Here is a 220,933-nt window from a genome sequence, read left to right as displayed (position 1 = left end):
GGCCTGGGCGTGGGGCTGGTGCCGCGCTTCTACGTGCAGGAGGACGTGGCGCGCGGCACGCTGGCCATGCCCTTCGACATCAGCCTCAAGCACGAGAAGCGCTACTGCCTCGTGTACCCCGAGCACAAGCGCGATTCGCAGGCGGTACAGCTGTTCAGCGAGTGGGTGGTGGAGGCGGCGGCCGAATTCAGCACGGGCGCGCAGGCGGTGCGGCGGCCTAAGAAGCGCGCCTGATCGCGGCGCGCCAAAAGAAAACGGCCCCGAGGGGCCGTCTTCATCGCGTGCATGCGGCCTGCGAGAGGCCGCGGTGCATCACTTCTTCTTCGCGGCCACGGCCTTCTTGGCGGGGGCGGCAGCAGCCTTCTTCGCGACCGGCTTGGCAGCGGGCTTCGCAGCCGACTTGGCGGCGGGCTTGGCATCGGCCTTGCGCTTGGCGGCCTTCGGGTCCACGGCGGCCTTGAAGGCGGCGCCCGGCACGAACTTCGGCACCTTCTGGGCGGCGATCTTGATCTTGGTGCCGACGCTCGGGTTGAAACCGGTGCGGGCTGCGCGAGCGACTTGCTTGAAGGTGCCGAAACCGACGATCTGGACGGGGTCGCCCTTCTTCACGGCGGCGACGATGGAGCTGGTGACCGTTTCCACGATGCGCGCGGCTTCTGCCTTGCTGACGTTGTGGGTGGTGGCGATTTTCTCAACGAGTTCGATGCGGTTCAACTGAGTTCCTGATAGGTTTGATTCGTCATGTTGCCTATGACGGCGCAGCCTCGGATGCAGGCTGCAAGCGGCGTGGAGTGTATTCGAACGCGAGAGAGGGCCCGCGGTGCGAAGGGAGAGTGGGGCTTTCTCATGCACGCGCGACGCTGCGCAGCCGCAGTGCGATCAGCAGGCCCGCGAGCGCCGCGCCCGCGCCGATGAGGAACACGCCGCCATAGCCCGCGCGGTCCGCGAGCAGCCCGGCCACGGGGCCGGTGAGCCCGTAGGCCAGGTCCTGGAAGGCCGAGAAGCCGCCGAGCGCGGTGCCGCGCAGTTGCGGTGCCACCAGCCGCACCACCTCGCGGCCCATGGCTGGAAAGATCATCGAGCAGCCCAGGCCGGTGAGGAAGGCACCCGCGAGCGCGGCGACGGGGCTCGGTGCCTGCCAGATCAGCGCCTGACCGAAGGCCTCGACCGCCAGCGACACGATTGCCACCGGCAGCCCGCCGATGCGGTCGGGCAGGTGGCCGAACAGGATGCGCACCAGCACGAAGCCGCTGCCGAAGGCCGTGAGACCGAGGCCCGCATGCGACCAGTGCTGGCCGCGGAAGTGCAGCACGAAGAAGGCACCGATGGCCGCGAAGCCGATGCCCTGCAGGCACACGATCAGCCCATGCGGCCAGATGATGCTGAGCACGCTGCGCAGCGAGGGCCGGCCTGCGCCCGGCTGCACGGCCACGCCCTCGAGCCGCCACACCGCCAGCAGTCCGATGCAGGGCAGCAGCGCGCTCGCGGCCATCGCACCCGCGAAGCCGAAGCGTTCGAGCAGCGCGAGGCCGACCGGACCGCCGACCGCCAGTGCGCCGTAGATCGCGGCACCGACCAGCGCGAGCACCTGGCCCGAGCGCGCGGGACCGACGAGGCCGATGCCCCAGCCGATCACGCCGACGGCCACCAGGCTCTCGCCGAGGCCCAGCAGCAGGCGGCCCGCGACCAGCAGGCCGAAGCCGATCCACGGCGTGGGAATCCACAGACCCGCGAGCCATGCGACCAGCGCGCCCGCGACATAGAAGGCCAGCCCACGCACCACGGCGCGCTTGGGACCCTGGCGGTCCGACAGGCTGCCCGCGGTCGCGCGCGTGAGCACGGTGGCGAGGAAGGCGATGCCGACCGCGAGGCCGGCCCAGAAGTTGCCGAGGCCCAGCCGCGTCGTCACGTGGACCGGCACCACGGGCAGCGAGAGGCCGACGCAGAGGTAGGAGATGAAGAGCACCGCGGCGAGCAGCAGCAGGCGGCTTTGCGCGGAGCGGGACGGCGCGGGAATCGCCGGGGCGGAAGTGGAGGTCATGGGGAGGTCCAGGTTGTTCCTCGGACGGCCGGTGCGAAAAGGAAAACGCACCCCGGCCGCGAAGATCGCGGGGGTGCGTTGCTTGACGTCAGACGCTTACGGCCAGTGGGACTGGCGGGGAAAAAAGAATGGCTCAGCCCAGCCGCATCGAGAGTTCGACGTCGGACGCGAAAGGCACCGACAGATAGCCGGCCGCGCTCGAGCGCACGCGCGCGAGGTACTCGGGGCTGTGGTCGGCGTTGTCGGCGATCACGAGCGCGCCGGGACGCAGGCGCGCCTCGACCAGTGCCAGCACCTCGGGATAGAGCGCCTTGGCGCCGTCGAGCAGCAGCAGGTCGATGCGGTCGGGCAGGTCGCTGGCCAGCGTGCGCAGCGCATCGCCTTCGCGGACCTCGACCAGGTCGGCGAGGCCGCCGGCCGCGAGGTTCTCGCGGGCGCGTGCCACCTTCGAGGCTTCGAACTCGGTGCTCAGCAGCCGGCCGCCGCCGTTGTCGCGCAGGGCCGCGGCCAGGTGCAGGGTGGAGATGCCGAACGAGGTGCCGAACTCGACGATGCTGCGCGCGCCGTTGCCGCGCGCGAGCATGTAGAGCAGCGTGCCGGTCTCGCGCGAGACGGCGAGCGGGAAGTCCTTCAGGCGGGCGTAGAAATCGAGGTACTCGGTGCGGCTTTGCATCAGGCGCGCGAGCTCGTCGCTCGACAGGCCGGCAACGGCGGCGCTGGTGCGCGGCGAGGAGGCATCGGCCTCGGCGAACAGGCGCTCCAGCAGGGGCGCGAGCGGTGCGGTGGTCAGGGTGTTCATGGTGTTCTTCAAGAGTCGGACGGTGTGCGTCGATAATATGAAGGAAGCTTCAGATTTTCCATTCGCGTTCCGAAAGCCACGCCATGCCTACCCGCCGCAACGCCCCGCTCTCCTCTAGAAGACAGCCCCAGCAGGCCCGTTCGAGCGACCTCGTCGCGGCGATCCTCGAAGCCGCCCTTCAGGTTCTGGCCAGGGAAGGCGTGCACCGCTTCACCACCACGCGCGTGGCCGAGCGCGCCGGCGTGAGCGTGGGCTCGGTCTACCAGTACTTTCCGAACAAGGCCTCGATCCTGTTCCGGCTGCAGAGCGACGAATGGCGCCAGACCACCGAACTGCTGTGCGGCATCCTCGAGGACGTGGCGACGCCGCCGCTCGATCGCCTGCGCCGTCTGGTCCATGCCTTCGTGCGCTCGGAGTGCGAGGAGGCCGGCATGCGCACCGCCCTGCACGACGCGGCGCCGTTCTACCGCGACGCGCCCGAGGCGCAGACCGCGCGCGCCGCGGGCGAGCGCGCGATGCAGGCTTTCCTGCGCGAGGCGCTGCCCGGCTTGTCGAAGGCGCGGCGCGCGCTGGCCGGCGACCTGGTCGCCACCACCTTCGGCGCGGTCGGCAAGCAGTTCTCGGAAACGCCGCGCACCGAGGCGCAGATCAAGGCCTACTCCGAGGCGCTGGCCGACATGCTGTGCGCCTACCTGCGCAGCCTCGGCGCGGAGTAGTCGGGCCTCAAAAAAAAAGAGTCCCGACGCGGACCCCGCGGCGGGACTCTTCTTCATGCGCGAGCGCCTTACTTGTCGTGATGCAGGTAGGTGGCCTGGCGCGGCAGCAGCAGGCTGACCAGGAAGGCCACGCCCATCATCGCCGTCACGTACCAGTAGAAGTAGGACTCGTGGCCGATCGACTTCAGGCCCAGCGCCACGTACTCGGCGCTGCCGCCGAAGATGGCGTTGCCCACCGCGTACGACAGGCCCACGCCGAGCGCGCGCACCTCGGGCGGGAACATCTCGGCCTTCACGATGCCGCTGATCGAGGTGTAGAAGCTCACCACCGCCAATGCGACGGTGATCAGCACGCCGGCCATCAGCGGGCTCGCGACGTTCTGCAGGCTGCTGAGCACCGGCACCGTCATCAGCATGCCGAGCGCGCCGAACAGCAGCATGTTGCTGCGCCGGCCGATGCGGTCCGACAGCGCGCCGAACAGCGGCTGCATGCACATGTAGATGAACAGGCAGGCGGTCATCACGTTGCTGGCGGTCTTGATCGACATGCCGGCCGAGTTCACCAGGTACTTCTGCATGTAGGTGGTGAAGGTGTAGAAGATCAGCGAGCCGCCGGCCGTGTAGCCCAGCACCACGAAGAAGGCGCGCTTGTGGTGGCGGAACAGCTCGCCCATGGTGCCGGCGCCCTTGGCGGCGCGGGTCTTGGTGCTGGCGGTCTCGGTCAGCGTGCGGCGCAGCAGCAGCGCCACGATGGCCGCCACCGCACCCAGCACGAAGGGGATGCGCCAGCCCCAGGCCTTGAGCTCGGCCTCGTCGAGCACCTGCTGCAGCACCACCACGACCACCACCGCGAGCAGCTGGCCGCCGATCAGCGTGACGTACTGGAACGAGGAGAAGAAGCCGCGCTGGCCGCGCATCGCCACTTCGCTCATGTAGGTGGCGGTGGTGCCGTACTCGCCGCCGACCGACAGGCCCTGCAGCAGCCGCGCGAGCAGCAGCAGCGCGGGCGCTGCGGCGCCGATCTGCGCATAGGTCGGCAGGCAGGCGATCACCAGCGAACCCACGCACATCATCACGACCGAGGTCACCATCGAGGTCTTGCGGCCCTTGCGGTCGGCGATGCGGCCGAACAGCCAGCCGCCGATCGGGCGCATCAGGAAGCCGGCCGCGAACACGCCGGCGGTGTTCAGCAGCTGCACCGTGGGGTCGGACTTGGGGAAGAAGGCCGGCGCGAAGTAGATCGCGCAGAAGGCGTAGACGTAGAAGTCGAACCACTCCACCAGGTTGCCCGAGGAGGCGGCGAAGATGGCGAAGATGCGCTTGCGCTTCTCCTCGAAGGTGTAGGGCGTGGTGTCGGCCGGCGAGGCGCCGGCGGGGGCGCCGCCGGTGCGGGCGAGGGTGTTCATGGCGTGTCCTTGTCTCGGGTCGCGGCCGCTGGAGGCGGCCTGAATCGGTGCCCGGGGAGTCTGTCGCGGCACGCGCGCGCCGTCGTCCGTAGCCCACCGCCGCGCGGCTACGTATCGGTACGCAAGGGTTAACCCTAGGTGTAAGTCCGCGGGCTGGCGCGGCCCCGGCTACAGCCCGTGCTCGCGCAGGAAGCGGTCGAGCTGGTGGCTGTTCGCGAGGCCCAGCTTGGCGAACACGTGGGCGCGGTGGGTCTCCACCGTGCGCTGCTCGAGCGGCGCGAGCTCGAGCGCGATCTGCTTGTTCGGCTTGCCCTCGGCCACCAGCCGCGCCACCTGCATCTCGCGCGGCGTGAGCTTGTCCCACAGCGCCTGCGCGGCCTGCCGCGCCTGGCGCCTGGTGGCAATCTCGCCGGCGCGCTGCAGGGCGCGCGCGATGCTGTCGAGCAGCTGCTCGTCGTTGCAGGGCTTCTCGAGCCAGTCGAAGGCGCCGTTCTGCACCGCCTCCACCGCCATCGGGATGTCGCCGTGGCCCGAGAGGAACAGCACCACCAGCGGGCTGTCCTGCGCGCGCAGCGCGTCGAACACCTGCAGCCCGCTCATGCCGTCCATGCGCAGGTCGAGGATGGCGCAGCCCGCGCGCTGCAGGTCGGCGCCGGCCAGGAAGTCCTCGCCCGAGGCGAAGGTCTGCACCGCATAGCCGCGCGAGAGCAGCAGCAGGCCGAGCGAGCGGCGCACGGCCTCGTCGTCGTCGACCACGCAGAGGTTGTTGGCGGATGCATTCATGGGGAGGGGATCTCCAGCACGAGGGTGAATACCGTGCCACCGCCCGGACGGTGGTCGAACACCAGCCGGCCGCGGTGCGCCTCGACGATGGTGCGGCAGATGTTGAGGCCGAGCCCGAGGCCGCCGGGCTTGGTGGTGAAGAAGGGCGCGAACACCTGCTCGGCGAGCGCGTCGTCGATGCCCGTGCCGCGGTCGAGCACGCGGATCTCCATGCGGCCCTCGACCACCTCGGCCTCGAGCTCGACCACGCGCCGTTCGACCGGCGTGGCCTGCATCGCCTGCAGGCTGTTGGACAGCAGGTTCAGCAGCACCTGCTCGAGCAGCACGCGGTCGCCGCGCACCGGCGGCAGCGTGGCCGGGATGCGCACCTCGGCGCGCGACTGGCGCTGGCGCATCTCGCCCTGCAGCAGCGCGAGCGCGTTGGCGGCCAGCGCCGCCACCGCGCAGTCTTCCGTGCCCGCGGTGCGCTGGCGCACGAAGCCGCGGATGCGCCGCACGATCTCGGCACTGCGCCGCGCCTGCGCCATGGTCTCGTCGAGGCTGCTGGCCAGCAACGCCTGGTTGCCCTGCTCGGCAAAGGCCTTGGCCGCGCCCGCGAAGCTGCTCAGCGCCATCAGCGGCTGGTTGAGCTCGTGCGCCAGCGTGGAGGCCATCTCGCCCAGGCTCGCGAGCCGCTGCGCATGCTGCAGCTGCTCGTCGTTCTGGCGCTGGCGCAGCTCGGCGCGCTTCTGCTCGGTGATGTCGACCACCGAGCTCATCCAGCCCGCGTGGCCGCCGTCGGCATCGATCAGCGGCGCGGTGTAGACCATGGTGATGACCTCGCGGCCGTCGCGATGGCGCAACCGCGACTCGAAGCCCGACAGCGCGGGCTGGCCGCTCATCATGGCGTCGTAGTGGTGCCAGTGGCGCGGCACCTCGTCGGGATGCCAGTAGGGGTAGGGCGGCAGCTTGCCGAGCAGCTCGTCGGCGCCGTAGCCGGTCATCTCGCAGAAGGCCGGGTTGACGTAGGTGATGCGGCCCTCGAGGTCGCGCGCGCGCATGCCGACCAGCAGCGAATCCTCCATCGCCTTGCGGAAGGCATGGGCCTCGTCGAGCTCGTGGGTGCGCTCGCGCACGCGCAGCTCGAGCTCGCGCCGCGCATCGCGCTGCTCGGCGAAGCGGCGCTCGCGCAGCCGCCAGTAGAGGCCGCCGAGCAGCAGCACGCCGGCACCCAGCAGGCCCAGCATCCAGGTGCGCTCGCGCGCGCGCGTGACCTCGGCGTGGTCGACCATCACCGTGAGGGTCCAGCCCAGGTCGGGCAGCGGCTCGTCGATCGCGAGGAAGCTGCGCGGCTTGCCGCCGAGCGCGGTGCGCACCAGGTAGCCGGGCTCGCCGTCGCCGCGCTGCGTCTTCCAGGGCAGCGCGGGGAAGCTGGCGCGCGCACCGTACTGCTGGTCGCGCCGCAGCCGTTCGAGCTGCACCGCGTCGAGCGGCCGCGTGGCCTGGTACATCCACGCGGGCACCGAGCTCAGGAACACGATGCCGCGCGCGTCGGTCAACAGGATCGGGTCGCGCACGAAGGTCCAGGCCTCCTGCAGCGCGCGCAGGCTGACCTTGACCGTCACCACGCCGATCACCGCGCCCGCCTCCGAGCGCACCGGCGCCGAGATGAACAGGCCCGGTTCGCCGGTGGTCTGGCCCACGCCGTAGAACAGGCCGCTGCGGCCCGCGCGCGCATCGATGAAGTAGGGCCGGTTGGCGTAGGACTCGCCGACGAAGCTCTGCGGCGTGGCCCAGTTGCTGGCCGCGAGCGTGAGGCCCTGCGGGTCGATCAGGTAGAGCGCGTCGGAGCCGGCCTGCCGGTTCACCTCCTCGATGTAGAGGTTGGCGCGCTGCTTCACGGCCGCGTCGCCGGGGTGCGCGAGCGCGGCCAGTACCTCGGGATGCAGTGCCGCGGTGAACGGCAGGTAGCTGTACTTGCCGGCCGAGTCGCGCAGGCCCAGCACGTGCACTTCCATCGCGCGGCGGATCGAGTCGGCCTGGAAGCTGGCCTCGCGCGCGGCGGCCCATTGGCCGGCGGCGCCGATCAGCAGCGCCGCGAGCGCGAGCAGGCCGGCGCCGAGCAGTAGCGCGCGCCGACGGCGGCGCGGCGGCGGCGGGGAGGAAGAGGACGGGGAGGGCGGCATGGGAGCGGGAACGGCCGGCGCGGCGCAGGCGATTCTGCACCGATCGCCGCGCGGCCTTCGCGCCGGCGCCGCCCGCCGTTCAGCGCGTGCCTGTCGCGCGCGCCGCGCCCTTGGCCGCCCACTGCGCGAGCATCGCCTCGACCAGCTGCGACACCATCGCGCGCGTGTCGGACCAGGCCATGGTGCGCGTCATGCACGGAAAGGCGATGGTGCCGAACACCGAGGCCAGCAGCGTGTCGGCCGCGAGCCGCGAGGACAGCGGCGGGCGCGGCAGCGTGGCGAAGAAGGCATCGACCGTGTCGTAGTAGAGCTGCAGGCTGTCGACCACCGCGCGCGAGCGGCCGAAGGGCCGGCCCTCGCTGTCGAGCGGCGGCGGCTCGCGCAGGCTGGGCGCGGGGAAGATCTCGAGGAACTCCTCCATGTGCGCGAGCCAGTGGTCGGCGGTGGCCATGAACAGCTTGTGCACGCGCCGCGCGGGATCGCGCGTGCGCGCGATGGCCTGGCGCAGGTGCTCGGTGGCGCTGTCCATGTCGCGGCCGCGGATGTGGAAGAACAGGTCCTGCTGGTCGTGGAAGTACTGGTAGATGCTGCCCGGCGCATAGCCGGCCTCGGCCGCCACGCGCCGCAGCGACACGCCGGCCGCGCCCTCGGCCGCGAGCAGCCGCCGGCCCGCGGCGATGAAGTCCTCGCGCACCAGCGCCTTGTCTTCCTGGCTGCGCGCACGGCGGCGCAGGTCGTGCTTCGGGTCGCGCAAGGGCATGGAGCGTGGGGCCGGCGTGGGGGAGTGGAGGCGATGGACGGCCGAAGTATAGGTGGCGCTGCGGGAAAACCCGGGCTATAAATGAACGCGTTCAAATAAGAATGCGCCCATGTCCTTCCTCTCCTCCTTCGCCGATGCCGCGCCCGCGCCCTGCTGTTGCGGCGGCGCCGCTGCCGCCGCGCCGGCGCCGATGCCCGCGCCGATCGATGGCGCCTTCTCGCTGGTCGACCACTTCGGCACGCCGGTCGACCAACGCAGCTATGGCGATCGCCACCTGCTGGTGTTCTTCGGCTTCTCGCACTGCGCGGTGGTCTGCCCGCGCGAGCTCGCCAAGCTCGGCGCGGCGCTGTGGGCACTGGGCCCGCTGGCCGCACGCGTGCAGCCGCTCTACGTGAGCGTCGATCCCGCGCGCGACACGCCCGAGGTGCTGCGCGCCTGCGTGGCGCGCCATCCGGGCGGCTTCGTCGGCCTCACGGGCAGCGAGGCGCAGGTCGAGGCCGCGAAGAAGAGCTTTCGCGTGTTCGCGCGCCGCGTGCCCGACGCGGCGGCGCCCGGCGGCTACGTGGTGCCGCACACCGCGCTGGCCTACTTCATGGCGCCGGGCGGCCGCTACCTCGCGCATTTCGCCGAATCGCTCGATGCGCCCGCGGTGGCGGCGCGCATGACCGAGCTGATGCAGGGAGACACGCGATGAACAGCCCCGAAGCCTCGACGCCGCTGAGCGACCGGCAGGCCGGCCACCTGCGCCATTTCGCCAACCTCTCGCGCCAGCCGGTCAACGACTGGTCGGGCATGCAGGGCCGCGGCACCGGCCAGGACGACTTCGGCGGCTACCGCTTCCAGCTCGCCTACATGGCCTATGCGATCGCGCTCGCGCACCGCCATCGGCTGCCGGCGGCGCCCGGCGCCTTCCGGCCCGTATTCGAGCGGCTGATCGCCAAGATGCTGCTGCCCGAGGTCTGGATGTACTGGGCGCGCGTGAGCCGCGGCGGCAGCGTGTTCAACATGCACCGCTCGCACGACTACGAGGAGGACTGGAACCCGGTCGGGCGCGACAACATCATGTACAGCGCCTACGTGCAGTCGATGGCGCTGCTGCACCACTACCTGTTCGACGACGACCGCTATGCGCAGCCCGGCGCGCTGACCTTCAGCTACTGGTCCTTCTTTTGGGGCGGCAAGGAGCGCCGCTTCGAATACGACCAGCGCAGCCTCAACCAGCACGTCTACTGGCAGATGGTCGAGAGCGGCTACCTCGGCGTGGCTTGCGAGCCCAACTGCGTGTTCCAGATCTGCAACCAGCCCGCGATCCTGGGCTTTCGCCTGCACGACTTGGTGCATGGCGGCGCGATGGCGGCCGAGGTCACGACGGCCTACCAGCAGGCCTGGGAGCGCTTCGGCCGGCTCGGCGCCAACGGCCACTACCTCACGATGATGGCGCAGGACACGCAGGCGCTGCGCGACAACGCTGGACCCTCGCCCTGGGTCGATGCCTGGTGCGGCATGTTGATGAACATGTGGAACCGCGACTTCGTGCATGCGCACTATCCGGCGCAGCTCGCGGGCTGGCTGCTGCGCGGCGAGGACGGCGCCTGCTCGGTGCGCTCGGCCGAGCGGCCGCCGGTGATGGGCCAGCAGGTGGTCAACGACGATTCCGATTTCGGCTGGGCCGCGGCCTGGGCCTCGGAGATGGGCGACGCGGCCACCCTCGAGGGCTTCATGCGCCATGCCGATCGCCACATGGCGCCGAGCTGGCGCGAGGGCGGCTTCCATTTCCCGCGCAACGACCGGCTCGAGGACGCGCAGGGCCATCGCACGCTGGTCGAGCCGATGACCGGCAACGTGCTGCTGGGCTACGCGAGCCTCAACGTGCCCGACGGGCTCTGGCGCCTCTACAACCAGCCCTGGCCCGAGCACCACCATCGCCAGCCCGCGCTGGTGCGCGTGGACGATGCGGTCGATGTGCTGCAGGCGGTGTTCGACACCGAAGCGCGCGTGCTGCGCTTCGCGCTGCGCCGCTGCGAGGGCGCGCGCGGCGGCGTCGAGGTCGAGATCGGGCGGCTGGCATCGCGCGGTGCCTGGACCCTGTGGTGCGATGGCGCCGAGGTCGCGCGCGGCGAGGCGGACCGCATCGAAGGCGGCGCGGCCCTGGCGTTGCATGCGACGCCCGAGGGCTTCGCGCTGCGCTGTCCCGAGGGCGCGACCGCGGTCTTCGTGCTGGCGTTCGGCGCCGGCTGACTCAGTCGCGCGTGGGCAGCCGCGACTTGCCGTAGCCGCGGTAGCGCTGGCGCACCGTCTCCATCTCCTGCGCGTCGAGGATCACGGGCGCGCCGAGCTGCGCGCTCATCCAGTACTGGCGCGCCAGGGTCTCGAGCTTGGCGGCGTTCGCCACCGCCTTCTCGACCGTGGCCGCGTAACAGATCATCCCGTGGTTCGCGAGCAGGCAGGCGTTGCGGTTCTCGAGCGCGTCGACCGCCGATTGCGCGAGCGCATCGGTGCCGAAGGTGGCGTACTGCGCGCAGGGAATGTCGTCGCCGCCGAAGCCCGCGAGCATGTAGTGGAAGGCCGGGATCGGTCGCCGATGCGCCGACAGCGCCACGCAGGCATCCGAATGCGTGTGGACCACGGCCTCGGCCTGCGGGTAGCGGCGGTAGATGGCGGTGTGCATCGCCCATTCGCTCGAGGGGATGCCCGCGCCGCGGGTCTCGCCGTCGAGCGTGATCGACACCAGCGCCTGCGGGTCGATGGTGTCGGCGTCGGCACCCGTGGGGCTGATCAGCGCGCCGCCGTCGAAGCGGCAGCTGATGTTGCCCGCGCTGCCGCTGTTGAGGCCGAGCTGCGCGAGCCGGCGATAGCCGGCGGCCAGGGCCTGGCGCAGGGCGTCTTCGGACAGGGGGAGGGGAGACGGGGACGTGGTCATGGGCGGTTCCTTTCGCGCGTCGGCGCGGTGAAGCGAAGAAGGTGCGTTCGGTTCTTCATCGGGCCGCGTCGCTCATGCTCTGCAGCATGGGCAGCAGCATGTCGACCGGCCCCAGCTTGCCCGACTTGAGGCACAGCGCGAGCGGCGCGGCGCCGAGGGTCACCGCGCGCGCGATGCCGGGGCCGGCATAGGGGCCGACCTGCAGCCGGTCGATGGCCAGGTGCGCGAGCACCGAGCCCGAGGTCTCGCCGCCAGAGATCACGAAGCGCTTGACGCCCGCATCGCGCAGCCGCACCGCGAGCCGGCCGAGGATGTCCTCAGCCAGCGCCGCCGCCTCGTGCCGGCCGATGCGCGCCTGCACGCGCTCGATCACCGGCGCATGCGCCGAGGTCGCGATCGCGACCGGGCCCTGCGGCAGCGCCGCGAGCGCCCAGGCCAATGCCTCGCCGATCACGTCGGCACCGTCGATCGCGCGTTCGACGTCGATCCAGTGCACCGGCCGTTCGCGCTCGAAGGCGCGCAGCTGTTCGATCGAGCGGTCGGCGCAACTGCCGGCCAGCACCACGCCCGGGCCCTCGACCGCCGGCAGGCGCGGCGCGCGGTCGCCCGCTGCCAGCCAGCCATGCTCGCGCCACAGCGCGGGGTAGTAGGCACCGATCGAGGAGTTGCCGGTCATCAGCGGCCAGTCCCAGGTCAGGCCGGCGAGGGCGCGCAGGTCCTCGGGCTCGGCCGCGTCGGCGATCGCGAAGCCGGTGCCCTCGGCCTCGAGCGCGGCCACATGCGCGCGCATCGCCTCTAGGCCCGCATGCACCACCTGCTGCGGGATCAGGCCGACCTTGGTCGCGGTCTGCCGCTGCAGCGTGCGCACGAGGTTGGGATCGAGCATCGGCGTCAGCGGGTCGAAGCGCTTGGGCGATTCCGAGATCAGCATCTGGTCGGCGAACAGATGGCCCTGGAACACGCGGCGGCCGGCCTCGGGGAACGAGGGGCAGAAGGCGGTGAGCTTCGCGCCCGTGAGTTCGCGCAGCAGGTCGGCGCAGGGGCCGATGTTGCCGTCGTCGGTGGAGTCGAAGGTGGCGCAGTACTTGAAGAAGAGCTGGCGCGCACCGCGCTCCAGCAGCGCGCGCGCGCCGGCCTCGAAGGCCGCGACCGCGTCGGCCGCCGGCACCACGCGCGTCTTGCGCGCGATCACCACCGCGTCGAGTTCGTCGCCGAGTTCGGCCAGGGCTTCGGGCCGCGTCACGAAGCCGCAGCGCACGCCGTGCGCCACCAGCATCGCGGCCAGTTCCATGCCGCCGGTCAGGTCATCGGCGAGGGCGCCGAACAGTAATGCCATGGGTGTCTCCGATCGTTCTCGTGCGAGGGCGGATGCCGGGTTTGTGAGCTATTGCGCTACAGTAAATATGATATATCATGCCTCAAAACTAACGCAATGAAGGGTTCCCGAATGTCGTCCGCCGCCTCGCAGAACAGGCCGAACCAGCACGATCTCCAGCTTCGGCAGCGCGCCGCCAAGGTCGTGCCCGGCGGCATGACGGGGCACCTGAATGCGGCCTCGCTGCCCGCGGGCTATCCGCAGTTCTTCGAGCGCGGCCAGGGTTGCCGCGTCTGGGACGTCGACGGCAACGAATACATCGACTTCATGTGCAGCTGGGGCCCGAACCTGCTGGGCCACCACCATCCGGTGGTCGATGAGGCGGCCCGCAGGCAGCAGGCCCTGGGCGACTGCCTCGACGGCCCCACGGCGCGCTTCGTCGAGCTGGCCGAACGTTTCGTCGCGCGCAGCGCCCACGCCGACTGGGTGCTGTTCCAGAAGAACGGCACTGATGCCACCACCGTCTGCCTCATGGTGGCGCGCGCGGCCACCGGCAAGCGCAAGGTGCTGGTCGCGACCAAGGCCTATCACGGCGCCGATCCCTGGTGCACGCCGATCCCGCAGGGCATCACGCCCGAGGACCGCGCGCACTTGATCCACTACACGTACAACGACATCACGAGCCTCGAGGCTGCCGTTGCTCAGGCAGGCACGGACCTCGCCGCCATCGTCTGCGCGGCCTTCAAGCACGACCTGGGCATCGACCAGGAGCTGCCCACGCCCGAGTTCGCGCGCCGTGCCCGCGAACTCTGCGACCAAGCCGGCGCCGCGCTGATCCTCGACGAGGTGCGCGCGGGCTTCCGCGTGCACGCGGGCGGCAGCTGGGAGACGGTGGGCGTGCGCCCCGACCTCAGCGCCTGGAGCAAGTCGATCGCCAATGGCTACGCGCTCGCGGCCGTGACCGGCGTCGATGCGCTGCGCGAAGCGGCCACGCGCATCTACACCACGGGCTCGTTCTGGTCGGGCGGCGTGGCGATGGCCGCGGGCCTCGCGACGATCGAGGTCGCCGATGCGCAGGACGTGGTCGGTCATGTGCAGGCCATGGGCCAGCGCTTCCGCGATGGCATCGCCGCGCAGTCCGCGAGCCATGGCGTGCCGGTGCGCCAGACGGGTCCGGCCGCATTGCCGCTGATCCTGTTCGACGAGGATCCGGGCTTCGACAAGGGGGCAGTGTTCACGGTCGAGGCGCTGCGCCGCGGCGTCTACCTGCACCCGAAGCACAACATGTTCCTGTCGCTGGCACACACCGTGCAAGACATCGACATGGCCCTGCAGGCCACCGACGCGGCCTTCGCCGCCGTCGCAGCGCGCTTCGGCCGGCGCTGACGTCCCTATCTCACGCACTCCCGCACGCACCCAGAGGAATCCGCAGCATGGCATCCACGGCAACCCAACCGCCCGTTGCGGGCTCCGAACGCGTCGGCGGTGCCGGCATCGAGATCCGCGGCCTCGCCAAGCGCTTCGGCGCGGTGCGCGCGGTCGACGATGTCTCGCTGAGCGTGCAGCCCGGCGAATTCCTCGCGCTGCTCGGGCCCAGCGGCTCGGGCAAGACCTCGATCCTCATGAGCATCGCGGGCTTCGAGCTGCCCGATGCGGGCAGCATCGCCATCGACGGCCGCGACGTCACCTACCTGCCCGCGAGCCAGCGCAACCTCGGCATGGTGTTCCAGAAGTACACGCTGTTCCCGCACCTCTCGGTGCTCGACAACGTGGCCTTCGGCCTCAAGATGCGCGGCGTGGCGCGCGCCGAGCGGCACCGCCTGGCCGAGCAGGCGCTGGCCACGGTGCGGCTCGATGGCTACGGCAAGCGCATGCCGGCGCAGCTCTCGGGCGGCCAGCAGCAGCGCGTGGCGCTGGCGCGTGCCATCGTCTACAAGCCGAAGGTGCTGCTGATGGACGAGCCGCTGAGTGCGCTCGACAAGAACCTGCGCGAGGAGATGCAGCTCGAGATCAAGCGGCTGCAGTCGCAGCTCGGCATCACGGTGGTCTTCGTCACGCACGACCAGGGCGAGGCGCTGACCATGGCCGACCGCGTGGCGATCCTCAACCAGGGCCGCATCCAGCAGCTCGATGCGCCCAAGGCGCTGTACGAGCGGCCGCGCACGCGCTTCGTCGCGGGCTTCATCGGCGAGACCAACTTCATGCCGGCCGAGATCGGCCCGCTGCGCACCCAGGGCGCGCTGGTGCAACTGCCCGGCGGCGCGAGCCCGCGCGAGGTACGCACCGATGCGCTGGTGGGCCGCGTCGCCGCCGGCGGCCGTGCCGTGGCCGCGCTGCGCCCCGAGCAGATCGTGATCGGCAGCCCCGAGGACCCGGCCGCGCTGCGCGCCACCGTGAGCGGCGTGATCTACAGCGGCTCCACCGTGCTGTGCATCGCGCAGCTGTCCGACGGCACCGAGCTGCGCGCGCGGCTGCCCGACCCGAGCCGCGTCGCGCTCGCGGCCGGCGACCGCGTCGGCCTGCTGTGGCCGGCCGATGCGCTGCGCATCTATGGCGAAGAGGTGGCCGCGGCATGAGCACCGCGACCGCGCCCGCCATTGCGGCCTCGCCCTCGGCGTTCTCGCGCCTGTGGCTCGGCGGCCGGCAGCTCAGCGTGGCGGCCTCGGCCGTGCTGCTCGCGCCCTTCTTCGCGCTGCTGCTGCTGGTGTTCGTCTATCCGCTGCTGAGCCTGCTGTCGCTCAGCGTGCTCGAACCGCATCCCACGCTCGCGAACTACGCGCGCGTGTTCGACAACCCGGTCTACGTGCGCGTGATGCTGCGCACCGGCTGGATCAGCCTGCTGACCACCGTGCTGGCGCTGGTGCTGGGCTTTCCGATCGCCTACATGATGACGCGCGTGAAGGGCGCGGTGGCCGCGCTGCTCACGGCCTGCGTGCTGCTGCCGCTGTGGTCCAGCGTGCTGGTGCGCACGGCGGCCTGGATCGTGCTGCTGCGCCGCGACGGCATCGTCAACAACGCGCTGCAGTGGCTGGGCCTCACGGGCGAGCCCGTGAAGCTGCTCTACACCGAGGGCGCGGTGGTGCTCGCGATGGCGCATGTGCTGCTGCCCTTTTTGATCCTGCCGATCTACTCGGCGCTCAAGAACATTCCCGACGACTACATGCGCGCGGCCGCCATGCTCGGCGCCAACCGCCGGCGCGCCTTCTTCGAGGTGCTGCTGCCGATGAGCCGCGCGGGCGTGTGGAGCGGCTGCCTGATGGTGTTCCTCTCGGCGCTGGGCTTCTTCGTCACGCCGGCGCTGGTCGGCAGCCCGCAGGAGCTGATGATCGCCACGCTGGTCTCGCAGCAGGTGCGCGAGATGCTCGACTGGCCCTTCGCGGCCGCGCTGATCGGCGTGCTGATGGTGGTGGTGGCCACGCTCACCATGGTCTTCAACAAGGCCGTGAGCTTCAACCGGCTGATCGGAGGCGGCGCATGAGCAAGAACGAGAACACCGTGCGCCACCGGGCGCCCTTCGACCTGGGCGCCTTCTCGTTGCGCGCCTACGTCTGGCTGGTGGTGCTGTTCATCATGGTGCCCACGCTGATCATCGTGCCGATGTCCTTCAGCCCGGCCGACTTCCTCGAGTTCCCGCCCAGCGGCTTCACGCTGCACTGGTACCAGGAGTTCTTCGGCGATCCGCAGTGGCAGAAGGCGGCGCTGCTGAGCCTGCAGGTGGCCGCGCTGACCATGGTCTGCTCGGTGGTCATCGGCACCATGGTGTCGTACGCCATCGTGCGCGGCACCGAGCGCTTCCGCTCGGCCACGCAGCTGATGGTGATCGGCCCGGTGATCGCGCCGCACATCGCGGTGGCCGTGGCCTGCTACCTGTTCTACCAGCGCCTGGGCGTGGTCGGTTCGCTGGCCGGCTTCGTGGCGGCGCACACGGTGCTGGCGCTGCCCTTCGTGGTGTTCACCGTCTCGGCCGCGCTGTCGCGCGTCGACCCCGACCTCGAGTCGGCCGCCATGAGCTGCGGCGCGAGCCGCGCGCGCGCCTTCTTCCACGTGACGCTGCCGCTGATCGTGCCGGGCCTGCTGAGCGGCGCGCTGTTCGCCTTCATCATTTCCTTCGACGAGCCCGTGGTCTCGTTCTTCGTCTCGAGCGTGCGCCAGCGCACCTTGCCGCGGCGCATGTTCGAGGACATCGAGCAGAACCTCACGCCCGTGATCCCGGCCATCGCCACCCTGCTCACGCTGCTGTCGATCGCGGTGCTGATCGCCGTGGCGCTGCTGCGCGTGCTCGAGCGCCGGCGCCGCGCCGAATGAGCGCGCCCCCCCGTTTTTTCCTGGTCCTCACTCACAAGGAGTTCGCGATGATGAAATGTCTGGCTCGAAGCAAGGGTGCAGCCCTCGCGCTGCTCGCCTGCGCGGCGTTCACCGGCGCCTCGGCGCAGGGGCTCGAGAAGGAACTGGTGATCGCCACCACCGGCGGCCTGATGGAGAAGACGCTGGTGCAGTACTTCTACACCCCGTTCTCCAAGGCCAAGGGCGTGGAGGTGGTGCCCGCCGCCATCGAGGTGCCCGACCAGTGGGCCAAGGTGCAGGCCATGTCGCGCAGCGGCGGCATGGAGTTCGACATCGTGACCGCCACCCCGCCCGACCTGGTGCAGAAGAAGGAACTGCTGCAGGCCATCGACTGCAGCAAGCTGCCCAACGTCACCGCCAACGGCGTCAAGGGCGCCTGCACCACCTACGGCGTGATGCGCACCGTGGGCGGCATGCAGATCGGCTACAGCACCGAGGCCTTCAAGGGCGCCAACGTGCCCAAGACCTGGGCCGACTTCTGGGACACGGCCAAGTTCCCCGGCCCGCGCGGCCTGCCCGACACCGGCGACCGCGAATGGTGGGTGCCGGTGGCGGCGCTGCTGGCCGACGGCGTCGCGCCCGACAAGCTGTTCCCGCTCGACCTCGACCGCGCCTACAAGAAGCTCGACAAGCTGCGCCCCAACGTCGCGGTCTGGTGGAAGAGCGGCGACCAGCTGCAGCAGATCATGCGCAACAAGGAAGTGGTCATGAGCATGGGCTACTCGGGCCGCCTGATCTCGCTGATGAACGCCAAGGTGCCGATCGCCGTGTCGTGGGACGGCGCCGTGCGCGACGTCGGCTACATGTCGATCCCCAAGGGCGCGCCGCACCCGAAGGCGGCCATGGCCTACCTCGACTTCTTCTATGCCTCGGCGCCCGAGCAGCACGTGAACTTCGTCAATGCCGTGAACTACGACACCGGCAACGGCAAGACCGCGAGCCTGTTCCCGCCCGAGCGCCGCGCCATGCTCGCGACCTCGGCCGAGAACTTCGACAAGCTGATCGTGGCCGACTACGAGTGGATCGGCAACAACCGCCAGATGCTGCGCGACCGCTGGATCGCCTGGCTGGGACGCTGATCCCGATCGCATGAGTGCCGCTCGCGGGGCCACGGCAGGGCCACAATACGCCGCCGCGCGATTCCCGGCACACACGCAATCAAGGAGAGAGAAGCCCATGGCAACCCCGGTCATCAACGTGGTCGAACGCACCAATCTGGCGAGCCAGATCTACGAACACCTGCGCGAGCAGCTGATGTCGGCCACCTTCCAGCCGGGCCAGCGCCTGAAGATCCGCGAGCTGGCCAAGACCATGGGCACCAGCGAGACGCCGGTGCGGGAGGCCCTGATCCAGCTCGTGCGCGACCGCGCGCTCGAGATGAAGGAGGGCTACTTCATCCGCGTGCGCCAGCTCTCGCTGGCCGAGTACCTCGAGCTGCGCGACATCCGCCTCGCGCTCGAGCCGCTGGCGGCCGAGCGCGCGGTGCCGCTGCTCGACAACGCCACCATCAAGCAGCTCACCGAGAGCCACCGGCTGCTGGTGCGCGCGGAGAAGACCAAGGACTACCGCGCCGCGCTGCAGCACAACTTCGACTTCCACTTCGGCATCTACCGCCACTCGGGCATGCCGCAGCTCACGGAGCTGCTGGACCGCATCTGGGTGCAGGTGGGGCCGATGATGAACTTCCTCTATCCCCACGGCCATCCGACCTACGACGCCGAGCACCAGCACGTGAACGTGCTGCGCGGGCTGCAGCAGCGCGACACCGCGCTGGTGCGCCACGCCATCGAGCAGGACCTGATCGAGGGCGGACGCGACTTCGTGCGCGTGCTCGGGGAGATCGATGCCAATCCCGCGCGCGCCGAAGAACTGCTCGCGCTGCGCAACCAGCCGCCACCGACCGGCAGAAAGCCTCCCACCCCATGATGGACCATACCAGCGACCCGAACGCGGCGCGCTACGTACTCGACCCCAAGCGCACCGACCTCGCGCGCGAATTCCGCGGCTGCATCCGCGGCCCGCACAGCGAGGAACTGAAGAAGCTCCTGCATCGCATGCGCTGGGGCGCCTTCCCCGGCCGCTATCTGCTGGTGATGGTCGAGCCGGGCCGCCGCTGGGCGCTGGCGCAGATGCCCGACGAGCGCGGCCAGAAGGTCAAGGTGTTCCACGACGTGGTGTTCGAGTCGCTCGACGACGCCGAGTGGCATGTGTTCGGCCTGCGCTGGAAGGCGCTGACCGGCACCGAGCTGAAGCTGGATTGAAGAAGAACACCGCGAGACGACCATGAGCGCCCCCATCGACACCAATGCCTTCGTCGGCTACCCCGACACCCTCAGCGTGCGCGCCGGCGAACGCATCCGATTCCACCTCAGCAGCGAAGCCAGGCAGCAGGCCGACGTGAAGTTCGTGCGCGTGCGCTGCGCCGATGCCGACGCCACCGGGCCCGGCATCAAGTACCGCGAGCTCACGTCGCCGATCGACGGCGTGCATGCGGTCGCGTTCCACGAGGCGCCCTGCGGCTCCTTCATGTCGGTGCCCGCCGATGCGCGCTTCGCGCCCGAGGGTGCGTTCTCGTTCGGCTGCTACGTCTGGCCGACGCGGCTGCTGGCCACCCCGCAGACCGTGCTCGCGCGCTGGTGCGAGGACAGCGGCCGCGGCTGGGCGCTGCAGCTGTCGCGCGAGGGCCTGCGCCTGCGCGTGGGCGGCGCCGATGGCGCGATCGAGCTGAAGACCGATGCGCCGCTCGAGCAGCGCCGCTGGTACTGGGTGCAGGGCGCGCTCGATGCGACGACCGGCGAGATGGTGCTGTCGCAATGCCGGCTGGCCGATGGCGCGCTGCCCGAGCAGCGCCGCGAGGCGCGCGCGACCAAGCCGGGCGGCTGGCGCCTCGATTCGCAGGGCCCGCTGACCGTGGCCGCGCATGCGCTGTCGGCCACCGGCGGCCGCTGCGGCGCGCACTACGACGGCAAGATCGAGGCACCGCGCATCGCCGAGGGCCTGCTGGGCGTGGATGCGCTGCGCCGCTGCGACGACCTCGCGCGCCCGGGCCTGGCCGATGCCGCGCTGATCGCCTGCTGGGACTTCTCGCACGGCATCGACACGCTCGAGGTGCTCGACCGCTCGCCCAACCGCCTCGACGGCCGGCTGCACCAGCTGCCCTGCCGCGGCATGACCGGCGTGCACTGGACCGGCGACGTGCACGACTGGCGGCTGGCGCCGCGCGAGTACGGCGCCATCCATTTCCACAGCGACGACATCTACGACTGCGGCTGGCCCGCGACGCTCGAGCTCGACGTGCCGGCCGACTGGAAGTCGGGCTTCCACGCGCTGCGCCTGCGGCCCGTGGACGGCAGCGCGGCCGAGACCTTCATCACCTTCTTCGTGACGCCCGCGGCCGATGCCAAGCGCGCGCCGCTCGCGGTGCTGGCCGCGAGCATGACCTACATGGCCTACGCCAACAGCGCGCTGCGGCTGCACGCGGTGCACTTCGAGGTACTGACCGAGCGCCTGCTGATGCTGACCGGCGACGACATCTACCTGCAGGAACATCCCGAGGTCGGCCAGTCGACCTACGACCACCACATCGACGGCAGCGGCCGCGCCTACAGCTCGTGGCTGCGCCCCGTGCTCAACATGCGGCCGCGCTCGCAGCCCGGCAACCTCGCGATCGACAGCCACTTCCTCGACTGGCTCGAGGAGAAGGGCATCGACTACGACGTGGTGACCGATGTCGAGCTCGACCGCCAGGGCGCGGGCGCGCTCGCGGGCTACCGCGTGCTGGCGACGCTGTCGCATCCCGAGTACTACAGCGAGGCGATGATGAACGGCATCATGGCCTTCCAGAACGCGGGCGGACGCCACCTCGCGCTCGGCGCCAACGGCTTCTACTGGCGCTGCGCCTTCCATCCGAAGGCACCGGCCGCGGTCGAGGTGCGGCGCGGCATGGCCGGCACGCGGACCTGGGAATCGCAGCCCGGCGAGGTACACCTGGCCGGCACCGGCGAGCCCGGCGCGCTGTGGCGCCACAGCGGCTTCGCGCCGCAGAAACTGATCGGCGTGGGCTTCTCGGCCATGGTCTACGACCACGCGGGCTACTACCTGCTGACGCCCGATGCGGCCGACGCGCGCGTGGCCTTCGCGGTCGAGGGCATCGCGCAGGGCGAGCGCATCGGCGACTACGGCGTGCGCATCGGCGGCGCGGTCGGCATCGAGATCGACCGCTTCGACGTCGGCCTCGGCTCGCCGCCGCATGCCGTGATGCTCGCGACCTCGCACGGCCTGGGCCCGGGCGCGCTGCCCACGCCCGAGGAGTACCGCACCACGGTGCACGGCCTCGATGGCGAGCAGAACGCGCTGGTGCGCGCCGACATGGTGTTCTTCGAGACCGCGAAGGGCGGCGCGGTGTTCTCCACCGGCTCGATCTCCTACGTGCTCTCGCTGAGCCACAACGGCTACGACAACAACGTGAGCCGCATCACCGGCAACGTGCTGCGGCGCTTCCTCGACCCGGCCCCGTTCGAGCTGCCCGCCTGAGCGTCGCCATGACCGAGATGCGCATCACCGGCCGCACCGGCATCATGCTGATGCTGGCCGATCCCGTGGCCCACGTGGTGGGCTCGCACCGGCTCAACGACCGCTTCGCGGCCGAGGGCCTCGACATCGCGGTGTCGCCGCTCCACGTGGGCCCCGCCGACCTCGCGACCGTGATCGACGCGCTGCGCCGCATGCGCAACGTGCTCGGCTTCGGCGTGACCATCCCGCACAAGATCGCGGTGCTGCCGCTGCTCGACGCGACCACGCCGCGCGCGGCGCGCATCGGCGCGGTCAACTTCGTGCGGCGCGACGCCGAGGGCCGGCTCACGGGCGACAACCTCGATGGCCGCGGCTTCGTCGACGGGCTCGCGGGGCAGGGGATCACGCTACAGGGGCGCCGCGTGCTGCAGTTCGGCGCGGGCGGCGCGGGGCGCGCGGTGGCCTTCGGCATCGCCGAGGCGGGCGCGCGCGAACTGGTGATCCACAACCGCACGAGCGAGCGGGCCGAGGCGCTCGCGGCCGACGTGGCCGCCGCGTACCCGGACTGCAGCGCGCGCGCGGGCACGAACGATCCGGGCGGCTTCGACCTCGTGGTCAACACCACCTCGATGGGCATGCACGAGGGCGATGCACTGCCGCTCGACGTGGCGCACCTGGCGCACCTGGCGGCAGGCACCGACGTGGCCGAGATCATCATGACGCCCGCGATCACGCCGCTGCTGGCAGCCGCCCAGGCGCGCGGCTGCCGCATCTCGCTGGGCACCTCGATGCTCGATGCGCAGTACGTGCTGGTGAAGGAATTGCTCGCGATCGGTGCGCCGGCGGCCTGAAAGGCCTCCCGCGGCGGGCGCGGGCCTTGCAAGGGACAAGGGAAAACGAGCAGCGATAGGCCACCCGGCGTCAGGATGGCTGAACGATCGTATGTTATTTTTCCCTTCGTCCTGTCCACCGGAATCCCGCGCCGAGGAACCGCCATGCGCTACGCCCCCAACCACAAGGAAGAGACCCGCGAGAAGCTGCTCGAGAGCAGCCGAGCGATCGCCAAGAAGGGGGGCTTCAGCAGCACCGGCGTCGATGCGCTGATGTCGGCCATCGGCCTCACGGGCGGCGCCTTCTACAGCCACTTCGGCTCCAAGGGCGAACTGTTCGCGGCGCTGATCGAGCGCGAGATGGAGAACAGCGCCGAGATGCTCGCGGGCACGCCCGACTCTCCTCCCGACCATGTGGCGCGCTGCCTCAAGAGCTACCTCAGCAGCGCCCATGCCCTGCACCCCGAGACCGGCTGCGCGCTGCCCGCGCTGGGCGCCGAGATCGCGCGCTCCGACCCGGCCGTGCGCGCGGCGGTCGAGCGCGGCCTGAAGAAATTGCACAAGGCCTGGAGCCAGCGCCTGGCGGGCGACGACGACGCGGCCTGGGCCGTGATGGCGCAGTGCGTGGGCGCGCTGCTGATGGCGCGCGTGGTCGAGAACGACCGCACGCGCCAGGACATCCTGAACTCGACCCGCCGCGACATCGAGCGCAACCACCTGGACTGAACCGCGCCGGCCGCATGCGCCGCATGCACCGCCGGAATGCTGTCACCTGCTCGATTGACAGCCCGATGCCTCTCCTTTACCGTGCTTTGGTCCACGAGCGTTCAATCAAGGAGACGACATGAGCCAGGGCAATGCGGGCGCCGGTGTGGCGCTGATCATCGGCGCCGGCGATTCCACCGGCGGGGCGATCGCGAGGCGCTTCGCGGCCGGCGGCTACACCGCCTGCGTGACGCGGCGCGACGCGCAGAAGCTGCAGCCGCTGGTCGAGAGCATCGAGGCGGCCGGCGGCAAGGCCGTGGCCTTCGGCTCCGATGCGCGCAAGGAGGAGGAGGTGATCGCGCTGTTCGAGCAGGTCGAGCACGAGGTCGGGCCGGTCGAGGTGCTGGTGTTCAACATCGGCGCCAACGTGCCCTCGAGCATCCTCGACGAGACCGCGCGCAAGTACTTCAAGATCTGGGAGATGGCCTGCTTCGGCGGCTTCCTCAACGGCCGTGAAGCGGCCAAACGCATGGTCGAGCGCGGCCGCGGCACGATCATCTTCACGGGTGCCACCGCGGCCCTGCGCGGCGCCGCCAACTTCGCTGCCTTCGCGGGTGCCAAGCATGCGCTGCGCGCGCTGGCCCAGAGCATGGCGCGCGAACTGGGGCCGCGCAACATCCACGTGGCGCACGTGGTGGTCGACGGCGCGATCGACACCGAGTTCATCCGCATCAGCTTCCCCGAGCGCTACGCGCTGAAGTCGGAGGACGGCATCCTGAACCCCCAGCACATCGCCGAGAACTACTGGCACCTGCACACGCAGCCGCGCGATGCCTGGACCTTCGAGCTCGACCTGCGTCCGTACATGGAACGCTGGTGAGCGGCAGCGCCGCGTTTCCCGTCCTCTTCCTCCACCCTCATCGACCATGAAAACTCGCATCACCGAACTCTTCGGCATCCGCCATCCGATCATCCAGGGCGGCATGCACTACGTGGGCTTCGCGGAACTCGCGGCCGCGGTGTCGAATGCCGGCGGCCTCGGCATCATCACCGGGCTCACGCAGAAGACGCCCGAGCTGCTGGCGCGCGAGATCGCGCGCTGCCGCGAGATGACCGACCAGCCGATCGGCGTGAACCTGACCTTCCTGCCGACCTTCTCCAAGCCGCCCTATCCCGAGTACATCGCCGCGCTCATCGAGGGCGGCGTGCGCATCGTCGAGACCGCGGGCCGCAGCCCCGAGGAGCACATGCCGGCGCTCAAGGCGGCCGGCGTGAAGGTGATCCACAAGTGCACCTCGGTGCGCCATGCACTGAAGGCCGAGCGCATCGGCTGCGACGCGGTGAGCGTCGACGGCTTCGAGTGCGGCGGCCATCCGGGCGAGGACGACGTGCCCAACATGATCCTGCTGCCGCGCGCGGCCGACGAGCTGCGCATTCCCTTCGTCGCCTCGGGCGGCATGGCCGACGGCCGCAGCCTCGTGGCCGCGCTCGCGCTCGGCGCCGAGGGCATGAACATGGGCACGCGCTTCATCGCCACGCAGGAGGCGCCGGTGCACGAGAACGTCAAGCGCGCGATCGTCGCGGCCAGCGAGCTCGACACGCGGCTGGTGATGCGCGGCCTGCGCAACACCGAGCGCGTGCTCAACAACAAGGGCGTGGAGGAACTGCTGGCGATCGAGCGCGCGAAGGGCGCGGACCTTCAGATCTCGGACATCCACGACCAGGTAGCGGGCATCTATCCGCGCGTGATGATCGAGGGCGACGTGGACGCGGGCGCCTTCAGCTGCGGCATGGTGGCGGGCCTGATCCACGACGTGCCGACCGTGCAGGAACTGGTCGACCGCATCATGGCGGAGGCCCATGGGCTGATCGCGGCGCGGCTCGCGGGCATGCTCGAGACCGCCTGAGACCACACCGGCGGTACCGGATGTCCGGAACCGGCCGGACCCGGTGCGCCGGCTTGCGGTATTTTCGAGGGCCGCATCCGCCATGACCCTCGAGCTCTTCCCCGCCACCGACGAACCGTTTCGCGCACCCGAGCCGCTGGGCCCGGGTGCCTGCGTGCTGCGCGGCTTCGCGCTGCCGTTCGCGAGCGAGCTGCTGGCCGCGCTGCCGCGCATCGAGGGCGTGTCGCCGTTCCGGCACCTGGTGACGCCCGGCGGCTACACCATGTCGGTGGCGATGACGAACTGCGGTCCACTGGGCTGGGTCAGCGACCGCAGCGGCTACCGCTACGACGCGATCGATCCGTTGTCGCAAAAGCCCTGGCCCGCGATGCCCGCCGCGTTCGCGCGGCTCGCGCGCGAGGCGGCCGAGACGGCGGGCTTCGCGGGCTTCAGGCCCGATGCCTGCCTGGTCAACCGCTACGAGCCCGGCACGCGGCTCTCGCTGCACCAGGACCGCGACGAACGCGACCATGGCGCGCCGATCGTTTCGGTGTCGCTGGGCATGCCGGCGGTGTTCCAGTTCGGCGGGCTCGCGCGCGGCGACGCGGTCGAGCGCGTGCCGCTCGCGCATGGCGACGTGGTGGTGTGGGGCGGCCCCGACCGGCTGCGCTTCCATGGCGTGCTGCCGCTCAAGGACAAGCCGCATCCGCTGCTGGGCAGCGTGCGCATCAACCTGACCTTCCGCAAGGCCGGCTGAGCCGCGCGCTCAGCGCAGCGTGACTTCGAGGCCGTCGAAGGGCGCGTCGAATTCGCTGCGCCAGACCTGGCCGGGCGCGATCGGCCAGGCGTCGGTCCAGGTGCCGGTGGTGACCACCTCGCCCGGTTGCAGCGCGGGCGCGCCGGGGCAGGCCTGCAGTTCGTGCAGGAAGTGCAGCAGTGCATGCAGCGGGCCGTCGAGCACGTTGGCGCCGGTGCCTTCCTCGACCTGCGTGCCGTCGCGCGACAGGCGCAGGCGGGTGCGCGCGAGCAGCGCATCGAGCGCCGCGCCGTCGCTCGCGAAGTCGCGCAGCGGCCGCTGCCGCCCGACCAGCAGGCGCGCATGCAGTCCGCCATCGGCCACGGTGTCGGCGGCGCCGAACTTCCAGCCCTCGCAGTGCGACTGCACGATCTCGAAGCCCGGCGCGATCCACTCGACGCAGGCGAACAATTGCTCGAGCGTGGCGCCCCGCGGCGGCGTGGCGGCGATGCCGAACACGACCTCGGGCTCGATGCGCGGCTGCACCGTGCCCGCGAGGTCGACGCTGCCCCGGCCGTCGCACAGCGTCAGCGTGGTGTTCCACACCGGGCCCCAGATCGGCGCAAAAACGCCATAGCGTTGCCAGATGGTGCGGTTGGTGAAGCCGACCTTGTAGCCCACGGGCCGTTCGCCGCGCGCGAGCCGCAGGGCGCGCAGTGCGAGCGCGTCGGCATAGGCGGCGGGCAGGCCGGCGGCAGTGCGGTCGGGGCGATCGGCGGGCCACAGCGCGGCCCGGTCGTAGTGGTCGAGCACGTCTTGAGGTGTCATCGGGCCAGTCTACAAAGGGCGAATGGGTCGGGTATCGGCAGTTACACGGTGCCGTCGCGAACTCGGGGCGATACTGCGGGTCACAGGCCGCTGTCGTCCGTTTCACCGTCCCCTGATGTCCATTCCTTCATTCTCTTCACCCGTAGCGCGCCTGCTCGGCACCGGTGCCCTCTGTCTCGCGAGCCTCGCCGCCCAGGCGCAAGCGCTGCCGCCCGGCGTGCGGCTCGGCATGTCGGCCGACGAGCTGCGTGCCGCGCTGCCTTCGGCCGAACGCGTGGCGCGGCCGCAGCGGCTCGCGGGCGGCCTGCTGGGAAGCTGGCATGGCACGCCCCAGGCCCTGGCGGGGCTGATGTTCGAGCCGACCTTCTTCTTTGCCGATGCGCAGTTGCGGCGCGTGGAGTACGCGGCCTCGGCGCAAGGCCTGCCCGATGGCGGCGGCGCGGCCTTCGCCGAATTGCTGCAGTGGGGCCGTGGCGCCTTCGGTGCCGAGCTCGCGGCCAATGATCCGGGCAGCGCCTATGCGGCCTGGAGCAGCGGCGAGATGGACGTCTACGTGCAGCGCGTGGGCGATCCGCGCCGCGCCAGCGTGCGGCTGGTCTACAAGCAGCGCCAGCTGCGCGACGGCAGCGAGCTGTGAGGCGACGGCCTCAGGCCGTCTTGAGCATCCCGCGCTCCTCGATGAAGCGCACCACCTCGGCCACGCCGGTCAGGGTCTTGAGGTTGGTCATCACGTAGGGCTTCTGGCGGCGCATGCGCTGCGTGTCCTGTTCCATCACGTCGAGGTTGGCGCCCACGTAGGGCGCGAGGTCGGTCTTGTTGATGACGAACAGGTCGCTCTTGGTGATGCCGGGGCCGCCCTTGCGCGGGATCTTCTCGCCCGCGGCCACGTCGATGACGTAGATCGTGAGGTCCGAGAGCTCGGGGCTGAAGGTGGCCGCGAGGTTGTCGCCGCCCGATTCGACGAACACCACGTCGGCATCGGGAAAGTCCTCGAGCATGCGGTCGATGGCCTCGAGGTTGATCGAGGCATCCTCGCGGATCGCGGTGTGCGGGCAGCCGCCGGTCTCCACGCCCATGATGCGTTCGGCCGGCAGCGCGCCGGCCACGGTCAGCAGGCGCTGGTCTTCCTTGGTGTAGATGTCGTTGGTGATCGCGACCAGGTCGTAGCTGTCGCGCATCGACTTGCAGAGCATCTCCAGCAGCGTGGTCTTGCCCGAGCCGACGGGGCCGCCGATGCCCACGCGCAGCGGCGGCAGCTTCTTGGTGCGGTTGGGGATGTGGTGCAGGGCGGAGGTCATGGTGGGTGCGTGAAGGAAAAAATCTAGCTGCGGAAGAGCCGCGAATACTGGGTTTCGTGCCGCGCCGACAGCACGGCCAGCAGCGGCGCGAAGGCCTGCCGATCGTCGTCGGACAGCTGCATCGCATGGTTCACGGCCGCGGGAATCTCCTGCGCGAGCCGACCGAGAATGCGCTGTCCCGCGCTCTGCCCGAGCGGCACGGCCTTGACCGCGGCCGCGACCATGTTCTCGGCCCAGCCGAAGGCGAAGGCCAGGCAGCCGTCGTGCACCGAGGCACCCGAGCGGTGGGCCGCGAACGCGAAGGCCACGGGATAGCTTGCGGGCAGGCCGGCGAAGACCTCGGCCGTGTCGGCATGGTGCAGCTTGAGCCATTCGACGAAGGAGCGGCCCATCTGTTCGGTCTGCAGGAAGAACTCGGCCGATTCGCGGGTCTGCAGTACCCAGTCGTTGAGCGTGCGGATGCGCTGCGCATCATCGGCGCGCCAAGCCGCGATGGCCTGCGCGACCAGCGCGAGGTCGCCGCGCGCGAAGCTCAGGTGCAACTGGTCGGACAGCCATTCGGCGGCACTGGCCTCGGCGTCGACGCCGGCCCATTCGACCGCGGCCTCGACACCTTCGGAGTACGAGAAGCCGCCGACCGGGAGGGCGGGGGAGGCTAGCCAGATGAGCTGGAGGAGGCTTTGGGGGGCTGGCATGTCAGTGCGGCGTCGACTTGCCTTCCGGGACGCGTGTGTTCGGGGCGCGTGCACAGGACAGCGGGTACTTCCCTCCGCGAATGTCCCCCGGCCTTCGGCCTCCTCCTTTATTTCGCTGCGGGAAGCACCCACTGCCCTGTGCACGTGGACGCAGCGGTGGTGCCGGCCGATCAAGCGCAGCGCGTCTGGCGCACGTCGATGGGGTACTCCCCGCAGCGAAATAAAGGAGGAGCCGAAGGCGGGGGACATTCGCGGAGGGGAGTACCCCATCGGCGTGCGCCCGCCCCGACCGAAACAAGCCGGCCCGATCCGAAAACCCAGCCCCCATCTCAGTGAGAGTGCCCATGGTCATCGAGCAACTCCGGCGCCAACACCAGCGGCTTCGGCCCCGAGGAGTGCGCATGACCATGCGAGTGATCATGGCCATGGTCATGGCTATGACCACCCCCATGCGAATGCTCATGCGACCCATAGGCCCCGCCCTCGGGTTCGAAGGCCTCCTCGACCGCCACCACGATCAGGTGCATCGACCGCAGCATGTCGGCCAGCACATGGTCGGGTTCGATCTTCAGGTGGTCGGGCTTGAGCTCGATCGGCACATGCCGGTTGCCCAGGTGGTAGGCCGCGCGCGTCAGGTCGAAGGGCGTGCCGTGGGCCGTGCAGTGCGTGATGCGCAGCACCGGCTGTGGGGCAGCGATCACGCGCACCAGCGAACCGTCTTCCGCCACCAGCACGTCGCCGCCGCGCACGGCCGTGCCGCGTGGCAGGAACACGCCGATCTGCCGGCCTTGCGAATCGGTGGCGTCGAAACGGCTTTTCTGACGCACGTCCCAGTCGAGTTCGATGGTGGCGGCGCGCTTGAGCAGCACGGGCGCGAGGCCGCGGCCCTGGGGCATGAGTTTGTTGGCGGTGAGCATGGTGCGGTGGGACGCGTGGCGCGTCTGAAGACAGGAACGATGCTTTCAAGGATACGCAGCCTGTCAAGCCGGCGTGCCACGCCGGATTTTCGGGCCTTGTCTCAGAACAGGAAGTAGCGCTGCGCCATCGGCAGCAGCTTCGCCGGTTCGCAGGTCAGCAACTGCCCGTCCGCGCGCACCGCGTAGGTCTGCGCATCGATCTCCATCTTCGGCGTGTAGCCGTTGTGGATCAGGTCCTTCTTGCGCACGTTGCGGATGTTCTTCACCGCCGCCAGGTTCTTCGCCAGCCCGTAGCGCTCCTTGATGCCCGCGGCCAGGCCGGCCTGCGAGACGAAGGTCAGCGAGCCCTTCGCGAGCGAGCCGCCATAGGCGCCGAACATCGGGCGGTAGTGCACCGGCTGCGGCGTCGGGATCGAGGCGTTGGGGTCGCCCATCGCGGCCATCGCGATGCTGCCGCCCTTGATGATGGTGAAGGGCTTCACGCCGAAGAAGGCAGGTTTCCACACCACGATGTCGGCCCACTTGCCGACCTCGATCGAACCCACCTCGTGCGCGATGCCGTGCGCGATCGCGGGGTTGATCGTGTACTTGGCCACGTAGCGCTTGGCGCGGAAGTTGTCGTTGCGCGCGCTGTCCTCGGGCAGCGTGCCGCGCTGCAGCTTCATCTTGTGCGCGGTCTGCCAGCAGCGCAGCACCACCTCGCCCACGCGGCCCATGGCCTGGCTGTCGGAGCTGAACATGCTGATCGCGCCGAGGTCGTGCAGCACGTCCTCGGCGGCGATGGTTTCCTTGCGGATGCGCGACTCGGCGAAGGCCAGGTCTTCCGCGATACCGGCGTCGAGGTGGTGGCACACCATGAGCATGTCGACGTGTTCGTCGAGCGTGTTCACGGTGTAGGGCATGGTGGGGTTGGTCGACGAGGGCAGGAAGTTCGCCTCGCCCACCACGCGCAGGATGTCGGGCGCATGGCCGCCGCCCGCGCCCTCGGTGTGGAAGGCGCAGATCGCGCGCCCGCCCACGGCCGCGATCGTGTTCTCGACGAAGCCCGACTCGTTGAGCGTGTCGCTGTGAATCGCCACCTGCGTGTCGGTGGCATCGGCCACGTCGAGGCAGTTGCTGATCGCCGAGGGCGTCGTGCCCCAGTCCTCGTGCAGCTTGAGGCCGATCACGCCGGCCTCGATCTGCTCGTGCAGCGCGCCGGGCAGGCTGGCGTTGCCCTTGCCGAGGAAGCCGAGGTTCATCGGGAACGCGTCGGCCGCCTGCAGCATGCGCTCGATGTGCCAGGGCCCGGGCGTGGAGGTGGTCGCGAAGGTGCCGGTGGCGGGGCCGGTGCCGCCGCCCAGCATGGTGGTCACGCCCGAGGCCAGCGCCTCCTCGATCTGCTGCGGGCAGATGAAGTGGATGTGGCTGTCGATGCCGCCGGCGGTGACGATGTTGCCCTCGCAGCTGATGATCTCGGTGCCCGGGCCGATCACGATATCGACACCCGGTTGCACGTCGGGATTGCCGGCCTTGCCGATGGCGGCGATGCGGCCGTCCTTCAGGCCGATGTCGGCCTTGACGATGCCCCAGTGGTCGAGGATCAGCGCGTTGGTGAGCACCGTGTCGACGGCACCCTGCGCGCGCGTGCGCTGCGACTGCGCCATGCCGTCGCGGATCGTCTTGCCGCCGCCGAACTTGACCTCCTCGCCGTAGCCGGCGGCGCGCAGCGTGTAGTCGGCCTCGACCTCGATCAGCAGCTCGGTGTCGGCCAGCCGCACGCGGTCGCCCACCGTGGGGCCGAAGATTTCTGCGTAGGCGCGCCTGCCTATGGTTGCCATGTCGTTCCTTGTCTTGCGGGGGAGGCCGCGGGCCGGTTCTCGGCGGGGCCGGTGAAATTCAGCAGGTCGCGCATCGAGGCGACCGCCAGCGCCATGAACGCGAGGGCGCACAGGCGGTGCGTCACGCCGGCCCAGCGCGATGCCGAGCGGCCGAAGAGCCTGGCGACGAGGCCCGCGCAGACGAAGCACCAGAGCACGGAGGCCGCCATGAAGCCGGTGAAGAAGACGGCGTAGTGGGCGGTGGTCGGCCGGTCCATGCCGAGGCCGGCCATGGCGCTGCCGAGCGCGGCCCAGTAGGCCAGGTTCTGGGGATTGGTGGCGGAGAGGATCACGCCCGAGCGCAGCGCCCGCTTCGGGGGCATGGCCTGCGCGCGCTCGATGCCGGCATCGCGCTTCGCTGCGCGCCAGCTGTCGGCCGCGAGCCAGGCGAGATAGAGCACGCCGGCGATCCCCAGCGGCCAGCGCAGGGCATCGATCTGCATCAGCGCGCCCGCGCCGGCCAGGCCCAGCACGGCCCACAGCGCGTCGCCGACCAGCGAGCCCACCTGGACGGCGAAGGCCGGACGGAAACCGCCCTGCAGTCCCTGGCGCACGGTTTCCGCGAACACGGCCCCCGGCGCGGCGTTGAACACCAGGCCCAGCAGAAAGGCGGAGAGCGCGAGTGACAGCATGCCGGCGCCCGCTCAGAGCTTGCCCTGAACCAGTCCGCGGAAGCCGTAGACGATGCGGTCGCCCGAGAAATCGACCAGCTCGACCGTGCGCTGCTGCCCCGGCTCGAAGCGCACCGCGGCGCCCGAGGCGATGTTCAGGCGCATGCCGCGCGCGGCCTCGCGGTCGAAGCCGAGGGCGCCGTTGGTTTCGGCGAAGTGGTAGTGCGAGCCGACCTGGATCGGCCGGTCGGCCGTGTTCTGCACCACCAGCGTGAGGGTGCGGCGGCCCGGGTTGAGCGGGTGGTCGCCGTCGTCGGTGAGGATTTCGCCGGGGATCATGGGCCGGTGCCTCGCCTCAGATCGCCTGCGCCAGCAGCGTGGCGCCGAGGCCGACCACCGCGGCACCCGCGATGCGCGGCAGCCAGGCGTTGGCATGGCGCAGCGCCCAGCCCAGCGCGATGCCGGCGGCATGCAGCAGCACGGTCGCGCCGACCATGCCGGCGAGCGTGAGGGCGGCGTCGTGCTCGCCCGCGAGCTCGTGGCCGTGCGCCACGCCGTGGAAGACCGCGAACAGGCCGACCACCGCCATCGCGACGCCGGCCGGCAGGTGCACGCGCGTGACCACCAGCAGGCCCAGCACCAGCAGCGAGGCCGCGATCATCGGTTCGACCGCCGGCAGCTGCAGCCCGGCCAGGCCGACCAGCGCGCCCGCCAGCAGCATGCCGGCGAAGGCCAGCGGTGCCCACAGCAGGTCGGGCCAGGCGCGGCGCGCCGACAGCGCGCTCCAGACGCCCACCGCGACCATCGCCGCGAGGTGGTCGGCGCCGGTCAGCGGATGCATGAAGCCGGCCACGAGGCCGTGGTGCAGGCCGCCGTCGACGCCGGTGTGGGCGCTGGCCGCCAGGGGCAGCAGGGCGGCGGCGAGCAGGGCGAGGGTCCTGGAGGAGATCGATGGGCGCATGAGGGCTTGTCCTTGGTTGTTCTGGGTGTGCGGTCGTTCAGACGATGGGCTGGTGCACCGTCACGAGCTTGGTGCCGTCGGGGAAGGTGGCCTCGACCTGGATGTCGGGAATCATCTCGGCGATGCCGTCCATCACGTCGGCGCGCGTCAGCACGTTGCGGCCCTCGCTCATGAGCTCGGCCACGCTCTTGCCGTCGCGCGCGCCTTCCATGACGGCGGCCGAGATCAGGGCGATGGCTTCGGGGTAGTTGAGCTTGAGGCCGCGGGCCTTGCGGCGTTCGGCGAGCAGCGCCGCGGTGAAGATCAGCAGCTTGTCTTTTTCGCGCGGAGTCAGTTCCATGGAGACGGCATCGGGTGGCGGGAGGAGGCGGCCATTATGGGCAGAGCAGGGCTGTTGCAACAGTCGTGCCCTGTTCGCCGAATGCCGTATGGCACCGGGTCCGCGGGGCGCCGGGTGGCACGAAAGATGCACCGAAACGGTGTGAACCCTGGCCCGCCCTCCGCCGTCCCCCCCACCGAGTCCGACGACGCGCCGCAGCGCATCGTCAAGGTGCGGCGCGACTACAACAGCTGGGTCGCGAGCGAAACCCTCGAGGACTACGCGCTGCGCTACACGCCGCAGCGCTTTCGCAAATGGTCCGAATGGCGGGTCGCCAACACGGCCTTCGGCGCGGCCTCGTTCCTGATCCTCGAGGCGGTGGGCGCCACGCTGCTGGTGCAGTACGGCTTCGCCAACGCCTTCTGGGCCATCCTGGCAACGGGGCTGATCATCTTCCTCGCGGGCCTGCCGATCAGCGTGTACGCGGCGCGCTACGGCGTCGACATGGACCTGCTCACGCGCGGCGCCGGCTTCGGCTACATCGGCTCCACGCTGACCTCGCTGATCTACGCGAGCTTCACCTTCATCTTCTTCGCGCTCGAGGCCGCCGTGATGGCCTACGCGCTCGAGCTGGCGCTGGGCATCCCGCCGGTCTGGGGCTACCTGGTCTGCGCGCTGGTGGTGATCCCGCTGGTCACGCACGGGGTGTCGGCGATCAGCCGGCTGCAGCTGTGGACGCAGCCGCTGTGGCTGCTGATGCTGGTCGTGCCCTTCGCCTATGTGCTGGTGCGCGATCCTGGTGCGTTCGCGGGCATCACGCACTACAACGGCGCCAAGGGTGGTGCGCAAGGATTCAATTTGCACCTGTTCGGTGCCGCCCTCACGGTGGGCATCGCGCTCATCACGCAGATGGGCGAGCAGGCCGACTACCTGCGCTTCATGCCCGCGCGCACCGCGGCCAGCCGCGGCCGCTGGTGGGCCGGGGTGCTGGCGGGCGGGCCGGGCTGGGTGGTGCTGGGCGTGGTCAAGATGCTGGGCGGCGCCGCGCTCGCCTACCTCGCGATCACGCACATGGTGCCGGTGGAGCGCGCGGTCGATCCGAACCAGATGTACCTCGCGGCCTACGAGTACGTGTTTCCGAACTACGGCTGGGCGGTGGCGGCCACCGCGCTGTTCGTGGTGATCTCGCAGCTCAAGATCAACGTCACCAACGCCTACGCGGGCTCGCTGGCCTGGAGCAACTTCTTCTCGCGCGTGGCCCACAGCCACCCGGGGCGCGTGGTGTGGGTGGTGTTCAACGCGCTGATCGCCTTCATGCTGATGGAGATGAACGTGTTCGAGGCGCTGGGCGACGTGCTCGGGCTGTTCGCCAACATCGCCATCGCCTGGATGATGGCCGTGGTGGCCGACCTGGTCATCAACAAGCCGCTGGGCCTGTCGCCGCCGGGCATCGAGTTCAAGCGCGCCCACCTGTGGGACATCAACCCGGTGGGCGTGGGCGCGATGGCGCTGGCCTCGCTGCTGTCGATCACCGCGCACCTGGGCGTGTTCGGGCCGCTGGCGCAGGCCTTCTCGGCGCTGATCGCGCTCGGCACGGCGCTCGTCGCCTCGCCGCTGCTGGCCTGGGCCACGGGCGGGCGCTACTACCTGGCGCGCGGCTCGGTCGAGGGCGCCGCGGTGGCGGCCGGCCGGCCGGTGCAGTGGGCGCGGGTGGAATCCGAAGGCGCCTACCGCCGCCTCGCGGTGCAGCGCTGCGTGATCTGCGAGCGCGAGTACGAAGGCCCCGACATGGCCCACTGCCCGGCCTACCAGGGCGCGATCTGCTCGCTGTGCTGCACGCTCGACGCGCGCTGCGGCGACCTCTGCAAGCCGCATGCGAGCCTGTCGGCGCAGTGGTCGGCGGTGCTGCGCTGGCTGCTGCCGCGGCGCAGCTGGCGCTACCTCGACACCGGCCTGGGCCACTTCCTGCTGCTGATGCTGATCATCGTGCCGCTGCTGGCGGTGGTGTTCGGCGTGCTCTACCAGCAGGAGCTGCGCGCGCTCGGCGAGAGCGCGCTCGAGCTGGCCGCTCGGAGCGAGGTGGCGCAGGCGCTCGCGGCCGCGCAGCAGGCCTCGCTGCGCTCGGGCTTCCTCAAGGCCTACATGGCGCTGCTGGTGATCGCGGGCATCGTGGCCTGGTGGCTGGTGCTGGCGCACCAGAGCCGCAAGGTGGCGCAGGAGGAATCGAACCGCCAGACCCACCTGCTGGTGCGCGAGATCGAGCTGCACCGCGAGACCGACCGCGCGCTGCAGTCGGCCACGCGCACCGCCGAGGAGGCGCGCGAGGTGGCCGAGCAGGCCAAGCTCGCGGCCGAGCAGGCGCGGCGCGCCGCCGACCAGGCCAACCAGGCCAAGAGCCGCTACATCAGCGCCATCAGCCACGAGCTGCGCACGCCGCTCAACAGCATCCTCGGCTATGCGCAGCTGATGGGCGAGGACCATTCCGTGCCGCCGCACCGCCAGCAGGCGGTGGCGGTCATCAAGCGCGGTGGCGAGCACCTGCTGTCGCTGATCGAGGGCACCCTGGCGATCGCCCACATCGAGGCCGGCAAGCTCACGCTGCATGCGCGGCCGATGCGCTTCGCCGACACCCTGCGCGAGCTGGCCGACATGTTCGAGCTGCAGGCGGCCGAGAAGGGCCTGGCCTTCCGCTTCGAGGCCGCGGGCGCGCTGCCCGAGGTGGTGCGCGCCGACGAGAAGCGGGTCTGCCAGATCCTCATCAACCTGCTGGGCAACGCGATCAAGTTCACGGCCGCCGGCCAGGTCACGCTGCGCCTCGCCTATGCGCGCGAGTTCGCCGCGGTGGAGATCGAGGACACCGGCCCGGGCATGACGGCGGCCGAGATCGAGCGCATCTTCGAGCCCTTCGCGCGCGGCGATTCGGCCGGCGCCGCGGCCGCGCCGGGCGCGGGGCTGGGCCTCACCATCGCCAAGATGCTGACCGACCTGATGGGCGGCGAGATGAAGGTCAGCAGCACGCCGGGCGTGGGCTCGCTGTTCTGCGTGCGGCTGTTCCTGCCGCGCGTGCACGAGGCGGTGGCCGGCGCCGGCCGGCCGCAGCCGGTGCAGCGCGCGCGGCGCGGCTACGAGGGGGCGCGCCGCCGGCTGCTGGTGGTCGACAACGAGGAGGCCGACCGCGAGCTGCTGGGCCATGTGCTGGCGCCGCTGGGCTTCGAGCTGCGCAGCGCGGCCAGCGGCCACGATGCGCTCGACCTGATCGCCGCCGGTTACCGGCCCGACGCCATGTTCGTCGACCTCGCGATGCCCGGCATCGACGGCTGGGAGACCATCCGCCGCGCGCGCCGGCTCGGGCTGGCCGACGCGGCGGTGGCGATCGTCTCGGCCAATGCCTTCGACAAGGGGCTCGACAACGACGTGGAGATCGCGCCCGAGGATTTCTTCGTGAAGCCGGTGCGCCACACCGAGCTGCTCGACTGGCTCGAGCGCCGGCTCGGCCTGCGCTGGACCGAGGCGGCCGCGGCCAGCGTGCCGGCGCCGGTGCAGCCGGTGCTGCGCCCGCCTTCGCGCGAGCGGCTGCGCGCGCTCGACGAGGCTGTGAGCCTCGGCTACTTCCGCGGCATCATGAACCAGCTCGACGCGATCGACGGCGAGCAGCCCGAATGCGCCGCCTGGACCGAGGCGCAGCGCGTGCTGGCGCGGCAGTTCCAGTTCGAGGCCATGGGCCGCGCGCTGGCCGAGGCGGCCCATGCGGGATGACAAACAGATGAACACACCGGCCCCCCCTGTAGAACCCGTGCCGCTCGCGCAGTCGCTGCGCGACAAGAGCGCCAACAGCGACCTGGTGCTGATCGTGGACGACGTGCCCGACAACCTCGCGGTGCTGCACGACGCGCTCGACGAGTCGGGCTATACGGTGCTGATCGCCACCAACGGCGAGCAGGCCTTGCAGCGCGCCGCCCAGGCGCGGCCCGACATCGTGCTGCTCGACGCGATGATGCCGGGCATCGACGGCTTCGAGGTCGCGCGCCGGCTCAAGGCCGACGGGATGACGGCGCACATCCCGATCGTCTTCATGACCGGCCTGACCGAGACCGAGCACCTGGTGGCCGCGCTCGAGGCCGGCGGCGTGGACTACGTGACCAAGCCGATCAAGCCCAAGGAGGTGCTGGCGCGCATGAACGTGCACCTGCAGGGCGCCCGGCGCGCGCGCCAGGTGGCGCGCCAGGCCGGCCAGGCGCGCAATGCGCTCGACGCCTTCGGCTACGCGAGCATCACGGTGCGGCTACCCGAGGGCCGGCTGATCTGGCAGACGGCGCTGGCGCGCGACCTGCTGCAGCGCTACTGCGAGACGCGCGCGCCCGAGACCCCGGCCGCCGTGCTCGACTGGCTGCGCAGCCATGCGCCGGCGGCGCGCCAGCGCGGCGTGGAGCCGCCGGCGCTGTCGATCGCGCAGGGCGCCAGCAGCCTCACGCTGCGGCTGCATCAGCAGACAGGGCACGACGACGACGGCGACGAGTGGATGATCATCATGCGCGAGGTGTCCGACACCGCCGTGATCGAGGCCATGAGCCTGAGCCTCAAGCTCACGGCGCGCGAGGCCGAGGTGCTCTACTGGGTGGTCAAGGGCAAGACCAACAAGGACATCGGCGAGATCCTCGGCAGCAGCCCGGCCACGGCCAAGAAGCACCTCGAGCGGGTCTACGTGAAGCTCGGCGTGGAGACGCGCACGGCCGCGGCCGGCGTGGCGATCAAGCGCATCCGCGAGCTGCAGCCGCAGTTCGAGATCTAGCGTTCCAGCGTTTGGGCGGCGGCGTCACGCCGCCGACTTTCCGCCTGCCTAGAATCGCGCGCCGGTTCCACCGGAACGCTCGCGATGAAGAACAACGAACACGCCACCAGAGGGACGCGCATCGGATGGCTGCTGGCCGCCTGCGGCCTGTGGGCCGGCGCGAGCGCGCACGCGGCCGGCCATTTCGACATCGACGATGCCGCCACCCTCGATCCGGGCCAGTGCCAGTACGAGACCTGGTGGGGCCGCACCGGCACCGAGCCGGTCATCGGCTTCCACCTGGGCCCGGCCTGCCGCATCGGCCCCGTGGAGCTGGGCTTCAACCTCGACCGGCTGTCGACGCTGGGTGTGCGCACGGTCACGGGCGGGCCGCAGATCAAGTGGAATTTCTTCGGCCCGGCACCCGATGCCACCTGGAGCGCCGCGGTCTCGGCCGGCACGGTGTCGGACTTGCGCACCGGCGGCCGCACGGGCGGGCAGTTCGTGCTGCCGGTCACCTGGCGCCCCACGCAGAGCCTGCAGATCCACGCCAACCTCGGTGCCGACTGGGCGCCCGGCACCGGCCAGCGCACGGCGCGCGGCGGGCTGGCCTGCGAGTGGGCGCTCAACGACACGCTGTCGCTGATCGCCGAACGCAGCCGCGTCTCGCGGCTGTGGACCTCGCGCGTGGGCGCGCGCCTGAACCTGACGCCGCTGATCAGCCTGGACCTCAGCGCCTCACGGACCGGGCCGCAGGGCGTGCGCGGGGTCGTGATCGGCCTGAACCACGAGTTCAGCTGGAACTGAGGCCGCGCCGCGCCCGGTGCGCGGCCGCCTTCGCGCGGTTGCCGCACGAGGCCATGCTGCACCAGCGGCGCGAGTGGGTCTTGGTGCGGTCCAGGAACATCAGCGTGCAGGCGTGGCCTTCGCAGGCGCGCACCCATTCGAAGTGCTCGTCGCACAGCAGCCCGGCCATGGCGCGCGCGATCGGCTGCAGCAGCTGATCGGGCGCCGAGAAGGGCTCGACGCGGCGCAGCCGCAGACCGCCACCCTCGGGGTCGGCCGCGACCTCCACATGGCTGCTGTCCTGTGCGAGCAGGCGGTTCAGGGCCTCGAGTTCGGCCGCCGCCTCCACGTCGAGCGGCCGGCCCGCGTGGCGTTCGGCGAAGTGCCGGAAGCCGTCGCGCAGCTCGCGCGCCCGCCGCGCCACCGCATCGAGCGCGGCCGCGCCGCCCCTGGCGGCCTGCAGCCGCTCGGCATCGGCCGGCGCGATCTGCTTCGCCGCCAGCAGCCATTGCAGCAGCGCCGCGCCATCGGCCAGCCATTCGACGCGCACGCCGTCGGGCGTGGCGGTGCTGTTGACGAAATCGAGCGCGAGATGGTCGCCGACGAAGGGCGCGGGCATGGGGACGGCGGTGGTGGTCATGGCAAAGGTCCTGGCGCGATGATAACCGTCAAAAAATAGATTGACAGGTTACTCAATCATGAATAACCTTTAAAAACGTCGTTAGCAGGTTATTCAAGCCCGGGAGTCCCCGGGCGCCGCCATCGGCTTGCAGGAGTCTTCCCATGGTTCGTTTCCACACCGTCGCCGTCGGCGCGCACAAGGTCTTCTATCGCGAGGCTGGCGATCCCTCGCGGCCCACCTTGCTGCTGCTGCACGGCTTCCCGAGCTCGTCGCACATGTTCCGCAACCTGATCCCGCTGCTGGCGGACCGCTTCCACATCGTCGCGCCCGACCTGCCGGGCTTCGGCTTCACCGAGTCGCCCGCGCGGCCGGCCTTCGCCTACAGCTTCGACAACCTCGCGAAGGTGATCGAGGGCTTCACCGACGCGCTCGGGCTGCGGCGCTATGCGATCTACGTGTTCGACTACGGCGCGCCCGTGGGCTTCCGGCTCGCGCTGTCGCGGCCCGAGCAGGTGAGCGCGATCGTGTCGCAGAACGGCAATGCCTACGAACAGGGGCTGAGCGAGGGCTGGGGCGTGCTGCGCACCTATTGGCGCGAGCCGAATGCCGCCAACCGCGAGGCCGTGCGCGCGGCCCAACTGACGCACGAGGCCACGCGCTGGCAGTACGTGCACGGCACGCCCGATTCGCTGCAGGTGGCGCCCGAGGCCTGGGAGCTCGACTGGGCGCTGATGCAGCGGCCCGACAACATCGAGATCCAGCTCGACCTGTTCCTCGACTACGCGAACAACGTGGCGCTGTATCCGAAGTTCCACGACTACTTCCGCAACCACCGTCCGCCCTTCCTCGCGGTCTGGGGCCGCAACGATCCCTTCTTCCTGCCGCCGGGCGCCGAGGCCTTCAAGACCGACAACCCGAACGCGCAGGTGCGTTTCCTCGACACCGGCCACTTCGCGCTCGAGACGCATGCGGCGGAGATCGGCGCGGCGATCGGCGATTTCCTCGGCCGGCTGCCGGCCGAGGGCTGAAGGCTCAGCGCAGGTAGCGTTGCATGCGCTTCTCGTCGTCGGCCAGCTGCTGGCGCATCACCGAGAGGAAGTCGCGCGCGGTCGACGACAGCACCTTGCCGGCCGGCAGCGCGAGGATGCAGGCGAAGGAGATGTCGACCGACAGCTTGCGCGCCACCAGGCCGCGCTCGGCGTAGTCGAGCGCGGTGATCGGATTGACCAGGCCCACGCCGAGCCCGCGCAGCGCCATCTCGCAGACGCTGGCGGCGTAGGGCGTCTGCACCACCATGCGCAGCGCCAGGCTCTTCTGCGCCAGCGCGGCCTCGAGCCGGCGGTGCGAGGGGTCCTCGGGGTTGAGCGCGAGGAAGGGCGCCTCCACCAGCTGCTCGGGCTCGATGCTCTTGAAGCGCGCGAGCGCATGGCCCTGCGGCATCACGACCACGCCCGGGAAATGCGCGAAGGTCGAATGCTCGAGGCCCTCGAGCGAGAGCTCGTCGGCCATCAGACCGAAGTCGGAGATGCCCATCGAGACCCGGTCGCGCACGTCCTTGGAACTGAGCACCTGCAGCGACACCTGCGGCCAGGCGCTCGCGCCGCGGTGCGCCTTGAAGCGCTCGAGCGCGCGCGGCATGAAGCCCAGCCCGAAGGCCGGATAGCAGCTGAGCTCGAGCTGGTTGGTGCCGAAGTCGCGCAGGCTGCGCACCCGGTGCTCGATCGCGTCCATGCCGATGAACACGCGCTCGACCTCCACCCACAGCGCGCGCGCCTCGGGCGTGGGCACCAGCCGCCCGCCGGTACGCTGGAACAGCTGCATGCCGGCCTGCGTCTCGAGCCGCTTGAGCGACTGGCTGATCGCCGGCTGCGTCACATGCAGCAGCGCCGCGGCCTTGCGCGTGGAACTGCTGCGCATCAGCGCCCGGAAAGTCTCGATCTCCGCAAATCGCATCGATAAGTTCCGTTATCGGTTGAGTATTTTGGGCATTCTGATTTTATTTCCGAACGCATAAGATTCGGCCCGCCACCCCGACCGACTCCTTCACACCCTACAGTGCGATGACACTCCACGCGCTCGATACCTTGCCCGCCGACCTTTCTTCCGACGCCGCCGCGGACGAGGCCCTCGCGGCCGATGCCGTGCGGCCGCTGCGCAATCCGCAACTGCGCGGCCTCCAGTGCCTGCGCTGCGAGACGCTCTATCCGGTGTCCTCGCTCAACGAAGGCTGCCCGGCCTGCCGCCGCATGGGCGTGCACATCGGCCTGCGGGCCAGCTACCTGCCGGGCACCGACGCCGGCATCCCGATGCCCTACCTGCCGGGCTTCACGCTCGGCGAAGGCAACACGCCGCTGCGCGAGCTGCCCGAACTGGCGCAGCGCCTCGGCGTGGCGCGGCTGGCGCTCAAGGACGAATCGGTCAACCCGACCGGCTCGCACAAGGACCGCATGACCGCCGTCGGCGTGGAGCAGGCGCTGGACGCCGGCGCCCACACGCTGGTGCTGGCCTCCTCGGGCAATGCCGCGGTCTCGGCCGCCCACTATGCCTGGGCCGCGGGCCTGTCCTGCGAAGTCGCGGGTTATGAAGGCCTGCCGGCCGCCTATGCGCGCCAGCTCGACGCGCTCGGCGCGCGGCGCTATGCCTTCTCCGACAACGCGGGCCGCTGGGCCTTCGTGCGCGAGCGCGCGCAGCATCCGGGCTACTTCGCGCTCACCAACTACCGGCTGCCCGCGCTGGGCAGCGCGCCGCTCGCGATCGAGGGCTACAAGCCGATCGCGGCCGAATGCCTGGCCGAGGGCGGCCTGCCCGACCACATCGTGGTGCCGACCGCGCGCGGCGACCTGGCCTGGGGCATCTACGCGGGCTTTCGCGACCTGCTGGCGGCCGGGCGCATCGCGCGGCTGCCGCGGCTGTGGCTGGTGGAGCCGTTCCCGCGGCTGTCGCGCGTGCTCGCGGGCGGCGCCGTCAACGGCAGCTATCCGGGCCACACGGCGCAGTTCTCGACCGCGGGCGCCACCGTCACCTACCTGCAATGGCAGGCCGCCACCGCCACTGCGGGCGGCGCGGTGGTGGTCAACGACGACGAGGCGCGCGCGGCGCGGCGGCTGCTGACGGCCGCCGGCGTGAGCGCCGAACTCTGCGCGGCCGCGGGCCTGGGCGCGCTGCGGCAGCTGCGCGACAACGGCCTGGTGGCGGCCGATGCGCACGTGGTGCTGATGCTGACCGCGAGCGCCGCCTGCGACCCGAGCTGGCCCGATCCGCCGGTCTGAGACCGGTTCTTTCTTCCTTCGTCCCTCGTTCACGGAGCACGCGATGCGCCGACGTACCTTCCTTGCCGTTTCATCGGCAGGCGCCCTGCTGGGCGCCACCGGCAACGCCCAGGCGGGCGCCTTTCCCGACCGGCCCGTGAAGCTGGTCGTGCCCTGGGCCGCGGGCGGCAGCACCGATGCCATCGCGCGCGCCATGGCGCAGCGCATGAGCCAGACGCTGGGCCAGTCGGTGATCGTCGACAACCGCCCGGGCGCGGCCGGCCAGATCGGCACCGACGCCGCCGCCAAGGCGCCGCCCGACGGCTACATGCTGGTTATCGTCGAGCTGCCGCATGCCATCGCGCCGGCCGTGACGGCGAAGCTGCCCTACGACCTGCTGCGCGACTTCACGCCGGTGACCATGATCGGCACCTCGCCGCTGGTGCTGTTCGCGGGCATGGACGAGGGCAGCAAGGACTTCCGCAGCTTCATGAAGACGGCCGCCGCGAGCGCCGCGCCGCCCGCGATCGCGCACAGCGGCGCGGGCACCGTGAGCCATCTCGCGGGCGAGCTGCTGGCGCAGCGCTCGAAGATCCGTTTCAACATGGTCCCGTACCGCGGCTCGGCGCCCGCGCTCACCGACGTGGCCGCGGGCACGGTGGCCGGCCATTTCGCGACCCTGGCCAGCGGCTCGAGCCTGGTGGGCGCGCGCCGCATCCGGCCGCTGCTGGTGGCGAGCACGAAGCGCGTGGACATCCCGGGCCTGCAGGGCGTGCCCGCGCTGGCCGAGAGCGGCCTCGCGGGCATGGAGATCGACCAGTGGTGGGCGCTGGTCGCGCCCGCCACCACGCCGCTCGAGGTGGTGGAGAAGCTGCGCGCCGAGGCCGTCGCGGCGCTGGCCCATGCCTCGGTGAAGGAGCGCATGTCGGCGCTTGGCGTGCAGCTGCGCGGCTCGACCACCGGCGAGCTGCGTGCCTTCATGCGCGCCGAGGCCGAGCGCTGGCAGCGCGTGGCGCGCGAGATCGGGCTGCAGCCGCAGTAAGCCGCGCCGACTCCTAGCGGGCGTCGCTGTAGACGGTGGCGCGCGACACGCCCATGTGCGCGGCCGCGATCTCGGCGCCGCGACGGATCTCGAGAAAGCCTTCCTTCTTGAGTTCCTGCACCAGCTGCTTGCGGTCGGCCGGCTTGAGCGAGCGCGGCGTGGTCGCGCGCGCGGCCGCGAAGGCGTCGATGCGCGCATGGATGCGCTCGGACTGACCGCTGCCCGGCTCGAGGTGCTCGCGCACCTCGCTGTCGTCGATGCGCGTGAACTGCGACATCGCGCTCTGGAAGCTCTGGAACAGGGTCAGGTCCACGTTCAGGCACAGCGCGGCCACGTACTCGCCGTGCTCGTCCTTGATGCCGATCGAGGTGCTCTTGACCTTGCGGCCGTCGGGAAAGGCATTGGCGTAGTTCGCGATCACGGCCGGGAATTCGGGATCGCGGATGCGCGCGAGCCCGAGCTCGGTGACCGACTGGCCGACCTGCCGGCCGCTCAGGCCGTTCTCGATCGCATGGATCGCGTTCTCGGGGTTGCGCAGGTCGTGCACCACCACCTCGCAAAAGGGGGCGAAGGTCTGGCCCAGGCCCTCGGCGATGTGGTCGAGCATCTCGAGCAGGTGCTTGTCGGACTTCTTCTTCATGCGGGTGAATGTATCCAGGTCTGGACGAAGCATCCAAACCGCGCGCCAAAACTGTACAAAAAGTATATTAATGGATATATTGTCTGGAACCTCGGTGCCCTCCGGCGGCCGCCTTCGCGGGCGGCGCGCCGACTTCCCTCTTTCTTTCTCTGCTCGGAGAAACCCATGAAGAAGATCCGTCTGGCGTTCCCTGTCCTCGTCCTCTCGCTGCTGGCCGCCGGTGCCGGCCCGGCCTCGGCCGACACCCTGCGCAAGCTCGCCGACAGCGGCCGCATCGCGATGGGCGTGCGCGACTCGGGCGCGCCGCTGTCCTATGCGCTCGGCGCGGGCCGCTACACCGGCTACCACGTCGAGCTCTGCGAACGCGTGATCGCCGGCCTGCGCGAGGCGCAGCGGCTGCCCGCGCTGGCCATCGACTACCAGCCCGTGACCTCGTCGAACCGCATTCCGCTGGTGCGCAACGGCACGGTCGACCTCGAGTGCGGCACCACCACCAACAACGCGGCGCGCCAGAAGGAGGTGGCGTTCGCGCTCACCACCTACGTCACCGAGGTACGGCTCGCGGTGGCCGCGAAGTCGGGCATCGCCTCGATCGCGCAGCTGCAGGGCAAGACGGTGGTCGTGACCTCGGGCTCGAGCGCGGTGAAGACCGCGCGGCTGCACAAGAAGGCGGCCGGCGTCGAGTTCCAGGAGGTCTACGGCAAGGACACGGGCGACAGCTTCCTGCTGCTACAGACCGGCCGCGCCGATGCCTGGGTCGACGACGACAACATCCTCGCGGGCAACATCGCGAGCGCGCGCGCGCCGGGCGACTTTCGCATCGCGGGCGAGACCTTCGCGGTGGAGCCGATCGCGATCATGCTGCGGCGCGACGACCCGGCCTTCAAGGCCGCGGTCGATGCCCAGCTGCGCCGGCTGATGGCCGACGGCGAGCTCGCGAAGCTCTACGACAAGTGGTTCGTGCAGCCGATCCCGCCGCGCAACGCGGCGCTGAACCTGCCGATGAGCGCCGCGCTGCGCCAGGCGATCGCGGCGCCGAACGACAACCCCTCCGAGGCCTACCAGGCCCGCTGAATCCATTCATCAAGCAACGAAGGACCCTCTCCATGCCGAACACCCCGCACTACATCGACCCGCGCACCGGCCGTACCCACGGCCTGCTCGAGCGCCGCTGGCGCTCCGACGACGGCCATTCGATGATGATCACGCCGCTGCCCGGCATCTCGCGCGACGACATCGACACGCGCGTGCGCTCGCTGTGGCGCTACCGCGCGGCGCTGCCAGTGGCCATCGAGCAGCCCGCGAGCCTGGGCGAGGGCTGCACGCCGCTCGTGCAGAAGCGCTGGGGCGGGCTCGAGCCCTTCTTCAAGCTCGAGTGGTTCAACCCCACCTGCAGCTTCAAGGACCGCGGCGCGGCCGTGATGATGTCCTTCCTGCGCCAGATCGGCGTCGATGCGGTGCTCGAGGACAGCTCGGGCAATGGCGGCGCTGCGATCGCCGCCTCCGGTGCCGCGGCGGGCCTGCGCGTGAAGGTGCTCGCGCCCGCCTACACGCCCGCGCCCAAGGTGGCGCAGATCCGCGCCTTTGGCGCCGAGGTGCAGCTCGTGCCTGGCCCGCGCGAGGCTTCTGAAGAAGAGGCGGTGCGCCAGTCCTCCGAGATCTTCTACGCGAGCCACAACTGGCACCCGTTCTTCCTGCAGGGCACGAAGACGCTGGCCTATGAGCTCTGGGAGGACCTGGGCTTCGAGGCGCCCGACAACGTGATCATCCCGGCCGGCGCGGGCAGCAACGTGCTCGGTTGCCACATCGGCTTCAAGGAGCTGCTGGCGGCCGGGCAGATCCGCCGGCTGCCGCGCATCTTCGTCGCGCAGCCGCTCAACTGCTCGCCGATCGACGCGAGCTTCACGGCCGGCGCCGACACGCTGGTCGAGCGCGCGGTGGCGCCGACCATCGCCGAGGGCACGGCGATCAAGCGGCCGGTGCGGCTGCGCGAGATCCTGCAGGCGCTGCGCGAGACGCGCGGGGGCACGGTGGCGCTGACCGAGGAGCAGATCGCGGCGGCCGTGCGACGGCTGGCGGCGACCGGGCTCTATGCCGAGCCGACCTCCTCGTCGGCCGCTGCCGCCATTGAGGTGCTGGAACAGCGCGGCGAGATCCGCGCGGGCGAGAAGACGGTGGTGCTGCTGACGGGCACCGGGCTCAAGTCGACGCAGTTCATGACCGAGCTGTTCGCCGGGGCGGCCAGCTGATCGACCGGGCGCCCCGCGCGCAGCGGGGCGCTCGCTTTACCAGCCGTGCAGCCGTGGCCAGGCCCGCAGGCTGCCGTCCTGCGCGAGCGCGTGGTATTCGGGGAACTGGGCGCCGGTCGCGCAGGCATGGTTGGGCAGGATGCGCAGCCGCGTGCCGATCGGGAAGCGTTCGACGATGTCCGCGGCCGTGCCGTCCGCCAGCGACAGGATGCCGTGCTCCTGGTTCGCGCCGCTCAGCACATAGCCTTCGATCACGCGGCCCTCGAGGTCGCAGGCCTGGCCGTAGCCGAAGTCGTGCTTCTGCTTCGCGGTGCCGCGGTCGCGGCTCATCGCCATCCAGCCCGCGTCGAGGATGGCCCAGCCCTTCTCGGCCTGGTGGCCGATGACGGTGGCCAGCACGCTCAGCGCGATGTCCTCGGGCGCGCAGACGCCGATGTTGTGCATCACGAGGTCGAAGAACACGTAGACGCCGGCGCGTACTTCGGTCACGCCGTCGAGCCGCGCGGCCGACAGCGCGGTGGGCGTGGAGCCCACGCTCACGACCGCGCAGGGCAGGCCGGCCGCGCGCAGCCGCTCGGCGGCCTGCACGCAGCCCGCGCGTTCCTGCTCGGCCATGGCCGCGAGCGCCTCGGGCGTGTCGAGTTCGTAGCTCGAGCCCGCATGCGTGAGCACGCCCGCCAGCCGCATGCCGCCGTCGTGCAGCACGCGCCCGACCTCGAGCAGCGCGGCCTCGCCGGGCTTGATGCCCGAGCGGTGGCCGTCGGTGTCGATCTCGATCAGCACCTCGAAGGCCTCGCCCTGCGCGCGGCCGAAATCGACGATGGCGCGGGCCGAGGCCAGGCTGTCGGTGATGATCGTCAGCCGGCAGCCCGCGCGGCGCAGCGCGAGCGCCTGCGGCAGCTTGGCCGCGGCCATGCCCACCGCGTAGAGGATGTCGTCGATGCCGTCGGCGTGGAACTGCGCGGCCTCCTTGAGCGTGGAGACCGTGATGCCCAGCGCGCCCGCCGCGAGCTGCGCCTGCGCGACCGGCGTGCACTTGCTGGTCTTCACGTGCGGACGGAAGCGCACGCCCAGCGCGTCCATGTGTTCTTGCATGCGCGCGATGTTGCGCTGCATGCGCGGCAGGTCGATCAGGGCGGCGGGGGTGTCGAGTTCGGCGAGGGAGGGGGTGGTGGTCATGGCGGGGAGGGAAGAGGGGGGAGTTACCAGGGCCAGGCGATGCGCGTGCCGGTGCCGGTCGCGGCCGCGCGCCGCTGCAGCATGCGCGCCACGGTCAGGTCCTGCAGCGCGAGGCCGGTCATGTCGAACACGGTGATGTCGTCGGCGGCGCGCTCGAAGGCCGCGCGGCCCGAGAGCAGGTCGCCGAGCTCGATGCTGGCGGTGTCGGGCGCCCACTGGGTCTCGCCGATCTGCCGTGCCTGCACGCGGTCGTCGACGACCAGGCGCGCGCGCGGCAGCAGGCCGTCGGGCAGTTCGCGCTTGCCGCGCGTGTCGGCGCCCACGCAGTTCAGATGGGTGCCGGGTTGCACAGCCTCGAGGTCGAACAGCGCGCCGGCGCCGGGCGTGGCGGTGATCACGAGGTCGCTGTGGGCGACAGCCTCGTGGCGGTCGGCCGCCGGCGCTATCGCGCAGCGCGCGGCGAAGGCGGCCTCGAAGCTGGCGTCGCGCCCGCTGCTGGCGCTCACGTAGCGCACCTCGGCCAGCAAGGGCAGGGTGCGCAGCGCGAACTCGAGCTGCACCCGCGCCTGCACGCCGGTGCCGAAGACGCAGGCGCGCGTGCTGTTGGGCCGCGCGAGCGTGCGCAGGCCCAGCGCGCCGGCCGCGCCGGTGCGCAGCGTGGTGACCGCGTTGCCGTCGATCAGGCATTGCGGCCGGCCGGTCAGCGGGTCGATCAGCAGGATCGTGGCCTGGTGGGGCTCGCCGCCGCGCGCGCGGTTGGCCGGCCAGAAACCCGCGGCTTTGAAGCCGAGCAGCCCCTGCGCGGGCACGTCGCCCGACTTGATGCCGAACACGCCGCCGCTGGCCAGCGGCTCGCGCACCACCGGAAACACCCGGCCCTCGCGTGCGCTGTGCAGCACGAAGGCCTCGCGCACGGCCTCGAGCACGTCCTCGGGAGCGAGCAGGGCGTCGACCTGGTGCTTGTCGAGCAGCAGCAGCGAGGCGTCGGCGGGCGACGATGGGGCTTCATTCATCTGGAAATATTATCCAATTCCAGACGAAAAGTAAAACACAAGGAAGGCGGCCGGCCGCTGCGGGCTTCAGCGCCCGGTCTGCACCTTGATGCGGATGCTGCGCACCTCCCAGCCGCGGTTGCGCAGCCGGGTCACGAGCATCGGCGCCAGCTGGCGCAGCTTGGCGGCCGCGGCGCTGCCCTTGACCAGCAGGCACCATTCGTCGCCCTCGGCCGGGCCGGCCTGGATGGCGGGGCGCATCAGCGGCGGGATCAGTTCCTCGACCGCGCGCAGCCGGTCGCCGGCGTCGCGCGCGCGCGCGATCAGGCTCGCCAGCGTGGGCGAATCCTCGGCCGCCTGCTGCAGCGTGAACGGGGGCGTGGAACGGCGATTCATTCGTAATTCTGAGGGTGAAACAAGACAGCTAAAATGCCCGGTTTGCCGGCGGTCCCGCCGGGAAAATCGTTCAAATCCGATAACCCGACTACCGATAACCGGCACGGGCTTCCGACTTTCGAAGGCTTGCTTTTGAAAGAGGTGCGCCCAACTGCTCTCACCATATCTTAGGGAATCCGGTCGCAGTGCCTGTCGTGTCAGGTGCCCGCCCACCTCCACCCATGGCCACCAACTTCCTGACCCAGATCTTCGGCAGTCGCAACGACCGGCTACTCAAGCAGTACCGCAAGACGGTCGCGCGCATCAACGCGCTCGAACCCGAATTCGAAAAGCTAGGCGACGACGCGCTGCGCGCCAAGACCCAGGAATTCAAGGACCGCATCGCCAAGGGCGAGAGCCTCGACGACCTGCTGCCCGAAGCCTTCGCCACCGTGCGCGAGGGCTCCAAGCGCGTGATGAAGATGCGCCACTTCGACGTCCAGCTGCTCGGCGGCATGGCGCTGCACAACGGCAAGATCTCCGAAATGCGCACCGGCGAAGGCAAGACGCTGACCGCCACGCTGCCGGTGTACCTGAACGCGCTGTCCGGCAAGGGCGTGCACGTGGTGACGGTCAACGACTACCTGGCCAACCGCGACGCGACCTGGATGGGCCGGCTCTACAACTTCCTCGGCCTGTCGGTGGGCATCAACCTGCCGCAGATGCCGCGCGAGGAGAAGCAGGCCGCCTACGGCAGCGACATCACCTACGGCACCAACAACGAGTACGGCTTCGACTACCTGCGCGACAACATGGTCTACGAGCCCGGCGACCGGGTTCAGCGCAAGCTGAACTACGCGATCGTCGACGAGGTGGACTCGATCCTGATCGACGAGGCCCGCACGCCGCTGATCATCAGCGGCCAGGCCGAGGACCACACCGACCTGTACCTCGCCATCAACAAGGTGGTGCCGCTGCTCAAGAAGCAGGAAGGCGAAGCCGACCCGCGCACCGGCGAAGGCGTCACGGTGCCCGGCGACTTCACGGTCGACGAGAAGACGCACCAGGTGTTCCTGACCGAGGACGGCCACGAGAACGCCGAACGCATCCTCGGCGAGTTCAAGCTGCTGCCCGAGGGCGCCTCGCTCTACGACCCGGCCAACATCACGCTGATGCACCATCTGAACGCGGCGCTGCGCGCCCGTCACCTCTACCACCGCGACCAGCACTACGTGGTGCAGCAGGGCGAGGTGGTGATCGTCGACGAGTTCACCGGCCGCCTGATGACCGGACGCCGCTGGAGCGACGGCCTGCACCAGGCCGTGGAAGCCAAGGAAGGCGTGGAGATCCAGGCCGAGAATCAGACCCTGGCCTCGATCACCTTCCAGAACTACTTCCGCCTGTACGGCAAGCTTGCCGGCATGACCGGCACGGCCGACACCGAGGCCTACGAATTCCAGGAGATCTACGGCCTGGAAACCATGATCATCCCGCCGAACCGCGTGAGCAAGCGCGACGACCAGCTCGACCGCGTCTACAAGACCACGCGCGAGAAGTACGAGGCGGCGATCCAGGACATCCGCGAGTGCTACGAGCGCGGCCAGCCGGTGCTGGTGGGCACCTCCTCGATCGAGAACTCCGAGATCATCGACGGCCTGCTCACGCAGGCGGGCCTGCCGCACCAGGTGCTCAACGCCAAGCAGCATGCGCGCGAGGCCGACATCGTGGCGCAGGCCGGCCGCACCAAGATGATCACGATCGCGACCAACATGGCCGGCCGCGGTACCGACATCGTGCTGGGCGGCAACATCGAGAAGATGATCGAGGCGGTCGAGGCCGACGAAGGCCGCGACGAGGCCGCGAAGAAGGCCGACATCGAGCACATCCGCGCCGAGTGGAACAACGACCACGAGTTCGTGAAGTCGCTCGGCGGCCTGCGCATCATCGCCACCGAGCGCCACGAGTCGCGCCGCATCGACAACCAGCTGCGCGGGCGTTCGGGCCGCCAGGGCGACCCGGGCTCCTCGCGCTTCTACCTGAGCCTGGACGATCCGCTGATGCGCATCTTCGCGGGCGACCGCGTGAAGGCGATCATGGACCGCCTGAAGATGCCCGACGGCGAGGCCATCGAGGCCGGCATCGTCACGCGCAGCATCGAGAGCGCGCAACGCAAGGTCGAGGCGCGCAACTTCGACATCCGCAAGCAGCTGCTCGAGTACGACGACGTGTCGAACGACCAGCGCAAGGTGATCTACCAGCAGCGCAACGACATCCTCGACGCCGGCGATCTCGGCGCCCAGATCGCGGCGCTGCGCGAAGGCTGCTTCATCGACCTGGTGCGCCAGTACGTGCCGGCCGAGTCGGTGGAAGAGCAGTGGAACATCCCGGCGCTCGAGCAGGCCCTGTTCAACGAGTGGGGCATCGACATGCCGCTCGCGAAGATCGTCGAGGGCTCCGAAGCCATCTCCGACGAGGACATCGTCGAGAAGGTGGTGCAGGCCGCCAACGAGACCTTCGACGCCAAGGTCGCGCTGATCGGCCCCGAGAACTTCACGCAGTTCGAGCGCATGGTGCTGCTGCAGAGCATCGACACCCACTGGCGCGAACACCTGGCCTCGCTCGACTACCTGCGCCAGGGCATCCACCTGCGCGGCTACGCGCAGAAGCAGCCCAAGCAGGAATACAAGCGCGAGGCCTTCGAGCTGTTCGGCCAGCTGCTCGACTCGGTCAAGAACGAAGTCACGCGCCAGCTCATGACGGTGCGCGTGCAGTCGAGCGAGCAGCTCGACCAGGCGGCCGAGGCGATGGAGAACCGCGGCGAGAACGTCTCGAACATCACCTATTCGGCACCCACCGAGACCGGCGAGGTCGAGGTGCGCGTCGACGAGGAAAGCCAGCGCCGCATCGCGGCCGCGGGCCTGGGCACGCTGAGCGCCGAGGCGGCCGCCTTCGCGCGCGTCGGCCGCAACGACCCGTGCCCCTGCGGCAGTGGCAAGAAATATAAACATTGCCACGGCAAACTCAGCTGACCCGCAACTCCGAAGAGATACCGCCATGCCCGTGAACCTGTCCGCTCCCGATCCCGCCGCCTTGTTCGCGGTCCCCGGCATCCGCATCGGCGTGGCCGAAGCGGGCGTGCGCAAGGCCAACCGCAAGGACCTGACGGTCGTGCTGATCGACGAAGGCGCCGCGGTCGGCGGCGTGTTCACGCAGAACCGCTTCTGCGCTGCGCCGGTGCAGGTCTGCCGCGACCACCTCGCGGCCGGCCACGGCATCCGCGCGATGCTGATCAACACCGGCAATGCCAACGCCGGCACCGGCGAGGACGGCCTGACGCGCACCCGCGCCACCTGCATCGCGCTGGCGCGCCAGCTCGACCTGGCGCCCGAGCAGATCCTGCCGTTCTCGACCGGCGTGATCATGGAGCCGCTGCCGATCGACCGCATCGAGGCCGGCCTGCCCGCCGCGCTGGCCGATGCCGCCGATAACCACTGGGCCCGTGCCGCCGAAGGCATCATGACCACCGACACCGTACCCAAGGCCTTCAGCCGCCAGGTGCAGGTCGGCGGCGCCACGGTCAGCGTCACCGGCATCAGCAAGGGCGCCGGCATGATCCGCCCGAACATGGCGACCATGCTGGGCTTCATGGCCACCGACGCGAAGATCGACCCGGCGCTGATCCAGCCGCTGGCCAAGCAGCTGGCCGACGCTTCGTTCAACCGCGTGACCATCGACGGCGACACCTCGACCAACGATTCCTTCGTGGTCATCGCCACGCAGAAGGCCGCGCACGCGACCATCACCTCGCTGACCTCGGCCGAGGGCCAGGCGCTCGTGGCCGCGATGCAGGACGTGGCGCGCCTGCTGGCGCAGGCCATCGTGCGCGACGGCGAAGGCGCGACCAAGTTCATCGCGGTGCAGATCGACGGCGGCCGCGACGCCGCTGAATGCCGCCAGGTGGCCTATGCGATCGCGCATTCGCCGCTGGTGAAGACCGCCTTCTACGCCAGCGACCCGAACCTCGGCCGCATCCTTGCGGCCGTGGGCTACGCGGGCATCGCCGACCTCGACCAGACCGGCATCGACCTGTTCCTCGACGACGTGCACGTGGCGGTCAAGGGCGGCCGCAACCCGGCCTACCGCGAGGAGGACGGCCAGCGCGTGATGAAGCAAAGCGAGATCACGGTGCGCGTGAACCTCGGCCGCGGCAATGCCAGCGAAACCGTCTGGACCTGCGACTTCAGCCACGACTACGTGTCGATCAACGCCGACTACAGATCCTGATTTTTCGATGAACGAGCAGTTCCAGAGACTGATCGAGCGCGCCGAGCAGCTCATCAACCGCATCGAATCGATCCTGCCCCAGCCGCTGGCCGAGCCGGCCGACTGGAATGCCTCGATCGCCTGGCGCTACCGCCGCCGCAGCTCGGGCCATGGCGTGCTCGAGCCGGTGAAGCACGTGGCCGCGATGGCGCTCGATTCGCTCAAGGAAATCGACGTCCAGAAGGAAAAGATCGAGCGCAACACGCGCCAGTTCGTCGAGGGCAAGCCGGCCAACAACGTGCTGCTGACGGGCGCGCGCGGCACCGGCAAGTCCTCGCTGATCCGCGCCTGCCTGCAGGCCTATGCGCCGCAGGGCCTGCGCCTGATCGAGGTCGACAAGGCCGAGCTCACCGACCTGCCCGACATCGTCGAGGTGGTGTCGCAGCGGCCCGAGAAATTCATCGTCTTCAGCGACGACCTGAGCTTCGACGAGGGCGAGCCGGGCTACAAGGCGCTCAAGTCGATCCTCGACGGCTCGATCGCAGCGGCCACGCCCAACGTGCTGATCTACGCGACCAGCAACCGGCGCCACCTGCTGCCCGAGTACATGAAGGACAACCTCAGCTACACCCACACCGAGGATGGCGAGGTCCATCCGGGGGAGGTGATCGAGGAGAAGATCTCGCTGTCGGAGCGCTTCGGCCTCTGGGTCAGCTTCTATCCGTTCAGCCAGAACGAGTACCTCGCGATCGTGGCCCAGTGGCTGTCGTCGTTCGGCGTCGATGCCGCCGCGATCGAGGCCGCGCGGCCCGAGGCGCTGGTCTGGGCGCTCGAGCGCGGCTCGCGCAGCGGTCGCGTGGCCTACCAGTTCGCGCGCGATTACGCGGGGCGGGCCACTGCATGAGCACGGAGCCGGCCCAGCCGCGCAAGCACACCGAGGTCGCGGTCGGCGTGCTGATCCGCACGGCCGACGATGCGCTGCTGCTGTCGACCCGCCCGCCCGGCAAGCCCTATGCGGGCTACTGGGAGTTTCCGGGCGGCAAGATCGAGGCCGGCGAGACGGTCGAGGAGGCGCTGCGGCGCGAGCTGCAGGAAGAACTCGGCATCACCATCGACGGCGCCGCGGTCTGGAAAGTGACCGAGCACGACTACCCGCATGCGCTGGTGCGCCTGCACTGGTGCAAGGTCACGGCCTGGCACGGCGACTTCGAGATGCGCGAAGGCCAGCAGATGGCCTGGCAGCACCTGCCGCTGGACGTGGCGCCCGTGCTGCCGGGCGCGCTGCCGGTGCTCGAATGGCTGGTGCAGGAGCGCGGCCTGCCCGCGTCGGCGGCCCAGGCCGTATCGACCCTGGCCTGAGCGCCGCGGCGTGGCGATGCCTGCGCCGCTGACTGGGTCCCGGCGCCGCGCGCCGCGGGCCTGAGCGAAGAACGAACAAGAGACGGATGCATCCCAAGTACCGCCCCGACATCGATGGCCTGCGCGCCGTGGCCGTGGCCTCGGTGGTGGCGTACCACGCCTTCCCGAAGGCGCTGCCCGGTGGCTTCGTGGGGGTGGACATCTTCTTCGTGATCTCGGGCTTCCTGATCACGACGATCATTCTTCAGAGCCAGGCGGCGGGCGACTTCAGCTACCGCGACTTCTACGCACGGCGCGTGCGGCGCATCTTCCCGGCGCTGATGCTGGTGCTGGCGGCGACCCTGGCCTTCGGCTGGTACGTGCTGCTGAACCGCGAGTTCGTGGAGCTGGGCAAGCAGGCCGCGGGCGGGGCGGCCTTCATCGCGAACTTCGTGTTCTGGGGCGAGGCGGGGTACTTCGACACGGCGGCGGAGACCAAGCCGCTGCTTCACCTGTGGTCGCTGGGGATCGAGGAGCAGTTCTACATCTTCTGGCCGCCGCTCTTGGCGCTGGCGTGGCGCCGGCGCTGGCCGATGCTGCGCGTGCTGTGGGCGCTGGCGGTGGTGTCGTTCCTGATCAACGTGCTGACGATCCATCCGTTTCGCACAGCGGCGTTCTACTCGCCGCTGTCGCGCTTCTGGGAGCTGATGGCGGGCGGGATCCTGGCGTGCATGCGGTTGAGGGATGCGGGGGCGACGAAGCCTGCGTGGCGCAGCCATGTGCAGTCGGTGCTGGGCGTGGGGCTGATCGTGCTGGGGCTGGTGATGATCCGGGCCGACAAGGCGTTTCCGGGCTGGTGGGCGCTGCTTCCGGTGCTGGGCGCGGCGAGCTGCATCGCGGCGGGGCCGCAGGGGGTGCTGAACCGCTACCTGCTGTCGAACCCGCTGATGGTGGGCATCGGGCTGATCAGCTATCCGTTGTACCTGTGGCATTGGCCGCTCTTGTCCTATGCGCGCATCGTGCAGGGCGCGGCGCCGTCGGCGGCCGTGAGCGCGGCGATGGTCGCGGCCAGCGTTGTGCTGGCCTGGCTCACCTACCGCACGGTGGAGCGCGCCGTCCGGACGCGCACGCAGCCCGCCACCCTGCGCGTGCTGGGCGGCAGCGCCGTCGCGGTGCTCGCCGTGGCGGTCGCGGTGCAACTGGGCCTGCCCGCGCCGCGGCACGACAACCCGATGCTGCAGACGCTGAGCAACGCGTCGTCCGACGGCGAGTACTACGAAGGCCTCGCGTCGGAGACGCTCGACGGCCACTTCGTGCGCCGCATCGGCGAGGGCGCGCGCAAGGTGCTGGTGATCGGCGACAGCCATATCTCGCAGTACGCGCCGCGCGCGCGCGCGCTGGCACGCAGCGCGCCCGATGCGATGTCGACCACCTACTTCTTCGAATACCCGGCCTGCGCGCCGGTGCCGGGCATGGTGGTGGCGATCAATCCAGGCTGCGCGCCGCGGCGCGCGCAGATGCTCAAGTCCGCCTTCGATCCGAAGATCGATGCCGTGATGGTCGGCGCCTGCTGGAACTGCTACTTCACCGGCAACTTCTACATGCCCTATGTGTTCCAGGACGGCGCCTCGGCGCTGCCGATCAACGACGGCGGCCCCGGCATCGAGCCGGCCCTTGCGTCGCTGCAGAAGCTGCTGGGCGAACTCGCGCGCCACAAGACGGTCTACCTGCTGCTGGACAACCCGATGGGCAGCGATTTCGAACCGGGCCGCATGATCGCGGGCAGCCGTCTCGGCACGATGACCGTGCTCGCGACGGCAGGCAGCGCGGTGCTGCCGCCCGCGCAGGAGCGCTTGAACGACCGGCTGCGCGCGATCGCGCTGGCCGCCGGTGCCGAGCCGATCGACGCGGTCGGACAGCTGTGCCGGGAAGGCCGGTGCCTGCGCACCATGCCCGACGGCGCGCCGGCCTATCTCGACAGCAACCATCTGCGTCCGGCCTACATCCGTGACCACGCGCGCTACGTCGATCCCGTGTTCCTCGCACCCGCCGCGCCATCGCGCGCCGGCAACTGAAAGAACGGCCCGGAGGGGCACCGATGCATCCCAAGTACCGTCCCGACATCGATGGCCTGCGCGCCGTGGCCGTGGCCTCGGTGGTGGCGTACCACGCCTTTCCGAAGGCGCTGCCCGGTGGCTTCGTGGGGGTGGACATCTTCTTCGTGATCTCGGGCTTCCTGATCACGACGATCATTCTTCAGAGCCAGGCGGCGGGCGACTTCAGCTACCGCGACTTCTACGCACGGCGCGTGCGGCGCATCTTCCCGGCGCTGATGCTGGTGCTGGCGGCGACCCTGGCCTTCGGCTGGTACGTGCTGCTGAACCGCGAGTTCGTGGAGCTGGGCAAGCAGGCCGCGGGCGGGGCGGCCTTCATCGCGAACTTCGTGTTCTGGGGCGAGGCGGGGTACTTCGACACGGCGGCGGAGACCAAGCCGCTGCTGCACCTGTGGTCGCTGGGGATCGAGGAGCAGTTCTACATCTTCTGGCCGCCGCTCTTGGCGCTGGCGTGGCGCAGGCGCTGGCCGATGCTGCGCGTGCTGTGGGCGCTGGCGGTGGTGTCGTTCCTGATCAACGTGCTGACGATCCATCCGTTCCGCACGGCGGCGTTCTACTCGCCGCTGTCGCGCTTCTGGGAGTTGATGGCGGGCGGGATCCTGGCGTGCATGCGGTTGAGGGATGCCGGGGCGACGAAGCCCGCGTGGCGCAGCCATGTGCAGTCGGTGCTGGGCGTGGGGCTGATCGTGCTGGGGCTGGTGATGATCCGGGCCGACAAGGCGTTCCCGGGCTGGTGGGCGCTGCTGCCGGTGCTGGGTGCGGCGAGTTGCATCGCGGCGGGGCCGCAGGGGGTGCTGAACCGCTACCTGCTGTCGAACCCGCTGATGGTGGGCATCGGGCTGATCAGCTATCCGCTGTACCTGTGGCATTGGCCGCTACTGGTGTACCCGCGCATCCTCAATGGCGGCTGGGAGCCCTCGGCGGGCGTGCGCACCGGCGCGGTGGTCGCGGCGGTGCTGCTGGCCTGGCTGACCTACCGCTTTCTCGAACGTTTCACGCGCACCCGCGCGGGCGCGCCGCTGCTGCGCGGCCTGGTCGGCATCGGCTGCGCGATCGTGCTGGCCGGCGTGATGGTGGTGGCCGGCCTGCCGGCGCGCAACGGCGGCGAGATGCTGCAGAAGGTGACCGACGCGACCGTGGACGACGGCTACTACGACGGCTTCACGCCCGAGAAGGTGGGCCCGCACCTGGTCTACCGGGTCGGCCGCGGCGAGCGCAAGGTGCTCTTGATCGGCGACAGCCACATGCAGCAGTACGGGCCGCGCGCCAAGGCGCTCGAGCGCCTCGCGCCCGAGCGCATGGCGACCGCCTACTTCTACACCTGGGGCGCCTGCGCGCCGATTCCCGGCATGTTCGCCGAGGGCAACCCGGCCTGCGGCGAGCAGCGCGACGGCATGCTGCAGCTCGCACGCGCGCCGCAGATCGACACCGTGGTGTTCGGCGGCTGCTGGAACTGCTACTTCAGCGGCGACTTCCCGCTGGCCTACGAGTACCGCGAGGGCCGCGCGGTCTACCCGGTGAACAACGGCGGGCCCGGCATCGCGCCGGCGCTCTCGATGCTAGGCCACACCATGGCCGAGCTCGTGAAGCAGAACAAGAAGGTCTACCTGCTGCTCGACAACCCGAGCGGCATGGACTTCCAGCCGCAGCGCATGATCGCGGGCAGCCGGCTCGGCACGATGACGGTGGTGCTCGATTCGCCGACGGCCCCGGTGCCCGCAGCGCAGGCCGAGCTCAACGCACGGCTGCGGCAGATCGCGCTGGACAGTGGTGCGCAGGTGGTCGAGCCGATGGCCTCGCTGTGCAAGGACGGCCAGTGCCTGCGCGTGACGGCCGACGGCAAGCCGGTCTACAAGGACGGCGAGCATCTGCGGCCCGTGTACACGCGCGCGCACGCGGACTATGTCGACAGGATCTTTCTCGCAGAGGCGGCGCCGGCCGCCGCGGGCGGCAAGTAAGTCGGCCCACGGATTTCCGCGGGCCGATCGTCTACTGCTGCGCCTTGGGATCGCCGAAAGGCTCGTCGTCGGGCGGGGCTTCGGCCGGCATCCTGAACTCCTCGCTGGCCCAGGCACCGAGGTCGATGCCCTTGCAGCGCGCACTGCAGAACGGGCGGTAGGGGTTGCGTTCCGAATAGACGCTGTCGCCGCCGCAGCTCGGGCAGCGGACGATGCGTTCGCCCTCGCGGGGCTCGATGCGCTCTTCGCCGGTCATGCGCACAGGGTGAGTTCGAAGGGGGTGTCGTCGCTGCTCTGGTGGAGGCGGTCGTCGCTCTCGTGGCGCATGAGCCGCACCGAGACCATGAGCCGGTTGCCGCTGATCTCGGGGATCAGGCCGAGCTTGGGATCGATGCGCAGGCGCAGCAGCTGGAAGCTGCGTCCCTGCGGCAGGTTCTGCTGGAACTGCCCGTTGGTGGCGATGACCTTGTAGGGCACGTCGGCGTCGCGCAGCAGCTTGAGCAGCAGGTAGATCGACTCGGCCAGCGGCGCCAGCGTGCCCGACCAGCGTTCGAGGTCGGCGCGGCGGCTCTGGGTGCTGCGGTGCTGCCAGGCGTAGTAGGCGGGCAGGTCGAATTCGCAAGTGCCGCCCGGAATGCTCGCGCGGCTGCGGATGCTCATCAACCACTCGTTCTCGGTCAGCGACTGGCCGGCCTTGCCCGCGATGCCGTTGAGCGTGTTGAAGTTGCGCTCGAGCTGCGCCACCACCTGGTCGAGCGCGGCCTCGGAGATGTTCGGATTGCCGCGATAGGCATTGAAGGCGGACTTGTGCTTCTCGAGGTCGCGCATGACGTCGGCCTTGAGGTCCGCGCGCGCGGCCACGTCCATGATCTCGAAGATGGTGACGAGCGCGAAGTGGTGGGACAGGGGCGACTCGGCAGGCACCAGCTCGCCGAGGCGGCGAAACAGGTGCTCCAGTCGCAGATAGGTCCGGATGCGCTCGTTGAAGGGGTACTCGTAGAGGATCACGCGGGCTCGGTCTCCTGACGAGGCGATGATAGCCTCATGGCGTGCGTGACGGGGGCTCGGGCACGATCTTGCGCACCTCGCCGAGCATCAGCTCGCCGAGCGCGAGCTGGCCGTGCATCGACAGATGGGTGTCGTTGGGGAAGTAGAAGTCGCGGATCCGGGTCTTCTTTTCCTGCGTGAAGGCGAACAGGTCGGGGCCCAGGCCCGAGGTCTTGAAGGCCTCGACGAAGGCCTTCGAGTGCGAGGGATCGATGTAGGTGGTGGTCTTGTTGGGGATCACCATCCAGAGCATCGGGAATGCGGTCTGCGACTTGGTGAAAGCCTGCATCGCGGCCACGTCCGCGGCCGGCAGCTCGCCGTTCTCGTCGTCCTCGCCGAAGAACAGGGCCTTGTTGCACAGGCGGTGACTGAACATTTCGCAACCATTGACCACCGCGCGGGCCTTGGTGCGGTCGGTGGAGACGGTGTCGGCCGTGGTCGCCTTGGCGGCACGGGTGTACTTGAGCGTGTCCAGGCCCGAGGTGAGCTTGGCACCCCAGTTGAGCGCGAAGCCGGGCACGTGCTCGAGCGGCACCGCGAAGGGCTCGGTGCGCGCGGCGAAGGGCCGCTTCATCGTCTCGCAGCTGCGCGTGTAGCGCATGCGCTCCTGCAGGATGCGCTCCACGCTCTCGACGATCACCAGCTTGCCCTTGAAGCCGGCGCGCGCGAGCCAGGCGTCGAAGTCGCCGCACAGGCGCTCGTCGAACTGCCCCCAGAAAGCCGTGGTGACCTTGTAGCCGGCCTTGACCAGCACCGACTGCCAGCGGTGTGTCATCGAGAAGCTGTCGCCGATCACGACGATGTCGGCCTGGTCGAGCGGCACGGCATGCAGGTACTCGGGCGCGACCTTCGGCGGCTCCTGGGTCCAGCCGAACTCGCGGTCGGACATCAGGCCGATGCGGCTCAGGTCGCCGTAGGGAATGGGCGTCGCGAGCGTGAGCACCAGCAGCGACGAGATGACGAGGAATCCGGCCACGAAGATCCGCAGCCACAGTTTTGCGGGCGTCATGTCAGAACTGGAAGTAGAGGAAGGGGCTGTAGGTGCCCAGCTTCGAGATGCAGATGCCGAGCAGCGTCACGGTGAACAGCGCCATCGCGGCCGTGAACAGCCTGTTGAGCGCCGGCCGGCCGGCCAGCGCCGCGGCCTGCGGCACCCAGCGCTGCAGCGTGATGGTGGGCGGCAGCGCGAGGCAGATGATGATCGCCACCAGCATGGTCTGGAAGAACTCGGGCTTGCGGTAGGGCACCGCGAGGAACTCGCGGAATGCGGTGCCGGGCACGCCGTGCAGGCCCAGCATGCCACGGTAGATGTCCATGGCGGCGTGCAGGCTCTCGGCGCGGAACATCACCCAGGCGATCATCACGCACAGGAAGGTCAGGAACCAGCCGAGAACGCGGCCGGCGATGCTCGGCGGGCCCTTGCGGCGGAAGGTGGTGGTCCAGATGTGGTTGATCATCAGGAAGATGCCGTGCAGCGCGCCCCAGATCACGAAGGTCCAGGCCGCGCCATGCCACAGGCCGCCGAGCACCATCGTGAGGAACAGGTTCACGTGGCGGCGCTTCGGGCCCTTGCGGTTGCCGCCCAGCGGGATGTAGAGGTAGTCGCGCAGGAAGGTCGACAGCGAGATGTGCCAGCGGCGCCAGAACTCGATGATGCTGGTCGACTTGTAGGGCGAGTTGAAGTTCAGCGGCAGCTGCACGCCCAGGCACAGCGACAGGCCGACCGCCATGTCGGAGTAGCCCGAGAAGTCGAAGTAAATCTGCAGCGTGTAGGCGAGCACGCCGAACCACGCGGTGTAGAGCGTGGGCTCGATGCCGTTGTGCACGCCGTTGAAGACCAGGTCGGCGTACTGGCCCATCGGGTCGGCGATCAGCAGCTTCTTGGCCAGGCCGAAGGTGAAGATGGCCAGCCCGAGCGCGATCTTGTTGGGGTCGGCGCGGTAGGTCGCGGGGTTGGCGAACTGCGGCATCATCTGCGCGTGGTGCAGCACCGGGCCCGCGATCAGGTGCGGGAAGTAGGTGACGAACAGCACGTAGTGGATGAAGCTGCGCTCGTGCACCTTGCCCTGCCAGCAGTCGACCAGGAAGGCGATCTGCGTGAAGGTGTAGAACGAGATGCCGATCGGCAGCACGATGTGCAGCAGCGGGATCGGCGCGAGGCCCGCAGCGCTCAGGCCGTCGTTGACGTTCGAGACGAAGAAGTTGGCGTACTTGAACACCGCCAGCACCACGAGATTGACGGTGAGCGCCGTGATCAGCAAGGTCTTGCGCCGGCGGTCGTCGCGCCCCGGTGCCGGCGTCAGGCGCAGGCCGAACCAGTAGTTGACGCAGATCGAGGCCAGCAGCAGCGGCAGGGCCTGCACGCTCCACCAGCCATAGAAGAACAGCGAGGCCAGCGCAAGAAACCCGGCTGCGGCCCGGATGTTGCGTTTGCCGATCAGGAAGAACCCGAGCAGCACCAGCGGGAAATAGACAAAGATGAAGGAATACGAGTTGAACAGCATCTCGAGAGGAGGCGCTGCTGCGAGCGCCCTTTTGTCGTAATCGTGGTGCAGCCGCCGCTGCGGCTAACCGGTGATTATCGCGTGCTGGCCGAGGTCCACCGTTTCCAGAGACCCCGCACCTGCACGGCGAGTTCCTCCAGGGTCAGGCTTTCGTTGTCGATGACCGCGTCGGCCGCGGCCCGGCGCAGCGCCCGCGGGGCCTGTTGCGCGATCACAGCGCGCACCGCTTCGGGGGCCCAGCCCGAGCGCGCGACCACGCGTCGCAGCTGGGTTTCTTCGCTGGCGTCGACCACCAGCACGCGCTCGACCAGCGCGCGCCAGCGCCCCGATTCGACCAGCAGGGGGACGTCGAAGACGATGGTGGCATCGGGACCGGCGGCCGCGGCTTCGCGCCGGGTTTCGGCGCCGATCAGGGGATGGAGGATGCCTTCGAGGGCGCGCTTGGCCTCGGGGTCCTGGAACACGAGTTCGCGCATGCGGGCGCGGTCGAGGCCGCCGTCCGGCCGCAGCACCGCGGCGCCGAAGCGGGCCTCGAGCGCGGGCATCGCGATGCCGCCGGGTTCGGCGATGCGGCGCGCGATGGCATCGGTGTCGACCAGCACCGCGCCCTCGGCGACCAGCAGGCGCGCGACGGTGCTCTTGCCGCTGCCGATGCCGCCGGTGAGGCCGATGCGCCGGATCATTGAAAGCTTCCTGGCCTCAATGGAGCCAGGGGCCGAGCGGGAAAGCGAAGGGCGCCCATTGCTTGACGACGCCCGGACCGATGACGAGGCAGACCAGGCCCGCGCCCGCGAGGAAGGGGCCGAAGGCGATCGGAACACCCTTGTCCAGCTTGCCGCTGAAGCGCATGCCCAGGCCGAGGACAGCGCCCACGATCGAGGAGATCAGGATGATCGCGATCAGGTAGTCGGCGCCGAGCCATGCACCCAGTGCTGCCAGCAGCTTGAGGTCGCCTTGGCCCATGCCTTCTTCCTTCATGACGAACAGGTAGCCATGGTAGACCAGCCAGAGGCTGAGGTAGCCGAACACCGCGCCCCAGACCGAGAGCTGCAGCGAGGTGCCGGTCCAGCCCGCGGCCGCGCCGATCAGGCCGAGCCACAGCAGCGGGTAGTTGAGCGAGTCGGGCAGGAACTGGGTGTCGAAGTCGATCAGGAACTGGCAGACCAGCAGCGCCGCGAAGGCGGCCCACAGCGCGCCCGTTGGCGTGAGGCCGAAGCGGTGGCCGCAGAGCGCGAACAGCGAGGCGGTGGCCAGTTCGACCAGCGGATAGCGCGGGCTGATCCGGGTCTTGCAGGCGCCGCAACGGCCGCGCAATGCGAGGTAGCTCAGCACCGGGATGTTCTCGTACCAGCGGATCTCGTGGCCGCAACTGCCGCAGCGCGAGCCGGGCCGCATGAGGTCGAAGCGTGGCAATTTCTCGAGTTCGACGGCGGCCTTGTCGGCCGCAGCTTCGAGGCCGGCCGGGGGCTGCGCCTTGGAGCCGAAGACCAGCGACCAGAGCGAGGGCATGTCCTTGACGCTCATGAGGTTCGCGACCGCGTCGTTCAACCAGTCGCGGTACATCATGACCGGCGTGCGGTAGATCACCACGTTGAGGAAGCTGCCGATCAACAGACCGAGGACGCCGGCCAGTGCGGCGTCGAATCCCTGCGACACCGGCATCAGACGACCTGGCCGAGCTTGAAGATGGGCAGGTACATCGAGACCACGATGCCGCCGATGATCACGCCGAGGAAGACGATGATGATCGGCTCCATCAGGCTCGAGAGGCCGGCGACCATGTCGTCGACCTCGGACTCGTAGAAGTCGGCCGCCTTGCCGAGCATGTGGTCGATGGAGCCCGACTCCTCGCCGATGGCGGTCATCTGGATCACCATCGAAGGGAACAGGTTGACGTTGGTCATTGCATTCGTGAGGCTGGTGCCGGTCGACACCTCCTGCTGGATCTTGGCCGTGGCGTCGCCGTACACGGTGTTGCCCGAAGCGCCGCCGACCGAGTCGAGCGCCTCGACCAGCGGCACGCCCGCGGCGAACATGGTGGCCAGCGTGCGCGTCCAGCGTGCGACGCAGGACTTCTCGATCAGCGCGCCGAAGATCGGCACCCGCAGCAGCAGGCGGTCCATGACCCGCTGCACGCGCTCGTTGCGCTTCCAGGCCTGGAAGAAGAAATAGAGGCCGCCGCCGATCACGCCGAAGATCAGCCACCAGTACGCCACGAAGAACTCACTGACCGCCATCACGAACAGCGTGGGGGCGGGCAGGTCGGCGCCGAAGGAGGTGAACACCTGCTTGAAGGCCGGGATCACGAAGATCATGATGATGGCCACCACCACGAAGGCCACCACGACCACCGAGGTCGGGTACATCAGCGCCGACTTGATCTTCGACTTGATCGCCTCGGTCTTCTCCATGTAGGTCGCCAAGCGGTCGAGCAGGTCTTCGAGGATACCGGCCGCTTCGCCGGCCTCGACCAGGTTGCAGTAGAGGTTGTCGAAGTACTTCGGGAACTTGCGGAAGGCCGACGACAGCGAGGTGCCGGTCTCGACGTCGCTGCGGATCTCGTTGAGCAGCTTGGCGACGCTGGGGTTGGCATTGCCGCGGCCCACGATGTCGAAGGACTGCAGGAGCGGCACGCCGGCCTTCATCATGGTCGCTAGCTGGCGCGTGAAGATCGCGATGTCCTTGGGCTTGATGCTCTTGCCCGAGCGGGTGCGGCGCTTCTTGATCTTGCTGGCGAGCACGCCCTGGCGCCGCAACGCGGCCTGCACCTGGTTCTCGCCGGCGGCACGCAGTTCACCGCGCACCAGCTTGCCGTTGCGATCCTTGCCTTCCCATTCGAAGACGAATTCCTTGACGTCGCGCCGTTGCCGGTTTGCCGTCGATGCTGCTGTGGCCATTCGGTTCGATCTCCGCTTCCAGTGTGTTCGTTATAGGTTGGTGACCGCCACCACTTCCTCGAGCGAGGTCAGGCCCTGCATCACTTTTCGCAGGCCCGACCGGCGCAGCGAGCGCACGCCTTCTGCTTCCGATTGCTGCGCGATGTCGAGCGCGCTGCCGTCACGCAGGATGATTTCCTGGATCGCCTCGGAGATCGGCATCACCTGGTAGATGCCCACTCGGCCCTTGTAGCCGCCGGTACAGGCCGCGCAGCCCACGGGCCGGTAGGGCTTCCAGCTGCTGTCGATCTCGTCGTCCTGGAAGCCCGCTTCGAGCAGTGCTTCGCGCGGGATGTCCACGGGCGCGCGGCAGGCCATGCACAGCCGCCGCGCGAGCCGCTGGGCGGTGATCAGGATCACGCTCGACGCGATGTTGAAGGGCGCGATCCCCATGTTGCGCATCCGCGTGAGGGTGGTGGGAGCGTCGTTGGTGTGCAGCGTCGACAGTACCAGGTGGCCCGTCTGGGCGGCCTTGATCGAGATGTCGGCGGTTTCGATGTCGCGGATTTCGCCGACCATGATGATGTCGGGATCCTGCCGCAGGAAGGCCCGCAGCGCGGCCGCGAAGGTCAGGCCGGCCTTCTCGTTCACGTTGACCTGGTTGACGCCCGGCAGGTTGATTTCCGACGGGTCCTCGGCGGTCGCGATGTTCACGCCCGGCTGGTTCAGAAGGTTGAGGCAGGTGTAGAGCGACACCGTCTTGCCCGAGCCGGTCGGCCCGGTGACCAGCACCATGCCGTAGGGCCGGCTGATGGCGTGCAGCAGGCGTTCCTTCTCGTCGGCGTCGTAGCCCAGCGCATCGATGCCCATGCGCGCGCTGCTGGGGTCGAGAATCCGGACCACGATCTTCTCGCCGAACAGTGTGGGCAGCGTGCTCACGCGGAAGTCGATCACCCGGTCGGGACCGATCTTGAGCTTCATGCGCCCGTCCTGGGGCACCCGTTTCTCGGAGATGTCGAGCCGCGAGATGACCTTGATGCGCGAGGCCAGCTTGTCCTTGATCACGGTCGGTGGGCTCGCGACCTCGCGCAGTTCGCCGTCGACCCGGAAACGCACGCGGTAGTGGTGCTCGTAGGGCTCGAAGTGGATGTCCGAAGCGCGCATGCTGACCGCGTCGAGCAGCATCTTGTGCAGGAAGCGCACGACCGGCGCGTCCTCGACCTCGGCGATCGCCTGCTCGTTGGCGTCGCCCGCGGTGTCGGCGCTGACGTCGTCGAACTCGAATTCGGTGCCGACGATGCTGTTGATGGTTTCGGCCGCGCTGGCCGCGGCGGCCTCGACCATGCGCGACAGCTTGTCGTACTCGGCGATGACCCAGTCCACGCCCATCTGCGAGGCGAACTTGATCTTCTCGGCGGCCTGCTGGTCGGACGGATCGGCCGTGGCGACGATCAAGCGGTTGTTGCGCTTGCTGAGGACGACGATGCGGTAGGCCTGGCAGAGCTTGGGATCGAGCAGATCCTTCGGCAGGCGCTGGTGGTCGATGGCGTCGAGGTCGAGCAGCGGGGCGCCGAAGGCATTCGAGAGCGTGTGGGCGAGGTCGGCGGCCGAGACGGCGCCAGTGCCCGTGAGTTCGGCGATGAAGCTGGAGCGGCTGCTCAGCGACTTCTGATAGAGATCTTCCGCAGTTTTCGCGGGCAGCTTGCCGGCCGAGACCAGCGCGCGTGCAAGCCCTGGCAAGGCGACTTGCGGGTTTTCTTTAACGGGAAGTTCGGCTGCAGCCATCAGCGAATGCAAGAGATGTGAGAAATTGCTTCACGATCATCGCCGAACACTCCTGTGCTGTAAATCGCTGTACAGCAACAGAAAATGGCATTCTGATGGTTTATGCCAGTCTCGAAAAGACTGGTCGGGGTGAGAGGATTCGAACCTCCGGCCTCTACGTCCCGAACGTAGCGCTCTACCAGGCTAAGCTACACCCCGATGGTGCGAAAAGTCAGTCGTCCTTGGCCAACTCGTTAGAGGTGTCAGGCACGCCGCTCAAGCAGCTGAGCCGCTAATTGTAGCAAACCTGAAGCGTGCGAATTCGTCGCGAAGCCGTCGAGCGCAGAAATTGCGCGTTGTGCTTCGGCCGCGGCCGCCGCGCGCGATGCATCCAGGGCACCGGTTTCGCGCACGATCTCGACGATCTTGCCCAGTTGGGCAGTGTCGCCGGCCTCGATGGCCGCGCGCACCAGCGCGCTCTGGGCCGCGGTGCCGCGCTGCATCGCAAAGATCAGCGGCAGCGTGGTCTTGCCTTCGCGCAGGTCGTCGCCGAGGTTCTTGCCGGTTTCGCTGGCGTCGCCCGCGTAGTCGAGCACATCGTCGATCACCTGGAAGGCCGTGCCCAGCGCCTGCCCGTAGGTGGCACAGGCCTCCTCGACTTCGGACGTCACGCCTGCCAGCACCGCGGCCAGGCGCGTGCTGGCTTCGAACAGCTTGGCGGTCTTGGAGCGGATGACGCGCAGGTAGGCCGACTCGTCGAGCGAGGCGTCGTGCATGTTCATCAGCTGCAGCACCTCGCCTTCGGCGATCACGTTGGTCGCTTCGGCCAGGATCTGCATCACGCGCATGTTGTTGGCATCCAACATCATCTGGAAGGCGCGCGAATAAAGGAAGTCGCCGACCAGCACGCTGGCGGGATTTCCGAAGGATTCGTTGGCGGTCGGGCGTCCGCGGCGCAGCGTCGATTCGTCGACCACGTCGTCGTGCAGCAGCGTGGCGGTGTGGATGAACTCCACCACGGCCGCGAGATTGAAGCGCTGTTCGCCGGTGTAGCCGAGCGCGCCGGCCATCAGCAGCAGTAGCGCCGGCCGCAGGCGCTTGCCGCCCGCGGAGATGATGTACTTGGAGACTTGGCTGACCAGCGGCACCCCGGTGTCGAGGCGGTTGGAGATCACGCGGTCGACTTCGACCATGTCACCGGCGATCAGGCCGAGGACTGCGGCGGTGGGGGAGGTGTCGGCGGCGGGAACTGACAAAGCGTGGGCGCTGGGCGCTGCTGAATACAGAGGATGGCGCGGACGCCGGAAGGCGCCGATTATAGGGAGCGGGAAGCGGCCACCGGCCTCGGCAGGTGGCCCGGCCATGTGAGCATGCGCAAACCGTGCTATAGTCTTGGGCTCTGCGGAATTCGCCGCGGAGACTCAATTCCTAAGAGGTTCACATGTACGCGGTCATAAAAACCGGTGGCAAGCAGTATCGCGTTGCTTCCGGCGAGAAAATCAAAGTAGAACAGATTGCTGCGGACGTTGGCCAGGAAATCGTGATCGACCAGGTTCTGGCCGTCGGAAACGGCGCTGAAATCAAGGTTGGCACGCCCCTGGTGTCCGGTGCAACGGTGACGGTCACGGTGCTGTCGCACGGCAAGCACGACAAGGTTCGCATCTTCAAGATGCGCCGTCGCAAGCACTATCAGAAACGTCAAGGCCATCGCCAGCAGTTCACCGAGCTGCAAATCGGCGCGATCGCCGGTTAAGGAGCAGACTCCATGGCACAGAAAAAAGGCGGCGGCTCCACGCGAAACGGGCGCGATTCCAAGCCCAAGATGCTCGGCGTGAAGGCCTTCGGCGGCCAACTGATCAGCGCCGGCTCGATCATCGTGCGCCAGCGCGGTACCCAGTTCCATCCCGGCGTGAACGTCGGCGTGGGCAAGGACCACACGCTGTTCGCCCTCGTCGACGGCCACGTGTCGTTCGGCTTCAAGGGTGCGCTCAACAAGCACATGGTCAATGTGACGCCGGCGGCCTGAGCCTCCAGCCACTTCGACTGTCTCGGAGCCCCGCTTTGCCGGGGCTTCTTCATTTGTAAACTGGACATCCCATGAAGTTCGTCGACGAAGCCTTCATCGACATCGCCGCCGGCGATGGCGGCAACGGCTGCGTGTCGTTCCGCCATGAGAAGTACAAGGAATTCGGCGGCCCCAATGGCGGCGACGGCGGGCGCGGCGGCCATGTGTTCGCCGTGGCCGACTCGAACCTCAACACGCTGGTGGATTTCCGCTATTCGCGTCGGCACGAAGCCAAGCGCGGCGAGCACGGCATGGGCTCCGACATGTTCGGCGCCGCGGGCGACGACATCACGCTGAAGATGCCGGTCGGCACGATCATCACCGACGCCGAAACCGGCGAGGTGCTCTACGAATTGCTCACGCCCGGCGAGGTCATCACCATCGCCAAGGGCGGCGACGGCGGCTTCGGCAACCTGCGCTTCAAGAGCGCCATCAACCGCGCGCCGCGCCAGAAGACGCCCGGCTGGCCCGGCGAGCGCAAGAGCCTCAAGCTCGAACTCAAGGTGCTGGCCGACGTGGGCCTGCTGGGCATGCCGAACGCCGGCAAGTCGACGCTGATCAGCGCGATCTCGAACGCGCGCCCGCGCATCGCCGACTATCCGTTCACCACCCTGCACCCCAACCTCGGCGTCGTGCGCGTCGGCCCCGAGCAGAGCTTCGTGGTGGCCGACCTGCCCGGCCTGATCGAGGGTGCTTCCGACGGTGCCGGTCTCGGCCACCTGTTCCTGCGCCACCTGCAGCGCACCCGGCTGCTGCTGCACGTGATCGACCTCGCGCCCTTCGACGAGACGGTCGACCCGGTTGCGCAGGCCAAGGCGATCGTGGGCGAGCTCAAGAAGTACGACGCGCAGCTCTACGAGAAGCCGCGCTGGCTGGTGCTCAACAAGCTGGACATGATCCCCGAGGAAGAACGCGCCGCGCGCGTGAAGGACTTCGTGAAGCGCCTGCGCTTCAAGGGCCCGGTGTTCGAGATCTCGGCGCTCACGCGCGAAGGCTGCGAGCCGCTCGTGCATGCGATCTACCGCCAGGTCAAGGCTCAGCAGGTGGCCGAGCAGCCGCCGGCCGAGATCGATCCGCGCTTCGTTGAACTGCCGCCCGAAAAGCCTTGAGCGAGGGCCTTCGGCCCGGCCCTGCAATGCTATTGATTAAATAGCATAATCGTCAGTCTTCACGCCAGCTACAGCCTTCAATGACCTCGAATACCGGATCCACAGCCCTGCGGGACGCCCGCCGCATCGTCGTCAAGGTGGGCTCGAGCCTCGTGACGAACGAGGGCCGCGGCCTCGACGAGGGCGCCATCGGTGAGTGGTGCCGGCAGCTCGCCGCGCTGGTGCGCGACGGGCGCGAGGTGGTGATGGTCTCGAGCGGCGCCATCGCCGAGGGCATGAAGCGCCTCGGTTGGAAGACCCGGCCGCACGAAGTGCACGAGCTCCAGGCCGCCGCGGCTGTCGGCCAGATGGGCCTGGCCCAGATGTACGAAACCAAGCTGCGCGAGAACCGCATCGGCAGCGCGCAGGTGCTGCTCACGCACGCTGACCTGGCCGACCGCGAGCGCTACCTCAATGCCCGTTCGACCCTGGTGACGCTGCTGCGCCTCGGCGTGGTGCCGGTCATCAACGAGAACGACACCGTGGTCAACGACGAGATCAAGTTCGGCGACAACGACACGCTCGGCGCGCTGGTCGCCAATCTCGTCGAGGCCGATGCGCTGGTGATCCTCACCGACCAGCGCGGCCTCTATTCGGCCGACCCGCGCAAGGACCCCGACGCGAAGTTCATCCACGAGGCCGCCGCGGGCGACCCGGCGCTCGAGGCCATGGCCGGTGGCGCGGGCTCGAGCATCGGCAAGGGCGGGATGATCACCAAGATCCTCGCGGCCAAGCGTGCGGCCGGCTCGGGCGCCTCCACCGTGATCGCCTGGGGGCGCGAGCCCGACGCGTTGCTGCGGCTCGCGCAGGGCGACGCCATCGGCACGCTGCTGGTGGCGCAGACCGCGAAGCACCAGGCGCGCAAGCGCTGGATGGCCGACCATCTGCAACTGCGTGGCGCCGTGATCGTCGATGCCGGCGCGGCCGCCAAGGTGCGTGCCGAGGGCAAGAGCCTGCTGCCGATCGGCATGACGGGCGTGTCGGGCGAGTTCTCGCGCGGCGACGTGATCGCGGTGCGCGATGCCGAGGGCATCGAGCTGGCGCGCGGCCTCGCCAACTACTCGAGCGTCGAGGCGCGGCTGCTGTGCCGCAAGCCCTCGGCCGAGTTCGAGCGGCTGCTGGGCTACGCGGCCGAACCGGAGATGGTGCACCGGGACAACATGGTGCTGATGCCGGTCTGAGGCTCGCCTCGACCCGCGCCAAAGAAAAAGGCCCCGATCGGGGCCTTTTCTCATCGTGCCGGTGTGCCGCTCACTGCACTTCGCGCACCGGATTGCGGATGTACTGGACGATCTCGCTCGCCGTCGAGCGCGGTGCGCTGTCGCGGCACAGGCCCTGGGTCGCGATGGCCCAGGTGTAGCGCGAGTTGAGGTCGGTGATGCGCTTCCACTCGGGCGCCTTGGCCAGCTCCCAGGCATTGCCGCTGTAGCGCGCATAGCTCTTCATCTCGCCGGTCTTGCAGCGCACGCCGTCGTAGAAGGCATTGACCGTGCCGCCCGCCTTGCTGCTCGCCACCACCACGTAGCGCACGATGCCGTCGGGCGTGATCGTGATGGTCTTCGGGTCGATGCCGAACTTCAGCGTCATGTAGGGCGGCATCTCGATCGGCACCAGGCTGTTCTGGTCGAAGGCCGGTGGCGGCGGTGCCGCGGACTCCTGCCACTCGGCATCGGACTGCGTCGTCTTGGGCGGGGGCGGCATGCCGCTTTGCGCCCAGTCGGGGTTGTCGGTGTCGTGCTTGGCCGAGCCGCAGGCCGCCAGCAGCAGGGCACTGGCGAGAACGAGCGCCGGGCTAACGCGGCGTGGGAGGTTGCGCAGCGGATGCGGACGGAAAGACGGGGCCGTCGGAAGAGTCGGTCGCAGATTTGACATTGGGATCCGGGTCGAAGCTCGCGCCCGGAGGCAGTTCGAAGTTGGCGTCGTGGCCGCCTGCGGAGGGATGGCGCTCGAACTCTCGGGCGCGCACGTTGCTGCGCAGGAAGCGGTTGCGGAAATCCTGCCGTGGCAGGTAGCGAGCAAGCTCGGTGAGCGCCATCTCGTAGACGCCCCGTTTGAATTCGACGACGACGTCGAGCGGCACCCAGTAGTCGTGCCAGCGCCAGGCGTCGAATTCGGGATGGTCCGTGGCACGCAGGTTGAGATCCCAGTCGTGGCCGACCAGTTGCAGCAGATACCAGATTTGTTTCTGGCCCTTGTAGTGACCTCGTGCGTCTCGTCGGATGAACCGATCCGGCACCTCGTAGCGCAACCAGTCGCGGGTACGGGCCACGATACGCACGTGCTCCGGATGGAGACCCACTTCCTCATGCAATTCCCGGAACATGGCTTGCTCGGGACTTTCGCCGCGGTCGATGCCGCCTTGCGGAAACTGCCAGGAATGCGTGCGGATGCGTTTGCCCCAAAAAACCTGGTTTTTCTGGTTGAGCAGGATGATGCCGACGTTGGGCCTGAAGCCGTCCCGGTCGAGCATAATCAAACCCCAATTTTTGAACTGAGTCGATTATGCATGCCGGGTTGCACTCGGCAAGCGACCGGTTCCGGGCTCTCAGGGTCTCTACGGGGGCCGTCGTCCGTCTCGTTTCACTCCGAACCAGCACCGCATTTCCGATGAAAGCATCCCGTTTCTTCGTCTCCACCCTCAAGGAAGCGCCGGCCGATGCCGAGGTGGCGAGCCACCGTCTCATGATGCGCGCGGGCATGATCAAGAAGGTCGGCACCGGCATCTACACGTACATGCCCATGGGCCTGCGCGTCATCCGCAAGGTCGAGGCGATCGTGCGCGAGGAGATGAACCGCGCCGGCGCGGTCGAGCTGACGATGCCGGTGGTGCAGCCCGCCGAGCTCTGGCAGGAGTCGGGCCGCTTCGACAAGATGGGCCCCGAGCTGCTGCGCATCAAGGACCGCCATGACCGCGACTTCGTGGTGCAGCCCACCAGCGAAGAGGTGGTGACCGACATCGCGCGCCAGGAGATCCGCAGCTACAAGCAGCTGCCGAAGAACTTCTACCAGATCCAGACCAAGTTCCGCGACGAGCGCCGTCCGCGCTTCGGCCTGATGCGCGGGCGCGAATTCATCATGAAGGACGCCTACAGCTTCGACCGCGACCTCGACGCGGCCAAGGCCAGCTACCAGGCGATGGCGCAGGCCTACCGCAACATCTTCGACCGCTTCGGCCTGCGCTACCGCGCCGTGGCGGCCGACAGCGGCGCCATCGGCGGTGACCTCAGCGAGGAATTCCAGGTCATCGCCGCCACCGGCGAGGACGCGATCGTCTACTGCCCCGACAGCGACTACGCGGCCAACATGGAAAAGGCCGAGGCGCTGGCCCCGGCCGGCCCGCGTCCCGCCGCCGCCAATGCGCTCGAGAAGACGCCCACGCCCGGCAAGAGCACCTGCGAGGACGTCGCCGTGCTGCTCGGCGTGCCGCTCGCCACCACCGTGAAGTCGCTGGTGCTGGCCACCGACATCGTCGACGAGGCCGGCAACATCACGGGCTCGCAGGTCTGGCTGCTGTTGCTGCGCGGCGACCACGAGATGAACGAGATCAAGGTCGCCAAGCTGCCCGGCCTCGACAAGGGCTTCCGCTTCGCGACCCTGGCCGAGATCGACGCGCACTTCGGCTGCAAGCCGGGCTACCTCGGCCCGCTGAACCTCAAGAAGCCGGTGAAGCTGGTGGCCGACCGCGAAGTGGCGCTGATGGCCGACTGGATCACGGGCGCCAACGAGGTCGACTTCCACATGACCGGCGTCAACTGGGGCCGTGACCTGCCCGAGCCCGAGCTGGTGGCCGATCTGCGCAACGTGGTCGCGGGCGATGCCTCGCCCGACGGCAAGGGCGTGCTGGCGATCGAGCGCGGCATCGAGGTGGGCCATGTGTTCGTGCTGGGCACCAAGTACAGCAAGGCCATGAACGCCACCTTCCTCGACGAGGCCGGCAAGCCGCAGTTCCTCGAGATGGGCTGCTACGGCATCGGTGTCACGCGCCTGCCTGCCGCCGCCATCGAGCAGAACCACGACGAGCGCGGGATCATCTGGCCCGACGCGATCGCGCCGTTCACCGTGGTGGTGTGCCCGATCGGCATGGACCGCAGCGCCGAGGTCAAGACCGCAGCCGAGGCGCTCTACGAAGAGTTGCTCGCCAAGGGCGTCGACGTGCTGCTCGACGACCGCGGCGAGCGCCCGGGCGCGATGTTCGCCGACTGGGAACTGATCGGCGTGCCGCACCGCGTGGTGATCTCCGACCGCGGCCTCAAGGAAGGCCAGCTCGAATACCAGCATCGCCGCGACACCGCCGCGACCAAGGTGCCGGCCGCCGGCATCGCGGACTTCATCGCCGGCAAGCTCGCGGCATGAGCCTGCAGGGCGGCTTCTCCCGGCGCCATTGCATCGGTGCCGCGGCGGGCGCCCTCGCGGCACTGTCGCTGCCGCGCCCCGCACTGGCCGGCGCGCAGATCGAGGAACCGCTGATCGACTCGGTGCGCACCGCGCTGAGCTCGGCCATCCACAACAAGGCACCGCCGGTGCCGCAGTTCGCGAACACCGAGGCGCGCCTGGCCTACCTGCGCTGGCTCGGCGAGATGAGCGAACGGCTCAAGAAGAAGATCGCCGACGCGCCCTCGCGCATCGAATTCCTGCAGACGGTCTGGTACGAGGCCAAGCGCTCGGGGCTCGACGTGAGCCTGGTGCTCGGGCTGATCCAGGTCGAGAGCAATTTCCGCAAGTTCGCGGTCTCGAGCGCGGGTGCGCGCGGCTACATGCAGGTCATGCCGTTCTGGACCCGCGTGATCGGCGACAGCGATCCGGCCAAGCTGTTCCACATGCAGACCAACCTGCGCTTCGGCTGCGTGATCCTGCGCCACTACCTCGACCGCGAGAGCGGCGACCTGTTCCTGACGCTGGGCCGCTACAACGGCAGCCGCGGCAAGGCGCCGTATCCGAACGCGGTGTTCTCGAACCAGCGGCTGTGGGCCTGGGCCGACCGCGAGCGCGAGATCGAGCGCAAGGAACAGGACAAGGCCCGTTCCGCGGCCTGACCCGGGCGCGGGCGGTCAGGTCTTGGTGACCATCACCTGGTCGATCCGGTAGCTGTCGACGTCCATCACCTCGAAGGTATAGCCCGCCCAGCTCACGCTGTCGGTGCGCTTGGGAACGCGGCGCAGCATCACCATCAGGAAACCCGCGAGCGTCTCGTACTCGTCGGCATGCGGCAGCTCGTCGATCTGCAGCGCGCGCTGCACGTCCTGGATCGGCGTGATGCCGTCGATCAGCCAGGAGTTCTCGTCGCGGCGCACGATCTGCTCCTCGTCGGGCGTGGACACCAGGTCGCCCATCACCGTGCTCATCACGTCGTTGAGGGTGATCACGCCCACCACCAGGCTGTACTCGTTGACGATGATCGCGAAGTCCTCATGAGCCTGCTGGAACTGCTCGAGCACCTCGGTCAGCGACAGCCGGTCGGGAATCACCAGCGCCTTGTGCAGCGGCAGCCCCTGGTCGAAGGCCAGCGGCTGGCCGCTGAGCACGCGCTGGAACATGTCCTTGGCATCGACGTAGCCCAGCACGTGGTCGATGTCGCCGTCGCACACCGGGTAGGCCGAGAAGGGCTCGGCCACGATGCGCGCGCGCAGCACCGACTCGGGGTCGTCGTGCAGGAACCAGGCGATGCTGTCGCGCGCGGTCATCACGCTGCTCACGAGCCGCGTCTCGAGCTCGAACACGTTGGCGATCACCTGCTGCTCGCGTACCGCGAGCACCCCGGCGCGCGCGCCGGCCTCGGTCATCGCGAGGATGTCGGCCGAGGTGATCTTGTCGTCGCGCGCCATCGGCATGCCCAGCAGCTTGAACAGCAGGTCGGTGCAGGCGGTGAACAGCCACACCAGCGGCTTGAAAGTGGTGATCAGCAGCTGCATCGGCTTGGCGATGCGCACCGCCAGGCGCTCGGGGTCGTTCATGCCCAGCCGCTTGGGGAACAGGTCGGCGAACACCAGGAACACCGCGATGATGGTCACGAAGGAGCACAGGAAGCCCGCGCTCTGCGCGCCCTCGGGGCCGAGCCAGCCGGTGAACAGGCGCGCGAAGTAGGGACTCAGCGCGCCTTCGCCGACCACGCCGCCCAGGATCGCGACCGCATTGAGGCCGATCTGCACCACGGTGAAGTAGTAGCCCGGCTGCTCCTGGATGCGCAGCACGAGGTCGGCGCGCGCGTCGCCGTCGTCGGCCATCTGGCGCAGGCGCAGCCGGCGCGAGGCGGCCAGCGCGATCTCGGCGAGGGAGAAGAAGGCGCTCAGCGCGATCAGGAGCGCGATGACGAGCAGGCTTTGGGTCAGGGTCATGGTGTTCACCAGCAGACCCCGATGGTGCCATGGCGCAGGGTGCGCCCGCCACGGGCGCGACCCGCGGGAGAAAGGGCGCTCAGACCCCGCCGTGCGGGTGGGTCGGGTCGACCCACAGCACCGACTCGGGCTTCTCGACCGGCTCGATGTCGAGGTTCACCGCGACGGCCTCGCCGTCGCTGCGGCACAGCACGCACTCGAGCGTCTCGGTCGGGCTGGCGTTGATTTCCTGGTGCGGCACGTAGGGCGGCACGTAGATGAAGTCGCCCGGTCCGGCCTCGGCCGTGAACTCGAGCTGCTCGCCCCAGCGCATGCGCGCGCGGCCGCGCACGACGTAGATCACCGATTCGAGGTGGCCGTGGTGGTGGGCGCCGGTCTTGGCGTCGGCATGGATGGTGACCGTGCCGGCCCAGAGCTTCTGCGCGCCGACGCGCGCGAAATTGATCGCCGCGGCCCGGTTCATGCCGGGCGTCTGGGCGGTGTTGGCGTCGAGCTGGTTGGCCGCGATCACCCGTACGCCGTCGTGCTTCCACGCCGGGGCCGCAGCCTCGTCGTGCGGATGCCCGTGGTCGTGATCGTGGCCGTGGCTCATCGCCGGGCCCGGATCAGGCAGCGTCGCCGGCCAGCACCTTCTGCAGTTCGCCCGACTCGTACATCTCCATCATGATGTCCGAGCCGCCGACGAATTCGCCCTTGACGTAGAGCTGGGGGATGGTGGGCCAGTTGCTGTAGTCCTTGATGCCCTGGCGGATGCCGTCGTCCTCGAGGACGTTGACGGTCTTGAGCGACCTGGTGTCGACGCCCACGGCCTTGAGGATCTGGATCGCGCGGCCCGAGAAGCCGCACATGGGGAAGCTGGCGTTGCCCTTCATGAAGAGCACGAGTTCGTTGGATTTGACGAGGTCGTCGATGCGTTGCTGGGCGTCGGACATGGGGGCTCCTGAAAAGTAGGCTGGAGGGATTATTTCACCGTGCGCCGGATTCCGCCCGAGCAGCGCGCGATGCCTGCCAGGTCGTCGCGGCTTTGCACCTCGGCGAAGCCGTGGGCGGCCAGCAGCTGCCGCACGGCGGGGGCCTGGTCGTGGCCGTGTTCCAGCAGCAGCCAGCCGCCTTCGGCCAGGTGCGCGGGCGCGTCGGCGACGATGCGGCGGATGTCGTCGAGCCCGTCGGCGCCGGCCACCAGCGCCGAGACGGGCTCGTGCTGCAGCGCCGGCAGGTGCGGGTCGCCGGCGGCGATGTACGGCGGGTTGCTGGCGATCAGCGCGTAACCCCGGTCCGCGCCCGCGAGCCAGTCGGCCTGGGCGAAACGCACCGGCAGCTTCAGGCGCTCGGCATTGGCGCGGGCCACCGCGAGCGCGTCGGCGCTGGAATCCACGGCATCGACCTGCGCATCGGCCCGCGCATGCTGCAGCGCCAGCGCGATCGCGCCGCTGCCGGTGCCCAGGTCGAGCACGCGCGGCGCGGCCTGGCCTTCGAGGCATTCCAGCGCCCAGTCGACCAGCGTCTCGGTGTCGGGCCGCGGCACCAGCACGCGCGGGTCGACGCGCAACTCGAGGCCGTGGAATTCCTTCTCGCCCAGCAGATAGGCCACCGGCTCGCCCGCGAGGCGGCGAAGCAGCCGCGCCGACAGTGCGGTCCACAGCGGCTCGGGCAGCGCGTCGGTGTCGTGCGCGAGCAGCCAGGCGCGGTCGTGCGGCGGCCGACCCAGCGCGTGCAGCAGCAGCAGCTGGGCATCGAGCCGGTCGACGCCCAGCCGCGCGGCCGCGGCCAGCGCCTGGGTCACGGTAGAAGGCGCGAGCGGCTCGGTGCTCATGAGGGCAGGCTCGATTCGAGCTCGGCCAGCTGCTCGGCCGCGCGCGCCGCGCGCAGCGCCTCGAGCACGTCGCCGAGGTCGCCTTCCATGATCGCGAGCAGCTTGTAGAGCGTGAGGTTGATCCGGTGGTCGGTGAGCCGGCCCTGGGGGAAGTTGTAGGTGCGGATGCGGTCGGAGCGGTCGCCGCTGCCGATCAGGCCCTTGCGCAGCGCGGCGTCCTTGGCGGCGCGCTCGCTGCGCTCCTTCTCCTGGATCCGCGCCGACAGCACCTGCAGCGCCTTGGCCTTGTTGCGGTGCTGGCTGCGGTCGTCCTGGCACTCGGCCACGATGCCGGTCGGGATGTGCGTGATGCGCACCGCCGAATCGGTCTTGTTGATGTGCTGGCCCCCGGCGCCGCTGGCGCGGTAGGTGTCGATGCGCAGGTCGGCCGGATTGATCTGCACGGCCTGCGCCTCGTCGGGCTCGGCCAGCACCGCCACCGTGCAGGCGCTGGTGTGGATGCGGCCCTGCGTCTCGGTGGCCGGCACGCGTTGCACGCGGTGGCCGCCCGATTCGAAGCGCAGGTTGCCGAACACCTCGTCGCCCGAGATGCGCACCACCACTTCCTTGTAGCCGCCGAGCTCGCTCTCGTTCTCGCTCACGATCTCGCAGCGCCAGCCGGCGCGCTCGCAGTAGCGCGTGTACATGCGCAGCAGGTCGCCCGCGAACAGCGCCGATTCGTCGCCGCCGGTACCGGCGCGGATTTCGAGGAAGGCGTTGCGCGCGTCGTCGGGGTCCTTGGGCAGCAGCAGGCGCTGCAGCTCGTCTTCCAGCTGCGCGAGCTCGGCCTCGGCCTCGGCGATTTCCTGCGCGGCCATCTCGGCCATGTCGAGGTCTTCGAGCATTTCCTTGGCGCCCGCGATGTCGGCCTCGCGCTGCACGTAGCGCGCATAGCGGCCGGCCACCTGTGTCACCTCGGCATGCTCGCGCGAGATGGTGCGGTACTGCGCCATGTCGCCCATGATGTCCTCGCGTGAGAGCAGGAAGTCGAGTTCGCCGAGGCGGGCGGCATAGCGTTCGAGTTGGTGACGGAGGAAGGGCTTCACGGCGGAGGGATTCAAAAAAGAGGGGAAGTGCCGCGGCACGGCGGCAAGGCGCATGGAGGCCGCGGCACGCCGTGCCGGGCTCGCGGACGAGCGCCGCTAACGCTCTTTGCGCAGGAACAGGCGCGAGATGGTCTGCGCCGTCTGCTCGCGCGAGGCGGCATCGCCCGCGTGCAGCTCGGCCAGCGCGCCGTGCAGCATCTTCTGCGTGAGCCCGCGCGACAGGGCTTCGAGCACGGCGTCGACCGATTCGCCCTTGGCGAGCAGCTTGCGCGCGCGCGCCAGTTCGGCGGCACGCCATTCGTCGGTCTGCGCGTTGAGCTGCTGGATCAGCGGCACGGTGCCGCGCTGGCCCAGCCAGTGCATGAAGCTCTGCACGCCGGCGTCGATGATGACCTCGGCCTGCGCCACCGCGGCCTGGCGGTTGGCCTGACCCTGCTGCACCACCTGGGCGAGGTCGTCCACGGTGTAGAGGTAGATGTCCTCGAGCGCCTTCACCTCGGGCTCGATGTCGCGCGGCACGGCCAGGTCGACCATGAACATCGGGCGGTGCTTGCGCGACTTGAGCGCGCGTTCCACGGCGCCCAGGCCGATGATCGGCAGCGTGCTCGCGGTGCAGCTCACGACGATGTCGAACTCGGCCAGCCGCGCAGGCAGATCCGCCAGCCGCATCGCCTCGCCGCCGAAGCGCGAGGCCAGCTTCTCGCCGCGTTCGAGCGTGCGGTTGGCGATGGCAATGGACTTCGGTTCCTTGGCCGCGAAGTGCGTGGCCGCGAGGTCGATCATCTCGCCGGCGCCGACGAACAGCACGCGCGTCTGGCGCAGGTCCTCGAACAGCTGGCCGGCCAGGCGCACGGCGGCGGCCGCCATGCTGATCGAGTGCGCACCGATCTCGGTGGCGGTGCGCACTTCCTTGGCGACCGCGAACGAGCGCTGGAAGAGTTGGTTGAGCGTGCTGCCCAGCGCGCCGGCGGTTTCGGCGGCGCGCACCGCGTCCTTCATCTGGCCGAGGATCTGGGCTTCGCCGAGCACCATCGAATCGAGGCCGCTGGCCACGCGGAAGGCATGGCGCGCGACGTCGCCGTCGTGCAGGGTGTAGGCATGCGAGCGCAGCAGCGCGGGGGCCACGCCGCCGCTCTGGGCCAGCCAGCCGACCGTGTGGTCGATCGCGGCATGGTCGGCGGCGCAGTAGATCTCGGTGCGGTTGCAGGTCGAGATGATGGCGGCCTCGACCTGCGGGTGGCGGCCGCTCGAGAACGAGCTGCGCAGGCTCTGCAGAGTGGGAGCGATCTGGTCGAGCGCAAACGCGAAACGACCGCGCAGATCGAGCGGCGCGGTCGTGTGGTTCAAGCCAAGAGCCCAGACAGACATGCAGCGATTATAAAATTTGCGGAGCCCGTCCCGGCACCGTGCTGTCTATGACCTCCATAGCGGCTGGCGGATGACGCTTCCGCCCCTTCCCGAATGTCCGCGCTCGCCCTGCTCAACCACCTCCTCAACTTCGCGCTGCCGGCCGTCTTCGTGGCCGGGGTGCTCGCGCTGTGCGGCCGCTTCCTGATGCCGCGAAAGCCCGGAACGCCCGCCATCTGGGCGCAATTCGCTATCAATACGATAGCTGGCGTGCTGGTGCTGCTGGCCGGGCTGGTGGTCACGGGCCATGACGGCCGCATCGCGAGCTATGCCGCGCTGGTGGTGGTCTGCGGCACCGTGCAGTGGCTGCTGCAGCGCGGCTGGCGGCGCTGAGCGGCGGTCTTCAGGCCCGCACCATGTAGTGCGCCGGTGCGGGATAGCTCGCCAGGCGCGCCTGCTGCGCCGCGTCGGCCAGCGCATGCACCGCGTAGCCGTGGCGCTCCCAGAAGCCCAGCGAGGATTGCACCGACACCAGCGCCGAGCGCCGCCAGCCCGCCGTGTCGGCGAAGGCCAGTGCATGCCGCACCAGCGCCGGTCCCAGGCCATGGCCCGAGGCGGCCGGATCGACCGCGAGGTCGTGCAGGTAGAGCGCGTCGGCCTGCGCCTCGGGCAGCACTTCGAAATCGCCGTGCAGGGCCGTGAGCTTGCCCACGCGCGAGGGATAGGCCGCGAGGTAGGCGGCCACCCGTCCCGCGTGCTCGACCACCCAGCCGGTGCGCGGCGCCGCGGCGAGCCGGCGCACGATCAGCGCCCCGTCCTCGACGAAGCCCGTGCCGTAGCAGGCGAGCTGGATCGCCAGCACGGCCTGCAGGTCCTCGGGCCGCATCGCGCGCACTGCGGTCATGCCAGCAGCAGCTTGTCGTCGTCGAGCTTCTCGCCGCGCGTCTGTTCGAACATGCGCAGCAGGTCGGGTACGTCCAGGCCCGAGCGCTCGGGGCCGGCCACGTCGAGGATCACCTGGCCCTCGTGCAGCATCACCGTGCGCGATCCGTAGTCCAGCGCCTGGCGCATGCTGTGCGTGACCATCATCGCGGTGAGCTTGCTCTCCTCGACGATGCGCGCCGTGAGCTCGAGCACGAAGGCCGCGGTCTTCGGGTCGAGCGCGGCCGTGTGCTCGTCGAGCAGCAGGATGCGCGAGGGCTTGAGCGAGGCCATCAGCAGGCTCACGGCCTGCCGCTGGCCGCCCGACAGCAGGCCGATGCGGTCGGCCAGCCGGTTCTCCAGCCCGAGCTTGAGGATCGACAGCTTCTCGCGGAACAGCTCGCGCAGCCCGCGGTTGAGCGACAGGCCCAGGCCGCGCCGCTCGCCACGCTTCCAGGCCAGCGCCATGTTCTCCTCGATGGTCAGCGCCTCGCAGGTGCCGGCCATCGGGTCCTGGAACACGCGCGCCACCATGCCCGAACGTTGCCAGGCGTTGAGCCGCGTCACGTCCTTGCCGTCGATCTCGATGCGGCCCTTGTCGACGATCAGGTCGCCGCTCACCGCATTGAGGAAGGTCGACTTGCCGGCGCCGTTCGAGCCGATCACGGTGACGAACTGGCCGGTGGGAATCTCCAGGCCGAGCCCGCGCAGCACGCGGTTCTCGATCGGCGTGCCCGGGTTGAAGGTCATCTCGAGTTGTTCGGCGCGCAGCATCAGTTCTTCCCCTTGAAAAGCCCGGCGAGCTTGCGCTTGTAGGCGGGCACCAGCAGCGCGAAGGCCACCAGCACGGCGGTCACCAGGTTCAGGTCCTGCGCCTGCAGGCCCATGAAGTCGGTGTTCAGCGCCATCGCGATGAAGAAGCGGTAGAGCAGCGCCCCCAGGATGCAGGCCAGCGTGGTGATCACCATGCTGCGCGCGGGCATCAGCGTCTCGCCGATGATCACCGCCGCCAGGCCGATCACGATCGTGCCCACGCCCATCGAGATGTCGGCCGTGCCCTGGCTCTGCGCGAACAGCGCGCCGGCCAGCGCCACCAGCGCGTTCGACAGCGCCAGGCCCGCCATGGTGTGGAAGTCGGTCGAGATGCCCTGGGCGCGCGCCATGCGCGCATTGCCGCCGGTGGCGCGCATCGCCAGGCCGGCCTCGGAGGCGAAGAACAGGTCGACCACGATCTTCGCGGCGATCACGATCAAGAGCAGCAACAGCGGCTTGGCCCACTGCTCGGGCATGCCGCCGAAGCTGGCCATGCTGAACACGGTGGGCTCGGTGATCAGTGCCACGTTGGGCTTGCCCATCACGCGCAGGTTGATCGAGTAGAGCGCGATCATCACCAGGATGCTCGCGAGCAGCTGCATGATCTTGAGCTTCACGTTGAGCCAGGCCGTGACCCAGCCCGAGACGGCGCCCGCGACGCAGGCCACCGCGGTGGCGGCCACGGGGTTCCAGCCGGCCACGATCAGCGTGGCGGCCACGGCGGCGCCGAGCGGGAAGCTGCCGTCCACCGTGAGGTCGGGGAAGTTGATGATGCGGAAGGACATGAAGACGCCCAGCGCGACCAGCCCGAATATCAGGCCGATCTCGATGGCGCCCAGCGAGGCGATGAGGGACATGAGGAAGAAGCTCCCGGCGAAAACGAAAAGACGGGCCGCCCGCAGGACGACCCGTCGCTGGCGATGAAGCCGGGACTTACTTGGTGCTCACGACCTTGGCGGTCTTCAGCAGCTCGTCCGACAGGGTCACGCCCTGCAGCTTGGCCGCACCCGGGTTCACCACCAGCTCGAAGTTGGTGCTGGTCTGCGAGGCGATCGTGCCGGGCTTCTCGCCCTTGAGGATGCGCACCACGATCTTGCCGGTCTGGCGGCCGATGTCGGTGTAGTTCAGGCCCAGCGCCGCGACCGCGCCGCGCTCGACGGTCGCGGTGTCGGCCGCCACCACCGGCAGCTTGGCCTGCTGCGCCACCTTCACGATGCCCTCGAAGGCCGACACCACGTTGTTGTCGGTCGGCGTGTAGATCGCGTCGGCCTTGCCGACCAGGCTCTGGGCGGCGGTCGGCACGTCGACGGTGCGCGCGGCGGCGGCTTCCACCACCGTCATGCCGGCGGCCGCGGCGGCCTTCTTGAGGTCGGCCACGATCGCCACCGAGTTGGCTTCGCCGGGGCTGTAGATCACGCCGATGCGCTTGGCGGTCGGTACCACCTGTTTGATGAGGGCGATGTGCTTGTCCAGCGGCGACAGGTCCGACACGCCGGTCACGTTGGTGCCGGTGGCGTCCCAGCTCTTCACCAGCTTGGCGGCCACCGGGTCGGTCACGGCCGAGTAGACGACCGGAATCGTCTTGGTGGCGGCCAGCGTTGCCTGGGCCGAGGGGGTGGCGATCGCGACGATCACGTCGGGCTGGTCGCCCACGTACTTGCGCGCGATCTGGGCCGCAGTGCCCACGTTGCCCTGTGCGCTCTGGTAGGTGAACTTGAGGTTCTTGCCCTCTTCGTAGCCGGCCGCCTTCAGCTCGGCCTTGACGCCGTCGCGCACGGCGTCGAGCGCCGGGTGCTCGACGATGGCGGTCACGGCCACCGACTTGTCGGCCGCGAAGGCGGGCGCGGCGGCGAGCATGCCGAGGGCCAGGGCGGCGGCGACAGGGGTGCGAAGCAGGGCGAATTTCACGTGGGATCTCCGGAAAGAGGGAACGGGACGGGTCCGACGCCACGGCATGCACCGGGGCAGGGAATCGATGGCACGGAAATGCGGCATGCACTTCCAGAGCCTGAAGTCTAGAGCGTGGTTTGCACAATTAAGGTGCATCCCACGCCAGTGCTTACCCCGCTTTGAGAAATATGATTGCGGTCATTGGCACTTGAAGGAGACGAAATTGCACGAGATCACGCTCGACCGCATCGACAGGAAGATCCTCGACCACTTGCAAGCGCATGGCCGTGCATCGAACCTCGAACTCTCCGAAGTGGCCAACCTGTCGCCGGCCCAGTGCCTGCGGCGGCACCGGCGGCTCGAGGAGATGGGCTTCATCAGCGGCTACGCGGCCCGGCTCGACGCGCGCCAGGTGGGGCTCGGCGTGATCGCCTTCATCCACGTGACCATGGCCCGCGGCCACATCGGCGAGCTGCCGAAGTTCCAGGACCTGGTGGCCGACCTGCCGCAGATCCTCGAGTGCTACTCGGTCACCGGCGACTTCGACTACGTCATCAAGGTGGTCGCGCGCGACCTGCACTCGCTGTCGCAGTTCCTGATGGACACGCTGATGCACATGCCGGGCGTGTCGGCGGTGCGCTCGAGCGTGTGCCTCAACGAGGTGAAGTGCACGACCACCCTGCCGCTGAGTTGAGTCGGGCGCAGCCGGCCCTCAGCCCTGCACGCCCGGCAGCGGCGAGGCCGGCGAGGAGGGCACCGGCGAGGGCGCGGTCGAGAGCGCCGAGGGTGCCGCCGGCGCGGCCGCCATCACCAGCGTGGGCGTGGCCATCGGCAGGTCGGCCTGGCGCAGCGCGTCGAGGATGGTGAACAGCAGGTCGCTGCGCACGCCGCCGGCCAGCCGCGGGCTCGCCACGTAGGCGATCGCCTGGAAGATCAGCAACCCGTTCTCGATGCCCTCGAGCGTGAGCGAGGGCGCCGGCGTCTCGAGCACGCCCTCGTGCGCCTTGCAGGCCTCGAGGATCAGGTCGCGCACCTTCTGCGCGTCGGTGGTCAGCGGCATCGGCAGGCGGATCAGCACCCGGCCCTCGGCGTTGGCCAAGGTCATGTTGCGCACGGTCTTGGTGATGAATTCCGAGTTCGGCACGATCAGCGTGGAGCGGTCGCCGAGCTGGATCTCGGTGGCGCGCACGTTGATGCGCCGCACGTCGCCCTCGGCCGTGCCCAGCACCACCCAGTCGCCCACCTTCACGGGCTGCTCGGCCAGCAGGATCAGGCCCGAGATGAAGTTCTGCACGATCGCCTGCAGGCCGAAGCCGATGCCCACCGACAGCGCGCTCGCCACCCACGCGATGCGCTCGACGCCGATGCCCAGCGCCGAGAGCGAGAACGCGATCACCAGGATGCCGCCCACGTAGCCCAGCAGGGTGCTGATCGAGCTCTGCATGCCGGGCTCGAACTTGGTGGTCGGCAGGTAGCTCGCGGCCAGCCAGCGCTTGAAGATGCGCAGCATCACGAAGCCCACGGCCAGCACCGCCACCGCGCTGAGGATCGCGCCCGGCACGAGCTGGAACTCGCCGATCTTCACGCCGGTGCCGAACTTGCCGCTGCGCTGGAACACCTCGCCGGGGCTGGTGCCCAGCGGCGCGGCCAGCGCGATCAGCATGTAGAAGAACAGCGCCACCCGGCTCAGGCCCGACAGCACGGTGGCGATCTGGTCCAGCGTCTGCGGCGCCAGGCCGAAGCTCTTCTGCAGCCGCTGGCCGAAGCCGCTGCGCGACGACACGGTGGCCATGAACACGTCGTCGGCGAACTTGAACAGCACGTAGAACGCGGTGGCGACGATGCCGCTCCAGGTCAGCTGCGAGGCCAGGAAGCTCGCGAGCGCCACGTAGCCCACGGCCACCAGCACCCAGATCACGATCATCAGGATGGCGATCAGCGCCACCAGGATGCCGACCCACATCGGCCGCTCGGGCAGGTCCTCGCCGGGCGCGCCGGCGCGCAGCGCCTTGAGCCGGTAGAGCACCGCGCCGACCAGCGCGGTCAGCAGCAGCGCGGTCAGCACGTGGGTGGCGACCACGGCCGAGAGGCTGGCGTCGACCAGCGCGTTGATCTCGGCCGGTGCCCAGGCCAGGGCCGCCACCAGCGCCACCAGCCAGGGCAGGGCCGCGAGGCGCGCGGCCATGGCGTCGGGAATCGGTGGCAGCCGCCACGACGGCCGGCCGGTGGCCAGCAGCGCGCGGCCCAGGCCGATCACGAAGGCCATGAACACCAGCGCCTGCGCCAGCGACAGCATCGCCTTGCGCGCCTGCGGCGCCCAGCCCGCGTGCTGTTCGAGCACGTAGACGAAGCCGTGCGCGGCCAGCGCCACCAGCAGCACGTGAGCCGCGACGATGGCGATCACCAGCAGCGAGCGCCGCAGCCGCCCGGCGGGCAGCAGCTTCACCGCGAGCCGGGTCAGGCCGTGCTCGGCGGCCCAGACGCCCGCGAAGGCCAGCAGCAGCGCGCCGATCAGCGCCGCGATCACCAGCGTGCGGCCCGCGCCGCCGATGGCGGTGGCGAGGCCCGTCTGCACGCCCGCGACCATGGCCTGCAGCCGGTCGAGGTCGTCGGGCCAGGCCTCCTGCAGGTCGCTCCAGAACTCGCCGGTCAGCGGCGAGGCCGCGCGCTCGGTGAGCTGGGCCTCGAACACCGCGCGGCGCTGCGTCAGCAGGTCGGTGCCGCGCTGGCGCACGTCGATCGCCAGCAGCTTGGCGAGCCGGATGTCGGCATCGAGCGCATTGCGCTCCTTGGTCAGGCGCGCGCGCTGGCGCGTGATGTCGGGGTCTTCGCTGGCGCCGGCCGCGGGCGGGTTGCCGAGCTCGCCCAGGCGCGCGTTGAGGTCGTTGAGCTCGCCGGTGCGCGCCGCCACGAACTTGTCGGCCTGCGCGCCGATCGCGTTGATCTGGGTCAGCCGGCTGCGCGCATCCTCGGCCGAGTCGGTGCTCTGGTCGATCTTCGCGAGCAGCGCGCGCAGCTCGGCCACGGTGGGCGCGGGCGGCGCGGCCGCGAGATCGGGGTCCTGCTGCGCGAAGGCGGTGCCGCACAGCAGCAGGGCGGCCATCAGGAAGGCCGCGAGACGGGAGGTCCAACTCATGGACGCATCATAGAAGCCGCACCTGAAGGCCCGGCTTCGCGGCGCGTCACAGCATGTGACGGAGGCGCGTTCAGCGCGCGGGGCTGAACAGGTCGACGCGGTCGGTGATGATGCCGTCCGTGCCCAGGTCGATCAGGCGCTGCGCGGCCCAGTCGTCGTTGACCGTGTAGCTCAGCGCGCGCAGGCCGGCGCCGTGCACCTGCGCCACCACCGTGGCGTCCCACAGCGCGTGGTTGCAGACGATGGCCACGCAGCCGAGCTCGCGCGCGGTCTCGAGCCAGCCGTTCCAGAGCGTGTCGAGCAGCAGGCCGCGCGGCAACTCGGGCGCCGCGGCCGCCGCGCCCTTCAGCGCATCGACCTGGAACGAGGTCAGCAGCGGCGGGACGGCCGCATCGCGCCACAGCGTCGCGGCCTGCCGCGCCACCGCCTCGCCGGTCTCGCGCTCGGTGCCGGGCGTGGGCTTGATCTCGATGTTCAGCAGACAGTGGTTGGCCAGACAGAAGCGCGCGAGGTTCTCGAGCGTGGGCAGCGGCTCGCCCGCGAAGGCGCGCGAATGCCAGCCGCCCGCGTCGAGCTGTGCCAGTTCGCTCCAGGGCTTCTGGCCGCCGATGCCGCGGCCGCTGGTGGTGCGTTCCAGCGTGGCGTCGTGCATCAGGAACACCACGCCGTCCGCGCTGAGCTTGGCATCGCACTCGAACATGCGGTAACCATGCGCGGCGCCGAAGCGGAAGGCCGCGAGCGTGTTCTCGGGCGCGAGCTTGCCGGCGCCGCGGTGGGCGATCCAGCGCGGATAGGGCCAGGGGGTGCTCATTCCGCGCTCATTCCGCGCGCTTGCCGGAGCCGGCGTCGAACCAGTGGAGCTTGTCCTCGCGCGCGGCGATCTTCACGGTGTCGCCCGCCATCGGCGGCTGGTCGGCCTCGTCGGTGCGCATGATGATCTGCTCGTCGCCGATGCGGCCGTAGACCAGGCGCTCGGCGCCCAGCAGCTCGACCTGCTCGACCTGCACCGACCAGCCGCGCTCGTCGAGCGCCATGTGTTCGGGGCGGATGCCCAGGATCTGGCCCGGCCGCACGCCCGGCGCATGGCGCAGCAGGTTCATCGGCGGCGAGCCGATGAAGCTCGCGACGAAGGTGGTGGCGGGGCGCGAATAGACCTCCTCGGGCGTCGCGAACTGGTCCATCACGCCGCCGTTCATCACGATGATGCGCTGCGCCAGCGTCATGGCCTCGACCTGGTCGTGGGTGACGAACAGCGAGGTGATGCCGAGCTCGCGGTGCAGCTTCTGGATCTCGAGGCGGGTCTGGGCGCGCAGCTTGGCGTCGAGGTTCGACAGCGGTTCGTCGAACAGGAACACCTGCGGCTGGCGCACGATCGCGCGGCCCATGGCCACGCGCTGGCGTTGGCCGCCCGAGAGCTCGCGCGGCTTGCGTTCGAGCAGGTGGCCCAGCTCGAGGATCTTCGCGGCCTTGTCCACGCGCACCTTGATCTCGGCCACCGGCACCTTCGCGATCTTCAGGCCGTAGGCCATGTTCGCGAACACCGTCATGTGCGGATAGAGCGCGTAGTTCTGGAACACCATCGCGATGTCGCGCTCGGAGGGCTCGAGCTGGTTCACCACCTTGTTGCCGATGGCGATCTCGCCGGCGGAGATCTCCTCCAGGCCGGCCACCATGCGCAGCAGCGTGGACTTGCCGCAGCCCGAGGGGCCGACGATGACGACGAACTCGTGGTCGGCGATCTCGGCGCTCACGCCGTGGATGACCTGGTTGGCCTTGGGGCCGTGGCCGTAGCGCTTGATGACGTTGCGGAGGGAAATGGCAGCCATGTTTTCAGTTCAGCGTTTTATTTGTCGGTATCGACCAGGCCCTTGACGAACCACTTCTGCATCAGCACCACGACCACCGCGGGCGGCAGCATGGCCAGCACGGCCGTGGCCATCACCACGTTCCAGTCCACCGGCGACTCGCCGTTGCCGATCATGGCCTTGATGCCGACGACGATCGGGTACATGTCCTCGCTGGTGGCGGCGATCAGCGGCCACAGGTACTGGTTCCAGCCGTAGATGAACTGGATCACGAACAGCGCCGCGATGCTGGTCTTCGACAGCGGCAGCAGGATGTCCTTGAAGAAGCGCATCGGTCCGGCGCCGTCGACGCGCGCGGCCTCGACCAGCTCGTCGGGCACCGTCAGGAAGAACTGCCGGAACAGGAAGGTGGCGGTCGCCGACGCGATCAGCGGTATCGAGAGGCCGGCGAAGCTGTTGATCATGCCGAGGCTGGCCACGACCTGGTAGGTCGGGCCGATGCGCACCTCGACCGGCAGCATCAGCGTGATGAAGATCAGCCAGAAGCACAGGCCGCGCAGCGGGAAGCGGAAATACACCACCGCGAAGGCCGACAGCAGCGAGATGCTGATCTTGCCGAAGGTGATGACGAGCGTGATGACCGTGCTCACCCAGATCATCCGCGCCACCGACACGTTGGCGCTGGTGCGCCCGCCGCCGGTCAGCGCCGCCTTGTAGGTTTCCCAGAAGTTGCTGCCGGGCAGGATCGGCATCGGCGCCTGCATGATCTCCTGCGGCGTGTGGGTGGAGGCGATGAAGGCCAGGTAGATCGGGAACATCACCAGCAGCACGCCGATGATCATGATCACGTGCGCGAGGATGCCCAGGGAGGGACGGCGCTCAACCATGGCGGGCCTCCGTGGCGTGGGCCGCGCGGCAGGCGGGGAAGAAGGGTGGCATGGGGGCGGTCATCAGTACTGGACCTTCTTCTCGACGTAGCGGAACTGCACCACCGTCAGCGCGATGACGATCACCATCAGCACCACCGACTGGGCCGCGGCGCCGCCGAAGTCCATGCCGCGGAAGCCGTCGAAGTACACGCGGTAGACCAGCGTGGCGGTGTCCTTGCCGGGGCCGCCCTGGGTGGTGGCGTCGATGATCGCGAAGGTGTCGAAGAAGGCGTACACCATGTTGATCACCAGCAGGAAGAAGGTGGTGGGCGTCAGCAGCGGGAACTGGATGGTCCAGAAGCGGCGCATCGGGCGCGCGCCGTCCATGGCGGCGGCCTCGATCAGCGACTTCGGGATCGACTGCAGCCCCGCGAGGAAGAACAGGAAGTTGTAGGAGATCTGCTTCCAGACCGAGGCCATCACGACCAGCGCCATGGCGTGGTCGCCGTTGAGCAGATGGTTCCAGTTGAAGCCCATCTTCTTGAGCCAGTAGGCCACGATGCCGATCGAGGAGGAAAACATGAACGACCACAGCAGGCCGGTCACGACCGGGGCGACCGCGTACGGCAGGATCAGCACGCTCCGGTAGAAGCGCGTGCCGCGCACCACGCGGTCGGCGAACACCGCCAGCACCAGGGCGATGCTCAGGCCCAGGACCGTCACCAGCACCGAGAAGACGATGGTTGTATGGAACGAGGCCATGTAGGTGCTGTCGTTCCACAGCGCCTCGAAGTTGTCCAGCCCCACCCAGGTGATCGAGTTGCCGAAGGCATCCTGCTGCTGCAGCGACTGCACCAGCGCCTGGCCCGCGGGCCAGAAGAAGAAGACGCCGACGACGATCAGCTGCGGCGCCAGCAATGCCCAGGGCAGCCAGTTCGAACGAAAGATGACGCGTTTTTCCATGGGGCAGGGCGTTCAGGTCACGGACACACTAAATAAGCAAACAGCCAGGACTGCACGGGTCAGCCTGGCTTGTGGCGGGTCAAACGAACCGAAACGAACATTCGTTCGCGCCGATCCGGGTGCGGAGCTTACTTGTTTGCGGCCTGGAATTTCACCAAAAGTTCGTTTCCGCGCTTCACGGCGCTGTCCAGCGCTTCCTTCGGGGTCTTCTTGCCGGTCCAGATCAGCTCGGTTTCCTCGTCCTCGATGGCGCGGATCTGGGGCAGGTTGCCCAGGCGCACGCCACGCGACTTGTCCGTGGTCTTCTTGATCATCTGGTTCACCGCGACGTCGGTGCCCGGGTTTTCCTTGTAGAAGCCGGCCTTCTCGGTCAGCTCGTAGGCTGCGGTGGTGATCGGCAGGTAGCCGGTGCGCATGTGGCTTTCGGATTGCACCTTGGGGCTCGACAGGAAGGTGAAGAACGCGGCCACGCCCTTGTAGCTGGCGGCCGGCTTGCCCGACATCACCCACAGGCTGGCGCCGCCGACGATGGTGTTCTGCGGCGCGCCCTGCACGTCCGGGTAGTAGGGCAGTGCCGATTCGGCGAACTTGAACTTGGCGTCGCGCTTCACGCTGGCGTAGCTGCCCGACGAGCCGATGAACATCGCGCATTCACCCGAGGTGAACGAGGTGATCGGCTTGCTGGCGCGGCCCTTGTAGACGAACAGGCCCTGCTTGGACATGTTCGACAGGTTCTCGAAGTGGCGCACGTGCAGCGGCGAGTTGAACTCCAGGCGGGCGTCGAGGCCGCCGAAGCCGTTGTTCTTCGAGGCGTACGAGGTGTTGTGCCAGGCCGAGAAGCTCTCGAGCTGGGCCCAGCTCATCCACGAGGTGGTGAACGGGCACTGGCTGCCGCTGGCCTTGAGCTTGGCGGCCGCCGAGACCACTTCGGGCCAGGTGGCGGGGGCCTTCTCGGGGTCGAGGCCGGCGTTCTTGAAGGCGTCCTTGTTGTAATAGAACACCGTCGTCGAGCTGTTGAACGGGAACGACAGCATCTGGCCATTGGGGGCGGTGTAGTAGCCGGCCACCGCGGGGATGTAGGCCTTGGGGTCGAACTTCTGGCCGCCTTCCTTCATGACGTCGGCCACGGGCTTGATCGCGCCCTTGGAGTACATCATGGTGGCGGTGCCCACCTCGAACACCTGCAGGATGTCGGGCGCGTTGCCCGAGCGGTAGGCCGCGATGCCGGCCGCCATCGACTGGTCGTATTCGCCCTTGTAGGTGGGCACGACCTTGTAGTCCTTCTGGCTCTCGTTGAACTGCTTGGCGAGGTCGTTGACCCAGTCGTTGAGGGCGCCGTCCATCGAGTGCCACCACTGGATCTCGGTCTGGGCCTGGGCGAGGGCTGGCACGGCCAGAGCGGCAGCCAGCGTAGAGGCGATGGCGAGCGTCTTGAAGCGCATTAAGACTCCTGTAGGGAAAAGTAAGTAAAACCGGCGATGTTAGGTTACATACGTGACGGTTCTGCGGCTTTGTCGCACGGAGTGCACACGGCAAGAAACCCGGGGAAACCCCCTTGGCCGACAGGGCGCTCGCGCCCCGGGCCCCTGCTTGCTGCGCTGCACCATGCTAGCATCGCCCTCCCTTTTTCGGCCTAGCCTGTTGCCATGGCCGGGGCTACCGCGAGCAGCAGCATGAGCAGCAAGACCTCCCTCGACAAAAGCAAGATCAAGTTTCTTCTGCTCGAGGGTATCCACCCCTCGGCCGTGGAGGTGCTCCATGCGGCGGGCTACACCAACGTCGAGTCGCTGCCGGGCGCGCTGTCCGACGAGGCGCTCAAGGCCAAGATCGGCGACGTGCACTTCCTCGGCATCCGCTCGCGCACCCAGCTGACGGCGGAAGTGTTCGCGGCCGCCCACAAGCTGGTGGCCGCCGGCTGCTTCTGCATCGGCACCAACCAGGTCGACCTCGAGGCCGCGCGCGAGCATGGCGTGGCGATCTTCAACGCGCCTTACTCCAACACCCGCTCGGTGGCCGAGCTGGTGCTGGCCGAGGCGATCCTGCTGCTGCGCGGCGTGCCCGAGAAGAGCGCGGTGGCGCACCGCGGCGGCTGGCTCAAGTCGGCCGACAACGCCTTCGAGATCCGCGGCAAGACGCTGGGCATCGTGGGCTACGGCTCGATCGGCGCGCAGCTGTCGGTGCTGGCCGAGGCGCTGGGCATGCACGTGGCCTTCTACGACGTGGTCACCAAGCTGCCGCTGGGCAATGCGCGCCAGGTGCGCGACCTGCACCAGCTGCTGGCGCAGAGCGACATCGTGACCCTGCACGTGCCCGAGACGCAGGCCACGCAGTGGATGATCGGCGCGGCCGAGATCGCGGCGATGAAGTCCGGCTCGATCCTGATCAACGCCTCGCGCGGCACCGTGGTCGAGATCGACGCGCTGGCCGGCGCGCTGAAGGAGAAGAAGCTGCTGGGCGCCGCCATCGACGTGTTCCCGGTCGAGCCGCGCAGCAACAAGGACGAGTTCCAGTCGCCGCTGCGCGGACTCGACAACGTGATCCTCACGCCCCACATCGGCGGCTCGACGATGGAGGCGCAGGCCAACATCGGCCTCGAGGTGGCCGAGAAGCTGGTCAAGTACAGCGACAACGGCACCTCGACCTCGTCGGTCAACTTCCCCGAGGTGGCGCTGCCCGCGCACCCGGGCAAGCACCGCCTGCTGCACGTGCACCGCAACGTGCCGGGCGTGCTGTCGGAGATCAACAAGATCTTCTCGGACAACCACATCAACATCTCCTCGCAGTTCCTGCAGACCAACGAGAAGATCGGCTACGTGGTGATGGACATCGACGCCGCCTCCTCGGACCTCGCGCTCGAGAAGCTCGCGAAGGTGCAGGGCACGATCCGCAGCCGCGTGCTGTTCTGATCGCGTCGCGCTGAGGCCGGCCGGCGCGCCGGCAGTGCCAGAGGGACACGCGTCGGCGCCAGGGCACGAACCCTGGCCCTGACCTAAAATCCCCACCCCGGCTATGGACGCGTGGCGCCCGGCCGAGGCCCCACCCCGATGAATGCTCCGACCGCGTTGAACGCGCTGCTGTCGCAGGCCGCAGAGCCTGCACGACTGCGTGAGATCCCCTACAACTACACCAGCTTCTCCGATCGCGAGATCGTGATCCGCCTGCTGGGCGAGCGCGCCTGGGAATTGCTCCAGACGCTGCGCGCCGAGCGCCGCACCGGCCGATCGGCGCGCATGCTCTACGAGGTGCTCGGCGACATCTGGGTCGTTCAGCGCAACCCCTACCTGATCGACGATCTGCTCGACAACCCGCGCCGCCGCGGCCTGCTGGTCGATGCGCTGCGGCATCGCCTGGCCGAGGTGCAGAAGCGCCGCACGCCCGACAGCGACCTGCCGCGCGACCAGCTCGTGGGCGAGCTCACGGGCCGCGTCGGCGAGGCCGTGCAGGCCTTCGACACCCTGTTCCGCGACGTCGCCGCGCTGCGCCGCAAGGCCACCCGCGTGCTGGGCCGGCTCACCGCCAAGGACAACATCAAGTTCGACGGCCTCTCGCGCGTGGCCCACGTCACCGACGCCACCGACTGGCGCGTGGAGTACCCCTTCGTCGTGCTGTGCCCCGACACCGAGGCCGAGATGGCGCTGCTGGTCAAGGGCTGCATCGAGCTGGGCCTGACCATCATCCCGCGCGGCGGCGGCACCGGCTACACCGGCGGCGCGATTCCGCTGACCTGGAACAGCGTGGTCATCAACACCGAGAAGCTCGAGGCCATGACCGAGGTCGAGCTGGTCGCGCTGCCCGGCCTCGAGGCGCCCGTGCCCACCATCTGGACCGAGGCCGGCGTGGTCACGCAGCGCGTGGCCGACGCGGCCGAGCGCTCGGGCTACGTGTTCGCGGTCGACCCGACCTCGGCCGAGGCCTCGTGCGTCGGCGGCAACGTCGCGATGAACGCCGGCGGCAAGAAGGCCGTGCTGTGGGGCACCGCGCTCGACAACCTGGCCTCGTGGCGCATGGTGACGCCGCAGGCCGAATGGCTCGAGGTCACGCGCATCGGCCACAACCTCGGCAAGATCCACGACGCCGAGAGCGCGCTGTTCGAGCTCCAGTACTTCGCGGCCGACGGCAAGACGCCGCTGCGCACCGAGCGCCTCGATATCCCGGGCCGCACCTTCCGCAAGGAAGGCCTGGGCAAGGACGTGACCGACAAGTTCCTCTCGGGCCTGCCGGGCATCCAGAAGGAAGGCTGCGACGGCCTGATCACGAGCTGCCGCTGGGTGGTGCACCGCATGCCGGCGCACACGCGCACCGTCTGCCTCGAGTTCTTCGGCAACGCCAAGGACGCGGTGCCCAGCATCGTCGAGATCAAGGACTTCATGTTCGCCGAGCAGAAGCGCTCGGGCGTGCTGCTGGCCGGCCTCGAGCACCTCGACGACCGCTATCTGAAGGCCGTGGGCTATGCCACCAAGTCGAAGAAGCACGGCGGCCTGCCGAAGATGGTGCTGTTCGGCGATATCGCGGGCGACGACGCCGACGCGGTGGCGCGCGTCACCTCCGAGGTGGTGCGCATCGCCAACTCGCGCAGCGGCGAGGGCTTCATCGCCATCAGCCCCGAGGCGCGCAAGAAGTTCTGGCTCGACCGCAAGCGCACCGCCGCGATCAGCCGCCACACCAACGCCTTCAAGATCAACGAGGACGTGGTGATCCCGCTGCCGCGCATGGCCGAGTACAGCGACGGCATCGAGCGCATCAACATCGAGCTCTCGCTGCGCAACAAGCTCGCGCTGGTCGACGAGCTCGAGAAGTTCTTCGTGCACGGCAACCTGCCGCTGGGCAAGACCGACGACGCCAACGAGATCCCCTCGGCCGAGCTGCTCGAGGACCGCGTGGCGCAGGCCGTGGCACTGCTGCAGGAGGTGCGCGCGCTGTGGGCCGGCTGGCTCGACGAGGTCGATGCGCTGTTCCCGCAGCTGCAGGACCATTCGCTGCGCGCGAGCTGGAAGACCCAGCTGCGCCAGCCGCTGTCGGCGATCTTCGCGGGCGCGGCCTTCGCGCCGATCCTGGCCGAGTGCACGGCGATCCACAAGCGCGTGCTCAAGGGCCGCGTGTGGGTCGCGCTGCACATGCACGCGGGCGACGGCAACGTGCACACCAACATCCCGGTCAACAGCGACAACTACGAGATGCTGCAGACCGCGCACGAGGCGGTCGCGCGCATCATGAAGCTGGCGCGCCGGCTCGACGGCGTGATCTCGGGCGAGCACGGCATCGGCATCACCAAGCTCGAGTTCCTGTCGGACGAGGAACTGCGCCCCTTTGCCGAATACAAGCAGCGCATCGATCCCGAAGGCCGCTTCAACAAAGGCAAGCTGCTGCGCGAGCCGGGTGCCGGCGCGCAGTCGCTGCATGCCGACCTGACCAACGCCTACACGCCGAGCTTCGGCCTGATGGGGCACGAGTCGATCATCATGCAGCAGAGCGACATCGGCGCCATCGCCGACAGCGTCAAGGACTGTCTGCGCTGCGGCAAGTGCAAACCGGTGTGCGCCACCCACGTGCCGCGCGCCAACCTGCTCTACAGCCCGCGCAACAAGATCCTCGCGACCTCGCTGCTGGTCGAGGCCTTCCTCTACGAGGAGCAGACCCGGCGCGGCGTGAGCATCAAGCACTGGGAGGAGTTCGAGGACGTGGCCGACCACTGCACGGTGTGCCACAAGTGCCTCACGCCCTGCCCGGTGAAGATCGACTTCGGCGACGTGTCGATGAACATGCGCAACCTGCTGCGCAAGATGGGGCAGAAGAGCTTCCGTCCCGGCAACGCGGCCGCGATGTTCTTCCTCAACGCGACCAATCCGCAGACCATCAAGACGGTGCGCGCGGGCATGGTGGGCATCGGCTTCAAGGCGCAACGCATGGCCAACGATCTGCTGCGCGGCCTCGCGAAGAAGCAGACGGCGGCGCCGCCGGCCTCGCTCGGGCCGGCGCCGCTCAAGGAGCAGGTGATCCACTTCATCAACAAGAAGATGCCGGGCAACCTGCCGAAGAAGACGGCGCGCGCGCTGCTCGACATCGAGGACGCCGACTACGTGCCGATCATCCGCAACCCCAAGGTCACGACCTCGGAGACCGAGGCGGTGTTCTATTTCCCGGGCTGCGGATCGGAGCGGCTGTTCTCGCAGGTCGGGCTCGCGACGCAGGCCATGCTCTGGCATGCGGGCGTTCAGACGGTGCTGCCGCCGGGCTACCTGTGCTGCGGCTATCCGCAGCGCGGCAGCGGCCAGTTCGACAAGGCCGAGAAGATGATCACCGACAACCGCGTGCTGTTCCACCGGGTGGCGAACACGCTCAACTACCTCGATATCAAGACCGTGGTGGTGAGCTGCGGCACCTGCTACGACCAGCTGCAGGGCTACCAGTTCGACAAGATCTTCCCGGGCTGCCGGATCATCGACATCCACGAGTACCTGCTCGAGAAGGGCATCACCCTGGGCGACGCCGGCGGTGCCGGCTATCTCTATCACGACCCCTGCCACACGCCGATGAAGCAGCAGGACCCGATGAAGACGGTGAAGGCGCTGGTCGGCGACAACGTGCTCAAGAACGACCGCTGCTGCGGCGAGTCGGGCACGCTGGGCGTGTCGCGGCCCGACATCTCGACGCAGATCCGCTTCCGCAAGGAAGAGGAACTGAAGAAGGGCGAGGCCGCGCTGCGCGACGGCGGCAAGATCGGCGCCGGCGAGAACGTGAAGATACTCACCAGCTGCCCGAGCTGCCTGCAGGGCCTGTCGCGCTACGGCAGCGACCTGAACAACGGCCTGCTCGAGGCCGACTACATCGTGGTCGAGATGGCCAACAAGATCCTCGGCGCCGACTGGATGCCCGAGTACGTGGCGGCCGCGAACCACGGTGGCATCGAACGGGTGCTGGTGTGAGCGGCGAGGCGGCGCGCGTGGCCGGCTGCGTGTTTTGCGAACAGGCGGGCGGACGCCTGGTGTTCGAGGGCGCGAGGCTGCGCGTGATCCACGCGGTGGAGGCGGGCTTCCCGGCCTTCTACCGCGTGGTCTGGAATGCGCACCGGCCCGAGCTGTCCGACCTGTCGCGCGAGGAGCGCGCGCACTGCATGGACGCCGTGGCCGAGGTCGAGCAATGCCTGCGCGACACGCTCGCGCCGACCAAGATCAACGTCGCCGCCCTCGGCAACATGGTGCCGCACCTGCACTGGCACGTGATCGCGCGCTTCGACTGGGACAGCCATTTCCCCGCGCCGTTCTGGGCCGCCGCGCAGCGCGCGGCACCGGCCGCGCGCGTGGCCCAGGTCGAGGCGTTGCTGAGCGCGGCCGAGGCCGCGATGGCCACGCGCCTCGCGGCGCTGTAGCCGGCGCGGCATACTGCGCCGTCTCCCTGCATCCTCTTTCCTCCACTTCGAACGGACACTCCCCATGGCAGGCTTGCAAGCCGGCGCGCCGACGCCGCAGTCGATCACCGTGCACGGTCGCTCGCGCGTGCTCGAGGTGGGCTTCTCCGACGGCGCCACCTTCCGCATTCCCTTCGAGCTGATGCGCATCTATTCGCCCTCGGCCGAGGTGCAGGGCCACGGACCGGGCCAGGAAACGCTGCAGACCGGCAAGCGCGAGGTCGAACTGGTCGCGCTCGAGCCGGTGGGCAACTATGCGGTGCAGCCCCGCTTCAGCGACGGGCACGACACCGGCATCTACTCGTGGGACCTGCTCTACCAGCTGGGTTCGCAGCAGGCCGAACTCTGGGCCGCCTACGAGCAGAAGCTGGCCGAAGCGGGCGTCGATCGCGACGCACCGATGGCCGAGAAGGGCGGCCACGCCTGCGGCAGCCATTGACTGGCGTTTGCTATTGAAAGCATAGCTTCGTCGGTAGACGTGACGGGCGTTACAAGACCTCAGCGTTTGCAGAAAAAGCAACAAATGACCGCCGGTACAGCGGGGTCGTCGTCTTGATGCGAGGACGAACGGCCTAACATCGGTCGCATGACCACCACCCATTTCGGCTTCGAGAAAGTCGACGAGAGCGAGAAGGCCGGCCGCGTGCGCGGCGTGTTCGACTCGGTCGCCACGCGCTACGACCTGATGAACGACCTCATGTCCATGGGGCTTCACCGCGCATGGAAGGCCTACACCGTCATGGTCGCGAACGTGGGCGAAGGCTCGCGCGTGCTCGACATCGCGGGCGGCACCGGCGACCTCGCACTGGCCTTCGCGAAGAAGGTCGGCGCCAGCGGCCAGGTGGTCCACACCGACATCAACGAAGCCATGCTGCGCACCGGCCGCGACCGCCTGCTCGACGCCGGCGTGGTGCTGCCCACCACGGTCTGCGACGCCGAGAAGCTGCCGTTCCCCGACGACCACTTCGACGTCGTCACCGTCGCCTTCGGCCTGCGCAACATGACGCACAAGGACGTCGCGCTCAAGGAGATGAACCGCGTGCTCAAGCCGCGCGGCAAGCTGCTGGTGCTCGAGTTCTCGAAGGTCGCGAAGCCGCTCGAGAAGGTCTACGACTGGTACTCCTTCAACGTGCTGCCGCGCCTGGGCAAGGTGGTGGCGGGCGACGACGCGAGCTACCGCTACCTGGCCGAATCGATCCGCATGCATCCGGGCCAGGACGAGCTCAAGTCCCTCATGAAAGAGGGCGGTTTCGGGCATGTGGACTATCACAACATGACGGGTGGCGTGGTCGCCCTCCATGTTGGAATCAAGTGTTGATCAGACGAGATTTCGTTCGAGAGGAGACCTTATGAAGAGTTTGAGTACTTTGCTTCTGGCCGGCGCACTCGCGCTGGTCAGCATCCAGGCCGACGCGGCGCGCATGGGCGGCGGTAAATCCGTCGGCCGCCAATCCTCGAACGTGACGCAACGCCAGGCCACGCCGCCGGCCGCGCCCGCGCAACAGAATGCCACCAACGCGGCCGCCAAGCCCGCCACGCCGGCACCCGCCGCCGCGGCACCGAAGCGCCCCTGGGGCGCCATGCTCGGCGGCCTGGCCGCGGGCCTGGGCCTCGCATGGCTCGCGAGCTCGCTGGGCCTGGGCGCAGGTTTCGGCAACATCCTGCTGATCGGCCTGCTGGTGCTGGCCGCGGTGTTCGTGTGGCGCATGATCAAGTCGCGCTCGCAGCCCGCCGGTGCACGTCAGGGCGGCTTCGCGTTCCAGGGCGCGGGCGGTCCGGGCAACCCGGCAGCGCCGGCGCAGTACAGCCCGAGCAACGTCGGCAACGACGCCTCGGCCCGTCCGTGGGAGCGCAACGCCACCAACTTCGATGCCACGCCCGCCGCGACCTCGCACGGCAGCAGCCTCTCGTCCGCGGGTGCCGCGGCCGGTGGCGGCAGCATGATCGGTTCGGCCCTGGCCGGCTCGCAGAGCTGGGGCATCCCGGCCGGCTTCGACGTCGACGGTTTCCTGACCGCCGCCAAGCGCAACTTCGTGACCCTGCAGGATGCCTGGGACCGCGCCGACATCACCATGCTGCGTTCGATGATGACCGACGAGATGATCGAGGAAATCCGCAGCCAGCTCGCCGACCGCGCCAGCCACACCGGTGGCGCGTCGAACAAGACCGAAGTGGTCATGCTCGACGCCAAGCTGCTCGGCATCGAGGAACTGGCCGATGCCTACATGGCCAGCGTGGAGTTCTCCGGCATGATCCGCGAAGACGCCTCGGCGGGCCCGGGTCCGTTCCGCGAAGTCTGGAACATGACGCGTCCGACCACCGGCGGCAACGGCTGGCTCGTGGCCGGCGTGCAAGCCCTGCAATAAGCAGCGGCTTCGAAGGCGGCCCGGCCGCCTGCAGAAAGGATAATGGGGACCATGGCCACACCATCGTCCCCTTTTTCTTTGCTCGGCGATCTGTTCAATCGCGTCGGCGAGCGCCTGCAGCCGCCGCCCTGGGCCGTGCACGAGATCCAGCACCGCGCCGTGCTGTTCCTCAACCACGTGCTGCAGCAGGAGCCCGAGGCCCAGCAGCGGCTGGTGCGCCAGCAGGGCCGCGTGGTGCGCTTCCAGTGGCGCTTCGTCACGATGGAGCTGGTGGCCACGCCCGCCGGCCTGCTCGACCTGGCGCCGCCGGGCTCGCTGCCCGAGCTCACGCTGTCGGTCACCGATGACAACCCCTTCGAGATCGCGCGCGCCACGCTGCGCGGCGACAAGCCCTCGGTGCAGATCGTGGGCGACGTGCAGCTCGCGGCCGAGGTCAACTGGCTGGTCGACCATGTGCGCTGGGACGTCGAGGACGACCTCGCGCGCGTGATCGGCGATGTGCCCGCGCATGCCATCGGCAATGCGGTGCGGCGCGTGGTGGGCGCATTGCGCCAGTTCGTGGGCAACCGCGCGGCGGCCGGCAGATCCGGTATCGGTTCGGCGGGCACCGCCGAATGAGCCGCTTCTATCGCAGCCTCTTCATCGTCTGGGTCGCGCTGCGCTACGGCCTCGACGAGCTCGTGCTCACGAGCTTCCAGAAGCCCTGGCTGCGGGTGGTCGCACGCATCGTCTCCTTCGGCCGCCGGCTCGACGCACCGCGCGGTCAGCGCCTGCGCGAGGCGCTCGAGCGGCTGGGCCCGATCTTCGTCAAGTTCGGCCAGGTGCTCTCCACGCGGCGCGACCTGCTGCCACCCGACATCGCCGACGAGCTGACCTTCCTGCAGGACCGCGTGCCGCCGTTCCCTTCGGCGGTGGCCGTGGCGACCATCGAGCGCGCGTTCCGCCGGCCCGTCAGCGACGTGTTCGTGCAGTTCGACGAAACGCCGATCGCCAGCGCCTCGATCGCGCAGGTGCACTTCGCGACCATCCGCACCGGCGACGGCCAGCTGCGCGAGGTGGCGGTCAAGGTGCTGCGCCCCAACATGCGCGGCGTGATCGAGAAGGACCTCGGCCTGATGGCCATGATGGCCGGCTGGGTCGAGAAGCTCTCGCCCGACGGCAAGCGGCTCAAGCCGCGCGAGGTGGTGGCCGAGTTCGACAAGTACCTGCACGACGAGCTCGACCTGGTGCGCGAGGCCGCCAATGCCGCGCAGCTGCGCCGCAACATGGCCTCGCTCGATCTGGTGCTGATCCCCGAGATGTTCTGGGACTTCTGCCATCCCGAGGTGATCGTGATGGAGCGCATGAACGGCGTGCCGATCGCGCAGCTCGAGCGGCTGCGCGCCGCGGGCGTCGACATCCCGAAGCTCGCGCGCGACGGCGTCACCATCTTCTTCACCCAGGTGTTCCGCGACGGCTTCTTCCATGCCGACATGCACCCGGGCAACATCCAGGTCAGCCTCGAGCCCCAGACCTTCGGGCGCTACATCTCGCTGGACTTCGGGATCATCGGAACGCTCACCGAGTCCGACAAGGAGTACCTGGCGCAGAACTTCGTGGCCTTCTTCCGGCGCGACTACAAGCGCGTGGCCGAGCTGCACCTCGAGAGCGGCTGGGTGCCCGAGGGCACGCGCATCGACGAGCTCGAGGCCGCGATCCGCACCGTCTGCGAACCCTACTTCGACCGGCCGCTCAAGGAGATCTCGCTCGGCATGGTGCTGATGCGGCTGTTCCAGACCTCGCGCCGCTTCCACGTCGAGATCCAGCCGCAGCTGGTGCTGCTGCAGAAGACCCTGCTCAACATCGAGGGGCTGGGCCGCCAGCTCGATCCCGAGCTCGACCTCTGGCACACGGCCAAGCCCTTCCTCGAGAAGTGGATGGTCGACCAGATCGGGCCCAAGAAGCTGTTCCAGCAGCTCAAGGACGAGGCGCCGCGATACGCCAAGCTGTTGCCGGAATTGCCGCGCCTGCTGCACGATTTCCTGGAGAATCGGCCGCCCGACCACCGGCGCGAGCTGCTGGAGCTGCTGGCCGCGCAGAAGCGCACCAACCGGTTGCTCCAGTCCATCGTCTACGGTGGCATAGGTTTTGTATTGGGTCTGCTGGCCATGCAGCTGCTGGTGCGCGTTCGGATTTTCTGAACCGCGGCGCTGGCCGCCACGGCCCGGAAAAGATGGGCGTGCTGCCTTGGAATCGAGGAAAGAGGAGAACCTGACGTGCTGCTGACCCTGGTCATCGTCTATCTGTTGCTCACCATCGCCATCGGCCTGTATGCGGCCCGGCGCGTGAAGAACACCACCGACTTCGCGATCGCCGGGCGGCACCTGCCGCTCTTCATGATCGTCACGACCACCTTCGCGACCTGGTTCGGCTCCGAGACGGTGCTGGGCATCCCGGCCAAGTTCATCGAGGGCGGCCTCAACGGCGTGGTCGAAGACCCGTTCGGCGCCGGCACCTGCCTGATCCTCGTGGGCCTGTTCTTCGCGGGCAAGCTCTACCGCATGACCTTGCTGACCATCAGCGACTACTACCGCGAGCGCTACGGCCGCGGCGTGGAGGTGGCCTGCACGCTGATCATCATGCTGAGCTACCTGGGCTGGGTCTCGGCGCAGGTCACGGCGCTGGGGCTGGTGTTCAACGTGCTGTCGGGCGGCGCCATCGGGCTGTCGACCGGCATGGTGATCGGCGTGGTCTCGATCCTGGCCTACACGCTGTTCGGCGGCATGTGGTCGGTGGCGGTCACCGACTTCATCCAGATGATCATCCTGGTGGCCGGCCTGGCCATCATCGCGATGTTCGCGGGCAACATGGCCGGCGGCGCCGACAAGGTGGTCGCCTTCGCGGTCAGCAAGGACCTGTTCAAGTTCTGGCCCGAGCCCAACTGGCACGACATGGTCTTCTTCTTCGCCGCCGCCATCACCATGATGCTCGGCTCGATCCCGCAGCAGGACGTGTTCCAGCGCGTGATGTCGGCCAACAGCGTCAAGGCCGCCACGCGCGGCCCGGTGATCGGCGGCCTGGCGTACATCCTGTTCGCCTTCGTGCCGATGTTCCTCGTGGCCAGCGCGCTCCTGATCATGCCGGAGCAGACCGCCACGCTGCTCAAGGAGGATCCGCAGAAGGTGCTGCCCACGCTGGTGCTCGAGAAGATGCCGTTCGTGATGCAGGTGCTGTTCTTCGGCGCGCTGCTGTCGGCCATCAAGTCGACCGCCTCGGCCACCTTGCTGGCGCCCAGCGTCACCTTCACCGAGAACATCTGGCGCCAGTTCCGCCCCGCGGGCACCGACCGCGAGAACCTCCGGACCATGCGCATCACGGTGCTGCTGTTCAGTGCGGCGGTGCTGGCCTATGCGATCCGCATGCAGGGCACGCCGATCTACGAACTGGTCTCGGGCGCCTACCAGGTGCCGCTGGTCGGGGCCTTCATCCCGCTGGTGTTCGGCCTCTACTGGAAGCGCGCCACCACCCAGGGCGCGATCGCCGCGATCCTGTTCGGCATCGGCACCTGGCTGCTGTTCATGGCGATGCCCTGGGGCGCGGTGTTCCCGGCCCAGCTCGCGGGCGTGCTGGCCTCGTTCGCGGGCATGGTGCTCGGCTCGCTGGCGCCGCAATGGGTGGTGAACACTCACACGCCGCACCGCCCGCTGGCGACCGAAACGGCCTGAATCTCGCGCCAGGCGCAATTCCCGGGGCGCCGGCCGGCCGGGGGGCGCCCGTATAATCGAGGGCTTTGCGAGCGGCCGCCCGGCCGCTTTCCCCACTCGATTTCCCATGCCCATCTACGCCTACAAGTGCAGCGCCTGCGGCTTCGCCAAGGATGCCCTGCAGAAGATGTCCGATCCGCCGCTCACGGTGTGTCCGGCATGCGGCGCGAGCGCATTCGAAAAGCAGGTCACGGCGGCCGGATTCCAGCTCAAGGGCTCGGGCTGGTACGTCACCGACTTCCGTGACGGCGGCGGCAAGAAGTCCGAAGCCGCCACCGCGCCGGCCGCCTCGGGCGACGGCGCCGCCAAGTCCGCCGATGCACCCGCCGCCGCGCCCAGCCCGGCTCCCGCGCCGGCCCCCGCGCCCGCGCCGGCCGCCAAGAGCGCCGACTGAGGCGCCGAACCGCCCGTCGCTCTCCAGAGAAGAAACCTCCCGATGCTCGCCCTGCGCAAATGGTTGCTGTCCGGCCTGCTGGTGATCGTGCCGCTGGTCATAACGCTCGGCGTGCTGAACTGGATCATCGGCACGCTCGACCAGACGCTGTGGCTGCTGCCCGAGCAGTGGCAGGTCTGGCTCAGCGACCACCGGGTGCGCGGCCTGGGCGTGCTGCTCACGCTGGCGATCCTGCTGGTGGTGGGCGCCGCCGCGAGCAATTTCGTCGGCAAGCGCCTGCTCGGCTGGGGTGACGCCGTGGTGCGCCGCATCCCGGTGGTGCGCTCGATCTACTCGAGCGTCAAGCAGGTCTCCGACACGCTGTTCTCCGAGAACGGCAATGCCTTCCGCACCGCGGTGCTGGTGCAGTGGCCGCGCGAGGGCGTGTGGACCATCGCCTTCGTCACCGGCGCGCCCGGCAACGAGGTCGCGGAACACCTGGGCAACGAGGAATTCCTCAGCGTCTACGTGCCCACCACGCCCAATCCCACGGGCGGCTACTTCGTGATGCTCAAGCGCAGCGACTGCATCGAGCTCCTGATGAGCGTGGACGAGGCGCTCAAGTACATCGTCTCGATGGGGGTCGTCGTTCCCGGCAGCCCCGCCAGCATCGCGACGACCAAACCGTCCAACCCATAAAAACGAACGCGCCGCAACGGCGCCGGAATCTAGCCATGGCCATGCGTACTCACTATTGCGGTCTCGTGACCGAAGCCCTGTTGGGCCAGACCGTCACCCTTTGCGGCTGGGTCAACCGTCGCCGCGACCACGGCGGCGTGATCTTCATCGACGTGCGCGACCGCGAAGGCTACGTGCAGGTGGTGTGCGACCCCGATCGCGCCTCGACCTTCGCCGTCGCCGAGAACCTGCGCAACGAGTTCTGCGTGCAGATCACGGGCCTCGTGCGCGCACGCCCCGAAGGCACCACCAACGACCAGCTCAAGAGCGGCAAGATCGAAGTGCTCGCGCACGAGCTCAAGGTGCTCAACCCCTCGGTCACGCCGCCGTTCCTGCTGGACGACGACAACCTGTCGGAAACCACGCGCCTCACGCACCGCGTGCTGGACCTGCGCCGTCCCGCGATGCAGCGCAACCTGATGCTGCGCTACAAGGTGACGATGGAAACGCGCAAGTTCCTCGACGCCAACGGCTTCATCGACATCGAGACCCCGATGCTCGGCAAGTCCACGCCCGAAGGCGCGCGCGACTACTTGGTGCCCAGCCGCGTGCACGACGGCAGCTTCTTCGCGCTGCCGCAGTCGCCGCAGCTGTTCAAGCAGCTCTTGATGGTGGCCGGCTACGACCGCTACTACCAGATCGTGAAGTGCTTCCGCGACGAGGACCTGCGCGCCGACCGCCAGCCCGAATTCACGCAGATCGACATCGAGACCTCGTTCCTCGCCGAGGAAGAGATCCGCGAGATGTTCGAAGGCATGATCCGCAACGTGTTCCGCAACGCCGCGGGCATCGAGCTGCCGGTGTTCCCGACCATGACCTACGGCGAGGCGATGTTCAAGTACGGCTCGGACAAGCCCGACCTGCGCGTGAAGCTCGAGTTCACCGAACTCACCGAGCTGATGAAGCGCGTGGAATTCAAGGTGTTCTCGAACGCCGCCACGATGAAGGGCGGCCGCGTGGTCGCGCTGCGCGTGCCGGGCGGCGGTGCCGAGGGCGGCCTGTCGCGCGGCGAGATCGACGCCTACCAGGAGTTCGTGAAGATCTACGGCGCCAAGGGCCTGGCCTACATCAAGATCAACGATGCGGCCGCCGGCCGCGAGGGCCTGCAGAGCCCGATCGTGAAGAACCTCGACGACAACGCGCTGGCCGAGATCATCGCCCGCACCGGCGCGCGCAACGGCGACATCCTGTTCTTCGGTGCCGACAAGGAGAAGGTGGTCAACGACGCCATCGGCGCGCTGCGCGTGAAGATCGGCCACAGCGCCTTCGGCAAGAAGAGCGGCCTGTTCGACGACCGCTGGGCCCCGCTGTGGGTGGTCGACTTCCCGATGTTCGAGTTCGACGAGGAAGGCCAGCGCTGGAGCGCCGTGCACCACCCGTTCACCGCACCGAAGGACGGCCATGAGGACCTCATGGACACCGCGCCCGAGAAGTGCATCGCCAAGGCCTACGACATGGTGCTCAACGGCATCGAGATGGGCGGCGGCTCGGTGCGTATCCACCGCGAGGAAGTGCAGAGCAAGGTGTTCCGCGCGCTGAAGATCAGCGCGGAGGATGCGCAGCTCAAGTTCGGCTTCCTGCTCGACGCGCTGCAGTACGGCGCGCCGCCGCACGGCGGCATCGCCATCGGCCTGGACCGCCTCGTCATGCTGATGACCGGCGCCGAGTCGATCCGCGACGTGATCGCCTTCCCGAAGACCCAGCGCGCGCAGGACCTGCTGACGCAGGCGCCGAGCCCGGTCGACGAGAAGCAGTTGCGCGAACTGCACATCCGGCTGCGCAACGTGCAGCCGCAGCAGGCGGCCTGATCGGCGACAGGGCACTCGATGAGTGCCCTTTTTTTCTTGTCAGCTTCCTTGCGAAGCCGATGACACGAAGGAGCCTCGCCCCATGCGGCCTTTCAAGATCCCCCAATCCGTACTGGTCGTGATCCACACGCCCGCCCTCGACGTGCTGCTGATCCGCCGCGCCGACGCCGAGACCGAGTTCTGGCAGTCGGTCACGGGCAGCAAGGACGCGGAGGACGAGCCGCTGGCGCTCACGGCCGCGCGCGAGGTCGCGGAGGAGACCGGCATCCTGTGCGGGCAGGGCAGTGCGCTCGCGGCGCAGCTGGTCGACTGGGGCCTGCGCAACGTCTACGAGATCTATCCGCGCTGGCGTGCGCGCTATGCGCCGGGCGTGACTCACAACACCGAGCACCTGTTCGGCCTGTGCGTGCCCGAGCGCGTGGTGCCGGTGCTGGCGCCGCGCGAGCACACCGACTGGCGCTGGCTGCCGTACCGCGAGGCGGCCGATGCCTGCTTTTCCCCATCGAACGCCGAAGCCATTCTGTTGCTGCCAGAATTTGCGCGATGAACTCGCAGACGCCCAACTTCCGGGTCGCCACCTACAACATCCACAAGGGGGTGCAGGGCATCGGGCCCGCGCGGCGGCTCGAAATCCACAACCTCGGCCATGCCATCGAGCAGCTCGACGCCGACATCGTCTGCCTGCAGGAAGTGCGCAAGATGAACCGCCAGGCCGCGGTGCGCTTTCCGCGCTGGCCCGAGCTGCCGCAGGCCGATTTCCTCGCGCCCGAGGGCTACACGGCGGTCTACGAGACCAATGCCATCACGCGCCACGGCGAGCACGGCAACGCGCTGCTCACGCGCTGGCCGGTGCTGCGCACCAATCACCAGGACATCTCCGACCACCGCTTCGAGCAGCGCGGCCTGCTGCACGTGGTGATGGAGGTCGAAGGGCGGCCGGTACACGCCATCGTGGTGCATCTGGGGCTCATCAAGGGCAGCCGCGTGCGGCAGGTGGCGCGGCTGCGCGAATTCATCGAGCGCGAGGTGCCGAACGGCGAGCCGGTGGTGGTGGCCGGCGACTTCAACGACTGGGGCGCGCGCATGCGCTACGCGATGAATGCCATGGGTCTGCGCGACACCAGCGACCTGCGCGGCCCGCGCACGCTGACCTATCCCTCGCGGCTGCCGGTGGCGCAGCTCGATTTCATCTACGGCCGCGAGATCGAACCGCTGACCAGCAGCGTGCCGCGCGGCCCGATCTGGGCCCGCATGTCGGACCACCTGCCGCTGGTCACCGACTTCTTGCTGCCGAATTGATAGCAAGGCCCGCAGAAGATACGGGCATTCGCGGCCCGAACGGCGGGCATGCATTCACTGGTACGATGGCCCGATGCTGAGGAAAACCGAAGTGGACACGCTCCCCGTTCCCAAAGACGACGACGAGGGCACGCCCGTCTCCGTGAAGATCCGCGAACGCCTGCACGCGGCGCGCCGGCGCTTCAACGCCAACGACAACATCGCCGAGTTCATCCAGCCCGGCGAACTCGAGGCCCTGCTCGACGAGGTCGAGGTCAAGATGAAGGGCGTGCTCGACAGCCTGGTGATCGACGTCGAGAACGACCACAACACCGACAACACCGCGCGTCGCGTGGCCAAGATGTACGTCAACGAGGTGTTCCGCGGCCGCTACGTGCCGCCGCCCTCGCTGACCGAATTCCCCAATGCCGAGCACCTCAACGAGCTGATGATCGTCGGCCCGATCACGGTGCGCAGCGCCTGCTCGCACCACTTCTGCCCGATCATCGGCAAGCTCTGGATCGGCGTGATGCCCAACGAGCACACCAACGTCATCGGCCTGTCGAAGTACGCGCGCCTCGCCGAATGGGTGATGGGCCGTCCGCAGATCCAGGAAGAGGCCGTGGTGCAACTGGCCGACCTGATCCAGGAAAAGACCCAGCCCGACGGCCTCGCGCTGGTGATGGAGGCCGAGCACTTCTGCATGGCCTGGCGCGGCGTGAAGGAAATGGACAGCAAGATGATCAACTCCGTGATGCGCGGCGTGTTCCTCAAGGACCCGAGCCTGCGCCGCGAATTCCTCTCTCTCCTGCCCCGAAAGAGCTGACATGCTGGTCCGACTCCTCTACGCCAGCCGCGCCGTCGACACCAGCCCCGCGGCCATCGAAGCGATCCTCACGCAATCGCGCTCGCACAACACGACCTGCGGCATCACGGGCATCCTCTGCTACGGCGGCGGCACCTTCCTGCAGGCGATCGAAGGCGGCCGCATGGCGATCAGCGAGCTCTACGGCCACATCCAGCGCGACGCGCGCCACAAGGACGTGGTGCTGCTGCACTACGAGGAAATCTTCGAGCGCCGCTTCGGCGGCTGGACCATGGGGCAGGTCAACCTCTCCAAGCTCAACGCCTCCACGCTGCTGAAGTACTCCGAGAAACCCGAGCTCGACCCGTACAAGGTCTCGGGCAAGGTCTCGCTGGCGCTGCTCGAGGAGCTGATGGCCACGGCGGCCATCGTCGGGCGCCACTGAAATGCGTCGGGGGCTTCGGCCCCCTTTTTTGTTGCCTGCCGGCCGGTGGGCGAGCGACTTCCCTGATCTGATCCCGTGCCTCTTTCCGCATTCGCGCTGATCCTGCTTGCAGGGCTCATCCACGCGGGCTGGAACATCGTCGCCAAGAAGGCCAACGGCGACGTGCGCTTCAGCTTCCAGACCAGCGTGTTCAACATGCTCATCTGGGCGCCCGTGGGCATCGTGCTGGGCTGGAACGTGGTGCCCCACTGGGGCGCGACCGAGTGGGGCTTCGTCGTGCTCAGCGGCGTGCTGCACATCTTCTATTTCATCGTGCTGCTGCGCGGCTACCGCAAGTCGGACCTCACGGTGGTCTATCCGCTGGCGCGGGGCTCGGGGCCGCTCTTGTCGTCGCTGGTGGCGGTGCTGTTCCTCGGCGAGAAGATCAGCCTCGTGGGCGTGGCGGGCATCGTGGGCGTGGTGGGTGGCGTGTTCCTGGTCGCCGGTGGCCCGAAGCTCTGGCACAAGGCGCACGACCCGGCGCAGCGCGATCGCGTGCACAAGGGCATCCGCTACGGCGTGCTGACCGGCGGCTTCATCGCCGCCTACACCGTGGCCGACAGCTACGCCGTCAAGTTCCTCGCGATGTCGCCGATCCTGCTCGACTACTTCGGCAACCTCGTGCGCCTGGTGCTGCTGCTGCCGGCCGCGCTGCACGACCGCGCCACCACCGCGCGCATGTGGCGCGCGCAGTGGAAGTACGCGCTGGTGGTGGCGGCCGTGAGCCCGGTGTCGTACGTGCTGGTGCTCTACGCGGTGCAGCAGGCGCCGATCTCGCACGTGGCGCCCGCGCGCGAGGTGTCGATGCTGTTCGCGGCGCTGATCGGCGGCCACCTGCTGCGCGAGGGCGACCGGCTGCTGCGCCTGCTGGGCGCGCTCTTCATCGCCGCGGGCGTGGTGGCGCTCGCGCTGGGTTGAGCCATGAAGCGGATGCGCCCGGGCCCGCTGTTGTTCGGCTGCGACTTCTCGAGCGCGCCGACCGCGCGCAAGCCGATCGTGATCGCCACCGGCGAACCGATGCCCGATGGCGCCGTGGCGCTGCACGAGTTGCGGCGCTTCACCGCGCTCGATGCCTGGAGCCGCTGGCTGCACACCACGCCGGCCTGGGTCGGCGGTTTCGACTTCCCGTTCAGCCTGCCGCGCGAACTGGTCGAGCACCTGGGCTGGCCCGTGCGCTTCGAGCCGCTGATCGCGCATTACGCCGCGCTCACCCGCGCCGAGATCCGCGAGACCTTCGCGGCCTTCTGCGCCGCGCGGCCGGTGGGCGGCAAGTTCGCGCACCGCGCCACCGATGCGCCCGCGGGTTCCAGCCCGTCGATGAAGTGGGTCAATCCGCCGGTGGCCTTCATGCTGCACGCCGGGGTGCCGCCGCTGCTGTCGGCCGGTGCCCATCTGCCGGGGCTGCGCGCGGCGCGGCCGGCCGATCGGGTGGCGCTCGAGGCCTATCCCGGGCTGCTGGCGCGCGAGCTGGTCGGCCGCCGCAGCTACAAGAGCGACGAGCTCGCCAGGCAGACGCCCGAGCGCCGCGCGGCGCGCGCCGAACTGCTGGCCGCGCTCGAGGCCGGCCGCACGCGGCTCGGCCTGCGCCTCGTGCTCTCGGCCGGGCAACGCCGCGAACTGCTCGACGACCCGCGCGGCGACGACCTCGATGCCGTGCTGTGCCTGGTGCAGGCGGCCTGGGGCCTGCAGCGCGCGGACAGCGCGGGCCCCGGCTACGGCCTCCCGGCGGACATCGATCCGCTCGAGGGCTGGATCGTCTCCGCCTGACCCCGGCCGGGCCCGGTTGTCCTACAGCGCTTCGAGCCGCCGTCGCGGCGCCATCGCCCGATCCCGTCGCTAGATTGACGTCATGGGCCGCCGGCCCATGCGCCCGACCTCCGGGTGCTTCGTGACCGAATCAGGAAGGACATCGCAATGAACAAGGATCAAGTGGCAGGCCGCGTCGACCAGGCCAAGGGCAAGCTCAAGGAAGTCGCCGGCAAGGTCGTGGGCAACGAGAAGCTCGAAGGCGAGGGCATTGCCGACCAGGCCGCCGGCAAGGTGCAGAGCACCTACGGCGACGTGAAGGAAAAGGCCAAGGACGCGATCAAGTCCGGCGCCGATAAGCTCTGATGCGACATGGCTGCGGCCCGCGGGCGCGCAGCCTTTTTTCTTTTCATTCCATCGATGTGGAGGTTCCCATGACCATTTCGATACAGTCGCCCGCTTCGCGCACGCGCACCTGGCTCGCCGTGCTGGCGATCGCCGGCGGCAGCCTCGCGCTGGCCGCCTGCGACAAGAACGATGGCCGCACCGCCGGCGAGAAGCTCGACAGCGCCGTGGCGCGCACCGAGCAGGCCGTCGACACCGCGCGCGACAAGACCGTGAAGATGGCCGAGGAGGCCAAGACCCGGATCGACTCGCAGAGCGTGAAGGATGGTGCCGCCAACGCGAAGGAAGCCGTGAAGGACGCCGGCAGCGCCGTCGCGAACACGGTGGACGACGCGGCCATCACCGCCGCCATCTCGGCCGGCCTGGCGAAGGATCCCGACCTCAGCGCCATCAAGATCGATGTCGACACCAAGGCCGGTGCCGTGAGCCTGCAGGGGCCCGCGCCGAGCGCCGCCGCCAAGGAGCGCGCAGAACAGATCGCCAAGGGCGTGCAGGGCGTGACCTCGGTCGACAACCGGCTCGAGGTGAAGGGCTGAGTTTTTCGAGTCTTCGGACTCGTTTCCTCCCGCCCCCAAAGAAAAAGCCCGGCATGTCCGGGCTTTTTCTTGGGCGGTGGCGGGTGTCAGTGGCCCAGCCAGTCCTTCAGCTCGTCGGCGTGCTCTTCCTCGTCCGAGAGGATGTCCTCGAGCATGCGGCGGGTGGTCGGGTCCTTGTCGCCGATCAGGTTGATCATCTGGCGGTACGACTCGACAGCGATGCGCTCGGCCACGAGGTTGGCGCGCACCATGGCCTGCAGGTCGGTCGATTCGTCGTAGCCGGCATGGCTGCGTTCGCGCAGGTGATCGGGCGCGAAATCGGGTTCGCCGCCCAACTGCACGATGCGTTCGGCGATGCGGTCGGCATGGCCCGATTCCTCGTTGGCATGCACCAGGAATTCGTCGGCGATGGCCGGCGACTCCACGCCGTTGGCGGTGAAGTAGTGGCGCTTGTAGCGCAGCACGCAGACCAGCTCGGTGGCGAGCGCGTCGTTCAGCAGCTTGACGATGTCGTCGCGCCACGGGCCGTAGGCCGGGGTGACGGCGCCGTCGTCGAGGCTGTGGGCTGCGGCATCGAGGCCCTTCTGGTCCAGCACCAGGTGCTGGTGGTCCTTCGCCGGAGTGGAGGCATTGGCTTTCATGGGGGATCCTTTCGTGGGGGAGTTGTTTTCTGCTGCATGAGCGTGTTCACGATGTCGGCCAGGTCGGAAGTCTTGAGCACCGCGGCCAGCACTGCCGTCACCGACAGCAGCCGCCAGGGCCTGACCAGCACCACCACCGCGCCGGTGGCCGCGGCAATGGCCATCAGCTTGGCCGGTTCCTTGCGCGCGTAGCGCTCGAGCAGCGGCCGGGCGAGCTGGCCCGCCGCATGCGCCGGATGGCGGCGCCACCAGCGCTCGGCCATGCTGCGCGCGACCGAGGCCCAGACGCGGGCATTGCCGCCGCGGCCATCGCCCGCATCGTGCGCGCGCTGGCCTTCGAAGGCGGCGCCGGCATCGTCGGGGTCGGACTGTGCGAAGGCCGCTTCGGCATCGCGCCGGGCGCGTTCCTGCTGCGGCGTGCGCGGTTCCGACTCGGGTTCGCGTCCGCCGTTGAGTTCGCGCACCAGGGCGCGGCGCGACAGCGCCAGCCGTTCCTTCGGCGTCAGCAGGGCGCGGGGATCAGTGCCGGCCATGGCGGCCTCCGGCTTCATGAAGGGCCTGCAGGTCGGCGTCGACCTGCGCACGCAGATCGTCGAACCCATGGGCGATGAAGGGACGGGATGCGATCCAGGCGCAGATCGCGGCGATCGCCAGCGCTACGCCGGGAACCGCGATCAGCACCCAATGAAAACTGCCGTGCAGCACGCCCAGCAGCACCGCCACGCCGATGAGTCCCAGCGCCAGCACGAAGGTGGCTGCGGCCAGGATGCCCGCGACGATGCGGGCGATCAGCCCGCGGGCCGCAGTGCCCGATTCCTGCCGGACCAGGGCCGCGTAGTTGGCGATGTGTTCGGCGATGAGCTCCGGGTGCCCGAGCACCGTGGAAAAGATCGGATGAAGCATGGTGCTGCGGAGCGGGGCCGATGCTTCAGGCGATCAATAGTCGTCCCGACGGCGGCTGGCCAGCACGATCAGTGCGGTGATGGCGGCACCGGCCGCGGCGGCGATCAGCACCGAGCGCACGGGCTGGTCGGAGATGTAGCGGCCGGTCGAGTCGGCGGCCTGTTCGAGGCGGCGCTGGGCGCGGGCGCTGGTGGTCGATGCGGCATCGAGGCCGCGCTGCACGGCCTGCTGCACGCGCGCTGCGAGCTGTTCGACCGCCGGTTCCGCGTCGCGACGCAGCTCGCGGACCTTTTCGCCCGCCGCATTCACCGCATTCTGTGCATAGGCACGCGTGGTATCGACAGCGTCGTTGGCGGTCTGGCGTGCGTCATCGGCGAGTTGCTGGGGGGTCTTGGTCGTGTTCATGAAAAGTCCTTTCCGGGAATGATTTGCGAGAGCCTGTGAATCGTACCGACGCTACTTGCTTCGTAGCAAGCCGGCCAGGAAGCTCGCGATGGCGAGCACGGCGAAGATCACGAAGAGGATCTTGGCGATGCCGACGGCGCTGGCGGCGATACCGCCGAAGCCGAACAAGGCGGCGATCAGCGCGATGACCAGAAAGACCACTGCGTAGTGCAACATGCGGAACTCCTTGGAGGCTGCCCTCGTTGTCGGAAAAGCCGCGTGTCCGATGGGGAGGAACACGGCATGGACAGACCTTAAGGGTCGGCCCATGGCGGACCTGTCAGTGGCAGGGGGGGCGGGGCGTAGGAGATGGCCGAGTCCGCCCGGCCACCCGTGAAATCGCGTGAAATCCGGCACGAATGCGCCGGCACGCCGCCGGCACGCGAGGCAGGGCGTCGGGCCTACGCCACCGGCAGCATCGCCGCGATGCGCGTGCCGTGCCCGGGCGTCGATTCCACCGTGAGCTTGCCGTGCGCCGCTTCCACGCGGTGGCGCATGCCGGCCAGGCCGTGGGTCGACGGGCGCATCTTCAGGGCGTCGAAGCCCTTGCCGTTGTCGACCACCTCGACCACCACGTGCGTGCCGTGGTCCTTCATCGAGATCGTGGCCTCGGTGGCCTCGGCGTACTTGCCGATGTTGGTCAGGCTCTCCTGCACCATCCGGTAGATGGTGAGCTGGCGCGACTCGTCGGTGCTGACCGGCTCCAGCTGCATGTCGACGTGGATGCCCGAACGTTCGCCGAACTCGCGCCCGAGGATCTCGAGCGAGGCCACCAGCCCCAGGTTGGCCAGCGAGGACGGGCGCAGGTCCTCGATGATGCGGCGCTTGAGCGCGATGCCGCTGTTGAGCAGCTCGGTCAGATGCTGCAGCCGCTGGATCGCATCGGGCGAATCGGCCAGCCGCGACTTCAGCCGCGCCACGTCGAGCTTGGCGGCGGTCAGCAGCGAGCCCAGCTCGTCGTGCAGCTCGCGCGCCAGGAAGCCGCGCTCGGTCTCGCGCACGTCCTGCAGGTGGGTCGCCAGTTCGGCCAGCGAGGTGGTGCGCTCGCGCACTTCGTCCTCCAGGGCATTGCGCTCGCGCTGCAGGGTCTCCTGCTGGCGCTCGCCGATCGAGCGCAGCACGTGCGTCTGGCGCAGGTACAGGAAGAAGGCGAACAGGGCCGCCAGCGCCACGATGCTGGTGCCGAAGCGCGCCAGCCGCAGCGACAGCATCACCTGGGTCTGGCTGTCGTGCAGGGTCTTGTTGCTGAGCTCCACCAGGCCCCGGGCCTTCTCGCGGATGGAATCCATCTCCTCGCGGCCGACGTCGGTGGTGATGACGAACTTCCAGGCGTCCTCCTTGCCGTCCGAGCGCAGGCGCACGCTCATGTCCATCTCGGACACCTTGCGCAGCACGTGTTTCGACAGCTCGGCCAGCTGGGCCGTCTCGGCCGGCCGGCCGGCATACTGCTGGCGCAGGCTCGCCAGGTTGCCGTCGATCTGCTGGATGGCGTTGTCGTAGGGTTGCCGATAGGCGGCTTCCCCTGTCAGCAGATAGCCGCGCTGGCCCGTTTCTGCATCGAGGATGTTCTGCAGCAGCTGGTTGAGCACGCTGCGCACCTTCTGGGCGGCGTCGATCTCGGCCAAGGCGATACTGGACTGCCGGTAGCCCGCCTCGTTGATGCCGACGAGCGCCAGCGCCGCCAGTGCCGCGAGCAGCAGGCTCAGGGCCATTTTGGGGAAGGCTAGCCAACGCATGAAACTATTGAGTCCGCTTTCAAGACAAGATCGTGAATAATTGACAACGATCAGGGAACCGGCATGTTGCGGCCCGCGGACCGGCAACACAACGACGAAAGTAACAGATGATCAAAATTGGAATTGTGGACGACCACGCCATCGTGCGATCGGGCCTCAGGCAGTTCTTCTCCGAGCACGTGGATCTGCGCGTGGCCGGCGAGGCCGCCAGCGGTCGCGAGGCGATCGAACTCGTGCGCACGACCGAACTCGACGTGCTGGTGATGGACCTGTCGATGCCGGGGCAAAGCGGGATCGATGCGCTCGCCATGATCCGTGCCAAGGCGCCCGACGTCGGCATCCTGATCCTGAGCGGGTACCCCGAGGAGCACTACGCGATGAACCTGATCCGGCAGGGCGCGAGCGGCTACCTCAACAAGGAGTGCGATCCGATGGAGATCGTCAACGCGATCCGCACCATCGCGCTGGGCCGCCGCTACATCACCCCCGCCGTCGCCGAACTGCTGGCCCGCCAGCTCGACCGCAAGGACGACGCCGCGCCGCACGAGCAGCTCTCGGAACGCGAGTTCCAGGTGTTCCTGAAGCTGGCCAAGGGCGAGACCGCGGGCGACATCGCCAAGACGCTGTCGCTGTCGGTGAAGACCGTGAGCACCTACCGCACGCGGCTGATGGAGAAGATGAACCTCTCCTCCAACAGCGACCTCACGTACTACGCCCTCAAGAACAAGCTGATCGACTGAGAGAGCCACCGTTCGCGCCGGGGCTCAGCCCGGCCCCGGTGGCTGCGCCGCCACCGCGCGCAGGCAGAAATCGACCAGTGCGTCGATCTCGTTGGACTTGTCGAACACCGCGTCCACGCCGAACTGCGCACAACGCCTGCGGATGTCGGGCGTCGCATAGTTGCTGAGCACCACCACCTTCTGTTCGGGGCGCCGCTCGGTGCAGGCCTTCAGCACACCCAGCCCGCTGCCCTGCTTGAGGAACAGATCGACCACCGCGAGGTTCCATTCGGCGGCATGGGTGCGCAGCCATTCGATCGCGTGGTCTTCGGTTTCCGCATAGCCGACCACCACGGTGCGCGCCAGTTCTTCCAGGGTGCCGATGAGGTTTTCACGGATCGTGAGGTTGTCCTCGACGATGTAGGTCTTCAATCTGGAATCCATGACGAACCGCGCTTCCTCCGACGTTGCCCGAATGATGTGTGCCGCGCTGCCGGCGCTCTGAGACAGAGGGCTGGTGTTGGCTGGACCGGGCTCTGGACGATGAGGCCTCCCTGCCGCGCATCATGCAGGGTTCAGTGCGAGGCATCTGTAGGCGGGTTCCGACGCACCCGCAGGCGAGGGCCCTGGCGTCGCTCGGCGCGCGGTAGGTGATGCCGTACGCGGGTTGCGGCCCTGCGCCGACCTGGACGGCGCGCGCGATGCAGTCATCATGCAGGCATGGCGATGGATCACACCCGCACCCTCCCGCGCAGATTTCCGCTGTGGCAGAAGCTGATCGTGCTGCTGCTCGCGCTGTTTGCGGCGCTGGTGATCGCCATCCTGTTCTTCCCCTGGGACGTGCTGCGCGAGCCGGTCAACCGCTACGTGAGCGAGAAGACCGGCCGCAAGTTCGAGATCACGCGCCGGCTCGACGTCGATCTCGGCTGGCGCCGCGCCACCGTCAAGTTCGACGGCATCGAGTTCGCCAACCCCTCGTGGGCGCGCGATCCCTACCTCGTGAAGGCTGAGCGCGCCGAGTTCGACATCCGCCTCTGGCCGCTCATCTCGCGCCGCATCGACATCCCGCGGCTGGTGCTCGCCTCGCCCACCGTGGGCCTGCAGATGGAAGCCGACGGCCGGCGCACCTGGGCTTTCGGCAAGGACACCTCCGACGCCGGCACCGCGCCCGTGATCGGCACCATCGAGATCGACGGCGGCGCCATCGACTTCCTGGCCAAGCACCTGGGCGTGGACATCCATGCCGACGTCAGCTACGACACCGCGCGCGGCGCGCTGCCGGTGCACTACCGCATCAAGGGCCGCTACAAGGGCCAGCCGCTCACGGCCCAGGGTCGCACCGGCAACGTGATGCAGATCAACGCGGCCGGCGCGCCGCCGTTCCCGCTCGAGATCGACGCGGCCGCCGGCCAGACCAAGCTCAAGGCCAGCGGCACCGTGGGCTCGCTCGCTGACCTCGACGGCATCGATGCCAAATTCGACATCCGCGGCCAGACGCTGGGCGCGCTGTTCCCGCTGCTGGGCATCGCGTTGCCGCAGACCTCGCCCTACGCGGTGCGCGGCACCCTGAGCAAGCGTGGCACGCTGTGGGAGGCCAAGGCGCTGCAGGGCAAGCTGGGCCTGTCCGACATCGGCGGCGACATGCGCTTCGACCAGGCCGCCCAGGTGCCCTATCTCGCGGGCGAACTGCGCTCGAAGGTGATGGACATGGACGACCTCGGCCCGCTGATCGGCCTGCCGCCGACCGCGCGCACCGCCGCCACCGTCGAGGGCGTGGCGCCGCCGCCGACCGTGACCCAGGTCAAGCGCCCGGGCGGCAAGGTGCTGCCGACCGCGCCGCTGGACTTCGAGCGCCTGCGCGCGATGAACGCCGACGTGAAGTACACGGCCGAGCGCATCCGCAACGTGCGCGAGGTCCCGCTCGACAGCGGCAGCGTGCAGGTCAAGCTCAAGGACAGCGTGCTCACGCTCGACCCGCTCGAGCTCGGCGTGGCCGGCGGCAAGCTGGCCGGCGCGATCCGCATCGACGGTTCGAAGAACCCGGCCGACATCCGCGCCGCGCTCGACGTGCGCGCGATGCAGCTCGCGCGGCTGTTCCCCAAGCTCGAGACCACCGGCAACAGCCTGGGCCGGCTCGACGGCCGCATCAACCTCTCGGGCTCGGGCAGCACCGTGGCCAACTGGCTCGGCGGCGCCTCGGGCGACGTCGCGGTGCTGGCCGGCCGCGGCCAGTTCGGCAACCTGCTGCCGGTGTTCGCCACGCTGGTGGGCGGCGACATCCTCAAGTTCCTGCTGCGCGGCGACCGCGACGTGGAACTGCGCTGCGCGGCCGTGGCCTTCGACGTGAACAAGGGGCTGGCGACCGGCCGCACCCTGCTGGTGGACACCACCAATGCGCTGTTCACGGCCACGGGACAGGCCAATTTCGCCACCGAGGGGCTGGATTTCGTGATCCACCAGGAGCCCAAGAGCAAGAGCCTGCTGTCGATCCGCACGCCGCTGGTGGTCAGCGGCAGCTTCGGCGATCCCAAGGGCGGGCTGCAGGTCGGGCCGCTGGCGGGCCGTGGACTGGCGGCCCTGGCGCTGGGCGCGGTCAACCCGCTGCTGGCGCTGGCCGCGACCATCGAGACCGGCCCCGGCGAGGATTCCGACTGCAAGGCGGTGCTGGCCCAGGCCAACAAGCCGACCGCCGGCGCCGCCGCCAACGGCGCGGCGCGGGCCAAGGGCGCGAAGCAGCAGCCCTGACCCCGAGCGAGGCTAGGGCGCGGCGCGCTGCGCCGCGCAGACGCCGCAGTGCGGATCGCGCGCCACGCGCAGGGTGTCGAACGAGGCGCTGCGTCCGTCGAACATCAGCAACCGGCCCGCCAGCGACGGCCCGATGCCCGCGAGCAGCTTGAGCGCCTCGAGCGCCTGCAGGGTGCCGATGGTGCCGACCACCGGCCCGAACACCCCGAGCACCGCGCACAGCGTCTCCTCGAAGGCCGCGTCGGGCGGGAACAGGCAGGCATAGCAGGGCGAGGCCGGATCGCGCACGTCGTACACGCTGAGCTGCCCGTCGAAGCGGATCGCGGCCCCCGCCACCAGCGGCTTGCCGTGCGCTACGCAGGCGCGGTTGACGGCCTGGCGCGTCACGAAGTTGTCGGTGCAGTCGAGCACCACGTCGGCCGCGGCGACCAGTGCCGACAGCTGGTCGGCGTCGGGGCGCAGCACGTGGGTCTCGATGGCGATGCCGGGATTGATGTCGCGCATGGCCTGCGCCGCCGACGCCACCTTTGGCTGGCCCACGCGCGCCTCGGTGTGGGCGACCTGGCGCTGCAGGTTGGTGAGGTCGACCTCGTCGTCGTCGACCAGCACGATGCGCCCCACACCCGCCGCCGCGAGGTAGAGCACGGCCGGCGATCCCAGCCCGCCGGCACCGATCACCAGCACCCGGCCGGCGCTCACGCGCGCCTGGCCATCGATGCCGAATTCCTCGAGCAGGATGTGGCGCGAGTAGCGCAGCAGGTCGTCGTCTTCGTTCATGGCGGGGGAGAAAGCAAAAGGGACCGGTCTGGCCGGTCCCCTGCGGTGGGATGCGAAGTCGGAGCGTCCGGAAGGGGCTCGCGCCCCGGCCGGTCAGTTCTCCTTCTTCTCTTCCTTGTTGTCGACGATCACCTGCGTCTTGCTGACCAGCACCGGCTGGCCCTTGAGGCGGTTGAGCGCCTGCACCAGCGGGAAGTCCTTGTCGGAGCCGAACTCGGGCACCTTGCGGTCCTGCGGCGGCTTCTTGGCTTCTTCCTCGAGGCGCTTGCGGGCCTCGTCGCGGGCCTTCTCGCGCTCGGGGTCCTTGACCTCGGGGCCCTGGCCGCTGGCCAGGTGCTTCTCGAGGTCGGCCTCGCGCATGCGCAGCGCGGCGAAGGGGCTGCCCTCGGCGCTCTCGTCGACCAGCACGTTCGGCACGATGCCCTTGGCCTGGATCGAGGTGCCGCTGGGCGTGTAGTAGCGCGCGGTGGTGATCTTCAGGCCGGTGTCGGGGCCGAGCGGACGCACGGTCTGCACCGAGCCCTTGCCGAAGGTCTGGCTGCCCATGATGGTGGCGCGCTTGTGGTCCTGCAGCGCGCCCGCGACGATTTCGCTGGCCGAGGCCGAGCCTTCGTTCACGAGCACCACCAGCGGCACCGACTTCAGCGAGGCCGGCAGGCTGCGCAGCGGGTCGCTGCCGGAGCGGCGCTGGTAGAACTCGGGCGCCGCCTTGTAGACCGCCTTGCTCTCGGCGAGCTGGCCGTCGGTGGTGACCACCGTGGCGTTCTCGGGCAGGAAGGCCGCCGACACCGCCACGGCCGCGTCGAGCAGGCCGCCCGGGTCGTTGCGCAGGTCGAGCACCAGGCCCTTGAGGTTCGGGTCTTCCTTGTACAGGTCGTCGATCTTCTTCACGAAGTCGTCGACCGTGCGCTCCTGGAACTGCGACAGGCGGATCCAGCCGTAGCCCGGCTCGATCATCTTGCCGCGCACCGATTGGGTGCGGATTTCCTCGCGCGTGATCGTGACCGGGAAGGTGCGGCTCTCGTCCTTGCGGAAGATCGTCAGCAGCACCTTGGTGTTGGCCTCGCCGCGCATGCGCTTGACCGCCTCGTTGAGCGACAGGCCGCGCACCGCGGTGTCGTCGATCTTGGTGATCAGGTCATTGGGCTTGAGGCCGGCGCGGAACGCGGGCGAGCCCTCGATCGGGGAGACCACCTTGATCAGGCCGTCTTCCTGCGAGATCTCGATGCCCACGCCGACGAAGCGGCCGGTGGTGCCTTCCCTGAATTCCTTGAAGGACTTCTTGTCGAAGTACTGGGAATGCGGGTCGAGCCCGGCGACCATGCCGGAGATGGCGTCGGAAATCAGCTTCTTCTCGTCGACCGGTTCGACGTAGTCGCTCTTGACCATGCCGAACACGGCAGCGAGCTGCTGCAGTTCCTCGAGCGGCAGTGGCGCGAGCGAGCCGCGCGCGACGGTCTGCAGCGAGGCGGTGGTCAGGACGCCTGCAACGGCGCCGGCGGCGACCCAGCCGGTGATCTTGAGTTTCTGGCCCATGGGTAAGTGTCCTTGTCGGCTGTCGAACCAATATACACAGCTTGGAAACAAATTGCCCGCCGGGGTTCCACGGGTGGAGCGGCGGGCACGGTTTTTCTACAGCGCGGCTTCAGCCTTTGCCTTGCGAGGCGACCGCGGCGGCGGCTTTCTCGGCGGCGGCGGCATCGCCCAGATAGTAGTGCCGCAGCGGCTTGAGATCGTCGTCGAGCTCGTACACAAGGGGAATGCCGTTCGGGATGTTCAGGCCGACGATGTCGTCGTCCGAGATGCCGTCCAGGTACTTCACCAGCGCGCGGATCGAGTTGCCGTGCGCCGCCACCACGAGGCGGCGGCCGGTGCGGATGGCCGGGGCCATCGACTCGTTCCAGAACGGCAGCACGCGCGCCACCGTGTCCTTCAGGCATTCGGTCAGCGGGATCTGCTCGGGCGAGAGCTTGGCGTAGCGCACGTCGCTGCGTTCGCTGCGCGGGTCGTCTGCTTCCAGCGGCGGCGGCGGCGTGCTGTAGCTGCGGCGCCAGACCAGCACCTGCTCGTCGCCGTACTTCTTGGCCGTTTCGGCCTTGTTCAGGCCCTGCAGGCCGCCGTAGTGGCGCTCGTTGAGGCGCCACGAATGCACCACCGGCAGCCAGGTGCGGTCGAGCTCGTCGAGCGTGTGCCACAGGGTGCGCGTGGCGCGCTTGAGCACGCTGGTGTAGGCCACGTCGAAGTCGTAGCCCTCGGCCTTCAGCAGCCGGCCCGCCTGCTTGGCCTGCTCGACGCCGGTCTCGGTCAGGTCGACGTCGGTCCAGCCGGTGAAGCGGTTTTCGAGGTTCCAGGTCGATTCGCCGTGGCGGATCAGTACCAGTTTGTGCATGTCGGAGGCCTTTGGCAGCGCTTTGTAAACCCGACATTCTAAAATCCCGGGTTTGCCTCTCTCCAAGGAACCCTCGTGAAATTGATCGAATTCGTCACTGCGAACTGGATGCTGGTCCTGATCGTGCTCAGCTCGGGCGCCATGCTGGCCTGGCCGCTGATTCGCGGCGCGGGGGGCGGCACGCTGACGGCCGACGCGGCGGTGCACCTCATCAACCGCGAGCGCGCGGTGCTGGTCGACCTGCGCGATCCCGAGGAATTCGCCGCCGGCCACATGATCGGCGCCAAGAACGTGCCGCTGGCCCAGCTCGAGGAAAAGCTGGCCTCCACGGTCAAGAACAAGAACGTGCCGCTGCTGCTGGTGTGCGAGAACGGCTCGCGCGCGCAGCGCGCGGTGGCCGCGGCCAAGAAGCTGGGTTACGAGCAGGCCCAAGCGGTGTCCGGCGGGCTCAAGGCATGGAAAGCGGCTAATCTGCCGGTTGAAAAGGCCTGAACCCCACCGAGATACGAACCATGCAAGCCGTCAAGATGTACACCACCGCCGTGTGCCCCTACTGCACACGCGCCAAGCAGATCCTCAAGTCCAAGGGCGTCGAGCAGATCGAGGAGATCCGCATCGACAGCGATCCCCAGGCGCGCATCGCCATGATGGAGATCACCCAGCGCCGCACGGTGCCGCAGATCTTCATCGGCGACACCCACGTGGGCGGTTGCGACGACCTGATGGCGCTCGACAGCCGCGGCGGGCTGGTGCCGCTGCTGCAGGGCCAGCCGGCCTGATCGAGGCCCGGCCGACCGCCGGTCCGAAGCCGTCACATCGCCGGGCGATAATCGTCCGTTCACCCATCTGCGGCCCGCCGCGGGAAACCATCCCCCGGCGGGCCTTGTTTTGACCCTCGAAAGTTCAGCCATGGCCGACCAGCAAGCCCAAGATCCCGTGTTCCAGATCCAGCGCGTCTACCTCAAGGACCTGTCGCTCGAACAACCCAACTCGCCCGCGATCCTGCTGGAACAGGAACAGCCCACCGTCGACATCCAGCTCGGCGTGGACGCCCAGCCCGTGGCCGACGGCATCTTCGAGGTGTCGGTGTCCGCCACCGTGCAGACCAAGATCGGCGACAAGACCGTGTTCCTGGTCGAAGCCAAGCAGGCCGGCATCTTCGAGATCCGCAACCTGCCCGAAGACCAGATGGGCCCGATCCTCGGCATCGCCTGCCCGCAGATCGTCTACCCCTACCTGCGCGGCAACGTGGCCGACGTGATCCAGCGCGGCGGCTTCCCGCCCGTGCACCTGGCCGAGATCAACTTCCAGGCCATGTACGAGCAGCAGCAGGCTCAGGCCGCCGGCCAGCCGTCGCCCATCATCACGCAGTAAGCCCGACGGTACGCAACGCCGCGACGCCGATGAAGATCTGCGTTCATGGCGCCGGAGCCTGGGGCACGGCGGTGGCCGTCAATGCGGCCGCCCGCCACGAGGTCACGCTGTGGGCCCGCGACGCGGCCCAGGCCGAGGCCATCTCCCGGGCCCGCGAGAACACCCGCTACCTGCCGGGGCTGGCCTTGCCGGCTTCGCTCGCGGTGCGCGCGGGCGGCATCGGCCAGGCGCAGGCCGGCGCCGACCTGGTGATCGTGGCCACGCCCATGGCGGCGCTGCGCCAGCAGCTCGAGACCCTGCGCGACAGCGGCACCCGCGTGCCGGTCGCCTGGCTCTGCAAGGGCGTCGAGCCCGCGCAGGCCGCGAACACCTCCGCTTCCTCCTTTGGCCTGCTGGCCCACGAGATCCGCGCGCAGGTCGCGCCCGATCTGTTGGCCGGCGTGCTCAGCGGCCCGAGCTTCGCGCAGGAAGTGGCCGAGGGCCGCCCCACCGCGCTGGTCGCCGCCAGCCCGCATGCCGCCGTGCGCGACGCGCTGGTCGATGCCTTTCATGGCCCCGCGCTGCGCGTCTATGCCAATGACGACATCGTCGGCGTCGAGGTCGGCGGCGCGGTCAAGAACGTGCTGGCGATCGCCACCGGCCTGTGCGACGGCCTTGCGCTGGGCCTCAATGCACGCGCCGCGCTGATCACGCGCGGCCTGGCCGAGATGACCCGCTTCGGCCTCGCGCTCGGCGCCCGCACCGACACCTTCATGGGCCTGTCGGGCCTGGGCGACCTGGTGCTCACCGCCACCGGCGACCTGTCGCGCAACCGCAAGGTCGGCCTGCTGCTCGCCCAGGGCCGTACCCTGGCGCAGGCGGTCGATTCGCTGGGCCACGTGGCCGAGGGCGTTTACTGCGCCCGCACCGTGGTGCAGCGCGCGCGCGGGCTGGGCGTGGAAATGCCCATCGCCGAGGGCGTGGTCGCGCTGCTCGACGGCCGCGTGAGCCCGGCCGATGCCGTGGCCGCGCTGACCGGGCGCGACCCGGTGCCCGAATCGGTCCGGCCGCCCCCATAACAACATCCGGAAGACAAACCGCCCCATGCGTTCCCGTTTCGATTTCTCCGCGCCGGCCATCGCCGCGCTGGCCCAGGCCGATGCGGCCCGCGCACTGCAGGAGGACGTCGCCGACGGCGACCTCACCGTCTCCCTGGTCGACGCCGGCCGCCGCGCCCAGGCGCGCGTGCTGGTGCGCGAGCCGGCCGTGCTGTGCGGCGCGCCCTGGGTCGAGGCCACGCTGGCGCAGCTCGATCCGCAGGTGCGCATCGACTGGCGCTGCGCCGAGGGCGGGCGCTGCGAGCCGAACCAGGTCGTGCTCGAGATGGAGGGCCCGGCCCGCGCGCTGCTGACCGCCGAGCGCACCGCGCTCAACTTCCTGCAACTGCTGAGCGCCGTCGCGACCAAGGCCGCGCTCTACAGCGACATCGTCGCTGGCACGCGCGCGCGCATCGTCGACACGCGCAAGACGCTGCCGGGCCTGCGCCTGGCGCAGAAGTACGCGGTGCGCACCGGCGGCGGCCTCAACCATCGCATCGGCCTGTACGACGCCGTGCTGATCAAGGAAAACCACATCGCCGCGGCCGGTGGCGTGGCCGCCGCGCTGCGCGCCGTGGCCCCCGCGGCAGCGCGCGCCGACTTCGTCGAGATCGAGGTCGAGACCCTGGCGCAGCTGCAGGAAGCGCTCGCCGCCGGCGCGCGCATGGTGCTGCTCGACAACATGGACCTGCCGACCCTGCGCGAGGCGGTGCGCATCAACGACGCCGCCGGCGAAGGCCGCGCGGTGCTCGAGATATCGGGCGGCGTCACGCTCGACGGCCTGCGCGAACTGGTCGAGACCGGCGTCGACCGGATCTCGGTCGGCGCGCTGACCAAGGACGTCAAGGCCATCGATTTCTCGATGCGCTTCCAGGACCGCTGAGGGAGACGCACATGGCTTCCTCCGCCGTCATCGATGTCGAGTACGAACAGCCGGCCGAAGGGAGCGTCTGCGACACCCGTCGCGCCTGGGCCCGCGTGCCGCCCGAGCCCACGCCCACCGAGCGCGAGGCGCTCAAGGAGCGCATCCGCCGCCTGCTGCGCGAGCGCAACGCGGTCATGGTGTCGCACTTCTACGTCCACCCCGACCTGCAGGACCTGGCCGAGGAAACCGGCGGCATCGTGAGCGATTCGCTCGAGATGGCGCGCTTCGGCCGCGACCATGCGGCCGGCACGCTGGTGGTGTCGGGCGTGCGCTTCATGGGCGAGACCGCCAAGATCCTGTCGCCCGAGAAGCGGGTGCTGATGCCCGACCTCGACGCCAACTGCTCGCTCGACCTGGGCTGCCCGGTCGACGAGTTCAGCGCCTTCTGCGACGCGCATCCAGACCGCACCGTGGTCGTCTACGCCAACACCAGCGCCGCCGTGAAGGCGCGCGCCGACTGGCTCGTCACCTCGAGCTGCGCGCTCGACGTGGTGGGCGCGCTGCATGCGCAGGGCCGCAAGATCCTCTGGGGCCCCGACCGCCACCTCGGCGACTACATCCAGCGCCAGACCGGCGCCGACATGGTGAGCTGGAACGGCGCCTGCATCGTGCACGACGAGTTCAAGGCGCTCGAGCTCGAGCTGCTCAAGCAGGCGCATCCGCGCGCCAAGGTGCTGGTGCATCCCGAGTCCTCGGCCGAGGTCATCGCGCTGGCCGATGCCGTGGGCTCGACCTCGGCGATCCTCAACGCCGCGCGCCAGCTCGACGCGACCGAGTTCATCGTCGCGACCGACAACGGCATGCTGCACAAGCTGCGCGCGCTCAATCCCGGCAAGACCTTCATCGAGGCCCCCACGGCCGGCAACGGCGGCACCTGCAAGAGCTGCGCGCATTGCCCGTGGATGGCGATGAACGGGCTGGCCGACCTCGCGAACGCGCTCGAGACCGGTGCCGGCGAGATCCACGTCGACCCGGCGCTGGGCCTGCGCGCGCGCGTGCCGATCGACCGCATGCTGGCCTTCACGGCCGGCCTGAAGAACGGCATCGCACCGGGCAGCCTGGTGGCCGGGATCGGCGCGGCCTGACGAAGCCCCTCAGTGCCCGTCCCAGGCGGAACGGGTCGCTGCCTTCCTGAACAGCTGGCGGTTGGCGTCGTTCGCCGGCGGCTCCGAGTCGCCGAAGATCGCGGCCATCCAGTGGCCGTCGGTCGGGTTCGGGAACAGCACGTACTTGCGGCCGAACTGTTCGCGGTCGGCTTCCATCGCCTGGATCCGCTGGTCGACGTTCTTCACGTAGTACTTGCGCCGGAAGTCATTGAGGTTGTCGCCGAGGTAGACCACCACGTCGAACTGCTGCGCGATCTGCTCCTGCCGCGGCTGCTTGTTGCTGCTGTCGCGCAGCACGGTCAGGTGCTCCTTGTCGGCATAGGGCGCGCCCAGCACCTTGAGGTGTTCCATCGCGTACTCGTAGGTGCGTTCGCCCTGTTCGCGGCTGGTCACGTAGAACACCTCCACGCCGTTCTCCCGGCAGAAGCGCAGGAACTCCTGCGAGCCGGGCGAGGGCACGATCTGGTTCTTCGGGATCCACGCGTCCCACTTCGGATCGTCGAAGAAATCCTGGCCCTCGTTGATCAGGTAGCCCCAGTAGGCCAGCGGCAGCAGGATCGTGTCGTCCATGTCGGTCACCACCGCCAGCGGCTTGTCGCCCGGGCGGCGCTTCTTCAGCGCCGCCTCCACGTGCATGCGCGCCACGTTGAAGCCCTGGTGATAGAGAGCGCGGTACTCGGCCGCGGTCTGCTTCCAGGCCACGGCGCCGATCAGCAGGTTGTTCGTGCCGGCACCCGCGGCAGCGGGCGGGGCCTGCGTCTGGGCGCAGCCCGCGGCGAGCAGGAGCGCGGCCGTGACGCCGGCGATGGCCGCGAAGCGGCGTGAGGTCGAATGGGGTTTCAAGCTGCAATCCTCCCTGGATCGTGTTGTAAAAAAAGGTGCGACCGCCGTTGTATCAAACCGGCTTCGTCGTCCGGCTTTTCTTGCGCAGCGGTTCTCATCCATGGCCCTCGGGCTTGCGGATGCGGTCGGTCACGGCGCCGCGCGGGAGCGCTGAGTCAGAACTCCAGCGTGCAGGAATCGCCGAGCGCCTCGCGCCACACCCGCACGCGCGCCAGCGAAGCCTGAAGTTCGCCCAACGCCTCGGCGATGAACAGGCACAGGTTCTCCAGCGTGGGCGGTTGCAGCCCCGGCACCTCGTCGAGCAGCCGGTGGTCGAGCTGCTCGCGCACTGCCTCGAGCCGGCGCCGCAGCAGGCCCAGGTCGATCACCATGCCGGTCGCGGGATCGCGTTCGCCCGCGAGCCAGACCTCGGCGTGGTAGGTGTGGCCGTGGATGCGGCGGCTGCCTTCGGCCTCGATCTCGCGTTTCAGGGTGTGGGCGGCGTCGAAGAAGAAGCGTTGGCTGATCGTGAATCGCATGGGGAACGGAGGAACGGGGAAGCGGGCATCAGCGGATGCCGGTGAACTTGTGGGTCTGCACGCTGAGGCGCCAGCGCGGCTGGCGCAGGCAGGCATCGATGCACAGCGCGGTGTTGGCGGCCTGCCGCGGGCCGTCCATGGGTTGCAGGAAGCGGTGCGCGAACTCGCCGCTGCGCGCCATCGCGTCGAGGTCGATGCCCTCCTGCGGCCACACCAGCTTGAGTTCCTGGCCGCGCCGCTGCACCCAGGGCGCGCCGGCCTTGGGGCTGATGCAGAGCCAGTCGATGCCCTCGGGCGCGGCCACGGTGCCGTTGCTCTCGACGGCGATGCGGAAGCCGCGCGCATGCAGCGCATCGATCAGCGCGGCGTCGACCTGCAGCAGCGGCTCGCCGCCGGTCAGCACCACGAGGCGGTGGCCGGCATCGTCGGCGGGCCACTGCGCGGCGATGGTGTCGGCCAGCGCATCGGCCTCCTTGAACTTGCCGCCCAGCGTGCCGTCGGTGCCGACGAAATCGGTGTCGCAGAAACGGCAGACGGCGCTGGCGCGGTCGACCTCGCGGCCGCTCCAGAGGTTGCAGCCCGCGAAGCGGCAGAACACGGCCGGCATGCCGGCCTGGCCGCCTTCGCCCTGCAGCGTGTAGAAGATCTCCTTGACGCTATAGCTCATGGCTTTGCCGCCCAGGGCTCGATCTCGAGGTTGTCGATCAGCCGCGTGCTGCCCAGGCGCGCGGCCGCGAGCGCCACCAGCGGCTCGGCGCCGTCGAGCGCGGCCGGCGGCTGCAGGTCGAGGCGGCGGCGCACCGTCAGGTAGTCGGGCTGCCAGCCGCGCTGCGCCAGCGCCTGCATCGCGCGTCCCTCGATCGCCGCGAGCTCGCCGCCGCCGCGCACGGCCTCGGCGATCTCCTTGAGCGCGCGCGAGAGCTGCACCGCCTCGGCGCGCTCGCCCTCGCTGAGGTAGCCGTTGCGCGAGGAGAGCGCGAGACCGTCGTCGGCGCGGCGCGTCTCGCCGCCCACGATCTCGATCGGCAACGCGAACTGCCGCACCAGGTGGCGGATCATCATCAGCTGCTGGTAGTCCTTCTTGCCGAACACCGCCACGCGCGGCTGCACGCAGCTGAACAGCTTCATCACCACGGTGCACACGCCGACGAAGAAGCCGGGCCGGAAGTGGCCCTCGAGGATGTCGGCCAGCGCCGGGTCGGGATGCACCTTGCAGGTCTGGGGCTCGGGATAGAGCGCCTTCTCGTCGGGCGCGAACAGCACGTCGCAGCCGGCGGCTTCCAGCTTGGCGCAGTCGCTGTCCCAGGTGCGCGGATAGGTGTCGAAGTCCTCGTGCGGCAAAAACTGCAGCCGATTCACGAAGATGCTCGCGACGGTGGCGTCGCCCAGCGGCTTCGCCTGCGTGACCAGCGCGATGTGGCCGTCGTGCAGGTTGCCCATGGTCGGCACGAAGGCGGGGCGCTCGAACCGTGTCAGGTGGTCGCGCAGTTCGGGGATGGTGCGGGCGATGAACATGGAACGGTTCTCCTTGGAGTGAGGAAGGAAAGAAAAAACGGGGTGGGTTACCAGGCGTGCAGCCGGTCGTCGGGAAAGCTGCCGTCCTTGACGGCGCGCACGTAGGCCGCGAGCGCCTGCGGGATGCCGCCGGCGCCGTCCATGAAGTTGCGCACGAACTTCGGCATGCGGCCCAGGTTCAGGCCCAGCATGTCGTGCAGCACGAGCACCTGGCCTGCGGTGCCGCGGCCGGCCCCGATGCCGATGGTGGCGCAGCGCGTGAGTTCGGCCGTGAGCGCGGTGGCCAGCGCGGCCGGCACCATCTCGAGCACCAGCATCGCGGCGCCCGCGTCCTGCAGCGCATGCGCCTCCTCGCGCAGCCGGGCCGCGGCGACGTCGCCCTTGCCCTGCACGCGGTAGCCGCCGAGCGCATGCACGGTCTGCGGCGTCAGGCCCAGGTGCGCGCACACGGGGATGCCGCGTTCGACCAGGAAGCGCACGGTCTCGGTGGTCCAGCCGCCGCCCTCGAGCTTCACCATGTGGGCGCCGGCCTGCATCAGCACGGTGGCGCTGCGCAGCGCCTGTTCGCGCGACTCCTGGTAGCTGCCGAAGGGCAGGTCGGCGATCAGCCAGGCCGTGCCCTGCACGCGGCGCAGCCCGCGCGAGACGCTGTCGGTGTGGTGGCGCATGGTCTCGAGCGTGACGCCGACAGTGCTCGAGAGGCCCTGGCAGACCATGCCGAGCGAATCGCCGACCAAGAGGCATTCGACGCCCGCGGCATCGGCCACGGCGGCGAAGGTGGCGTCGTAGGCCGTGAGCGTCGCGATCTTCTCGCCGCGCGCATGCAGCTCGGCCAACCGCGGCAGGCTCAGCGGCTTGCGCGTGGCGGGCTGCGAGGCCGGCGGCAGCGTGCCGTAGGGCGTGGCGGTGGTGGCTTCGTTCGGGGTGGAGGCGTTGGACATGGTTGGGTTTCTCCCTGCGGGCGTCGGTGGCCGGGCATCCTGGGGTTGAAGAAGGCGGGAACGGGTGGGGCTATCGGTCGGCCGGTACCAGCACCGTGGGTGCGGTGGGCTCGGCGAGCGAAGGATAGTCGCGGCTGAAATGCAGGCCCCGGCTCTCGTGGCGGGCCTGCGCGGAACGCACGATCAGCTCGGCCACCTGCACCAGGTTGCGCAGTTCGAGCAGGTCGCGCGTGACGTGGAAATTGGCATAGAACTCATGGATCTCGGCCTGCAGCAGCGCGATGCGGTGGCTCGCGCGCTCCAGGCGCTTGTTGGTGCGCACGATGCCCACGTAGTCCCACATGAAGCGGCGCAGCTCGTCCCAGTTGTGCGAGATCACCACCGCCTCGTCGGCATCGGTCACGCGGCTCGCGTCCCAGGCCGGCAGCGCCACCGGCGCGCGTGCCGGCGCGGCGCCGATGGCCGCGGCCGCCGCGCGCGCGAACACCATGCACTCCACCAGCGAATTGCTGGCCAGCCGGTTCGCGCCGTGCAGCCCGGTGCAGGCGGTCTCGCCGATCGCGTAGAGGCCCGGCAGGTCGGTGCGGCCGGCCAGGTCGGTCACCACGCCACCGCAGGTGTAGTGGGCCGCCGGCACCACCGGGATCGGCTCGCGCGTGATGTCGATGCCGAGCTCGGCGCAGCGCGCGAGGATGTTCGGGAAGTGCGCCCGCAGGAACTCGGGGCTCTGGTGCGAGATGTCGAGGTGCACGCAGTCCAGGCCGTGCTTCTTCATCTCGAAGTCGATCGCGCGCGCCACCACGTCGCGCGGCGCGAGTTCGGCGCGCTCGTCGTGCCGCGGCATGAAGCGGGTGCCTCCCGCCGATTCAGGCAGTTTCAGCAGCCCGCCTTCGCCGCGCACCGCCTCGCTGATCAGGAAGGACTTGGCATGCGGGTGGTAGAGGCAGGTCGGGTGGAACTGGATGAACTCCATGTTCGACACCCGGCAGCCCGCGCGCCAGGCGGCGGCGATGCCGTCGCCGGTGGCGGTGTCGGGGTTGGTGGTGTAGAGGTAGACCTTGCCCGCGCCGCCCGTGGCCAGGATGGTGTGCGGCGCGCGGAAGGCCAGCACCTCGCCGCTGGCGTCGTCGAGCGCGTAGAGGCCCGCGCAGCCCGCGTCGGGCGCACCGAGCCGTTCGCCGGCGACCAGGTCGACCAGCGTGTGGTGCTCGAACAGCGTGACGTTGGGCGTGCGGCGCACGCGCTCGATCAGCACCTGCTGCACGGCCGCGCCGGTGGCGTCGGTCACGTGCACGATGCGGCGCTGGCTGTGGCCGCCCTCGCGCGTGAGGTGCAGGTCGCCGTCCTCCTCGGAGAAGGGCACGCCGAGCTCGCGCAGCCAGCCGATGGCCTCGGGCGCGTGCTCGACCACGAAGCGCGTGGCGGCCGCATCGCACAGGCCGGCGCCGGCCACCAGCGTGTCGTCGACATGGGCGTCGAAGCTGTCGCCCGCAGCCAGCACCGCCGCGATGCCGCCCTGGGCCCAGGCGCTGGAGCCGTCGGCCAGCGCGCGCTTGGTCAGCACCGCCACGCGGTGCGTGGGCGCCAGCAGCAGGGCCGCGGAGAGCCCGGCGAGGCCGCTGCCGACGATGAGGACGTCGAAATCGAGGGAGGAGGCCATGGCGCGCGGGAAGGGACGAGGGTCAGGATCGGTGGTGCGGCAGCGCACCGGTCCGGCCCGACGGCAGGGTGAGAGGGAGGTGCCGCGCCGCCGGGCGGCGCGCGAAGGAGGTGGGCCGCATGGAACTCAGGCCGGGGAGTAGGCCAGCCGCACGTAGATCGGCGCGAAGGCCTCGGCCTGCGTGATCTCGATCAGCGTTTCCTTGGCCAGCTCGAGCATCGCGATGAAGGTCACGACCATCACCGGCGCGCCGCGCGAGATGTCGAACAGCTTCTCGAACTCCACGAAGCGCTGGCCCTGCAGGTGGCGCAGCACGATGCTCATGTGCTCGCGCACGCTGAGTTCCTCGCGCGAGATCTTGTGGTGCTGCACGAGCTTGGCGCGCTTCATGATGTCGGCCCAGGCATCGCGCAGGTCGACCACCGCCACCTCTGGGAAGCGCGGCTTGAGCGACTGCTCGATGTAGACCTGGGCGCGCCAGAAGTCGCGCCCGTAGGTCGGCATCGCGTTGAGCGAGGCGGCCTGCAGCTTGGTCTGCTCGTACTCGAGCAGCCGGCGCACGAGCTCGGCGCGCGGGTCCTCGGCTTCCTCGCCCTCGGCCGCCTTCTTGGGCGGCAGCAGCATGCGCGACTTGATCTCGATCAGCATCGCGGCCATCAGCAGGTATTCCGCCGCGAGCTCGAGGTTGGTCTGGCGGATCTCGTCGACGTAGCTCAGGTACTGCCGCGTCAGCGCGGCCATCGGGATGTCGAGGATGTTGAAGTTCTGCTTGCGGATCAGGTACAGCAGCAGGTCCAGCGGGCCTTCGAAGGCCTCGAGGAAGACCTGCAGCGCCTCGGGCGGGATGTACAGGTCCTTCGGCATCGCGAACAGCGGCTCGCCGTAGAGCCGGGCGAGCGCGACCTGGTCGACCACCTCGGGCATGGCCACCACCAGCGTGTCGCTGTCCTCGTCGCGCGGTCCGCTCATCGGGCGGGCGCTATCGAAAAGGTAGCGCCGTGCCCAGCATTGGCGGGCGACGGATGCCGCATCGGCATCATCTTCTTACTTGGCCTGGGTCTGGTAGACGTAGGGCTGCTGCGGCACGCGGGCTTCCGCGTATTCCTCGAGCAGGCCGCGGTCGAGGTGCTTGTCCCAGAGCAGGGCGCGGCCCGCGCGCTGTTCCGCCTCGAGCGTCGGCTTCTTGGTTTTCATCTCGTCGATGAAGCTGGTGATCTCGGAGGTGTAGTGGGGGCGGCGGAAGATGGACATAGACTGAACCTTTGTGGGCGCGAATTTTACCGGGGGACGGCATGGGGCAGGTACGAGTCTGGCGGATCGGGGTGGCGGCCGTGTGGCTGGCGGCGGTGGCGGCCCTCGTCACAGGCTGCGATTCGCAGCGCATCGAGCAGCTCGAGGAGGGCGTGTCGACCGAGGCCGACGTGCGCGCGCGCTTCGGCGAACCCGAGAACGTCTGGGATGCGCCCGGCGGCCGGGTGTTCGAATACAACCGCCAGCCCCAGGGCCAGAAGAACTACATGGTCACCATCGGCGCCGACGGCAAGATGAGCGCGCTGCGCCAGGTGCTCACGCCCGAGAACTTCGCGCGCGTGACCAACGGCATGGCGATGGAGGACCTGCGCAAGATGCTCGGCAAGCCCGCCAAGGTCACGCCCTATCCGCTGCGCCGCGAGTACGAATGGGAATGGCGCTGGCTGCAGCCGCCCAATTCGCCGATGGTGTTCACCGCGGTGCTCAACGACGACCAGCGCGTGGTGCGCAGCGGCTCCTCGCCCGACCGAGGCACCGAGGCGCCCTGAGAACGTGTTCATGGTCTTTTCATGGTGCCCGTTGCCCCGCAAAGCTGGCAGGTGCAAGGCGCAAAGCGCAGCCGGGCTGGTGGCCCGGCGAGCATTTGCAACGCCGCAGATGCCAGCTTTGCGGGGCAACCCGAAGGGCAAGGCGGCAAAGCGCCGCACTCGTCGTTGCGCACCTTGTCCAGGCATCAGCCTGGACGGCGGCGCGCGCCTAGATTGCGGCGCTTTGCCGCCTTGCGGGCACCATGAAAAGACCATGAACACGTTCTGAGTCCGCGAACGCGCCCCGGTCACCCCATGAAAATGGGGGGCGCGAAGCGCGGGGCGCCGACTAAGCTCGGCGCCACCCCATGCCCGACGCCGCCACCCCCGCCGCTTCCATCTCCGCGCTGCGCTGGCGCGTCGCATTGCTCGAGGACGATGCCGAGGTCCGGCATTTCTTCGAGGCCTGCATCGCCGCCCATCCCGAGCTCGAGCTGGTCGCCTCGCTGGGCCTGATGGCCGAGGCCGTGGCCTGGTTCGACAGCCACCAGGCCGACATTCTGCTGACCGACCTCGCGCTGCCCGACGGCCATGCGCTCGAGCTGCTGCGCCAGGTGGTGCGCAGCCAGCCGGCCTGCGAGGTGCTGGTGGTCTCGGTCTTCGGCGACGAGGACACGGTGCTCGACTGCGTGCGCGCGGGCGCGGTGGGCTACATCCAGAAGGATTCCTCGCCGGCCGACATCGCGCAGGTGATCGTCGACATCAAGCACGGCGCCTCGCCGATCTCGCCGATGATCGCGCGCAAGCTGCTGCTGCACGTGCGCGGCGGCGAGGCGAAGCCCGCCGCATCGGCCGCGCCCGACCCGGCCGCCGCCATGATGCTGACCCCGCGCGAGACCGAGGTGCTGGAGCTGATCTCGCGCGGCTACTCGTACGGCGAGATCGCGCGCCTGCAGGGCGTGACCAAGCACACGGTGCAGGGCCACATCAAGAACCTCTACAGCAAGCTCGCGGTGCATTCGCGCGGCGAGGCCGTGTTCGAGGCCAGCCGCATGGGGCTGCTGGGGCGCATGCTGGGCTGATGCGCCGCCTGCTGCTTGTCGTCCTCGCGCTGGTCGCCGCGTTGCTGGCGCCTGCCGCGGCAGGGGCCGCCAACGAGGTGCTCGCGCTCGACCGCGGCGAACTGCAGTTGCGCTTCGTCGGCCGCCCTTCGCCGCCGCCGGCCGAGGTCACGCTGCCGCTGCACTGGGACGCCCACTGGCCGCGCGCCGTCGGCTGGGCCCAGGTGCGCATCCGCTTCGCCGCACCCGCGGGCCATGCCGACGAGCCGCAGGCGCTGCTCGTCAGCCGCATCGGCAATGCCTACCGCGTGAAGCTCAACGGCCAGGTGATCGCGGCCGCCGGCAAGCTCGAGCAGATCAACGACGGCTGGTCGAACCGCCGCCCGCTGTGGCTGCGCGTGCCGCCCTCGCTGCTGCGCGACGGCGAGAACCTGCTCGAGATCGCGGTGCGCGCCGATCCCTCGCGCCGCGCCGGCATCGCGCCGGTGCGCCTGGGCGCCGAGCGCCTGCTGCAGCCGCAGTGGGACGCGCTCGAATGGCGCCATGTCACCCTGCCGCGCGTGATCACGCTGTTCAGCCTGCTGGTGGCGGTGTTCTGCCTGATGCTGTGGGCGCAGCAGCGCGAGGCCGTCTACGGCTGGGCCGCGCTGTGCGAGGCACTGTGGAGCCTGCGCATCGCCGCCACCTGGTGGGAGGAGGGCCTGCTCGCCTGGCCGAGCTGGTTCAAGGTGGTGCTCGCGGTGTTCTGGCTCGGCCACATCGCCACCTACCTCGTGATCCGGGAAGTCTGGCACGGCCGGCCGCGGCGCGAGCAATGGCTGGTCTGGGGCGTGCTGGGCCTGGGCCCGGTGGCGCTGGCGCTCGGCACGCTGCAGCAGACGCAGAACTGGGTGCTCGGCTGGATCCTGCTGCTGGTGGCCGGCTGGTTGGCGCTGTCGCTGCGGCTGGGCTGGGAGACCTGGCGCCAGCGGGCCGGCGAGCGCGCCTGGATGCTGCTGATCCTGGTCGCGGGCTGGGTCGCGCTGGTGCGCGACAGCGTGATCGCACGGCTGCTGGTCGAGCGCTTCGACGAGGCCGGCTGGACCAAGTTCGCGGCCGTGCTGGTGAGCCTCGCGATCCTCGCCATCGTGGGCATTCGCTTCCAGCGCACGCGCGAGGAGCTGCGCCAGCTCCATCTGTCGCTCGAGGACCGCATCCGCCTGCGCGAGTCCGAGCTGGCCGACAAGCATGCCGAGCTGCGCCGGCTCGAGCATGCGAGCGCGGTCGCGGCCGAGCGCGCGCGCATCCTGCGCGACATGCATGACGGCGCCGGCGCGCACCTGATCACCGCCATGCTGCAGCTCGAGCGCGGCGTGGCCACCAAGTCGGAAGTGATGCAGACCCTGCGCGAATCGCTCGACCAGCTGCGGCTGTCGATCGATGCCATCAACCTGCCGGCCGGCGATGCCAACGCGCTGCTCGCGAGCATGCGCTTCCGGCTGCAGCCGCGCATCGAGGCGGCGGGGCTCGCGCTCGACTGGTCGGTGGCGAACCTGCCGCGCTGGCGCTGCGATTCCGACGAGGCCACGCGGCACCTGCAGTACATGCTGCTGGAGGCGATCTCGAACGTGCTGCAGCACGCACGCGCACGCGTGCTCGCGGTCAGCGCGGCGGTCAGCACGACGGTCGGTGGCGATGCCATCGAGATCGTGCTGCGCGACGACGGCTGCGGCCTCGGCGAGGCGCGCGGCAACGGCCTGCGCTCGATGCGCCAGCGCGCCGCGCAGGCCGGCGTCGAGCTGCGCATCGAGAAGGCCGAGCCCGGCACGCGCGTGGTGCTGCGGCTGCCGCTCGCGTAGCGACCGCCATCTTTATGGGGCGCGCCGCGCGCCCCGTTTTCCTAGATTCGAACGCAGCCCCCGCTGCGCATCGCACAGGCCCGCCAGGCCCCGCGCGCACGGGTCGTTCCACCCCTTTGCGCCTCCTCGCCATGACACCTGTTCTTCGGCCGCGTGCCGTCTTCACGCCGACCCTGATCGCCGCCGCCGTCGCCGGCCTGGTGTGCGCATCCGCCTTGCCACGCGCCGTCGCGCAGAGCGCGTGGACCTCCGCGCCGCCCTATGCCGACATGGCGCGCGCCGACTGGTTCAACGCCGCCAACTGGAGCGCGGGCGTGCCGCGCGCCGGCACGGCCGTGACCGTGAACCTCGTGCCCGGCACCGTCGTCGGCATCGTCTCGGGCCCGGCCAGCGCGGCCTCGGTCGATGCCTCCAACGGCACGCTGATGGTGGTGGAGGGCGCGGGCCGGCTCGATACGGGCCTGTTCAACCTCGGCAGCAGCGACGGCCGCGACGTGCAGACCCTGCTGCGCATCGGCAGCGGCGGCATCGTGAATGCCGCGCGCTTCGTCTCGCAGGGCGGCGGCGGCACCGAGAACACGGTGTCGCTGAGCGGCGCGGGCAGTGCACTGAACGTCGCGGGCGAGCTGCAGATCGGCCGCAGCGGCACCGGGATGATGCAGCTCGACGAGGGCGCGCGCGTGAGCGCGGGCACGCTGCAGATCGGGCAGGCGGGCACGGCCGACGGCCATGTGCTGGTGATCGGCGAGACCCCGGTCGACGCGCTGGTGGCCCAGCGCATCGTGCTCGCCACGCCGGGCTCGACGCTGGAAATCTCGCGCGCCGGCACGGCGCCGCTGGTGCTGGGCGCGGCGATCTCCGGCCCGGGCCGCTTTGAGGTCTCGAGCCCGGTCACGCTGACCGGCGACAACACCCAGAGCGGCGACATCGTGCTGGGCAGCACGCTGCGCGTGGGCGACGGCGCGAACGCCGGGTCCATCGCCGGCAACCTCTCGGGCTTCGGCCGCGTGGTGTTCGACCGCGGCCCGGGCCGCGTGGCCTACGACGGCGCCATCGGCGGCAGCATCGCGATCGACAAGGAGAACGCCGGCACCCTGGCGCTCGGCGGCGCGCACGACACCGACGGCCGAACGCGCGTGCTCGGCGGCACGCTGCTGGTCAACGGCGCGCTGCCGCGCAGCACGGTCGAGGTGGCCGGCGGCGCCACGCTGGGTGGCCTCGGACAGGTGAAGGCGGCCACGGTGCGCGCGGGCGGCACGCTGGCGCCCGGCGACAGCGGCGTGGGCACCTTCGCCGTGCTCGGCGATCTGGCGCTCGACCCCGGCAGCCGGCTGCACTACGACCTCGGCACGCCGGGCGTGCCGGGGGCCGGCGACCTCGTCACCGTGGCCGGCAACCTCACGCTCGACGGCAGCCTCGACGTCAGCGAGCGCGTGGGCTACGGCAACGGCGTGCAGACCCTGATGCGGGTCGACGGCAGCATCGCCGACAACGGCCTCGAGCTCGGCGCCATGCCCACGGGCTTCACGCACGCGGTGCACGTGCGCGGCTCGACGGTGGAGCTGGAGGTCAGCGGCGGCGCGGTCGGCACCAACCAGTTCTGGGACGGCGGCGGCACGGCCGGCGACGGCGTGGTCGCGGGCGGCGACGGCAGCTGGCGCTACCTCGAGCCGCAATGGACCGACATCGCGGGGCGCAACGCGGAGGCCTGGAACGGCAACATGGCGATCTTCCAGGGCCGCGCGGGCGCGGTCACCATCGACGGCCTGTTCGACTTCAAGGGCATGCAGTTCCGCAGCGACGGCTACCGGCTCGAGGAGGGCTCGCACGCAGAGGGCTCGCTGCCCGGGCGGCTGGTGCCGCAGCTGGACGAAGCGCCGGTGCGCGTCGACGCGGGCGTCACCGCCACCTTCAACGTGGGGATCGAGGGCCCGGGCGGCATCCTCAAGACCGGCCCCGGCACGCTGGTGCTCGCGGGCCGCAACGACCACAGCGGCCTCACCGCGGTCGACGAGGGCGTGCTGCGCGCGGGCCGCGCCAACACCTTCAGCGAGGCCTCGCACCACGACGTGCGCCGCGGCGGCACGCTCGACCTCGCGGGCCATGACCAGACCGTGGCCGGCCTCACGGTGGCGGGCACGGTGTCGCTGGTCGGCACCGAGCCCGGCACGCGGCTGACCGTGCGCGGGCCCTATGTCGGGCAGGACGGCACCTTGCGCCTGGGCACCCGCCTCGGCGACAGCGGCAGCCTCAGCGACCGGCTGGTGATCGACGGCGGCGTCCGCGAGGAGACCCGCGCCCTGAAGGCCGGCACCGTGAGCGCCACCGCGACCGGCCTGCGCGCCAACGCCGCCGCCAGCGTCACGGGCCGTACCCAGGTGCAGATCGTCAACCTCGGCGGCCTGGGCGCGCTGACCACCGGCGACGGCATCGAGGTCGTGAGCGCGATCAACGGCGCCACCACCACCGCGCAGACCACGCGCGACGCCTTCGCGCTCGTGGGCGGCCACGTCGACGCGGGCGCCTTCGAATACCGGCTGCACGCGGCCGATGCGCAGGGGCTGGGCGAGAACTGGTATCTGCGCTCGAGCGTGGGGGTGACGCCACCGCCGCCACCCCCTCCGCCTCCCGCGCCCCCGCCGGCGCTGCCGCCGGCCCCCGCGCCGGTCGAGCGCCCTGCCTACCGCGTGCAGGTGCCGATGCTCGCTGCGCTGCCCGCGCAATTGCGCGAGAGCGACCTCACGATGCTGTCGAACCTGCACCAGCGCAGCGGCGCGCCGCAGGCCGCCGGCGACGGCCCGCCCATGCGCCGCGCCTGGGGCCGCGTCATCGTGGCCGACCCGACGCTGGCGCAGCGCGGCGCGGTCGACCCGCGCAGCGAGATGCACCTGAGCGGCTTCCAGGCCGGCACCGACCTCTGGGCCGGCAGCGCATGGCGCGCCGGTGTCTACGTCGGCCAGCTCGAGGGCAAGGCGCAGGTGCAGGGCTTCGCGAGCGGCCTGTGGGGCGCGATCGGCCGCACCGACCTGCGCAGCCGCTACCTCGGCGGCTACGCCACCTTTGCCGAGCCCGGCGGCTTCTATGCCGATGCGGTGCTGCAGTTCGGCCGCCACGACTACACGGCGCATCCGCTCGCCGCGCTGCCGATCGAGGGCAAGGGGCGCAGCACCGTGGCCTCGCTCGAGATCGGCCAGTCCTTCGAGCTCGGCGCGGGCTGGGCGCTCGAGCCGCAGCTGCAGCTGATCCACCAGAGCCGCTCGATCGACGAGGCGCTGATCCCGGCCGCGGTGGTGTCGCAGGACAGCGCCAACGGCTGGATGGCGCGCGCCGGCCTGCGGCTGAAGGGCCGCATCGCCGCGGGCGAGGGCGTGGTCGAGCCCTATGGCCGGATCAACCTCTACCGGATGGCCGCGGGCGCCGACATCGCGCGCTTCGCGGGTCCGGCCGCGTCCACCGACATCGCGAGCGGCGCCAGCGGCAGCGCGGCCGAACTCGCGGGCGGTTTCTCGTGGCGCCTCGGGCCCGCGGTCAGCGTCTACGGCGAACTGGGCCGCCGCTTCGCGCTCGGCGGCGGCCTGCGCTCGCGCGCCTCGGTGCAGGCGAGCGCGGGGATCAACGTGCGCTGGTGAAAGCTCAGGCCGCCGCGTGCAGCGCCGGCCGCCGCGCGCTCCAGGGCATCGCCTGCTCGAGCTGCGCCGCGAGTTGCAGCAGCGTGGCCTCGTCGCCCATCGGCGCCATGCACTGCACGCCGATCGGCAGGTCGTCGGCCATCGCCAGCGGCAGCGAGATCGCCGGCTGGCCCGTGAGGTTGGCCAGCGGGGTGCAGGCGGCGTAGTCGAACAGGTGGTCGAAGAAGCCCTGCGCATCGCGCGCGGCGTCGTCCTGGTCGAGCACGCCCAGCGCCACGGGCGGGGTGCGCATCGTGGGCGAGAGCAGGATGTCGTGCCGCGCGAAGAAGGGCGCGACCTCGCGCGACACCGCGTTCATCTGCATCAGCGCCAGTTCCAGGTCGAGCGCGCTCAGGCGCAGCCCGTGCTCGGCGGTGGCGCGCGTGCAGGCCTGCACCTGGGCCAGCGCTTGGTCGACGGTGATCTGCAGCGCCTGCGCCACCCCCGCCACGCCGGCCGCGAGGAACGAGGACCAGAATGTGCGCGTGGCCGCGAGGAAGGCCTCGTGCGCATAGGCGGGCGTGGCCCATTCCACGACGTGGCCCAGGTCGGCGAGCACCGCCGCCGTGGCCTCGACCGCCTCGACGCAGGCGCGCGCGGCCGGCTGCGTGCCCGGGAACTGCGTCGTGACCGCGATGCGCAACCGGCGCGGCGGCGTGCCGATGGCCTGGGCATAGGGCTGCGCGGGCGGCGCCATCAGGAAGGGATCGCCGAGCTCGGGGCCGTGCATCGCGTCGAGCGCGCCGGCGGCATCGCGCACCGTGCGGCACACCACGCCCTCGATGCCCAGCCCCATCAGCGGCAGGCCGTAGCCCGGGCCCGCGCTGACGCGGCCGCGGCTGGGCTTGAGCCCGACCAGTCCGCAGGCCGCGGCCGGGATGCGGATCGAGCCGCCGCCGTCGTTGGCATGCGCGACCGGCACGATGCCCGCGGCCACCGCCGCGGCCGAGCCGCCGCTGGAGCCGCCCGTGCTGTGCGCCGGGTTCCAGGGGTTGCGCGTGGCGCCGCCGAAGGCGCTCTCGGTGGTGGCGTTGAAGCCGAACTCGGGCGTGTGCGTGCGCCCCAGCGTGGCGAAGCCGGCGCGGCGGAAGCGCGCCATCAGCGCGCTGTCGGCGGGCGCGGGCAGGCCCGGGCCGAACAGCCGGCTGCCGGCCTGGCAGCGCACGCCCTCGGCCTGCAGCACCAGGTCCTTGATGAGGAAGGGCACGCCGCCGAACGGACCCTGCGCCTCGTGCGCGAGCGGTGCGTCGAACAGCTCGATGATGGCGTTGAGCCGCGGGTTCAGCGCGGCCGCGGCCTCGCGCGCGCAGCGCTGCGCCTCGGCGGCGGTGGTCTCCTTGCGGCGGATGGCGTCGGCGAGCGCGGTGGCGTCGAGGCGGCTGTAGTCGGCGAGATGCATGGCGGCGGGGTCCTGTGTCTTCGTTGGAGTGAAAGGCCGCCTGCAGCGTAGGTGGGCCTCGGCAATCGCGGCAGTCGTTCAGATGAACGATGCGGGAATCTCCGTGCCCCGCGCGCACGGCGCGCGCCTAAGATCGCGCCGCATGGCGCAGCAGGCTTTTCCGTCGGTGTCGGGCGTTCCCGCCGAACAGCTCGGAGCGATGCTGCTCGGCCTCTATCCGCTGGCCGCCGAGCCCGAGCGGCTGGGCGCGGGCGCGCTGCTCGACTGGCTGGCGCGCCACATCGCCTTCGACGGCGCCTGGTTCGGCCGCTCGCTGTTCGAGTCCGGCACCCTGCGGCCGCAGGGCGGCCACACGCGCGGCCTGGCGCCCGATTTCGTGAACGACTGGTGCCGCGTGCGGCACATCGATCCCGTGGTGCCGGCCGCCATGGCGCAGCCCGGCCATGGCGTCGCGCTGGCCGCGCACGAGCTGCCGCCCGTGGCCTCGATGCGCGCCTTCGCGGCCGACCATGGCATCGGCCAGGCGCTCAGCGTGATCGTGCCCGCGCCCGGTTCGCCGTGGTGGATGCACCTGTCGCTCTACAGCCGCGAGGCGGCCGGCCTCGGGGCGCGCGCGCAGGCGCTGGTCGAGCTGCTGATGCCGCACCTGGTGCTGGTGCAGGGGCTGGGATTGCACGAGGCGCCGATGCCGGCGCCGGCTGCCCTCACGCTGCTGAGCCGCCGCGAGGCCGAGGTCGCGCGGCTGTTCGCGCAGGGGCAGAGCTACAAGATGGTGGCGCGCACGCTCGGCAGTTCGCCGGCCACGGTGCGCCATCATCTGCGGCAGGTCTATGCCAAGCTGGGCGTCACGAGCAAGGTGCAGATGGCGCGGCTGGTGGGCGCGCAGGCCGCATAGGCCCGAACGCGGCGCCTACTTGCCGCTGTCCGGAATCACCGCATCGGCCGCCGCGCCCACCGCCTTGCCGGTGATGCGCGCGGTGCCGATCGCCGCGTCGGCCGCGAGGCCCACGGCGCCCGCGGTCACGCTGACCGCGGTGCTCGCCACCGAGACCACCGCGCAGCCGCCGAGCACGGCCAGCAGCGCCGCCGCGAGGGTGGCGCGAAAGAAAGTCGGCAGCGGTGTCGTCATGGCGGGACCTCTTCGGGGGAACGCGGGATTCAGCGCACGCGCATGCCGGGCGTGGCGCCGGGCCAGGGCTCGAGCACGTGGATGCCCGGCTGGGCCTTCTCGTCGGCGTGGCTGGCGGCGAGCACCATGCCTTCGCTGATGCCGAACTTCATCTTGCGCGGCGCGAGGTTCGCGACCAGCACCGTGAGCTTGCCCACCAGTTGTTCCGGCTGATAGGCCGAGGCGATGCCGCTGAACACGTTGCGCGTCTTGCCCTCGCCGGCGTCGAGCGTCAAGCGCAGCAGCTTGGTCGAGCCCTCGACCTTCTCGCAGGCCACGATCTTCGCGATGCGCAGGTCGATCTTCACGAAGTCGTCGATGCCGATGGTGGGCGCGATGGCCTCGCCGCCGGGCAGCGCATCCGCCGCGGGTGCGGCGGCGGGGGCGGCCACCGGCTCGGGCGCGTCGAACAGCTGGTCGACCACCTTGGCGTCGGCACGCTGCATCAGGTGCTTGTACTCGCCGATCGCATGGCCCGCGGGCAGCGCCTGCGCGGCATCGGCCCACTCGAGCGGCGCGATCTTGAGGAAGGCCTCGACGTTCGCGGCCAGCGCCGGCAGCACCGGCTTGAGGTACAGCGTGAGCAGGCGGAAGGCCTCGATGCAGACCGTGCACACGTCGTGCAGCCGCGCCTCGGCGCCTTCCTTCTTGGCCAGTTCCCAGGGCTTGTTCTGGTCGACGTACTCGTTGACCTTGTCGGCCAGCGCCATCACCTCGCGCAGCGCGCGCGCATAGTCGCGGCCGTCGTAGAGCGCATGGATCTCGCCGGCCGCCTCGCGCAGCGCGAACAGCAGCGCGTCGCCATCGGCCGACACCTCGCCCAGCTTGCCGCCGAAGCGCTTGCCGATGAAGCCGGCCGCGCGGCTCGCGATGTTGATGTACTTGCCCACCAGGTCGCTGTTGACGCGCGCGACGAAGTCCTCGGGGTTGAAGTCGATGTCCTCGTTGCGGCCGTTGAGCTTGGCCGCGATGTAGTAGCGCAGCCATTCGGCGTTGAGGCCCAGCGACAGGTACCTGAGCGGGTCGATGCCGGTGCCGCGGCTCTTGCTCATCTTCTCGCCGCTGACCGTCAGGTGGCCGTGCACGTAGACCGCGTCGGGCGCCTTGCGGCCGCTGAAGTGCAGCATCGCGGGCCAGAACAGCGTGTGGAAGGTGATGATGTCCTTGCCGATGAAGTGCACCTGCTCGAGCTCGGGGTCGGCCATGTACTCGGTGTACGAGATGCCGTCGCCGCCCAGTTCGATGCAGCGCTTGTCGAGCAGGTTCTTGAGCGAGGCCAGGTAGCCCACGGGCGCGTCGAGCCAGACGTAGAAGTACTTGCCCGGCGCATCGGGGATCTCGATGCCGAAGTAGGGCGCGTCGCGGCTGATGTCCCAGTCGCCGAGGCCGCCCTTGCCCTCGTCGTCCTTGTAGAGCCACTCGCGGATCTTGTTCTGCACCTCGGGCTGCACGTGGCCGGGCGCGGCGGTCCATTCCTTGAGATAGGCCTCGCAGCGCGGGTCGGACAGCTTGAAGAAGAAGTGCTCGGAGCTGCGCAGCTCGGGCTTGGCGCCCGACAGCGCCGAGTAGGGGTTGATCAGCTCGGTGGGCGCGTAGACCGCGCCGCAGACCTCGCAGTTGTCGCCGTACTGGTCCTTCGAGTGGCAGTTCGGGCACTCGCCCTTGATGAAGCGGTCGGCCAGGAACATGCCCTTCTCGGGGTCGTAGAACTGTTCGACGCTCTTGGTGCTGATCAGGCCGTTGGCGCGCAGGTCGCGGTAGATGTCCTGCGCCAGCTGGTGGTTCTCGGGGCCGTCGGTCGAGTGCCAGTTGTCGAAGGCGATGTGGTAGCCGTCGAGGTACTGCTTGCGGCCCGCGGCGATCTCGGCCACGAAGGCCTGCGGCGTCACGCCGGCCTTGTCGGCCGCGATGGTGATCGCCGCGCCGTGCGCGTCGTCGGCGCAGACGAAGTTGACGTCGGCACCGTTCATTCGCTGGTTCCGCACCCAGATGTCGGCCTGGATGTACTCCATCATGTGGCCGATGTGGAACTTGCCGTTGGCGTACGGCAGGGCGGTGGTGACGAAGAGCTTGCGCGGGGCGGACATCGGGGGAGGCGCTTTCGGAGTTGCGGGAGCGTCGGAAGCGACGCAGCGGGAGAACCGGGCATTTTAGGTGGCGCCGCGTTCCGGCGGGTTCGATGGCAGCATCGACCCCATGCCGCACCCCGCCGATTCCGATCTTCTCCAGGCCCACGTCGCCACCCTGGCCGCCTCGCCGCTCGCGCCCTGGGCCGCGCTGGCGCCCTGGGCGCTGCCGCCGCAGGCGCCGGCCATCGTGCGCCGGCTGCTGGCGGCGCTGCCGGCCGCCGACTATGCCATCGACGGCGACGTGGCCGTGCACCGCAGCGCCACCGTCGAGCCGGGCGCGGTGCTCAAGGGCCCGCTGGTCGTGGGGCCGGGCTGCTTCATTGCCGCGGGTGCCTACCTGCGCGGCGGCAACTGGCTCGATGCGCGCTGCAGCATCGGGCCGGGCGCCGAGCTCAAGTCCTCCTTCGTGTTCGCGGGCACCGCGCTCGCGCACTTCAACTTCGTCGGCGATTCGGTGCTGGGCGCGGGCGTCAACCTGGAGGCCGGCAGCATCGTCTGCAACCACCGCAACGAGCGCGCCGCCAAGGAGATCCTGGTGCGCGGCGCGGACGGCGCGCTGCGGCCCACGGGTTGCGAGAAGTTCGGCGCCCTGGTCGGCGATGGCGCGCGCATCGGTGCCAACGTGGTGATCGCGCCGGGCGCGCTGCTGGCGCCGGGGCGGGTCGTGGCGCGGGCGTCGCTGCTCGACCAGGAGATCGCGCCATGAACGCGTCCGCCCGCCACCTGCTGCTCGTCCACGGCCCGGCGCGCATCGTCGAATGGACCGATCCGCTGACCGATGCCCGCGAGGCCACCGACGTGGTCGGCGCCTGCTTCGAGCACGACACCGACCGCGTGCTGCTCGACGAGGCCGTGCTGCCGCCGGCCTTCTTCGCGCTGCGCACCCGCTTCGCGGGCGAATTCCTCGAGAAGCTGCAGACCTACCGCCTGCGCGCGGCCGTGGTGGTGTCGCCCGCGGCCGAGCATGGCGAGCGCTTCGCTGAATACCTGCGCGAGGCCCGCCAGGCCGCTACTGCCGCTTCCTCGACAGCCGCGAGGAGGCGCTGGCCTGGCTGGCCCGCGAATGACCCTCGCGGCGCCGGGCCTCGTCAAGGCGGTGCCATGGGCCCGGCGTTATTCTTCGGCCTCCGCGCGCCCCGGCGGCCGCGACTCCCCATTCCTCGACCAAGGGCGCCCCTCATGACCACCCCCATTCCCGCAACCCTGATCCCCGGCGACGGCATCGGCCCCGAGATCGTCGACGCCACGCTGGCCGCGCTCGACGCGCTGAAGGCGCCCTTCGAATGGGACCGCCAGATCGCCGGCCTGGGCGGCGTCAAGGCCTCGGGCGATCCGCTGCCCGCGGCCACGCTCGACAGCATCCGCCGCACCCGGCTCGCGCTCAAGGGCCCGCTCGAGACGCCCTCGGGCGGCGGCTACCGCTCGTCGAACGTGCGGCTGCGCGAGGAGTTCGAGCTCTACGCCAACCTGCGCCCGGCGCGCACCATCATCCCGGGCGGTCGCTTCGACAAGATCGACCTGATGGTGGTGCGCGAGAACCTCGAGGGCCTGTACATCGGCCACGAGCACTACGTGCCGATCGACGGCGACCCGCATGCCGTGGCCATGGCCACCGGCATCAACACGCGCCAGGGCAGCCGCCGCATCCTCGAGTACGCGTTCCAGACCGCCGTGGCCACCGGCCGCAAGAAGGTCACGATCGTGCACAAGGCCAACATCATGAAGGCGCTCACGGGCATCTTCCTCGAGACCGGCCTCGACCTCTACGAGAAGAAGTACAAGGGCCAGTTCGAGCTCGACACGGTCATCATCGACGCCTGCGCGATGAAGCTGGTGCTCAACCCGTGGCAGTTCGACATGCTGGTCACCACCAACCTGTTCGGCGACATCCTGTCCGACCTGGTGGCGGGCCTGGTCGGCGGCCTGGGCATGGCGCCCGGCGCCAACATCGGCACCAATGCTGCGATCTTCGAGGCGGTGCACGGCTCGGCGCCCGACATCGCGGGCAAGGGCATCGCGAACCCGATCGCGCTGATGCTGGCGGCCGCGCTGATGCTCGATCACTGCAAGCTGCCCGAACTCGCCACGCGCCTGCGCCAGGCCATCGACGAGACGCTCAACATCGACCAGGTGCGCACCGGCGACCTGGGCGGCAGCGCCGGCACCGAGGCCTTCACCAAGGCGCTGGTGGCGCGCATCCAGAACGCCTGAGGCACGCCGCACCGGCGACGATTCCGATGCCCAGGCGCCTGCTGTGGCTGTCGATGCTGGTGGCGGGGCTCGTGCTGGGCCTGGCCGCGTCGGCGCGCGCCGAGCCGGCGCGCTACACGGTGGTGCGCGTCGACCTGCGCAAGGACCGGCTCTCGCTGTTCCTCAACGACGACAGCGGCATCGCCTTCAAGCGCTTCGACCGGCTGCAGTCCTGGCTGGCCGAGCGCGGGCGCCGGCTCGACTTCGCGGTGAATGCCGGCATGTACCACGCCGACTTCGCGCCCGTGGGCCTGCTGGTGCGCGAGGGCCGCGAGGAGTCGCCGCTCAACCTCGAGGCCGGCACCGGCAATTTCTTCCTCCGGCCCAACGGCGTGTTCCTGGTCTCGGACGAGGGCCCGCGCGTGATCGAGTCGTCGGAATACCCGGCGCTCGCGCCGCGGCTGCGCGGCCTGTCGATCGCCACCCAGTCGGGCCCGCTGCTGCTGCGCCATGGCGCGGTGCATCGCTCGTTCATCGTCGACTCGCCCTCGCGCAAGATCCGCAACGGCGTCGGCGTGTCGGGCCACACGGCGATCTTCGTGCTCAGCGAGACGCCCGTGAACTTCCACGAGTTCGCGCTCTACTTCCGCGACGTGCTGCACTGCCGCGACGCGCTCTATCTCGACGGCACCGTCTCGGCCCTGCATTCGACCGCGCTCGGGCGCAGCGACTTCGTGCGCGAGCTCGGGCCCATACTCGCGGTCGTTTCGCCCTGAATCCCGTTCCCCTTCGTTTTCCTGCCGAGCCATGACCACTGCGCTGCCCGTCCTGTCCCTTGTCGAAACCCGCGTCCTCGGCGTGCTGGCCGAAAAGCAGCGCACCGTGCCCGACAGCTATCCGCTGACGCTCAACGCGCTGGTGTCGGGCTGCAACCAGAAGACCAGCCGCAACCCGGTGCTCGAGCTCAGCGAGTCGCAGGTGCAGGCCGCGATCGACAGCCTCAAGGGCTACAGCCTGGTGGCCGAGACCAGCGGCGGTCGCGCCTGGCGCTACGAACACAACATCGACCGCGTGCTGCGCATTCCCTCGCAGTCGGTGATCCTGCTCACGGTGCTGATGCTGCGCGGCCCGCAGACCGCGGGCGAGCTGCGCATCGCCTGCGACCGCATGCACAACTTCGCCGACATCTCCTCGGTCGAAGGCTTCCTCGACGAGCTGTCCGAGCGTTCGGCCGGCGCGCTGGTGGTGAAGCTCGCACGCCTGCCCGGCGCGCGCGAGAGCCGCTGGGCGCACCTGCTGAGCGGCACGCCGGCCGAGGAGGCCGCGCCCGCGGGCGGCTACGAGGCGCCGCGCGCCGCGCACGATGTCTCGCTGGGCGAGGTGGCGGCGCTCAAGGCCAACGTGGCGCGGCTCGAGGCCGAGGTGGCGCAGCTCAAGGCGCTGCTCGGGCGGGTGTGCTCGGAGCTCGGGATTTCCGACGCGGGCTGAACGGCCGGCGCTCAGGCCGCCGTCGATTCCGGTTGCCTCGCCTCCTCCCAGCCGAAGAAGCGCAGCACCTCCTCGCGCTGCCGCATCGCATCGGCATGCCCGAGCGCCATCAGCTCGCGCGTGTAGCCCGACTCGAACAGCAGGTAGCTCGCGAGCGCGCCGCCCTTGACGTCGGCCGCGACCTGCGAGCCGCCGAGCAGGTGGCGCACGGCGCCGGGCAGGGCGTCGACGTGGCGCGCGGCGATCACGTCGAGGCGTTCCGAGGGCGAGATCACCAGCAGGTCGATCGGGCGCAGCGCGCTCGCGGCGCGTGCCTCCTCGGGGATCAGGCCCAGCGTGTGGTTGATGCGGCGCAGGCGCTCGATGTCGACCGCGAGCGCGTCGAGGAAGATGCTCGACAGCGCATGGCCCGCGATCTGCGCCATGGTCGGGTAGCCGCTGTGGGTGTTGGGCGCGGGCGCCTCGCGCGGCTCGTGCATGCGGCCCGCGCCGATCACCACGATGCGCTGCGCGCCCAGGTGGATGGCCGCGGCGATCGGGGCCGACTGACGCATCGAGCCGTCGCCGAAGTACTCGGTGTGGCCCTCCATCGGCAGCGCCGTGGCCGGGAACACGAAGGGGATCGCGGCCGAGGCCAGCAGGTGGGCGTGCGAGATGCGGCAGCCCACCGACAGCCGCTGCGAGCGCACCCAGGGCTCCATCGGCGTGCCCGATTCGAAGAAGGTCACGTGCTCGCCCGAGCTGTAGCTCGAGGCCGTGACCGCCAGCGCCTGCAGGTGGCCCTGCTGCATCAGCTTCGGCAGGCGGTCCAGCGGCACCATGCGCTCGAGCATCTCCGACAGCGGCGTGTTGTCGAGCAGCGAGCGCGGCTTCACGCGCATCCAGTTGGCCGCGAAGCGACCCAGGCCCAGCAGCATGCGCCAGCGCGCGCCGCTGCCGATGACCGAGAGCGAATCGGCGCGATAGACCTGGCCGGCGCGAAACTCGCCCCAGAACTGCGCGATGTGGGCCACCACGGCATCGAAGTCGTCGGCGCCGCAGGCCAGCACGGCCGCGTTGATGGCGCCGGCCGAGGTGCCGGTGATGACCGGGAAGGGGTTGCCGCCACCGGCGGCGCCGGCCGCGCGCCGGATCTCGGCGATGGCCTGCAGCACCCCCACCTGGTAGGCGGCGCGGGCGCCGCCGCCGGTGAGCAGCAGGCCGGTCGTCGCGGGGCTTGTCTCTGGCATTTTTCGGTTATTCGAAGCGTTGGGAGTCGGCCCCGACGGGGCGCACTAGACTACCCGCCTTCCAGGAGTTAGATCAATGGCCATCACCCCCGAGGCGATCTCGAACGCCCTCCAGAGCGTCGCAGACCCCAACACCGGCAAGGACTTCGTGTCCACCCGCGCGCTCAAGAACCTGCAGATCTCGGAGGGCGACGTGTCCTTCGACATCGAGCTCGGCTATCCCGCGAAGAGCCAGCACGCGGCGCTGCGCAAGGCGCTGGTGGCCGCGGCCAAGACGGTGCCGGGCGTGGACAACGTGTCGGTCAACATCACGACCAAGGTCATCAGCCACGCGGTGCAGCGCGGCGTGCAGCTGATGCCCAACGTGAAGAACATCGTGGCCGTGGCCTCGGGCAAGGGCGGCGTGGGCAAGAGCACCACCGCGGCCAACCTGGCGCTGGCGCTGGCGGCCGAGGGCGCGCGCGTGGGCCTGCTCGACGCCGACATCTACGGCCCGAGCCAGCCGATGATGATGGGCATCGAGGGCCGCCCCGAAAGCACCGACAACAAGACCATGGAGCCGCTGGAGAACCACGGCGTGCAGGTGATGTCGATCGGCTTCCTGGTCGACGCCGACCAGGCCATGATCTGGCGCGGCCCGATGGCCACGCAGGCGCTCGAGCAGCTGCTGCGCCAGACCAACTGGAAGGACCTCGACTACCTGATCGTCGACATGCCCCCGGGCACGGGCGACATCCAGCTCACGCTGAGCCAGCGCGTGCCGATGACCGGCGCGGTGATCGTGACCACGCCGCAGGACATCGCGCTGCTCGACGCCAAGAAGGGCATCAAGATGTTCGAGAAGGTCGGCGTGCCGATCCTCGGTCTGGTCGAGAACATGGCGGTGCACGTGTGCTCGAACTGCGGCCATGTCGAACACATCTTCGGCGCCGATGGCGGCAAGAAGCTGGCCGAGCAGAACGGCATGGCCTACCTGGGGGCGCTGCCCTTGTCGATCGACATCCGTCTGCAGGCCGACAGCGGCAAGCCCACGGTGGTGGCCGATCCCGAGGGCGAGATCGCCGGGCTCTACCGTGCCGTGGCGCTGCAGGTGGCGGTGGGCATTGCCGAGAAGGCCAAGGATTTCTCGGCGAAGTTTCCGACGATCACGGTCAGCAAGAGTACCTAGGATGGGTTGCGGGGGCTTGGTGGGTTGTGCTTCTTTTCGGTGGAGCTACGTGCGGGAGCGGGCTCACGCCGACGGGGTACTCCCCTCCGCGAATGTCCCCCGGCCTGCGGCCTCCTCCTTGATTTCGCTGCGGGGAGTACCCCATCGACGTGAGCCTGAGGCAGGGCGGTTGAACCGGCCCGCACAACGACTGCGCCCACGTGCACAGGGCAGTGGGTGCTTCCCGCAGCGAAATAAAGGAGGAGCCGAAGGCGGGGGACATTCGCGGAGGGAAGTACCCGCTGTCCTGTGCACGCGCCCCGACCCTTCACTCCCAAGAGCAAGGACAGCGAGATGAACCTCCTCGCCTCCATGCGCTATCTGGTCGCGCTCAGCGAACACAAGCATTTCGGCCGCGCCGCCGCCGCTTGCCACATCACCCAGCCCGCGCTGTCGAACGCCCTGCGCGCGCTCGAATCCGAATTCGGCGTCGTCATCGTCAAGCGCGCCCGCGTCTACGTCGGCCTCACCCACGAGGGCGAACGCGTGCTCGCCACCGCGCAACGCATGCTGCGCGACAACGAAGTGCTGCTGCAGGAATTGCGCAGCGAGGCCGGAGAACCGCGCGGCAGTCTGCGCATGGCGGCCGTGCCCACGGCGATACCCATGCTCTCGCGCTTCGCGGCCATGCTGCACCAGCGCCATCCGGGCATCGTGCCCGGCGTCATCTCCATGAGTTCGCAGGAGCTCGAGACCGGCCTCGAGAGCCTCTCGGTCGATCTTGCGCTCGGCTACACCGAACGCATGCACATGCCCGGCATCAAGCTCACCGCCTGGCCGCAGAGCATCGAGCATTACTTTCTTCTGCGCCGCGCCGCCGTGCCCTCCGACGACCAGCTGCGCATCGGCAAGCCCCTGGCCTGGGCCGAGGCCGCGAAGCTGCCGCTGTGTTTGCTCACGCCCGACATGCACAACCGCGCCATCGTCGACCAGGCGCTGCGCGAGGCCGTCGGCACCGTCGTGGCGCCGGCCATCGAGACCAACTCCGTGCTTGCCCTCGTGCTGGCCGTCATCGCCGGCACGGTCAGCAGCGTGCTGCCTGGCGCCATGGTCGCGGCCGTGCGCAGCTACCGCGAACTCGAGGCCCTGCCGCTGGTGGCACCCGAGGTTCTCACCCCGATCGGCTTCATGACCCAGGATGGCGTGCGTGCCTCGCGCGCCCTCGAGGCCGCGCTGGCCTTCCTGCAGACGCTCGAGTGGCTTGCCCAGGCCGCGCTGCACAGCGGCACGCTGGGCGAATAGCGCGAATAGCGCGGATGGCGCGGATGGCGGTCGCCATTTAGTTCTTGAATCGGCCCATGCGCCGATCGAATTTGACGGCGCATGGCCGTGCCGCCCACACTCCGCCGCCGGAAATTTTCAACAGTCCGTTTTTCCAGATCCGGCAATTTAGGAGTGATATGGCAGGTTCAACTGCAGGCGTTCTCGAGGGAGATCGCATCCAAGGCTCGGGCGCCGCGCCCGGCTTCCTCGACAAGGAACGCATCATCGCCGGCCCCGGCTACAACCGCTGGCTGGTCCCGCCTGCAGCATTGGCCATCCACCTGTGCATCGGCATGGCCTATGGCTTCTCGGTGTTCTGGCTGCCGCTGTCGAAGGCGCTCGCCACCGCCGGCACCGGCGCCCAGGCCTGCGCGCGCGAGATGAGCTTCTTCGCCGAGCTGTTCGCCACGAACTGCGATTGGCGCGTCGCCACGCTGGGCTGGATGTACACCCTGTTCTTCGTCTTCCTCGGCTGCTCGGCGGCCCTGTGGGGCGGCTGGCTCGAACGCGCGGGTCCGCGCAAGGCCGGTGTGGTGTCGGCCCTGTGCTGGTGCGGCGGCATGCTGCTGTCGGCGCTGGGCATCCACCTGCACCAGTTCTGGCTCATGATCCTCGGCTCGGGCGTCATCGGCGGCATCGGGCTGGGCCTGGGCTATATCTCGCCGGTCAGCACCCTGATCAAGTGGTTCCCCGACCGCCGCGGCATGGCCACCGGCATGGCCATCATGGGCTTCGGCGGCGGCGCGATGATCGGTTCGCCGCTCGCGGTCGACCTCATGAAGCGCTTCTCGGACGCCCACGACGTCGGCGTGATGCAGACCTTCGTCGTGATGGCGATCGGCTACTTCGTCTTCATGATGGCCGGCGCGCTCGGCTACCGCGTGCCGCCCACGGGCTGGAAGCCGGCCGGCTGGACGCCGCCGCCCGCGCAGACCAGCAACGCCATGATCACGCAGCGCCACGTGCACGTGAAGAAGGTCTGGGGCATTCCGCAGTTCTGGCTCGTGTGGCTGGTGCTGTGCATGAACGTGAGCGCCGGCATCGGCGTGATCGGCATCTCCTCGCCGATGCTGCAGGAAGTGTTCGGCGGCGCGCTGATCGACCTGCCGGGCAAGTTCGGCGAACTCGACAAGACCCAGCTCGCGGCCATCGCGGTCGTGGCCGGCGGCTTCACCGCGCTGCTGTCGCTGTTCAACATCGGCGGGCGCTTCGTCTGGGCCAGCCTGTCCGACAAGCTCGGCCGCAAGCTCACCTACACCGTGTTCTTCGTGCTCGGCGCGGTGCTCTACGCGAGCATTCCCTCGTCGGCCGGCGCGGGCAGCAAGCTGCTGTTCGTGGGCGCGTGCTGCGTCATCGTCTCGATGTACGGCGGCGGCTTCGCCACGGTGCCGGCCTACCTGGCTGACCTGTTCGGCACCCAGTTCGTCGGCGCCATCCATGGCCGCCTGCTGACGGCCTGGGCCACGGCCGGCATCCTCGGCCCGGTGGTCGTGAACTACATGCGCGAGTACCAGCTCGGCCTGGGCCTGCCGCGCGAGCAGGTCTACAACCAGACCATGTACATCCTCGTGGGCATGCTGGTGATCGGCTTCATCGCCAACCTGCTGGTGCGCCCGGTGGCCGACAAGCACTTCATGAGCGATGCCGAACTCGCCATCGAGAAGAAGCTCGCGCACGAGAAGGCCGCGGCCTCCGAAGTGGGCGAGGGCTCGGGCCGTGCCGACACGGTGAGCCCGGCGGTCGTGGTGCTGGCCTGGGCGGCGGTGGGCATTCCGCTGGCCTGGGGCGTCTACAAGACGCTGATCAGCGCGGCCAAGTTCTTCCACTGAACCCCGCCGGGGCCCGCGGCCCCGGCTTCGTCGTCAGCGCCCCGAAGGCTGCGCCGCGAACACCTCGATCGCGGCCAGCCGCGCCACCGAACGGCCCGGCTTCTGGTCGCCGGCCACCACCAGGCGCGCCGCGCCGTTGCGGCCCAGCGGCGTGCCGTTGCGGGCATAGGCCAAGAGCGCCGTCCTGTTGCCGAACTCCGGCGAGATTTCCCCCAGCGACACCACCGCGCGGTAGCCGTCGCTGCCGATGGCCACCACGTACATCGACAGCAGCGGGTTGCGCAGGCGCGCATCGGCCTGCAGCCCGACCGCGGGATCGTTGAGCAGCGACCACAGGCTCACGCCCGTGTAGGTGTCGGCACCGACCGTGAGCGTGGTCGCGGGCATGGCGCGCAGCTCGGCGAGATCGAAGCGCGCGCGCTTGAGTACCGTCCCCGAGACCGTGAAGGCCGGCGAGGCCTCGTCGCTGGCCGAGGGGCCATGGCCCGTGGCCGCGGCCGGTGCGATGGGCGGCGTGCCGGCGCAGCCCGCGAGCAGGGCGACGATCGCGGCGATGCCGAGCAGCCGGCGCGCGGCGCTGCCGGGGGCTTCGAGGGACAGGGGGCGCATGGTTCGATTCCTCATCCGATGGCCAGCCGGCGTGGGCCGGCCCTGGCGCTGTGTTCATTCTGACATGACGACTTCGACGGGCGAGGCCGCGCCATCGGGTAATCCGGCGGCCGGCCCGGTCGCCGCATCGTTTACCCTTCTCGCCCACGTCCGCGCTTTTTCCGTCCGCCATGAAATCCAAAGTCCAGTTCCGCCTGCGCGTCTACCGCGACGACGTCATCGCCATCGGCCCCGGCAAGATCGCCGTGCTCGAGGCCGTGGCCGAGACCGGCTCGATCTCGGGCGCGGCCCGGCTCCTGGGCATGTCGTATCGCCGTGCCTGGATGCTGATCGACGAGATGAACCATGCGCTGAGTTCGCCCGCGGTGAACACCGCGGCCGGCGGTTCGCACGGCGGCGGCACCGCGCTCACGCCGGTGGGCGAGGAGATCGTCAAGCACTACCGTGCGATCGAGAATGCCGCGCGGCTGGCCACGGCCGCCGACATCCGCGCGCTCACGCGGCTGCTCGCGCCATGAGCGCCGAAGCGCGCGACGAGATCGTGCTGCGCCCCGTGGGCGTGGTGCGCAGCCGCTTCACCGAGGCCACCGGCATGCCGATCCAGACCGCGGGCGCGCCCGAGGAGACGGGCCGCGTCGAGGTCCACCCCGAATTCGCGCCGGGGCTGCGCGACATCGAGGGCTTCGACTACCTGATCCTGATCACGCGGCTGCATGCCTGCGAGAACGAGAAGCTCGAGGTCGTGCCCTTCCTCGACGATGCCTCGCACGGCGTCTTCGCCACCCGCGCGCCCGCGCGGCCCAACCGGCTCGGGCTGTCGATCGTGCGGCTCACGGCGGTGGAGGGCCGCATCCTGCATTTCAGCGGCAACGACATGATGGATGGCACCCCGGTGCTCGACATCAAGCCTTACGTGCCGCGCTTCGACGTGCGCGAGACCGAGCGCGTGGGCTGGTTCGGCGCGCGGCTCGAGCGCTTGCCCGAGACCCGCTCCGACGACCGGATGCGCTAGCCGGCTTCCGGCGGCGGCGGTAGCGCGCCGGGCGACGCCACCCACGGCGCCTCGCCCTGCCAGCACGACCACACGTTCTGCGACAGCGTCTCGCGCGGCTGCGGCGGTGCTTCCGCGATCGTGCCCACGCTGATGAAGCCGACCAGCTCCTCGCCGGGCTGCACGCCGAGCTGGCGTGCCAGCGTCTCGTCGAAGCAGCGCTCGCCGCTCAGCACGATCGCGCCGTAGCCGAGCTGGTGCGCCGCGCTCAGGATGTTGCCGAGCGCCGCGCCGGCACTGAGCCACTGCTCGCGCGCGGGCACCTGGCTGCGCGGGCGCGGCGAGACCACGAAGGCCAGCAGCAGCGGCGGCCGCAATGCGTGTTCGCGCGCGCGGCGCAGGTCGACCGGGCTCGCGAGCGGGTCGCGGCGCAGCTTCTCCTGTTCGAAGCAGTCGGCCAGCGCCTCGCGGCTCGCGGGCCTGAACTCGATCACGCGCCAGGGGTGCAGCGCGCCATGGTCGGGCGCGCGCAGGCCGGCCTGCAGCAGGCCGTCGAGTTCCTCGGGATTGGGGCCGGGCGGCCGCAGCCGGCGCGGCGAGACCGAACGCCGCGTCAGCAGCACTTCGAGGATGCGCTCGGCACCCGTCATGTGGCGCCACCTCATGGTCAGCGCTGCGGTTCCCCGTGTTCGAGCCGCTCGACCCAGGCGGCCTTGCGGCGCAGCACCTCGCCGATGTCGTGCGCGTCGGCCTGGCCGACCAGGAAGGACTGGCTCTCGCCGCCCGGCGCCACGATCGACAGCACCACGCCGCCGTCGTCGTCGAGCGTGCGCTCGACGCGCCATTCCTGGACCTGCGTCACCTGGCGCAGCTCGGGCCGGCCGGAGATCGAGCGGACAACGGTGTCGTGGGCGGAGGCGCGCATGGTCGGCGGTCGGTCGGGGTCCTCGTGGGACATGGGGTGGATCTGGCGCCGCGGCCCCGGGGGTAAAGGTCTGCGACGCTGTATCTGCCAGTATATGGAGGAGCCTTGGGATGTGCACCCTTCGCACCCTCGATGCACACTGGATTTACCCTAATAAAACCTGGAACCCGTGTTCCATCGCCGAGCCGTGCCGGCGCGTCATGCAACAATTACGCCGTATCTTCATGAACACGACGCAATCGCTCATCACGCAGACCGACTGGCATCCGCTGGTGCTGTCGATCCAGGTCGCCAGCGTGGCGACGGTGCTCGCGCTGGTCGTCGGGCTGGCGCTGGGCTGGCTGTTCGCGCGCAAGCGCTTCTGGGGCCACAGCGTGCTCGAGGCGGTGTTCATGCTGCCGCTGGTGCTGCCGCCCACGGTCATCGGCTACGGCATCCTGGTGGTGGCGGGCCGGCGCAGCCCGCTCGGGGCCTGGCTGCGCGAGCACTTCGACTACACCATCATCTTCAGCTGGCACGGCGCCGTGGTGGCCTCGGCCGTGGTCGCGCTGCCGCTGGTGCTCAAGTCGGCCAGCGCCGCCTTCGCGGGCGTCGACCGCTCGCTCGAGGCCGCCGCCAGCACCCTGCGCCAGTCGCGCTTCTCGGTGTTCGTGCGCGTCACCCTGCCGCTGGCCTGGCCCGGCATCCTGGCCGGCACGCTGCTGGCCTTCGCGCGCGCCATGGGCGAGTTCGGCGCCTCGCTGATGGTGGCCGGCTCGATCCCGCAACAGACCCAGACCCTGTCGATGGCGATCTACGACGCCGTGCAGGCCGGCCACGACGACCTCGCGCTGCTGCTGGTGATCGTGACCTCGCTGCTGTCGATCACGGTGCTGGTGCTGTCCAACCGTTTCTTTTCCCTTCGCTGATTCACCCAGGAGCTTCGCATGCGTTCCATCCGCGCCTTGTCGTCCCTCGCCCTCGCTTCCGTCCTCGCCCTCGCGATCCCGCTGGGCGCCGCCGCGCAGCAGATCACCGTCTCGGCCGCGGCCAGCCTGACCGACGCCTTCAAGGAGATCGGTCCCAAGTTCGAGGCTGCCAAGGCCGGCACCACGGTGCGCTTCAATTTCGCCGCCTCGGGCGTGCTGCTGCAGCAGATCGGCCAGGGCGCGCCGGTCGACGTGTTCGCGAGCGCGGACCAGGAGACCATGAACCGCGGCGTCGAGCAGAAGCACATCGACACCGACACGCGCAAGAACTTCGTCAGCAACAGCCTGGTGCTGATCGAGCCGTCGAAGGACGGCGTGGGCGTCAAGAGCCTGCAGGACCTGGCCGGCCCGGCCGTGAAGAAGATCGCCGTGGGCAAGACCGCCACCGTGCCGGTCGGCCGCTACACCAAGCAGGTGCTCGACGCCGCCAACCTCTGGACCACGCTCGAGCCCAAGTTCGTGCAGGCCGACAGCGTGCGCCAGGTGCTCGACTACGTGGGCCGCGGCGAGGTCGAGGCCGGCTTCGTCTACCGCACCGACGCGGCCGTGATGGGCGACAAGGTCAAGATCGTGCTCACGCCCAGCGGCAACAGCCCCGTGACCTACCCGATCGCCGTGGTGGCCGAGAGCAAGCAGAAGGCCGTGGCCAAGGATTTCATCGATTTCCTCTCCAGCGACGCGGCACAGGAGGTGCTCACGCGCTATGGTTTCGGCAAACCATGATTGATGTCGATCTGAAGCTCACGGTCACCGACGGCAGCCGCCGCTTCGACCTGGCCGCGCGCTTCTCGACCGACGTTCCCTTCGCCGCGCTCTACGGTCCCTCGGGCGCCGGCAAGTCGCTGACCCTGCAGGCCATCGCCGGCCTGCTGCGCCCCGCGGGCGGCCATGTGCGGCTCGACGGCCGCACGCTCTACGACGCCGCCGGCGGCATCGACGTGCCGGCCTCCGAACGGCGCGTGGGCTATCTGTTCCAGAACTACGCGTTGTTCCCGCACCTCTCGGTGCGCGAGAACGTGGCCTTCGGCCTGACCTCCTGGCGCCGCCGGCGCCTGCCGAGCGAGGAGGCCGACAACGTGCAATCGCTGCTCGATCGCTTCGGCCTGGCCGCGCTGGCCGACAGCCGGCCGCAGAAGCTCTCGGGCGGCCAGCAGCAGCGCGTGGCGCTGGCGCGCGCGCTGGCCTGCCGGCCGCAGGTGCTGCTGCTCGACGAACCCTTCGCTGCGCTCAACCCGATGCTGCGCGCCGAGCTGCGCGAAGAACTCGCCGAGGTGCGCCGCGCCTGGGGCATCCCGGTGCTGATGATCACGCACGACATCGAGGACGTGCTCGCGCTGGCCGACGTGGCTTTCGTCTACAAGGACGGCCAGGTGGTGCGCGAGATCGACCTGCACACGGCCGAGAGCCGCGAGATCTCGCTGCGCGAGGCGGCGGGCGTGCCGGCGGTGGCGGACACGCCGCTGCGCAGCAAGCTGCGCGGGCTGCTGATGCAGGACGCGCCGGGCGCCTGAGCTGGCTCAGCCGGCCACGAGCTGGCGCACCACGTCCTCGAGCGTCACGCGCCCCTTGCGCACCGAGGCATCGTCGCCCTCGAACGCAATCCAGCCCTCGTTGAAGCCGTCGAGCATCTGGATGCGCGGCACCGGGTCGCGCATGCCCTGTTCGCGGAACAGCGCGCCCCAGGTCTGGCGCGGCACGGCCTCGGCCTGCACCGGCCGGCCGAGCACGCGCGCGAAGGTGGCGGCGATCTCGTGCTGCGTGACGCGCGCCGGGCCCTCGAGCTCGACCACGCGCCGGCCCTGCCAGTCCTCCTGCAGCAGTTCGGCCGCCACGCGGCCCACGTCGAGCGTCGAGACCATCGGCACCGGCCGCTCGAGCGGCTGCAGGAAGCCGGGCAGCACGCCGCGCTCGCGCGCCGGTGCCACGTCCCAGGCCAGGTTGTCGAGGAACCAGGCCGGCCGCAGCAGCGCGAGCGGCAGCGGCAGGGGCGACAGGCCTTCCTCCATCAGCGAGCGCTGGCTCAGCAGGTTCGGCTGCGTGGCCTGCGCGCCGACGGTCGAGAGGCAGACCACGCGCGCGGGCCGCGCCGCCTCGAGCGCCTGGCGCACGGCCGCGATGACCGCGCGCGCCTCGGGAAAGCCCGGCAGCGGATCGAAGCACGGCGGCGGCAGCACGAACACGCCGGTGCAATCGGCGAAGGCGCGCGCCAGCGCGTCGGCGTCTTCCATCTCGGCGACGGCGACCTCGCAACCGAGCGCGGCCCAGGGCCGGGCCTTGTCGGCATCGCGCACGACGGCGCGGACTTTGTGGCCCGAAGCGAGCAGGGCGCGCGCGGCGGCGCCGCCGACCTTGCCCGTGATTCCAGTGATGGCGTGCATGTGATTTCTCCTTGAACGAATGCGACGGGGTGAATGCTAGGAATCGCAAGCCTTTGAGTAAATGCCGTGCAGCTCATATCATTCGTGACTCCAAATCACGGATGAATCCATGGCTCTCGACGGACGACTGCTTTCCAACGTCAGCGTGCTCGCCGCCGTCGTCGACAGCGGCAGCTTCGCCAAGGCGGCCGATGCGCTGGGCGTCACGCCCTCGGGCGTGAGCCGGGCCATTGCGCGGCTCGAGGCGCGCATCGGCGTGCGGCTGCTCGACCGCACCACGCGCTCGCTGGGCCTGACCGACGAGGGCCGCGAGCTCTACGCCAGCATCAATCCGCTGGTGCTCGGGATCGAGGACGCGGTGACGCGCGCCAGCGGCTCCGCGGGCGCGGTGCAGGGCCGGCTGCGCGTCAACGTCGACGCCTTCACCTCGCGGCTGCTGCTGGCGCCGCACATCCACCGCTTCGTCGAGCGCCATCCCGATCTCTCGCTCGAGCTCATCGCGCGCGACCAGCTCGGCGACCTCGTGGGCGAGGGCTTCGACATCGCGCTGCGTTTCGGCACGCCGCCCGCCTCCTCGCTGGTGGCGCGCAAGCTGATCGAGACCCGCGTGGCGACCGTGGCCGCGCCCGGTTACCTCGCGCGCCATGGCCGGCCCGCGAAGCCGGCCGAACTCGCCCGGCATGTCTGCATCCAGGTGCGCGATCCGCTGACCGGCCAGCCCTTCGCCTGGGAATTCCGCCGCGGCCGTAAGGCCATCGAGGTGCCGACCGCGGGCCGGCTGCTGCTGACCGATCCCGGCACCATCCTCGGCGCCTGCGTCGCGGGCGCGGGCATCGCGCAGATCAAGGCGCTGGGCATCCAGGAACTGCTCGATGCCGGGCAGCTGGTCGACCTCTTTCCCGACTGGCCCGACGAGCGCTTCTCGCTGCACGTGCTCTATCCCTCGCGCCACCTGCCGGCCGCCAAGGTGCGCGCCTTCATCGGCTTCGTCGAGGAGCTGCTGGCGCCGCGCGCTGCGGGCTGAACCGGCCCGGTGCGGGCCCCGTCATTTCCGTTTTGAATCGGAGCATGTCCCGATTCAATTTGACGCTCCCGGCGCGCGCGGCGAACACTCGGTCGCATGAGCATTGGCGATATCGGCGAACAGAAGATCGAGTTCTACAAGGGCCCCGCGGGCGGCTGGGGCGCGCTGCGCAGCGTGAAGAACACGCTGCTGCGGCAGGACATTCCCCTCAAGGGTGCGAAGACCCTGCTGTCGGCCAACCAGCCCGACGGCTTCGACTGCCCGGGCTGCGCCTGGCCCGACCGCAACCACGCCTCGACCTTCGAGTTCTGCGAGAACGGCGTGAAGGCCGTGGCGGCCGAGGCCACCGCGCGCCGCGCCGGGCCCGAGCTGTTCGCGAAGCACACGGTGGCCGAGCTGATGCAGCAGAGCGACTTCTGGCTCGAGGACCAGGGCCGGCTCACGCACCCGATGGTCTACGACCGCGCGAGCGACAGGTACCGCCCGATCGAATGGGACGCGGCCTTCGAACTGATCGCGCGCCACCTGAACGCGCTGCCCGATCCCAACCAGGCCATCTTCTACACCTCGGGCCGCGCCAGCAACGAGGCCGCCTTCCTCTACCAGCTGTTCGTGCGCGAGTACGGCACCAACAACTTCCCCGACTGCTCGAACATGTGCCACGAGCCCAGCGGCAGCGGCATGCGGCCGCAGATCGGCGTGGGCAAGGGCACGGTCACGCTCGACGACTTCGACAAGGCCGACGCGATCTTCATCTTCGGCCAGAACCCCGGCACCAACCATCCGCGCATGCTCGGCGAGCTGCGCGCGGCCTCCAAGCGCGGCGCGCGCATCGTGAGCTTCAACCCGCTGCGCGAGCGCGGCCTCGAGCGCTTCCAGGATCCGCAGAGCAAGATCGAGATGGCCACGCTGGGCTCGACGCCGATCAGCACCCACTACTACCAGCTGCGCGTGGGCGGCGACTTCGCGGCCCTCAAGGGCATGATGAAGCACGTCATCGAGCGCGACGACCAGAGCATCGCCGCCAGCGGCGCCTCGCTGCTCGACCGCGAGTTCATCGCCACCCACACCACCGGCTTCGAGTCGCTGGCCGCCGACCTGCGTGCCGAGTCGTGGGAACTGCTCGAACAGGAATCGGGCCTGTCCGAGGCCGACATCCGCGCCGCGGCCGAGGTCTACCTGGGCGCCAGGCGCGTCATCGCCTGCTGGGGCATGGGCATCACGCAGCACCAGCATTCGGTGGCCACGATCCAGATGATCGTCAACCTGCTGATGCTGTGCGGCCACATGGGCCGCGAGGGCGCGGGCGCCTGCCCGGTGCGCGGCCACAGCAACGTGCAGGGCGACCGCACCATGGGCATCTGGGAGAAGCCGCCGGCCGCGCTGCTCGACCGGCTGCAGCAGGTGTTCGGCTTCGAGCCGCCGCGCGAGAACGGCTTCGACACGGTGGAGGCGATCCAGGCCATGCTCGACGGCAAGGGCCGCGTGTTCTTCGCGCTCGGCGGCAACTTCGCGGCCGCCACGCCCGACACCTACCAGACCTGGAAGGGCCTGCGCCAGTGCGACCTGACGGTGCACGTCGCGACCAAGCTCAACCGCAGCCACATGGTGCACGGGCGCGAGGCGCTGATCCTGCCCTGCCTGGGCCGCACCGAGATCGACATGCAGGCCGCCGGCGCGCAGGGCGTGACGGTGGAGGACTCGATGAGCATGGTGCACATCTCGATGGGCATCAACCCACCGGCCTCGCAGCAGCTGCTGTCCGAGCCCGCCATCGTCGCGCGCCTCGCGGCCGCCACGCTCGGTGCGCGCAGCCGCACGCCGTGGCTCTGGATGATCGAGGACTACGCGCGCATCCGCGACAAGATCGAGGCCGTGTTCGACGACTTCGCGGACTTCAACACGCGTGTCGCCACGCCCGGCGGCTTTCGCCTGCGCAACACCGCGAGCGAGCGCGTGTGGAACACGCCGCAGCACAAGGCCGTGTTCTTCACCCATGCGGTGCCGACCGACACGCCGGTGCACCGCGCCCGCGCGCGCCACAACCGCAAGGGCGACGCGAAGGTCTTCACCCTGCTGACCACGCGTTCGCACGACCAGTACAACACCACCATCTACGGCATGGACGACCGCTACCGCGGCGTGTTCGGCCAGCGCCGCGTGGTGTTCATCCATGCCGAGGACATCCGCGCGCTGGGCTTCAAGGACGGCGACTGGGTCGACATCCTGACGGTGTGGGACGACGGCCAGGAGCGGCGCGCCGACCGCTTCAAGCTCGTGGCCTACGACATCCCGCGCGGCAACCTCGCGGCCTACTACCCCGAGACCAATCCGCTGGTGCCGCTGTCCTCGGTGGCCGAGAACGCGGGCACGCCGACCTCGAAGTCGATTCCCGTGATGCTGGTGGCGCACCTCGCGCAGGCCGAGGAAGGCCCGGCCTCGGTCACGGGCGAAGAGGTCGCGGCCTGAGGCTCGCGCGCCCCATGTCCGACGAAGCGAACGACGCCCTCCCGCTGCCCGCCGCGATCCTGCTTGCGCTGGCCGAGTTCGAGGCCGAGGGCCTGGAGAGCGTCTCGCTGCCGCGCCTGGGCAAGCGGCTGGGCCAGGGCGCGAGCGTGCTGATGCGCCAGCTCGCGCTGATGGGCGACGCGGCCCTCGGCGGCGTGCCGGGGCCGGGCTGGGTCGTGGTCGAGCGCGACGGCGAGCGCTGGCTGGCGCGCCTCAGCGACGCCGGCCGCGCGCTGGCCGAATCCCTCGTCAGCGACGCGCCCGCCGCCTGAACGCCTGGCCCGCCGTGGCGGGCAGGCCCACAATAGGCGCCCACTCCTTCGCTTCCGCGCCATGTCCACCGACACCGAACTCGCACCGCTGCCCTCGATCTCGCGCCTGGGCGTGCGCGTCTACGGCGAGGCCGGTGCGCCGCCCGCCGGCATCGCGCGCGAGGACACGCTGGCGGCCGAGGTGCCGGTGGCGCTGGTGTTCAACGGCATCTCGCATGCCGTGATGATGGCCACGCCGCAGGAGCTCGAGGACTTCGCGCTGGGCTTCGCGCTCAGCGAGGGCATCCTCGACAGCGCCGACGACTGCCGCGGCATCGAGGTCGAGGCGGTCGATGCGCACGATGCCGGCCTGCCCGAGGGCATGCCCGGCGTGGAGGTGCGGCTCGAGATCTCCACGCGCGCCTTCGAGCGCCTCAAGGGCCGCCGGCGCAGCCTCGCGGGCCGCACCGGCTGCGGCGTCTGCGGCGTCGAGAGCTTCGCCGCGCTCGACCTCGCGTCCGAACGGCTGCCGGCGCACGACTGGTTGGCGCGCATCGACCTGCCCACCGTGCTGCGCGCCTTCGCGGCGCTGCCCGCGCGCCAGCTGCTCAATGCCAGCGCCGGCGCGATCCATGCGGCGGGCTGGGCCACGCTCGAGGGCGAACTGGTCGAGGTGCTCGAGGACGTGGGCCGCCACAACGCGCTCGACAAGCTGCTGGGCCGGCTCGCGCGCACCGGTCGCCTCGGCGAACCGGGCTTCGTGGTGCTGTCGAGCCGCGGCAGCCACGAGCTGGTGCGCAAGTGCGCGCGACTCGGCATCGCGGCCATGGCCACCATCTCGGCGCCCACGGCAATGGGCGTGCGCATGGCCGAGCTCAGCGGGCTGCGGCTGTGGGGCTTGTGCCGCGCGCCGCGCGGCGTGCTCTATGCCGACGGGCTGGCGCCGCCCTCGAGCGCGCGCACCGCATCGGCCAGCGCCTCGATGCCCTGATCGCCGAGGTCGGCCGCGGCCACGCGGCGCCGGGTGGCCCAGGTCTTGAAGTGGCGCTCCTGCGACTTCTCGTAGTGCGGGTCGTAGTGCAGCGCCATCAGCTCGGCGAAGAGCAGCGGCAGCTGCGCCTCGTGCGCCCACTGCTGCCAGCGCGCCACCGTCTCCTTGCCCTGCAGTTCCTTGAGCAGGCCGAGCTGGCCGGCCAGCGCCGCGCGGTCGTCGCCGAGGTAGGCGTAGTCGCGCAGCAGGTAGGCCAGCCGCGCCTCGGGCGTGGCCACCACCTCGATGCAGGGCGCGGTGCGCATCTTCGCCACCAATGACAGCGGCAGCGAGAGCCGGCCGATGCGGATGCTCTCGCCCTCGACGTACAGCGGGCGCTGCAGGTCGATGCCTTCGAGCACCGTCGCGATGCGGGTCTCGAAATGCTTCTGCGAGGGCTGCGCCACGCCCGGCAGCGAACCCAGCAGCGAGCCCTTGTGGTGCGCGAAGTCCTCGAGGTCGAGCACCTGCTCGCCGCGCGCGGCCAGCGCATGCAGCACGCGGGTCTTGGCGCTGCCGGTGGCGCCGCAGACCACGCGCAGGTCCAGCCGCGGCGTCAGCGCATCGAGCTGCGAGATCACGTGGCGCCGGAAGCTCTTGTAGCCACCCGCGAGCTGCTGCGCATCCCAGCCCACCAGCCGCAGCCAGGTCACCATCGAGCCGCTGCGCATGCCGCCGCGCCAGCAGTAGACCAGCGGCTTCCACTTCTCGGGCCGGTCGGCCAGGGTGTCGCGCAGATGCCGCGCGATGTTGGCCGCGACCATCGCGCCGCCGATGCGCCGCGCCTCGAAGGCGCCGGTCTGCACGTAGACGGTGCCGACGATGTGGCGCTCCTCGTCGTCGAGCACGGGGCAGTTGATGGCGCCGGGGATGCGGTCGAGCGCGAACTCGGCCGGCGAGCGGGCGTCGATGATCGTGTCGAAGGCGTGGCGATCGGCGACCCGCACGGGCTGGCGGTGACTCATGGCGGGAACCTCATGCCCCCGATTGTCGCCTCCGACGGATTCAGGCGTAGGCGGGCCCGAGGCCCCGGCGCAAGCGAGCGCTCGCGAAGTCCACCAGCGTGACCAGCACGAACATCGCGAGCAGCACCGTCATCGCCTGCTGCTGCTGGAAGATCGAGAGGTGGAAGTACAGCAGCTGCCCGAGCCCGCCGCCGCCCACGAAGCCCAGCACCGCGGCCATGCGGATGTTCATCTCCCAGCGGTAGAGCGTGTAGGCCACCCACTGCGGCAGCACGATCGGCAGGCTGGCATAGCTGAAGGCCGCGACCGGGCCCGCGCCCGAGAGCGTCAGCGCGTGCTCGGGCTCGCGCGGCGCGTTCTCGAGCGCCTCGGCGAACAGGCGGCCCAGCACGCCCGTGGTGTGCAGCGCCAGCGCCAGCGCGCCCGCGAAGGGCCCGATGCCCGCGGCCAGCACCATCAGCGCGGCCCAGACCAGCTCGGGCACGCTGCGCAGCAGGTTGAGGACGAAGCGCGCCGTGTGGCGCGGCAGCCAGCCGGCGCGGCCGGAAGCGGGCAGCGCGAGCAGCGCGCCCGCCAGCGCCGCGAGCACGGTGCCGAGCGCCGACACCGCGAGCGTCTGCAGCGCGCCATGGACGACCTTGGCGAGGAAGCCGCCCGAGAGGTCGGGCGGGAAGAACTCGGCGATGAACTTGCCCATGAGCGCGAGCGACTCGGGCGAGCCCAGCGCGCGGTAGTCGATGCCGAGGTAGACGAAGCTCGCGACCACCGCCGCCGCGATCAGCAGCAGCGCGATCCGGCAGCGCAGGCAGGGCGGAGGACGCGGCGGCAGGTTCATGCCAGCAGCCTGCGCAGCGCGTTGCTCAGCACGTCCGCCAGCAGCACCAGCAGCAGGAACACCAGCAGGATGCTGCTGGCCTCGCCGCCGTTGAGCATCTTCATCGACTGGTCCATCAGCTGGCCCAGCCCGCCCGCGCCGACGAAGCCCATCACCACCGAGGCGCGCACCGCGCACTCCCAGCGGTACACGGTGTACGAGGCCAGCTCCTGCGCCGTGTGCGGCAGGAGGCCATAGCACAGCGCCGCGAGCCGCCCGCTGCCGGCCTCGAGCAGCGCGCGCGCGGGGCGGGTGTCGGTCGATTCGAGGATCTCGGCGTAGACCTTGCCGAGCATGCCGCCATAGGTGATGGCCAGCGCCAGCACGCCGGCCGCGGGGCCGAGGCCCAGCGCGCGCACGAACAGCAGCGCCCAGACGATCTCGGGGATCGCGCGCAGCACCATCAGCAGCCAGCGCGCCGCCTGCCGCACGAGGCCCGCGCGCACGCGGCCCGGCCCGGGGCCGATGCGCGAGATCGACAGCGCGCGCGTCGTCACGAAGGCCAGCGGCGCGCCGATCAACAGCGCGAGCGCGGTGCCGGCCGTGGCCATGGCCAGCGTCTCGAGCGTGGCCTTGGCGAGCAGCGCGAGAAAGGCGGGCGAGCCATCGGGCGGAAGAAAGCCCGCGAGAAAGCCGCCGATGACCGCGAGGTTGCCGCTGCCGAACAGCGCCCACGGCTTGAACTCGGCCAGCGTCAGCATCGGCCAGGCGACGACCAGCGCGGCGAGCCCGAAGCCGAGCCGGCGCCGCGCCTGCGGATCGCGGTGGACGGCGCTCGCGCTCAAGCGCAGCCCGGTCGCTGGAAGGCCGCCTCGGCTGCCTCGGCTGCCTCGGCTGCGGCGGGTTGCGGCGTGCGCTGCAAGGCCACGCCGCCCTCGCTGGCATAGAGCGCGTCGAGCAGCGCGGGCGTGAGCTCGGCGGTCGGCAGGTCGAACATCAGCTGCCCGTTGCGCATGCCGACCACGCGCGGAAACCAGCGCAGCGCCAGGTCCACCGCATGCAGCGAGGCGACCAGCGTCGCGCCCGTGCTTTCGCTCTGCGCGACCAGCTGGCCCACGGCGGCATCGGCCAGCGTGGGGTCGAGCGCCGAGACGGGCTCGTCGGCCAGCAGCAGCGCCGGCCGCTGGTAGAGCGCGCGCGCGATGCCCACGCGCTGCAGCTGCCCGCCCGAGAGCCGGTCGCAGCGCTCGAACAGGCGGTCCTCGAGCGACAGGCGCGCCAGCACCTCGTGCGCGCCGGCCATGTCGGAAGGATGGAACAGCGAGGCCAGCGCGCGCCAGCTCGACCACTGGCCCAGCCGGCCCGCGAGCACGGCCGTGACCACGCGCAGCCGCGGCGCGATCGGCGGTGCCTGGTGCACGGTGGCGATGCGCGCGCGCAATTGCTTCAGCGCACCGGCCGGCAACTGCCAGGGGCGCGCGTCGAGCGTTCGCACCTCGCCTTCGCCGGGTCGCAGCGCGGCCCCGAGCACGCGCAGCAGCGTGGTCTTGCCCGCGCCCGAGGGCCCGATGACCGCGAGGCGCTCGCCGTCGCGCGCCGCGAGCGTCACCCCGGCCAGCGCGCGCTGGCCGTTGGGGTGCACCACGCCCACGCCGTCGAGCGAGAAACCCATGCGCGCTGTCCCTCTGTCTTGCTTACTTGATCAGGCCGGCCGATTTGCCCGCCGTCTCGATGCCGTCGTAGTTCGACGACTTGGTCGGGATGAACTTGCTCGCGCGCTGCAGCGCCATGATCTCCTTGTGCGCCGGGTTGGCCGGATCGAGCTTGAGGAAGGCGTCGGTGAGCTTCTTCGTGAGCGCCGCATCGAGGCCCGGGCGCACGGTCCAGTTGTAGTCGTAGTAGGTCGGCGTGGTCGCGAGCACGCGCACCTTGAGCGCATTCGGGTTCTTGGCTTCCACCAGCTTGTCCCACACCGAGGCGTTGAGCACGCCGGCCTCGGCGCGCGAGGCGGCCACGAAGGCCACGGTGGCATCGTGCGCGCCCGAGAACGCGACCGTCTTGAAGTCCTTCTCGGGGTTGATGCCGGCCTGCAGCAGGAAGTAGCGCGGCATCAGGCTGCCCGAGGTGGAGGAGGGCGCGCCGAACGCGAAGGTCTTGCCCTTGAGGTCCGCGAGCGTCTTGGCGCTGCTGTCCAGCGGCACGATGAACTTGCTGGTGAAGACCTCGTCCTCGGCGCGCTGCACGATCGGCACGGCGCCGCCGTTGGTGCGGATGCGCGCCTGCACGAAGGTGAAGCCGCCGAGCCAGGCGAGGTCGATCTTGTTCGTCGCCAGGCCCTCGACCACGGCGGCATAGTCGGTCACGGGCGTGAACTGCACGTCCATGCCGGTTTCCTTCTTGAGGTAGTCGCCCAGCGGCGTGAACTTGCGCTGCAGTTCGGTCGGTGCCTCGTCGGGAATGGCCGAGACGCGCAGCACGCCCTGCGCGAAGGCGCCGACGGCGGCGAGGGACAGGGTGAGCGCGAGCGCGAGACGCAGGGGCTTTTTCATGGAAAGACCTTCGGTTCGGGTGGGGGAAAAGGGGTGTGCGGCGGGCAGGGAGCGGGGCGGCGCGGGCGCTTCGATAATGACGCCTGCTCCATCCTCGACGGACTTCGACATGACCGATCCTGCCTCGACTTCATTGCTGAATCCGCTCGCGCCGCTGCGGCTCACGAGTTTCTCTCATGGCGGCGGCTGCGGCTGCAAGATCGCGCCCGGCGTGCTCTCGCAGATCCTCAAGAACCATGGCGGCGGCCTGATCCCGCCCGAGCTCATGGTGGGCATCGAGACCGCCGACGACGCGGCCGTCTACCGCCTCAACGACGAGCAGGCGCTGATCGCCACCACCGACTTCTTCATGCCGATCGTGGACGACCCCTACGAGTTCGGCCGCATCGCTGCGACCAACGCCATCAGCGACGTCTACGCCATGGGCGGGCGGCCGATCATGGCGCTGGCCATCCTCGCGATGCCGATCAACCAGCTGCCGGTGGAGGTCATCGCCGAGATCGTGCGCGGCGGCCAGGACGTCTGCCGCGCCGCCGGCATCCCGATCGCGGGCGGCCACACCATCGATTCGGTCGAGCCGATCTACGGGCTCGTCGCCATGGGCCTGGTGCATCCGAAGCGCGTGCGGCGCAATGCCGACGCGAAGGCGGGCGACGTGCTGGTGCTGGGCAAGCCGCTGGGCGTGGGCGTGCTGTCGGCCGCGCTCAAGAAAGAGCAACTGTCGGAGGCCGGCTACCGCCAGCTGATCGAGAACACGACGAAGCTCAACACCCCCGGCATCGCGCTCTCGGCGCTCGAGGGCGTGCATGCGCTGACCGACGTCACCGGCTTCGGCCTCGCGGGCCATGCGCTCGAACTCGCGCGCAGCGCCAGGCTCTCGGCCGTCGTCGAATGGTCGAAGGTGCCGCTGCTCGACCGCGTCGAGGCCATGGCCGCCGAGGGCTTCGTCACCGGCGCCTCGGGCCGCAACTGGGCCGGCTACGGCGCCGAGGTCGAACTCGCCGCGGGCCTGCCGCCGACCGCGCAGGCGCTGCTCAGCGATCCGCAGACCTCGGGCGGCCTGCTCGTGAGCTGCGCGCCGGAGGCCGTCGATGCCGTGCTGAAGGTGTTCGGCGACGAGGGCTTCGACCGCGCCGCCGTCATCGGCCGCGTGGAAGCGAACGGCCCGTCGCTGCGTGTCGTTCCCTGAACCCCGGTCTTTCTCCCTCCCCCTCTGGGGGAGGGCCGGGGTGGGGGCACGCGCCCGTCGATGAAGCACGGTCGTCTCGCCAGCGCCGTCAGCCCCCATCCCAGCCTTCCCCCAGAGGGGGAAGGAGCAAGACAAGAAAGGCGGAAAGGGGAAGGAGTCGAACCTTCCCGGCGACGACTGGCGCCACCCACCGGGTTTGAAGCCCGGCCGCCCCACCAGGGACGATCCCCTCCCATGTGCACGGCCCTTCACGGCCGTGCCTCGAACAGCACCGTGTCGGGCCGCAGCAGGTGCGTGTCCTTCACGCGCCGCGTGAAGCCGACCCGGTCGAAGAACTCCAGCAGCTGGATCGCGCGCTTGCGGCCCAGCCCGGTGGCGTCCCGGAAACTCGCGGCCTGCAGGCCCTCGGGCCCCTGCAGGCAATCGCGCGCGATCGCCGCCAGGCGTTCGACCGTCGCCTGCGGATAGTACAAGTCCTTGACCACCTGGAAGGCCTCGCCGCGCCGCGCGAGGCTCGCGAGCGTCTGGCGCACCACGGCCTCGCTCGCGCCGCAGTCCTTGGCGAGGTCGCGCACCCAGGGCGGATCGAAGCCGCCATCGGCCAGTTTCGGCAGCAGCTTCTGCGCGAGCTTCTGCTCGGCTTCGCCGAGCCGCGCCGCATGGTCGGGGCGGTGCAGCCAGGTGCCGCTGCGCACCAGCGCGCCGCGCGCCACCAGCGACTCGACCGCATGCCGCCACAGCGCGTCGTCGGTGCGCGGGCCGGCCAGGCGCTTGAGGCGGCGCGCATCGGGGCCGACCTCGTCGGGCGCATCGCGGTGGAAGTCGTCGAGCCGCGCCACGATCCGGGCCTCGAGCGCGTCGAGCTGTTCGCGCGCGATGGCGGTGCCGGCGACGCGCTGCGCATCGCCGGTCAATGGCAGTGCGGCCTCGTCGGCCAGCGAGAGGGCGCGCGCCACCTGCGCGGTCTCCAGGCCCAGCGGCGCATGGCGCAGCAGGGCCGCAATGCGCTCGCCGCGCGCCGCGAGGCGCCAGGCCGCGAGCGTGTCCAGCCGCTCGGGCGTGCGCCGGTAGCGCACCGGCGCGAAGGGATCGAGCACGCGCGCGCCGGCCATGGTGCGCGTGGCCGAGGCATCGCGCAGCACGCCGCGGTCGCCGTGCCAGGCGGCGATCTTCTCGCGCAGCACCAGCTGCGCGAGCGCGGTCTCGCCGGGCTGCAGCAGCTCGCGGTCGAGCAGCGCGAGCGAGGCCATGGTGTCGCTCGCGCCCAGGTGGGCATGCACCGTGGTGCCCGAGCGCAGCGCCTTGGCCTCGCCGGGCCACAGGCTCAGTTCGATGTCGATGCGGTCGGTGGCCAGCGCGATCGAGGGCGCGCAGATCCACTCGCCGCGATGCACCTCGTCCTTGGCCACGCCCGCGAGCGCGAGCGCGCAGCGCTGGCCCGCCTGCGCGAGCTCGGCCTGCCGGTTCTGCGCATGGATGCCGCGCACCCGCACCACGCGGTCGCCGGGCGCGATGCGCAGTTCGTCGCCCACGCGCACCTCGCCGCTGAAGGCGGTGCCGGTCACCACCGTGCCGACGCCCGCGAGCGTGAAGGCGCGGTCGACCGCGAGGCGGAAGGCCAGGCCCGGCTCGCGCGCGCGCTCGTCGCGCGCCACGGCCACGAGCCGGGCGCGCAGCGCCTCGATGCCCTCGCCCGTGATGGCCGAGACCGCGAACACCGGCGCGCCCGCCAGCGGCGTCGGCGCCAGCAGCGCCTCGACCTCGGCGCCCACCTCGGCCAGCCGGGCCGCGCGCTGCGCGGGGTCGACGCGGTCGATCTTGGTGATCGCCACCGTGGCGCCGCGCACGCCGAGCAGCGCCACCACCGCAAGGTGCTCGCGCGTCTGCGGCATCACGCCGTCGTCGGCCGCCACCACCAGCAGCGCATGCTCGATGCCGGTGGCGCCCGCCAGCATGGTGTGCAGCAGGCGCTCGTGGCCCGGCACGTCGACGAAGCCCAGCGACACGCCATCGGGCGCGTGCAGGTAGGCATAGCCGAGCTCGATCGAGATGCCGCGGCGCTTCTCCTCGGGCAGCCGGTCGGTGTCGACGCCGGTCAGCGCGCGCACCAGCGAGGTCTTGCCGTGGTCGATGTGGCCTGCGGTTCCGATGATCATGGCGCGAGCATCACATGAAATTGCGCGTGTGCAGTTCGGACAGCCGCTCGGCCTCGGCGCGCTCGAAGCCCAGCCGCGCGAGGCGCGCGCGCCGGCCCGCCGCCATGTCGCGCTGCAGCTGCTGCACGGCCGCGTGGCCGCGCGCGATGGCCACCGGCGAGAGCGCGCCCGCGGCCAGCAGCACGAGTGCGTCGAAGACTTCCTCGTTGAGGCCCGCGGTGGCGGCCAGCGCGTCGTAGCGCAACTCGATCGCATTGCGCAGCCGGGCCTGGAACTCGGGCTGCACCGACAGCCGGTATTCGAGGTGCGCCATGCCGAAGGCCACGTGGCGCGCCTCGTCGCGCGCGGCGAGCCGCGCGATCTGCCGCGTCACCGGGTCGGGCGCATGCGCCTGCAGGAAGTTGAGCAGGTTGACGAAGCTGCCCTCGCCGAGCACGGCCAGCAGGAAGGTGGCGATCGAGAAGTCGGGCGCCTCGAACAGCGTGCGCAGCGAGGCCTGGCCGCCGGCCGTCGACAGCGCGGGCTCGTGGCCGCGCAGCGTGGCGCGCCGCGTGAAGACCTCGATGTGCCGCGCCTCGTCGGCGCATTGCAGCGCCAGCAGCTGCAGCACCTCGCGGAAATGCGGATGGATCTGGCCCAGGTGGCGCGCGGGCACCAGCAGCGCGGCGTTCTCGTTCTCGATCAGGTAGGTCATCACCTGCACCACCGCGGCCTCGATGGCCGGCGGCAGTTCGAACGGCGCCGCCCAGTCGATGGCGGTGGCCGGGTCCCACTGGGCGGCTGCGGCCTGCGCGTAGAGCTCGCCCGCGGTGGCAGCCCAGAGCTCGTGGCGCTGGTGCAGCGAGAAGAAGAAGTCGGGGCTGCCGGCCTCGACCGTGGCGCCGCGAGCGGCCAGACCCCAGCCCGGCAGGGCATCGGCCTCGGTGTCGCCGCGCGCATGGCCGGTGGGCTGCGCGCCGCGCCAGCGGCCCTCGGCATGCGGGCCGCGCGTGATGCGGGCGAGCGTCATGCCCGCGTCGTCCTGCTCGAAGCGCAGCGGATGGCCCTGGCCGCGGCACCAGGCCTCCAGGTGCAGGTCCCAGGCCGGCGCCGTGCCGCGCACGCGCAGCTCGCCGCCCACGGGCCGCTCGGCCAGCGCGCGGCGGATGAGCAGCAGGGCGCCCTGGTCGAGGCCCAGCGACTCAATATCGATAGCCGGTGGCGATGATGCGGCCATCGCCGTCGTAGAAACGCTCGTCGTCGACCGCGCGCTCGAGCAGCGCATAGCCGCTGGTGCGGCCCGCGCGCCATTCGCGCAGGCCCTCGAGCTCGAGCAGCGGACGCACCTGCGGGTCGTCCCAGCGCATCGCCATCAGCAGCGCCACGAAGCGCTCGATGAGCGCGGCGGGCGCATCGGGACTGGTGGTGAAGTTGCAGTGGTCGTAGGCGCCGGTGCGCGCCAGCACGCGTGTGCTGCCCGCTGGCAGGGTGCTGTCGAGGCCGAAGGCCAGCAGGTTGCCGTCGATCAGGCAGCAGGCGTCGATCTCGCCGGCGCGCAGCGCCACGGCCGCGTCGCGTTCGCCGCCGATGTGGTCGCCATGCTTGCCGCCGAGCACGTCGAACAGGCGGGGCTGGAAGTCGCGCGATTGCACCAGGCCCGCGCCGCGCAGGTGGTCGAGCGGAATCAGCGTGGCCTGCGGCGAATCGGCCGCGCCGAAGCCGATGGTCTTGCCGCGCAGCTGGTCGAGCGACTGCACCGGGCTGTCGGCGCGCACCACGATGGCCGAGCGCAGGTCGCAATCGGTGTCGCGCATGGCCACGGCGCGCACCTGCTGGCCGCGCGCACGTGCGATGCGATCGGCGCGCACCCAGGCCAGCGGCGAGTTCCAGGCCAGGTGGATGCTGCCGTCGAACTGCGCCTCGACCTGGCGCTCGTAGTTCGAATACAGCAGGTAGTCGAAGGCCAGGCCGTGCTGCGCGAAGAAGGCCTTGAAGCCTTCCCAGATGGTGACGACCTTGGGCGCGTAGGCCACGGCGCCCATGATCAGCGTCGGTTCGGACACGGGCAGCTCCTCAGAACAGCGGCAGGCCGGTGATGGCCTTGCCGATGAAGTCGTAGAGCACGTCGGAGGTCGGCGCCATCACGCTCGAGGCGCGCGCGTCGCGGAACAGCCGCTCGATGCCCGCCTCCTTGCGGAAGGCCGCGCCGCCGCACACGCGCATCGCGGTGTCGGTCACCGTCAGCGAGGACTCGGCCGCGGCGGCCTTGACCTCGAGCACGCGCAGCATGGTGTCGGCACGGCCCGCGCCGATGGCGGCGATGGTGTCGTCGAGCAGGGCCTGCGCCATGTCGGCCTGGATGCGGGCGCGCGCAAGGTAGGCGCGGATGGTGGGCAGGTCGGCCAGCGAGCTGTCGAGGTGCACGTGCTTCGTCTGGCTCACGTGGCCGATGGCGCGCGCCAGGGCGCCGTTCATCAGGCCCACCGAGCAGGCGGCGCTGAGCACCGAGAACCAGGGCAGCACCACGCCCATCATGGTGTCGAAGCCCTTGCCGTCCTCGCCGAGGCGATCGCTCGCGGCGACGCGCACGCCCTTCGCCGCGATCGGCGTGGAGGCGTTGCCGCGCAGGCCCAGGCCGTCGAAGCGTCCGGGCTGGCTCAGCCCCTCGGCCTTGGCGCCGACCAGCCACAGCGTGCTCGCGCCTTCGGCCGCGAGCGGCTTGCTCGACCACACATAGCTGTCGGCCTCGAAGGCCGAGGTGACCCAGCTCTTGCGCGCATCGAGCAGCACGCCGTCGCCGTCGGCGCGCGCGGTGCCGGTGGGGGCCCAGAAGTGGCTACGCGAGTCGGCCTCGGAGAAGGCCAGCGTGCTCAGGTGGCGGCCTTCGGCAACCGCTTTGCGCACGGCCTCGGGGCCCTGCTGCTCGAGCACCGCGGTGGCGCAGTAGTGCATGCAGACCACCATCGCGGTGGAGGGGCAGGTCTGCGCGAGCTGCGCGACCACCTGCGCGGCTTCCTTGAGGCCGAGGCCCTGGCCGCCCACCGCGGTGGCCGAGACCAGGCCGAGCAGGCCGGCCTTGCCGAGCGCCTCGATCGCTTCGCGCGGGAACCGTGCCTCGGCATCGGTGCGGGGGGCCAGCGGCTGGAGGACTTCCTTGTCGATATCGGCGAGCGCGTCGAGCGGGTTCATCGCATTCTCCTGAGGTCGGGGTTGAGGTAAATCACTGGAGCCGCTCGCGCAGCAAAGCGAGCTGGGCCGAGAAGGGGGCGCTGTCTTCCAGGCAGCGCAGGTCGAGCAGCAGCCGGTCCTCGGCGATGCGGCCGATCACCGGCAGGGGCAGGCCGCGCAGCGCGGTGGCGAGCGCATCGAGCGCGGTGCCGAGGCCTTTCTTCGCGGTGCCGGCCGGCGCCAGCGCGAGGCCGGCCGAGGGCAGGCGCTCGATGGGCAGCGAGCCCGAACCGATCTGCCCGAGCAGCGGCACCACCTCGACCGTGAAGCGCGGCGCCACGGCCTCGCGCACGGCGGGCAGCAGCGCCTGCGCCAGCTCGCGGATCGCATCGGCCGGGCGCGTGAGCAGGCGCAGCGTCGGCAGGTCCCTGGCGAGGCGCTCGGGCCGCAGGTAGAGCGACAGCGTGGCCTCGAGCGCGGCCAGCGGCAGCTTGCTCATGCGCAGCGCGCGCTTCATCGGGAACTTGCGGATGCGGCCCACGGCCTCCTTGCTGCCGACGATGAGGCCGGCCTGCGGGCCGCCCAACAGCTTGTCGCCCGAGAAGGTGACCACGTCGCAGCCGGCCGCGAGCATCTCCTGCGGCAGCGGCTCGCGCGGCAGGCCGTAGTGCGCGAGGTCGATCAGCGAGCCGCTGCCGAGGTCGGTGGCCAGCGGCACGCCGCGCGCATGCGCGATGCCGGCCAGCGTGGCCTCGTCGACCGCGGCGGTGAAGCCCTGCACCGCGTAGTTGCTGGTATGGACCTTCATCACGAGCGCGGTGCGCGCGTTGATGGCGCGCTCGTAGTCCTGCGGATGGGTGCGGTTGGTGGTGCCGACCTCGATCATCTGCGCGCCCGCGCTGGCCATCACGTCGGGCATGCGGAAGGCGCCGCCGATCTCGACCAGCTCGCCGCGCGAGACGATCACCTCGCGCTCGCGCGCCAGCGCCGCGATGGTCAGCAGCACCGCGGCCGCGTTGTTGTTGACCACGGTCGCGGCCTCGGCGCCGGTGATGGTGCGCAGCAGGTCTTCCACCAGCGAGTCGCGGTCGCCGCGGCTGCCGGTGGCGAGGTCGTACTCGAGGTTGTTGGGCGAGGTCATGACCTCGAGCAGCCGCTGCAGCGCGGCATCGGCCAGCAGCGCGCGGCCGAGGTTGGTGTGGATGACGGTGCCGGTGAGGTTGAGCACGCTGCGCATGCGCGGCGCGAGGCGTTGCGCGATGCGCTGCGCGAGCGTGGTGTCGAGCGCGCCGGCCTGCACCTCGGCGGCGGGCAGCTGGCCGGCCAGGGCACGCGCGCGCAAGGCATCGAGCAGTGCGCGGGCCTCGCCGGCCACCAGCGTGTGGCCATGCTCGGCCACGAGGGCCTGCGCGGCGGGTGCGCGCAGCAGTCGATCGACAGAAGGCAGATCCTGGGGCCTTGCCGTCGAGCCGTGGACCACGGACTCTTCGGGCGCCGCCATCAGCCGCCTCCGCCGTCGTCGGGGATTTCGGGGTCGCCGAACAGCAGCATCAGGTTGTGGCCGCTGCGTTGGTGGCCGTTCTCCGACACCAGCAGGTCGAGCGTGACGCTCGCGAGGTCGTCGGCCACCGGTTCGACCTCGGGGTCCTTCTCCATCGCGATCTGCTTGAGGTAGTGGCCGCAGGTGTCGCAGCACTCGGCCTTGACCGCGCCCTCGCGCGCGCCGGTGGCCGGCAGCGCGACACCGGGCTCGGGCGTCAGCGATTCGAAGTGGATGCCCTTGGTGCTCTCGCAATGCGTGCACTTGATGCGCACGTAGTGCCACTCGGTGCCGCACAGCGCGCAGTGCAGGTAACGGAAGCCCGCCTCGTCGGCGCCGATGCGCGTGATGCTCGCGGTGGGCGCGCTGCCGCAGCAGGGGCAGAGGTTGCCGGGGTCGGTGCGGCCGAAGATGTTCTCGCCATGCCGTTGCGCCACCTGCAGCACCAGCTGTGTCCAGTAGACCTGCAGGCCGGCCGCGATCAGCGGCGCGGCCGCGAGGTCGAGGCCGAACATGATGCGGCGCGACAGCCGGTCGGCCTGCTGTTCGAGCCAGTCGTCGTCGGCGGCCGTCACGCGGTCGAGCGTGTCGCGCGCCGGGCCGTCGGACAGCCGCGCGCGGAACAGGCCGAGCAGGCGGCGCAGCTCGGCGCGCCAGACCGGATCGCGCGGCCAGCCGAAGGCCGGCAGCGGCGGCTTGAGCGCGCGCGACGCGGCCTCGAGCGCCTCGGCCTCGGGCAGCGCGACCGGCGCGTGGTCCTGCAGCACCTGGTGCTGGGCCTGCGCGAGGTCGGCGATGAAGATCAGGTACTCGCGCATCGGGTGCGAGGCCGCGAGCTGGCGCAGCCGCAGCTGCCGGTCGGAGAAGGCGGCGGCGCGCACCGGCAGCCGCAGGAAGGGCATCTGCCGCCCCGCCTGCATGGCGATCTGCTCGGGCTCGAGGACGCGCGTGGTGCGGATCGGTGGGCTGCTGCTCATCCGGACGACTCTACAGCGAATCGCCCGGATCGCAATGCAGGGTGGATGCTCATTCGCCGCGCGTCATCTTGCGATGCCACAGCGGATGGTTGAGCTTGGCCCAGCCTTCGGTGACGGTGCCGCGCGTCATCGCGCGCAGGGTGCCCTTGACCCAGATCGCGGCATAGATGTGCGTGATCACCGAGAGGATCAGCACCACGGCCGAGGCCGCATGCACCACCACCGCGATGCGCCGCACGAGGATCGGGAAGAAGTGGACGAACCACGGGCTCCAGAACATGAAGCCAGTGACCAGCAGCAAGAGCAGGCTGATGCCGAAGGCCCAGAACACCAGCTTCTGGCCCGCGTTGTACTTGCCCACCGGCGGCATGCTCGACTTGTCGCCCTTGAGCATCTTCGGCGCGTTGGCGATCCACTCGCGGTCGCCGCGGTCGAGCATGTTCTCGCGCCACATGGTGAAGAACAGGAACGCGAAGCCCAGCACCATCAGCACGCCGAGGAAGGGATGCAGGATGCGCGTCCACGGCCCGCCGCCGAACAGGTTGGTGAGGAAGAACAGCGCCGGATGGAAGAAGGCCAGCCCCGAGAGCGCGGCCGCGAAGAACATGATCGCGACGAACCAGTGGTTCATGCGCGTGGCATCGCGGTAGCGGCGAAGGTAGTAGCGGGTCATCGCGTCTCTCCTCGGGTCTCTACTCGGGCCGATGCCGGCGGTTCCTCGATCACCACCACCTCGTCGGGCTTGCCGTCGAGGTCGGCGTCCGGATGGTCTTCCTTGGGCTCGATCGGGCCGGTCTTCATGTAGTGGAAGAAGCTGCCGACCACGGCGCCGATCATCGCCACCATGGCGAGCGGCTTGGCCACGCCCTTCCACAGCGAGACCAGCGGGCTGATCTGCGGATCCTTCGGCAGGCCGGCATAGAGGCCGGGCCGGTCGGCATGCTGCAGCACGTACATGACGTGCGTGCCGCCGACGCCGGCCGGGTCGTAGACGCCGGCATTCGAGAAGCCGCGCTCCTTGAGGTCGACGATGCGTTCCGAGGCGTACTCGTGCATGTCCTCCTTGGTGCCGAAGTGCAGCGCGCCCGTGGGGCAGGCCTTCACGCAGGCCGGTTCGAGGCCCACGCCCACGCGGTCGGAGCACAGCGAGCACTTGTAGGCCTTGTTGTCGGCCTTGCTGATGCGCGGCACGTCGAAGGGGCAGCCGGTGACGCAGTTGCCGCAGCCCACGCAATGCTCGCTGATGAAGTCGACGATGCCGTTGGCGTACTTGACGATCGCGCCCGGCGAGGGGCACGACTTCAGGCAGCCGGGGTCGTCGCAGTGCATGCAGCCGTCCTTGCGGATCAGCCACTCGAGCTTGCCGGCCTCGGGCTCGACCTCGGAGAACTTCATCACCGTCCATGACGAGGGCGTGAGGTCGACCGGGTTGTCGTAGGTGCCGTGCGTGGTGCCGACCTCGTCGCGCAGGTCGTTCCACTGCATGCACGCGACCTGGCAGGCCTTGCAGCCGATGCAGGTCGACACGTCGATCAGCTTCGCGACCTGCTGGACCTGCGGGCGGTTGCGGACCTCGGGCGACGGGGTCGTCGTCGCCGAGCGGGCCAGGATGTCTAGGGTTTGAAGAGAGGACATCGGTCAGGCCTTCTCGATGTTCACGGTGAAGGACTTGTATTCCGGGGTCTGCGTGTTCGCATCGCCCACGAAGGGGGTCAGCGTGTTCACGAGATACCCGGGCTTCGCGATGCCGACGAAGCCCCAGTGGTTCGGCAGCCCCACGGTGTGGACCGTGCGGCCGTCGACCTGCAGCCCGACGATGCGTTTGGTGACGACGGCCACGGCCTTGATGAAGCCGCGCTTGCTCGACACCTTGACCATGTCGCCATGGCCGATGCCCTTCTCCTTCGCGAGCTCCTCGCCGATCTCGACGAACTGCTGCGGCTGGATGATGGCCGAGGTGCGCACGTTCTTGGTCCAGTAGTGGAAGTGCTCGGTGAGCCGGTAGCTGGTGGCCACGTACGGGAAGTCCTTCGGCACGCCGAGCCGTTCGAGGTCGCCCTTGAAGATGCGCGCGGCCGGGTTGGCGCGCGCCTTCTCGTTGTTCGGGTGCATCAGGTTGTTGACCAGCGGCGACTCGAAGGGCTCGTAGTGCTCGGGCAGCGGACCCTCGGCCATGCCGGTGGGCGCGAACAGCCGCGCCACGCCCTCGGCCGTCATGATGAAGGGCCGCACCGCGTCGGCCTCCATCGGGTTGGCGTCGGGGCGGATGTCGGGCACGTCGGCGCCGGCCCACTGCTTGCCGTTCCATGCGACCAGCGGCCGCTTCGCGATCCAGGGCTTGCCGGTGGCCGGGTCGGTGGAGGCGCCGTTGTAGAGGATGCGCCGGTTCGCGGGCCAGGCCCAGGCCCAGTTCTGCACCATGCCGATGCCGAACGGGTCGGCGTTGTCGCGCCGCGCCATCTGGTTGCCGGCCTGGGTCCAGGCGCCCGCGTAGATCCAGCAGCCGCTGGCGGTGCTGCCGTCGTCGCGCAGCAGGCCGAAGCCCGCGAGCTGCTCGCCGGCCTTGGCCGTCGGCGGCTTGGTCGGGTCCTTCGGGTCGAGCAGGTCGGTCAGCGCGCGGCCGTTGTATTCCATCGCCAGTTCCTGCGCGGACGGCGAGTGCGCAATCTTGTAGGGCCAGGTCAGCTTGACGATCGGATCGGGGAAGGCGCCGCCGTCCTTGATGTAGGCCTGGCGCATGCGGTTGAAGATGCCGGCCACGATCTCGATGTCGCCCTTGGCCTCGCCCGGCGGCTCCGCGCCCTTCCAGTGCCACTGCAGCCAGCGGCTGGAGTTGGTGAGCGAGCCGTCCTCTTCCGCGAAGCAGGTGGAGGGCAGGCGGAACACCGTGGTCTGGATGTCGGTGGTCTTGACGTCGTGGAACTCGCCGAAGTTGCGCCAGAACTCGCTGGTCTCGGTCTGCAGCGGATCGATGGTGACCAGGAACTTGAGCTTGGAGAGCCCGTCGACGATCTTCTTCTTGTCGGGGAACGAGCCCACCGGGTTGAAGCCCTGGCAGATGTAGCCGTTGAGCTTGCCCTGGTTCATGAGCTCGAAGGCCTGCAGCACGTCGTAGAGCTTGTCGATCTTCGGCAGGTAGTGGAAGGCCCACTCGTTGTCGGCCGTGGCCGCGTCGCCCCACCACGATTTCTGCATGCTGACGAAGAACTTGGGGTAGTTCTGCCAGAAGCTCATCTGGTTGGGCCGCAGCGCCTTGAGCGCGCGGGTCTTGTAGTAGTCGGGCAGGTTCTGCTCGCTGTCACGCGCGAGCGACATGTAGCCCGGCAGCGAGTTCGACAGCAGCCCCAGGTCGGTCAGGCCCTGGATGTTGCTGTGGCCGCGCAGCGCGTTCATGCCGCCGCCCGGCACGCCGATGTTGCCCAGCAGCAGCTGCACGATGGCGCCGGTGCGGATCATCTGCGAGCCCTGGCTGTGCTGCGTCCAGCCCAGCGCGTACATGATGGTCATGGTGCGCGTGGGCACGCTGGTGCTCGCGATGTACTCGCAGACCTTGAGGAACTTGTCCTGCGGCGTGCCCGTGATGCGGCTCACCAGCTCGGGCGTGTAGCGCGAGTAGTGCCGCTTCATCACCTGCAGCACGCAGTTCGGGTCCTGCATGCTCATGTCGACCTTGGCCATGCCGGCCTCGTCGAGCGCGTAGCCCCACGACTTGGGGTCGTAGTTGCGCTTCTCGGCGTTGTAGCCGCTGAACAGGCCGTCCTCGAACTTGTAGTCGGGGCCGACGATGAAGGGCGCGTTGGTGTAGTTGCGGACGTACTCGGTCTGGATCTTGTCGTTGCTCAGCAGGTAGTTGATGACCCCGGCGAGGAAGGCGATGTCGGACCCCGCGCGCACCGGCGCGTAGTAGTCGGCCATCGCGGCCGAGCGCGTGAAGCGCGGATCGACCACCACCAGGCGGGCCTTGTTCTGTTTCTTGGCTTCGATGACCCACTTGAAGCCGCACGGATGCGCCTCCGCGGCATTGCCGCCCATGATCAGCACGACGTCCGCGTTCTGGATGTCCTGCCAATGGTTGGTCATCGCGCCTCTGCCGAACGTCGGGGCCAGACTGGCCACCGTCGGTCCGTGTCAGACGCGTGCCTGGTTGTCGAACACCAGCATTCCGGTCGAGCGGAATGCCTTGTGCGTGATGTAGCCGGTTTCGTTGGACGAGGCCGAGGCACAGAGCATGCCGGAGCTGGTCCATCGGTTGACGGTCTTGCCGTCGGCGTTGGTGGTCTGGAAGTTGGCGTCGCGGTCGGCCTTGAGCAGCTTGGCGATGCGATCGAGCGCCTCGTTCCAGCCGATGCGCTTCCACTCGGTGCTGCCGGGCTCGCGCACCTCGGGGTACTTCAGCCGCATCGGGCTGTGCACGAAGTCGAGCAGGCCCGCGCCCTTGGGGCACAGCGTGCCGCGGTTCACGGGGTGGTCGGCATCGCCCTCGATGTGGAGGATGTCGGACACCACGTTCTTCGCCTTGTCGCCCAGGCTGTACATGATGAGCCCGCAGCCCACCGAGCAGTAGGGGCAGGTGTTGCGGGTCTCGGTGGTGCGCGCGAGCTTGAAGTTGCGGGCCTCGGCCAGCGCGGCGGTCGGCGAGAAGCCGAGCGCCACGATGCTGGAGCCGACCAGCCCCGCGCTGCTCACGCGGAAGAATTGCCGGCGGTTCATGTCCATGACGGAACCTCCGGCGACGCTGAAGTGAGTTGTCGTTTCATCGTGGTCTTCTTCTGTGGGATAGGGAGCGAAAGCGGATCTTCTTTTCTTATTTGGGTGCGGCGCCGTCACCGCCCGTCGGAGGTGGAGTACCGCCCCCCGATGAGCCGCCGCCCTGGCCGCTCATGCCGCCGATGGCCGCGCCGCCTTCGGACGGGCCCTTGTGGGCGGAGGAGGCATCGACCGCATCGCCCGACGCGGCGGGCGTGACGCCCGTGGGGCTGGCACCGGAGGCTGCGGCGCCGGGTGCGGCGCTCGCACTGGGCTTGGGATCGCAGGCGGCGAGCAGCACGCCCAGCGCGAGGCACAGGGCGAGAGTGGGCAGACGCTGACATCGTGTCATCGAGACTCCTTGGGGGAAGGGGGTCCGGCGATGGATTCTTCTTGTTCCGGCCGGCCCGGACCTGGCGCCATTGCCGGTCCGTGGAGGCTGGATGTTTGTTGCATCATGCTTCAGCAACTGTCCGCGATCAAGGCCGCGGCGGGTAGGAGAGGGCCGCAATAACCCTCGGATGCGCGGCCCGCCGGGTCGCTGGGCTATCGTCGCGCCCATGAACGCTTCCCTCCGCCTGGGTTGGCGCACGCTCTGGCGCGACCTGCGCGCCGGCGAGCTGCGCCTGTTGATCGTCGCCGTGCTGCTGGCCGTGGCCGCGCTCACGGCCGTCGGCTTCTTCGCCGACCGGTTGCAGGGCGGCCTGAAGCGCGATGCGCGCCAGCTGCTGGGCGGCGACGCGGTGATCGTCAGCGACAACCCGACGCCCGAGGCCTTCGTGGCGCAGGCGCGATCGCTGGGGCTGCAGTCCGCGGGCACCTACGGATTTCCGACCATGGCGCGGGCCGACGACGCGCAGGGCGGCGCGAGCAAGCTGGTGGCGCTGAAGGCGGTGGCCGAGGGCTATCCGCTGCGCGGCAACGTGCAGACGGCCACGGCCCTCGGCGCGCCGGGCGCGGTCACGCGCGACGTGCCGGCGCCGGGCGAGGTCTGGGTCGATGCCTCGCTGCTCGACTCGCTGGCGCTCAAGGTCGGCGACACGCTGCTTTTGGGCGACACCGGCCTGCGCGTCGGTCGCGTCATCACGCTCGAGCCCGATCGCGGCGCGGGCTTCATGAGCTTCTCGCCGCGCGTGATGCTCAACCAGGCCGACGTGCCGCGTACCGGCCTCGTGCAGCCGGCCAGCCGCGTGGGCTACCGGCTCGCGGTGGCGGGGCCCGATGCGGCGGTGAAGCGCTTCGTCGACTGGTCCGAGGCGCAGATCAAGAAGGGCGAGCTGCGCGGCGTGCGGCTCGACTCCTTCGAGAGCGGCCGGCCCGAGATGCGCCAGACGCTGGACCGCGCCGAGAAATTCCTGAGCCTGGTGGCGCTGCTGGCGGCACTGCTGTCGGCCGTGGCGGTGGCGCTGGCCGCGCGCGGCTTCGCGGCCAACCACCTCGACGACTGCGCGATGCTGCGCGTGCTGGGCCAGAGCCAGCGCACCATCGCCTGGGCCTATGCCTTCGAGTTCGCGGTGGTCGGGCTGGTGGCCAGCGCGCTCGGCGTGGCGATCGGCTTCGGCGTGCACTACGTGTTCGTGCTGCTGCTCGCGGGCCTGGTCGAGACCGCGCTGCCCTCGGCCACGCTGTGGCCCGCGGCCTTCGGCCTCGGCATGGGCCTCACGCTGCTGTTCGCCTTCGGGCTGCCGCCGGTGCTGCAGCTGGCGCGTGTGCCGCCGCTGCGCGTGATCCGGCGCGACGTGGGCGGGCTCAAGCCGGCTTCGCTCGCGGTGCTGGGCATCGGCGTGGCGGGCTTCGCGGCGCTGCTGATGGCGGCCAGCAGCGACATCAAGCTGGGCCTGATCGCGGTCGGCGGCTTCGCGGGCGCGGTGGCGGTGTTCGCGCTGCTGAGCTGGCTCGCAGTCAAGCTGCTGCGGCGCAGCGTCAACGAGACCACCGCGCCGCGCTGGCTGGTGCTGGCCACGCGGCAGATCTCGGCGCGGCCGGCCTATGCGGTGGTGCAGGTCAGCGCGCTCGCGGTCGGCCTGCTGGCGCTGGTGCTGCTGGTGCTGCTGCGCACCGACCTGGTGGCGAGCTGGCGCAAGGCCACGCCGCCCGATGCGCCGAACCGCTTCGTCATCAACGTGATGCCCGACCAGAGCGAGGCCTTCCAGAAGGCGCTGCGCGGCGGCGGCGTCGACAAGTTCGACTGGTACCCGATGATCCGCGGCCGCCTGATCGCGATCAACGACAAGCCCGTGACGCCCGACGACTACAGCGAGGACCGCGCCAAGCGGCTGGTGGACCGCGAGTTCAACCTCAGCAACAGCGCCGAGGCGCCCGCGCACAACAGCATCGTGGCCGGCCGCTGGACGCCCGGCGCGCAGGGCGAGGCGAGCGTGGAGGAAGGCCTGGCCGAGACGCTGGGCCTGAAGCTCGGCGACCGCCTGCGCTTCGACATCGGCGGCATGCAGAACGATGCGCGCATCACCTCGCTGCGCAAGGTCGACTGGGGCTCGCTGCACGCCAACTTCTTCGTGATGTACACGGTGCCCTCGCTGCCCGACGTGCCCACCACCTACATGGGCGCCTTCCGCGCGCCCGAGACCAAGGGCTTCGACAACGCGCTGGTGCGCGCCTTCCCGAACGTGACCAACGTCGACATGAGCGCCACCATCAACCAGGTGCAGACGGTGCTCGACCAGGTGATCCGCGCGGTCGAGTTCCTGTTCGGCTTCACGCTCGCGGCCGGGCTGGTGGTGCTGTTCGCGGCCGTCACCGCCACGCGCGAGGAGCGCGCGCGCGAATTCGCCGTGATGCGCGCGGTGGGCGCGCGCGCCAGCCTGCTGCGCCAGGTGCAGCGCGCCGAACTCGCGGGCGTGGGATTGCTCGCGGGCTTCCTCGCGAGCATCGTGGCCTCGGTGATCGGCTGGGGCCTGGCGCGCTTCGTGTTCGAGTTCACCTGGACCGCCTCGCCGCTCGTGCCCGTGGCCGGCGCGCTGGCCGGTGCGGTGCTCGCGCTGGGCGCGGGCTGGTGGGGGCTGCGCGAGGTGCTGCGCCGGCCCGTGGTCGAGACGCTGCGGCGCGCGGCCGAATGAGCTGAGTCGCCAGCAAGGCATCGCGCCGATTTTTTTCGCGCGCCGATCGGAAAGGGGCCGGGAGTGCACTACATTCCCCGGCCCTGCTTTTTTGTGAATCGACTTTCCCGCATGCGCCTGGCGTCCTTCCAGATCACCCACTTTCGCTCGATCAACGACAGCGGTCCCATCGAACTCTCCCGGATCACCACGATCCTCGGCCGCAACGACACCGGCAAATCCAACCTGCTGCGCGCGCTGCACAGCCTGAACCCGGCCGAGGGGCCGGTGAGCGCGCTGAGCCCGATCAAGAACTTTCCGCGCCACCGCCGCCTGAGCGAGTGCACGGCCGACACGCCCGTGGTCCACACGCGCTGGCGCCTCGAGCCGCAGGAGCAGGCCGAGCTGGTGCGCATGCTGCCGCGCGCCTCGGGCGTGAGCCACGTGACCGCGGGCCGCGGCTATGGGCCGGCGCGCTGGGCCGGCCTCGAGGGCCTGGGCGACCTGTCGATCGACGTCGGCGATGCCAAGGGCAAGATCCGCAAGATCGTGCCGGCCGTGAAGGCCGCGGCCGAGAAGCTGGCCGACGAACTGCGCGCGCCGCTCGAGCAGGCGGCCGATGCCTTCGACGGCGCGATGATCCTCAACCCCGACCTGCTCAAGTGGTCCGAGGGTGCGCAGCTGGCGCTGGCAGCACTGCGCCAGGCATTGGCCGCGGCCGGTGCCGAGCTGGCCGACAAGCCCGCGCAGATGGTGACGGAGCTCGAGGAGCTGTCGCTGTCGATCGTCAGCGACGGGCCCGCGCTCGCGCGCGCCAAGGCGTGGATCCTCGAGCGGTTGCCGCGCTTCGTGTTCGTCGACGAATACCCCGCGCTGCAGGGCCGCCAGAACATCGCCGACTACCTCTCGAGCGAGGCGCGCGACCATCTCTCGAGCGCGCAGCGCAGCTTCGGCACCCTGTGCCGTGCCGCCGGCCTCGATCCGCGCGAGCTGCATGCGCTGCACGAACGCGGCGACCAGGCCACGCGCAACCAGCTCGTGAACCGCGCGGGGGCGGCGATGACCGCCGAGATCCGCCGGCTGTGGAAGGACCGGCCGCTCAAGGTGCGCTTCAACCTCGACGGCGACGAGTTCGACACGCTGGTGTCGGACCCGGGCGGTGCCTACGAGGTCGAGGTCGGGCTCGACGAGCGCAGCCGCGGCTTCCAGTGGTTCTTCGCGTTCCACGTGGCCTTCTTCGCGGGCCTGCGCGGCGAGGCCGGCGAGCAGGGCGACGGCGGCATCGTGCTGCTGCTCGACGAGCCCGGCCTGCACCTGCATCCGCGCTCGCAGGCCGACCTGCTCGCGCACTTCGAGCAGGACTTCGCGCAGCAGATTGTCTACACCACGCACTCGCCCTTCATGGTGCCGGCCGGCGAGAAGGCCTCGGTGCGGATCGCGCAGCTCGAGGGCGGCGCGGGCACCACGCTGAGCAGCCGCGAGCTGGCGGCGATCGGCGGCAATGCGCGGATCGGCGCGCTGTTCGATCTGGCGCAGGAGCCGCCGGCCGCTGCGGCCTCAGCGGCAGCAGTGACGGTGACGGCCGAGCCGGCGGTGGCCGCCGCGGCCGCCTGAGTCAGTCCCGCCTGTCGCCTTCGTCGGTCGGCGGCGGAAACATCCGCTCGACCGCGAAGTCCACGAAGGCGCGCACCTTCGGCGACAGCTGCCGGCTCGACGGCCACAGCGCCGAGAACTGGCCGCGGTGCGTGACGTGGGGCGCGAGCACGCGCTGCAGCTCGCCGCGCGCCAGCGCATCGCGCGCGAGGAAGTCGGGCATGAAGCCGATGCCGAGCCCGGCAATGGCGGCGCCGAGCATGGCCTCCATGTTGTTGCACAGCATCGTGCAGGGCAGGCGCTCGGGCAGGCCCGGCAGGGTCCAGTCCTCGATGCGCGTACCGGTGACGAACTTGTAGCGCAGGCAGGCATGGCCGGCGAGTTCGGCCGGCTGCTGCGGCACGCCATGGCGCGCGAGGTAGGCCGGCGCGGCCACCAGCAGGAAGCGGAACGGCCCGAGCCTGCGCGCCACCAGCCCCGAATCGACCAGCTCGCCGCTGCGGATCGCCACGTCCACGCCCTCGGCGATCACGTCGACCAGCCGGTCGTTGAAGTCGAGGTCGAGCTCGATCTGCGGATAGCGGGCCTGGAAGTCCGGCAGCATCGGCAGCAGGAAGCGGTAGCCGATGGTCGGCAGGCTCACGCGCAGCCGGCCGCGCGGCTGGGCCACGGCGTCCTGCATCATCGCGCGCGCATCGTCGAGTTCGTCGAGGATGCGGCGGCAGCGCTCGTGGAACATCGCGCCTTCCTGCGTGAGCCGCACCTGGCGCGTGGTGCGGTTGAACAGCCGCAGGCCCAGCTGCTGCTCGAGCCGCGCCACGTTCTTGCCGACCGCCGAGGCGGAGATGCCGAGCAGGCGCCCCGCCTTGGCGAAGCTCAGCAGGTCGGCCGCCCGCACGAAGGATTCGAGGCCGCTGAAACTGTCCATCGATTGGCAACCTCAGGTTGGGAGTGAGTGGAGCAATACGCCCATTTTCTTTGCATTCAATCATTTTTATCTTCTCTTCACGCCGAGGAGGGCGTCGGCCGGGTCTCCGGGCCGGCGCCGCCCGGCCCTGTCTTCGGTCCTGCGTGAAGGGTGTCCATGTCTTCTTCCTTGTCTTCGTCGGCGTCTTCGTCTTCCCCGGCGCCGCATCCGTACTGGCTGCTCGCCGCCGTCTGCCTGGCCGCGATCGGCATGCCGCTGAGCTTCACCGGCCCGGCCGTGGCGCTGCCCGCGATCCATGCCGCGCTGGGCGGCAGCCCGGTGCAGCTCAATTGGGTCACCAATGCCTTCATGCTGAGCTTCGGCGGCACGCTGATGGCGGCCGGCGCGCTGGCCGACGCCTACGGGCGCAAGCGCGTGTTCGTGCTCGGGCTGCTGCTGATCCTGCTCGGCAGCCTGTTCGCGGTGTGCGCGCCGGGCATCGTGTGGTTCGACCTCGCGCGCGCCGCGCAGGGGCTCGGTGCGGCCGCGGCCTTCGCCGCCGGCACCGCCGCGCTGGCGCAGGTCTTCGACGGCGCGGCGCGCACGCGCGCCTTCAGCCTGATCGGCACCTCGTTCGGCGCCGGCCTGGCCTCGGGCGCGCTGCTCGCGGGCTGGCTCGGCGAGCGCTTCGGCTGGCAGGCCGTGATGTGGAGCCCCGCGCTCGTGAGCCTGGTGGCGCTGCTCATCGGCGCGGCGTGCATGCGCGAGTCGCGCAACCCGCAGGCCATGGGCCTCGACCTGCCCGGCACCCTGAGCTTCACCGGCGCGCTGAGCCTTCTGACCCTGGGCGTGCTGCAGGCGCCCGACAGCGGCTGGGGCAGCCCCTGGGTGATCGGCGCGCTGGTCGGCGCCGTGCTGCTGGGCGTCGTCTTCGTCGCGATCGAGCGCCGCGTCGCGCATCCGATGCTCGACCTGACGCTGTTCCGCTATCCGCGCTTCGTCGGCGTGCAGCTGCTCGCGAGCGCGCCGGCCTACGCCTTCGTCGTGCTGCTGGTGCTGCTGCCGATCCGCTTCGTCGGCCTCGAAGGGCGCGACGTGGCCGAGACCGGCCGGCTGATGCTCGCGCTGTCGGGGCCGATCCTCGTCGTGCCGACCCTGGCCGCGTGGCTCGCGCACCGCTTCCCGGCCGGCGCCATCTCGGCCGTGGGGCTGCTGGTCTGCGCCGTCGGCCTGTACGCGCTGGGCCGCTGCGCGCCGGGCGCGGCACCGCGCGAACTGCTGCTGCCCCTGCTGCTGATCGGCGGCGGCATCGGCCTGCCCTGGGGCCTGATGGACGGGCTCGCGGTCGGCGTCGTGCCGCGCGAGCGCGCGGGCATGGCCTCGGGCATCTTCAACACGGTGCGCGTGGCGGGCGAGGGCATCGCGCTGGCGCTGGTGGGCGCGGCGCTGACGGCGCTGGTGGCGTCGCGGCTGGCGCACCTGCCGGGCATCGGCGCCCTGGCCTCGGGATCGTCGGCCGCCTCGCAGGCCGCGCAGCAGGTCACGACCGGCGGCCTGCAGCAGGCGCTCGCGCTGCTGCCGGGCCTGGACCGTGCCGCCGTGCTGCAGGTGTATGGCGATGCCTTCGCCACGCTGCTGCTGGGGCTCGCGGCCGTGACGGTGCTGACGGCGGTGGTGGTGTTCGCGTTCCTGCGCGGCGAGGAGCAGGCGCGGGGGGCGGAGGCGGCGTTGAACTGCCCGGCGTCCTAGCTAGCCGCCACCTTCGTGAAGCCGTCGCGCGGGCGTCACAGCGCGGCCGCCTCGAACACCTCGCGCAGCCACTGCGTGAACACGCGCACGCGCGCCGACAGCTGCCGGTGCTGCGAATACAGCACCGACACCGGCATCGGCGGCGGCGCGAAGCCGTCGAGCACCACCTTCAGCCGCCCGTCGGCCAGCTCCGCGGCCACGCGGTAGCGCGGCACCTGCACCAGCCCCAGGCCCGCGACGGCCGAGCCGGTGTAGAGGTCGGTGCCGGTGACCGACACGGTGGCCGGCAGCTGCAGCGTGCTCACGCGGCCGTCGACGGTGAATTCGAGCGGCACCGGCTTGCCGGTGGCGCTCGAGAGGTAGTCGACCGCACGGTGCGTCGAGCCGGGCGCGGCCAGCGCCGCGGGATCGGCCGGCTCGCCATGCCGCGCCAGGTAAGCGGGGCTCGCCACCGTGACCTGCGGCAGCAGCGCGATGCGGCGCCCGACCATCGAGGAGTCCTGCAGCGTGCCCGCGCGCAGCACGCAGTCGACGCCCTCGCGCACCAGGTCGATCAGCCGGTCGTCCTCGCCGATGTGCAGCGTCAGCTCGGGATGGCGCGCCAGGAAGTCCGGCAGCGCCGGCACCACGAAATGCCGCGCCAGCGTGCCCTGCAGGTTGACGCGCAGCAGCCCCTTGGGCGCCGTGTCGCGGAACAGCCCCTCTGCCTCTTCCACGTCGGCCAGCAGGCGCACGCAGCGGCGGTAGTAGGCCTCGCCGTCCTGCGTGAGCCGCACGGTGCGCGTGGTGCGCTCGAGCAGCCGGGTGCCGATGCGCTGCTCGACGCGCTTGATCAGATTGGTGACGGTGGCGCGCGGAATCCGAAGGTCTTCCGAGGCCTGGGTGAAGCTCTGGCGCTCGGCGATGCGCACGAAGGCCTGCATTTCCTGGAAGCGGTCCATGGCGGTGCCATTGGTCTATTGTTGAAGTAGATGGAATGGTAATGGCGATTTGTCGGTGATTATCTTTTGGACGGAACGATCGAAGATTCGTCTCACCAACCACCCACCGCAAGGAAACACGCCATGAACCAGTCCTCCAACCCCAAGGTCGCGATCGTCACCGGCGCATCGCGCGGCATCGGCGCCGCCATCGCGCAGCGCCTGTCGGCCGATGGTTTCGCCGTCGCCGTCAACTACGCCTCGAGCCCGGCGCTGGCCGAGGCGCTGGTCGCGCAATTGCAGGCCGCGGGCGGCCGCGCCATCGCCGTGCGCGCCGACGTCGCCAGCGCCGACGAGGTGCGCCGCATGTTCGACACCGTCGAGCAACAGCTCGGCCGCGTCGACGTGCTGGTCAACAACGCCGGCATCCTCAAGACCGTGCCGCTGGCCGAGCACGACGACGCGCTCTACGACCAGGTCTTCGACATCAACGTGCGCGGCACCTTCAACACGCTGCGCGAGGCCGCCAAGCGCCTCGCCGAGGGCGGCCGCATCGTCAATTTCTCGAGCACCACGCTGGCGCTGAACATGCCCGGCTACGCGATCTACAACGCCACCAAGGCCTCGGTCGAAGCCTTCACGCATGTGTTCGCGAAGGAGCTGCGCGGCCGCAACGTGACGGTGAATGCGGTCGCGCCGGGCCCGATCGCCACCTCGCTGTTCCTCGACGGCAAGACCGAGGAGCAAATCCAGGCCTTCGCCAAGATGCCGCCGCTGCAGCGCCTGGGCCAGCCCGAGGACATCGCCTCGGTGGTCTCGTTCCTCGCCGGTCCCGACGCGGGCTGGGTCAACGGCCAGATCCTGCGCGCCAACGGCGGCCTCGCCTGATCCCTTCCATCCTTCGAAGGAGAACCCTCATGAACAAGCAGATCATCCTCGTCACGGGCGCCGGCACCGGCATCGGCAAGCTCAGTGCCCGGTCGCTCGCCGAGGCGGGCCACGTCGTCTACGCCTCGATGCGCGACATCGCGGGACGCAACGCGCCGCGCGCGGCCGAGCTGCGCGCGCTGGCGGCAGCCAGGGGGCTCGAGCTGCATCTGCTCGAGCTCGACGTGCTGTCGCAGGACTCGGCCGATGCCGCCGCCGCGACGATCGTGCGCGAGCAGGGGCAGCTCGACGTGGTGATGCAGAACGCCGGCCACCTGGTGGTCGGCCCGACCGAGGCCTTCACGCCCGAGGAGATCGTGAAGGTGTTCGACACCAACGTGCTCGGCGCGCAGCGCGTCAACCGCGCGGTGCTGCCCTACCTGCGGCGGCAGGAGTCGGGGCTGATGCTGTGGATCAGCAGCACCACCACCAAGGGCGGCTTCCCGCCGTTCATGGGCCCCTACGGCGCGGCCAAGGCGGCGATGGATTCGCTCGCCGTGACCCTGGCCTACGAGATCGCGCGCTTCGGCATCGAGACCTCGATCGTGGTGCCGGGCGCGTTCACGCGCGGCACCGACCATTTCCCGAGCGCGGGCCGGCCGGCCGACGCGGCCACGGCCGCAGCCTATGGCCGCTACGACGGGCTGATGGACCAGATCGGCGCCAAGCTCTCGGCGCTGACGCCCGACCATGCCGATCCGCAGGCGGTGGCCGACGAGATCGTGCGCATCGTGGGCCTGCCCGCGGGCCAGCGGCCGATGCGGCCGGTGATCGACTTCGTCAACGACGGCGCGGCCGAGGTGTTCGAGGTGTCGGAGCGCGTGCGCATCGAGTTCGCGCACCGCATCGGCATGGCCGACCTGCTCGAAGCGAAGGTGCGGCGCTGAGCCATGCGGCAGGCCCGGGCCGGCCGCATGGAATCGTCACGAAACCGTGGCCGGTCTTCCTGTCCAATAGCACCATGGAACATTCGCCCCACGACGTCACCGAGCGGCTCGACGCGCTCGAGATCAAGGCCAGCTATGCCGAGGACCTGCTCGAGCAGCTCAACCTCACGATCTACCGCCAGCAGCAGCAGATCGACGGTCTGCTGGCCCAGCTGGGGCAGCTGCGCGAACAGGTGCAGGCCGCGGGCCAGGGCGGCGCGCCGCGCAACCTGCGCGACGAGCTGCCGCCGCATTACTGAAGCCGAAGCGCCAGCTCAGCCGTGCGCGTGCCAGAGCACGGCGAAGAAGTGGCAGGTGCTGCCCGCGAGCACGAACAGGTGCCAGACGAAGTGGGCGAAGCGCACCTTGGAATCGAACAGGAAGACCACCGCGCCCGCGGTGTAGAACAGGCCGCCGGCCACCAGCCAGCCCAGGCCCGCGCCCGACATGCGCTCCACCAGCGGCACCGCCGCCATCAGCGCCATCCAGCCCATCGCCACGTAGAGGCCGGTGGACCACAGCGGATGCTTGAGCCGGTCGAACAGCTTGGCGCCCACGCCCAGCGCCGCCGCGGCCCAGATCGCGCCGAACAGCGTCCAGCCCCAGGGGCCGCGCAGCACGCCGAGCACGAAGGGCATGTAGCTGCCGGCGATGAAGAGATAGATCGCGGCATGGTCGAAGCGGTTGAACCAGGCCTTGGCGCGGCCCATCGGCAGCGCGTGGTACAGCGTGGAGATCAGGTACAGCACGATCGCGGTGCCGGCGAACAGGCTGGCGCCGACGATGCCGGCCGCGGTGCCCTTCTGCGCCGCGCTGTAGACCAGGATCGGCAGCGAGGCGATCGCCAGCAGCAGCCCGAGGCCATGGCTCAGCGCGTTGAAGATCTCCTCGAGCGTGGTCTGGTCGCGCACCACGGGCGCGGCGCGGCGGGCGGCGACAGGGGCGGGCGTTGGTGTCGGGTGCATGGTCATCCCAAGAAAGAGTGTCGGTGCTTGCCGTGGGTTCCTCGATGTCGCGCCGCCGGGGCCGTTACTTGACCTGCTGCTTGCCGAGCTTGCGCGCGAGCGTTCGCCGGTGCATGCCGAGCCGGCGCGCGGTCTCGGAGATGTTGAAGCCGGTCTCGGCCAGGGTCTCGTGGATGCGTTCCCATTCGAGGGTCTTGATCGAGGTCGAGCGGTTGGTCAGCTCGACCTCGGTGGTGCCGACCGCGCGGCCGAAGGCGGCCTCGATGTCGTCGGTGTTCGAGGGCTTGGCCAGGTAGTGGCAGGCGCCGAGCTTGATCGCCTCGACCGCGGTGGCGATGCTCGCGAAACCGGTCAGCACCACGATCAGCGTCTTGGCGTCGTGCCGGTGCAGCGTCTGCACGCAGGCCAGGCCCGAGGCCTCGCCGTTGAGCTTGAGGTCGACCACCGCGTAGCCGGGCGCATGGTGGCGCAGCAGGTCCTCGACGTCCTCGAGGTTGCTCGCGTGCAGCACGGTGTAGCCGCGGCGCTCGAACGAGCGGCCCAGCGTGCGCGCGAAGGCCGCGTCGTCCTCGACGATCAGCAGCTGGCGTTCGGCCTCGGCCTCGGCGCCGGTGTCAGTGGGGGATTCCGTCATGGCCATGCATCCCGATGTTCTCTTCCTCGTCGTCCTCTTCTTCCAGCACGATGGCCGAGAGCGGCAGCGCCAGCGTGACCGCGGCGCCGCCCTCGAGCCGGTTGCGCGCGGCCACGCGGCCGCCCACGGTGCGCGCCACGTTGACCACCAGGAACAGGCCCAGGCCGCCACCGGGGCGGCCCTTGCTCGACTGGTAGGGCTTGCCGAACTGCGCCAGCATCGCGGGCGCGAAGCCCGGGCCGGCGTCGGTGACGACCAGCTGCAGGTCGTCGCCCTCGTGCGCCACCTCGAGCCGCACCCAGTGCGGCGAGGCTTCGAGCGCATTGTCGAGCACGTTGCAGATCATCTGCTTGAGCGCCGAGTCGGAGACCATCGGCAGGTCGCGGCCGAAGCGGTTGTCGTAGACGAAGGTGCCGACCGGCCGCGTGGTGCGCCACTCCTCGACCAGGTCGTCGAGGAAGGTGCTGACCGTGGTCTCCTCCGACGACTCGCCGCGCGCCTCGCCGGCCGACAGCAGGATGCCGCTGACGATCGACTTGCAGCGCTGGATCTGGATCTCCATCTCGCTGACCTCCTGCAGCAGCTCGGGGTCGGAGCTGAAGTGCGGCAGCCGGCGCCAGTCGCCGAGGATCACGGCCAGCGTGGCCAGCGGCGTGCCGAGCTCGTGCGCCGCGCCCGAGGCGAGCAGGCCCATGCGCACGATGTGCTCCTCCTCGGCGGCGCGCTGGCGCAGGCCCGCGAGCTTGGCGTCGCGCTCGCGCAGGTTGCCGCTGATGCGCGTGATGAACACCACCAGCAGCGCCGCGTTGAGCGCGAAGCACACCAGCGTGCCCTGGATGTAGGGGCTCCACAGGCCGCGGTCGTGGTCGGGAGGCAGCGAGAGCGGGCGCGAGAACAAGGCCAGCCCCGCGAAGCACAGGGTGGTGACGCCCACCACGGTCCAGGTCGACCAGGGCTTGAGCAGCACCGCGCCCAGGATCACCTGCAGCAGGTAGAGGAAGACGAAGGGGTTGCTGGCACCACCGCTCAGGTAGAGCAGCGAGGTCAGGATCGCCACGTCGACCAGCAGCGCGAGCATCAGCTCGCCGTTGGTCACGCGCCGGTGGGTGCGCCAGCGCAGCAGGCTCGCGAGGTTGAACAGCGCCAGGCAGGTCAGCGCCTGCAGCATCTGGTTGAGCGGCAGGTGGATGCGGTAGCCGTAGTGCACCACCAGGATCGTCACCACCTGCCCCACCACGGCGAACCAGCGCAGCTGGATCAGCTGCTGCATGTTCTTGTGGCCGGTCGCGTTGTCCAGGCTGGCCACGCCCGCGCGCGGGGCCTGCAGCGCGCCGGCGACCGCGACCGCGTCAGCCGCGGTCGGCATCGCGATGGGAAGCGGGGGCGGCGTGCGGCTGTCCGTCGGCATGGCGCGCATTGTCGCTGCCGCGGCGTCGGCGCTCGTCGCGCCAGACGAAGACCGCGCCCGCGGCGACCATCAGTGCCAGCCCGTACCAGGTGAGCGCGTACACCAGGTGGCTGTTGTGGAAGGCGATGACGGTGAGGCCGGGCGCGGGCCAGGCGGGTGCGCCGTCGAGCGCGCGCGGGATGCCGGGCTCGGCCTCGGCGTCGATGAAGTAGGGCGCCACCGCGTCGGCCGCGATGCCATGCGCCGCGGCGATCGCCGCCACGTCGCGCGAATACCAGCGCCCGCCGGCCGGGTCGTTGCTGCGCAGGAAGCCGCCGCGCGGCTCGCTGATGCGCAGCAGGCCCGTCACCTGGGTCTCGCCCATCGGCTCGGGCGCGGTGCGCGCGGCGCGCTCGCGTGCCTCGGGCGGCACGAAGCCGCGGTTGACCATCACCACGCCGCGCGCGGTCTGCAGCGGCGTCAGCACCCAGAAGCCGGCGCCGAGGTTGGTGCTGGCCTGCACCAGCGTCTCTTTGTCGTGGAGGAAGGTGCCCGAGAGCCGCACGTGGCGGTACTCGTCGTCGGCGGCATTGACGCGCGGCCAGTCGGCGCGCGCCGGGGGCGCGACCGGCACGGCATGCACGCGCTGCTCGACGCGCTCGATCAGGGCCAGCTTCCAGGCCCGGCGCTCGACCTGCCAGGTGCCGAGCGCGAAGAAAGCGGCGAACAGCACGGCCCCGAGGACCGCCAGCACCACGAGTCCGGCCGCGGAGCGCTGGCGGCCGGCGGGCGAGCGGTCGGTGGCCGGCGCGCTCAAGGCATGTTCTTCATGTCGTGCATCGACGGCGGCATCATGTTGGTGTTCATGTGGTACATGACCCACAGTGAACCGGCCAGCGTGATGACCACGAGCACCAGCGTGAAGATCAGCGCCAGCATGTTCCAGCCGCCCTCGGACTTGGTGTCCATGTGCAGGAAGTACACCATGTGCACCACGATCTGCACCACGGCGAAGCCGAGGATGATCAGCGCGGTCGTGCTCTTGCTGTCGAGCACCTTGCCCATCACGAGCCAGAACGGAATGGCCGTGAGGATCACGGCCAGCACGAAGCCGGTCATGTAGCCCTTGAAGGTGCTGTGGCTCACCGGGCCGTCGTCGTGGTGCTCGCCGTGGCCGTGGTCGTCATGGCCGTGGCCATGGGTGTCGTGGGGTGCTGCGCTCATGCCATGGATCCCATCAGGTACACGAAGGTGAAGACGCCGATCCAGACGACGTCCAGGAAGTGCCAGAACATCGACAGGCACATCAGGCGGCGGCGGTTGGCGGCGGTGAAGCCGTGCTTGGGCAGCTGGAACAGCAGCACGATCAGCCAGACGATGCCGAAGGTGACGTGCAGCCCGTGGGTGCCGACCAGCGCGAAGAACGAGGACAGGAAGGCGCTGCGTTGCGGGCCCGCGCCCTCGTGGATCAGGTGCGCGAATTCGTAGAGCTCGAGGCCGATGAAGCCCGCGCCCAGCAGGCCGGTGATGGCCAGCCACACCAGCGTGCCGCCCATGCGCCGCTTCTGCATCTCGAGCATCGCGAAGCCGTAGGTGATCGACGACAGCAGCAGCAGCGAGGTGTTGATCGCCACCAGCGGCAGGTCGAACAGGTCGGCGCCCGAGGGGCCGGCCGCGTAGCTGCGGCCCAGCACGCCGTACACCGCGAACAGGCAGGCGAAGATGAGGCAGTCGCTCATCAGGTAGAGCCAGAACCCGAGCAGGGTGCCGTTCTCCGGATGGTGGTCCTCGTTGCGGACGTTGAACAGCTCGAAGGTCGGCACGCTCGGCGCGTTGCCCACGGTGTGGGTGCCGGCGGGGCTGGAGGGGAGGGCGGTACTGTTAGACATGGGCGGCCAGGAGGCGCGTGCGAGCGTCTTCGGTGCGGACGACTTCGTCCGCGGGGATGTGGTAGTCGCGCTTGTAGTTGAAGGTGTGGACGATGATGGCCACGAGCATCACGAAGAAGCTCACGCCGGCCACCAGCCACATCTGCCAGATCATGGCGAAGCCGAAGGCCGCGCTCAGCGCCGCGATGATGAAGCCGGCGGCCGTGTTCTTGGGCATGTGGATCGGGCTGAAGCCTTCCAGCGGACGCTGGTAGCCGCGTGCCTTCATGTCGGACCAGGCGTCGTTGTCATGGATGCGCGGCGTGAACGCGAAGTTGTAGGCCGGCGGCGGCGACGAGGTCGACCATTCGAGCGTGCGGCCGTCCCACGGGTCGCCCGTGGTGTCGCGCAGCGAGTCGCGGCGGATGTAGCTCACCACGATCTGGATCAGGAACGAGGCGATGCCCAGTGCGATCAGCACGGCGCCGAAGGCGGCGACCTGGAACCAGATCTGCAGCGACATGTCCTGGAAGTGGCTCATGCGGCGCGTCACGCCCATCAGGCCCAGGATGTACAGCGGCATGAAGGCGAACCAGAAGCCGACGATCCAGAACCAGAACGAGCACTTGCCCCAGAACGGATCGAGCTTGTAGCCGAAGGCCTTCGGGAACCAGTAGGTGATGCCCGCCAGCATGCCGAACAGCACGCCGCCGATGATCACGTTGTGGAAGTGGGCGATCAGGAACAGGCTGTTGTGCAGCACGAAGTCGGCCGGGGGCACGGCCAGCAGCACGCCGGTCATGCCGCCGATCACGAAGGTGATCATGAAGCCGATGGTCCACATCATCGGCAGCTCGAAGCGGATGCGGCCGCGGTACATGGTGAAGAGCCAGTTGAAGATCTTCGCCCCGGTCGGGATCGAGATGATCATCGTCGTGATCCCGAAGAAGGAGTTCACGCTGGCGCCCGAGCCCATGGTGAAGAAGTGGTGCAGCCACACCAGGTACGACAGGATCGTGATCACGACCGTGGCGTAGACCATCGAGGCGTAGCCGAACAGGCGCTTGCCCGAGAAGGTGGAGACCACCTCCGAGAAGATGCCGAAGGCCGGCAGGATCAGGATGTAGACCTCGGGGTGGCCCCAGATCCAGATCAGGTTCACGTACATCATGGCGTTGCCGCCCATGTCGTTCGTGAAGAAGTTGGTGCCGACGTAGCGGTCGAGCGACAGCAGGGCCAGCACGGCGGTCAGCACCGGGAAGGCGGCGACGATCAGCACGTTGGTGCACAGCGCGGTCCAGGTGAAGACGGGCATCTTCATCATGGTCATGCCGGGCGCGCGCATCTTCACGATGGTCGCCAGCAGGTTCACGCCCGAGAGCAATGTGCCCACCCCCGCGATCTGCAACGACCAGATGTAGTAGTCGACCCCCACGTCGGGGCTGAAGAGGATGCCCGACAGCGGCGGGTAGGCCAGCCAGCCGGTCTTGGCGAACTCGCCGACGAACAGCGACGCCATCACGAGGCCGGCGCCGAAGGTGGTCATCCAGAAGCTGAAGTTGTTCAGGAACGGAAAGGCCACGTCGCGCGCGCCGATCTGCAGCGGCACCACGAAGTTCATCAGGCCCGTGACCAGCGGCATCGCCACGAAGAAGATCATGATCACGCCGTGGGCCGTGAAGATCTGGTCGTAGTGGTGCGGCGGCAGGAAGCCGGCGTTGTCGCCGAAGGCCACCGCCTGCTGGGCGCGCATCATCAGCGCGTCGGCGAAGCCGCGCAGCAGCATCACCAGGCCCAGCACGATGTACATGATGCCGATCTTCTTGTGGTCGATGCTGGTGATCCAGTCGTGCCACAGCGTGCTCCACAGCTTGAAGTAGGTGATCGCGCCGAGCAGCGCGACACCGCCGAGCACGACGGCGGCGAAGGTCACCAGCAGGATCGGTTCGTGGTAGGGGATCGCCTCCCACGTGAGGCGGCCGAAGACGAGCTTCGTCAGGTCGAGGTTCTGGAGCATCGTCATTCTTCGGTGGTGCACATCGCCGTGACGTACTTGCCGTACGCACGCTTGGGCGAATTGATGTCGTCGGGTTGCCAGGGCTGCGCGGTCGCCACGTTGTAGGCGCCGGGCTTGCCCAGGCCGCCGTCGGCGTCGATCGCCATCATCTGGCTCATGCACATCTTGCTGCGGTCGACGCAGCGGTTGAGGATGGCGCCGTAGAGGTCGGGCGACACGCTCGCGAAATGCTTGGCCGGCTCACGCTCGCTCGGCACTTCGAGCTTCTGGTAGCGCTCGCGGCTGAGTTCGCCTTCGGGGCTGGACTTGACCTTCTGCACCCACTGGTCGAAGTCGGCGTTGCTCAGGCCGTGGAACTTGAAGCGCATGCCCGAGAAGCCGGCGCCGCTGTAGTTGGCCGAGAAGCCGTCGAACTCGCCGGGCGCGTTGATGACCGCGTGCAGCTTGGTCTCCATGCCGGGCATGGCGTAGATCTGGCCGGCCAGCGCGGGGATGAAGAAGGAGTTCATCACCGACGAGGCGGTGATCTTGAAGGTGATCGGGCGGTCCACCGGGGCCGCCAGTTCGTTCACCGTGGCGAAGCCCTGCTCGGGGTAGATGAACAGCCACTTCCAGTCGAGCGCCACCACTTCCACGGTCAGCGGCTTGATGTCGGCCGTGACCGGGCGCTGCGCGTCGATGCGGCTGAGCGGGCGGTAGGGGTCGAGCGTGTGGGTGCTGATCCAGGTGATCGCGCCCAGCGCGATGATGATCAGGAGCGGCGCGGCCCAGATCGCGAGCTCGAGCTGGGTCGAGTGGTCCCAGTTCGGCTTGTAGATGGCTTCCTTGTTCGAGGCGCGATAGCGCCAGGCGAAGAAGACCGTCAGCGCGATCACCGGGATGATGATGATCAGCATCAGCACGGTCGAGACGACGATCAGCCGTCCTTGCTGGTTGGCGATGTCGCCGGAGGGATTCAGGAGCACCGTGTTGCAGCCCGCCAGGAAGGCGAGGGGCAACAGCAGGAGCCATCGGCGAAGGGTGTGGAGGATGGGCATGCCGAGAGACGGAAGGGCGGAAGGGTGGCCAGGGCCGCGCGAAAGACCCCACAATCTACGACCAAAGGTTCCCGCAGGCTATTGGACGTTTTGTCCTATGGCGGGAATCCTCGTTCGGTGAGACGCTCGGAGTCTGTTTCATGGCCTACCTTTGTCACGCTTCGTGACAACCGAATTACATAACCCAATGACGACGTCCAGCATCAGTCCGCAAGGCGCATCGCCTGTGCCGCACACGTCCGACACCGGCGCCCCGGAGGACGACCACTCGCGCATCGACCCGGGCGAGATCGCCGTCGGCGTGGTCATCGGCCGCGCCTCGGAATATTTCGACTTCTTCGTCTACGGCATCGCCTCGGTGCTGGTGTTCCCGGCGGTCTTCTTCCCGTTCGAGCAGCGGCTCGAGGGAACCCTCTGGGCCTTCGTGGTCTTTTCCTTCGCCTTCATCGCACGGCCGTTCGGAACTGTCATCTCGATGGAGATCCAGCGACGTTTCGGCCGCGAGACCAAGCTCACGCTGGCGCTGTTCGTGCTCGGCACCTCGACCGCCGGCATCGCCTTCCTGCCGGGCTACGCGAGCCTGGGCTTCACCTCGATCGTGCTGCTGTCGATCTTCCGCTTCGGCCAGGGCCTGGCCTTCGGCGGCTCGTGGGACGGCCTGCCCTCGCTGCTCGCGCTCAACGCCCCGGCCAACCGCCGCGGCTGGTACGCCATGCTGGGCCAGCTCGGCGCGCCGATCGGCTTCTTCGTGGCCAGCGCGCTGTTCGCGTACCTCTACTCGAGCCTGACGCTCGAGGACTTCCTCGACTGGGGCTGGCGCTACACCTTCTACGTGGCCTTCGCGATCAACGTGGTGGCGCTGTTCGCGCGCCTGCGCCTGGTGGCGGCCGACGAATATGCGCGCCTGCTCGAGGAGCGCGAGCTGCAGCCCACCAGCGTGGTCGAGCTGGTGCGCTCGCAGGGCTCGAACCTGCTGATCGGCGCCTTCGCAGCGCTGGCCAGCTATGCGCTGTTCCACCTGATCACCGTGTTCCCGCTGTCGTGGATCACGCTGTACTCGAACCAGGCCATCACCGAGTTCCTGGTGATCCAGATGATCGGCGCCGTGCTCGGTGCCGGCGGCATCGTGGCCTCGGGCCTGATCGCCGACCGCATCGGCCGCCGCTCCACGCTGGGCGGCCTCGCGGGCCTGATCGCGGTGTTCAGCGGCTTCGCGCCCACGCTGCTCGACGGCGGCAAGATCGGCCAGGACGTGTTCATCCTGCTGGGCTTCATCCTGCTGGGCCTGTCGTACGGCCAGGCGGCCGGTGCCGTGACCGGCAACTTCGAGGCCAAGTACCGCTACACCGGCGCCGCGCTGACCACCGACCTGGCCTGGCTGATCGGCGCCGCCTTCGCGCCGCTGGTCGCGCTGGGGCTGTCGGCGCACTTCGGTCTGGCCTACGTGAGCGTGTACCTGCTGTCGGGCGCGGCGGGAACGCTGGCGGCGCTGGGGTTGAACCGGGCGCTGGTGCGCGACTGATCGCGCGCCGTCGCATCCGTTGCACGAGAAGGGGCCCTTGCGGCCCCTTCGCCATTCGGGGCGAGGCTCGAGGGTAGGATCGCGTCGATGTTCTCCGCCGCAATCTTCGACATGGACGGGCTGCTGATCGACTCCGAGCGGCCCATCATGGCCGCCTGGATGGCGGCCGCCCGCACGCTCGACGTCGAGCTCAGCCACGCCCAGTACCTGCAGGTGGTGGGCCTGGCCACCGCCGAGTCCGAGATCATCCTCTCGGGCCTGCTCGGCGGCCCCGCCGCCTTCCGCCATGCGCTCGAGCACGTGCGCCAGGCGCTGGCGCTCGAACGCTCCGACGGCACGCCGCTGTTCCCCATCAAGCCCGGCGCGGCCGAGTTCCTGGGCGCCCTGCGCGCGCGCGGCACGCGCTGCGCCGTGGCCTCGTCCTCGACCAGCGGGCAGATCCAGGCCTGCCTCGGCAGCCTGGGCGTGCTGCATCACTTCGAGGCCTTCGCGGGCGGCGACGAGGTGCCGCGCGCCAAGCCCGACCCGGCGCTCTACCTGCTCGCGGCCTCGCGCCTGGGCGTGGACCCGACGCAGTGCATCGCCTTCGAGGACAGCGAGAACGGCGCCAAGGCGGCGTTGGCCGCGGGCCTGCGGGTGGTGATCGTGCCGGACCTCAAGCACCCGCCGGCGGCGATCGTCGAACAGGCCTTCCATGTGCTCGCGTCGCTGCACGACGCGAACGCGCACCTGCCGCGCTGGTTTCCTGGCGAGATGGTGCGGCCGTGATCAGGATCGGCACCCTGTGCCACGTGCTCGACAGCTGCCTCGCGTCGCCGATGACCGAGCGCGCGGTCGGGCGCATCGTCGAGGTGGTCTCGGCGCCTTATGAGGCACCCAGCGAGCGCTACCTGCCCGGCACCTACTACGACGTGCTGTTCGAGGGCTGGACCTTCTACTGCCGCAGCGACAAGCTGGTGCCCATTTCCGATCCCGGCGCGGATGTCGGCAACTGGGAAGACGAGTTCCTCGACCTCCCGGCGAGCGCGCCTCAGAGCACTTCGTCGCGCAGCTGCGGGAACACCTTCGACACCTTCGCCAGCAGATAGTCGCCGTAGCGGCCGCTGAAGGCGTGCACGTTGGCGCGGTCCCAGCGCTCGGCGCTGTCGTCCACGGCCACCGCGCCCGCGAGGCCCTCGATGCGCTGCACGCGCGCCTCGAAGTTCGGATCGAAGAACAGCGGGAACGACAGCCGGTTGCGCCCCGAGGTGTTGCGCTTCACGCGGTGCGGCGTCGACTTGTAGAGGCCGCCGGTCATGCGGTCGAGCATGTCGCCGATGTTGCAGACGAAGGAGCCCGCGATCGGCGGCGCATCGATCCAGCCCGCGGGCGTGTGCACCGCGAGGCCGCCCACGCTGTCCTGGTGCAGGATCGTCAAGAGGCCGTAGTCGGTGTGCTCGCCCACGCCCCATTGCACGTCGAGGCCCTCGGGCACCGGCTGCGAGGGATAGTCGAAGAGCCGGAACAGGATCAGCGGATCGCCCGTGTAGCGCGCCGCGAAGTAGTCGGCCGGCAGGCCGAGGCTCAGCGCGATGCCTTCCATCAGCCGGTGACCGAGCTGCGTCACGGCCGCCATGTAGCCGAGGATGGTGTCGCGGAAGTCCTCGAGGCCCGGCGCGTCGGGAAAGAGGTTGGGCCCGTGCACCGGCGTCCTGGCCTGCACCAGCGGATGCGTGGCCGGCAGCTCGGTGCCGAGGTAGAGCCCTTCCTTCCAGTCGGGCCGGCCCGAGGTCAGCTCGCCGCCGAGCGGGAAGTAGCCGCGCCAGGCGCGCCCGCCGAGCGCCATGCGCCACTGCATCTTGGTCGCCTCGGGCAGGTCGAAGAAGCGGTGGCTCAGGGTCTCGAGCCGCGCCACCAGCGCGGGGTCGACGCCATGCCCCGTCACGTAGAAGAAGCCGTGCGCGCGGCAGGCCTCGCCGATGCGCGCGGCCACGGCCTCGCGGCCCGGCGCGTCGCCGGCCACCAGCGGCGCGACGTCGATCACGGGCAGGGTCTGGAGGGAAGCGGTGTGGGTCATGGGATGCGTGCGAAGGGCGAGCGGATGTCGGACAGGAACTGCTGCGCGCGCGGATGCTGCGGGCGGTTGAAGAAGTCGTCGGGCGTGGCGCGCTCGAGCACCTTGCCCTCGTCCATGAAGAGCACGCGGTCGGCGACCTCGCGCGCGAAGCCCATCTCGTGCGTCACGCAGACCATGGTCATGCCGTCGCGCACCAGGTCGCGCATCACCAGCAGCACCTCGCCGACCATCTCGGGGTCGAGCGCGCTCGTGGGTTCGTCGAACAGCATCACCGGCGGCTGCATCGCGAGCGCGCGCGCGATCGCCACGCGCTGCTGCTGGCCGCCCGACAGCTCGCTGGGCCAGGCCCGGGCCTTGTTCGCGAGGCCCACGCGCGCGAGCAGCGCCATCGCGCGTTCCTCGGCCTGCGCGCGCGAGAGGCCGTGCAGCTGCATCGGCGCCATGGTGCAGTTCTGCAGCACCGTGAGGTGCGGGAACAGGTTGAACTGCTGGAACACGAAGCCGATGCGCGAGCGGAAGGCGTTCACGTCGGTGCCCGGCGCGTGGATGTCCCGGCCCTCGATCAGGATGCGGCCCGACTGGATCGCCTCGAGCCGGTTGAAGGTGCGGATCAGCGTGGACTTGCCCGAGCCCGAGGGGCCGCAGACCACGACCACCTCGCCCTTGTGGATGGTTTCGCTCACGTCCACGAGCGCGTGGTAGCTGCCGTACCACTTGTTGACGTTCTGGAGTTCGATCATGCGGAAGCCTTGCGGGCGGCGGCCCGGCCCTCGGTGAGCGCGACCACCGGCAGGCCGCGCCGCGCGAGGCGGCGCTCGAGCCAGTAGGCGAAGCGCGAGAGGCCGAAGCAGAGGATGAAATAGGTCAGCCCGAGGATGCCGAAGACCTGGGCCGGCTTGGTGAACACCTGGGTGTTGATCTGCGTGGCGATGAACGAGACCTCGGCCAGGCCGATGATGTAGCCCAGCGAGGTCTCCTTGATGGTCGAGACGAACTGGTTCACCAGCGAGGGCAGCATGCTGCGCAGCGCCTGCGGCAGCACCACCAGCCGCATCGCGCGGCTCCAGCTCAGGCCGAGCGCGCGCGCAGTCTCCATCTGGCCGCGCGGCAGGCCCTGGATGCCGGCGCGCACGATCTCGGCCAGGTAGGCGGCGTCGAACACCACCAGCGCGATCAGCATGGTGGCGAACTGGTCGGTCTTCACGCCGGTGACGCTGGGCAGGAAGAAGTAGGCCCAGAAGATCACCATCAACAGTGGCAGCCCGCGCACCACGAACACGAAGCCGCTGACCGGCCAGCGCAGCCAGCGCCACGGGCTCACGCGCGCCAGGCCGAGCACGATGCCCAGCGGCAGCGCGAGCACCAGCCCGCACGAGGCCAACAGCAGGGTCAGCACCAGCCCGCCGAGCGGGCCGTTGGGGTACTGGCCGATCAGGAAGTAGAGCCAGTAGTCCTGGATCAGCTCGATCATCGCGAAGCCTCCGTGCGCATCACAGCGTCCTCACCGGGAAGCGGTGGTGGTACCAGCTCGCGAGCGCCGTGATCGCGAGCGAGACCGTGAGGTAGGCCGCGCTCGCGAAGGCGAAGGACTCGAAGCTGCGGAAGGTCGCGCTCTCGACCTGGCCGGCCTGGTACATGAGTTCGGCCACGCCGATCACGGTGGCGATGGAGGTGTTCTTCCACAGGCTCAAGGTCTGCGAGATCAGCGGCGGCACGGTCACGCGCAGCGCCTGCGGCAGCACCACGCGGCGCATCGTCGCGAGCCAGCCGAAGCCCAGCGCCCGGCCGGCCTCGAACTGCACCGCGGGGATCGAGCGGATGCCGCTGCGCATGTCCTCGGCCATGAAGGCGGCCGTGTAGAGCGACAGCGCGACGATCGCGCTGTAGGCCTCGATGTGGCCCGCGTAGAGCCATTGCTTGAAGCCTTCGGGCAGCAGTTCGGGCGCGCCGAAGTACCAGAACAGCATGTGGGCCAGCAGCGGGATGTTGCGGATCGACTCCACGTAGGCGAAGCCGAGCCAGCGCAGCGGCGCCAGCGGCGCGAGCCGCAGCATGGCCACCACGAGCGCAATCGGCAGCGCGCACACCAGCGAGGCCGCGAGCAGCTGCAGCGACAGCCACAAGCCCGCGACGAGCATGTCGTGGTACTTGCCGGTCAGCAGCAAGGAATAGTCGAACAGGGGCATGGGGGCGACAGTATCGCTGCCGCGAAGCGGGGGCGCGCGGCCCCCGGGGTCCCGCCTTCCCCGCGCGGGGGAAGGAAGGAGCCCGCGATCAGTCGATCTTGTCGCTCTCGAGCTTGAAGTCGCGCGTCTGGAAGCCCGAGGCGGTCTTCGGGCCGTACCACTTCACGAAGATCTTCTCGGCTTCGCCCGACTTCTCGAGCTCGCGCAGCGTGTCGTCCACCACCGCCTTGAGGCCGCTCTCGCCCTTCTTGATGCCGATGGCCAGCGCCTCGGTGCTGAGGTTCTGCTTGAGCACCACGTACTGGGCCTTCTGCGGGCCGAGCTTGGCGTAGCTGCGCAGCAGCGCGGCCTCGTCGTCGACGTAGCCCACGCCCTTGCCCTGCTGCAGCGCCTGGAAGGCCTGCTGGCTGGTGTCGAAGGTCACGACCTCGGCCGTGGGCACGGCCTTGCGGATGTTGGGTTCCTGGGTGCCGCCGCGGATGGTCAGCACCTTCTTGCCGCCGAGTTGCGATACCTCGGCGATGCCGCTGTCCTTCTTCACGATCGCCTTCTGGCCGGTCACGAAGGTGGTCAGCGAGAAGTCGATCTGCGCCTCGCGTTCCTTGTTGTGCGTGAGGCCGGCTGCGACCAGGTCGACGTGGCCCTGCTGCAGCTCGGGAATGCGCGCGGCCACGGCGATCTGCTTGAGCGTGGTCTTCACGCCGATCTTCTTCGCGATGGCGTTGGCGAGGTCGACCTCGTAGCCCACGATCTGGCGCGTCTTGGGGTCGATGAAGGTGGCGGGCTCGTCGGTGCCGAGCACGCCGACCACGAGTTCGCCCTTCTTCTTGATGTCGGCCAGCTGGTCGGCGTGGGCGACGGTGCCCGCGAGCAGGGCGGAGGCGGCGAGGGCCGCGGCGAGGATGTTCAGGCGCATGTGTTTCTTCTCCTTCTGTGAATGCAAGGGCGGCACCTTATCAACAAAACTTCGGTTCATTAAATGGTCAATCCATATATGTACATGGCCGCATGGGAATGAACGTGCGGTAAATTCGCGCCCGCGCGCCGGCCAGAAGACCGGTGCCCGGCGCCTCGCGCGCCACCCGTCCTTTTTCTTTCCCAGACTGCCTTCCTCCCCATGATCATCCAACCGCGCGTGCGTGGCTTCATCTGCGTCACGACCCATCCCGTCGGCTGCGAGGCCAATGTCCGGCAACAGATCGAGCACGTGCGGGCCCAGGGCCCGGTCGCGGGCGCGCCGAAGCGGGTGCTGGTGATCGGTGCCTCCACCGGCTATGGCCTGGCCGCGCGCATCGTCGCGGCCTTCGGCGGCGGCGCCGACACGCTGGGCGTGTTCTTCGAGCGCGCCGGCAGCGCCACCAAGACCGGCACGCCCGGCTGGTACAACACGGCCGCCTTCGAGCGCCTCGCCACGGCCGAGGGCCGCTATGCGAAGAGCATCAACGGCGACGGCTTCTCCGATGCGGTCAAGCAGCAGGTGATCGAGACCATCCGCCAGGACCTGGGCCAGGTCGACCTGGTGGTCTACAGCCTCGCGGCGCCGCGGCGCACCCATCCGAAGACCGGCCAGGTCTTCAACTCCACCCTCAAGCCCATCGGCCAGGCAGTGAGCCTGCGCGGCATCGACACCGACAGCGGCACGGTCAAGGAGACCGTGCTCGAGCCCGCGACGCAGGAGGAGATCGACAACACGGTGGCCGTGATGGGCGGCGAGGACTGGCAGCTGTGGATCGACGCGCTGCACGAGGCCGGCGTGCTGGCCGAGGGCGCGAAGACCACGGCCTTCACCTACCTCGGCGAGAAGATTACGCAGGACATCTACTGGAACGGCTCGATCGGCGCGGCCAAGAAGGACCTCGACCGCACCGTGCCCGCGATCCGCGCCAAGCTCGCGGCCCATGGCGGCGGCGATGCGCGCGTGGCGGTGCTCAAGGCGGTGGTCACGCAGGCCAGCTCGGCGATCCCGATGATGCCGCTGTACCTCTCGCTGCTGTTCAAGGTGATGAAGGAAGAGGGCACGCACGAGGGCTGCATCGAGCAGGTCGATGGCCTGTTCCGCGAGGGCCTCTACGGCAGCGCGCCGCCGCTCGACGAGGAAGGCCGGCTGCGTGCCGACCGCAAGGAGCTCGCGCCCGCGGTGCAGGCGCGCGTGCTCGAACTCTGGCCCCAGGTCACGAGCGAGAACCTGCAGGCGCTGACCGACTTCGCGGGCTACAAGGCCGAGTTCCTGCGCCTGTTCGGCTTCGGCATCGAGGGCGTGGACTACGCGGCCGATGCCAATCCCGACGTGCCGATCCCCGGCCTCGTGCAGGTGGGCTGAGCGATGCAGATCCAGGACAAGCCGCCCTTCGACACGCCCTTCGAATGGATCGGCGGCGAGGAAAAAGTGCGCGCTCTGGTCGAGCGCTTCTACGACCTGATGGACCTCGAGCCCGCCTACGCGCAACTGCGCGCGGTGCACGGCAGCGACCTCGACAACGCGCGCCAGCGGTTGTTCTGGTTCCTCTGCGGCTGGCTCGGCGGCCCCGCTTACTACACCGACCGCTTCGGCCATCCGATGCTGCGCGCGCGCCACCTGCCGCAGAGCATCGGCGGCCACAGCATCGGCATCAAGGAACGCGACCAGTGGCTGGCCTGCATGGACCAGGCCATGGGCGAGACCGAGGTGCCCGAGGACCTGCGCGCGCGGCTGCGCGACTCCTTCTTCAAGACCGCCGACTGGATGCGCAACCGCGGCGGCTGAGCACAACGATTTTCGAAAGACTCACTTCATGAATTCCATCGTCATCATCGGCGGCGGCCACGCGGCCGCCCAGTTGTGCGCCGGCCTCGCCGAGGCGGGGCAGGGCGCGCGCGTGCACCTGGTCTGCGAGGAGGCCTGCGAGCCCTACCACCGTCCGCCGCTGTCGAAGGCCTTCCTCAAGAGCGCCGAGGAAGCCACGCAGCCGCACAAGGCGGCCGACTGGTACCGCGAGGCCGGCATCACGCTGCACCTGGGCGATGCGGCCGTGGCCATCGACCGCGAGGCGCGCAACGTGACCCTGCGCTCGGGCGCGGTGCTGCCGTGGGAAGCGCTGGTGCTGGCCACCGGCACGCGCGCGCGCCGGATCGCCGCGCTCTCGCACGAGCTGGTCAATGTCGCGAGCCTGCGCGCGGCCGACGAGGCGCATCGGCTGCGCGCGCGGCTGGCCGAGGCGCAGCGCGTCACGGTGCTCGGCGGCGGCTTCATCGGCCTCGAGGTCGCGGCCACCGCCAAGGCGCTCGGCAAGGAGGTGCAGGTGATCGAGAGCGCGCCGCGCCTGCTGGGCCGCGCGGTCTCGCCCGAGCTCTCGGACCACGTGCTGGCCACGCACCGCGCCGCCGGCATCGACATCGTGCTGGGCGCGACCGCCGACGGCTTCGAGGTCGAGGGCGATCGGCTGGTGTCGCTGCGCGTGAACGGCGCACGGCAGCCGGTCGACCTGCTGCTGCTGGGCATCGGCGCGGTGCCCGAGACCTCGCTCGCGCAGGCCGCGGGCATCGAGTGCGCCGACGGCATCGTGGTCGACGAGCACATGCAAACCAGCGCGGCCGGCGTGCTCGCGGTCGGCGACTGCACGCGCTTTCCCGACCGGCGCGCGGGCCGTGCGCTGCGGCTCGAGTCGGTGCAGAACGCCAACGACCAGGCGCGCACCGCGGTCGCCACCCTGCTGGGCACGGCGCGCGCGCACGACGTGGTGCCGTGGTTCTGGTCCGACCAGGGCGGCATGCGGCTGCAGATGGTGGGGCTGGTGCCGGCCGAGGGCACGCCGGGCCATGTCACGGTGCGCCGTGCGGGGCCGAAGCCCGATGCCTTCTCGCTGTTCCACTACGTCGACGGGCAACTCGCGTGCGTGGAGTCGGTCAACGCGCCGGTCGATCACATGATGAGCCGCAAGCTGCTCGACGCAGGCCGCAGCCCCGACCCCGCGGTGATCGCGGACGCCTCGGTACCACTTAAGAATCACCTCGCGTAAACATCCGGTCACGGCTTGTCGCAACGCCGCTGCATTTCAGGATTCATTCACCGGACTGTCACTTCGGCTCCAGAGACTGGTCTTCCTTGAACAGGAGGGAGACCTTTCGATGAAGCCACTCGCAAACACCCGCTTTCCACGCACCGCGTCCATGACCGCCTGTGCCGCACTGATCGCCACCGCCATGCTGAGCGCATGCGGCGGCGGCGACGGCGGCGGCGGCGTGTTCCTGCCGGTGCCGCCGCCCGCACCGGCGCCGTCCCCGGCGCCCGCCCCCGCGCCGATCGCGGCCGGCACGCGCGCCACCGTCGCGCTGCTCGAGACCACCGACCTGCACTTCAACGTGCGCAGCTACGACTACTTCAAGCTCGCCGAGGACAAGTCCTATGGCTACGAGCGCACCGCCACCCTGATCGCGGCCGCGCGCAAGGAGTTCGCGAACACGCTGCTGTTCGACAACGGCGACACCATCCAGGGCACCGCGCTGGCCGACTACGAGGCGCTGGTGAGCCGCATCCCCTGCACCCAGCCGCTGTCGATGTACAAGGCGATGAACGCCGCCGGCTTCGATGCCGGCACGCTGGGCAACCACGAGTTCAACTACGGCCTCGACTTCCTCAACCAGGCGATCGGCGGCGGCCTCGACGTCGAGGGCGTGGACGGCACGAAGAAATGCGCCGGCCCGAACTTCCCGCTGGTGCTGGCCAACGTGCAGAGCGTGAAGAGCGGCAAGCCGCTGCTCGCGCCCTACACCATCGTCAACAAGAGCTTCACCGCCACCGCGCCCGACGGCTCGCGCGTGACGGTGCCGCTGAAGGTCGGCGTGATCGGCTTCACCACGCCGGGCATCATGAACTGGGACAAGCGCTATCTCGAGGGCAAGCTGCGCACCGAGGGCGCGGTGGAAGCCGCCACGCGCTACATCCCCGAGCTGCGCGCCAAGGGCGCCGACATCGTGGTCGCGCTGCAGCACGGCGGCCTCGACGCCGCGGCCTACACGCCGACCATGGAGAACCCGGGCCTGCACCTGTCGAAGGTGCCCGGCATCGACGCGCTGCTGATGGGCCACCAGCACGGCGTGTTTCCCGACCGCGGCGCCAACCCCGGCTTCAAGCAGCCGGGCGTGGACAACGCCGCCGGCACCGTGAACGGCGTGCCGGCCGTGATGCCGAGCTCGTGGGGCAAGGCGCTGGGCGTGATCAAGCTCGAGCTGTCGTGGGACGGCAAGGCCTGGGTCATCGACAAGAGCAAGACCGCGGTCGAGGCACGCTCCACGCAGACCGGCAAGGACGACGCGGGCAAGGCGGTCTACGTCGATGCCGACCCGGCCATCGCGCCGCTGATCGAGACCCAGCACCAGGCCGCGATCGACTACGTGAAGACGCCGATCGGCAGCACCGACTTCCGCATGAACACCTACTTCGCCGACGTCGGCGACCCGGGCGCGATCCAGATCGTGAACCAGGCCCAGGCCGACTACGTGAAGAGCTACATCCAGGCCAACCTGCCGCAGTACGCGAGCCTGCCGGTGCTGTCGGTCAGCGCGCCCTTCAAGTCGGGCTACGAGGGCGGCCGCGACTACACCGACGTGGCCGTGGGCAACCTCGCGATCTTCAACGCGGCCGACCTCTACCTGTACCCGAACACCGTGTACGCGGTGAAGGTCACGGGCGCCGAGATCAAGGCCTGGCTCGAGGCCGCGGCCAAGCGCTTCAACAAGATCAGCACCACGGCCACGGCCGACCAGCAGCTGATCAGCACCTTCCCGGGCTACAACTTCGACATGTTCACCACGCCCGACGTGCAGTACGAGATCGACGTGACGCAGGAGGTCGGCAGCCGCATCCGGAATCTCACGTACCTGGGCGCGGCCATCGATCCGGCCAAGGAGTTCGTGATCGCCACCAACAACTACCGCGCCACCAGCGGCGCGAGCTTCATTCCCGCGCTCGACGGCCGCGCGACGATCTACGCCTCGCCCGATGCCAACCGCGACGTGCTGATCGCCTACGTGAAGGCGAAGAAGATCATCACGCGCGCGGCCAACGGCGCGGCGCGCAGCTGGCGCTTCACCAAGGCCGCGACGGCCGGCAACGTGGTGTTCACCTCGGGGCAGGGCCAGCTCGCGTCGGCGACGGCGGCGGGGCTGGACAACGTCTCGCTGCTGACGGCGGACGATGGGAGCGGGAAGGGGCGCTCGGTCTACAAGCTCGATCTGAGCAAGTGAGAGGGGTGGCTCCCTCCTGCCGGAGGGAGCCGCTCAGCGCTTGACGGGCGCCAGCAGCACCACCAGCGCCCCGGCCCCGCCTTCGGCCGGCTTGGCCTGCACGAAGGCCAGCACCTCGTTCTTCTGGATCAGCCAGCGCTGCGTCTTGGTCTTGAGCACCGGCTGCTTGCCCGGCGAGCCCAGGCCCTTGCCGTGCACCACGCGCACGCAGCGCAGGCCCTGCTTGTGCGCGTTGCGGATGAAGCCGCCGAGCGCCTCGCGCGCCTCGTCGCTGCGCAGGCCGTGCAGGTCGACCTGGGCCTGGATCGTCCAGTCGCCCTTGCGCAGCCGCGCGGTCACGTCGGTGCCGATGCCGGGCCGGCGGAAGCTCATGGCGTCGTCGACGTCGAGCAGCGTGGTGACGTCGAACTCGTCGGACAGCGATTCGCGCAGCACGCGCTGCTCGTCGAGCTGGTGCTGCACCGGGATCGGCGCCGGCGGCTCGGGCGCGAGCGGCACGGTGCGCGTCTTCTGGCGCAGCGGCTCGGTGGCGCCGACGGCGCGTGCGAACAGGTCCTTTTCGGCCGCGCGCTTGCGCTCGGCCACGGCGCGGGCGGCGGCCTCGGCCGCTTCGCGCTCGCGGGTTTCGGCGAGCTGGCGCTGCACCTGCTTGAGGTCGGCCAGGTTCTTCAGGCTCTTGGGCGCTGGCGCCGGCGCGGCGCCGGGGGAGGGCGGACGTGCGGCGGCCATCAGAGCAACCCCTGTTCGGCCATCGAGAAGCTGCGGCCCACGCCCACGATCACGTGGTCGAGCACGCGCACGTCGACCAGCGAGAGCGCGGCGCGCAGCGTCTGCGTGAGGGCTTCGTCGGCGCGCGAGGGCTCGATGCTGCCGCTCGGATGGTTGTGGGCCAGCACCACGGCGGCCGCATGGTGGTGCAGCGCGCGCAGCACGACCTCGCGCGGATAGACGCTGGTCTGGGTCAGCGTGCCGCGGAACAGCTCCTCGAGCACGATCAGCCGGTGCTGCGCGTCGAGGAACAGCACCGCGAACACCTCGTGCGGCCGCGTGCCGATGTGCATCTGCACGTACTGCCGCACGGCCTCGGGCGCGTCGAGCACGGTGCGCTGCGAGAGCTGCTCGGCCATGGCGCGGCGCGCGAGCTCGAGCACCGCGATGAGTTCGGCGCGCTTGGTGGCGCCGCCCATGCCGCGCACGCTGCGCAACTGCTCGGGGCTGGCCTGCAGCAGGCCCGCGAGGCCGCCGAAGCGCTCGTGCAGCTCCTGCGCGAGCTGCAGCACGTTCTTGCCGGCCACGCCGGTGCGCAGCAGCAGCGCGAGCAGCTCGGTGTCGGCCAGCGCGGCGGCGCCGCGCGCGATGAGCTTCTCGCGCGGGCGGGCATGTTCGGGGAGATCCTTGAAAGCCATGGAGAGCCTGCTAAACCTTGAACGGGGCGGGTGGAAGCGCCCGTCCTTAAAATGCGGCCCAGTTTATCGGGACACCCGTCTTGTCTTTGTCAACCATTGCTGCCTCCATGTCCCAAACGCCCCACGTCGTCACCCCCGGCTCTTTCCTGACCCTGCACTACCGGTTGTCCGGGCCCGCGGGCGACATCATCAACACCTTCGCCGACAAGCCCGCCACGCTGTCGCTGGGTACCGGCGAGCTGTCGCCCGCGGTCGAGCAGCGCCTGCTGGGCCTCGAGGAGGGCGCCCACGCCACCTTCGAGCTGCCGGCCGGCGAGGCCTTCGGCGAGCGCAATCCCGAGATGCAGCAGTGGGTCGCGAAGAAGCTGCTGGCGCAGATCGGCGACCCCGACGAGCAGTACGCCGTGGGCGACGTGGTGCAGTTCCCCACGCCCGACGGCACCGGCAGCTATGCCGGCGCGGTGATCGAGTCCAACGAGACCGGCGTGCGCTTCGATTTCAACCATCCGCTCGCAGGCCAGCCCGTGACCTTCGAAGTGCAACTGATCGGGGTGTTGTGATGGCGCGCGGCACCGCGGCCGGGGAGGCACGATGAACGAAGGCATCGAGGAAGTCATCCTCGCCGAGCCGCGCGGCTTCTGCGCCGGCGTGGACCGCGCGATCGAGATCGTCGAGCGCGCCATCGCCAAGTTCGGCGCGCCGATCTACGTGCGCCACGAGATCGTGCACAACACCTACGTGGTCAACGAGCTCAAGTCCAAGGGCGCGATCTTCATCGAGGAACTGTCGGACGTGCCGCCCGGCGCCACGCTGGTGTTCAGCGCGCACGGCGTGAGCAAGGCGGTGGAGCAAGAGGCGCGCGACCGCGGCTTCGAGATCTTCGACGCCACCTGCCCGCTGGTGACCAAGGTGCACGTCGAGGTCGCCAAGCTCGCCAAGGAAGGCTACGAGTTCATCATGATCGGCCACAAGGGGCATCCCGAGGTCGAGGGCACGATGGGCCAGCTCTCGAGCGGCATCCACCTGGTGGAAGACGTGGAAGACGTCGCGCGCGTCGCGCCGGGCCAGACCGAGAAGCTCGCGGTGGTCACGCAGACCACGCTGAGCGTGGACGACGCGGCCGAGATCGCCGCCGCGGTGCGCGCGCGCTTTCCGGCCGTGCGCGAGCCCAAGCAGCAGGACATCTGCTACGCCACCCAGAACCGCCAGGACGCGGTGAAGATCATGAGCCCGCAGGTCGACCTCGTGATCGTGGTCGGCAGCCCCACCAGCTCCAACAGCAACCGCCTGCGCGAGCTGGCCCAGCGCCTGGGCACCGAGAGCTACATGGTCGATTCGGCCGACGAGCTCCAGCCCGAATGGTTCGAAGGCAAGACCCGCATCGGCCTGACCGCCGGCGCCTCGGCGCCCGAGGTGCTGGTGCGCGAGGTGATCGAGCGCGTGCGCGCGTTCGGCGCGGTCTCGGTGCGCAAGATGGACGGCATCGAGGAAACCATCAAGTTCCCGCTGCCCAAGGGCCTCAAGCTGGCCGACATTCCTCCTCCTGGACACATCTCTTGACCGCTGCTGCAATCACCGAATGGCGCTCTGAAATCGATAGCGCCTGGCAACGCCTGCACGAACGCTCGGGCCATTTCCTGCGCCAGACCCCGCTGTGGAAGCTGCCCGCGGCGGCGCTCGGCGTCGCGGCGCCCGGGGCCGAGGTCTGGCTCAAGCTCGAGCACCTGCAGGTCAGCGGCAGCTTCAAGGCGCGCGGCATGATGAACCGGTTGCTGGCCAACGCCATTCCAGAGAGCGGCGTGATCGTCGCCTCGGGCGGCAATGCCGGCATCGCCACCGCCGCCGCGGCGCGCGCGCTCGGCGTGCGCTGCGAGGTCTACCTGCCCGGCGTCTCGCCCGAGGCCAAGCGCGCGCGCCTGCGCGCGCTGGGCGCCGAGGTGGTGGTGGTCGGCCAGCTCTATCCCGATGCGCTGGCCGCCTGCCTGGCGCGCCAGGCCGAAACCGGCGCCCTGCTGACCCATGCCTACGACCAGCCCGAGGTGGTGGCCGGCGCCGGCACCCTGGGCCGCGAGATCGAGGCCCAGGGCGGCCTGCCCGATGCCGTGCTCGTGAGCGTGGGCGGCGGCGGCCTGATCGGCGGCCTCGCCGGCTGGTTCGAGCAGCGCGCGCGCGTGATCGCGCTCGAGCCCGAGGGCGCGCCCACGCTGTTCCGGGCCCGCGAGGCCGGCGCGCCGGTCGACGTCGAGGTCGGCGGCATCGCGGCCGACTCGCTGGGCGCGCGCCGCATCGGCGCCATCGCCTGGGACATCGCGCAGCGCCACGTCGCCGATGCGCTGCTGCTGTCCGACGAGGCGATCCGCGCCGCGCAGCAGTGGCTGTGGAAGGAGATGAAGCTGGCCGTCGAACCGGCCGCCGCGCTGCCGCTGGCCGCGCTGCAGACCGGCGCCTACGTGCCGCGCGCGGGCGAGAAGGTCTGCCTGATCGTCTGCGGCGCGAACGTCGATCCGGCCAGCGTCGGCTGAACGAGCCCCGCGCGGGGCGGGGTGCGGGCGCGCCCACCTAAAATCGGGCGATGCTCGACATCACCCTGCTCCGCAAAGACCTGGCCGCCGCCGTGGCCGGCCTCGAAAAACGCAAGAAGAACCAGCCCTACCTCGACGTCTCGGCCTTCACCGCGCTCGAAGCCGAGCGCAAGACGCTGCAGACCCGCACCGAGGAAATCCAGGCGCGCCGCAATACGCTCAACAAGCAGATCGGCCCGCTCAAGGCCAAGGGCGAGTCGGTCGACGCGCTGATGGCCGAGGTCAACGCGCTCAAGGGCGAGCAGGAATCGCAATCGAAGCGCCTCGACGAGATCCAGCCCGAGCTGCAGGCGCTGCTGCTCGCCGTGCCCAACCTGCCGCACGCCAGCGTGCCGCTGGGCGAGGACGAGACCGGCAACGTCGAGCAGCGCCGCTGGAGCCCGCAGGGCGGCGCCGGCGCCTCGGCCACGCCGCTGGGCTTCGCGCCCAGGGACCACGTCGACCTGGGCGCGCCGCTCGGCCTCGACTTCGAGATGGGCGCCAAGCTCTCGGGTTCGCGCTTCACCGTCATGAAGGGGCCGATCGCGCGGCTGCACCGCGCGCTTGCCCAGTTCATGCTCGACATCCAGACGCAGCAGCACGGCTACACCGAGTGCTACGTGCCCTACATCGTCAATGCCGCCACCCTGAGCGGCACCGGCCAGTTGCCCAAGTTCGAGGGCGACCTGTTCGCCGCGAAGAAGGGCGGCCAGGACGGCGAGCCCGCGCCCGACCTGTCGGCGCTCTACCTGATCCCGACCGCCGAGGTGCCGCTCACGAACTTCGTGCGCGACGAGGTCGTGCCCGAGGCGCAACTGCCGATCCGGCTCACGGCCCACACCCCGTGCTTCCGCTCGGAAGCCGGCAGCGCGGGCCGCGACACCCGCGGCATGATCCGCCAGCACCAGTTCGACAAGGTCGAGATGGTGCAGGTCGTGCATCCCGAGAAGAGCTACGAGGCGCTCGAGCAGATGACCGGCCATGCCGAGGTGGTGCTGCAGGCGCTCGAGCTGCCATACCGCGTCGTGCTGCTGTGCACCGGCGACATGGGCTTCGGCTCGACCAAGACCTACGACCTCGAGGTCTGGCTGCCGGCGCAGGACACCTACCGCGAGATCAGCTCGGTCTCGAACTGCGAGGCCTTCCAGGCGCGGCGCCTGCAGGCGCGCTTCAAGAACGCCCAGGGCAAGAACGAGCTGGTGCACACCCTCAACGGCTCGGGCCTGGCGGTCGGCCGCACCCTGGTCGCGGTGCTCGAGAACCACCAGAACGAAGACGGTTCGATCAACGTGCCGAAGGCGCTGCGGCCCTACCTGGGCGGCACCGAGGTGCTGCGCGGCTGACGAAAAAACGACAGGGAAATCGCTGCACGGGATGGTTGTGTCGATTTTCCTGGCTATAATCGCAGGCTCGACAGAGCAACCGGAGAGGTGGCAGAGTGGTCGAATGTACCTGACTCGAAATCAGGCGTACTAGCGATAGTACCGAGGGTTCGAATCCCTCCCTCTCCTCCAAGAAGTCAATAAACAAGCGCCTTTCGGGGCGCTTTTTTATTTCTTACACCATCGTTCCTACCAATTCGAATCACGGTTGGTTTGAGCATTAAAGGCATCGCCTCCGACCCCGTAGGGGTTGGTCTTTCTGGTCTCTGCTTCTCCCGTCGCTAAGCAGCTCGCCACCGACGTCGTACATTTCCGCTTCGGACTGGTTGGGGTCCTTCGCCGCCATGCCTGACCTTCGCAATCGAGCTCAGTGATGTAGTCCGGCGGGACCGTTCCGGGTGTCCGCTTCGTAGTAATTGCTGGCCTTTGGCGGCTGCGGCGCAACTTATGCTGTCGGCTGCATAGCTGTCACTGATTTGGCAATCTCACAGTGGACGAGGACGTTCGCAGCGGAAAGGATGGCTGTATATTTATACAGCCATGTCTCACTTGTTTGCAACGATCCGAAATCGCCGCGAAAGCCATCCAGCGATGCGGATGTCAGCAACTGAGAGTGGAGCGACTTGGACATGCACGACGAGCCTGCGGAAGAGGCCATTCAACAAGACGTCAGAGCGTTGCCACCTGTCGGAGCAGCGGCGGCGCTGGCTGGCTATGAGTACCAGCTCAACGTGTCGGTACTTGCGGCCCTGCGACTGCTGCTGATTACCAAGTCGGCTGCCCGAGTCACGTTGGAACCCGCCAACAACGAGGATCTCGAAGCGGATCTAACGCCCGACCAACCCGGGCGAGTCGAAGCGCGTGCGCAGCTCGCGGATGGTCACAGGCTCGTTGTGCAAGTCAAGTTCCGCTCGGGTGAACCATGGTCCATTGCGGACTTTGAGAAATTGCTGAATCACGGTACGCAGCGAAAACCTGCTAAGCGCCATCTCGATGATGCTGACGCACGCTACCTCCTCGTCTGTTGATTGCCGCCGAAAATTGACCCTCTAAAGGCAGTAATTTCCGTCTAGGACTGACCCACGTAAAACCCTACCCTGCTCATTTTTAAAGCAGGGGATCCTAGGAGTGATAGACGTGGCGACATTGAGTGTCATCAGACGTGAGCCTGTCAGAAATTTTGTGTTTGAGGCATAGCATGACGAACAGGAGCATCTATGCCAAGCAAGAAGAAGCCGGCG

At 69.7% G+C, this 220,933-nt stretch carries 217 protein-coding genes, 3 tRNA genes and 1 pseudogene (1 of these 221 cut by a window edge); 110 read left to right on the top strand and 111 right to left on the bottom strand.

Translation table 11 applies throughout. The features are described from left to right. On the top strand, positions 1–234 hold the 3' portion of the coding sequence (locus AC07RV_RS26145) for a LysR substrate-binding domain-containing protein (protein ID WP_296785380.1). It extends 699 nt beyond the left edge of the window; the window shows 234 of its 933 coding nt (coding positions 700–933); the start codon falls outside the window, past its left edge; its stop codon occupies positions 232–234. Positions 235–312: 78 nt separating this feature from the next. Here AC07RV_RS26145 and AC07RV_RS26140 read toward each other — a convergent pair whose 3' ends face one another. The 3 genes from AC07RV_RS26140 to AC07RV_RS26130 form a co-directional block, all read right to left on the bottom strand. After that, positions 313–714: an HU family DNA-binding protein gene (locus tag AC07RV_RS26140; RefSeq protein ID WP_093341107.1), complete on the bottom strand. Its 402-nt coding sequence runs from the start codon at positions 712–714 to the stop codon at positions 313–315. 130 nt (positions 715–844) lie between these two features. Next, positions 845–2,041, bottom strand: coding sequence for an arabinose transporter (locus AC07RV_RS26135; RefSeq protein WP_296785384.1), 1,197 nt, complete (start codon positions 2,039–2,041; stop codon positions 845–847). Positions 2,042–2,174: 133 nt separating this feature from the next. Next, positions 2,175–2,840 carry an O-methyltransferase gene (locus tag AC07RV_RS26130; RefSeq protein WP_296785387.1) on the bottom strand — a complete coding sequence of 222 codons (666 nt, stop codon included), beginning with the start codon at positions 2,838–2,840 and terminating at the stop codon, positions 2,175–2,177. Between the two features lie 83 nt (positions 2,841–2,923). On the opposite strand from AC07RV_RS26130, the gene AC07RV_RS26125 reads away from it, so the two are divergent. Continuing rightward, entirely contained in the window at positions 2,924–3,556 is a 633-nt protein-coding gene (locus AC07RV_RS26125) for a TetR/AcrR family transcriptional regulator (RefSeq protein ID WP_296785390.1), read from the top strand. A 68-nt stretch (positions 3,557–3,624) separates the two neighbouring features. On the opposite strand, the gene AC07RV_RS26120 is transcribed toward AC07RV_RS26125, so the two are convergent. From AC07RV_RS26120 to AC07RV_RS26105, 4 genes are all read right to left on the bottom strand, one after another. Beyond that, the gene (locus AC07RV_RS26120) at positions 3,625–4,962 is read right to left on the bottom strand and encodes an MFS family transporter (RefSeq protein WP_057591388.1); all 1,338 of its coding nucleotides are present in this window, start codon (positions 4,960–4,962) and stop codon (positions 3,625–3,627) included. Positions 4,963–5,130: 168 nt separating this feature from the next. Further along, complete coding sequence (locus tag AC07RV_RS26115) at positions 5,131–5,745, bottom strand: response regulator transcription factor (RefSeq protein ID WP_296785394.1); 615 nt, start codon at positions 5,743–5,745, stop codon at positions 5,131–5,133. Beyond that, complete coding sequence (locus tag AC07RV_RS26110; RefSeq protein WP_296785396.1) at positions 5,742–7,910, bottom strand: sensor histidine kinase; 2,169 nt, start codon at positions 7,908–7,910, stop codon at positions 5,742–5,744. The genes AC07RV_RS26115 and AC07RV_RS26110 overlap by 4 nt, the downstream gene beginning before the upstream one ends. Before the next feature lie 79 nt (positions 7,911–7,989). Beyond that, the gene (locus AC07RV_RS26105) at positions 7,990–8,670 is read right to left on the bottom strand and encodes a TetR/AcrR family transcriptional regulator (RefSeq protein WP_296785399.1); all 681 of its coding nucleotides are present in this window, start codon (positions 8,668–8,670) and stop codon (positions 7,990–7,992) included. Positions 8,671–8,779: 109 nt separating this feature from the next. On the opposite strand from AC07RV_RS26105, the gene AC07RV_RS26100 reads away from it, so the two are divergent. Together AC07RV_RS26100 and AC07RV_RS26095 are read left to right on the top strand one after the other, a co-directional pair. Then, complete coding sequence (locus AC07RV_RS26100; RefSeq protein ID WP_296785401.1) at positions 8,780–9,364, top strand: SCO family protein; 585 nt, start codon at positions 8,780–8,782, stop codon at positions 9,362–9,364. Beyond that, on the top strand, positions 9,361–10,908 hold the full coding sequence (locus AC07RV_RS26095; protein ID WP_296785404.1) for a linalool dehydratase/isomerase domain-containing protein: 1,548 nt from the start codon (positions 9,361–9,363) through the stop codon (positions 10,906–10,908). The genes AC07RV_RS26100 and AC07RV_RS26095 overlap by 4 nt, the downstream gene beginning before the upstream one ends. A gap of 1 nt (position 10,909) precedes the next feature. On the opposite strand, the gene AC07RV_RS26090 is transcribed toward AC07RV_RS26095, so the two are convergent. After that, positions 10,910–11,590 (bottom strand): class II aldolase/adducin family protein, encoded by a 681-nt coding sequence (locus AC07RV_RS26090; protein ID WP_296785406.1) that lies wholly within the window; start codon positions 11,588–11,590, stop codon positions 10,910–10,912. Positions 11,591–11,645: 55 nt separating this feature from the next. Further along, the gene (gene otnK, locus AC07RV_RS26085; RefSeq protein ID WP_296785409.1) at positions 11,646–12,926 is read right to left on the bottom strand and encodes a 3-oxo-tetronate kinase; all 1,281 of its coding nucleotides are present in this window, start codon (positions 12,924–12,926) and stop codon (positions 11,646–11,648) included. Between the two features lie 111 nt (positions 12,927–13,037). Here otnK and AC07RV_RS26080 point away from each other — a divergent pair, with 111 nt between their 5' ends. The 13 genes from AC07RV_RS26080 to alkB all read left to right on the top strand — a co-directional run bounded on the left by AC07RV_RS26080 (position 13,038) and on the right by alkB (position 25,939). Beyond that, a complete protein-coding gene (locus AC07RV_RS26080) occupies positions 13,038–14,291 on the top strand; it encodes an aminotransferase class III-fold pyridoxal phosphate-dependent enzyme (protein ID WP_296785411.1) in 1,254 nt (417 codons plus the stop codon). A gap of 47 nt (positions 14,292–14,338) precedes the next feature. Next, positions 14,339–15,481 carry an ABC transporter ATP-binding protein gene (locus AC07RV_RS26075; protein ID WP_296785413.1) on the top strand — a complete coding sequence of 381 codons (1,143 nt, stop codon included), beginning with the start codon at positions 14,339–14,341 and terminating at the stop codon, positions 15,479–15,481. Beyond that, positions 15,478–16,383 carry an ABC transporter permease gene (locus AC07RV_RS26070; RefSeq protein ID WP_296785415.1) on the top strand — a complete coding sequence of 302 codons (906 nt, stop codon included), beginning with the start codon at positions 15,478–15,480 and terminating at the stop codon, positions 16,381–16,383. The genes AC07RV_RS26075 and AC07RV_RS26070 overlap by 4 nt, the downstream gene beginning before the upstream one ends. Then, positions 16,380–17,210, top strand: a complete 831-nt coding sequence (locus AC07RV_RS26065) for an ABC transporter permease (protein ID WP_203202689.1) — start codon at positions 16,380–16,382, stop codon at positions 17,208–17,210. The genes AC07RV_RS26070 and AC07RV_RS26065 overlap by 4 nt, the downstream gene beginning before the upstream one ends. Before the next feature lie 47 nt (positions 17,211–17,257). Continuing rightward, positions 17,258–18,328, top strand: a complete 1,071-nt coding sequence (locus AC07RV_RS26060) for an extracellular solute-binding protein (protein ID WP_093341086.1) — start codon at positions 17,258–17,260, stop codon at positions 18,326–18,328. A 97-nt stretch (positions 18,329–18,425) separates the two neighbouring features. Continuing rightward, positions 18,426–19,175: a GntR family transcriptional regulator gene (locus AC07RV_RS26055; RefSeq protein ID WP_093341085.1), complete on the top strand. Its 750-nt coding sequence runs from the start codon at positions 18,426–18,428 to the stop codon at positions 19,173–19,175. Continuing rightward, complete coding sequence (locus tag AC07RV_RS26050) at positions 19,172–19,510, top strand: N,N-dimethylformamidase alpha subunit family protein (RefSeq protein ID WP_177239245.1); 339 nt, start codon at positions 19,172–19,174, stop codon at positions 19,508–19,510. The genes AC07RV_RS26055 and AC07RV_RS26050 overlap by 4 nt, the downstream gene beginning before the upstream one ends. A gap of 22 nt (positions 19,511–19,532) precedes the next feature. Next, entirely contained in the window at positions 19,533–21,782 is a 2,250-nt protein-coding gene (locus tag AC07RV_RS26045) for a N,N-dimethylformamidase beta subunit family domain-containing protein (RefSeq protein WP_296785420.1), read from the top strand. Positions 21,783–21,790: 8 nt separating this feature from the next. After that, entirely contained in the window at positions 21,791–22,612 is an 822-nt protein-coding gene (locus tag AC07RV_RS26040) for a shikimate dehydrogenase family protein (RefSeq protein ID WP_296785422.1), read from the top strand. Between the two features lie 144 nt (positions 22,613–22,756). After that, positions 22,757–23,317: a TetR/AcrR family transcriptional regulator gene (locus AC07RV_RS26035; RefSeq protein WP_093341080.1), complete on the top strand. Its 561-nt coding sequence runs from the start codon at positions 22,757–22,759 to the stop codon at positions 23,315–23,317. Positions 23,318–23,435: 118 nt separating this feature from the next. Beyond that, complete coding sequence (locus AC07RV_RS26030) at positions 23,436–24,176, top strand: SDR family oxidoreductase (protein WP_296785423.1); 741 nt, start codon at positions 23,436–23,438, stop codon at positions 24,174–24,176. A 46-nt stretch (positions 24,177–24,222) separates the two neighbouring features. Next, positions 24,223–25,203 (top strand): NAD(P)H-dependent flavin oxidoreductase, encoded by a 981-nt coding sequence (locus AC07RV_RS26025; RefSeq protein WP_057591373.1) that lies wholly within the window; start codon positions 24,223–24,225, stop codon positions 25,201–25,203. An 82-nt stretch (positions 25,204–25,285) separates the two neighbouring features. After that, on the top strand, positions 25,286–25,939 hold the full coding sequence (gene alkB / locus AC07RV_RS26020; RefSeq protein ID WP_296785425.1) for a DNA oxidative demethylase AlkB: 654 nt from the start codon (positions 25,286–25,288) through the stop codon (positions 25,937–25,939). Between the two features lie 9 nt (positions 25,940–25,948). Here the strand turns inward: alkB and AC07RV_RS26015 are convergent, their stop codons facing one another. Beyond that, on the bottom strand, positions 25,949–26,746 hold the full coding sequence (locus AC07RV_RS26015) for a 2-keto-4-pentenoate hydratase (protein ID WP_296785427.1): 798 nt from the start codon (positions 26,744–26,746) through the stop codon (positions 25,949–25,951). 115 nt (positions 26,747–26,861) lie between these two features. On the opposite strand from AC07RV_RS26015, the gene AC07RV_RS26010 reads away from it, so the two are divergent. Beyond that, the gene (locus AC07RV_RS26010; protein ID WP_296785429.1) at positions 26,862–27,383 is read left to right on the top strand and encodes a hypothetical protein; all 522 of its coding nucleotides are present in this window, start codon (positions 26,862–26,864) and stop codon (positions 27,381–27,383) included. Between the two features lie 10 nt (positions 27,384–27,393). Here the strand turns inward: AC07RV_RS26010 and ureG are convergent, their stop codons facing one another. The 8 genes from ureG to AC07RV_RS25970 form a co-directional block, all read right to left on the bottom strand. Next, positions 27,394–28,044: an urease accessory protein UreG gene (gene ureG / locus AC07RV_RS26005; protein ID WP_093341072.1), complete on the bottom strand. Its 651-nt coding sequence runs from the start codon at positions 28,042–28,044 to the stop codon at positions 27,394–27,396. A 23-nt stretch (positions 28,045–28,067) separates the two neighbouring features. Continuing rightward, entirely contained in the window at positions 28,068–28,739 is a 672-nt protein-coding gene (locus AC07RV_RS26000) for an urease accessory protein UreF (protein WP_296785431.1), read from the bottom strand. Between the two features lie 329 nt (positions 28,740–29,068). Beyond that, a complete protein-coding gene (gene ureE, locus AC07RV_RS25995; protein WP_296729771.1) occupies positions 29,069–29,656 on the bottom strand; it encodes an urease accessory protein UreE in 588 nt (195 codons plus the stop codon). Positions 29,657–29,757: 101 nt separating this feature from the next. Beyond that, complete coding sequence (ureC, locus tag AC07RV_RS25990; protein ID WP_296785432.1) at positions 29,758–31,476, bottom strand: urease subunit alpha; 1,719 nt, start codon at positions 31,474–31,476, stop codon at positions 29,758–29,760. Then, on the bottom strand, positions 31,464–32,147 hold the full coding sequence (locus AC07RV_RS25985; RefSeq protein ID WP_296785435.1) for a LysE family transporter: 684 nt from the start codon (positions 32,145–32,147) through the stop codon (positions 31,464–31,466). The genes ureC and AC07RV_RS25985 overlap by 13 nt, the downstream gene beginning before the upstream one ends. Before the next feature lie 12 nt (positions 32,148–32,159). Then, complete coding sequence (locus tag AC07RV_RS25980) at positions 32,160–32,465, bottom strand: urease subunit beta (RefSeq protein ID WP_057591400.1); 306 nt, start codon at positions 32,463–32,465, stop codon at positions 32,160–32,162. 16 nt (positions 32,466–32,481) lie between these two features. Continuing rightward, positions 32,482–33,087 (bottom strand): HupE/UreJ family protein, encoded by a 606-nt coding sequence (locus AC07RV_RS25975; RefSeq protein ID WP_093341064.1) that lies wholly within the window; start codon positions 33,085–33,087, stop codon positions 32,482–32,484. Positions 33,088–33,124: 37 nt separating this feature from the next. Next, a complete protein-coding gene (locus AC07RV_RS25970; protein WP_203202679.1) occupies positions 33,125–33,427 on the bottom strand; it encodes an urease subunit gamma in 303 nt (100 codons plus the stop codon). Positions 33,428–33,553: 126 nt separating this feature from the next. Here AC07RV_RS25970 and AC07RV_RS25965 point away from each other — a divergent pair, with 126 nt between their 5' ends. The 3 genes from AC07RV_RS25965 (at position 33,554) to AC07RV_RS25955 (ending at position 38,981) form a co-directional block, all read left to right on the top strand. Then, the gene (locus tag AC07RV_RS25965; RefSeq protein WP_296785437.1) at positions 33,554–37,162 is read left to right on the top strand and encodes an ATP-binding protein; all 3,609 of its coding nucleotides are present in this window, start codon (positions 33,554–33,556) and stop codon (positions 37,160–37,162) included. 7 nt (positions 37,163–37,169) lie between these two features. After that, positions 37,170–38,195, top strand: coding sequence for a response regulator transcription factor (locus tag AC07RV_RS25960; protein WP_296785440.1), 1,026 nt, complete (start codon positions 37,170–37,172; stop codon positions 38,193–38,195). Positions 38,196–38,279: 84 nt separating this feature from the next. Continuing rightward, complete coding sequence (locus AC07RV_RS25955; RefSeq protein ID WP_281077198.1) at positions 38,280–38,981, top strand: PA4824 family protein; 702 nt, start codon at positions 38,280–38,282, stop codon at positions 38,979–38,981. Here AC07RV_RS25955 and AC07RV_RS25950 read toward each other — a convergent pair. After that, the gene (locus tag AC07RV_RS25950; protein WP_296785442.1) at positions 38,968–39,600 is read right to left on the bottom strand and encodes a CGNR zinc finger domain-containing protein; all 633 of its coding nucleotides are present in this window, start codon (positions 39,598–39,600) and stop codon (positions 38,968–38,970) included. The genes AC07RV_RS25955 and AC07RV_RS25950 overlap by 14 nt on opposite strands. A 143-nt stretch (positions 39,601–39,743) precedes the next feature. On the opposite strand from AC07RV_RS25950, the gene AC07RV_RS25945 reads away from it, so the two are divergent. Then, positions 39,744–40,610 carry an alpha/beta fold hydrolase gene (locus AC07RV_RS25945; protein ID WP_296785444.1) on the top strand — a complete coding sequence of 289 codons (867 nt, stop codon included), beginning with the start codon at positions 39,744–39,746 and terminating at the stop codon, positions 40,608–40,610. Positions 40,611–40,614: 4 nt separating this feature from the next. Here the strand turns inward: AC07RV_RS25945 and AC07RV_RS25940 are convergent, their stop codons facing one another. Continuing rightward, on the bottom strand, positions 40,615–41,535 hold the full coding sequence (locus tag AC07RV_RS25940) for a LysR substrate-binding domain-containing protein (protein ID WP_093341057.1): 921 nt from the start codon (positions 41,533–41,535) through the stop codon (positions 40,615–40,617). Between the two features lie 107 nt (positions 41,536–41,642). Here AC07RV_RS25940 and AC07RV_RS25935 point away from each other — a divergent pair, with 107 nt between their 5' ends. Both AC07RV_RS25935 and AC07RV_RS25930 read left to right on the top strand, forming a co-directional pair. After that, positions 41,643–42,851, top strand: coding sequence for a pyridoxal-phosphate dependent enzyme (locus tag AC07RV_RS25935; RefSeq protein ID WP_296785447.1), 1,209 nt, complete (start codon positions 41,643–41,645; stop codon positions 42,849–42,851). A 43-nt stretch (positions 42,852–42,894) separates the two neighbouring features. Further along, entirely contained in the window at positions 42,895–43,872 is a 978-nt protein-coding gene (locus AC07RV_RS25930) for a Bug family tripartite tricarboxylate transporter substrate binding protein (RefSeq protein ID WP_296785449.1), read from the top strand. 13 nt (positions 43,873–43,885) lie between these two features. Here the strand turns inward: AC07RV_RS25930 and AC07RV_RS25925 are convergent, their stop codons facing one another. After that, positions 43,886–44,512 carry a helix-turn-helix transcriptional regulator gene (locus AC07RV_RS25925; RefSeq protein ID WP_093341052.1) on the bottom strand — a complete coding sequence of 209 codons (627 nt, stop codon included), beginning with the start codon at positions 44,510–44,512 and terminating at the stop codon, positions 43,886–43,888. 165 nt (positions 44,513–44,677) lie between these two features. Here AC07RV_RS25925 and AC07RV_RS25920 point away from each other — a divergent pair, with 165 nt between their 5' ends. Continuing rightward, on the top strand, positions 44,678–45,586 hold the full coding sequence (locus tag AC07RV_RS25920) for an amino acid ABC transporter substrate-binding protein (RefSeq protein WP_296785451.1): 909 nt from the start codon (positions 44,678–44,680) through the stop codon (positions 45,584–45,586). 32 nt (positions 45,587–45,618) lie between these two features. Further along, the gene (locus AC07RV_RS25915; protein WP_296785454.1) at positions 45,619–46,761 is read left to right on the top strand and encodes a threonine synthase; all 1,143 of its coding nucleotides are present in this window, start codon (positions 45,619–45,621) and stop codon (positions 46,759–46,761) included. Between the two features lie 36 nt (positions 46,762–46,797). On the opposite strand, the gene AC07RV_RS25910 is transcribed toward AC07RV_RS25915, so the two are convergent. The 3 genes from AC07RV_RS25910 to AC07RV_RS25900 form a co-directional block, all read right to left on the bottom strand. After that, positions 46,798–47,940: a DSD1 family PLP-dependent enzyme gene (locus AC07RV_RS25910; protein WP_296785456.1), complete on the bottom strand. Its 1,143-nt coding sequence runs from the start codon at positions 47,938–47,940 to the stop codon at positions 46,798–46,800. 23 nt (positions 47,941–47,963) lie between these two features. After that, the gene (locus AC07RV_RS25905) at positions 47,964–48,953 is read right to left on the bottom strand and encodes an ornithine cyclodeaminase family protein (protein ID WP_296785459.1); all 990 of its coding nucleotides are present in this window, start codon (positions 48,951–48,953) and stop codon (positions 47,964–47,966) included. Between the two features lie 66 nt (positions 48,954–49,019). Beyond that, entirely contained in the window at positions 49,020–49,328 is a 309-nt protein-coding gene (locus tag AC07RV_RS25900; protein ID WP_093341044.1) for a hypothetical protein, read from the bottom strand. Between the two features lie 221 nt (positions 49,329–49,549). Here AC07RV_RS25900 and secA point away from each other — a divergent pair, with 221 nt between their 5' ends. The 6 genes from secA (at position 49,550) to AC07RV_RS25870 (ending at position 58,980) form a co-directional block, all read left to right on the top strand. Next, a complete protein-coding gene (gene secA / locus AC07RV_RS25895; protein ID WP_093341043.1) occupies positions 49,550–52,336 on the top strand; it encodes a preprotein translocase subunit SecA in 2,787 nt (928 codons plus the stop codon). A gap of 25 nt (positions 52,337–52,361) precedes the next feature. Beyond that, positions 52,362–53,591, top strand: a complete 1,230-nt coding sequence (gene argJ / locus AC07RV_RS25890) for a bifunctional glutamate N-acetyltransferase/amino-acid acetyltransferase ArgJ (RefSeq protein ID WP_296785463.1) — start codon at positions 52,362–52,364, stop codon at positions 53,589–53,591. 7 nt (positions 53,592–53,598) lie between these two features. Further along, on the top strand, positions 53,599–54,474 hold the full coding sequence (locus tag AC07RV_RS25885) for an ATP-binding protein (RefSeq protein WP_093341040.1): 876 nt from the start codon (positions 53,599–53,601) through the stop codon (positions 54,472–54,474). Continuing rightward, complete coding sequence (locus AC07RV_RS25880; protein ID WP_296785466.1) at positions 54,471–54,929, top strand: NUDIX domain-containing protein; 459 nt, start codon at positions 54,471–54,473, stop codon at positions 54,927–54,929. Before AC07RV_RS25885 ends, AC07RV_RS25880 begins: the two co-directional genes overlap by 4 nt. 86 nt (positions 54,930–55,015) lie before the next feature. Then, positions 55,016–56,983 carry an acyltransferase family protein gene (locus AC07RV_RS25875; RefSeq protein WP_492714412.1) on the top strand — a complete coding sequence of 656 codons (1,968 nt, stop codon included), beginning with the start codon at positions 55,016–55,018 and terminating at the stop codon, positions 56,981–56,983. Positions 56,984–57,006: 23 nt separating this feature from the next. Next, positions 57,007–58,980, top strand: a complete 1,974-nt coding sequence (locus tag AC07RV_RS25870; RefSeq protein WP_492714410.1) for an acyltransferase family protein — start codon at positions 57,007–57,009, stop codon at positions 58,978–58,980. 31 nt (positions 58,981–59,011) lie between these two features. Here AC07RV_RS25870 and AC07RV_RS25865 read toward each other — a convergent pair whose 3' ends face one another. The 10 genes from AC07RV_RS25865 to AC07RV_RS25820 form a co-directional block, all read right to left on the bottom strand. Continuing rightward, positions 59,012–59,236, bottom strand: a complete 225-nt coding sequence (locus tag AC07RV_RS25865) for a DNA gyrase inhibitor YacG (RefSeq protein ID WP_203202663.1) — start codon at positions 59,234–59,236, stop codon at positions 59,012–59,014. Beyond that, positions 59,233–59,988, bottom strand: coding sequence for a cell division protein ZapD (zapD, locus tag AC07RV_RS25860; protein ID WP_057592104.1), 756 nt, complete (start codon positions 59,986–59,988; stop codon positions 59,233–59,235). The genes AC07RV_RS25865 and zapD overlap by 4 nt, the downstream gene beginning before the upstream one ends. Positions 59,989–60,022: 34 nt before the next feature. Then, on the bottom strand, positions 60,023–61,036 hold the full coding sequence (locus AC07RV_RS25855; RefSeq protein ID WP_296787492.1) for a hypothetical protein: 1,014 nt from the start codon (positions 61,034–61,036) through the stop codon (positions 60,023–60,025). 1 nt (position 61,037) lies between these two features. Then, complete coding sequence (locus AC07RV_RS25850) at positions 61,038–62,531, bottom strand: MBOAT family O-acyltransferase (protein ID WP_296787493.1); 1,494 nt, start codon at positions 62,529–62,531, stop codon at positions 61,038–61,040. A gap of 74 nt (positions 62,532–62,605) precedes the next feature. Then, positions 62,606–63,214 (bottom strand): dephospho-CoA kinase, encoded by a 609-nt coding sequence (gene coaE / locus AC07RV_RS25845; RefSeq protein WP_296787494.1) that lies wholly within the window; start codon positions 63,212–63,214, stop codon positions 62,606–62,608. A 16-nt stretch (positions 63,215–63,230) separates the two neighbouring features. Then, positions 63,231–64,193 carry a prepilin peptidase gene (locus AC07RV_RS25840; RefSeq protein ID WP_296787495.1) on the bottom strand — a complete coding sequence of 321 codons (963 nt, stop codon included), beginning with the start codon at positions 64,191–64,193 and terminating at the stop codon, positions 63,231–63,233. Continuing rightward, positions 64,193–65,428: a type II secretion system F family protein gene (locus tag AC07RV_RS25835; protein WP_296787496.1), complete on the bottom strand. Its 1,236-nt coding sequence runs from the start codon at positions 65,426–65,428 to the stop codon at positions 64,193–64,195. Before AC07RV_RS25835 ends, AC07RV_RS25840 begins: the two co-directional genes overlap by 1 nt. Before the next feature lie 30 nt (positions 65,429–65,458). Further along, the gene (gene pilB, locus AC07RV_RS25830) at positions 65,459–67,192 is read right to left on the bottom strand and encodes a type IV-A pilus assembly ATPase PilB (RefSeq protein ID WP_296787497.1); all 1,734 of its coding nucleotides are present in this window, start codon (positions 67,190–67,192) and stop codon (positions 65,459–65,461) included. 121 nt (positions 67,193–67,313) lie between these two features. Beyond that, a tRNA-Pro gene (locus AC07RV_RS25825) sits at positions 67,314–67,390 on the bottom strand. A gap of 44 nt (positions 67,391–67,434) precedes the next feature. Continuing rightward, the gene (locus AC07RV_RS25820; protein WP_296787498.1) at positions 67,435–68,427 is read right to left on the bottom strand and encodes a polyprenyl synthetase family protein; all 993 of its coding nucleotides are present in this window, start codon (positions 68,425–68,427) and stop codon (positions 67,435–67,437) included. Between the two features lie 185 nt (positions 68,428–68,612). Between AC07RV_RS25820 and rplU the strand changes: the two genes are divergently transcribed. The 4 genes from rplU (at position 68,613) to proB (ending at position 71,565) form a co-directional block, all read left to right on the top strand. Continuing rightward, complete coding sequence (gene rplU / locus AC07RV_RS25815; RefSeq protein ID WP_057592097.1) at positions 68,613–68,924, top strand: 50S ribosomal protein L21; 312 nt, start codon at positions 68,613–68,615, stop codon at positions 68,922–68,924. A gap of 12 nt (positions 68,925–68,936) precedes the next feature. Then, on the top strand, positions 68,937–69,197 hold the full coding sequence (gene rpmA / locus AC07RV_RS25810) for a 50S ribosomal protein L27 (protein WP_057592096.1): 261 nt from the start codon (positions 68,937–68,939) through the stop codon (positions 69,195–69,197). A gap of 71 nt (positions 69,198–69,268) precedes the next feature. After that, the gene (gene cgtA / locus AC07RV_RS25805; protein WP_093341025.1) at positions 69,269–70,345 is read left to right on the top strand and encodes an Obg family GTPase CgtA; all 1,077 of its coding nucleotides are present in this window, start codon (positions 69,269–69,271) and stop codon (positions 70,343–70,345) included. Between the two features lie 80 nt (positions 70,346–70,425). After that, positions 70,426–71,565, top strand: coding sequence for a glutamate 5-kinase (gene proB, locus AC07RV_RS25800; RefSeq protein WP_093341023.1), 1,140 nt, complete (start codon positions 70,426–70,428; stop codon positions 71,563–71,565). A 70-nt stretch (positions 71,566–71,635) separates the two neighbouring features. On the opposite strand, the gene AC07RV_RS25795 is transcribed toward proB, so the two are convergent. Both AC07RV_RS25795 and AC07RV_RS25790 read right to left on the bottom strand, forming a co-directional pair. Continuing rightward, positions 71,636–72,085 carry a CNP1-like family protein gene (locus AC07RV_RS25795; RefSeq protein WP_256222354.1) on the bottom strand — a complete coding sequence of 150 codons (450 nt, stop codon included), beginning with the start codon at positions 72,083–72,085 and terminating at the stop codon, positions 71,636–71,638. Positions 72,086–72,176: 91 nt separating this feature from the next. Further along, entirely contained in the window at positions 72,177–72,854 is a 678-nt protein-coding gene (locus AC07RV_RS25790; RefSeq protein ID WP_093341020.1) for an RNA pyrophosphohydrolase, read from the bottom strand. 137 nt (positions 72,855–72,991) lie between these two features. Between AC07RV_RS25790 and AC07RV_RS25785 the strand changes: the two genes are divergently transcribed. Next, entirely contained in the window at positions 72,992–74,737 is a 1,746-nt protein-coding gene (locus tag AC07RV_RS25785) for a proline--tRNA ligase (RefSeq protein ID WP_296787499.1), read from the top strand. After that, positions 74,734–75,417 carry a lytic transglycosylase domain-containing protein gene (locus tag AC07RV_RS25780; protein ID WP_296787500.1) on the top strand — a complete coding sequence of 228 codons (684 nt, stop codon included), beginning with the start codon at positions 74,734–74,736 and terminating at the stop codon, positions 75,415–75,417. Before AC07RV_RS25785 ends, AC07RV_RS25780 begins: the two co-directional genes overlap by 4 nt. A 15-nt stretch (positions 75,418–75,432) precedes the next feature. On the opposite strand, the gene paeA is transcribed toward AC07RV_RS25780, so the two are convergent. From paeA to hemA, 6 genes are all read right to left on the bottom strand, one after another. Beyond that, complete coding sequence (gene paeA / locus AC07RV_RS25775) at positions 75,433–76,716, bottom strand: polyamine export protein PaeA (protein ID WP_296787502.1); 1,284 nt, start codon at positions 76,714–76,716, stop codon at positions 75,433–75,435. A 79-nt stretch (positions 76,717–76,795) separates the two neighbouring features. After that, complete coding sequence (locus AC07RV_RS25770; RefSeq protein ID WP_296787503.1) at positions 76,796–77,308, bottom strand: cupin domain-containing protein; 513 nt, start codon at positions 77,306–77,308, stop codon at positions 76,796–76,798. 13 nt (positions 77,309–77,321) lie between these two features. Then, complete coding sequence (grxD, locus tag AC07RV_RS25765) at positions 77,322–77,648, bottom strand: Grx4 family monothiol glutaredoxin (RefSeq protein WP_296787505.1); 327 nt, start codon at positions 77,646–77,648, stop codon at positions 77,322–77,324. A gap of 29 nt (positions 77,649–77,677) precedes the next feature. Continuing rightward, positions 77,678–78,529 (bottom strand): peptide chain release factor N(5)-glutamine methyltransferase, encoded by an 852-nt coding sequence (gene prmC / locus AC07RV_RS25760; RefSeq protein ID WP_296787508.1) that lies wholly within the window; start codon positions 78,527–78,529, stop codon positions 77,678–77,680. After that, positions 78,526–79,614 (bottom strand): peptide chain release factor 1, encoded by a 1,089-nt coding sequence (gene prfA / locus AC07RV_RS25755; protein WP_296787510.1) that lies wholly within the window; start codon positions 79,612–79,614, stop codon positions 78,526–78,528. Before prfA ends, prmC begins: the two co-directional genes overlap by 4 nt. A 96-nt stretch (positions 79,615–79,710) precedes the next feature. Beyond that, positions 79,711–80,982: a glutamyl-tRNA reductase gene (gene hemA / locus AC07RV_RS25750; protein ID WP_057592076.1), complete on the bottom strand. Its 1,272-nt coding sequence runs from the start codon at positions 80,980–80,982 to the stop codon at positions 79,711–79,713. A gap of 93 nt (positions 80,983–81,075) precedes the next feature. Here hemA and AC07RV_RS25745 point away from each other — a divergent pair, with 93 nt between their 5' ends. Next, positions 81,076–81,354, top strand: coding sequence for a hypothetical protein (locus AC07RV_RS25745; RefSeq protein ID WP_203202644.1), 279 nt, complete (start codon positions 81,076–81,078; stop codon positions 81,352–81,354). A 10-nt stretch (positions 81,355–81,364) separates the two neighbouring features. On the opposite strand, the gene AC07RV_RS25740 is transcribed toward AC07RV_RS25745, so the two are convergent. The 4 genes from AC07RV_RS25740 to AC07RV_RS25725 all read right to left on the bottom strand — a co-directional run bounded on the left by AC07RV_RS25740 (position 81,365) and on the right by AC07RV_RS25725 (position 84,603). Next, complete coding sequence (locus tag AC07RV_RS25740; protein WP_296787512.1) at positions 81,365–81,865, bottom strand: GNAT family N-acetyltransferase; 501 nt, start codon at positions 81,863–81,865, stop codon at positions 81,365–81,367. Beyond that, positions 81,862–82,656: an ABC transporter ATP-binding protein gene (locus tag AC07RV_RS25735; RefSeq protein ID WP_057592073.1), complete on the bottom strand. Its 795-nt coding sequence runs from the start codon at positions 82,654–82,656 to the stop codon at positions 81,862–81,864. Before AC07RV_RS25735 ends, AC07RV_RS25740 begins: the two co-directional genes overlap by 4 nt. Next, positions 82,656–83,552, bottom strand: coding sequence for an ABC transporter permease (locus AC07RV_RS25730; protein WP_296787514.1), 897 nt, complete (start codon positions 83,550–83,552; stop codon positions 82,656–82,658). Before AC07RV_RS25730 ends, AC07RV_RS25735 begins: the two co-directional genes overlap by 1 nt. A 76-nt stretch (positions 83,553–83,628) precedes the next feature. After that, complete coding sequence (locus AC07RV_RS25725; protein ID WP_093341005.1) at positions 83,629–84,603, bottom strand: ABC transporter substrate-binding protein; 975 nt, start codon at positions 84,601–84,603, stop codon at positions 83,629–83,631. A gap of 205 nt (positions 84,604–84,808) precedes the next feature. Here AC07RV_RS25725 and AC07RV_RS25720 point away from each other — a divergent pair, with 205 nt between their 5' ends. Beyond that, on the top strand, positions 84,809–85,279 hold the full coding sequence (locus AC07RV_RS25720; protein ID WP_093341004.1) for an Lrp/AsnC family transcriptional regulator: 471 nt from the start codon (positions 84,809–84,811) through the stop codon (positions 85,277–85,279). Positions 85,280–85,297: 18 nt separating this feature from the next. Here AC07RV_RS25720 and AC07RV_RS25715 read toward each other — a convergent pair whose 3' ends face one another. The 6 genes from AC07RV_RS25715 to ugpB form a co-directional block, all read right to left on the bottom strand. Beyond that, positions 85,298–87,721 carry a DUF3772 domain-containing protein gene (locus AC07RV_RS25715; RefSeq protein ID WP_296787518.1) on the bottom strand — a complete coding sequence of 808 codons (2,424 nt, stop codon included), beginning with the start codon at positions 87,719–87,721 and terminating at the stop codon, positions 85,298–85,300. A 70-nt stretch (positions 87,722–87,791) separates the two neighbouring features. Then, positions 87,792–88,532, bottom strand: a complete 741-nt coding sequence (gene ugpQ, locus AC07RV_RS25710) for a glycerophosphodiester phosphodiesterase (RefSeq protein ID WP_296787520.1) — start codon at positions 88,530–88,532, stop codon at positions 87,792–87,794. Positions 88,533–88,539: 7 nt separating this feature from the next. Continuing rightward, positions 88,540–89,547, bottom strand: coding sequence for a sn-glycerol-3-phosphate ABC transporter ATP-binding protein UgpC (gene ugpC, locus AC07RV_RS25705; RefSeq protein ID WP_093340999.1), 1,008 nt, complete (start codon positions 89,545–89,547; stop codon positions 88,540–88,542). A gap of 17 nt (positions 89,548–89,564) precedes the next feature. Continuing rightward, positions 89,565–90,413: a sn-glycerol-3-phosphate ABC transporter permease UgpE gene (gene ugpE, locus AC07RV_RS25700; protein ID WP_057592066.1), complete on the bottom strand. Its 849-nt coding sequence runs from the start codon at positions 90,411–90,413 to the stop codon at positions 89,565–89,567. A gap of 63 nt (positions 90,414–90,476) precedes the next feature. Then, entirely contained in the window at positions 90,477–91,358 is an 882-nt protein-coding gene (gene ugpA / locus AC07RV_RS25695) for a sn-glycerol-3-phosphate ABC transporter permease UgpA (protein WP_296787521.1), read from the bottom strand. Between the two features lie 128 nt (positions 91,359–91,486). Next, positions 91,487–92,800 (bottom strand): sn-glycerol-3-phosphate ABC transporter substrate-binding protein UgpB, encoded by a 1,314-nt coding sequence (gene ugpB, locus AC07RV_RS25690; protein ID WP_093340996.1) that lies wholly within the window; start codon positions 92,798–92,800, stop codon positions 91,487–91,489. Positions 92,801–93,031: 231 nt separating this feature from the next. Here ugpB and serA point away from each other — a divergent pair, with 231 nt between their 5' ends. From serA to AC07RV_RS25590, 20 genes are all read left to right on the top strand, one after another. Next, complete coding sequence (gene serA / locus AC07RV_RS25685; protein ID WP_296787524.1) at positions 93,032–94,264, top strand: phosphoglycerate dehydrogenase; 1,233 nt, start codon at positions 93,032–93,034, stop codon at positions 94,262–94,264. A gap of 138 nt (positions 94,265–94,402) precedes the next feature. Continuing rightward, entirely contained in the window at positions 94,403–98,281 is a 3,879-nt protein-coding gene (locus tag AC07RV_RS25680; protein WP_208511835.1) for a DUF3683 domain-containing protein, read from the top strand. Continuing rightward, entirely contained in the window at positions 98,278–98,724 is a 447-nt protein-coding gene (locus tag AC07RV_RS25675) for an HIT family protein (protein WP_296787525.1), read from the top strand. Before AC07RV_RS25680 ends, AC07RV_RS25675 begins: the two co-directional genes overlap by 4 nt. A 64-nt stretch (positions 98,725–98,788) precedes the next feature. Further along, positions 98,789–99,202: a gamma-butyrobetaine hydroxylase family protein gene (locus tag AC07RV_RS25670; RefSeq protein WP_093340991.1), complete on the top strand. Its 414-nt coding sequence runs from the start codon at positions 98,789–98,791 to the stop codon at positions 99,200–99,202. A 147-nt stretch (positions 99,203–99,349) separates the two neighbouring features. Further along, on the top strand, positions 99,350–100,081 hold the full coding sequence (gene ubiE, locus AC07RV_RS25665) for a bifunctional demethylmenaquinone methyltransferase/2-methoxy-6-polyprenyl-1,4-benzoquinol methylase UbiE (RefSeq protein ID WP_057592061.1): 732 nt from the start codon (positions 99,350–99,352) through the stop codon (positions 100,079–100,081). Positions 100,082–100,112: 31 nt separating this feature from the next. Next, complete coding sequence (locus AC07RV_RS25660; RefSeq protein ID WP_296787527.1) at positions 100,113–101,129, top strand: Tim44 domain-containing protein; 1,017 nt, start codon at positions 100,113–100,115, stop codon at positions 101,127–101,129. Positions 101,130–101,180: 51 nt separating this feature from the next. Next, entirely contained in the window at positions 101,181–101,747 is a 567-nt protein-coding gene (locus AC07RV_RS25655) for a hypothetical protein (RefSeq protein WP_093341266.1), read from the top strand. Continuing rightward, the gene (gene ubiB, locus AC07RV_RS25650) at positions 101,744–103,309 is read left to right on the top strand and encodes a ubiquinone biosynthesis regulatory protein kinase UbiB (RefSeq protein WP_296787530.1); all 1,566 of its coding nucleotides are present in this window, start codon (positions 101,744–101,746) and stop codon (positions 103,307–103,309) included. The genes AC07RV_RS25655 and ubiB overlap by 4 nt, the downstream gene beginning before the upstream one ends. 75 nt (positions 103,310–103,384) lie before the next feature. Beyond that, complete coding sequence (locus tag AC07RV_RS25645) at positions 103,385–104,833, top strand: high affinity choline transporter 1 (protein WP_287753028.1); 1,449 nt, start codon at positions 103,385–103,387, stop codon at positions 104,831–104,833. A gap of 106 nt (positions 104,834–104,939) precedes the next feature. After that, on the top strand, positions 104,940–105,266 hold the full coding sequence (locus AC07RV_RS25640) for an FmdB family zinc ribbon protein (RefSeq protein WP_296787535.1): 327 nt from the start codon (positions 104,940–104,942) through the stop codon (positions 105,264–105,266). A gap of 42 nt (positions 105,267–105,308) precedes the next feature. Then, positions 105,309–105,944, top strand: coding sequence for a DUF502 domain-containing protein (locus tag AC07RV_RS25635; RefSeq protein WP_093340983.1), 636 nt, complete (start codon positions 105,309–105,311; stop codon positions 105,942–105,944). 35 nt (positions 105,945–105,979) lie between these two features. Next, complete coding sequence (gene aspS / locus AC07RV_RS25630) at positions 105,980–107,791, top strand: aspartate--tRNA ligase (RefSeq protein WP_093340982.1); 1,812 nt, start codon at positions 105,980–105,982, stop codon at positions 107,789–107,791. A gap of 82 nt (positions 107,792–107,873) precedes the next feature. After that, on the top strand, positions 107,874–108,338 hold the full coding sequence (gene nudB, locus AC07RV_RS25625; protein WP_057592054.1) for a dihydroneopterin triphosphate diphosphatase: 465 nt from the start codon (positions 107,874–107,876) through the stop codon (positions 108,336–108,338). Continuing rightward, positions 108,335–109,090, top strand: coding sequence for an endonuclease/exonuclease/phosphatase family protein (locus AC07RV_RS25620; RefSeq protein ID WP_093340976.1), 756 nt, complete (start codon positions 108,335–108,337; stop codon positions 109,088–109,090). Before nudB ends, AC07RV_RS25620 begins: the two co-directional genes overlap by 4 nt. Positions 109,091–109,163: 73 nt before the next feature. Next, the gene (gene folE / locus AC07RV_RS25615) at positions 109,164–109,895 is read left to right on the top strand and encodes a GTP cyclohydrolase I (RefSeq protein ID WP_093340974.1); all 732 of its coding nucleotides are present in this window, start codon (positions 109,164–109,166) and stop codon (positions 109,893–109,895) included. 1 nt (position 109,896) lies between these two features. After that, a complete protein-coding gene (locus tag AC07RV_RS25610; RefSeq protein WP_093340973.1) occupies positions 109,897–110,319 on the top strand; it encodes a BLUF domain-containing protein in 423 nt (140 codons plus the stop codon). Positions 110,320–110,394: 75 nt separating this feature from the next. Continuing rightward, positions 110,395–111,276 (top strand): EamA family transporter, encoded by an 882-nt coding sequence (locus AC07RV_RS25605; RefSeq protein WP_296787540.1) that lies wholly within the window; start codon positions 110,395–110,397, stop codon positions 111,274–111,276. A gap of 3 nt (positions 111,277–111,279) precedes the next feature. Further along, positions 111,280–112,125 carry a DUF429 domain-containing protein gene (locus AC07RV_RS25600; protein WP_444813790.1) on the top strand — a complete coding sequence of 282 codons (846 nt, stop codon included), beginning with the start codon at positions 111,280–111,282 and terminating at the stop codon, positions 112,123–112,125. 147 nt (positions 112,126–112,272) lie between these two features. After that, a complete protein-coding gene (locus tag AC07RV_RS25595; RefSeq protein WP_208507598.1) occupies positions 112,273–112,470 on the top strand; it encodes a CsbD family protein in 198 nt (65 codons plus the stop codon). 68 nt (positions 112,471–112,538) lie between these two features. Further along, positions 112,539–113,045 (top strand): BON domain-containing protein, encoded by a 507-nt coding sequence (locus AC07RV_RS25590; RefSeq protein ID WP_296787542.1) that lies wholly within the window; start codon positions 112,539–112,541, stop codon positions 113,043–113,045. Between the two features lie 86 nt (positions 113,046–113,131). On the opposite strand, the gene AC07RV_RS25585 is transcribed toward AC07RV_RS25590, so the two are convergent. The 6 genes from AC07RV_RS25585 to AC07RV_RS25560 all read right to left on the bottom strand — a co-directional run bounded on the left by AC07RV_RS25585 (position 113,132) and on the right by AC07RV_RS25560 (position 116,745). Further along, positions 113,132–113,686: a ferritin-like domain-containing protein gene (locus tag AC07RV_RS25585; RefSeq protein WP_093340965.1), complete on the bottom strand. Its 555-nt coding sequence runs from the start codon at positions 113,684–113,686 to the stop codon at positions 113,132–113,134. Next, positions 113,683–114,219 carry a hypothetical protein gene (locus AC07RV_RS25580; RefSeq protein ID WP_296787545.1) on the bottom strand — a complete coding sequence of 179 codons (537 nt, stop codon included), beginning with the start codon at positions 114,217–114,219 and terminating at the stop codon, positions 113,683–113,685. The genes AC07RV_RS25585 and AC07RV_RS25580 overlap by 4 nt, the downstream gene beginning before the upstream one ends. Further along, positions 114,206–114,589: a hypothetical protein gene (locus AC07RV_RS25575; protein ID WP_093340962.1), complete on the bottom strand. Its 384-nt coding sequence runs from the start codon at positions 114,587–114,589 to the stop codon at positions 114,206–114,208. The genes AC07RV_RS25580 and AC07RV_RS25575 overlap by 14 nt, the downstream gene beginning before the upstream one ends. 33 nt (positions 114,590–114,622) lie before the next feature. Next, positions 114,623–114,994 carry a hypothetical protein gene (locus AC07RV_RS25570; protein ID WP_093340961.1) on the bottom strand — a complete coding sequence of 124 codons (372 nt, stop codon included), beginning with the start codon at positions 114,992–114,994 and terminating at the stop codon, positions 114,623–114,625. A gap of 51 nt (positions 114,995–115,045) precedes the next feature. Beyond that, a complete protein-coding gene (locus AC07RV_RS25565; RefSeq protein WP_082321940.1) occupies positions 115,046–115,210 on the bottom strand; it encodes a DUF1328 domain-containing protein in 165 nt (54 codons plus the stop codon). 224 nt (positions 115,211–115,434) lie between these two features. Next, positions 115,435–116,745, bottom strand: a complete 1,311-nt coding sequence (locus tag AC07RV_RS25560) for a CHASE3 domain-containing protein (RefSeq protein ID WP_296787548.1) — start codon at positions 116,743–116,745, stop codon at positions 115,435–115,437. A gap of 131 nt (positions 116,746–116,876) precedes the next feature. On the opposite strand from AC07RV_RS25560, the gene AC07RV_RS25555 reads away from it, so the two are divergent. Beyond that, on the top strand, positions 116,877–117,509 hold the full coding sequence (locus AC07RV_RS25555) for a response regulator (RefSeq protein ID WP_057592041.1): 633 nt from the start codon (positions 116,877–116,879) through the stop codon (positions 117,507–117,509). Between the two features lie 24 nt (positions 117,510–117,533). Here AC07RV_RS25555 and AC07RV_RS25550 read toward each other — a convergent pair whose 3' ends face one another. Continuing rightward, on the bottom strand, positions 117,534–117,932 hold the full coding sequence (locus AC07RV_RS25550; RefSeq protein ID WP_208507603.1) for a response regulator: 399 nt from the start codon (positions 117,930–117,932) through the stop codon (positions 117,534–117,536). A 282-nt stretch (positions 117,933–118,214) separates the two neighbouring features. Here AC07RV_RS25550 and AC07RV_RS25545 point away from each other — a divergent pair, with 282 nt between their 5' ends. Next, entirely contained in the window at positions 118,215–120,233 is a 2,019-nt protein-coding gene (locus tag AC07RV_RS25545; RefSeq protein ID WP_296787551.1) for an AsmA family protein, read from the top strand. A gap of 12 nt (positions 120,234–120,245) precedes the next feature. Here the strand turns inward: AC07RV_RS25545 and AC07RV_RS25540 are convergent, their stop codons facing one another. The 3 genes from AC07RV_RS25540 to gpmA all read right to left on the bottom strand — a co-directional run bounded on the left by AC07RV_RS25540 (position 120,246) and on the right by gpmA (position 123,399). Then, positions 120,246–121,010 carry a HesA/MoeB/ThiF family protein gene (locus AC07RV_RS25540; RefSeq protein ID WP_296787552.1) on the bottom strand — a complete coding sequence of 255 codons (765 nt, stop codon included), beginning with the start codon at positions 121,008–121,010 and terminating at the stop codon, positions 120,246–120,248. A 93-nt stretch (positions 121,011–121,103) separates the two neighbouring features. Then, complete coding sequence (locus tag AC07RV_RS25535) at positions 121,104–122,546, bottom strand: S41 family peptidase (RefSeq protein WP_093340955.1); 1,443 nt, start codon at positions 122,544–122,546, stop codon at positions 121,104–121,106. Between the two features lie 109 nt (positions 122,547–122,655). Continuing rightward, positions 122,656–123,399 (bottom strand): 2,3-diphosphoglycerate-dependent phosphoglycerate mutase, encoded by a 744-nt coding sequence (gpmA, locus tag AC07RV_RS25530; RefSeq protein ID WP_093340953.1) that lies wholly within the window; start codon positions 123,397–123,399, stop codon positions 122,656–122,658. Between the two features lie 108 nt (positions 123,400–123,507). On the opposite strand from gpmA, the gene AC07RV_RS25525 reads away from it, so the two are divergent. The 6 genes from AC07RV_RS25525 (at position 123,508) to nadA (ending at position 127,859) form a co-directional block, all read left to right on the top strand. Then, positions 123,508–123,891 (top strand): rhodanese-like domain-containing protein, encoded by a 384-nt coding sequence (locus tag AC07RV_RS25525; protein WP_281077002.1) that lies wholly within the window; start codon positions 123,508–123,510, stop codon positions 123,889–123,891. Between the two features lie 20 nt (positions 123,892–123,911). Then, entirely contained in the window at positions 123,912–124,178 is a 267-nt protein-coding gene (grxC, locus tag AC07RV_RS25520; protein ID WP_093340951.1) for a glutaredoxin 3, read from the top strand. Positions 124,179–124,308: 130 nt separating this feature from the next. Further along, the gene (secB, locus tag AC07RV_RS25515) at positions 124,309–124,773 is read left to right on the top strand and encodes a protein-export chaperone SecB (RefSeq protein WP_093340950.1); all 465 of its coding nucleotides are present in this window, start codon (positions 124,309–124,311) and stop codon (positions 124,771–124,773) included. Between the two features lie 29 nt (positions 124,774–124,802). Further along, positions 124,803–125,831, top strand: a complete 1,029-nt coding sequence (locus tag AC07RV_RS25510) for an NAD(P)H-dependent glycerol-3-phosphate dehydrogenase (protein WP_296787555.1) — start codon at positions 124,803–124,805, stop codon at positions 125,829–125,831. A gap of 25 nt (positions 125,832–125,856) precedes the next feature. Continuing rightward, positions 125,857–126,732: a carboxylating nicotinate-nucleotide diphosphorylase gene (gene nadC, locus AC07RV_RS25505; RefSeq protein ID WP_296787557.1), complete on the top strand. Its 876-nt coding sequence runs from the start codon at positions 125,857–125,859 to the stop codon at positions 126,730–126,732. Between the two features lie 11 nt (positions 126,733–126,743). Next, entirely contained in the window at positions 126,744–127,859 is a 1,116-nt protein-coding gene (nadA, locus tag AC07RV_RS25500) for a quinolinate synthase NadA (RefSeq protein WP_296787558.1), read from the top strand. Between the two features lie 9 nt (positions 127,860–127,868). Here the strand turns inward: nadA and AC07RV_RS25495 are convergent, their stop codons facing one another. From AC07RV_RS25495 to AC07RV_RS25460, 8 genes are all read right to left on the bottom strand, one after another. Then, on the bottom strand, positions 127,869–128,723 hold the full coding sequence (locus tag AC07RV_RS25495; protein ID WP_296787560.1) for a 5'-nucleotidase, lipoprotein e(P4) family: 855 nt from the start codon (positions 128,721–128,723) through the stop codon (positions 127,869–127,871). Positions 128,724–128,878: 155 nt separating this feature from the next. Then, positions 128,879–129,241 (bottom strand): 6-pyruvoyl trahydropterin synthase family protein, encoded by a 363-nt coding sequence (locus tag AC07RV_RS25490; RefSeq protein ID WP_296787561.1) that lies wholly within the window; start codon positions 129,239–129,241, stop codon positions 128,879–128,881. Positions 129,242–129,269: 28 nt separating this feature from the next. Next, a complete protein-coding gene (queE, locus tag AC07RV_RS25485; protein WP_296787562.1) occupies positions 129,270–129,908 on the bottom strand; it encodes a 7-carboxy-7-deazaguanine synthase in 639 nt (212 codons plus the stop codon). Then, positions 129,905–130,756 (bottom strand): pantoate--beta-alanine ligase, encoded by an 852-nt coding sequence (panC, locus tag AC07RV_RS25480; protein WP_296787563.1) that lies wholly within the window; start codon positions 130,754–130,756, stop codon positions 129,905–129,907. The genes queE and panC overlap by 4 nt, the downstream gene beginning before the upstream one ends. A gap of 47 nt (positions 130,757–130,803) precedes the next feature. Continuing rightward, entirely contained in the window at positions 130,804–131,697 is an 894-nt protein-coding gene (panB, locus tag AC07RV_RS25475; protein ID WP_296787565.1) for a 3-methyl-2-oxobutanoate hydroxymethyltransferase, read from the bottom strand. Between the two features lie 70 nt (positions 131,698–131,767). Continuing rightward, on the bottom strand, positions 131,768–133,357 hold the full coding sequence (gene nadB, locus AC07RV_RS25470) for an L-aspartate oxidase (protein WP_296787566.1): 1,590 nt from the start codon (positions 133,355–133,357) through the stop codon (positions 131,768–131,770). 126 nt (positions 133,358–133,483) lie between these two features. Next, positions 133,484–134,326 (bottom strand): segregation and condensation protein A, encoded by an 843-nt coding sequence (locus AC07RV_RS25465; RefSeq protein ID WP_057597651.1) that lies wholly within the window; start codon positions 134,324–134,326, stop codon positions 133,484–133,486. A gap of 75 nt (positions 134,327–134,401) precedes the next feature. Beyond that, a complete protein-coding gene (locus tag AC07RV_RS25460) occupies positions 134,402–134,608 on the bottom strand; it encodes a DUF3460 family protein (RefSeq protein ID WP_057597652.1) in 207 nt (68 codons plus the stop codon). 41 nt (positions 134,609–134,649) lie between these two features. On the opposite strand from AC07RV_RS25460, the gene AC07RV_RS25455 reads away from it, so the two are divergent. The 4 genes from AC07RV_RS25455 (at position 134,650) to AC07RV_RS25440 (ending at position 141,663) form a co-directional block, all read left to right on the top strand. Then, positions 134,650–135,156, top strand: coding sequence for an outer membrane protein assembly factor BamE (locus AC07RV_RS25455; protein WP_296787569.1), 507 nt, complete (start codon positions 134,650–134,652; stop codon positions 135,154–135,156). A 347-nt stretch (positions 135,157–135,503) separates the two neighbouring features. Further along, positions 135,504–136,217 (top strand): response regulator, encoded by a 714-nt coding sequence (locus AC07RV_RS25450; protein ID WP_296778898.1) that lies wholly within the window; start codon positions 135,504–135,506, stop codon positions 136,215–136,217. Further along, positions 136,217–138,034, top strand: a complete 1,818-nt coding sequence (locus tag AC07RV_RS25445) for a sensor histidine kinase (RefSeq protein ID WP_296778896.1) — start codon at positions 136,217–136,219, stop codon at positions 138,032–138,034. Before AC07RV_RS25450 ends, AC07RV_RS25445 begins: the two co-directional genes overlap by 1 nt. A 131-nt stretch (positions 138,035–138,165) precedes the next feature. Further along, complete coding sequence (locus tag AC07RV_RS25440; RefSeq protein ID WP_296778894.1) at positions 138,166–141,663, top strand: autotransporter family protein; 3,498 nt, start codon at positions 138,166–138,168, stop codon at positions 141,661–141,663. A 4-nt stretch (positions 141,664–141,667) separates the two neighbouring features. On the opposite strand, the gene AC07RV_RS25435 is transcribed toward AC07RV_RS25440, so the two are convergent. Beyond that, a complete protein-coding gene (locus AC07RV_RS25435) occupies positions 141,668–143,101 on the bottom strand; it encodes an amidase (RefSeq protein ID WP_296778890.1) in 1,434 nt (477 codons plus the stop codon). Between the two features lie 142 nt (positions 143,102–143,243). On the opposite strand from AC07RV_RS25435, the gene AC07RV_RS25430 reads away from it, so the two are divergent. Next, entirely contained in the window at positions 143,244–143,996 is a 753-nt protein-coding gene (locus AC07RV_RS25430; RefSeq protein ID WP_296778887.1) for a response regulator transcription factor, read from the top strand. A gap of 15 nt (positions 143,997–144,011) precedes the next feature. Here AC07RV_RS25430 and AC07RV_RS25425 read toward each other — a convergent pair whose 3' ends face one another. Together AC07RV_RS25425 and metG are read right to left on the bottom strand one after the other, a co-directional pair. Next, positions 144,012–144,230, bottom strand: coding sequence for a hypothetical protein (locus AC07RV_RS25425; RefSeq protein WP_296778885.1), 219 nt, complete (start codon positions 144,228–144,230; stop codon positions 144,012–144,014). Between the two features lie 29 nt (positions 144,231–144,259). Further along, positions 144,260–146,356 carry a methionine--tRNA ligase gene (gene metG, locus AC07RV_RS25420; protein WP_296778882.1) on the bottom strand — a complete coding sequence of 699 codons (2,097 nt, stop codon included), beginning with the start codon at positions 146,354–146,356 and terminating at the stop codon, positions 144,260–144,262. Between the two features lie 109 nt (positions 146,357–146,465). Between metG and AC07RV_RS25415 the strand changes: the two genes are divergently transcribed. The 5 genes and pseudogenes from AC07RV_RS25415 (at position 146,466) to AC07RV_RS25395 (ending at position 150,076) form a co-directional block, all read left to right on the top strand. Beyond that, the gene (locus AC07RV_RS25415; protein ID WP_296778879.1) at positions 146,466–147,104 is read left to right on the top strand and encodes an LbetaH domain-containing protein; all 639 of its coding nucleotides are present in this window, start codon (positions 146,466–146,468) and stop codon (positions 147,102–147,104) included. After that, positions 147,101–147,400: pseudogene (locus AC07RV_RS25410) on the top strand (DUF4180 domain-containing protein); the annotation flags it as partial. The gene AC07RV_RS25415 and the pseudogene AC07RV_RS25410, both read left to right, overlap by 4 nt. Before the next feature lie 177 nt (positions 147,401–147,577). Continuing rightward, positions 147,578–148,609 (top strand): isocitrate/isopropylmalate dehydrogenase family protein, encoded by a 1,032-nt coding sequence (locus AC07RV_RS25405; protein ID WP_296778908.1) that lies wholly within the window; start codon positions 147,578–147,580, stop codon positions 148,607–148,609. A 26-nt stretch (positions 148,610–148,635) separates the two neighbouring features. Continuing rightward, positions 148,636–149,364 carry a phosphodiester glycosidase family protein gene (locus AC07RV_RS25400; protein WP_296778877.1) on the top strand — a complete coding sequence of 243 codons (729 nt, stop codon included), beginning with the start codon at positions 148,636–148,638 and terminating at the stop codon, positions 149,362–149,364. Positions 149,365–149,395: 31 nt separating this feature from the next. Continuing rightward, the gene (locus tag AC07RV_RS25395; protein ID WP_261213931.1) at positions 149,396–150,076 is read left to right on the top strand and encodes a YceH family protein; all 681 of its coding nucleotides are present in this window, start codon (positions 149,396–149,398) and stop codon (positions 150,074–150,076) included. An 11-nt stretch (positions 150,077–150,087) separates the two neighbouring features. On the opposite strand, the gene AC07RV_RS25390 is transcribed toward AC07RV_RS25395, so the two are convergent. After that, the gene (locus tag AC07RV_RS25390) at positions 150,088–151,305 is read right to left on the bottom strand and encodes a patatin-like phospholipase family protein (protein ID WP_296778873.1); all 1,218 of its coding nucleotides are present in this window, start codon (positions 151,303–151,305) and stop codon (positions 150,088–150,090) included. Between the two features lie 76 nt (positions 151,306–151,381). Here AC07RV_RS25390 and apbC point away from each other — a divergent pair, with 76 nt between their 5' ends. The 3 genes from apbC (at position 151,382) to AC07RV_RS25375 (ending at position 155,604) form a co-directional block, all read left to right on the top strand. Then, positions 151,382–152,473, top strand: a complete 1,092-nt coding sequence (gene apbC / locus AC07RV_RS25385; protein WP_296778871.1) for an iron-sulfur cluster carrier protein ApbC — start codon at positions 151,382–151,384, stop codon at positions 152,471–152,473. A gap of 333 nt (positions 152,474–152,806) precedes the next feature. After that, positions 152,807–153,754 (top strand): LysR family transcriptional regulator, encoded by a 948-nt coding sequence (locus AC07RV_RS25380; protein WP_296778869.1) that lies wholly within the window; start codon positions 152,807–152,809, stop codon positions 153,752–153,754. Between the two features lie 158 nt (positions 153,755–153,912). Then, positions 153,913–155,604 (top strand): OFA family MFS transporter, encoded by a 1,692-nt coding sequence (locus AC07RV_RS25375; protein ID WP_296778866.1) that lies wholly within the window; start codon positions 153,913–153,915, stop codon positions 155,602–155,604. A 33-nt stretch (positions 155,605–155,637) separates the two neighbouring features. Here the strand turns inward: AC07RV_RS25375 and AC07RV_RS25370 are convergent, their stop codons facing one another. Next, entirely contained in the window at positions 155,638–156,213 is a 576-nt protein-coding gene (locus tag AC07RV_RS25370; RefSeq protein ID WP_296778864.1) for a molybdopterin-binding protein, read from the bottom strand. Between the two features lie 170 nt (positions 156,214–156,383). On the opposite strand from AC07RV_RS25370, the gene AC07RV_RS25365 reads away from it, so the two are divergent. Both AC07RV_RS25365 and tsaA read left to right on the top strand, forming a co-directional pair. Next, the gene (locus AC07RV_RS25365; RefSeq protein ID WP_057592932.1) at positions 156,384–156,731 is read left to right on the top strand and encodes a winged helix-turn-helix domain-containing protein; all 348 of its coding nucleotides are present in this window, start codon (positions 156,384–156,386) and stop codon (positions 156,729–156,731) included. Next, a complete protein-coding gene (tsaA, locus tag AC07RV_RS25360; RefSeq protein ID WP_093340905.1) occupies positions 156,728–157,225 on the top strand; it encodes a tRNA (N6-threonylcarbamoyladenosine(37)-N6)-methyltransferase TrmO in 498 nt (165 codons plus the stop codon). Before AC07RV_RS25365 ends, tsaA begins: the two co-directional genes overlap by 4 nt. On the opposite strand, the gene AC07RV_RS25355 is transcribed toward tsaA, so the two are convergent. Together AC07RV_RS25355 and AC07RV_RS25350 are read right to left on the bottom strand one after the other, a co-directional pair. After that, a complete protein-coding gene (locus tag AC07RV_RS25355; protein WP_296778861.1) occupies positions 157,222–157,869 on the bottom strand; it encodes a nitroreductase family protein in 648 nt (215 codons plus the stop codon). The genes tsaA and AC07RV_RS25355 overlap by 4 nt on opposite strands. Before the next feature lie 2 nt (positions 157,870–157,871). After that, positions 157,872–158,162 (bottom strand): hypothetical protein, encoded by a 291-nt coding sequence (locus tag AC07RV_RS25350; RefSeq protein ID WP_256222344.1) that lies wholly within the window; start codon positions 158,160–158,162, stop codon positions 157,872–157,874. 191 nt (positions 158,163–158,353) lie between these two features. Between AC07RV_RS25350 and modB the strand changes: the two genes are divergently transcribed. From modB to AC07RV_RS25335, 3 genes are read left to right on the top strand one after another with little or no spacing between them, the layout of a single operon-like run. Beyond that, positions 158,354–159,037 (top strand): molybdate ABC transporter permease subunit, encoded by a 684-nt coding sequence (gene modB, locus AC07RV_RS25345; RefSeq protein ID WP_093340902.1) that lies wholly within the window; start codon positions 158,354–158,356, stop codon positions 159,035–159,037. Positions 159,038–159,055: 18 nt separating this feature from the next. Then, positions 159,056–159,820 (top strand): molybdate ABC transporter substrate-binding protein, encoded by a 765-nt coding sequence (gene modA / locus AC07RV_RS25340; protein ID WP_296778854.1) that lies wholly within the window; start codon positions 159,056–159,058, stop codon positions 159,818–159,820. Next, positions 159,817–160,608, top strand: coding sequence for an ABC transporter ATP-binding protein (locus AC07RV_RS25335; protein WP_296778852.1), 792 nt, complete (start codon positions 159,817–159,819; stop codon positions 160,606–160,608). Before modA ends, AC07RV_RS25335 begins: the two co-directional genes overlap by 4 nt. Positions 160,609–160,614: 6 nt before the next feature. Here the strand turns inward: AC07RV_RS25335 and AC07RV_RS25330 are convergent, their stop codons facing one another. After that, a complete protein-coding gene (locus AC07RV_RS25330) occupies positions 160,615–161,475 on the bottom strand; it encodes an NmrA family NAD(P)-binding protein (RefSeq protein WP_296778849.1) in 861 nt (286 codons plus the stop codon). Positions 161,476–161,584: 109 nt separating this feature from the next. On the opposite strand from AC07RV_RS25330, the gene AC07RV_RS25325 reads away from it, so the two are divergent. The 4 genes from AC07RV_RS25325 to fdhD all read left to right on the top strand — a co-directional run bounded on the left by AC07RV_RS25325 (position 161,585) and on the right by fdhD (position 166,249). Further along, complete coding sequence (locus AC07RV_RS25325) at positions 161,585–162,499, top strand: LysR family transcriptional regulator (protein WP_296778848.1); 915 nt, start codon at positions 161,585–161,587, stop codon at positions 162,497–162,499. 111 nt (positions 162,500–162,610) lie between these two features. Then, positions 162,611–164,968, top strand: a complete 2,358-nt coding sequence (locus AC07RV_RS25320; RefSeq protein WP_296778905.1) for an FdhF/YdeP family oxidoreductase — start codon at positions 162,611–162,613, stop codon at positions 164,966–164,968. Positions 164,969–164,982: 14 nt separating this feature from the next. After that, on the top strand, positions 164,983–165,279 hold the full coding sequence (locus tag AC07RV_RS25315; RefSeq protein ID WP_296778844.1) for a hypothetical protein: 297 nt from the start codon (positions 164,983–164,985) through the stop codon (positions 165,277–165,279). A 61-nt stretch (positions 165,280–165,340) separates the two neighbouring features. Continuing rightward, positions 165,341–166,249, top strand: a complete 909-nt coding sequence (fdhD, locus tag AC07RV_RS25310; protein WP_296778841.1) for a formate dehydrogenase accessory sulfurtransferase FdhD — start codon at positions 165,341–165,343, stop codon at positions 166,247–166,249. On the opposite strand, the gene mnmH is transcribed toward fdhD, so the two are convergent. From mnmH to AC07RV_RS25285, 5 genes are read right to left on the bottom strand one after another with little or no spacing between them, the layout of a single operon-like run. Further along, a complete protein-coding gene (mnmH, locus tag AC07RV_RS25305; protein ID WP_296778839.1) occupies positions 166,183–167,253 on the bottom strand; it encodes a tRNA 2-selenouridine(34) synthase MnmH in 1,071 nt (356 codons plus the stop codon). The genes fdhD and mnmH overlap by 67 nt on opposite strands. A 40-nt stretch (positions 167,254–167,293) precedes the next feature. Continuing rightward, positions 167,294–168,088: a phosphonate ABC transporter, permease protein PhnE gene (gene phnE, locus AC07RV_RS25300; protein ID WP_296778836.1), complete on the bottom strand. Its 795-nt coding sequence runs from the start codon at positions 168,086–168,088 to the stop codon at positions 167,294–167,296. Further along, positions 168,085–168,918 carry a PhnE/PtxC family ABC transporter permease gene (locus AC07RV_RS25295; RefSeq protein ID WP_444813582.1) on the bottom strand — a complete coding sequence of 278 codons (834 nt, stop codon included), beginning with the start codon at positions 168,916–168,918 and terminating at the stop codon, positions 168,085–168,087. Before AC07RV_RS25295 ends, phnE begins: the two co-directional genes overlap by 4 nt. Continuing rightward, positions 168,909–169,739 (bottom strand): phosphonate ABC transporter ATP-binding protein, encoded by an 831-nt coding sequence (locus AC07RV_RS25290; RefSeq protein WP_296778832.1) that lies wholly within the window; start codon positions 169,737–169,739, stop codon positions 168,909–168,911. Before AC07RV_RS25290 ends, AC07RV_RS25295 begins: the two co-directional genes overlap by 10 nt. A gap of 22 nt (positions 169,740–169,761) precedes the next feature. Next, positions 169,762–170,616 (bottom strand): putative selenate ABC transporter substrate-binding protein, encoded by an 855-nt coding sequence (locus AC07RV_RS25285; protein ID WP_296778828.1) that lies wholly within the window; start codon positions 170,614–170,616, stop codon positions 169,762–169,764. 109 nt (positions 170,617–170,725) lie between these two features. Here AC07RV_RS25285 and selD point away from each other — a divergent pair, with 109 nt between their 5' ends. After that, complete coding sequence (gene selD, locus AC07RV_RS25280) at positions 170,726–171,805, top strand: selenide, water dikinase SelD (protein WP_296778825.1); 1,080 nt, start codon at positions 170,726–170,728, stop codon at positions 171,803–171,805. A 141-nt stretch (positions 171,806–171,946) separates the two neighbouring features. Here the strand turns inward: selD and AC07RV_RS25275 are convergent. The 11 genes from AC07RV_RS25275 to AC07RV_RS25225 all read right to left on the bottom strand — a co-directional run bounded on the left by AC07RV_RS25275 (position 171,947) and on the right by AC07RV_RS25225 (position 184,723). Then, positions 171,947–172,039, bottom strand: a tRNA-Sec gene (locus tag AC07RV_RS25275). A gap of 14 nt (positions 172,040–172,053) precedes the next feature. Further along, positions 172,054–173,961: a selenocysteine-specific translation elongation factor gene (gene selB / locus AC07RV_RS25270; RefSeq protein ID WP_296778821.1), complete on the bottom strand. Its 1,908-nt coding sequence runs from the start codon at positions 173,959–173,961 to the stop codon at positions 172,054–172,056. Between the two features lie 10 nt (positions 173,962–173,971). Beyond that, complete coding sequence (locus AC07RV_RS25265; RefSeq protein WP_296778819.1) at positions 173,972–175,177, bottom strand: ferritin-like domain-containing protein; 1,206 nt, start codon at positions 175,175–175,177, stop codon at positions 173,972–173,974. Further along, positions 175,143–176,003, bottom strand: coding sequence for a phosphate/phosphite/phosphonate ABC transporter substrate-binding protein (locus tag AC07RV_RS25260; RefSeq protein ID WP_296778817.1), 861 nt, complete (start codon positions 176,001–176,003; stop codon positions 175,143–175,145). Before AC07RV_RS25260 ends, AC07RV_RS25265 begins: the two co-directional genes overlap by 35 nt. A gap of 10 nt (positions 176,004–176,013) precedes the next feature. Beyond that, a complete protein-coding gene (locus AC07RV_RS25255; RefSeq protein ID WP_296778815.1) occupies positions 176,014–177,129 on the bottom strand; it encodes an acyl-CoA dehydrogenase family protein in 1,116 nt (371 codons plus the stop codon). Between the two features lie 31 nt (positions 177,130–177,160). Beyond that, on the bottom strand, positions 177,161–178,609 hold the full coding sequence (gene selA, locus AC07RV_RS25250) for an L-seryl-tRNA(Sec) selenium transferase (protein WP_296778812.1): 1,449 nt from the start codon (positions 178,607–178,609) through the stop codon (positions 177,161–177,163). After that, on the bottom strand, positions 178,609–179,625 hold the full coding sequence (gene fdhE, locus AC07RV_RS25245; RefSeq protein ID WP_296778810.1) for a formate dehydrogenase accessory protein FdhE: 1,017 nt from the start codon (positions 179,623–179,625) through the stop codon (positions 178,609–178,611). Before fdhE ends, selA begins: the two co-directional genes overlap by 1 nt. A gap of 49 nt (positions 179,626–179,674) precedes the next feature. Further along, the gene (locus AC07RV_RS25240; RefSeq protein WP_093340870.1) at positions 179,675–180,298 is read right to left on the bottom strand and encodes a formate dehydrogenase subunit gamma; all 624 of its coding nucleotides are present in this window, start codon (positions 180,296–180,298) and stop codon (positions 179,675–179,677) included. Continuing rightward, complete coding sequence (gene fdxH, locus AC07RV_RS25235) at positions 180,295–181,260, bottom strand: formate dehydrogenase subunit beta (RefSeq protein WP_296778803.1); 966 nt, start codon at positions 181,258–181,260, stop codon at positions 180,295–180,297. Before fdxH ends, AC07RV_RS25240 begins: the two co-directional genes overlap by 4 nt. A 3-nt stretch (positions 181,261–181,263) precedes the next feature. Next, positions 181,264–184,341 carry a formate dehydrogenase-N subunit alpha gene (gene fdnG / locus AC07RV_RS25230; RefSeq protein WP_296778801.1) on the bottom strand — a complete coding sequence of 1,026 codons (3,078 nt, stop codon included), beginning with the start codon at positions 184,339–184,341 and terminating at the stop codon, positions 181,264–181,266. An 88-nt stretch (positions 184,342–184,429) separates the two neighbouring features. Further along, on the bottom strand, positions 184,430–184,723 hold the full coding sequence (locus AC07RV_RS25225) for a hypothetical protein (protein WP_444852799.1): 294 nt from the start codon (positions 184,721–184,723) through the stop codon (positions 184,430–184,432). 208 nt (positions 184,724–184,931) lie between these two features. On the opposite strand from AC07RV_RS25225, the gene AC07RV_RS25220 reads away from it, so the two are divergent. Together AC07RV_RS25220 and AC07RV_RS25215 are read left to right on the top strand one after the other, a co-directional pair. Beyond that, positions 184,932–187,448, top strand: coding sequence for an ABC transporter permease (locus tag AC07RV_RS25220; RefSeq protein ID WP_296778798.1), 2,517 nt, complete (start codon positions 184,932–184,934; stop codon positions 187,446–187,448). Between the two features lie 111 nt (positions 187,449–187,559). Continuing rightward, positions 187,560–189,041 (top strand): AAA family ATPase, encoded by a 1,482-nt coding sequence (locus tag AC07RV_RS25215; protein ID WP_296778797.1) that lies wholly within the window; start codon positions 187,560–187,562, stop codon positions 189,039–189,041. A gap of 1 nt (position 189,042) precedes the next feature. Here AC07RV_RS25215 and AC07RV_RS25210 read toward each other — a convergent pair whose 3' ends face one another. After that, positions 189,043–189,948 carry a LysR family transcriptional regulator gene (locus tag AC07RV_RS25210; protein ID WP_296778795.1) on the bottom strand — a complete coding sequence of 302 codons (906 nt, stop codon included), beginning with the start codon at positions 189,946–189,948 and terminating at the stop codon, positions 189,043–189,045. Positions 189,949–190,104: 156 nt separating this feature from the next. Here AC07RV_RS25210 and AC07RV_RS25205 point away from each other — a divergent pair, with 156 nt between their 5' ends. Continuing rightward, positions 190,105–191,676 (top strand): MFS transporter, encoded by a 1,572-nt coding sequence (locus tag AC07RV_RS25205; RefSeq protein WP_296778794.1) that lies wholly within the window; start codon positions 190,105–190,107, stop codon positions 191,674–191,676. A gap of 35 nt (positions 191,677–191,711) precedes the next feature. On the opposite strand, the gene AC07RV_RS25200 is transcribed toward AC07RV_RS25205, so the two are convergent. Next, on the bottom strand, positions 191,712–192,617 hold the full coding sequence (locus AC07RV_RS25200) for a LysR family transcriptional regulator (protein ID WP_296778792.1): 906 nt from the start codon (positions 192,615–192,617) through the stop codon (positions 191,712–191,714). Between the two features lie 123 nt (positions 192,618–192,740). Here AC07RV_RS25200 and AC07RV_RS25195 point away from each other — a divergent pair, with 123 nt between their 5' ends. From AC07RV_RS25195 to AC07RV_RS25185, 3 genes are all read left to right on the top strand, one after another. Then, positions 192,741–193,484 (top strand): SDR family oxidoreductase, encoded by a 744-nt coding sequence (locus AC07RV_RS25195; protein ID WP_296778791.1) that lies wholly within the window; start codon positions 192,741–192,743, stop codon positions 193,482–193,484. Positions 193,485–193,513: 29 nt separating this feature from the next. Next, a complete protein-coding gene (locus tag AC07RV_RS25190; protein ID WP_296778789.1) occupies positions 193,514–194,410 on the top strand; it encodes an SDR family NAD(P)-dependent oxidoreductase in 897 nt (298 codons plus the stop codon). Positions 194,411–194,484: 74 nt separating this feature from the next. Then, positions 194,485–194,709 carry a SlyX family protein gene (locus AC07RV_RS25185; protein ID WP_093340848.1) on the top strand — a complete coding sequence of 75 codons (225 nt, stop codon included), beginning with the start codon at positions 194,485–194,487 and terminating at the stop codon, positions 194,707–194,709. A 15-nt stretch (positions 194,710–194,724) separates the two neighbouring features. On the opposite strand, the gene trhA is transcribed toward AC07RV_RS25185, so the two are convergent. The 8 genes from trhA to cyoA all read right to left on the bottom strand — a co-directional run bounded on the left by trhA (position 194,725) and on the right by cyoA (position 202,357). Continuing rightward, complete coding sequence (trhA, locus tag AC07RV_RS25180) at positions 194,725–195,414, bottom strand: PAQR family membrane homeostasis protein TrhA (RefSeq protein ID WP_296778787.1); 690 nt, start codon at positions 195,412–195,414, stop codon at positions 194,725–194,727. A 64-nt stretch (positions 195,415–195,478) separates the two neighbouring features. Next, positions 195,479–196,048: a response regulator transcription factor gene (locus tag AC07RV_RS25175; protein ID WP_093340846.1), complete on the bottom strand. Its 570-nt coding sequence runs from the start codon at positions 196,046–196,048 to the stop codon at positions 195,479–195,481. Then, on the bottom strand, positions 196,029–197,414 hold the full coding sequence (locus AC07RV_RS25170; protein ID WP_296778786.1) for an ATP-binding protein: 1,386 nt from the start codon (positions 197,412–197,414) through the stop codon (positions 196,029–196,031). Before AC07RV_RS25170 ends, AC07RV_RS25175 begins: the two co-directional genes overlap by 20 nt. Next, the gene (locus AC07RV_RS25165; protein WP_296778784.1) at positions 197,398–198,252 is read right to left on the bottom strand and encodes an SURF1 family protein; all 855 of its coding nucleotides are present in this window, start codon (positions 198,250–198,252) and stop codon (positions 197,398–197,400) included. Before AC07RV_RS25165 ends, AC07RV_RS25170 begins: the two co-directional genes overlap by 17 nt. Beyond that, complete coding sequence (cyoD, locus tag AC07RV_RS25160; RefSeq protein ID WP_093340843.1) at positions 198,249–198,659, bottom strand: cytochrome o ubiquinol oxidase subunit IV; 411 nt, start codon at positions 198,657–198,659, stop codon at positions 198,249–198,251. Before cyoD ends, AC07RV_RS25165 begins: the two co-directional genes overlap by 4 nt. Continuing rightward, positions 198,656–199,324: a cytochrome o ubiquinol oxidase subunit III gene (cyoC, locus tag AC07RV_RS25155; RefSeq protein WP_093340841.1), complete on the bottom strand. Its 669-nt coding sequence runs from the start codon at positions 199,322–199,324 to the stop codon at positions 198,656–198,658. The genes cyoD and cyoC overlap by 4 nt, the downstream gene beginning before the upstream one ends. Next, the gene (gene cyoB / locus AC07RV_RS25150; RefSeq protein WP_093340839.1) at positions 199,317–201,320 is read right to left on the bottom strand and encodes a cytochrome o ubiquinol oxidase subunit I; all 2,004 of its coding nucleotides are present in this window, start codon (positions 201,318–201,320) and stop codon (positions 199,317–199,319) included. The genes cyoC and cyoB overlap by 8 nt, the downstream gene beginning before the upstream one ends. 2 nt (positions 201,321–201,322) lie before the next feature. Next, a complete protein-coding gene (gene cyoA / locus AC07RV_RS25145) occupies positions 201,323–202,357 on the bottom strand; it encodes a ubiquinol oxidase subunit II (protein WP_093340838.1) in 1,035 nt (344 codons plus the stop codon). 187 nt (positions 202,358–202,544) lie between these two features. Between cyoA and AC07RV_RS25140 the strand changes: the two genes are divergently transcribed. The 3 genes from AC07RV_RS25140 (at position 202,545) to AC07RV_RS25130 (ending at position 204,967) form a co-directional block, all read left to right on the top strand. Beyond that, complete coding sequence (locus tag AC07RV_RS25140) at positions 202,545–203,879, top strand: MFS transporter (protein ID WP_093340836.1); 1,335 nt, start codon at positions 202,545–202,547, stop codon at positions 203,877–203,879. 87 nt (positions 203,880–203,966) lie between these two features. Continuing rightward, on the top strand, positions 203,967–204,647 hold the full coding sequence (locus AC07RV_RS25135; RefSeq protein ID WP_209541675.1) for an HAD family hydrolase: 681 nt from the start codon (positions 203,967–203,969) through the stop codon (positions 204,645–204,647). Next, positions 204,644–204,967, top strand: coding sequence for a hypothetical protein (locus AC07RV_RS25130; RefSeq protein ID WP_208509392.1), 324 nt, complete (start codon positions 204,644–204,646; stop codon positions 204,965–204,967). The genes AC07RV_RS25135 and AC07RV_RS25130 overlap by 4 nt, the downstream gene beginning before the upstream one ends. Here AC07RV_RS25130 and AC07RV_RS25125 read toward each other — a convergent pair. From AC07RV_RS25125 to AC07RV_RS25105, 5 genes are all read right to left on the bottom strand, one after another. Further along, complete coding sequence (locus AC07RV_RS25125) at positions 204,910–205,935, bottom strand: isopenicillin N synthase family dioxygenase (protein WP_296778770.1); 1,026 nt, start codon at positions 205,933–205,935, stop codon at positions 204,910–204,912. The genes AC07RV_RS25130 and AC07RV_RS25125 overlap by 58 nt on opposite strands. Further along, on the bottom strand, positions 205,932–206,675 hold the full coding sequence (locus AC07RV_RS25120) for an amino acid ABC transporter ATP-binding protein (RefSeq protein WP_208509390.1): 744 nt from the start codon (positions 206,673–206,675) through the stop codon (positions 205,932–205,934). The genes AC07RV_RS25125 and AC07RV_RS25120 overlap by 4 nt, the downstream gene beginning before the upstream one ends. Next, a complete protein-coding gene (locus tag AC07RV_RS25115) occupies positions 206,672–207,406 on the bottom strand; it encodes an amino acid ABC transporter permease (protein WP_296778766.1) in 735 nt (244 codons plus the stop codon). Before AC07RV_RS25115 ends, AC07RV_RS25120 begins: the two co-directional genes overlap by 4 nt. A 19-nt stretch (positions 207,407–207,425) precedes the next feature. Next, positions 207,426–208,121: an amino acid ABC transporter permease gene (locus AC07RV_RS25110; RefSeq protein ID WP_093340825.1), complete on the bottom strand. Its 696-nt coding sequence runs from the start codon at positions 208,119–208,121 to the stop codon at positions 207,426–207,428. 88 nt (positions 208,122–208,209) lie between these two features. After that, entirely contained in the window at positions 208,210–209,037 is an 828-nt protein-coding gene (locus AC07RV_RS25105; protein WP_296778762.1) for an ABC transporter substrate-binding protein, read from the bottom strand. 201 nt (positions 209,038–209,238) lie between these two features. On the opposite strand from AC07RV_RS25105, the gene fabV reads away from it, so the two are divergent. From fabV to AC07RV_RS25085, 4 genes are all read left to right on the top strand, one after another. Continuing rightward, the gene (gene fabV, locus AC07RV_RS25100; protein ID WP_209541669.1) at positions 209,239–210,441 is read left to right on the top strand and encodes an enoyl-ACP reductase FabV; all 1,203 of its coding nucleotides are present in this window, start codon (positions 209,239–209,241) and stop codon (positions 210,439–210,441) included. Positions 210,442–210,444: 3 nt separating this feature from the next. Beyond that, positions 210,445–210,864 (top strand): group II truncated hemoglobin, encoded by a 420-nt coding sequence (locus AC07RV_RS25095; RefSeq protein WP_296778757.1) that lies wholly within the window; start codon positions 210,445–210,447, stop codon positions 210,862–210,864. Positions 210,865–210,892: 28 nt separating this feature from the next. Next, entirely contained in the window at positions 210,893–212,116 is a 1,224-nt protein-coding gene (locus AC07RV_RS25090; RefSeq protein ID WP_296778753.1) for an NAD(P)/FAD-dependent oxidoreductase, read from the top strand. 109 nt (positions 212,117–212,225) lie between these two features. Continuing rightward, a complete protein-coding gene (locus AC07RV_RS25085; RefSeq protein ID WP_296778749.1) occupies positions 212,226–214,343 on the top strand; it encodes a bifunctional 2',3'-cyclic-nucleotide 2'-phosphodiesterase/3'-nucleotidase in 2,118 nt (705 codons plus the stop codon). 33 nt (positions 214,344–214,376) lie between these two features. Here AC07RV_RS25085 and AC07RV_RS25080 read toward each other — a convergent pair whose 3' ends face one another. Further along, the gene (locus AC07RV_RS25080; protein ID WP_296778747.1) at positions 214,377–215,072 is read right to left on the bottom strand and encodes a Smr/MutS family protein; all 696 of its coding nucleotides are present in this window, start codon (positions 215,070–215,072) and stop codon (positions 214,377–214,379) included. Continuing rightward, on the bottom strand, positions 215,072–215,749 hold the full coding sequence (radC, locus tag AC07RV_RS25075) for a RadC family protein (RefSeq protein WP_093340811.1): 678 nt from the start codon (positions 215,747–215,749) through the stop codon (positions 215,072–215,074). Before radC ends, AC07RV_RS25080 begins: the two co-directional genes overlap by 1 nt. A 107-nt stretch (positions 215,750–215,856) precedes the next feature. Here radC and AC07RV_RS25070 point away from each other — a divergent pair, with 107 nt between their 5' ends. From AC07RV_RS25070 to AC07RV_RS25045, 6 genes are all read left to right on the top strand, one after another. After that, the gene (locus AC07RV_RS25070; protein ID WP_093340809.1) at positions 215,857–216,309 is read left to right on the top strand and encodes an FKBP-type peptidyl-prolyl cis-trans isomerase; all 453 of its coding nucleotides are present in this window, start codon (positions 215,857–215,859) and stop codon (positions 216,307–216,309) included. Positions 216,310–216,340: 31 nt separating this feature from the next. Further along, on the top strand, positions 216,341–217,309 hold the full coding sequence (gene ispH / locus AC07RV_RS25065; protein ID WP_093340807.1) for a 4-hydroxy-3-methylbut-2-enyl diphosphate reductase: 969 nt from the start codon (positions 216,341–216,343) through the stop codon (positions 217,307–217,309). A gap of 11 nt (positions 217,310–217,320) precedes the next feature. Next, positions 217,321–218,271 (top strand): threonine/serine dehydratase, encoded by a 951-nt coding sequence (locus AC07RV_RS25060; protein ID WP_296778901.1) that lies wholly within the window; start codon positions 217,321–217,323, stop codon positions 218,269–218,271. 50 nt (positions 218,272–218,321) lie between these two features. After that, positions 218,322–219,653: a serine--tRNA ligase gene (serS, locus tag AC07RV_RS25055; protein ID WP_093340804.1), complete on the top strand. Its 1,332-nt coding sequence runs from the start codon at positions 218,322–218,324 to the stop codon at positions 219,651–219,653. An 81-nt stretch (positions 219,654–219,734) separates the two neighbouring features. Beyond that, positions 219,735–219,824, top strand: a tRNA-Ser gene (locus tag AC07RV_RS25050). Positions 219,825–220,315: 491 nt separating this feature from the next. Beyond that, positions 220,316–220,720: a hypothetical protein gene (locus AC07RV_RS25045; RefSeq protein WP_181361132.1), complete on the top strand. Its 405-nt coding sequence runs from the start codon at positions 220,316–220,318 to the stop codon at positions 220,718–220,720. Positions 220,721–220,933 lie beyond the last annotated feature (213 nt).

This window comes from Variovorax sp. GW821-FHT09B01 (assembly GCF_059418345.1).
The sequence above is the reverse complement of the archived record's forward strand: the minus strand, read 5'-3'. Positions and strand labels throughout refer to the sequence as shown.

Coding starts and splice junctions, on each gene's coding strand:
- AC07RV_RS26135 (WP_296785384.1), bottom strand. CDS start 2,041: ATGACCTCCACTTCCGCCCCGGCGATTCCCGCGCCGTCCCGCTCCGCG.
- AC07RV_RS26130 (WP_296785387.1), bottom strand. CDS start 2,840: ATGAACACCCTGACCACCGCACCGCTCGCGCCCCTGCTGGAGCGCCTG.
- AC07RV_RS26125 (WP_296785390.1), top strand. CDS start 2,924: ATGCCTACCCGCCGCAACGCCCCGCTCTCCTCTAGAAGACAGCCCCAG.
- AC07RV_RS26120 (WP_057591388.1), bottom strand. CDS start 4,962: ATGAACACCCTCGCCCGCACCGGCGGCGCCCCCGCCGGCGCCTCGCCG.
- AC07RV_RS26115 (WP_296785394.1), bottom strand. CDS start 5,745: ATGAATGCATCCGCCAACAACCTCTGCGTGGTCGACGACGACGAGGCC.
- AC07RV_RS26110 (WP_296785396.1), bottom strand. CDS start 7,910: ATGCCGCCCTCCCCGTCCTCTTCCTCCCCGCCGCCGCCGCGCCGCCGT.
- AC07RV_RS26105 (WP_296785399.1), bottom strand. CDS start 8,670: ATGCCCTTGCGCGACCCGAAGCACGACCTGCGCCGCCGTGCGCGCAGC.
- AC07RV_RS26100 (WP_296785401.1), top strand. CDS start 8,780: ATGTCCTTCCTCTCCTCCTTCGCCGATGCCGCGCCCGCGCCCTGCTGT.
- AC07RV_RS26095 (WP_296785404.1), top strand. CDS start 9,361: ATGAACAGCCCCGAAGCCTCGACGCCGCTGAGCGACCGGCAGGCCGGC.
- AC07RV_RS26090 (WP_296785406.1), bottom strand. CDS start 11,590: ATGACCACGTCCCCGTCTCCCCTCCCCCTGTCCGAAGACGCCCTGCGC.
- otnK (WP_296785409.1), bottom strand. CDS start 12,926: ATGGCATTACTGTTCGGCGCCCTCGCCGATGACCTGACCGGCGGCATG.
- AC07RV_RS26080 (WP_296785411.1), top strand. CDS start 13,038: ATGTCGTCCGCCGCCTCGCAGAACAGGCCGAACCAGCACGATCTCCAG.
- AC07RV_RS26075 (WP_296785413.1), top strand. CDS start 14,339: ATGGCATCCACGGCAACCCAACCGCCCGTTGCGGGCTCCGAACGCGTC.
- AC07RV_RS26070 (WP_296785415.1), top strand. CDS start 15,478: ATGAGCACCGCGACCGCGCCCGCCATTGCGGCCTCGCCCTCGGCGTTC.
- AC07RV_RS26065 (WP_203202689.1), top strand. CDS start 16,380: ATGAGCAAGAACGAGAACACCGTGCGCCACCGGGCGCCCTTCGACCTG.
- AC07RV_RS26060 (WP_093341086.1), top strand. CDS start 17,258: ATGATGAAATGTCTGGCTCGAAGCAAGGGTGCAGCCCTCGCGCTGCTC.
- AC07RV_RS26055 (WP_093341085.1), top strand. CDS start 18,426: ATGGCAACCCCGGTCATCAACGTGGTCGAACGCACCAATCTGGCGAGC.
- AC07RV_RS26050 (WP_177239245.1), top strand. CDS start 19,172: ATGATGGACCATACCAGCGACCCGAACGCGGCGCGCTACGTACTCGAC.
- AC07RV_RS26045 (WP_296785420.1), top strand. CDS start 19,533: ATGAGCGCCCCCATCGACACCAATGCCTTCGTCGGCTACCCCGACACC.
- AC07RV_RS26040 (WP_296785422.1), top strand. CDS start 21,791: ATGACCGAGATGCGCATCACCGGCCGCACCGGCATCATGCTGATGCTG.
- AC07RV_RS26035 (WP_093341080.1), top strand. CDS start 22,757: ATGCGCTACGCCCCCAACCACAAGGAAGAGACCCGCGAGAAGCTGCTC.
- AC07RV_RS26030 (WP_296785423.1), top strand. CDS start 23,436: ATGAGCCAGGGCAATGCGGGCGCCGGTGTGGCGCTGATCATCGGCGCC.
- AC07RV_RS26025 (WP_057591373.1), top strand. CDS start 24,223: ATGAAAACTCGCATCACCGAACTCTTCGGCATCCGCCATCCGATCATC.
- alkB (WP_296785425.1), top strand. CDS start 25,286: ATGACCCTCGAGCTCTTCCCCGCCACCGACGAACCGTTTCGCGCACCC.
- AC07RV_RS26015 (WP_296785427.1), bottom strand. CDS start 26,746: ATGACACCTCAAGACGTGCTCGACCACTACGACCGGGCCGCGCTGTGG.
- AC07RV_RS26010 (WP_296785429.1), top strand. CDS start 26,862: ATGTCCATTCCTTCATTCTCTTCACCCGTAGCGCGCCTGCTCGGCACC.
- ureG (WP_093341072.1), bottom strand. CDS start 28,044: ATGACCTCCGCCCTGCACCACATCCCCAACCGCACCAAGAAGCTGCCG.
- AC07RV_RS26000 (WP_296785431.1), bottom strand. CDS start 28,739: ATGCCAGCCCCCCAAAGCCTCCTCCAGCTCATCTGGCTAGCCTCCCCC.
- ureE (WP_296729771.1), bottom strand. CDS start 29,656: ATGCTCACCGCCAACAAACTCATGCCCCAGGGCCGCGGCCTCGCGCCC.
- ureC (WP_296785432.1), bottom strand. CDS start 31,476: ATGGCAACCATAGGCAGGCGCGCCTACGCAGAAATCTTCGGCCCCACG.
- AC07RV_RS25985 (WP_296785435.1), bottom strand. CDS start 32,147: ATGCTGTCACTCGCGCTCTCCGCCTTTCTGCTGGGCCTGGTGTTCAAC.
- AC07RV_RS25980 (WP_057591400.1), bottom strand. CDS start 32,465: ATGATCCCCGGCGAAATCCTCACCGACGACGGCGACCACCCGCTCAAC.
- AC07RV_RS25975 (WP_093341064.1), bottom strand. CDS start 33,087: ATGCGCCCATCGATCTCCTCCAGGACCCTCGCCCTGCTCGCCGCCGCC.
- AC07RV_RS25970 (WP_203202679.1), bottom strand. CDS start 33,427: ATGGAACTGACTCCGCGCGAAAAAGACAAGCTGCTGATCTTCACCGCG.
- AC07RV_RS25965 (WP_296785437.1), top strand. CDS start 33,554: ATGCACCGAAACGGTGTGAACCCTGGCCCGCCCTCCGCCGTCCCCCCC.
- AC07RV_RS25960 (WP_296785440.1), top strand. CDS start 37,170: ATGAACACACCGGCCCCCCCTGTAGAACCCGTGCCGCTCGCGCAGTCG.
- AC07RV_RS25955 (WP_281077198.1), top strand. CDS start 38,280: ATGAAGAACAACGAACACGCCACCAGAGGGACGCGCATCGGATGGCTG.
- AC07RV_RS25950 (WP_296785442.1), bottom strand. CDS start 39,600: ATGACCACCACCGCCGTCCCCATGCCCGCGCCCTTCGTCGGCGACCAT.
- AC07RV_RS25945 (WP_296785444.1), top strand. CDS start 39,744: ATGGTTCGTTTCCACACCGTCGCCGTCGGCGCGCACAAGGTCTTCTAT.
- AC07RV_RS25940 (WP_093341057.1), bottom strand. CDS start 41,535: ATGCGATTTGCGGAGATCGAGACTTTCCGGGCGCTGATGCGCAGCAGT.
- AC07RV_RS25935 (WP_296785447.1), top strand. CDS start 41,643: ATGACACTCCACGCGCTCGATACCTTGCCCGCCGACCTTTCTTCCGAC.
- AC07RV_RS25930 (WP_296785449.1), top strand. CDS start 42,895: ATGCGCCGACGTACCTTCCTTGCCGTTTCATCGGCAGGCGCCCTGCTG.
- AC07RV_RS25925 (WP_093341052.1), bottom strand. CDS start 44,512: ATGAAGAAGAAGTCCGACAAGCACCTGCTCGAGATGCTCGACCACATC.
- AC07RV_RS25920 (WP_296785451.1), top strand. CDS start 44,678: ATGAAGAAGATCCGTCTGGCGTTCCCTGTCCTCGTCCTCTCGCTGCTG.
- AC07RV_RS25915 (WP_296785454.1), top strand. CDS start 45,619: ATGCCGAACACCCCGCACTACATCGACCCGCGCACCGGCCGTACCCAC.
- AC07RV_RS25910 (WP_296785456.1), bottom strand. CDS start 47,940: ATGACCACCACCCCCTCCCTCGCCGAACTCGACACCCCCGCCGCCCTG.
- AC07RV_RS25905 (WP_296785459.1), bottom strand. CDS start 48,953: ATGAATGAAGCCCCATCGTCGCCCGCCGACGCCTCGCTGCTGCTGCTC.
- AC07RV_RS25900 (WP_093341044.1), bottom strand. CDS start 49,328: ATGAATCGCCGTTCCACGCCCCCGTTCACGCTGCAGCAGGCGGCCGAG.
- secA (WP_093341043.1), top strand. CDS start 49,550: ATGGCCACCAACTTCCTGACCCAGATCTTCGGCAGTCGCAACGACCGG.
- argJ (WP_296785463.1), top strand. CDS start 52,362: ATGCCCGTGAACCTGTCCGCTCCCGATCCCGCCGCCTTGTTCGCGGTC.
- AC07RV_RS25885 (WP_093341040.1), top strand. CDS start 53,599: ATGAACGAGCAGTTCCAGAGACTGATCGAGCGCGCCGAGCAGCTCATC.
- AC07RV_RS25880 (WP_296785466.1), top strand. CDS start 54,471: ATGAGCACGGAGCCGGCCCAGCCGCGCAAGCACACCGAGGTCGCGGTC.
- AC07RV_RS25875 (WP_492714412.1), top strand. CDS start 55,016: ATGCATCCCAAGTACCGCCCCGACATCGATGGCCTGCGCGCCGTGGCC.
- AC07RV_RS25870 (WP_492714410.1), top strand. CDS start 57,007: ATGCATCCCAAGTACCGTCCCGACATCGATGGCCTGCGCGCCGTGGCC.
- AC07RV_RS25865 (WP_203202663.1), bottom strand. CDS start 59,236: ATGACCGGCGAAGAGCGCATCGAGCCCCGCGAGGGCGAACGCATCGTC.
- AC07RV_RS25855 (WP_296787492.1), bottom strand. CDS start 61,036: ATGACGCCCGCAAAACTGTGGCTGCGGATCTTCGTGGCCGGATTCCTC.
- AC07RV_RS25850 (WP_296787493.1), bottom strand. CDS start 62,531: ATGCTGTTCAACTCGTATTCCTTCATCTTTGTCTATTTCCCGCTGGTG.
- coaE (WP_296787494.1), bottom strand. CDS start 63,214: ATGATCCGGCGCATCGGCCTCACCGGCGGCATCGGCAGCGGCAAGAGC.
- AC07RV_RS25840 (WP_296787495.1), bottom strand. CDS start 64,193: ATGCCGGTGTCGCAGGGATTCGACGCCGCACTGGCCGGCGTCCTCGGT.
- AC07RV_RS25835 (WP_296787496.1), bottom strand. CDS start 65,428: ATGGCCACAGCAGCATCGACGGCAAACCGGCAACGGCGCGACGTCAAG.
- pilB (WP_296787497.1), bottom strand. CDS start 67,192: ATGGCTGCAGCCGAACTTCCCGTTAAAGAAAACCCGCAAGTCGCCTTG.
- rplU (WP_057592097.1), top strand. CDS start 68,613: ATGTACGCGGTCATAAAAACCGGTGGCAAGCAGTATCGCGTTGCTTCC.
- rpmA (WP_057592096.1), top strand. CDS start 68,937: ATGGCACAGAAAAAAGGCGGCGGCTCCACGCGAAACGGGCGCGATTCC.
- cgtA (WP_093341025.1), top strand. CDS start 69,269: ATGAAGTTCGTCGACGAAGCCTTCATCGACATCGCCGCCGGCGATGGC.
- proB (WP_093341023.1), top strand. CDS start 70,426: ATGACCTCGAATACCGGATCCACAGCCCTGCGGGACGCCCGCCGCATC.
- AC07RV_RS25795 (WP_256222354.1), bottom strand. CDS start 72,085: ATGCCGCCCCCGCCCAAGACGACGCAGTCCGATGCCGAGTGGCAGGAG.
- AC07RV_RS25790 (WP_093341020.1), bottom strand. CDS start 72,854: ATGCTCGACCGGGACGGCTTCAGGCCCAACGTCGGCATCATCCTGCTC.
- AC07RV_RS25785 (WP_296787499.1), top strand. CDS start 72,992: ATGAAAGCATCCCGTTTCTTCGTCTCCACCCTCAAGGAAGCGCCGGCC.
- AC07RV_RS25780 (WP_296787500.1), top strand. CDS start 74,734: ATGAGCCTGCAGGGCGGCTTCTCCCGGCGCCATTGCATCGGTGCCGCG.
- paeA (WP_296787502.1), bottom strand. CDS start 76,716: ATGACCCTGACCCAAAGCCTGCTCGTCATCGCGCTCCTGATCGCGCTG.
- AC07RV_RS25770 (WP_296787503.1), bottom strand. CDS start 77,308: ATGAGCCACGGCCACGATCACGACCACGGGCATCCGCACGACGAGGCT.
- grxD (WP_296787505.1), bottom strand. CDS start 77,648: ATGTCCGACGCCCAGCAACGCATCGACGACCTCGTCAAATCCAACGAA.
- prmC (WP_296787508.1), bottom strand. CDS start 78,529: ATGAGCACCGAGCCGCTCGCGCCTTCTACCGTGACCCAGGCGCTGGCC.
- hemA (WP_057592076.1), bottom strand. CDS start 80,982: ATGTCTGTCTGGGCTCTTGGCTTGAACCACACGACCGCGCCGCTCGAT.
- AC07RV_RS25745 (WP_203202644.1), top strand. CDS start 81,076: ATGTCCGCGCTCGCCCTGCTCAACCACCTCCTCAACTTCGCGCTGCCG.
- AC07RV_RS25740 (WP_296787512.1), bottom strand. CDS start 81,865: ATGACCGCAGTGCGCGCGATGCGGCCCGAGGACCTGCAGGCCGTGCTG.
- AC07RV_RS25735 (WP_057592073.1), bottom strand. CDS start 82,656: ATGCTGCGCGCCGAACAACTCGAGATGACCTTCAACCCGGGCACGCCG.
- AC07RV_RS25730 (WP_296787514.1), bottom strand. CDS start 83,552: ATGTCCCTCATCGCCTCGCTGGGCGCCATCGAGATCGGCCTGATATTC.
- AC07RV_RS25715 (WP_296787518.1), bottom strand. CDS start 87,721: ATGAGTTGGACCTCCCGTCTCGCGGCCTTCCTGATGGCCGCCCTGCTG.
- ugpQ (WP_296787520.1), bottom strand. CDS start 88,532: ATGAGCACCCCCTGGCCCTATCCGCGCTGGATCGCCCACCGCGGCGCC.
- ugpC (WP_093340999.1), bottom strand. CDS start 89,547: ATGGCTGCCATTTCCCTCCGCAACGTCATCAAGCGCTACGGCCACGGC.
- ugpE (WP_057592066.1), bottom strand. CDS start 90,413: ATGGTTGAGCGCCGTCCCTCCCTGGGCATCCTCGCGCACGTGATCATG.
- ugpA (WP_296787521.1), bottom strand. CDS start 91,358: ATGGAAAAACGCGTCATCTTTCGTTCGAACTGGCTGCCCTGGGCATTG.
- ugpB (WP_093340996.1), bottom strand. CDS start 92,800: ATGCGCTTCAAGACGCTCGCCATCGCCTCTACGCTGGCTGCCGCTCTG.
- serA (WP_296787524.1), top strand. CDS start 93,032: ATGAGCAGCAAGACCTCCCTCGACAAAAGCAAGATCAAGTTTCTTCTG.
- AC07RV_RS25680 (WP_208511835.1), top strand. CDS start 94,403: ATGAATGCTCCGACCGCGTTGAACGCGCTGCTGTCGCAGGCCGCAGAG.
- AC07RV_RS25670 (WP_093340991.1), top strand. CDS start 98,789: ATGGCAGGCTTGCAAGCCGGCGCGCCGACGCCGCAGTCGATCACCGTG.
- ubiE (WP_057592061.1), top strand. CDS start 99,350: ATGACCACCACCCATTTCGGCTTCGAGAAAGTCGACGAGAGCGAGAAG.
- AC07RV_RS25660 (WP_296787527.1), top strand. CDS start 100,113: ATGAAGAGTTTGAGTACTTTGCTTCTGGCCGGCGCACTCGCGCTGGTC.
- AC07RV_RS25655 (WP_093341266.1), top strand. CDS start 101,181: ATGGCCACACCATCGTCCCCTTTTTCTTTGCTCGGCGATCTGTTCAAT.
- ubiB (WP_296787530.1), top strand. CDS start 101,744: ATGAGCCGCTTCTATCGCAGCCTCTTCATCGTCTGGGTCGCGCTGCGC.
- AC07RV_RS25640 (WP_296787535.1), top strand. CDS start 104,940: ATGCCCATCTACGCCTACAAGTGCAGCGCCTGCGGCTTCGCCAAGGAT.
- AC07RV_RS25635 (WP_093340983.1), top strand. CDS start 105,309: ATGCTCGCCCTGCGCAAATGGTTGCTGTCCGGCCTGCTGGTGATCGTG.
- aspS (WP_093340982.1), top strand. CDS start 105,980: ATGGCCATGCGTACTCACTATTGCGGTCTCGTGACCGAAGCCCTGTTG.
- nudB (WP_057592054.1), top strand. CDS start 107,874: ATGCGGCCTTTCAAGATCCCCCAATCCGTACTGGTCGTGATCCACACG.
- AC07RV_RS25620 (WP_093340976.1), top strand. CDS start 108,335: ATGAACTCGCAGACGCCCAACTTCCGGGTCGCCACCTACAACATCCAC.
- folE (WP_093340974.1), top strand. CDS start 109,164: ATGCTGAGGAAAACCGAAGTGGACACGCTCCCCGTTCCCAAAGACGAC.
- AC07RV_RS25610 (WP_093340973.1), top strand. CDS start 109,897: ATGCTGGTCCGACTCCTCTACGCCAGCCGCGCCGTCGACACCAGCCCC.
- AC07RV_RS25600 (WP_444813790.1), top strand. CDS start 111,280: ATGAAGCGGATGCGCCCGGGCCCGCTGTTGTTCGGCTGCGACTTCTCG.
- AC07RV_RS25595 (WP_208507598.1), top strand. CDS start 112,273: ATGAACAAGGATCAAGTGGCAGGCCGCGTCGACCAGGCCAAGGGCAAG.
- AC07RV_RS25590 (WP_296787542.1), top strand. CDS start 112,539: ATGACCATTTCGATACAGTCGCCCGCTTCGCGCACGCGCACCTGGCTC.
- AC07RV_RS25585 (WP_093340965.1), bottom strand. CDS start 113,686: ATGAAAGCCAATGCCTCCACTCCGGCGAAGGACCACCAGCACCTGGTG.
- AC07RV_RS25580 (WP_296787545.1), bottom strand. CDS start 114,219: ATGGCCGGCACTGATCCCCGCGCCCTGCTGACGCCGAAGGAACGGCTG.
- AC07RV_RS25575 (WP_093340962.1), bottom strand. CDS start 114,589: ATGCTTCATCCGATCTTTTCCACGGTGCTCGGGCACCCGGAGCTCATC.
- AC07RV_RS25570 (WP_093340961.1), bottom strand. CDS start 114,994: ATGAACACGACCAAGACCCCCCAGCAACTCGCCGATGACGCACGCCAG.
- AC07RV_RS25565 (WP_082321940.1), bottom strand. CDS start 115,210: ATGTTGCACTACGCAGTGGTCTTTCTGGTCATCGCGCTGATCGCCGCC.
- AC07RV_RS25560 (WP_296787548.1), bottom strand. CDS start 116,745: ATGGCCCTGAGCCTGCTGCTCGCGGCACTGGCGGCGCTGGCGCTCGTC.
- AC07RV_RS25555 (WP_057592041.1), top strand. CDS start 116,877: ATGATCAAAATTGGAATTGTGGACGACCACGCCATCGTGCGATCGGGC.
- AC07RV_RS25550 (WP_208507603.1), bottom strand. CDS start 117,932: ATGGATTCCAGATTGAAGACCTACATCGTCGAGGACAACCTCACGATC.
- AC07RV_RS25545 (WP_296787551.1), top strand. CDS start 118,215: ATGGATCACACCCGCACCCTCCCGCGCAGATTTCCGCTGTGGCAGAAG.
- AC07RV_RS25540 (WP_296787552.1), bottom strand. CDS start 121,010: ATGAACGAAGACGACGACCTGCTGCGCTACTCGCGCCACATCCTGCTC.
- AC07RV_RS25535 (WP_093340955.1), bottom strand. CDS start 122,546: ATGGGCCAGAAACTCAAGATCACCGGCTGGGTCGCCGCCGGCGCCGTT.
- gpmA (WP_093340953.1), bottom strand. CDS start 123,399: ATGCACAAACTGGTACTGATCCGCCACGGCGAATCGACCTGGAACCTC.
- AC07RV_RS25525 (WP_281077002.1), top strand. CDS start 123,508: ATGCTGGTCCTGATCGTGCTCAGCTCGGGCGCCATGCTGGCCTGGCCG.
- grxC (WP_093340951.1), top strand. CDS start 123,912: ATGCAAGCCGTCAAGATGTACACCACCGCCGTGTGCCCCTACTGCACA.
- secB (WP_093340950.1), top strand. CDS start 124,309: ATGGCCGACCAGCAAGCCCAAGATCCCGTGTTCCAGATCCAGCGCGTC.
- AC07RV_RS25510 (WP_296787555.1), top strand. CDS start 124,803: ATGAAGATCTGCGTTCATGGCGCCGGAGCCTGGGGCACGGCGGTGGCC.
- nadC (WP_296787557.1), top strand. CDS start 125,857: ATGCGTTCCCGTTTCGATTTCTCCGCGCCGGCCATCGCCGCGCTGGCC.
- nadA (WP_296787558.1), top strand. CDS start 126,744: ATGGCTTCCTCCGCCGTCATCGATGTCGAGTACGAACAGCCGGCCGAA.
- AC07RV_RS25490 (WP_296787561.1), bottom strand. CDS start 129,241: ATGCGATTCACGATCAGCCAACGCTTCTTCTTCGACGCCGCCCACACC.
- queE (WP_296787562.1), bottom strand. CDS start 129,908: ATGAGCTATAGCGTCAAGGAGATCTTCTACACGCTGCAGGGCGAAGGC.
- panC (WP_296787563.1), bottom strand. CDS start 130,756: ATGTTCATCGCCCGCACCATCCCCGAACTGCGCGACCACCTGACACGG.
- panB (WP_296787565.1), bottom strand. CDS start 131,697: ATGTCCAACGCCTCCACCCCGAACGAAGCCACCACCGCCACGCCCTAC.
- nadB (WP_296787566.1), bottom strand. CDS start 133,357: ATGGCCTCCTCCCTCGATTTCGACGTCCTCATCGTCGGCAGCGGCCTC.
- AC07RV_RS25465 (WP_057597651.1), bottom strand. CDS start 134,326: ATGAGCGGACCGCGCGACGAGGACAGCGACACGCTGGTGGTGGCCATG.
- AC07RV_RS25460 (WP_057597652.1), bottom strand. CDS start 134,608: ATGTCCATCTTCCGCCGCCCCCACTACACCTCCGAGATCACCAGCTTC.
- AC07RV_RS25455 (WP_296787569.1), top strand. CDS start 134,650: ATGGGGCAGGTACGAGTCTGGCGGATCGGGGTGGCGGCCGTGTGGCTG.
- AC07RV_RS25450 (WP_296778898.1), top strand. CDS start 135,504: ATGCCCGACGCCGCCACCCCCGCCGCTTCCATCTCCGCGCTGCGCTGG.
- AC07RV_RS25445 (WP_296778896.1), top strand. CDS start 136,217: ATGCGCCGCCTGCTGCTTGTCGTCCTCGCGCTGGTCGCCGCGTTGCTG.
- AC07RV_RS25440 (WP_296778894.1), top strand. CDS start 138,166: ATGACACCTGTTCTTCGGCCGCGTGCCGTCTTCACGCCGACCCTGATC.
- AC07RV_RS25435 (WP_296778890.1), bottom strand. CDS start 143,101: ATGCATCTCGCCGACTACAGCCGCCTCGACGCCACCGCGCTCGCCGAC.
- AC07RV_RS25430 (WP_296778887.1), top strand. CDS start 143,244: ATGGCGCAGCAGGCTTTTCCGTCGGTGTCGGGCGTTCCCGCCGAACAG.
- AC07RV_RS25425 (WP_296778885.1), bottom strand. CDS start 144,230: ATGACGACACCGCTGCCGACTTTCTTTCGCGCCACCCTCGCGGCGGCG.
- metG (WP_296778882.1), bottom strand. CDS start 146,356: ATGTCCGCCCCGCGCAAGCTCTTCGTCACCACCGCCCTGCCGTACGCC.
- AC07RV_RS25415 (WP_296778879.1), top strand. CDS start 146,466: ATGCCGCACCCCGCCGATTCCGATCTTCTCCAGGCCCACGTCGCCACC.
- AC07RV_RS25405 (WP_296778908.1), top strand. CDS start 147,578: ATGACCACCCCCATTCCCGCAACCCTGATCCCCGGCGACGGCATCGGC.
- AC07RV_RS25400 (WP_296778877.1), top strand. CDS start 148,636: ATGCCCAGGCGCCTGCTGTGGCTGTCGATGCTGGTGGCGGGGCTCGTG.
- AC07RV_RS25395 (WP_261213931.1), top strand. CDS start 149,396: ATGACCACTGCGCTGCCCGTCCTGTCCCTTGTCGAAACCCGCGTCCTC.
- AC07RV_RS25390 (WP_296778873.1), bottom strand. CDS start 151,305: ATGCCAGAGACAAGCCCCGCGACGACCGGCCTGCTGCTCACCGGCGGC.
- apbC (WP_296778871.1), top strand. CDS start 151,382: ATGGCCATCACCCCCGAGGCGATCTCGAACGCCCTCCAGAGCGTCGCA.
- AC07RV_RS25380 (WP_296778869.1), top strand. CDS start 152,807: ATGAACCTCCTCGCCTCCATGCGCTATCTGGTCGCGCTCAGCGAACAC.
- AC07RV_RS25375 (WP_296778866.1), top strand. CDS start 153,913: ATGGCAGGTTCAACTGCAGGCGTTCTCGAGGGAGATCGCATCCAAGGC.
- AC07RV_RS25370 (WP_296778864.1), bottom strand. CDS start 156,213: ATGCGCCCCCTGTCCCTCGAAGCCCCCGGCAGCGCCGCGCGCCGGCTG.
- AC07RV_RS25365 (WP_057592932.1), top strand. CDS start 156,384: ATGAAATCCAAAGTCCAGTTCCGCCTGCGCGTCTACCGCGACGACGTC.
- tsaA (WP_093340905.1), top strand. CDS start 156,728: ATGAGCGCCGAAGCGCGCGACGAGATCGTGCTGCGCCCCGTGGGCGTG.
- AC07RV_RS25355 (WP_296778861.1), bottom strand. CDS start 157,869: ATGAGGTGGCGCCACATGACGGGTGCCGAGCGCATCCTCGAAGTGCTG.
- AC07RV_RS25350 (WP_256222344.1), bottom strand. CDS start 158,162: ATGTCCCACGAGGACCCCGACCGACCGCCGACCATGCGCGCCTCCGCC.
- modB (WP_093340902.1), top strand. CDS start 158,354: ATGAACACGACGCAATCGCTCATCACGCAGACCGACTGGCATCCGCTG.
- modA (WP_296778854.1), top strand. CDS start 159,056: ATGCGTTCCATCCGCGCCTTGTCGTCCCTCGCCCTCGCTTCCGTCCTC.
- AC07RV_RS25335 (WP_296778852.1), top strand. CDS start 159,817: ATGATTGATGTCGATCTGAAGCTCACGGTCACCGACGGCAGCCGCCGC.
- AC07RV_RS25330 (WP_296778849.1), bottom strand. CDS start 161,475: ATGCACGCCATCACTGGAATCACGGGCAAGGTCGGCGGCGCCGCCGCG.
- AC07RV_RS25325 (WP_296778848.1), top strand. CDS start 161,585: ATGGCTCTCGACGGACGACTGCTTTCCAACGTCAGCGTGCTCGCCGCC.
- AC07RV_RS25315 (WP_296778844.1), top strand. CDS start 164,983: ATGTCCGACGAAGCGAACGACGCCCTCCCGCTGCCCGCCGCGATCCTG.
- fdhD (WP_296778841.1), top strand. CDS start 165,341: ATGTCCACCGACACCGAACTCGCACCGCTGCCCTCGATCTCGCGCCTG.
- mnmH (WP_296778839.1), bottom strand. CDS start 167,253: ATGAGTCACCGCCAGCCCGTGCGGGTCGCCGATCGCCACGCCTTCGAC.
- phnE (WP_296778836.1), bottom strand. CDS start 168,088: ATGAACCTGCCGCCGCGTCCTCCGCCCTGCCTGCGCTGCCGGATCGCG.
- AC07RV_RS25290 (WP_296778832.1), bottom strand. CDS start 169,739: ATGGGTTTCTCGCTCGACGGCGTGGGCGTGGTGCACCCCAACGGCCAG.
- AC07RV_RS25285 (WP_296778828.1), bottom strand. CDS start 170,616: ATGAAAAAGCCCCTGCGTCTCGCGCTCGCGCTCACCCTGTCCCTCGCC.
- selD (WP_296778825.1), top strand. CDS start 170,726: ATGACCGATCCTGCCTCGACTTCATTGCTGAATCCGCTCGCGCCGCTG.
- selB (WP_296778821.1), bottom strand. CDS start 173,961: ATGATCATCGGAACCGCAGGCCACATCGACCACGGCAAGACCTCGCTG.
- AC07RV_RS25265 (WP_296778819.1), bottom strand. CDS start 175,177: ATGGCCGCATCATCGCCACCGGCTATCGATATTGAGTCGCTGGGCCTC.
- AC07RV_RS25255 (WP_296778815.1), bottom strand. CDS start 177,129: ATGAACCCGCTCGACGCGCTCGCCGATATCGACAAGGAAGTCCTCCAG.
- selA (WP_296778812.1), bottom strand. CDS start 178,609: ATGGCGGCGCCCGAAGAGTCCGTGGTCCACGGCTCGACGGCAAGGCCC.
- fdhE (WP_296778810.1), bottom strand. CDS start 179,625: ATGAGCAGCAGCCCACCGATCCGCACCACGCGCGTCCTCGAGCCCGAG.
- AC07RV_RS25240 (WP_093340870.1), bottom strand. CDS start 180,298: ATGACCCGCTACTACCTTCGCCGCTACCGCGATGCCACGCGCATGAAC.
- fdxH (WP_296778803.1), bottom strand. CDS start 181,260: ATGTCCTCTCTTCAAACCCTAGACATCCTGGCCCGCTCGGCGACGACG.
- AC07RV_RS25225 (WP_444852799.1), bottom strand. CDS start 184,723: ATGACACGATGTCAGCGTCTGCCCACTCTCGCCCTGTGCCTCGCGCTG.
- AC07RV_RS25220 (WP_296778798.1), top strand. CDS start 184,932: ATGAACGCTTCCCTCCGCCTGGGTTGGCGCACGCTCTGGCGCGACCTG.
- AC07RV_RS25215 (WP_296778797.1), top strand. CDS start 187,560: ATGCGCCTGGCGTCCTTCCAGATCACCCACTTTCGCTCGATCAACGAC.
- AC07RV_RS25210 (WP_296778795.1), bottom strand. CDS start 189,948: ATGGACAGTTTCAGCGGCCTCGAATCCTTCGTGCGGGCGGCCGACCTG.
- AC07RV_RS25205 (WP_296778794.1), top strand. CDS start 190,105: ATGTCTTCTTCCTTGTCTTCGTCGGCGTCTTCGTCTTCCCCGGCGCCG.
- AC07RV_RS25200 (WP_296778792.1), bottom strand. CDS start 192,617: ATGGACCGCTTCCAGGAAATGCAGGCCTTCGTGCGCATCGCCGAGCGC.
- AC07RV_RS25195 (WP_296778791.1), top strand. CDS start 192,741: ATGAACCAGTCCTCCAACCCCAAGGTCGCGATCGTCACCGGCGCATCG.
- AC07RV_RS25190 (WP_296778789.1), top strand. CDS start 193,514: ATGAACAAGCAGATCATCCTCGTCACGGGCGCCGGCACCGGCATCGGC.
- AC07RV_RS25185 (WP_093340848.1), top strand. CDS start 194,485: ATGGAACATTCGCCCCACGACGTCACCGAGCGGCTCGACGCGCTCGAG.
- trhA (WP_296778787.1), bottom strand. CDS start 195,414: ATGCACCCGACACCAACGCCCGCCCCTGTCGCCGCCCGCCGCGCCGCG.
- AC07RV_RS25175 (WP_093340846.1), bottom strand. CDS start 196,048: ATGACGGAATCCCCCACTGACACCGGCGCCGAGGCCGAGGCCGAACGC.
- AC07RV_RS25170 (WP_296778786.1), bottom strand. CDS start 197,414: ATGCCGACCGCGGCTGACGCGGTCGCGGTCGCCGGCGCGCTGCAGGCC.
- cyoD (WP_093340843.1), bottom strand. CDS start 198,659: ATGAGCGCAGCACCCCACGACACCCATGGCCACGGCCATGACGACCAC.
- cyoC (WP_093340841.1), bottom strand. CDS start 199,324: ATGTCTAACAGTACCGCCCTCCCCTCCAGCCCCGCCGGCACCCACACC.
- cyoB (WP_093340839.1), bottom strand. CDS start 201,320: ATGCTCCAGAACCTCGACCTGACGAAGCTCGTCTTCGGCCGCCTCACG.
- cyoA (WP_093340838.1), bottom strand. CDS start 202,357: ATGCCCATCCTCCACACCCTTCGCCGATGGCTCCTGCTGTTGCCCCTC.
- AC07RV_RS25140 (WP_093340836.1), top strand. CDS start 202,545: ATGACGACGTCCAGCATCAGTCCGCAAGGCGCATCGCCTGTGCCGCAC.
- AC07RV_RS25135 (WP_209541675.1), top strand. CDS start 203,967: ATGTTCTCCGCCGCAATCTTCGACATGGACGGGCTGCTGATCGACTCC.
- AC07RV_RS25125 (WP_296778770.1), bottom strand. CDS start 205,935: ATGACCCACACCGCTTCCCTCCAGACCCTGCCCGTGATCGACGTCGCG.
- AC07RV_RS25120 (WP_208509390.1), bottom strand. CDS start 206,675: ATGATCGAACTCCAGAACGTCAACAAGTGGTACGGCAGCTACCACGCG.
- AC07RV_RS25115 (WP_296778766.1), bottom strand. CDS start 207,406: ATGATCGAGCTGATCCAGGACTACTGGCTCTACTTCCTGATCGGCCAG.
- AC07RV_RS25110 (WP_093340825.1), bottom strand. CDS start 208,121: ATGCCCCTGTTCGACTATTCCTTGCTGCTGACCGGCAAGTACCACGAC.
- AC07RV_RS25105 (WP_296778762.1), bottom strand. CDS start 209,037: ATGCGCCTGAACATCCTCGCCGCGGCCCTCGCCGCCTCCGCCCTGCTC.
- fabV (WP_209541669.1), top strand. CDS start 209,239: ATGATCATCCAACCGCGCGTGCGTGGCTTCATCTGCGTCACGACCCAT.
- AC07RV_RS25095 (WP_296778757.1), top strand. CDS start 210,445: ATGCAGATCCAGGACAAGCCGCCCTTCGACACGCCCTTCGAATGGATC.
- AC07RV_RS25090 (WP_296778753.1), top strand. CDS start 210,893: ATGAATTCCATCGTCATCATCGGCGGCGGCCACGCGGCCGCCCAGTTG.
- AC07RV_RS25085 (WP_296778749.1), top strand. CDS start 212,226: ATGAAGCCACTCGCAAACACCCGCTTTCCACGCACCGCGTCCATGACC.
- AC07RV_RS25080 (WP_296778747.1), bottom strand. CDS start 215,072: ATGGCCGCCGCACGTCCGCCCTCCCCCGGCGCCGCGCCGGCGCCAGCG.
- radC (WP_093340811.1), bottom strand. CDS start 215,749: ATGGCTTTCAAGGATCTCCCCGAACATGCCCGCCCGCGCGAGAAGCTC.
- AC07RV_RS25070 (WP_093340809.1), top strand. CDS start 215,857: ATGTCCCAAACGCCCCACGTCGTCACCCCCGGCTCTTTCCTGACCCTG.
- ispH (WP_093340807.1), top strand. CDS start 216,341: ATGAACGAAGGCATCGAGGAAGTCATCCTCGCCGAGCCGCGCGGCTTC.
- serS (WP_093340804.1), top strand. CDS start 218,322: ATGCTCGACATCACCCTGCTCCGCAAAGACCTGGCCGCCGCCGTGGCC.